Below are 218181 nucleotides of genomic sequence, written 5' to 3' on the forward strand. Positions count from 1 at the left end.
GAGCCGCCCCGGCCCGCCCGCCGGATCCGCCGCCCGCACCGGCCGCCCCGGGGCCGCGCACCGCCCCGCACCGCCCCACGTCACCCGCTCCCGGCGACCGGCCCGACCGGCCCGCCCGGCACCTCGCCCACCCGCCCGCACCCGCACCCCACGACGGACCCGCACCCAACGACGGGCCGGCGCACCCGCGCCCGGCTGTCGGCACCCGCCAAGGCACAGACGCCGCAGACCCGAACACCGGAGGTCAGACGCCCGTGCACGACACCACCGCCATGCTCATAGAACTCGGCGCGATCATCCTCGCGCTGGGCCTGCTGGGACGCCTCGCCGGACGGGTGGGCTTCTCGCCCATACCCCTCTACCTGCTCGCCGGACTCGCCTTCGGCCAGGGCGGCATCCTGCCGCTGCGGGCCAGCGAGGACTTCGTCGCCACCGGCGCCGAGATCGGCGTCATCCTCCTGCTGCTCCTGCTCGGCCTCGAGTACAGCGCCTCCGAACTCGTCACCACCCTCAAGACCCAGTACCCCTCCGGCGCCGTGGACCTCGTCCTCAACGCCCTGCCGGGCGCGGCGATGGCGCTGCTGCTCGGCTGGGGACCGGTGGCCGCCGTCGCCCTGGCCGGCGTCACCTGGATCTCCTCGTCCGGAGTGATCGCCAAGGTGCTGGGCGACCTGCGCCGGCTCGGCAACCGCGAGACACCCGTCGTGCTCGGCGTGCTGGTCCTGGAGGACCTGGCCATGGCGGTCTACCTGCCCATCCTCACCGCCCTGCTCGCCGGGGTGAGCCTCGCGGGCGGCGCGCTCACCCTGCTCATCTCCCTCGGCACCGTCGGCGCGGTCCTCTACGTGGCACTGCGGCACGGCCGTCTGGTCAGCCGCGCGGTCTCCTCGGACAGCGCCGAGATGCTGCTGCTGGCCGTGCTCGGGCTGACCCTCCTGGTGGCCGGCCTCGCCCAGCAGCTGCAGGTCTCCGCCGCCGTCGGCGCCTTCCTGGTCGGCATCGCGCTGTCGGGCGAGGTCGCCGAGGGGGCCAGCAGTCTCCTCACCCCGCTGCGGGACCTGTTCGCCGCCGTGTTCTTCGTCTTCTTCGGCCTGCACACCGATCCGGCCGACATCCCGCCCGTGCTGGTGCCCGCGCTCGCCCTCGCCGCCGTCACCACCCTGACGAAGATCGCCACCGGGTACTGGGCCGCCCGGCGCGCCGGGATCTCGCCCCGGGGCCGCTGGCGCGCGGGCGGCACCCTGGTCGCGCGCGGCGAGTTCTCCATCGTCATCGCCGGGCTCGCCGTCGGCGCCGAGCCGCGGGTCGGTCCGCTGGCCACCGCCTACGTCCTGATCCTGGTCGTCGTCGGCCCGCTCGCCGCCCGCTGGACCGAGCCCCTCGCCCGGCGCCTGGACCGCCGTACCGCCACCGCCCCGGCGGCGGACACCCTCAAGAGCGCGGCCCCGGCCGGTGGTTGAGCGACCGGGAGGCCGCACGCCGGGAACGGCCGGATGACGCCCGGCCGAAGAGGTCATATCCCCCGTCCCCGCCCGGCGGGCCGGAGGCGGGGGCACAATCCCTGTGCAGGAGAGCGGAAGGAACCGCCGGCATGATCGAGTGGATGCCCCTGAGGGCCGGAGTCCGGCCCGTCCCCCAGCCCGTGGCGACGCCCCTGGTCTGGGCCGGGGCCTTCGGCGGCGCGCTGGTGCTCGTGGCGCTCCTCAACGGCGTCGTCGGGCCCGGCCGGCCCGAACTGGTCCTGGCGGCGCTGTCGTTGCTCGCCGCCGTGCTCGGGCTGTGCGCCCGCTTCACGGCGGCCCCCGGCACGGCCGTGCTGTGCTGGCTGTTCCTCAACGCCTTCGGCATCCCGCCCATGGGCACCCTCACCTGGGCCGGCCACCGCGACACCACCTGGCTCGCGTGCCTGCTCGGCGCCGCCCTCGTGGGCACGGCCCTGTCCCGCGTCGCCCACGCCCGCGCCGCCTACCGCCGCCTCGCCCCCGGCGGCACCCGGCCCGACGGCGGAGCCGGCGCCGGGCCGTACGACGGGCGGCCGGCGGGCGGGCGTTAGGATCCGGACCATGCCTCTGACCGCGCACGACGTGGACCGGTTCGAAGCCTTCAGGCCCCGCCTGGAGGCCATGGCCTACCGGCTGCTGGGTTCGGCGAGCGAGGCCGAGGACGTCGTGCAGGAGACGTTCCTGCGGTGGCAGGCCGCCGACGTCGAGCGCGTCGAGGTGCCCGAGGCCTGGCTGACGAAGGTGCTCACCAACCTGTGCCTCAACCAGCTCACCTCGGCCCGGGTCCGCCGCGAGACCTACGTGGGCCAGTGGCTCCCCGAGCCGCTGCTCGACGGCGACCCGATGCTCGGCCCCGCCGACACCGCCGAACAGCGCGATTCGGTCTCCTACGCCGTCCTCACGCTGCTGGAGCGCCTGACCCCCAGCGAGCGGGCGGTGTACGTGCTGCGCGAGGCCTTCGGCTACCCGCACCGCGAGATCGCCGCGATCCTCGACGTCACCGAGGCCGCAAGCCAGCAGATCCTCCACCGTGCCAAGCAGCACGTCGCGGCCGGCAAGGCCCGCGCGGAGGTCGACCGGGCCACCGCGCGGCGGGTCATCGACGAGTTCCTCGCCGCCGCCACCAGCGGCCGGACCGAACCGCTCGTCCGGCTGCTCACCGAGGACGCCGTGGCGATCGGCGACGGCGGCGGCAAGGTCCCGGCGCGTGCCCGGGCGTTCGAGGGCGCCCTCGCGGTCGCGAAGTTCATGCGGGGCATGTTCAAGCCGGGCAAGGCCCAGCGCGCCCTGGCCGGCGGCTCGGTCGCCGTCCACGCGACCACGGCCAACGGCGGCCCCGCGCTCCTGGCGGTCGTCGACGGCCGGGTCTTCGGCGTCATCAGCCTGGAGATCACCGCCGACGGCATCGCCGCCTTCCGCAGCCAGGTCAACCCGGACAAGCTGGAACGCGCGACCCGGCGGTGGGCGGCCACCGACCACGGAGAACCCCTGGTCACCATCTTCTGACCGCCCGCCCGTCGCGATGTGACCTGCTTCACACCGCACTTCTGTCAGGAATCGGCGGACCACCCGGTTCAAGGGGTGAATCCGCAGACGACAGGAGCCAGGAAATGCAGCACCGCATCATCGTCCTCGGCGCCGGATACACCGGCGCCGTCGCCGCCGGCCGCCTCGCCAGGCGACTGCACCGCGACGACGTCGCCATCACCCTCGTCAACCCCGAGCCCGACTTCGTCGAGCGCGTCCGCATGCACCAGCTCGCCGTCGGCCAGGACCTGACGCCCCGGCCCTTCAGCGAGATGTTCCGGGACACCGGCGTCGTCCTGAAGCTCGCGAAGGTCACCGCCGTCGACGTCGACCACAGGACCGTCACCGTCGCGGCCGCGTCCGAGCGGCCGGTGTCCGGGGAGCCGGCGTCCGAGGAGCTGGAGTACGACACCCTCGTGTACGCGCTCGGCAGCGGCTGGAACGACGGAGGCGTGCCCGGTGTCGCCGAGCACGCCCACGAGATCGCCGGCCGTCCCGGAGCGCTCCGGCTGCGCGAGCGCCTGGCCGGCCTCGACGCCGGACAGCCCGTCGTCGTGGTCGGCGGCGGCCTGACCGGCCTGGAGGCCGTGACCGAGATCGCCGAGGCCCGGCCGGACCTCGACGTCGCCCTCGCCGCGGGCGGCGGGCTCGGCGACTGGCTGTCGCCCCGGGGCCGCCGGCACCTGCGGAAGGTGACCGACAGGCTGGGCATCACCGTGCACGAGCACACCGAGGTCACCTCCGTCGCGGCCGACCACGTCACCGTCGCCGACGGCACCTCGATCCCGGCCGCCGTCACCGTGTGGACCACGGGTTTCGCCGTCCACCCCATCGCCCGGGCCAGCGCCCTGGAGGTCACCGACACCGGCCGGATCCTGGTCGACGGAACCATGCGCTCGCTCTCGCACCCGGACGTGTACGCGGTCGGCGACGCGGCCCTCGCGACGGGACCCGGTGGCAAGCCGCTGCGCATGTCGTGCGCCTCGGGCGTGCCGATGGCCTGGCAGGCCGCCGACGCCATCGCGGCCCGGCTGACCGGCGGAAAGCTCCCGAAGGTGTCGATCCGGTACTTCAACCAGTGCGTCTCGCTGGGCCGCGGGGAAGGCCTGATCCAGTACGTCACCGCCGACGACCGGGCCGTCGACGCGGCCCTGACCGGCCGGCTCGCCGCCCGCTACAAGGAACTGGTGTGCAAGGGCGCGGCCTGGGGCGTCGCCCACCCGGTCCTCGGCCCGGCCCGCCGCCGGCGCGTCGTCCAGGCCCCCGCCTCCGCGCACGCCTCGGTCGAGGCGGCGGCCTGACGGGCGCGACGGGGCCGGACCCCGGGTCACCGACCCGGGGTCCGGCCGCCGCACCGCCGGTCAGAGCCGGTCGAGGACGCCCTTCAGCTGCTCGACCTCGGCGGACTGGCCCTTGACGATGGCCTCCGCCAGCTTCTTGGCGTCGGGGTTCTCGCCCTCGCGCCGCTCGTCCCCGGCCATGGCGATGGCGCCGTTGTGGTGGTCGATCATCAGCTGGGCGAAGGCCTTGTCGAACGCCTTGCCCTTCAGGGCCTTGAGCTCGGTCATGTCGGCCGCGCTCATCATGCCGTCACCGCCGTGACCGCCGCCGTGGTCCATGCCGGGCATGGAGGGCGCCGCGGTGGGCTTGCCCCAGGCCGTGAGCCAGCCCTTCATCGTCTTGATCTCGGGGTCCTGGGCCTGCTCGATCTTCCGGGCGAGCTCCTGGATCTCCGGGTCGGAGGCCCGGCCGTCGGCGAGCCGGGACATCTCCAGGGCCTGCTCGTGGTGGGGGATCATCAGCTGAGCGAACAGGACGTCGGCGTCGTTGAACGCACCGGCCGGGGCGCTGGATCCGGCGCCCGGACCGGCGTCGGCCGTGGCCGACGGGCCGGTGCCGCCGTGGTGGGACGCGTTCGTGTCGTCGCCGCTGCCGCAGGCGGACAGCAGCAGGGCTCCCGCCGTGAGGGCGGCCGCCGCGGCGGCACGTCGGACGGGGGTGCGGCGCAGGGCGCGCGTGAAGGCGGTCATGGTGGTCTTTCACCTCGGTGTCGTCTGGTCTTCGGGCTGTTTCGGGTGTGCGAGACGGGCGGGACCGCGCGAGGAGCGCGCCCGCGAAGGTGTCTCGGCCTACAGCCGGAGGACCGACAACCGGGTGAGATCGGGACCGCGGGGCGGAGGGTTGGGACGCGGCACCGCGTCCACCTGGGCGCGCAGCCGCGCCGGCCCGTCGGGATCCCGGGCCAGCGCCGACCGGACGAGGGCGGCCAGCACCCATGCGGCGAGCAGGACCGCCACGCACAGGGAGGCCATGTCCCCGGCGCCGACGGGCCGGTCGGTGGAGACCGCGTGCCCCGCCTGCCCGGCGGGAGCGGCGTGCGGCGGCGGGTCCTCGGAGCCGTGCGCGGCGGGCCGTTCCGCCGCCGGCTGCGTCATGGCGGCCGGCGCGTGCGCGGCCTGCCCCGGACCGGAGCCGTGCGCCTCGGTGGGGTGCCCCAAGGTGTGCATGACGAACACGCCGAGCGCGAGCACGACGACGAGCAGCAGGTGCCCGAGGGCGCCCGCTGCTCGTGCGTACCGGCTCACGGCCACGGTGACTGGACCTCCGTCGTGGACGACAGGGGCAATATACCCCCGGCCCGTATACCGGGGGCGGAGGGCCCGGTCAGTGGTGCGCGTGCACCACGGCGTGTCCCTTGCCCCGCCCGATCATCCACTTGTTGATCGGCGTGGTGACCAGGAAGGCGACGGCGAACCCGCCGAGCAGCGCCGACCAGAACAGCCCGTCGGACAGATGCGCGTCCATCGCGCCCGGCGTCAGGGCGATGATCGCGTTGTCGACGAGCTCCATGACGGCGATCGAGACCGTGTCGGCGGCCAGCGCCACCTTGATCGCGGCCTTGAGGCTCAGCCCGGCGCGCACCACCGCGAACAGGGTGAAGGAGTAGCCGAACAGGAAGGCCAGCGCGATCGCCAGCACCATGGTGGGGACGTTGCCCCAGCGCAGCGCGGTCCCGACGACCATGCCGAGGATCTCGCCGATGGCACAGCCGGTCAGGCAGTGCAGCGTCGCCTTGACCGCCATGCCCCAGGTGGCGCCCGCCCGGGCGTCGTGGGACGCGTGAGGTGAGGAGTCGTGCGCGGTGTGGTCCATGCCGCTCAATGTATACCCCTAGGGGGTATGCTGCCACCCCGGTGCGGCAGAAACGGGGCGATGGAGGAAGTGCGGACAGCACAGCGGGTGGGCACCGGCCCTGACCTGCCGGTGCCCACCCGCTCGCGCTTCTCGCGCCGTCGTCCGCCCGGGCGGACGCTAGCCGCCCACGTACCAGCTGAACCCGCCGTTGCTGGAGGCGACCGCCAGCATCACGAGCCACAGCACCACGGCGACGATGCCCAGGATGATGCCGGCCTTCGCCATCCCGGCACCGTTCCCGGCACCCTGACGGCGTGCGACGACACCGAAGACGATGGCCAGCGGGCCCAGGATGATGTTCAGGATGAACAGCCCGACGATGCCGCAGCACAGGCTCGCGATCGCCATGCCGTTGGTGCGCGATCCGGAGGACGCGGCAGGGGAACTGCCGTAACTCGTCATGGGAGACTCCCAGTTGTCGATGACACGGACCGAACGAGCCGCTCGTGCCTTCACGTTCGGCTCGATTGTCCGAATGCCCCCTTGCCGCGTTCCCATGTCACCCGGTGCGCGAAGCCGCGGTGAAGTCGTCTCTCGGAACAGCCCCTAGAACAGCCCCTTGTAGCCCTGCCACCCGGTCGCGATCCTCGTGCGGCCGCCGAAGGAACCCTTGCCGTCGCCGTTGTTGCGCCAGGCGTTGCCCGAGGTGTCGCGGGAGACCAGGTCGGCCCGGCCGTCGCCGGTGAGGTCGCCGACGCCGACGACGGTGGTGTAGGACGCGCCCCAGTCGTCGAACACCTTCACGCGGGCCTTGAAGCCGCCCGTGCCCGTGCCGTCGTAGCGCCACAGTTCGTTCGACTTGTCCTGCGCGAGCAGGTCGCCGTGGCCGTCGCCGTTGAGGTCGCCGGCGCCCAGCACCTTCTTGTAGCCCGTCCACTTGGACGCGATCTTCACCCGGGTGGCGAGCTTCCCGGTGCTCGTCGCCTTGTAGAGGTAGACGTCCCCGGTCGAGGCCTGGCGGGCGACCAGGTCCGCACGCCCGTCACCGCTGACGTCGCCCGGCGAGGTCAGCACGTCGTACTGGGTCCAGCCGGACGTGCCCAGCGAGGTGTACGCCGTCGACGGGGTCACCGCCTTGCCGCACCCCGGCCGGTAGGCGCGCAGCGCCCCGTTGCCGAACCGCACCAGCACGTCGTTGCACCGGTCCCCGTTCAGGTCGCCGAACGGCACCGCCTTCACGGTCGTCGGCCACCCCGAGCCCGTCGTCTTCCCGGTGAACGTCCCGGTGCCGGTGCCGTACTGGTACGTCAGCCCGCCCGAGCCGTTCAGCGTCAGCAGCTCGCCGAAGCCGTCCGCTCCGACGAAGTCGCGCCACGCCGCCGCGGCGCCGGTGAGCTTCACCGAGCCCGACTTCGTCAGCGCCGCGCCCTGCCCGTCGGCGGGGGTGACGGTCAGCGTCCAGGTGTAGGCGCCGTTGGGCACCAGCCGGCCTGCGCCGTCCTTGCCGTTCCACACCGGGGCCACCACTCCGCGTGCCTGACCGCCGGTGAGGGTGCGCACGGCCGTACCGGCCTTCGTGCCGATCACCAGCTTCCAGGAGGCGGCCGGCTTGTTCAGCCACCACTTCGGACTCCACGCGGCGGCACCGCCCTTGACGTCAGCCGAGGGGGCGACGGTGGCGTCCCGCTGCACCAGGGGCGAGACGGGGACGCCGCTCGGGGTGAGGCGCACGGAGTGGTCGGAGCGGAGCTGCGCGATCACGCCGGTGTACGGGTCGACGTCCCAGGACTGCAGGCCCAGCCCCTCGAAGTTCCCTGCGGTGTGCGCCACGGGCGTCTCGCCGCGCACGTCGATCACCTTGAGCTGCCCGGCCTCGGCCGTCGCGACGAAGCCGTCACCGAGCTGCGCCTGCTCCCAGTCGGGGCCGGAGACGAGCGTCTGGTTCCGCTTGGTGACGGTGTCGTAGACGCCCAGCCCCTCCGAGTCGAGCACGCAGTTCCACAGCAGCCAGCGGCCGACTGCCTGGAAGTCGTTGAGCAGGCAGCCCCGCCCGAACGACACGAACTCGCCCTCGCGCCCGGTCAGCAGGTCGACCGCGACCACGCCGTTCTTGCCGGACGACACCCACGCCGTGGTGCCCCACAGCGCCCGCACCTGCTCCGTCGTCGTGTACACCGTGCGCCCGGAGTCCAGGTCGACGATCCGCGTCTGCACCACCCCGGCGCTGTCCCACGGCCCGCTCAGGGCGGCGAACCGGCCACTGGCCGCGGCCGCGGTCTGGTAGACGCGGGAGCTGTCGATCCGGGTGCCGGGCATCGACTGGGCGGGCCCGAGGACGCGCGGCTGCGCCTCGGCCTCTGTGCCGTAGCCGGAGACGATCGTCCGGCCGTCGCCGGTGTCGAGCAGGCGCGGGCCGCCCTGCCCGTAGTGCAGCAGGTCGAGACGGCCCCGGTTGACGCGCGTGCCCGCCATGGGCGAGCCGGTGGCGCCGGTGTCACGGCTGTGCAGGTAGGTCCACTCCCCGGCGGGGTCCTCCTCCACGGTGGTCAGCCGCCCCTGGGCGAGGGTCAGCCGGGAGACCGTGTGGGCGGCCCGCTTCGGGTCCGCGTCCGCGACCCTGCGCACGGTGACCCCGCCGCCCTGGGCGGGCTCGACGAGCCAGACGCCCCACTGGTCAGGGTCGGCACCGCCGGGTATCAGGAGCCCGCCGTCCGGAGTGGGCATGGCCTGCCGGGAGGTGCGGGCCAGGATCGTCCGGGACGCGGAGCCGTCGAGCGGGACGGCGTCGATCCGGGAGACGGGCAGATGGGTGCTGTTGCGGCCGTAGGAGGCGTCGTACCGGGACACGATCACGGTGTCGCCGACCAGGCCGAGCACCTGCTCCACATTGGTGAGCGGCCTGCTCGTCGGGGTCGCCGTCAGGTCCTGGCGCGAGACGGTGAACAGGGTGCCGTCGTGCCACCACACCAGATGGGTGGAGCTCAGCGCGACGAGGGAGTACCAGGCCTGCACCGCGTACGGCAGCGTCGTCAGCCGCCCCTGCGCGACGTCGAGCCAGCCGGTGAACTCGTCGTCGCCCGTGCGGTACCGCACGATCTGCCCGCGCGCGTCACTCAGCGACGAGTGCCACAGGTAGCTCCCGGCGGGCAGGCCCGTCACCGTGCGGTCGGCGACCGAGCCGTCCCCGCCGAGGTCCAGCAGGTGCAGCACGGTGTCCGTGCCCGGCTTCCCCGTGGTCGTCACGACCGTCGACCCGAGGGTGCTGTAGTACGTGTGCCCCTCGGGGAGCGCGACCTCGCGGACCTCGCCGGAGGTCATGTCGCGCAGCGTCACGGTCCTGGCCGACTGGTCGTACCGGGCGACGACGTCCGAGCCCGCGCCCGAGGCGGTGGTGCCGTACGAGTCCCAGCCCGACGCGTCGACGACCGTGTCGGCGCCGGCGTAACTCGTCCACAGGTGACCGCGCCCCTGCTCGTAGCGGAGGAAGCCCGAGGGCCCCGCGCTCAGCAGGCTCGTCCAGGGGACGGCGGACGTGGTCGCCGGCACGACGGCCTCCCCGGCGACCGGCTCGCCGTGCGCGCTCCCGGCGCTCAGCGAGCCGATGCCGACGGCCAGTGCGAAGGAAACGGCGACGGCGGTGGCGCCTCGAACGAGCGCGCGTCTGCCCATGCAGGACCTCTTCGGGGATGTAGGCATGGCGGGGCAGGCGTGCGCGCGGTCGCGCCGCAGGTCATGCGCCTGCGGCAGCCGGCGTTCCGGACACCCCCCCGGGTGAGTGGCCGGATCGTAGCAGTTGTTCGGTTCATGATCGACAGCTCATGATCGACAGCGGAAGCCGCCGGCCGTCCACCTCGCGTCGAATCGGCCGTTCCCACCGTTCCGGCCACCCGGCGACGGCCCTCCGATAACATGTTCGACCTCATCAAAGGATCAAAAACTGGAGCATCGCGGGTGTCTTCGCGGATGAGCGGCATGACTTCGTTGGTCGCGTGGCGCCACGGGCGCGCGATGCTGTGGACCGCGGCGGGCGTGGTGGTGTGCGCCTTCCTCGTCGCCCTGGAGATCGCCTCCCGCCACTACGGCGAACCCGGCCCGATCACCAACCAGCTGGCGGCCCTCGTCCTCGCCCCCAAGTCGGGCCCGCTCTACGGCGGTCTGGCGCTGATGATGGTCGTGCTGACCTGGCGCCAACGGTTCCTCGCGGCCGGCACGGCCCTCGGCATCGACACCGTCCTGGCCCTCGTCCGCTGGGCGGCCGGCGCCGAGATACCCGAGGGCATCGCCTTCGGCACGGGCGCGCTGTGGGTGATGCTGGGCACGGCGTTCGTCGCCCTCACCCGCCGCACCGGCCCCGAACGCGTCCTGCTCCTCAAGGGCGTGGGCCTCGGCCTGCTGCTGGTGGCCGCCCGCAAGATCGGCGACACCTGGCTGTTCATCACCGCGAAGACCCGCCCCACGGTGCTGGACCAGTACGTGGCCGTCGCCGACCACGCGCTGGGCGACCCGTCCTGGCTGGTGGGCCGGATGCTCCAGGCCACCGCCCCGATCGGCCCCCACGTCACCCAGCTCGTCTACGCCCAGCTGGCGGTGGCCGCGATCGTCGTCGCCTGCTACCAGCTGCGCAACGTCGCCACCGAGGGCCGCTTCCCGCGCCATCACCTGGTCCGCACGTTCCTGCTGATCGGCCTCCTCGGCCCGGGCGTCTACATGCTCTTCCCCGTCGTCGGACCGGTCTTCGCCTACGGCCCGGGCGCCTCCGGCACGGGCGGCGTGGAATGGGCGCTGGCCGACCTCTGGCCCCACACCCCGCCGCCGCTCACCACGCCGGTGCCCATGACCTACGACGGCATCACCCCGCGCAACTGCATGCCCAGCCTGCACACGGCCTGGGCCCTCGCCATCTACATCCACACCCGCCGCGCCCCCCGGCTCCTCCGCTTCGCGGGCACGTTCTGGCTGATCGCCACCCTCACCGCGACCCTGGGCTTCGGCTACCACTACGGGGTGGACCTCGTCGCCGGCGTCGTCTTCGCCCTCACGGTCGAGGCGGCCGTACGCTCCGCCGACCACGGCTGGGACCGCGCGGGCATCCGCCTGGTCGCCCACGGCACGACGGTCTTCCTCGCGCTCCTGCTCTCCTACCGCTACCTGCCGATGGAGATGGCCCGCCACCCGGAGATGTCCGGCCCCCTCCTCGTCCTGGCGATGACGTCGGTGATCTACGGCTACGTCCGCACGACCCGCCGCTGGGACCCGGTCCCCACCGCCGCCCACCGTCCGGAACCCCAACCGGAACCGGTCTGACCGCTGCCGGGGCGCCGCGCGGCGCCCGGACCGGTCACAGGTCCAGCACCGCGCGCACTCTGTTGCCGCCCCCGGCGACGCGAGCGATGTCGAGGCGCTGTGCCAGGGACCGCACCATGGCGAGGCCCCGTCCGCTCTCACTCCACGTCGTCAGCGGCCGTACGTCAGGTCGCCCGGGGCTGCCGTCGTAGACCTCGACGGTCACCTGGGTCTCGGACACGTGCAGGCACAGCCGGCAACCGCCCCCGTGCCGCGTGGCGTTGGTGACCAGCTCCGAGACGATGAGGGCCGCGGCGTCACCGATGTGCCCGGCGTCGAGTCCCCCCGCCCGCAGGGCCGGCCGGGCCAGGAACTGTGCGGTCAGCCTCCTTGCTCTGCGCGCCGATTGGGCCTCGTCCGGCAGGTGGTACTCGACTCGTGCGGAACGCCGATGGGTACGCCGATGCGTACGCATGGCGGATCACTTCCCCTCCTGGGCCACCCGACCACCATGGCCGTGACCGCTCGCCCGGCCGCGGAACGTCCTGTCCGGCCGGGCCTGCCCCCTCGTGATGCCCCGGGCCCGTGATCGCCAACCGGAATGGGACGAGGCGGCGGCCGGCCCGATCCGCCGAAGGGTTCTCACCCGCAGCAAGTGCACCTAGGCTTGCGGCAGTCCGCCGTGCACGGGTTCCGCTCGGAACGCACGCCGTTCGGCAGCCCGAGGGCTGTCTGTGCCCGGCCCGGGCAAGGACCGATCCGCAACCTTCGCGAGCAGCAGGCCTCGCCGCCCGTCGCGGGCGGCTCCCGTGCTCGCCTCGTCCCGCTTCCCCTCGTCGCGAGACCGGCACGGTCACCTCCCGCGTGCCGTCGCACGGTCCGATGCGGGGCACACGGCTCCCGGGCGCGCACCCGAGAAGGGGGAATCGGCCGCGCGGGGAGCCCCGGGCGGCCGCCGTCGTGAAACGTTCGAGCGACGGCGGCCGTCGGAAGGCGCTCGCGCCACGCCGTGGCGCCGCTCAGGCGCGCAGCAGACGCCCGGTGATCTCCCGGTACTCCCGCAGGGCGACCCGGAGTTCGGCGGACCGGTTCTCGGTGTCCTGGTCCTGCCAGGCCGCGTGCAGGAGACGCCGCCGTTCCGCCAGGGCGTCGACCAGTGCCGCGGTCGCTTCGTCGAAAGCGCTCTCGGCCTCCGCCAGGGCCTCGTCGGGGGCGTCCGCGAAGGTGTTGACGGCATGCCCGAGGCGCCGGGCGATCCTGTCCCGTTCGTCGGACGAGAGCAGCGGCTCCGGTCCCTGGGTGCTGCGTCCGGCGAGGCCCGGGGCCCGGCCGGCGGGTTGCTGGGCGCGTGTCTGGTCGTACATCGTCGTGTGCACCGTTCCCGTAGATGTGGGGGTCGCCGCCCGAAGACCCGCGGTCTTCTCGGCGGCCTGCTTCAGGCTGCCGGAACCCGGCCGGCCCTGCCCTTCACGGCCCTGTGCCCTGCCGCCAGTCAACGTCCGGCGATGATCCGTGTCAACGTGGCACCGGCCCCGGGCGGGGGCCACCCGCCGGATTCCGCCGGGCCCCGTCCCACGCGCAGCACGGAGTAGCGTGGTGAGGGCACCTTCCGATCCCACCCACGGCTTCCCGGACACGCCGAAGCTCGAAGACGGGCGGCTCATCATGGTCGACTCCGACACACCCCCTGGGACGCCTGCCGTGCCGAGTGCCGGTCTGCCCGGTGTGCGGCCGGGGAGCGCACTGCTGCGGCTGGAGACGGCCGAGTCGCGTGAGGGCATCCTCGACGGGGCGTGGTGGCCGCGGTCCCGGGACATCGGTGCCGAGCTGCCCGCCCTGGTCGAGGCGCTCACCGCACACCTCGGTCCCGTCTTCCGCGTGGGGCTGGACGCCGAGGCCTGGGAAGGGCTCCCGACGCGGATCGTCGTCGACGACCGGGTGGTGCACATCGACTCGTTCGCGGTCGGTGACGACACCGTCCTCATCACCAGGGCCGAGGGGGACATCCTCTCGTTGCTGGTGGTCCCGCCGGACGCGACACCCGAGGCCGCGCACGCCGCCATGGCCCAGGCGGTGCGTACCGACAACCTCACCGGCGCGGAACAGATCCTCATCGACACCGGATCCGGGAGCACGTCCCCCTGAAGGGGGCCTCACCGCCACCGGGTGGCCCGCCCTCAGGCGCGGGGGCCCAGCGCGGTGGTCATGAGCGGCTCGGCGTCCTCCTCGGTGGTGTCGGGCGGCACGACCATAAGGTCCCAGCGGCCGTGGCCGGGGGTGAGTAGGACCACGGTGTCCGGGGCATGCCGCCCGGCGGCCCGGCGCAGGCGTACGACCCTGTCGCACACGAGCATCCGGCCCGGTGCCGCCGACCAGGCCGCCCCGTTCACCGTGACGCCGGCGATGTGACCCCAGGCGCTCGGCAGCCCGGCGAGCAAGTGCGGCAGTTCCGCCGGCAGGTCGTAGGAGCGCGGCCACCACACACCGTCGAGCCGGCGTGGCAGCGGACTGTCGGGTGCGAGGCGCAGCCGGAGATGAGGGCCGGCGAGCGGTGACGGCGGTGCTGTGGTGGACACGACAATTCCTTCGGGCTGGTGAGGCGTCTGGTTCGGGGCCGGGCGCGCCGGTCAGCCGGCCGGACGCACGGCCTCGCCGCGCCAGGGGGCGACGGCCCCGGTGGTGAAGAACAGCAGAACCGTTCCGCGCGGGTCGGGTTCCGGCCGTGGGCCGGCGGCACGACGGTCCGGCCCGGCGCCGGTCCCCCCGCCCGGGCGCAGGCGGGAATCCCGCGAAGAACGGGCGGGAGAGCAGGACACCGGCGCCGAGGGGTGCGGCGGGGGAAGGGTGACGGGCTCGGGGGCCGAGGGCATCATGCCGACCTGTCTCGGGAGACCGCGCGGTGCGGCGGGCCTTCCGGCGAGTTGTCGCGCCGAGAACGAGACCGGCGCGGAAGCCGGTGTGCGACATGCCCTCAGTACGTCCACCGTACTCCGCTGCCCCGTACGGCCCCGGCCGGCGGCAGCGAAGGCCACACGCCCCGCCGTTCCGGTCCCCTCGGCCCACGCCGTCCACCGCAGGGCCCGCGCGGCCGGGAGTACGGTGGAGACACCGGGAGCTCCGTGCGCACCGGCTCCGACACCGGTGCCGCCCCCGGTGACCGACGACACCGGGATGGGTCCGCCCGTGCCCGGGGCAGGGCTGGTCCCATGACCGTGAACGTCCCGGTTCCGCCGACCACCGCCGAATTCCCCGGGGGCGCCGTCCGACCGCACCGGCCCGGCACACCGAAGCGGCGTCGGCCGGGTCCCGAGCGAGGCTCGTCGCCCCGCGCGGGCGAACGCGTCCGTGAGTTGACCCGAGGTCAGATCGAGGACCGGTCGGGAGAGCTGGGCGACCTGTACGCGCAGACCTCGGGCGGCGGACCCTGGGTGTGGAACCAGGCCCGCGGCGCCTTCCTGCGACGGCTGGCGGCGGACCTGCGGCGCCCGGGGTTCGAACTGGTGATCGCGGAGTCCACGGAGCTGACCGGGTGTGCCTACGGCTTTCCCGTACGCGGCGACGGGCCCTGGTGGGAGGGGTTCGACGGGCACCTTCCCGGGAGCCTGCTGCGCACCGCCGCCTCCGGCCGCCTCTTCGTCATCTCCGTGATTCTCGTCCCGCCCCGGGTGCGCGACGAGAACCAGGGCCGTCCCTGGAACCTCGCCCGGCGCCTGCAGACGCGGTTGCTCACCGACCACGGCGCCGCGCTCGGCGTCATGCTGGTGAAACGCTCCGACAGCAGGACCACCGAGGCGCTGCGGTCCTGGGGGTGGCGGTGCGTCGAAGGCGACGCGCCCCGGCAGTCCGCGCCCCCGCGCAGCCCGTTCCGCGTCCTGCTCCTCGGGAGCTGAGGGCGCACCGCCCGTCGCCGGTCATCGGTGGCCGGCCACCACGTCGCCTGCCGCCCGTCACGGCATCGGCAGGCGCAGGGCGAGCAGAGCCACGTCGTCGGTGCTGCCCGGCGGCATCCGGGCGAGCAGGTGGTCGCACAGCGTGTCCAGCGGAGCGCCGGCGAGGGCCAGGGCGTGGCGGCGCAGGTGGGCGAGGCCGGTGTCCAGGTCGCTGCCGGGCACCTCGATCAGGCCGTCGGTGTAGAGGATCAGGGTGGAACCCGGCGGCAAGGGCAGCGTGGCGTTCGGCCGGCTGCCGCCGCCCGTGCCCGGAGGCGCGCCGAGGAGCAGCCCCTGCCCGGCTTCGAGGTAGCGTCCCTGTCCGTCGCGGGTCAGCAGCAGAGGCGGCGGATGCCCCGCGCTGCTCCACCGCAGCGTCCACGGCCCCGTGTGGGGGCCGCCTTCCAGCAGGGCGAGGACGAGAGTGGCCATGGGGACAGTGGTGATGGCGGACATGGCGTCGTCGAGGCGGTCGATGACGGCGCCGGGCGGGCCGCTGTGGTCCCAGGCCAAGGAGCGCAGGATGCCGTGCAGTTGGGCCATCCCGGCCGCCGCGGTCAGGTCATGGCCCACGACGTCGCCGATGACCAGTGCGAGCGTGCCGTCCTTCCGCTCGAAGGCGTCGTACCAGTCGCCGCCCACCTGGGAACCCGCCGGGGCGGGCTGGTAGCGGGCCGTCAGCCGCAGACGGCCGGGCTGGGGCGGCGGGGCCAGCAGGTTGCGCTGCATGGCCTCCGCGACGGCGCGCTGGCGGCCGAAGCGGCGGGCGTTGTCGATGACCAGCCCGACCCGGCGGCCGATGTCGCTCACCACTTCCAGGTTCTCGGCGTCGAACGGGTGAGCCGGGTCGGTGCGCGCCAGCGTCAGGGCCCCGGTGATCCGCTGCCGGGCACCCAGCGGCACCGTGAGGGCGGACGTCGCGTGCACCGTCCGCAGGAAGTCGCGGTGGAGGGCGGCCAGGGCGGAACCGGGCGGTCCCGCCGGCTCCGCCTCGTCCCGCTCGTTCTGCAGCGCGGGATCACCTCCGTGCAGCACCCGGACGAGAGGTGAGCGGTCGGCCTCCCCCGTCTCGGGAAGGCGCTCGCGGCCGCCCTCCAGCCCGGCGTCCCGGCCCATGGGCCCCGTCACGGCCACCCGGTGGACCTCCCCCGAACCGGTCCGCAGGTCCACCGCCGCCCAGTCGGCGAGGCGGGGCACCAACAGGCGGCCCAGCCGGGCCAGGGCCTCGTCGGTCTCCAGGGTCTGGCCCAGTACGTCGGTGATCTCCGCGACCAGCGTCAGCCGCTCGTTGAGGTCCTCCAGAGCACTCGTGTAGGCCGCCCGCTCCCGGCGTGCGCTGCGGTCACCCGTCACGTCGTGGAACAGCACGGCCATGCCCTGCAAGGAGCCGCCGTCCATCAGGGGGGAAGCGGACCAGGAGATCGTGATCAGACGGCCGTCACCGCGCCGGTACCTGTCACCCTCCCCGCGCGAGACGGTTCCCTCGACCAGTGCCCGCAGCAGCGGGCACTGCTCCCGCAGGAGCGTGCCGCCGTCCGCCTCCCGGTGCAGCAGCTCGTGCGCGTCCTGCCCGCGTACGGTGGCGGAGTCCCGGTCCAGCAGCCGTTCGGCGGCCGGGTTGACGGCGAGGACCCGTCCGGCCGGGTCCACCACCATCAGGGCCGTGCTCAGCTGCTCGACGACATGCCGCCAGAACTCCGGCCCGGCAGCCGGCCGCGACCGCCGCTGCCCCTGCGCACCGGGCACCGCATCCTCCACCACGCCGCCTTTCGTCCTGGCCGCCTCCGCGCGGAGACCGCCGGCGTGCCGGCGTCCGATGAGCCGACCCTTCGACACCCCGATGGTCCCCTGAGAGACACCCGCCCGTACGGCCGACACGACGACCGCCGGCGGGGCGTCGCACTGAGCAGGTCACGAACGCCCGGTCGCCTACGGGCCGGGGTACGCGCCCACGGTGGCCATCAGCCGGGCGGCCGAAGACGCCTGCGTCTCCGGGGGGATCACCAGGAGGTTCCAGCGGCCCGCCGAGTAGGAGAGCAGCGTGATCCCGTGCGAAGCCGGCCCGGAGGCGAACCGACCGACCTGTACCGCATAGCCGTTGACGACGACCCGGTCCGGGATGCCCTGCCAGTGGCGGGGGTCGACCGTGACCCGGACGATCCGCCCCCACAGCGGATCCAGCACGTCCGCCAGGGCGGAGAGCTCGCGGGGCAGGTCACGTGAACGGGGCCACCACACACCGTCCGGGCCGCCACGCCCCGTGGAGGCGTCGTCCGACCGCAGCGCCAGGCGCGCGGTCGGGGCCCGGAAGGGGACGGCCCTGAGCGGGGGAGGTGAGTCGGTCACGGACATGGCGCGAACCCGTCTCCGGGCTCCCGCCGGGGGCAGCAGTCCGGTGTCGTCGCTCACCGGGAGCGACACCGGCATCGGAGCCGACGTGCGAAAGCTCCCGATGCGTTCACGCTACTCCCCGAAGGAGAGGGGCGGACCGTGCCGTGTGCCGCCGGCCGCACAGGCCGGTCGGGCTTGCTCGGTCGGTCCTGTCAGTCCGATCCGTCTGGTCCGTTCGGCCCCTCCGAGGAGTAGGCTCGAATCACCGAGGATATTTCGCGCACCGGCTTCCAGGCTCGTGTCGTTTTCGGCGATCGAATACACCGGGCCGGTTTCGGCCGGTCCGGGGGCAGGGTCCGCGTCATGACTGCGACCATTTCCCTTCCGCCGACAGCCGAAGCCGACGACCGCTCGCTCCCCTCGGCCTCCTCCTCTCTCCGGTTGTCGCTGGCTCCCGCCGGTCCCGCACCGGCTCTGCTGGACGGCGCGTGGTGGCCCCACTCCCGTGACCTCGGGGCCGAACTCCCCGCCCTGGCAGCCGTACTGGACCCGCTGTGGGGCCGGATCACCCGCGTCACGGTGAACCCCACCCACTGGCCGGTGGTGCCGCGCAAGGTGCCCGTCTCCGGACACACGGTGAAGGTGGGCTGGTTCCTCGCCCAACAGGACCCGCACGAACTGCTGTTGCTCTCGTACCGCGCGGGCCGCTGGAACCTCCTGGTGATCCCGCCGCAGACAGCTCCCGCCGAGGCCGCCTGGTTGATGGCCGCCGCGAGCGACCCCCTGGGCACGTCGACCGCGAGCCGGTTGATGGCAGAGGCGGCGTCGACGGCAGAGGCGCCGCGCCCGCCGACGGTGCCCGTGAGCGACCGGCGCGTGGAGCGGGCGGCGTCCGAGTCGGACCGGGCCGTGGAAGCGGTCTGGGACTCCGAAGGCGGCCACGAGGCCCGCGATCCGGCCGTACATCCCGAAACCACGCCCGCCACCGCTACCCCGGCGCATCCCCCGACGGGGAGGTGAGGACCGTGGCGACCTTCGTGACCGTGCTGGCGATCCTGGCGATGATCGCCTTCGGGGCGCTCCTGATCCGCCTGCTCAACGCGCAGCACAGTGACCGCGCCACCGCCTTCCACTACGGCCGCTCCGGGACACCCGTCCCGGGCCCGGCCCCGCCGGCTCCACGGAAGGCCCACGGCCGGGCCGCGGCCATCGCCCCCGCAGGCGACCGTGACCGTCACGACGACGGACCCCGCCGCCCCGGCCGACGGCACAGCCCCCACTGACACCCACTCCGGTTGCCCGACCGGCCGCTCCACCACCACCGCACGACGCGAACCGGCGGCATACGGCGGGCGGACCGGCGGCATGGCCCGAGGGCCGGACGAGGACCGCACCGACTCACCTGGCCCCACCACGCGGCGCTCCACCACGCGGCACGCCCGAGAATCACACGGCGGAGCCTCCTACGAGGCGGCCCGGGCGCCCTCACGGAGCGGTGCTCCCGCCTGGTGAAGACTGATGAGGGCCAGCCGGTAGGAGGTGATCAGGCCGGTCTCCACGTAGTCCACCCCCAGCTCCTCGCAGTAGCGCTGGACGATGGCCCGGGCCTTGCGCAGATTGGGGCTGGGCATGCTGGGGAACAGGTGGTGCTCGATCTGGTGGTTCAGCCCGCCCAGGGCGATGTCGGTGAGCAGCCCGCCGCTGACGTTGCGCGAGGTGAGCACCTGGCGGCGCAGGAAGTCCGGGCGGTCCTCGCCCTTCAGGATCGGCATCCCCTTGTGGTTGGGCGCGAAGAGGGAACCGAGATAGACGCCGAACAGGCACTGGTGGACGGCGAGGAAGGCGAACGCCATCCCGGGCGGCAGCAGCCAGAACAGAAGGCCCAGATAGACGGCGAAGTGCCCGAACAGCAGGGTCCCGTCGAGCCCCCGGTGCTTGAGCGAGCGATTGGCCAGCGCCTTCACGCTCGACACGTGGAGGTTGAAGCCCTCCAGGGTCAGGAGCGGAAAGAACAGGAACGCCTGCCGGCGGCCGATCAGGCGGGGGAGCCCGGTGGCGGCCCGGGCCTGGTCCTGGGACCAGACCAGCAGGTCGGGGTCGAGGTCCGGGTCGAGTTCCTCGTGGTTGGGGTTGGCGTGGTGGCGGGTGTGCTTGTCCTGCCACCAGCCGTAGCCCATTCCGATGCCGGCACCGGCCATCCGTCCGGACACCTCGCTGGCCCGGCGCCGGCGGAACACCTGGCGGTGGGCCGCGTCGTGCGCGAGCAGGGCGACCTGGCCGAACACGACAGCCAGGAAGGCGGCGACCGCCAGGGTCCACCAACTGTCGCCGAGGAGCGCGACGGCCGCCCAGCCGCCGGCGTAGAGCCCGGTCACGATCGTCATCCGCAGCGCGTAGTAGCCGGGACGGCGCCCCATCAGCCCGGCATCGGTGATCCTTCGGGACAGGCGGGCGAAGTCACTGCCGGACGCCTGCGCGGGCGGGGGGCGGACCGTGGTGTTGCTGGTCATGGTGGTGACACTCTCTCCGGGAGGGAAGATGGCGCCGCCCCGGGGCCGCTGATACCGGACCGCAGACGGAGTCGCGCTCACTGCTTCGCCGGCCGACGGCCGCGCAGGCCCTCCTCTCCATGGGGGTTCCCAGCGGGCCGGGTCTCACACCGCAGCGCACCCCCATGCGCCGGCCTGTCATCATCCTCCGATGCTGAAGATCCCCGGATACGAAGACGGACCTCTGGTCCCGGGCACGGCTTACCTCGACGATCCGTTGTTCTGGCCCGTCCACCTCGGCAGCTGCCTGCGCGGTGAGCGAGCGCTGCGAGCCGCGTTCGGTGCGGACTGGGACGCGGCCATGGAGCTGAGCCGCGCCCTGTCCGCCGAGAGCCACTGGCCGGTGTTCAGCGTGCCCCTGTCCTCCGGACACACCATCCATGTCGTGTACCGCAACATCGTGGACGAGCGCGGAGTGGACTACCTGATACACCACCCGGCATGGTCCGCGGCGGAGACGCTCGCGGTGGACGACGGTCACTTCATGGGGCCCGGCGTGGCCTGGCCGGAGCTGCTGTCCGTCGCCCGACAGCCGGCAACGGAGGGAGTCGACGACCCCGACTCCCGTCTCCTGCTGATCTTCCCGGCACTCGGCGACGCACGACTTCCCCACGAAGCCGCAGCTCCCCTCACGACCGCGCTCACCGCGCTCACCTCGATCGAAGATCCCGCCGAAGTGGCGACCCTGCTCCTTGCGAACCAGGGCCAGTGGGCCCCCGCCCACTGGACCACGGCAGACGGCGTCCGCACCAACGACGGCGGCCACTCCTACCGAAACCCCGAAAACGCCTTCGCCCTGCCCGAGGACCGCCTGAGGGAAATCAGTGCCGCACTCGACGGCGTCTCCCACTCGAGGGGCACCGGTCGCAGGAAGTTGGGCTGAGGCGGTCGTGAGGGTGGACGGCCCAGAAGCACCCGGCTCACTGGAAACAAGCCGTCAGTTCGGAAACGATGCACGCCCCCTGCCCTGCATCTACGAGCCAACGGCACCGGCTCCGTCCAGTCCGCGTTCTTCGCTGCCATGGCCGAGGCCGAGGCGAGCGGGAAGGCATCTGCTCAACGGCCGGTGGCGCCAGGCCTGTTGGTCATCGGAGACACTGCCACCCATGGACTGGATCTCTCCCGTTTCCGGACTCGTCGGCGCCCTGGTGGGCGCTGCCGCCACGTACGGCGGCACCCGCCAGGCGCAGAACAAGGCCCTGGCGGACGCCCGCCAGGCACGCCTGGAGGCCAAGCAGGACACCGCCGTTGCGACGCTGGCGGACACCTTCGGCAAGCTCCAGAGGCATGTCCGTGACGTTCCCGGCGCCCGGGCGCGTGGGCTGGACGCCGAGGAGTCCGCCGCGTTCACCGCCGCCCGGCAGACATGGGACCAGAAGCTGGAAGACCTCACCGCCCCGGCGCGTATCGCCGTTGGCGTCATCCGCGACGAGGCCCTACGCGCCCGCCTGCACCAGACCCTGGACCTACTGGATGCCTGGCAGTCCGGCTTGGAGTACGCCTACAGGGGCGGCGCCCGCTCCCGGGCCTGGGTGCTGCGCGGAGTCATCTCCCACGCCGTGGAGTGCGTCGGCGCGTGGCAGCGGGAGGAGCCGATGCCGGAGCCGAACCACGCCTACAGCGACGCCGTGGAGTCCCTGGAGCTGAAGCGGGAGGAGGCGGAGGCCACCGCACAGGCCGAGGCCGAGTACCGCCGGGAGCAGCGCGCCCAGCGCGTCAGCGGGGCCAACGAGCCCCCGTCACCGACTGCGTGAGGAGGGCGCGGAGAAGGCGAGGACTCGGGAAGGGCGGGGCCGGGCAGAGGTGAGCGGCTACGGAGCGGAAGGCCGACTGCTGCCCACAGGAGCCGCCGCTGTTCCCTGCTTCCCTTCCCCTGCGGGAGGTTGGGCCGCTTCGCCGCCCAGGGCGTGGCCACTACCGGTCCCGCTTGGCGAACCACTCGGCCAGAGCGTCGGTGCAGCCGTGATACCACTCCTCGGGAGCCGAGTGGAAACCCGTAGGAGCCTTTCCGCCCGCCATGATCCGGTGAACGATGACCTTGCAGTTCTTCAGCAGTGTGTCTTGCACGGTCCCCTGTCCGGTGCCCGGAATCTCCAGCCAGATCTGATTGCGGGCCGGCACGGTCGTGGTGGTCGAATAGGCCTGGTCGTGGACACTGGGCGAACTCTCCCCGCCTGAGGACCCCGACTGCCCGCTGGTGCCTCCGTTCCACATCGCCCACCTGCCCGTTAAAGCACGACGTTGGGCCATGATCTTCGAGGCTCGACCCATGGTGGCTGCCTAAAGCCGTGGAGCCGACCGCCCCAGCCACAGAGGGTGTCTCCCACTTCATGCCCGCAGCCGCCGGGCGCGGCCAGCCGGGGCGGAGACAGGAGGCCGGCCGCGCCGCAGAGGCGGCGCGCGCCCGCGCCGTGCGCGGGCCTTGAACCCGTGAAGAAGGTTGTTACTCAGTAGTGGCTGTGATGCGCCACAAGGGAGCGTCGTATTGCTTCGGACGGCTGCTGATGAGCAACTGGCGCAGGTCCTCGCGCAAGGAGCCGTTGAGGTTCAAGGCTTCTGTGATGCGTCGGAACGTCGTGTGGGTGACTCCGCGGCTGTGGGCCTCGGCTTCGAACTGGTCGAGCTGGGACAGTACGGCCTCCGGGTCGAGCTGGGCCGGTGGCTGGTCCTTGAGCCATGCAGCCTTGTTGCGCTCGTAGTCGATTTCCGAGTAGCCGCAGATTTCGCGGCTGTGTGCCTCGACCTCGTCCAGGGTGGCGGTGGTCAGGATGGCGCGGGCCAACTGGTTGCGGGTGAGCGTCTCGTCCAGGTCGACTTCATGGACCGTCGGTCCTTCGTCGGTGAGGGGGACCGGGAGGCCGGCGTCTCGCATTTCGCATGTGCCGCGTACGCCTCGGGCTGTCGCCGCGAGCATCCCGGTTGCCTCGGAGGGGTGCCATTCCAGGACGGAGCTGATCGGCTCGACGTCCTTCGCGGTGAGGCTGTGGAGGAGCGGGCCGAGCATGCCGCGCAGTTCGTCGAGAGGTAGTTCGCCATCGAGGCCGGGGCCCGCCACCAGGAGGCGGACGGGGGCATTCACCTGGCAGCACGCGGCGAGGGTGAGGGCGTCGGCAAGCGGGCTTTTCAGCGTTGGCTCGTCGCCGCGGGCGAGGATGTCACCGCCCACGTCCAGCAGGTCGATCGACTCTGGTGAGAAGTGGTCAACCATCTCTTCGAGTTGGCGGGTGACGCCTTCGACCCCGTGGCGTGGATCGATCAACGCGAACCTGTGCCGGAGCTCTGCTGCGAGTCGGGGGAGAGTCGAACCCGCGGGAGCGATCGGGCGGGCCTCGGCCGGCACTGCCCAGACTGCTGGGGTGAGGGGCTGGAGGCCTGTGAAGTTGTCCGGTCCTCGGGGACCGGGTACCGGGTCGATCAGGAGGCGGTCCCAGGCGTACGTGAGGATCACCGCCTGGTCCTCGTCGCCGTAGAGGGCGGCGTGGATCATAGCGGCCGCGACTGCGTCACCCCCGCCTCCTGCTGCGACGATCAACCGCGTCATGCCCCCCAGCCTACGGCGTGGGGGGTGACCCCCTCGCTCTATAGTGGCTGGAGGCCATAGCCACTTTTAACGAGAAGCAGGCCTCAGCTCGGTAGCGGGGTGCCCGACTACTCGCCTGGGGCTCGCCTTGGGTGAGGAGGACTGATGCCGCAGATCGAGGAGGCTCAGCCGAAGTATCTCCAGATCGCGCACTACATCCGTGATCAGATTCTTCGGGGTGACCTGCGACCCGGTGACGAGGTGCCGTCCGAACGGCAGTTGGCGGCCGACTGGAAGGTGTCCCGGCCCACGGCTGCACGGGCGTTGGAGGCGCTGAGCCATCAAGGGCTCGTCGAGAAGCGCCAGGGATCGGGCACGTACGTGCGCAGCCTCGAAGTCAACCGGCGGGCTCGTGAGTTGTACGGGCGCGCTCGGCAGACCGGGAAGATCTACACGCCTGGCGAGTACGCCGTGATCACTTCTGCCGGTTGGCTGGAGGCACCGGATCACGTGGCTGAGGCGCTGGGCCTGGTCAAGGATCGCCGTGCGGTGCACCGCCGGCGGGTGACCAACAACCACGACGGGCCGATCACGCTCTCCACCTCGTGGTTCGCTCCGGAAGTCGGTCAGCGTGCACCGAAGCTCCTGGAGCCTGAGCGGATCCAAGAGGGGACGCTGCTGTACGTCGAGAACATGACCGGGCGGCAGGGGAGTTACGCGGAAGATCGCATCTGCGCGCGTGCGGCGACGGAGAAGGAGGCCGAAGACCTTCAACTTGCCGTCGGCTCCGCCGTACTGGTCGTGCACCACGTCGTCTTCGACCTCCAAGACCAGCCGTTGGAGTTCGCTGAGGCCACCTACCCGCCGCATCGCTGGGCGTTCGAGCAGGGCTACCCCCTCACCTGAAGGGGGACAGTATCGGTGAATGGCTTGCGTCTTCGAAGTGGCTAATGCCACCATCCAGTAAGTGGCTAAGGCCACTTTGGGAGGAGGTGCGGTGTGACGAGTCAGCGGCCGGATCAGGGCACGCACTTACCTTGCCGAGGTTGCCGAGGCGCGGCTGGAAGCGTGCCGGTTCGCGTACGAGCCCGGCGCTTGTCACCGCCGCCGATCGCACCCGCGTCACATCGAAGCGGCGCTGCCTCGACTGCGGTGGTAGCGGCAGGAAGTGAGCACCGGATGGCCTACATGATCGACCGCTACCCGCCTGAGGGGTCACCGCGTCTCGGGTCGATGACCTTGCATCCTGTCGCTGAGTCCGTGCCGCGGGCTCGGCGCTGGTTCCGCAAGTTCATCGCTCCGTACAACCCGGCCTGCTCCGTGGACGACTGTGTGTTGATGATCTCGGAGCTGGTGACCAACGCCATCGCTTACGGTCGGTCGGACGAACCCTGGCTCGTCCGGGTCGAGTGGTTCCGTGAGGGGACCTCGCTCCGGGTCGACGTGCACAACCCCGGCTTGTCGGCGAACGTGCGGCTGCGGCATCCCGACGCTGATGACTCCCACGGGCGTGGGCTGCTGCTGGTCGATGCGCTGGCCGAGTCGTGGCATGCGGCGCCGAGCCGGTTCGGCGGGACCGTCGTCTCCTTCGTGATGGCCGATGCCTGGCCCGAAGGTGGGATCGCTTCGGCGGTGCGGTGAGCGGCGTGGTCCATGTCGCTTCACCTGCTGATCCCGAGGGGCTCCGAGGGGCTCGGTCGCGCGCCGGCTCGGTCGGCAGGAGGGGCCGTGTGCGGGGACCTCAGTCCCGTCGTGGCCTGCTGGCCAGTCGGTAAATGGCGTACGTCAGAGCCAGGATGAAGTCGGCGGCTACCCAGAACGCGACGATCAGGCCGACACCGATGGTGGTCCCGAGGTCGTTCGCGTCCTCGCACAGCTCAAGATTGTCACCCGTCAGGCCGCGGCATTCTTCGGGCGTGCCGCTGGAGGTCGCGGCACCCGTGATCACCCAGATCAGGAACAGGATCTGCACTGCGAGGAAGATCCAGAGGAAGATCCGGCGCCGCCTCCTGGGTGGGGGTGCCGTGCTTGTCTGCTGCGGGTGCTGAAGCGGGGCGGAGCCTTCAGGCCCCGGCCAGGGTCTCGGCGGTGGTAGTGCGCCTCCCGGGTCGCGTGGACCCCATGACTGCGGTTCCGGAGCGCGGTGCTTCCTGCCCATGACGCGCCCTCCCTCTGCTGCTGACTCCATAGTGCGCTCGGGGCGACGGGAGTGCTCGTTCGCCGGCGAGGGGCAAGCCGCCAGGGGATCGAGTGAAAGCAGGCTGTGCCTGAGGCTGGGGTTCATGCGCCGCACAAACAAAAACCCCCAGGTCTCTGACCTAGGGGTTCGCATGGAGCGGGTGACGAGAATCGAACTCGCGCTCTCAGCTTGGGAAGCTTGGGTTCTCGGCAGGCGGTTGCTTGGCTGAACTGCGTTGCAGCGGGCGCGGAGTCCGATTGATCAGCGGCCTGGTCCCCGCTATTCCCCGCACGATCTGGCACGTGTCTGGCACGGGCGCTGCCGTCAGCTCTGCGCCTCTGCCGCGAGCCACGGACTACTCGTGGTGGTTGCAGCCAGCAAGGCTTGTGCGAAGAAGCTCCAGCCGCCGCTGGCGGGCAAAATTGCGGCCAGCGTTGTTGTACCAGCCGTCCGCGTCGTCCATCCAGGCTGCCAGCACCTCACTCGCGAGGTCCGTGTTCTCCCTTGAGTGGCCCTCCTCGGTGTGGCTGCTGTGGAGGGTTCGGACGAAGGCAGCCAGGTTTCTGACAGGCACTGACGGCAAGTGTCTGACTTGCCGGGAACCGATGGAGCACTTGCACGTGTGGCGCCGACTGGAGCTTGTCAGCACAAGTGGCAACTCTGTCACCGTATGTCCCTCAGATAGCCGACGAGATTCGCCCTCTCGAGTGCAAGTCGGCTGCTAGGAGGTAGATTTTCAGCCGTCCGAGGCACCTAGGCTGCTCGATTGCGCCATCCTCTGTTGGTGAGCTGTGCCACATGGGTAGGCTGATCGAGGGGGTGGAGATCTCAATGGCAGAGCAACTGCGATTCGAACGGCCGCCAGTACATGCAGTGTCACTCGCACTGCTGTTTGACACGCTGCCGAAGCTGCAGACCTTGGATCTGGCTCAGTTGCGAGTGGATTGGCGCGAGGACTACCCGATTCTTCGGGAATCTACGCCTATGCCAGCATGGCAAGCCTCGGAGCAAGACGACGTGGAGTTCGTCAGGTCCGGCTTGTCTTGGCCCATGGCTCTCTGTTCGCTCACCACAGAAGCAGGGGACAGGGAAGTTAGGTTCCAGCAAGATCGGTTCGTTCTAAAGTGGAACCTCTCCGACGGAGAGAATTCCTACCCGGGGTATCAGGCGCTTAAAGCCGAACTTCTCGCTAAGTTTGATCAATTCTCGAAACTGTCGCAGTCGGTTTCGGGTGTGCTTCCACGAGTGAAGCGAGCAGACGTAACTTATACGAATAAGATCCCTGGTGTTTCTGCTCACCAAGCAATGGCGGGCGTTCTTACCGGGTGGAAATCTGAATCATCCTTCCCTTTCCGTGTTCCAGATTACTGCGGCTTCAGGGTTCACTACGACGAATCGGAACTGGATCCGCGGGTCGCGGTACTTATTGGTGTTGACTCTGCTGTGACGGAACCCTCGGACGGCGAATTCACTGAGGGTGCGTCTCTAATCATTGACGCGGAATCCCAAGTCGACACAGAAGATGACTTTACGGACCGTATGGATCGTGCCCACGAAGTGGTGGCAGGTGCTTTTCTTGAAGTCACCAGTGACGGGATGAGAAGTCAATGGGGGGAAATCAAGTGATCACGCAACCTGCGCGAGGGGGGAAACCCTTCACTGCTGCCCCCGCTCGGGACGCTGGCGTGTGGATGATTCGCCGTAACGACGCACGGCGTGGAACGTCCCGTGTGTTAGAGAAGCGAACCAAGCTCGAACTGCAGATGTATGTGAGCGGCAAGCTGCACGAACTTAGGACGCTGCCTCTGAACTGGGATGACGCCGGCGGTGAGCCTGCCTCGCAATCCGTCACCCATGTCGCTTACCGGACGCTCGACAGGATCTCGGATCATCGAACAGTTTTCCCCTTCATCACCCCTGGTGAGGACGGCTCCATCGTCTTTGAGTGGCGAGCTGGCCGTGAGAGGCTGGAGATCGAGTTCTTCCCAGGAGAGATGCCCTATATCCGCTACGCGGAGCCCTCTGGTGGCGCCAGGGTGAGCGGGTACTTGGGTGAAGAGGGGGTGGGAGTCGAGGCCGTTAGGAGGCTCCTTTCGTCCCTCTCGCTCCGTGTGTGGGTGGCGAATCCGGCCTGGAGAAGACTTTTTTCCTGAGGGTCGGTAGCTTGCGAGAGGGGGGCTCTTTGGGTTCGAGTGAAAGCGATATTCCGGATGACGAGATCATCTACCGAAGGATTCCTGATAAGCCAGACTTTCTAGCCCCTGATCTGATAACAGGGAAGAAGGCTCCTACTCACACGGCCTTCAAGTGGGATCCGGATGGCATCTCGGTGCATCGGAGCTCAATTCTGTCGGAGCACGACCTCGGCCCGCACTCGATGATCAAAAAAGAGGGTCAAGTTGTATACGGCTTCCCTGTTCAGGTAGTGCGCTCTTGTAAGGCAAAAGTTCTGGATGATCCGGACTTTGATGATCCCCCTATTGGGATCGCGCATGCTTTGATTCAGTGTGAGGTTCCCCGGCCGGATAGGCCGCGGAGGCGGGAGATATCCGAGGCGCTGGCTGAGGCCGCTGAGCGATGCTATCCGCCTGAGTGACAAGGTCGGTGGAGCGGCTTTGGGCTGGAGCTGCTTTGGCGCGAGTGATCATGGCCCCGTAAGCTTCCGGCGCGTCGGGCAGTCTGTGGACCTGCCCGCTAAAGCACGACGTTGGGGCCATGATCTTCGAGGCTCGCGCCAAAGTGGCTGCCTAAAGCCGTGGAGCCGACCGCCCCAGCCACGACGCACCCCTTCTCTGGCATCAAGTGGCTGATCGCTGTGCGCGCGGCGCGGGCGCCGGCCGGGCTGGAGCGGGGCGGAGACAGGAGCGCAGGCCCGGCCGGGGGCCGGGCCGCGCGCGGTGAGCGGAGCGAGCCGCCTTGAACCAGTAGAGAAAGTTGTAACTCAATCGGTCGGCTGGGGTCTGAAGGCATAGGCACAGGCCGGAAGTTCAGCGGCCTGCCGGTGTGCGAGGGGCAGGTAGAGCACTGGCCGGATGGTCCATGTGATGCGGAGTTGGGCGTGCTTAATGGTCACCGTGAACGGCTCGGAGCGTAGGAGAGCCCTTCTCGTCTCGGCACGGTCCTCGCGTAGCCATGCCCACGCTTCATCCGAGGCGTCTGAGTCGAGTGCCGGTGAGATGGTGCGGAGTGCGATGGCCACCCATCGGTCTGCTTGGGAGGCCGAGTACGCGTCGAACGATGCTCGTAGTGCCGGCGGTTCCGGCCTGGTGACGTGCTCGGTCCAGCACTCGCACCAGTAGCCGCGGACTGTCCCGCTCACGAGGCCGCTCCCATCGGGTGGGCGGTGAGGACGTAGTGGACGTTTTCGTCATGCAGGGTGAGTTGGTAGCCCGTTCCTGCGGTCATGTAGGCGAGGGCTCGTTCGTGCTCTGCCTCGTCGATCAGCCAGTGCAGTCCAGGCTGCGCGTACGCGGCGTCGAGCTGGTCGGTGATGTGGCGCGTGCGCTCCAGTAACCAGCGCAGGGCCAGGCGCGAGCTCGTGGTGTCGTGTGTCCCCAGGGGAATGGAGCTAGCCGCGTGCGGGGAGTAGGCGGCAGCCTGGCAACGGTATTGAAGGGGTCGGCTGTCCGCGTCCAGTGCTTCGGGATGCTGGGACGTCAACACTGGTTTCCCCCTGCCGTGCGGGCCTGGGTGAAGAGCTCCGCGGTGACCGTGTAGCCGCCGTGGCTGTCGTAGACGACGACCCGGTGTGCGAGCGCGCTGACCATGCCCAGGCCCCGGCCGTGCTCGGCCTGGTCGTCCTGGCGCTCGACCTTCGGTGCCGTGCCGGTGCCTCCCTCGTCGGTGACCGACAGGGCGACCACCTGCGGGGAGACCGCGAGTGCCAGATGGAAGCTGCCCGATTGCGAACCGCTCGCGGTGTGGAGGATGGCGTTCGCGCTCAGCTCGCTCACGATCAGCTCGGCGTCGTCGGCCAGGGGAGATCCGCGCAGGATGTCGCGGGTCCAGCGGCGGGCCCGGCTGACCTCTTCCGGGAAACCTGGGCAAGACAGTCCCCAGACCCGGGCTGTACTCGTATACTCGTGCATACAAGTTCCTTCATGCTGGTAGGCCGCCATGTGCAGCGGGTTCGGGCTAGACGAGTTTCACGCCGTCGTGGGCGCGGATGGCCGGCGGAGACATCGCGTCGAGTGCGTCAAGGACGCGGATCGCGTAGGCCTCGTCGGCAAGGTCGATGACTTCTTCGCGGGTGGCCCAGCGCAGTGCGCGGGTCTCGTCTCCGGTGGTGGGGGTGCCGTCGACTGCCTGACAGCGGAAGACGAGGGAGACGATCAGGCCCGTCATGTTCTTGTAGACGCCGGTCAGGGTTGCAGAGAGCTCGATCTTGATGCCGGTCTCTTCGAGAACTTCGCGCTGGAGGGCTTCGGGGATGGTTTCCTCACGTTCGAGGATTCCGCCCGGGGGCTCCCAGTGACCGTTGTCGCGGCGCTTGATCAGGAGGGCCCGGCCTTGGTCATCGACGATGACCCCGGCGACGCTCACGGAGTGCGGGCGTTTTGTGCTCACGTTCCTCGGCCCTCTCGGCTGACTAGGCTCTCCACCGTAGCAACAACACTCGCCCACTCGTCTAGATACCTAAAGGAGTACGCGTGACGTCTCTACCGAGCATTCTCGGCGGCATCGATCCGACCAGTGATCGTGCGGTCTTCCGGCAGATCGCCGACCAGCTGCGCGAGGCCATCGACCGTGGGCGATTCAAGGAGGGGGAGAAGCTGCCCTCCGAGGCTGAGCTGGTCGAGCACTACGGCGTTTCCCGGATGACGGTCCGCAACTCCTTCTCGGTCCTCCAGGGCGAGGGCCTGGTGCACGCCGAGCACGGCAAGGGCGTCTTCGTTCGGCCACGGCCCCCGGTGCGGCGGCTCGCCTCGGACCGGTTCGCCCGGCGCCACCGCGAGCAGGGCAAGTCCGCGTTCATCGTGGAGGCCGACGCCGCCGGCAGTCACCCGAAGGTGGACAGTCTGGAGGTCAAGGAGGAGAAGGCCAGTCAGGACATCTCCACCCGCCTCGGCTCCGTGCGGCGCGTGCTCGCCCGGCGTCGTCGGTACCTGCTCGACGGACGGCCGGTCGAGTTCGCCACCTCCTACCTGCCGCTCGACATCGCCCGCGGCACGCAGATCGCCGAGCCGAATCCCGGCCCCGGCGGCATCTACGCCCGACTCGAGGAGCTGGGCCACCAGCTCGACCACTTCGAGGAGGAGATCCGGGCCCGGATGCCCTCGCCGTCCGAGGTCAAGACGCTGCAACTCGCTTCGGGCGTGCCGGTGATCCACCTGATCCGCACCGCCTTCGACGCGGCCGGACGAGCCGTGGAGGTCTGTGACACGGTCATGGCCGCCGACGCTTACGTCCTCTCCTACCAGCTCCCGGCGAACTGATCGGCGGTGCGCGAGGCCACTCCCCCGGACTCGTACACCCCGACACGCATACTCGTATAGACGAGTGGGCAAATGGTGTGGCAGAGCGGTCGACGTTCCCGGCGTCACCGGGTTCGAAGACTGCATCTTGTCTAGACGAGTAGATGGGAAGAAGCCTTGCGCACCATCCGTGTGGAGACCTCGGCCGCGACGATCCTGCTGACCGAGGCGCCCGAACCCAAGGTCCGCGACCGGCAGACGGGCGAGATCGCCAAGGACGCCGTCAGCGGTGAGGCCCTGATGACGATCGGCGTCGTCTACATCGAGGAGGGGGAGTCGTCCCTGATCAGGGTGACCGTCCCGGAGAGCGGGGTGGCGGAAGGGCTCGCCCTCGGCGCCCCGGTCTCTCTGCCGGGCCTGGTCGCCCGGCCGTGGGAGAGCGTCTTCAACGGGCAGCAGCGGCACGGCATCGCCTTCCGGGCCGCCGCCGTCACTCCGGCCGCTTACCCCGCCTCCGTGGGGGCTGCGGCCTGATGACCGATCTGGCAACGCTGCTGGAGGTGGGTGGTCCCGTCGCCGCACTCGGCGGTGGGGCCGCCTACGCCCGGGCCAAGCACCCCGAGGTGTACTGGTCCACCGTCGGCTTACCGATATCCACGGTCCGGCTGCTCAGCTCCTACAGCTCGGTCATGGAGGCGTGCGGTCTGACTGTCGCGCCCTCCCGGCTGCGGGTCTTGGCGGTCAAAGCCACCACCCGCCGTGAAGTCCGGCCCGTACCGCCGCGTCGGGGGATCATCTGGCCGACCACGACGGGGCTGCGGGTCCGCCTGCGGCTCGCCCCAGGCCAGGAATCCGCCGATGTGGCCGCCTCCGCCGAACGGCTTCGGCACGCCTGGGGCGTCCACGCCGTCTACGTGAGCACGATCAAGCCGGGGGTGGTGGAACTGCGGCTCGTCGGCTTCGACGTACTGCGGAAGGTTCGTATGCCCCGAAAGCTCCACCCGGACCTGCTGCGGGTGCCGGTCGCGCTGCGCGAGGACGCCACTCCGTTCATACGTGACTACCGCACCGTGCCGCACCAACTCACCCTCGGCGCCACGCTGTCCGGCAAGTCCATGTATCTGCGTCACCTCGTCGTCGGCCTCGCCCGTCAGTCCGTCGCTCTGGTCGGCATCGACTGCAAGTGGGGTGTCGAACTGGCGCCCTTCGCTCCGCGCCTGTCAGCACTCGCCACCGACCCCGACCAGGCCGCCGAACTACTGCCCGTGCTTATCAAAGAAATGGAGGAACGATACGACCTGATCAAAGCCCGGCAAGGCGTCGCGCCGAGCACCCCGGACGAAGAGATCACCTCCGACATCTGGGGCCTGCCCGACCACGAACGCCCGGTTCCCGTCGTGCTGTTCGTCGACGAGGTGGCTGAACTCTTCCTCGTCGCCACGAAGAAGGACGAGGAACGCCGGGACGAGATGGTCACCCAACTCATCCGGCTCGCCCAGCTCGGCCGGGCCGCCGGCATCTACCTGGAGGTCTGCGGCCAGCGCTTCGGCGCCGAACTCGGCAAGGGCGCGACCATGCTGCGGGCCCAGTTGACCGGCCGCGTCTGCCACCGCGTCAACGACGAAGCCTCCGCGAAGATGGCGCTCGGCGACATCGCCCCCGAAGCGGTTGCCGCCGCCTGCGCCATCGCCCCCGAACGGCCCGGCCTCGCCGTTGCCGGTGACACTTCCGGCGGCTGGTCCCGCATCCGTACCCCGTACCTCTCCCTCGGCGACGCCGCCGAGACCTGCCGCGCGTCGGCCCACCTGGTCCCCGACCTGCCCGCGCTCAAGCCCTTCCGGCCCGACGTGCCCGTACGGCCGACCGTCGAGACTCCGAACCCGGTCGTACGCCCCCGGCCAGTGACCGACTGATTCTCGGCCGCACGTATCCCCGGTCGGCGTGACCGCCTCGCGCCACGTCCCTACCCCTCCCATGCCTGAATCCGGAAGGAGCCGCAGCATGCGCGCCCACCTGGCCCGCGTCGACGCGGTGCTCGTCCAAGCGGTCATCGCCGCCGCGCTGTCCTTCGCCCACCTGCACGACGTCGCCTCCGTGGCCGGACAGGACGGGTGGAAAGCGTGGGCCTACCCGATCAGCGTTGACCTGCTGCTCGTCGCAGCCTGGCGCCGACTGCGCTCCGGGGAGGCGAAAACGGCCGGGTGGTGCTGGTTCCTGATCGCCCTCGCCGCATCCCTCGGCGCGAACATCGCAACCGCCGGACTGCTCGACCTCGACCACGTACCGGCCTGGCTCCGCATCCTCGTCGCGGGCTGGCCCGCGGTCGCCTTCCTCGGCGGAACCCTTCTCGCCCACTCCCCGCCGGCATCGCACCACGAGACCAGTGACGCCCTGGACGGAGAGACGTCCGAGGAGATCGAGGGCCAGGAGGACGCCGTCCTCGACCTCGCACCGGAACTCCCGGCGCCTCCGGCAGTCGATCCGGTACCGATTCCGGCAACGCCCACGCCTCCGGTTGCCGTCCCGACCGCTCTGGTCGAGCACGCCCGCAAGGTCGCCGCCGAGCACCACGCCCGCACCGGGACGGCCATCGACACCCCAACCCTGCGCGCCCGCCTCGGCGTCCCGCCGCCCATGGCCGACGCCATCGCCGCCCAACTCTGAGAGGAAACATCCACGTGAGCGCAAACCGCCGCTTCCGCTCCGTCACCCGCATCGGCCCCGTCCAGGTCGGCACGTCCTACGACGGCCGTGGCCGGGAGAAGCACACCGCCGCCTGTACGGCCCCGCGCTGTGGCTTCTCCGCCGACTACGACAGCCGTGCCGCCGCCGAACTGGCCGCCCGCACCCACCGCTGCCCCGCCCGCTGAAAGGACCCGCACACCGTGACCGTCAGCCTGCCGCTCGTCGCCGTCCTCGGCTTCTTCGCCTGGGGAGCGGTCAAGTTTCTCGGCGTCCGCACGTGGATCGTCGTCCTGATCGCCCTCTTCGGTTTCTGGCTCTCGCACACGTTCATGGCCCCGGCCATCGAGTCCGGTACGCGCTCCGGCGTGGACATCGTCAACGGCTCACATGACTAGACGAGTAGGTAAGGAGAGCTTCGCTGTGTTCCTGCCTAAGTACCCCGACAGCCCGACGCCGCCGCCCGCGTATCCCCACACAGTGGCCGACCAGGCGCCCGCGCGGCGTCCCGCCCCTCACATCTCCGTCAACACGGGAGCGGTTGCGGCCGTCCTCGTCGGCGGCGTCGTGCTGACCGCGCTCCTGGCCGCCGTCGCCGTCACGGCCATCTCCGTGGCCGTCGCCGCCGTGGTCCTGCGCTCGATGCTCCGCGACCAGCACCGCCACTGACACACCAGACCCCCGGGGCGGCCTCGATACCGCCAAGCATCCGCCGCCCCGGGGCCCTCTCCCTCCAGCCGAAACCAGAAGGAGAAGCCATCATTACCCGCGCCACTCCTCCTCCGCTCCACGAACTCGGTGAACTGGCCGCCCTGGGCACCATGCCCGCACTTCTACGCCAGCTCGCCGGCCTCGGCGGCTGCACCCACCCGATCCGCCTCGACGGCCACCGCACCGAATACGACCTGAACACCCGCACCGGCGAGATCGGCAACGTCCTCCACCACCTCGACTCCTCCAGCCTCCCGGCCGGTCACCTCCTGGTCCGCTGCAACAACCGCCGCACCACCCGCTGCGCGGCCTGCGCCGAGGTCTACCGCCGCGACACCTTCCACCTGATCACCAGCGGCCTGCGCGGGGGCAAGGGCGTCCCCGAACGCGTCGCCGCACACCCGCGCGTCTTCGCCACCTTCACCGCACCCAGCTTCGGCCCGGTCCACAACCGCCCCACCGGCCCGGCAGGTTCGGTCCGCCGCTGCCGCTGCGGCACGCTCCACGACCAGGACGACTCCGCACTCGGCGCCGCCCTCGACCCGGACACCTACGACTACGAAGCGGCCGTGCTCTGGAACGCGCATGCCGGTCCGCTGTGGCGGCGCTTCTCGACCTACCTGCGCCGGGAGGTCGCCAAGCGTGCCGGACTGACTCAGCGGGCCTTCCGCGAGTACGCCCGGGTGTCCTTCGCCAAGGTCGCCGAGTACCAGAAGCGCGGAGCCGTCCACTTCCACGCCGTCATCCGCATCGACGGCCCCGAGGGCGGCGACACCCCGCCACCTGCCTGGGCCACCGCCGAGCTGCTGACCGACGCCATCCGGTCGGCCGCTGCCGCCGCTCGCGTGGACGGCCCGGTCATCGACGGACGGGCCCACACCTTCGCCTTCGGCCGTCAGCTCGACGTGCGCACCATCCGCTCGGCCGACTTCGACGGCGGCCAGGAGCTGACCGAACGGGCTGTCGCTGCGTACATCGCGAAGTACGCCACCAAAGGCGCCGAGACCGCCACGGGAGCTCTGGACCGGCCGCTGAAGTTTCTCGCCGAACTCGCCCAGCTCGACATCAGCGACCACGCCCGCCGACTCATCCGCACCGCCTGGACCCTCGGCGCACGCAAAGACCTCGAACACCTCCGCCTGCGCGCCTGGGCCCACATGCTCGGCTTCCGCGGCCACTTCTCCACCAAGTCCCGCCGCTACTCCACCACTCTCGGCACCCTCCGCCACGCCCGCGCCGAATGGCGCCGCGCACAAGCCCTGGAAGCGGCTGAGACCGACCCGGACACGACCCTCGTCCTCGCGCACTGGATCTACGCCGGGACCGGCCTCACCGACGCCGAAGCCTGGCTCGCCGAAACCATCGATCCCGCTCCCGGAACGGAAGGAGAGCCCACACGTGGCTGAGCGCTATCTATCGGTCGGGCAGGTCGCCGAACTGCTCGGCACCACGGTCCGTTTTCCTCGGCGACTCATCGAGGAGCGGCGTATCCGCTACGTCAAGGTCGGTCGGCACGTACGTATCCCAGAGAGCGCCCTTGCCGAGTTCATCTCGTCTCATACGGTCGAGCCGATCCGGCGGCCTCGCGCTCGCTACGGGAGGGCTGCCTGATGGCCAACAACCGAGGCAGACGGCGCCGCTTCGGAGCAATCAGGAAACTGCCGTCAGGCCGCTATCAGGCTCGCTATCCAGGACCTGACGGTGTGATGCGTCCCGCTCCCTGCACCTTCGAGACGACGGCGGACGCAGATGACTGGCTCGCCGAGAAGCAGACCGAGATTCGCCGTGGCGAGTGGCGTGATCCCGACGCAGGCGCGGTGAGCTTCCGGGCCTACGCCGAGAAGTGGGTGGACGAACGGGAGCTCGCACCGCTGACGCAGGACCTGTACCGCTACCTCCTCGACAAGCACCTGTTCGCCTTCACGGACTTGGACCTGGACGAGATCACCGCACCCCGAGTCCGGGAGTGGCGGGCCGAACGGCTCCGGCTCACGGGCAAGACGATCACAGCCAAGGCGTACCGGCTCCTCAAGGCCATCATGGAGACGGCTGTGGACGACGAGCTGATCACGCGCAACCCGTGTCGCATCAAGGGTGCCGGTAAGGAAAAGGCTGCTGAGCGGCGCATTGCCACCGTCGCCCAGGTGGACGCCCTCGCCAATGCGGTCGGCATGCGCTGGCGGCTCATGGTTTACCTCGGCGCCTACGGTCCTCTCCGGCCCGAAGAGCTGGCCGGTCTCCGGCGCCGGGACGTCGACCTTGACCACTTACGGCTCCGAGTCCGCCTCGCCGAACCGGAGCGGATGAACGGGCGCCGCGTCCAGGGCGACACCAAGTCCGAGGCAGGCACCCGGACTGTGATTCTTCCCGCCTTCCTCCGCCGGGAGCTCCGCTGGCATCTGGAGTCGTACGCCGAGCCGGGCCCGGACGGGCTGCTCTTCGTCGGGGAGAAGGGGGCCCCCTTCCGGCGCAGCACCTTCGGGCGGAAGTGGCGGAAGGCCCGGGAGGTCGTCGGTATGCCGGAGGGGTTCCGGTTCTACGACCTGCGGCACACCGGGCACACCCTCTCCACCCGTTCCGGTGCCACCCTGAAGGACACGATGGTGCGCGCCGGGCAGTCGTCCGAGAAGGCCGCGCTGATCTATCAGCACTCCGACGAGGAGCGACAGAAGGAGGTCGCCGCCGGCCTCGACGTCACGGTCCGGAAGGCTCGCGAGGAGGCTGCCCGGAAGGCCGCCGTGAAGCCTTCTGGCACGGATCTGGCACGCGGCCAGTGATCACCCCGGACAGCAAAACGGCCCAGGTCTCTGACCTGGGCCTTCTTCGTGGAGCGGGTGACGAGAATCGAACTCGCGCTCTCAGCTTGGGAAGCTGATGTTCTACCATTAAACTACACCCGCGTAAGACGCCGACCCGAGTCGGTGTCCGAATGCTCGCCCACTCTACCTCATGCCAGGCCCCCGGTGTCCGCACCGCGGGGCCTGATGGTCTTTCAGGGATGAGATGCGGCTGCGGGGGAACGGAGTTGGGGCGTACCGTGTGGGCGTCGAGGAGGGGCCGGGCGGGATCGGAGTGCCGCCTGGAGGGCCGTCCCTTTGATCCCGTACTGTGGCTTTTGTCGTCAGGCGAGCAGCAGCCGGACGCGGCTCTTGGGGAAGGGACTCTTGGACTTGATGGAGCGCACCGTCGTCCGTTGTGCCGAAGGGCACGTGTTCACCACCGCTTCGTTCCCGATGCAGCAGGCCGAGCGGCTCGGCCCCGGGCGCCTGGTTCGGTGCCCGCGATGCGCGCGGCTCCGGAGCGTGGTGCCCGTCAGCTATCAGAAGCAGTAGGAGCACGTAGCAGCAGCAGCGCAGGCGCGCGGTGGTGTCCGGTTGCGGGCGCTCCGCGCGCCTTGCGTATCCTCGGGGCGTGCTTCTCTCAGACAAGGACATCCGGGCCGAGATCGACGCCGGACGGGTACGCATCGATCCGTATGACGACGCGATGGTGCAGCCGTCGAGCATCGACGTGCGTCTCGACCGCTACTTCCGGGTGTTCGAGAATCACCGGTACCCGCACATCGACCCCGCCATCGAGCAGAGCGATCTGACCCGGCTCGTGGAGCCGGAGGGCGACGAGCCGTTCATCCTGCACCCGGGCGAGTTCGTGCTGGCCAGCACGTACGAGGTCATCACGCTGCCCGACGATCTCGCCTCCCGGCTGGAGGGGAAGAGTTCGCTGGGGCGTCTTGGGCTGGTGACGCACTCCACCGCCGGGTTCATCGACCCCGGCTTCAGCGGGCACGTCACGCTGGAGCTGTCCAATCTCGCCACGCTGCCGATCAAGCTGTGGCCGGGGATGAAGATCGGGCAGCTGTGCATGTTCCGGCTGACCTCGCCCGCGGACTTCCCGTACGGGAGTGAGCGGTACGGATCGCGGTACCAGGGACAGCGGGGGCCGACCGCCTCCCGGTCCTTCCTCAACTTCCATCGGACCCAGGTATGAGCGACAGCGGCAAGAGTCCAGTGCGGGAGAACCTTTCCTACGAGAAGTTCGGCGTCGCCGTGCGCGAGCTCGCGCAGACGATCGCCGACGACGGCTACGAGCCCGACATCGTGCTCAGCATCGCCCGCGGCGGTGTCTTCGTCGCCGGCGGTCTGGCCTACGCCCTGGACTGCAAGAACATCCACCTCGTGAACGTGGAGTTCTACACCGGTGTGGGGACCACGCTGGAGATGCCCGTCATGCTCGCCCCCGTGCCGAACGTGATCGACTTCAGCCGCAAGAAGGTGCTGATCACCGACGACGTCGCCGACACCGGCAAGACGCTCAAGCTGGTGCGCGACTTCTGCCTCGACACCGTCGCCGAGGTGCGCAGCGCCGTCGTCTACGAGAAGTCCCACTCGCTCGTGAAGTGCGAGTACGTGTGGAAGCGCACCGACGAGTGGATCAACTTCCCGTGGAGCGTGGAGCCGCCCGTGGTGCGGCGGGCCGGGCAGGTGCTCGACGCCTGACATCCGGCGCCGTCATGATCCGGCGTCGTCATGATCCGGCGCCGTCATGAGAAAAGGGGCTCCCCGCCGGGAGCCCCTTCGTCTTGCGTGCGGTGTCTCAGACCGTGCCCAGCTTCACGATCGACAGCAGCGCGATCAGCTGGATCGCCGACCCGCCCAGGGCCTTCGGCCAGGGCAGGTCGTGGGAGCGGCTCACCATCAGGGTGAGCAGCGCGCCGCCCGCGATCCAGGTCGCCCAGCCCAGCAGCTGGACGAACGTGGCGTCGCCGCCGGCGAACATCGCGACGACCAGGCGGGGCGCGTCCGTGAGGGACATGATCAGCATGGAGAGGCCGACCGTGGGCTGCCAGGCGCCGTCGCCGCCGAGCTGGCGGGCCAGGGTGTGGGTGACCACGCCGAGGACGAACGCGCTCAGCACCATCGCGACGGCCGTCGTCAGGACGATGGGGATGGCGTTCGAGAGTGTGGCGTTTATCGCATCCGCGCGGGCGCCGTCGAAGCCGAAGACGGCGAGCAGGCCGTAGAGGAACGTGACGATCAGGGCCGGGCCCCACATCGTGTAGTCCCGCATCTGGAGGAACGTCTGGTTCGGGGCGAGGACGATCCCCCTCAGCAGGGCCTTCCAGTGCAGGCGCGGGCCGACCGGGCCGGGCGGCGGGGCGGCCGAGCCGGCGAGGTAGGTGTCGCCCTGGGTGTAGGGGTCCTCACCGACCGAGAAGGCCTGGGTGTGGCCCGGGTTGTTCGCCGCGTACGGGTCGTGCGGGCCCTGGGGGCCGGGTGGGTACGCGCCGTCGCCGAAGTACTCCGGCTCGCCCTGGCCGCCGTAGCCGCCGCCGGGGCCGGCGTTCGACTGCGGCCAGCCGGGGCCGCCGCCGTTGCCGTACGGCTGCTGCTGCGGGTACGGCTGCGGCGCCGGCGGGTAGCCGTACGACGGCCCCTGCGGCGTCTGCTGCCCGTACGGGGGGTGTTGCGGTCGCGTCTGAGGAGCGCCGTTGTTCCGGCCGCGTCCGATCCTGAATCCAGCCACGTCTTCGAACGTACCTGGTCCCGGGCAGTGGCGTGCCGGGCCCGGGCATCCGGGCCCGGCTTTGCGGCCGAGCTGTGACATCCCTTAAGGGACAGGGCCCTTGGGCGTCCGTGAGGCCTCGGGGTTCGGCCGTACGGGCCTCGCCGTGACGCGCCGGGCCGCGGCTAGAGCATGTCCTGGCCGAGCCTGAGGTAGCCGGTGGTCGACATGCCGAGCGAGCCCGGGCCGAAGCTGACCGCGTTCTTCGTGGTGACGCCCGAGGCCGAGCCGCGCAGGCTGTAGACCGCACCCGAGGGGTGGTTCTCGCCGTCGGCGCCGACCGACAGGTCCGCCTTGCCGTCGCCGGTGAGGTCGGACAGGCGCACCGAGGCGCCGAAGCGGTCGGCGGTCTCGGCGGTGCCGGGGACGCCGGCCGTGTCCTGGGTGAACGACTGGGCGCCGGTGGTGGTCAGGCCGGCCGCCGAGCCGCGCAGGACCGTGACACCGCCGGCGATGTCCGCGCTGCCGACGTCCTCGTGGATCGTGCCGACGGCCAGGTCGCCGTAGCCGTCACCGTCGACGTCGGCGATCGACAGGTCGTTGCCGAACCAGTCGCCCTCCTCGTCCGCGCCGGGGACGCCGGGGGTGTCCTGGTCGACCGTGATCTGGGGGCTGGTGCGGGCTCCGCCGGGGCCGCCCGGGTACACGCTGACCGAGCCGCCGAGGCTCTTGGCGTCGCCGCCGTAGTCGGCCGTGACGACGTCGTCGTGGCCGTCGCCGTTCAGGTCGCCGACGGTGGCCAGCTCCCAGCCGCCGCTCCTGAGGAAGGTCTGGCGGGTGAGGCCGGAGGCGGCGCCGAGGAAGACCATGGCACCGTCCTCGTAGTCGGACGCCTGGCTGCCGGTGGCGACCAGGTCGTCGGTGCCGTCGCCGTCGATGTCGCCGGCGGCGAGGCTCTGCGCGCCGGCCAGTCCGGCGCCGCCCCGCAGGCCGGTGGCGAGCTCGGAGCGGGACGTCGAGCCGTTGGTCTTGGTGAAGCTCCGGTGGATCCAGACGTCGCTGCCGGTGCTGCCGACGGCGAGGTCGGGGCGGCCGTCCCCGTCGAAGTCGGCGACCGCGAGGGACATGCCGTACTCGTCGTGGGCGGAGACGGCCGGGTCGCTGACGCCCTTGCCGCCGGACAGGCCGTTCTTGCCGCCCCAGACGACGGTGACCGAGCCGCCGTCGGCGTCGGAGCCGACGTCCTCGCCGACGCTGCCGACGACCAGGTCGGCGTACCCGTCGGCGTTCAGGTCGCCGGAGGCGAGGGCCTTGCCGAAGCGGTCGCCCTGCTCGGCGGTGCCGGGGATGCCGGCGGTGTCCTGGGTGAGGACGGTACGGCGGGCCGCGGCGATGCCGTTCGCGGAGCCGTAGGTGACGACGACGGCGCCCGCGTCGGTCTTGCCGGCGACCGGGGCGTAGGGCGCCGCCGTGGCGAGGTCGCGGTAGCCGTCGCCGTTGAAGTCGTCGGCAAACCTGGCCGGGGCCGCCGATGCCGGGGCCGCGAGGGTGAGCGGGGTGAGACCGGCGGTGAGCAGGGCGGCGGCGAGTGCGGCCGCGGTCTGCCTGCGCATGGGTGATCCTCCAGGTGGGGGGTGGTGTGGGACGGGTGCGGGCTCAGCCCGCGAGGACGTCTCCGAAGGCGGCGTCGGCCGCGAGGCCGCCCAGCGTCGCCGCGCCGAAGGACCTGGAGCCGGTCGCCGTGACGCCGGACGCGGTGGACTTCAGCAGCCACACCGCGCCGTCGCCGCTGTTCTCGAAGGCGGCGCTCGTGACCAGCTCGGCGCGGCCGTCGCCGCTCGCGTCGGTCAGGCGCACGGCGTAGCCGAAGGAGTCGTAGGCCTCGACGGCGCCGGGGACGCCGGTGGTGTCCTGGGAGAAGGACTTGGCGCCGCTGCCGGTCAGGCCGGACGCCGAGCCGCGCAGCACGGTGACCGTGCCGGCCTGCTTCGCCGAGCCGATGACCTCGTACGGGGCGCCCACCGCGATGTCGGCGTAGCCGTCGCCGTTGGTGTCGCCGGCCGACAGGCTCCAGCCGAAGCGGTCGTTCTTCTCGGCCGCACCCGGGACGCCGGTGGTGTCCTGGGTGATGCGGACCGGGGTGCGGGTGCTGACGCCGCCGGGGGCGCCGTAGGTGACGGTGACCGCGCCGCCGGGGCCGCCGTTGGGTTCGTCGGCCGTCTTCTCCATGAAGTTGCCGGTGACGATGTCGCCGTGGCCGTCCTTGTCGACGTCCGCGATGACCCCCGCGTAGCCGCCGGCGAGCGTGCTGCCCGGGCGCAGGCCGTCGGCGGAGCCCTTGTACAGCACGCTGCGGGTGCGGAAGCCGCCGTTGCTCTCCTGCTGGCCCATGACCAGCAGCTCGGCCGCGTCGTCGCCGGTGACGTTCCCCGCGACCAGCTGGTCGGTGCTGATGCCGGTCTCGCTGTGGACGTACAGCGGCAGCAGGGCGGAGGCCTTGCCGGTGCGGGAGACGGGTCCCTGGAAGACGCCGACCTCGGGGGAGGCGTTGTTGGCCGCGGCCAGGTCGGTGACGCCGTCACCGTCGAAGTCGCCGGCGGCGACCGACCAGCCCAGTTCGTTGTGGCTGTCCGGCAGCGGGGTGGTCAGGTCGGTGGCGGTGCTCAGGCCGGTCGCGCCGCCCCAGACCACGGTGATCACGCCGGACTCGTCGGTCGAGCCGATCCGTTCCGCGTGCACGCCCACGATCAGGTCGGTGTAGCCGTCGTCGTCCAGGTCGCCGGTGGTCAGGCGGTCACCGAAGTGGTCCCCCGCCTCGGGGACGCCCGGGATGCCGTCGGTGGCCTGGCTGATGATCTGGCGCTTGGCGCTGTCGAGGCCGGCGGCGGTGCCGTAGACGACGGCGACGTAGCCGGCGCCGGTCCTGCCGCCGGCCTTGCCGAGCGGGGCGGCGATCGCCAGGTCGCGGTGGCCGTCGCCGTTGAAGTCGCCGGACAGGCCGGAGGGCGCGGCGGCGGCCGGTGCTGCCGGCAGGGCGGTGAGCAGGCCGGTGGTGAGGGCCGTGGCCAGCAGGAGGGTGCGCTTGCGCATGGTGGAGGTTCCCCGTCGGTGTCAGGAGGTGAGTGCGGTGCCGTAGCCCGGCGTGCCCGCCGTGGAGACGCCCGTGGTGCCCGGGCCGAAGCTCGTCGCGCCGGACGTCGTCAGGCCGGTGGCGGTGGCGCGCAGCGACCAGACGGCGCCGTCGCCGGCGTTCTCGCCCGGCGCGGAGACGGACAGGTCGGCGCGGCGGTCGCCGGTGTGGTCGGTGAGGGTGACGCGCTCACCGAAGCGGTCGCCGCTCTCCGAACCGCCGGGCACGCCCGCCGTGTTCTGGGTGTACGACACCGCGCCCTTGGTGGTCAGGCCCGACGCCGAGCCGTACAGCACGGTGACGGCCCCGGCGGCGGAGTTCTCGCCCGCGGTGCCGATCGCCAGGTCGGCGAACCCGTCGCCGTTGACGTCGCCGAGCGCGACGCCGCTGCCGAAGCGGTCGCCCTTCTCGGCGGCGCCGGGCACCCCGGCGGTGTCCTGGGTGAGGACGAGCGGGGCGCGGTCCGGGTCGAGGCCCGCGGGGCCGCCGTACACGACGGAGACCCTGCCGCCGAGGGCGCCCTCCGGGTCGGCGGCGGGCTCCCGGTCGTTGCCGACGGCGATGTCGTCGTGGCCGTCGCCGTCGATGTCGCCGACGGCGGAGACGAACCCGCCGGGCAGCTTCTGCAGCCAGTCGTTGTAGTTGCCGATCTCCATGTCGGCCAGGGTGGTGGTGGCGGCGCCGTTGTGCGCGGCGCGGCCGTGCAGGACGACGCGGGGGTGGCCGTCGCCGGTGACGTCGCCGGAGGAGAGGTGGGTGACGCCGGTGGCCGTCGACCACCAGTCGTTGCGGGAGCCCGAGGCGCCGTTCGGCGAACCGGTCCTGGTGACGGGCCCGTTGACGAGGGTGAGAGTGACCGGGCCGGTGGAGCCGACCGCCACGTCGGGGTCGCCGTCGTGGTCGAAGTCGCCGGCGGCGAGGCTCTGGCCGTAGCGGTCGTAGTCGGTGTCGAAGGGGCTGTACAGCGAGCGGGCGCCGCTCAGGCCCGACGCCGAGCCCCAGACGAGGGTGACGGTGCCGTTGTTGGTGTCGTGGGAGTCCTCCCCGGGCACGCCGATCAGCAGGTCGGCGTAGCCGTCGCGGTTGAGGTCGGCGGAGGCCAGGGCGGAGCCGAAGGCGTCGTCGGCCTCGGCGGCGCCGGGCACCCCGGCCGTGTCCTGGGTGAGGAGCGTGCGCGTGGAGGTCTTCGGGCCGCCGGTGCTGCCGTGGACGACGGAGACCGCGCCCGCCTTCGCCTTGCCGGAGACCGTGGCGCCGGGCGCGCCGATCGCGAGGTCGGTGCGGCCGTCGCCGTTGAAGTCCCAGGGGGCGGCGGCGGTGGCCGCGTGGGCCGAGACGGTGAGGGTGAGCGGGGTCAGGGCCGCCGCGAGCAGGACGGCGGTGATACGGGTCCGCATGGGGGTGGGTGCCTCGCTGAGGAGTCGTCGGTGGGTCACTGGGCGATGGCCCAGGCGAAGGCGGCGCCGCCCTTGAGGGAGACGTCGCGGGCCGACACGAACAGCGACCCGGAGGTGGTCAGGCCGGAGGCGGAGCCGCGCAGGACGGTGACGGCGCCGTAGCCGTTCTCGTAGCCGGCGCCGGTGACCAGGTCGGCCTTGCCGTTCTTGTCGAGGTCGACCAGGCGCACCGTCATGCCGAAGGCGTCCATGGTCTCGTTGCTGCCGGGGACGCCCGCGGTGTCCTGCGACCAGGACTTGGCACCGGTGCCGGTCAGGCCGCCGGCCGAGCCGAACAGCAGGGTGACCGAGCCGGCGTCCTCCACCGAGCCGATGTCCTCGGCCCAGGCGCCGACCGCGATGTCGGCGTAGCCGTCGCCGTTGACGTCACCGGCGCTGAGCGCCGAGCCGAACAGGTCGCCGGTCTCGCCCGCGCCGGGCACGCCCGCGGTGTCCTGGTGGATCACGGTCGGCTTCTGCGCCGGGTCGGGGCCGGACGGGCCGCCGTACCAGACGGTGATCTGGCCGCCCTTGTGGCCGCCGGGCTTCTCGGCACGGGGGTCCTGGTAGTCGCCGAGGACGAGGTCGCCGTAGCCGTCGCCGTCGACGTCGGCGATGGTGCCGGTCTCGCCGTCGGCCTGGGGCAGGTCGGTGGCGGCGTACTTGGTGCCCGTCCAGCCGTGGTAGCTGATCTCCCCGCCCTCGTCGCCGGTGACGAGGAAGGGGTAGACGCGCTCGGCGTCGCCGTCCCGGTCGAGGTCGCCCGCGAACACCTCGTACGTGGAGCCGAACGTGCCGAGGCTGGTGTGGCCGGCGGGGCCGCTCGTGCGGGTGAAGGGGCCCTTGTAGAGACGGGTGCGGGACTGGCCGGTGATCGTCACGTCCGTCGCGCCGTCCCCGTCGAAGTCGCCGGTGGCGACGCCGGAGGAGAAGCCGCCCCACTCGGTGAGGTCGGACGGCTGGGGCAGGCCCTTGCCGCCGGACAGGCCGGACTTGCCGCCCCAGAGGACGGTGGCCGAGCCGACGCCGTCCCGGTCGCCGATGTCCTCGTACTGGGCGCCCACGACCAGGTCCGAGTAGCCGTCGCGGTCCAGGTCGCCGGCGGCGAGGCTGTAGCCGAAGCGGTCGTCCTCCTCGGCGGCGCCCGGGACACCGGGGGAGTCCTGCGTGATGACGGTCCTGCGGGCCGCCGAGACACCGGACGACGAGCCGTACAGCACGACGACGGCGCCGGCGCCGTGCACCGGGCCGGCGTCGGCGGCGAACGCGCCGATGGCGACGTCGCGGTAGCCGTCGCCGTTGAAGTCGCCGGAGAGGCCGGAGGGTGCGGCCGTGGCGGCGGGGGCGGCGGTGAGCAGGCCGGTGGTGAGGGCGGCGGCCAGGACGAGGGTGCGCTTGCGCAAGGCGGGGCTCCGGGTCGGGGTGGAGGGGCTCAGACGGCGGGGGTGCCGTGGCCGGCCGGGGGCGTGGGTGCGCAGGCCCGGTGGGGGGTGCCGTGCGGCGGGGCGTGCGGGTCCATGCGGGGTCTCCTGCGGCATGCGGGATGCCTGGCGGGCATCCGCGGTCGATGAGATGCCGGAGCCGTCCCCGTTCGCCGGGAGTTGTCCTGGCGTTCATGGGCGGTCGGCGATCAGGAGACCTGTGTGAGGGCGTAAGGGTTGTACGTGAGTTCGGTTGTTCTCGGCGCTGCTGTGGGCTGCTGTGGGCTGGGGGCTGCTGTCGGCTGGGGGAAGCCGCGGAAGCTCGGGGGACCGTCGTCAGAGGCGTGCGGTAGAAAGGCTGTTCGGCCGCGCGCGGGCTGTCCGGTGCGGCGTTCGACGCGTTCCTGTGGGGGGACCTTGTTCAGAACTCGGGCGGCCTGCGCTGCCATCGGTACGGCCGCCGCGCTCCTGCTGACCGGCGGGCCGGCGGCGTACGCGGCGGAGGGGGCGGAGGGTGCCGAGGGGCAGGCGCCGGACGTCCGCTACGCGAACAGCGTCTCGGGCGACCTCGGCACGCTGCAGATCGGCATCCGCTCCGACAGCGCCGTCACGGGCATCCGGGCCCACCTCGTCTCGGCGGCCACGCAGCAGGAGGTCGCCGTCGTCGAGTTCGACGCGTTCACCCTGGCCCACGGCACGGCGGACGACGGCGTGTGGCACACCAGGCAGCCGCTCGACCTGCCCGCCCTCGGCACCTACGACGTCCGTGTCGAGGCCACGGACGCCGACGGCGACCGCACCGTGGACAACTCCGCCGGCACGCTCGCGTACTACGTCGCGGCCGTGTTCGAGGACGTGCGCACCGACCGCACGGAGATCGACACGGACGGCCGCCAGGTGCGGGTCGACGGCACGCTGAAGGGACGCTGGCCCGGGAACCGCGAGGTCAAGCCGCTGGCGGACCACCGGGTGGACCTCGACGTGGACAACTGGACGGAGAACACCGTCCGCACCGACGCGCAGGGCCACTTCTCCGGCACGGTCACCGTGAACGACGCGGTCCCGGTCCAGGCGGTCTACCGGCACGACAACGCCAACCCGTACGTCCTCTACGGCGAGTCCTCACCGATCGGGATCGGCGTCCGGCAGGTCGCCACGCGCTGGACGATCGAGGCCCCGGCGGCGGCCCGGACGATCGACCTCGGCGAGGAGGTCACGATCACGGCGACGCTGGAGCGCGAGACGGCGCAGGGGTGGGTGCCGTTCGAGGGCCAGAGCGGCGGGGTGCTGTTCGAGCCCTCGGCCGGAGGGCAGTTCGCGAGCGTCGGTTACTTCACCACCGGGGCGGACGGCAGGATCAGCTTCACCCACGCCCCCTGGGAGACCGGCACGTTCCGCGTGGCCTCCCACAGCGACGACCCGTTCATCGCGCCGGCCTCCAGGAACAGCGCGGAGATCAAGGTCCTGCGCGCCTCGGTCTTCACGTCCTTCTCGGCCACGCGGGCGCAGGGCGGCGGCGTGCGCGTCGAGGGCGCCATGGACTTCCCCGACGGCTGGACGCCGGGCACCATCCCGGTGCACATCGAGTACTCCCGGGACGGCAGGCGCTGGACGGACCTGCGCACGGTGGAGGCTCAGTGGTCCGGTGAGGGGTACGCGTTCTCGGCGGACCTGCCGGACGCGGGGCGCGGCTCGTACCGGGCGCGCTTCGAGGAGACGGAGTCCTTCCGCGGCGCCACGTCGGCGGTGGTGCGGGTGGGGCGCTGAGCGCGCCCGGCTGAGATCGTCTAGCCGTCCACGAAGCCCAGGGCCGTGTCCGGCCGGCACTGCGGGCAGGCCTTGACGCCCTCGGCGAGGGCCCGCCGGGCGTGATCGCGGTCGACGCCCCTGCTGCGCTGCCCGGCGTTCCAGCAGCCGCCGACGTGCACGTACACGGCCTCCTGACCGGACAGTCCGCGCTCGATCAGCCAGTCGGGTGCGGGCGGCCGGGCCAGGAGGCCGTGCCGCCGCTCCGCCTGGCGGCGCTCCTCGTCCGCGATCCACCGACGGGTGCGTGCCAGGTCGCGCTCCTGCACGCGCTCCAGGAAACGGAGCAGCGCGAGCCGCGACTCTGGATCGTTCATACGTTCGATTCTAGGTTCAGGGCCAGAAGGACGGGAGGGCGAGCCCCTCCCCGCGCGACCCTGCCGCGAACGGCCCGCTGCCCTGCGGTTGTTGACCCGCCCGGGCCTCGGCATGATGGGTGCCGCTGCCCGCGTCGCGGGTCGGCGTTCCCCCTCGATCAGGACGGAAGCAGGACGGAAGCATGCCGGGAGAGATCTCGCCCACCGGGAGGCAGTCCGGCCCCGGCTCCACGCCCGACCTGCGCGCCTCGCACGCCGACCGGGACCGGGTGGTGGACGTGCTGCGCATCGCGGCGGGGGACGGCCTGCTGACCGCGGACGAGCTGGACGAACGCCTGGAGACGGCCCTGTCGGCGCGCACCCTGAAGGAACTGGCGCCCCTGACCGCGGACCTCCCGCCGGCCCTGGCGGGGACCGGTGCGGCGGAGGCCAAGGACGTCGTCCGGATCGAGCAGGTGCACAGCGGCCCGGTCGTGCGCGCGGGGCGCTGGGTGGTGCCGCGGAGGCTGGAGCTCGCGGTGACGTTCTGCAAGGTGACGCTCGACTTCACGGAAGCGGTGATCACGCACGACACGCTGCGGATCGACCTGGCGATGACCGGAAAGACCCTGACCCTGATCACGAGACCGGGCATCGTGATCGACACGGACGCCCTGCAACTGACACACAGCAGAATCAAGCACCGCCGGTCCCCGACGGCCCCCGATACGCCGGTGACCCTACGAGTGGAACTGACCGGCCAGAAAACCCACGGCCGCGTGGTGATCGGCCCCACGGGCGGGACACTCGGCCGGCGGCTGCTGGGGAGGGCGGGGTCTTCCTCCGCGGGGGCTTGACGGCCCCTCTACGTGGCGCTGGGCGACACGACCGTCACTCCGGCCCGAACTCGTACTGCAACTCGTAGAGATGCCCCGCCTTCACCATCGACGTCGCCTCGACCGGGCGTCCGTCCGCCGCGTGGACGACCCGCAAGGTGCACAGGACCGGCAGGCTCCCCGGGAGGCGCAGGGCCTCGAACTGTTCCTGGGTGGGGACTCGGGCCGAGACGCGGTCCACGCAGCGGTGGGGCTCGTGGCCCAGGTGCCTGAGCAGCGTGGCGGTTCCGCCCTTGATGCGGTGGGGTTCCATCAGTGGCGTGCCGTCGGCGATGTCCCGCGGGTAGTAGGACTTCACGAGCTCCGCCGGTTCGTCGTCGATCAGGAGCAGCTGGCTGCGCAGGACGGCCGTCTCGCCGTCCTGAAGCCCCAGAGCCGTGCGGATGTCAGCGGGCGGAACCGTCTCCGTCACACCGAGGAGAGTGATGCGGGCGTCCGTGCCCTGCTCGGCCGCCTCGGCCAGCCAGGGACTGGGCTCGCCCGGCGCTGCCGGAGTGAGGGACCCGGCAGGGCGTATCGTCCGCTGCCTGTGCTCGCGGACCGTGACCGCCGCGCCTGCCCGTCCCACCACCAGGCGCTCCTCCTTGAGGAGTTGCAGTGCCTTCTGAACGGTGGCGTTCGAGGCGTCGAAGCGACTTCTGAGCTGTGCGGTCGAGGGCAGGTTCGCACCCGGCGGCAGTTCGCCGGTCATGATGTCGTCGCGCAGGTCGGCCGCGATCCGTTCGTGCAGTGAGCGGCGGTCGTGGGCTTGCGGTTCTGCCTTGGGCACGGTCATCCGATTCTGATCTCGTAGCGCAGCTGCTGGCGCCGGGCGGGCATCACCATACGGTCGACCTGGATCGGGCGGTCGTCACGGTCCAGGGTGAGCCTGGTGAGGCGTAGGACCGGCTCGGTCGGTGTGAGCCGCAGGGCCTCTCGCTCGGCCTCGTCGGGCAGGTCGGCCGTCACGTCCTCCCTGACCAGCGTGCCGACGTGCCCCAGCTCCGCCAGCAAGGTGACGGCTCCGCCGCGAATCTTCGCCGTTCCGGCCAGCGGCGTCCCACGGGCGATGGCGGTGGGGTAGTAGGTGTCGGTCAGTTCGTTCGGTTCGTCGTCGAGGAGGATCAGGCGGCGCCGTACGACGACCTGGTCTCCGTCCGGCAAGCCGAGTAGTCGCGCGACCTCGGGTGGTGCGGGGACCTCGCCGGCGTGGACGATGCGCTGCGAGCCACGTCGGCCCTGGGCGGCTGCGTCGGCGCTCCACGCGTCGCTCTGTCCGCGTTCGCGCGGCGCCAGATACGGCATCGACGTGCTGACCCACTTGCTCGCATCCACAGTTCCTCCGACCCCGGCGCCCACTCCGACCTTGCCGCTTTACACGGTAAGCCGCTTGGTGGCCATGGGTTCCCGGACGGCCGCTTCGGCCTTCTTGCTGCATTTCGCGAATAGCAGTAAGGTCGAGCTATGGCTGACTTCCTGCGCCGTCGCTTCGCCTGGCCGAGGCTCACGGCTCGTTCCTGGCCGGCGGGCCGAATCCCGTTACGCGGCTCGCCGACTGCGGCCTGCACCCGGGATGTGCCTCTGCCTGCCCACCGCAGCCCGTACCGCTCGGACGACCCCATCGACGGTGCCTCGACCGTCGCCGTACGTCCGTACGTCGGGGCCTGCTGATGGACGCCACTCCGCGCCGTACGCTCCGGCTCCTTCCCTGGACCGGTGAGGGAGCCAAGCCGTGCTTCCTGATCACCGATGACGGTGGAGGGCGTGTCTCCCGGATGGCCGACATCGCCGAGGCCGTTCGGCTCGACATGGCCGCCCGGCTCCTCGCCCACGCCGACGATCTGCTCTCCGACGCCACCGAGGGTCAGCTGCGGTATCTCGCCGAGCGGCTCACCGAGGCCCTGCGGGACGTTCTGCGCGTCGCGGAGAGCCGGGGGCGGAGGAGCGTGGAGGAGGCGTGAGGAGCAATGCCGACGCCCCCCGGCCGATGACTCGGGCAGGGGGCGTCAGGGTCAGTGGAACCAACCGGCCGGGGTGGCTACTTCACCGGCTCCGGTTCCGGGGCGTTCTCCGAGTCCGCCGTGCCCGCCGGCGGTTCGCCGTCGTCGCCGTCGGTGTCGTCGTCGGTCTCCGCCGGGACCGGGGTCTTGACCGAGTCCAGCAGGAGCTGGGCGACGTCCACGACCGTGATGGACTCCTTCGCCTTGCCCTCGTTCTTCTTGCCGTTCACGGAGTCCGTGAGCATGACCAGGCAGAACGGGCAGGCCGTCGAGACGATGTCGGGGTTGACCGACAGGGCCTCGTCCACACGCTCGTTGTTGATGCGCTTGCCGATGCGCTCTTCCATCCACATCCGCGCGCCACCCGCGCCACAGCAGAAGCCCCGCTCCTTGTGGCGGTGCATCTCCTCGTTGCGGACGCCCGGGACGGCCGCGATGATCTCGCGCGGGGGCGTGTAGATCTTGTTGTGGCGGCCCAGGTAGCACGGGTCGTGGTACGTGATGATGCCCTCGACCGGCGTCACCGGGATCAGCTTGCCCTCGTCGACGAGGTGCTGCAGCAGCTGCGTGTGGTGGATGACCTCGTAGTCGCCGCCGAGCTGCGGGTACTCGTTGCCGAGCGTGTTGAGGCAGTGCGGGCAGGTCGCGACGATCTTCTTGGCCGACTTCGGCTTCGCCGACTCCGGCGTCACCTTGCCGTCCTCGTCCATCTCCTCGCCGAACGCCATGTTCAGCGCCATGACGTTCTCCATGCCGAGCTCCTGGAACAGGGGCTCGTTGCCGAGGCGGCGGGCGGAGTCACCGGTGCACTTCTCGTCGCCGCCCATGATCGCGAACTTGACGCCCGCGATGTGCAGCAGCTCCGCGAAGGCCTTGGTGGTCTTCTTCGCGCGGTCCTCCAGGGCGCCGGCGCAGCCGACCCAGTAGAGGTACTCGACCTCGGACAGGTCCTCGATGTCCTTGCCGACGACCGGGACCTCGAAGTCGACCTCCTTGAGCCACTCCAGGCGCTGCTTCTTCGCCAGGCCCCAGGGGTTGCCCTTCTTCTCCAGGTTCTTGAGCATCGTGCCCGCCTCGGACGGGAACGCGGACTCGATCATCACCTGGTAGCGGCGCATGTCGACGATGTGGTCGACGTGCTCGATGTCCACCGGGCACTGCTCGACACAGGCGCCGCACGTGGTGCAGGACCACAGGACGTCCGGGTCGATGACGCCGTTCTCCTCCAGCGTGCCGACCAGGGGGCGCTCGGCCTCCGCCAGGGCGGCGGCGGGCACACCCGCCAGCTGCTCCTCGGACGCCTTCTCCTCGCCCTCCATCGTCTTGCCGCCGCCGGCCAGCAGGTACGGCGCCTTGGCGTGCGCGTGGTCGCGCAGCGACATGATCAGCAGCTTGGGGGAGAGGGGCTTGCCCGTGTTCCAGGCGGGGCACTGCGACTGGCAGCGGCCGCACTCGGTGCAGGTGGAGAAGTCCAGCAGGCCCTTCCAGGAGAACTGCTCGACCTGGGAGACGCCGAAGACGTCGTCGTCGCCCGGGTCGGTGAAGTCGATCGGCTTGCCGCCGGACGTCATCGGCTGCAGGGCGCCCAGCGCCGTGCCGCCGCTCGCCTCGCGCTTGAACCAGATGTTCGGGAACGCCAGGAAGCGGTGCCAGGCCACGCCCATGTTGGTGTTGAGCGACACCACGATCATCCAGATGAACGAGGTGCTGATCTTGATCATGGCGACCAGGTAGACCAGGTTCTGCAGCGCCGTGACCGACAGGCCCTTGAAGGCCAGGACCAGCGGGTACGAGGCGAAGTAGGAGGCCTCGTAGTGGTCGACGTGGTGCAGCGCGCCCTCCAGGCCGCGGAGCACGTAGATCGCCAGGCCGATGGTGAGGATGACGTACTCGACGAAGTAGGCCTGGCCGGCCTTGGAGCCCGCGAAGCGGGACTTGCGGCCGGGCCGGTTCGGCAGGTTCGCCAGGCGGATCGCGATGAGCACCGCGATGCCCAGGACCGTCATCACGCCGATGAACTCGATGTACAGCTCGAACGGCAGGAACGTGCCGATGACCGGCAGCACCCAGTCGGCCTGGAACAGCTGGCCGAAGGCCTGGGCCAGGGTCGGCGGCAGCGTCAGGAAGCCGACCGCGACGAACCAGTGGGCGATGCCGACGATGCCCCACCGGTTCATGCGCGTATGGCCGAGGAACTCCTTCACCAGGGTCACGCTGCGCTGGTAGGGGTTGTCGGTCCGGGTACCGGCGGGCACGGGCTGGCCCAGCTTGAAGTACCGGACGAACTGGCCGATCGCGCGTGCGAGCAGCGCGACGCCGACCACGGTCAGTACCAGCGACACGATGATCGCGGCGAGTTGCATGGGGGCTCCTCGGGCCTGCGAGGGGTTTCGTCGGGGTGACCTGTCGTTTCCGAGGGTTCCCCGAAATTACTAAGCGGTAACTTATGCGGTCCGTCTGAGACTACCCCTATCTTCCGCCGCACTGTAGCCGGGTGGGCAGTGATCTGAATCGCTGAGGGTTGCCTCAGAAGCGCCGCGGAATCCGGCCGCGATCCCGTCGTGTTATTCGTACCGAATTGTCATAGTGACGCCTAACTTATATCCGTGCTCTACGGGATCGCTGCCGCCGCCACCGCCCTCCTCCTCACCGCCCTGCTCGCGGCCGCCCTGCGGACCCCCGCCCTGCGGCTGCGGCTGGTCGAGCGGCGGCGGCAGCGGGAGGTGCCGCTGTCCGGCGGAGTGGCCGTCGTGGTCGTCACCGGGGCGGTGGTCGTCGTCAAGGACTGGGGGACGGCCGGGAGCGGGACCGGCGGGCTGCTCGTCGCCGGCGGTGTCGTGGCCCTGCTCGGGCTGGCCGACGACGTGTGGCGGCTGCGGCGGCGGGTGCTGGCCGCCGGCACGGCCGTGGCCGCCGCGTGCGTCGTGCCGTACGGGGAGACGGGTGTGGTGCCCGGGCTGCTCGCCGTCGCCTGGGCCGTGGGGGTGACCTTCGCCTTCCGAGGGCTGGACCACGCCGACGGGCTCGCCGGGACGGCCGGGGTGGTCGGCGCCTTCGGGGTGGCGGCCTGCGCGGCGGTCGACGTCCTGGACGGGGTCGCCGGGCTGATGAGCGTGCTGGCCGCGGCGCTGACCGGCTTCCTGCTGCACAACTGGCATCCCGCGCGCGTGGGTCTGGGCAGTTGCGGGTCCATGACCGCCGGGTTCGTGATCGCGCTCGGGCTGGTGCACGTCCGGGCCGGGTTCGGGCTCGCGGAGAGCGCGGGGGTGCTCTTCGCGCTGACGGCCCTGGCGGGCGCCGACGCCGTGCTCGTGCTGCTGACGCGGCGGCTGGGCGGGCGGCCCGTCCTGCGCAGCGGCCCCGACCATCTCGCGCACCGGCTGCGCCGGCTCGGTCCGACCGTGCCGGGCGTCACCCTGCTGCTGGGCCTCGCGGCGTTGTCCGGCGCGGTCGTCGGGGTACTCGCGCACGCCGAACGGGTCGGGAGCGACGCCCTGTGGTGGGTGGCGGGCGGGGCGGTGGTGGTGGTGTTGTCCCTCTCCCGTGTCCCTGTGTACACCGCTCGACGCTCAGTATCGCCGCAGGTCAGAGCGCCGTTGCGTGTAAGGAACGGATAAGACTTGAGCCCGGTCGACTCAGCTCTGTTGACCGGTGGGGAGCCGTCGTGCACACTTGAGTCCGTTGCACTCAAGTCAGCTGGAGGAACCAACCATGGCACGTGCGGTCGGCATCGACCTGGGCACGACTAACTCCGTCGTCAGCGTTCTGGAGGGCGGCGAGCCCACCGTCATCACCAACGCCGAGGGCGCCAGGACCACGCCGTCCGTCGTCGCCTTCGCCAAGAACGGTGAGGTGCTCGTCGGCGAGGTCGCCAAGCGCCAGGCGGTCACGAACGTGGACCGGACCATCCGCTCCGTCAAGCGCCACATGGGCACGGACTGGAAGATCGAGCTCGACGGGAAGCCCTTCAACCCGCAGCAGATCAGCGCCTTCGTGCTGCAGAAGCTGAAGCGGGACGCCGAGGCCTACCTGGGCGAGAAGGTGACCGACGCGGTCATCACCGTCCCGGCGTACTTCAACGACTCCGAGCGCCAGGCCACGAAGGAGGCCGGCGAGATCGCCGGTCTGAACGTGCTGCGCATCGTCAACGAGCCGACCGCCGCCGCGCTGGCGTACGGCCTCGACAAGGACGACCAGACCATCCTGGTCTTCGACCTCGGTGGCGGTACGTTCGACGTCTCGCTGCTGGAGATCGGCGACGGCGTCGTCGAGGTGAAGGCCACCAACGGTGACAACCACCTCGGTGGTGACGACTGGGACCAGCGCATCGTCGACTACCTGGTCCAGCAGTTCCAGTCCGGCCACGGCGTGGACCTGGGCAAGGACAAGATGGCCCTGCAGCGTCTGCGCGAGGCCGCCGAGAAGGCGAAGATCGAGCTGTCCTCGTCGACCGAGACCTCGATCAACCTGCCCTACATCACCGCCTCCGCCGAGGGCCCCCTGCACCTCGACGAGAAGCTCACCCGCGCGCAGTTCCAGCAGCTGACCGCGGACCTCCTGGAGCGCTGCAAGACGCCGTTCCACAACGTCATCAAGGACGCCGGCATCTCCATCAGCGAGATCGACCACGTCGTCCTCGTCGGCGGCTCGACCCGTATGCCCGCCGTCGCCGAGCTCGTCAAGGAGCTGACCGGCGGCAAGGACGCCAACAAGGGCGTCAACCCGGACGAGGTCGTCGCCATCGGCGCCGCCCTGCAGGCCGGTGTCCTCAAGGGCGAGGTCAAGGACGTCCTGCTCCTCGACGTCACCCCGCTGTCCCTCGGCATCGAGACCAAGGGCGGCATCATGACCAAGCTCATCGAGCGGAACACGACGATCCCGACCAAGCGGTCCGAGATCTTCACCACCGCCGAGGACAACCAGCCGTCCGTGCAGATCCAGGTCTACCAGGGCGAGCGCGAGATCGCGGCGTACAACAAGAAGCTCGGGATGTTCGAGCTGACCGGTCTGCCCCCGGCGCCCCGCGGCGTCCCGCAGATCGAGGTGTCCTTCGACATCGACGCCAACGGCATCATGCACGTGACCGCGAAGGACCTCGGCACGGGCAAGGAGCAGAAGATGACCGTCACCGGCGGCTCCTCGCTGCCGAAGGACGAGGTCGACCGCATGCGCGAGGAGGCCGAGCGCTACGCGGAGGAGGACCACAAGCGCCGCGAGGCCGCCGAGTCCCGCAACCAGGGCGAGCAGCTCGTCTACCAGACCGAGAAGTTCCTCAAGGACAACGAGGACAAGGTCCCGGGCGAGATCAAGACCGAGGTCGAGGAGGCCGTCGCCGAGCTGAAGGAGAAGCTCAAGGGCGAGGACACCACCGAGATCCGCACGGCCACCGAGAAGGTCGCCGCCGTCTCCCAGAAGCTGGGCCAGGCCATGTACGCCGACGCCCAGGGCGCCCAGGCCGCCGGCGGCGCCTCCGCCGGAGCCGGCGCGGGTGCCGGTGACGCCAAGGCCGACGACGACGTCGTCGACGCCGAGATCGTCGACGAGGACCGGAAGGACGGTGCCGCGTGACGGAGGAGACCCCGGGCTTCGACGAGCAGCAGCCCGACGTCCCTTCCGGCGCCACCTCCGACGACGCCGAGCCGAAGGCCGCCTCCTCCTCCCCGGAGGAGAAGGCGGCCCCGGCCGGGGACACGGGCCAGGACGCCGGTCTGGTGGCCCAGCTGGACCAGGTGCGCACCGCCCTCGGCGAGCGCACCGCGGACCTCCAGCGCCTCCAGGCCGAGTACCAGAACTACCGCCGCCGGGTCGAGCGCGACCGGATCGCGGTCAAGGAGATCGCCATCGCGAACCTCCTGACCGAGCTCCTGCCCGTGCTCGACGACATCGGCCGCGCGCGCGAGCACGGCGAACTGGTGGGCGGCTTCAAGTCCGTCGCCGAGTCGCTGGAGAGCACCGCGGCCAAGATGGGCCTGCAGCAGTTCGGCAAGGAGGGCGAGCCCTTCGACCCGACGATCCACGAGGCCCTGATGCACAGCTACGCGCCGGACGTCACCGAGACGACCTGCGTGGCGATTCTGCAGCCCGGGTACCGGATCGGCGAGCGCACCATCCGCCCCGCGCGGGTGGCGGTGGCCGAGCCCCAGCCGGGGGCACAGACGGTCAAGGCGGACGAGTCCGCCGAAGCCGACGACAAGGAGAGCGGTGGCCCGGACGAGGGCTGACGTGGACGAAGGGAAGGAGGGGCGTCGAGGATGAGCACCAAGGACTTCATCGAGAAGGACTACTACAAGGTCCTCGGCGTCCCCAAGGACGCCACCGAGGCCGAGATCAAGAAGGCGTACCGGAAGCTCGCCCGCGAGTTCCACCCGGACGCCAACAAGGGAAACGTCAGGGCCGAGGAGCGCTTCAAGGAGATCTCCGAGGCCAACGACATCCTCGGTGACCCCAAGAAGCGCAAGGAGTACGACGAGGCGCGCGCCCTCTTCGGCAACGGCGGCTTCCGCCCGGGGCCCGGCGGCGCGGGCGGCTCCTTCAACTTCGACCTGGGCGACCTCTTCGGGGGCGGCCAGGGGGGCCAGGGCGCCGGCGGCTTCGGCGGCGGCCTCGGTGACGTCTTCGGGGGCCTGTTCAACCGCGGCGGCGCCGGCCCGGGCACGCGTACGCAGCCCCGGCGCGGCCAGGACATCGAGTCCGAGGTCACGCTCAGCTTCACGGAGGCCATCGAGGGCGCGACCGTCCCGCTGCGGATGTCCTCCCAGTCGCCCTGCAAGGCCTGTTCGGGCACCGGCGACAAGAACGGCACACCGCGCGTGTGCCCGACCTGCGTCGGCACCGGGCAGGTCGCCCGGGGCAGCGGCGGCGGCTTCTCCCTCACCGACCCCTGCCCGGACTGCAAGGGCCGCGGCCTGATCGCCGAGACCCCCTGCGACGTCTGCAAGGGCAGCGGCCGGGCCAAGTCCTCGCGGACCATGCAGGTGCGCATCCCGGCGGGCGTCAGCGACGGCCAGCGGATCCGGCTGCGCGGCAAGGGCGCGCCGGGCGAGCGCGGCGGTCCGGCGGGCGACCTGTACGTGGTCGTGCACGTCGACTCCCACCCCGTGTTCGGCCGCAAGGACGACAACCTCACCGTCACCGTCCCGGTCACCTTCACCGAGGCGGCCCTCGGCGGCGAGGTGCGGGTGCCCACCCTGGGCGGCCCGCCCGTCACGCTGAAGCTGCCCCCCGGCACGCCGAACGGCCGTACGATGCGCGCCCGGGGCAAGGGCGCGGTCCGCAAGGACGGCACCCGCGGCGACCTCCTGGTCACCGTCGAGGTGAGTGTCCCGAAGGACCTGACGGGGAAGGCTCGTGACGCACTCGAGGCGTATCGCGAGGCGACCGCGGGTGAGGATCCGCGGGCGGAGCTGTTCCAGGCCGCGAAGGGAGCATGAGTCAGATGGACGGTCGTCGACGCAACCCGTATGAACTGACCGAGGAGACCCCGGTCTACGTCATCTCGGTGGCGGCCCAGCTGTCCGGCCTGCACCCGCAGACCCTGCGCCAGTACGACCGTCTGGGCCTGGTGTCCCCGGACCGCACGGCCGGCCGGGGCCGGCGCTACTCGGCCCGTGACATCGAACTGCTCCGCCAGGTGCAGCAGTTGTCGCAGGACGAGGGCATCAACCTGGCCGGAATCAAGCGCATCATCGAACTGGAGAACCAGGTCGCGGCCCTCCAGGCCCGGGTGGCCGAGCTGGAGGACGCGCTCGACGGCGCCGCGGCGGCGATGCGCCAGCGCGAGGCGGCGGTGCACGCGTCGTACCGCCGGGACCTGGTGCCGTACCAGGAGGTGCAGCAGACCAGCGCGCTGGTGGTGTGGCGGCCGAAGCGGCAGCAGCAGTCCGACTGACGCGCCCATCGCGCGGAAAAGGGGCCGGGAGGAGACTCCCGGCCCCTTTCGCGTGCCTTGTGCGCCTTGAGGGCGATTCCGCCCCCCTCCTCGTCGATGACCGGGCCGTGAGCGGGACTTGAAGATGATTCCGCAGAGTCTTCACAACTGCTGCGGAGCGTGGTGTTGCCATCTCGTTAAGTGGTTCCGCTTGACGCTGGGGGGCGCGTCCGCGTTGTCTTTTCAGACACATGGGCCGCAATGCTGTGCCCACGTCCGAATCACACGCGAAGTGAGCTTCCGCATGCGTCGTCGTATCGCCATATCCGTGGCCACCGCCACGATCTCCGTCACGCTCGCCGGCTGCGGCGTGCTCAACGCGACCGGGAGCAGCGACGACGCGAGCCCGACCAAGGGCAACGACATCACGGTGGGCCTGCTGCTGCCGGAGAAGGCGAACACGCGCTACGAGAACTTCGACTACCCGATCATCAAGCGGAAGGTCGAGTCGCTCACCAACGACAAGGGCCGCGTCGAGTACGCCAACGCCGAGGCCGACGCCGGCAAGCAGGCGAGCCAGATGCAGAAGATGATCGACGACCGCGTCGACGTGATCCTGCTGGACGCGGTCGACTCGCACGCCATCGCCGACGGCGTGAAGAAGGCCAAGGAGGCCGGCATCCCGGTCATCGCCTACGACCGGCTGGCCGAGGGCCCGATCGAGGCGTACATCTCCTTCGACAACGAACTGGTCGGCGAGGTCCAGGGCCGCTCGCTGCTGGAGGCCATCGGCGAGAAGGCGAGCCTGTCCGACAAGATCGTCATGATGAACGGCTCGTCGACGGACCCCAACGCCAAGCAGTTCAAGGCCGGGGCGATGTCCGAGCTGAACGGCAAGGTGACGATCGCGCAGTCCTTCGACACCAAGGACTGGAAGCCGGAGAACGCCCAGGCCAACATGGCCGAGGCGATCGCGAGGATCGGCAAGGACAACATCAAGGCCGTCTACTCGGCCAACGACGGCATGGCCGGCGGCATCGTCAAGGCCCTGGAGGCCGCGGGCGTGACCGACCTGCCGCCGATCACCGGCCAGGACGCCGAACTCGCGGCCGTGCAGCGGATCCTCGCGGACGAGCAGTACATGAGCGTCTACAAGTCGTACCCGCAGGAGGCGGAGAACGCCGCGGAGATGGCCGTCGCCAAGGTGCAGGGCCGCGACATCCAGTTCGCCGCGCTCACCCGCGACAAGGTCGACAGCCCCACGCACAAGGGCATTCCGGCCCAGCTCGTGCCGGTGGTCGCGCTGACCAAGGAGAACATCGAGGACACGGTCGTGGCAGACGACATCTACAAGGTGTCGGACATCTGCACCGCCAAGTACAAGGCGGCGTGCCAGGCGGCCGGTCTCAACTAGCCGGTTCCGGCGCCCGCGGGGCCCGGGCCCGTCCCGGGCGTCCGGCCAGGGTGAGCGCCCGGAGCAGCCACTCGGCGGGCCCGTGCCCGAAGCGCCGCAGCCACGCGGTGCTGAGGGCCAGCTGGAGCGCGTACACGGCGAGGGCGAGCAGCAGCACGGCGGCCGCCCCCAGCCGCCCGTACAGGGACAGGCCGTACGCCGTCGCCACGCACATCACGACCAGGGACTGCCCCAGGTAGTTCGTGAGCGCGAGGCGGCCCGCCGGGACGAACAGCCGCCGCACCCGGTCACCCCGCGGGGAGTCCAGCAGGAGCAGCAGCAGGCACGCGTAGGCGGCCGACAGGGCCGGCGCCGTCAGGGTGCCCACGCCGACGCCCAGGAGGTGCCAGCGGTCCTCCAGCGGCCCCTGGGCGGCGCAGGCGAAGAACACCGCCCCCGGGAGCCCGACGGCCAGTCCGGCCGCCGCGGTCCGCCGCAGCCGGGCGCGGCCCACCCCGCCGGGAGCGAGCAGGCGCCGTTTGCCCGCCGCCAGACCCAGCAGGAAGGCCGCGAGCACGCCCGGGGCCATCAGCAGCACGGCGGCGAGGGTGAGCGGCAGCCGGTCCAGGTTCTCCCGTACGACCGTGCCGGCGGTGCCGCGGTAGGCGGCCACGGCCTCGGCGATCGCCCCGTGCGGCACGGGCTCCTCCTCGTCCACCGCCGTGGTGAGCGCCCCCAGGGCGACGAGGACGACGCCGAACACGCCGTAGAGCCAGGCGGCGGCCTTCACCGCCGTGGCCGGTGCGATCCGCCGCGCCCACAGCAGGACCAGGCCCAGCAGGCCGTAGGCCATGAGGATGTCGCCGGTGTACAGCAGCACGGCGTGCGCCAGGCCGAGGAGCACCAGGCCCAGGGACCGGCGCAGGAAGCGCGCGGTGACGGAGCCGCCGTCCCGCTCGGCGGAGACCGTCTGCAGCGTGAAGCTGTAGCCGAACAGGAACGAGAACAGCAGGTAGAACTTGCTCGACGCCAGCGCCGTCACCAGCCAGACGGCGACGTGGTCCGCGGGCGTCGCGCCGGGGTCGCGGAACCCCTCCGCCTCCCAGGGGCTCAGCATCTGCGCGCTGTTGACCACCAGGATGCCCAGCAGGGCGAAACCCCGCAGCGCGTCCACGGCGGGCAGCCGCCGGCGGTCCGCCGGTTCCCCCGGGTCGTCCATCTCTCCCCCTCGCCGGGCAGGCGGGCCCGGCCCGTGATCACAAAGGTCGCACATCGGCCGTACGGACGGCACCCCTTGGCGCGGCAACAGGCCAGGTCGGAGCGAGCGGAGGCACGGGCCCGGCGGCGCGGAAAGGAACTCCGGCGCGGGGGAGCCGTGTTGCGGAGCAGGTCCCGGCCGCGCATAGTTGCGCTGCGGAAGACGGCGTAACCGGGGGTGGAACGGGCGATGGCCGGGCACGGGGCGGAGGAGCATCCTCACGGTGCCGACCGGCTGTGCGAGGCCGGGGATCGCGTGTATTCCCGGGCCGTGCGGCGGGGCCGGGTCGCGCGCCGGGACGCGGAGCCGGTGCCCTGCCTGCTGGAACTCGCCCTGCTGCACCCGGACCCGGACGACATGGACTGGCTGGTGCCGACCTCTCCGCAGGAGGTCATGACCCGGCTGCTGCGCGGGATGTACGACGAGGTCAGCGCGAGCCAGCGGCGGGTGGGTTCGGCCGTGGCCGCGTTCGAGCGGTACGCCGGGCTGGGCCGCCAGGTGCAGCCGGCCGCGGCCGCCACGGAGGGCCCGGCGATCCGGGTCCTGGACGGACTCGCCCGGATCCAGGCGGCGATGGACGAGGCGACCCAGGCGTGCACGACCGAGGTGCTGACCGTGCAGCCGGGCGGCATCCGGCGCGAGGCGGAGCTCTCCGAGGGGCTGCACCGGGCGCTGGCGCTGCGGGGCCGCGGGGTGCGGATGCGGGACCTGTACACCCATGTCGCCCGGCACGGGCAGGGGCTGCTGACGTATCTGGAGCTGATGGGCGACGCGGTCGAGGCGCGCACGCTGGACGAGGTCATCGACCGGCTGATCCTGTTCGACCGGACGGTGGCGTTCATCCCCGCCAACACCGACCGGACGATGGCGCTGGAGCTGCGCCACCCCGCGCTGATCGAGTATCTGGTCACGGTCTTCGAGCGGCTGTGGCGCCTGGCGATCCCGCTGACGGCCCCGCTGCCCGACACGGGCATCGAGGGCATCTCCCACCGGGAGCAGTCCATCGCGGCGCTGCTGGCGGAGGGCCACCAGGACGCGGTGATCGCGGAGCGCCTGGGCATCAGCGTCCGTACCTGCCGGGCGCACATCGCGCGGCTGTCGGAGACGCTGGGGGCGGCGAGCCGTACGCAACTGGGCGTGCGCATCGCCCAGGCGGGCCTGGACGGGCCGCCACGGGGGGCCGCCGCCCGGCAGGTCAGTCTTCCCGGTCGAGAATCCCGGACTGCCCGATGAGGTACCCGAGCTGGGCCCTGCTCTGACTGCCCAGCGTGGCGGCGAGCTTGGCGATGTGGACGCGGGCGGTGCGGATGTTCATCCCGAGCCGGTCGGCGATGACGGCATCGGTGTGCCCTTCGACGAGGAGGGCCGCGATGGCCCGCTGGCGGGGGGTGATGCCGTCGCGGGAGGGCTGGGGGGCGGCTTCGGGGAACACCGGGGTGGCCAGGCGCCAGAGGCGGTCGAACGTGGTGGCCAGGAACCGCACGATGGCCGGGTGACGGATCTCCAGGGCGAGGTCACCGCTGCCGTCGGCGGGCATGAACGCGACCTCCCGGTCCACGACGATGAGCCGGTCGGTGATCTCGTCCAGGGCCCGCGCCTCGACGTCGCCGTCGAGCCGGTCGTGGTAGGCGGCGGTCGTGGGGGAGTGGCGGAGCGTGTGCTGGTAGAGGGTGCGGATGCGGCCGCCCCGGTCCAGCAGCGACTGGTCGCGGCTCAGGGCCAGGGCGTAGGCCGCCTCGACGCGCTGCGGCGGGAGACCGGCGCGCGGCTGGATGGTGAGCAGTTCGCGTGACGCGTCCGTCAGCACCTCGGTGAGCGTCCTGTTGATCGTCTCCTTGCCGCTGAGGAGCCGGAGCGTCGGGGTGGTGTCCGCGGCCGTGCCGTGCCCCTCGGCGGCCCCGAGGGCTCCGAAGGTCTCGGCCAGCCGTTCCTCGCGCCGCCGTTCCCGTGCGATGCGTTCGGCGGTGGTCCGCAGCAGCCGGTGCAGGGCGACGGCCGGGGCGACGGGCTCCAGCCGGTGCGGATCGTCGACGGCGGGCTGCAGCAGGCCGAACTCCGCCAGACAGGGCGCGGCGTGGGCCTCACCGGCGTCCACGCGGCCTTCCCGCAGGGCACGTTCGTACAGGTCCGTGCCGGCCCGGCACAGGTCCTCCGGGGCGTGCGGGGGGTGTGGCGCCGAAGTCACCCGGGGATTCCTCCTGTTCAGTGGTCCTGCTGCAGGATCCCCGACTGGGCGATGAGATAGCCGAGCTGGGCCCGGCTGCCGCTGCCCAGGGCCGACGCCAGCTTGGCTATGTGGGCCCGGCAGGTGCGGACGTTCATGCCGAGGCGGCGGGCGATGGCCTCGTCCACGTGGCCCTCCACCAGGAGCTTGGCGATGGAGTGCTGGATCTCGGTGATGCCGTCGGAGGCCGCCTCGTAGGGCGCGCCGGTGCTCATGGGCACCGCACGGTCCCAGAGGTACTCGAAGACCTTGATGAGGTAGCGCACGAGCCCGGGATGGCGCAGCTCCAGGGCGATCTGCTGGTCGTCCCGCGCCGGGATGAAGGCGACCGTCTCGTCGCAGATGATCAGGCGCTCGACGAGCTCGTCGATGGTGCGGTACTCCACCTTCCCCTCGGACAGCCGCGCCACGTAGGCAAGTTTCTCGGGGTTGTAGCGGGCGGTGTGCTGGTACAGACTCCGGACCTTGACCCCTCGGTCGATCAGGGGCTTGTCGCGTTCGAGACTGCGCAGCAGGCTCCGCTCGGAGACACGGTCGCTGGGCTGTACCGTCAGCAGCTCCGCCTGGCACTGGGCGGTGGCCAGGTTGAGCGCGGCGTTGATGCGTTCACCGCCTTCGAGCACGGTGATGGAGTCGCCGGACGCCGTGTGGGTACCCATGGCCATGAACGGCTGGAAGGTCTCCGCCAGATCGACGGCCAGGCGCCTGCGCTGGGCGATCTCGTTCTCCAGGGGACCGAGCTGCCGGGACAGGGCGATGACCGGGGGCACCGGACGCAGCCAGTCGGGATCGTCCGGATCGGGGTGGAGGAGGTCGAACTCCACCAGGCAAGGCGCCGACTCCACTTCCGCGCGTGCGATGCGTCCGGTACGCAGAGCGGAGGCGTACAGACGGCCTCCCTCCTCGCACCACTCGGTCATCGCATGGGGATGTGTCTCCTTTGTCGGATTCGTTGCCAAATCTCCACCCCCCAGGGTCCTGAACATGCAGGAACATGATGCATCGATTGTGTGGCCATGACGTGCCCGAATGAGCCATCGTCGTACTCGACGGGGGAAAAGGGGACCTTCAAGTGAGGACGAAGCCGACTATGCGTAACAAAATGCTTCGCTCGGTGCTTGTCGCCGCCTTCTCCGCCGTCGTAGCCCTCGGTGCGCTGAGCGGCTTCTCCGATGAGGAGAGCGGAACCCGGGCGAACACGCAGTGGCCGGCGGTGGCTGTGAACGCGGCAGTGGCTGACAACACCCAGTGGCCGAGCCCCGGGGTCGACGGAGCGGGGAGCTGACCGTGACCACTCCACCCGACGACCGCTCCTTCCGCCGTGAAATGGCCACCGCCTACCGCTCCGGCTGGCACTTCATCGACCTGGTCACCGCCATCCCCCACAGCGGTGACTCGCTGATGGTGACCGTGTTCGGTGAGCCGGTCGTCGTCACGCGCGACGAGGACGGAGACGTGCGGGCGTACCGGTGTCTGCGGCGGCCTCGGGGGGCGCCGCAGCCAGTGCGATGTGCCGTGCGGTACGGAATGATCTTTGTGAACCTGGACCAACGGGACCACCAGCAGGTGGAGGCCGACTCCCCTGTCCCGCGGACCATCTCTGCCACCCCCCGCAGTGCCTGACGCGATTCCCCCGTCGTAACAGATCGCTCAGGTGCTTCCCCCCGCAGCGGCGTCACCGTGACCTGAACACGGTGACGCCGCTGCAGTTTGTGGGGACATTTCCGGGTATCGGCCCGCTTCCCTTGTGGCCGGAACCGGTCGATCACCGGTGTGGATGTTCACTTCGCTCAACCGCGCCCCAGCGCGCGGGTCAGCTCTATCTCGATGACCACACGTGACGGGTTCGGCGACGGCGTCCGCCCGTAGCGCTCCGCGTAGCGGCGCTCCGCCTCCGCCACCCGCTCCGGTTCCGTACGGACGAAGGCCCGGCCCTCCAGTGTCGCCCAGCGTCTGCCCTCCAGCTGGCAGACGGCGACCGCCGCCCCCTCGTCCCCGGCGGCCAGCACGTGCCGCACCTTCGCGCTCGTCCTGTTGGTGATGACCCGAGCGAGCCGGGCCGCGGGATCGTATGTCACCCCGGCGGGTACCACGTGCGGAGTGCCGTCCGGGCGGAGCGTCGTCAGGGTGCACAGGTGCCGTTCCCGCCAGAAGCCGAGATACGACGGGTCCGGGGCGCCCGGATCGACGGAGTACTTGGTCGCCATGGCCCGGAACTTAGCTCCTGCGCCTCCCCGGCACCGCCTTGAGTGGAGTAGACTCAACTTTGTGTAAGTCGTTCGGGTCAGTGCAAGGAGGAGAACGCGAACGTGGACGCCGAGCTGACCAACCGGAGCCGGGACGCGATCAACGCTGCCAGCAACCGGGCCGTGACCGAGGGGCACCCCGACCTCACCCCCGCCCACCTGCTCCTCGCACTGCTCCAGGGGCAGGACAACGAGAACATCACCGACCTGCTCGCCGCGGTCGAAGCCGACCAGGCCGCCGTGCGCTCCGGCGCCGAGCGCGTGCTCGCCGGGCTGCCCAGCGTGACCGGGTCGACCGTCGCGCCGCCCCAGCCCAACCGCGAGACGCTCGCCGTCGTCGCCGACGCGCAGGCCCGCGCCAAGGACCTCGGCGACGAGTACCTCTCCACGGAGCATCTGCTCATCGGCATCGCCGCCAAGGGCGGCGCGGCCGGCGAGGTGCTCTCCCGGCAGGGCGCCGACGCCAAGAAGCTTCAGGCCGCCTTCCAGAAGACGCGAGGACAGCGCCGCGTGACCACCGCAGACCCCGAGGGCCAGTACAAGGCCCTGGAGAAGTTCGGGACCGACTTCACCGCCGCCGCCCGCGAGGGCAAGCTCGACCCGGTCATCGGCCGGGACCAGGAGATCCGGCGCGTGGTGCAGGTGCTGTCGCGGCGCACCAAGAACAACCCCGTGCTGATCGGCGAGCCCGGCGTCGGCAAGACCGCCGTCGTCGAGGGGCTCGCCCAGCGGATCGTCAAGGGCGACGTGCCCGAGTCGCTGAAGGACAAGCGGCTCGTCGCGCTCGACCTCGGCGCCATGGTCGCGGGCGCCAAGTACCGGGGCGAGTTCGAGGAGCGCCTGAAGACCGTCCTGGCCGAGATCAAGGACTCCGACGGGCAGATCATCACCTTCATCGACGAGCTGCACACCGTCGTGGGCGCCGGGGCCGGCGGCGACTCCGCCATGGACGCCGGCAACATGCTCAAGCCCATGCTGGCCCGCGGCGAGCTGCGCATGGTCGGCGCGACGACCCTCGACGAGTACCGCGAGCGGATCGAGAAGGACCCCGCCCTGGAGCGGCGCTTCCAGCAGGTGCTGGTCGCCGAGCCGTCCGTCGAGGACTCCATCGCGATCCTGCGCGGACTCAAGGGACGCTACGAGGCCCACCACAAGGTGCAGATCGCCGACAGCGCGCTCGTCGCCGCCGCGTCGCTCTCCGACCGGTACATCACCTCCCGCTTCCTGCCCGACAAGGCCATCGACCTGGTCGACGAGGCCGCCTCGCGGCTGCGCATGGAGATCGACTCCTCGCCCGTCGAGATCGACGAACTCCAGCGCGCCGTCGACCGGCTGAAGATGGAGGAGCTGGCGATCGGCAAGGAGACCGACGCGGCCTCCCGCGAGCGCCTGGAGAAGCTGCGCCGCGACCTCGCCGACAAGGAGGAGGAGCTGCGCGGCCTGACCGCCCGCTGGGAGAAGGAGAAGCAGTCCCTCAACCGCGTCGGCGAGCTGAAGGAACGCCTCGACGAACTGCGTGGCCAGGCCGAACGCGCCCAGCGCGACGGCGACTTCGACACCGCCTCCAAGCTGCTGTACGGCGAGATCCCGGCCCTGGAGCGCGACCTTGAGGCCGCGTCCGAGGCCGAGGAGGAGGTTGCCAAGGACACCATGGTCAAGGAGGAGGTCGGCGCCGACGACATCGCCGACGTCGTCGCCTCCTGGACCGGCATCCCCGCCGGGCGCCTGATGGAGGGCGAGACGCAGAAGCTGCTGCGCATGGAGGACGAGCTGGGCAAGCGGCTCATCGGGCAGAGCGAGGCCGTGCGCGCCGTGTCCGACGCCGTACGCCGCTCACGCGCCGGGATCGCCGACCCCGACCGGCCCACCGGGTCCTTCCTCTTCCTCGGCCCGACCGGCGTCGGCAAGACCGAACTCGCCAAGGCCCTCGCCGACTTCCTCTTCGACGACGAGCGGGCCATGGTCCGCATCGACATGTCGGAGTACAGCGAGAAGCACAGTGTGGCCCGCCTCGTCGGCGCCCCGCCCGGATACGTCGGTTACGAGGAGGGCGGCCAGCTCACCGAGGCCGTGCGCCGGCGGCCGTACTCCGTCGTCCTGCTGGACGAGGTCGAGAAGGCCCACCCCGAGGTCTTCGACATCCTGCTGCAGGTGCTCGACGACGGCCGGCTCACGGACGGACAGGGCCGCACGGTCGACTTCCGCAACACGATCCTGGTGCTCACCTCGAACCTGGGCAGCCAGTTCCTGGTCGACCCGATCACCAGCGAGGCGGAGAAGAAGGAGCAGGTGCTGGAGGTGGTGCGCAGCTCCTTCAAGCCGGAGTTCCTCAACCGCCTGGACGACCTGGTCGTCTTCGCCGCGCTGACCAAGCCGGAGCTGGAGCGCATCGCCAAGCTCCAGATCGACCGCCTGGCCAAGCGCCTGGCCGAGCGGCGCCTGACCCTCGACATCACGCCGGAGGCCCTGGCCTGGCTCGCCGAGGAGGGCCTGGACCCGGCCTACGGGGCCCGGCCGCTGCGGCGGCTCGTCCAGTCGGCCATCGGCGACCGCCTCGCCAAGGAGATCCTCTCCGGGGAGATCAAGGACGGCGACACGGTCCGCGTCGACCGCTTCGAGGACGGGCTCCTGGTGGGCCCGGCCACGGGCAAGACCCTGTAGGCGGCCCGGACCCGGGGGTCACATCGTGAACGCCGAGAAGCGCACCCGCGCCGTCTCGGCGTTCTCGTACTCCACCCGCACCTGCACCACGTGCGCCTGCGGGGTGCCCGGCAGGCCGTCCTCGTGGGTCACGTCGAGGCAGAGCGCCCCGCAGACCCCGCCCCCCGTGCGCGGCTCCGGGGCGTCCGGGTAGGTCGTCCGCAGCCAGCCGCGCACGTCCTCGCGGGGCATCCGCAGCACCGCCGAGTACGCGGTGTCGATGCCCCGCTGCACCGTGCAGTCCCGCACCTCGGCCTCGCCGGGAGGTGCGGCGCCGCCGAAGGCCAGGGCCTCGGCGCAGGGGACACCGGCCGCCGCGCCGGAGCGGTCGTCCCCGTTCTCGTCGGACCAGGCCCACATGAAAAGGCCGAGGACGAGGAACCCGAGAACGAGCACCGGCAGCGCCACGAACGGCAGGACCAGCCCCCACCGGGTACGTCCTCGCTCCGCTTCCACCACGGCCACCGCCCCCTGTCGTCCACCCTTGGGGGAGACGGGCTGCGGCACCCGGAGGTTGCGGTTGACCGGATCGTGTCAGCCGTGGGCTGACAGGGTCTGTCGGGGCTTGCCACCCCCCTCCCCGCATGGGGGAGGATGGCGGAATCCGTACGAAGGGAAATTCACGGTGACCATCGACCCGTCCTCGATTCCGAACTTCGGGGGCCAGCCCGAGCCGCAGCCGCAAGGACCGGCGGGCCCCGTCGTCCCGGATCAGGACCTCGTGAAGCAGCTCCTCGACCAGATGGAGCTCAAGTACGTCGTCGACGACGAGGGAGACCTCGCGGCGCCGTGGGAGCAGTTCCGCACCTACTTCATGTTCCGTGGAGAGGGAGACCAGCAGGTCTTCTCCGTGCGGACGTTCTACGACCGGCCCCACGAGATCGAGGCCAAGCCGCAGATCCTGGAGTCCATCGACGACTGGAACCGCCGCACCCTGTGGCCCAAGGTCTACAGCCACACCCACGACGACGGCACGGTCCGCCTCATCGGCGAGGCCCAGATGCTGATCGGCATGGGCGTGAGCCTGGAGCACTTCGTCTCCTCGACGGTCAGCTGGGTGCGCGCCGCGATCGAGTTCGACAAGTGGCTCGTCGAGCAGCTCGGTCTGGAGCAGGAGATCAACGAGGCGGAGAAGCCCGAGGACGGCGAGTAGGCCCCGAGGGCCTCGCACGGCGCGTCGGCGCGTACGCACACGGTGCGCGCCGCACGCGCCGTCTGTCTTTTCCCGCCGTTCCCGCTGCTCCCGCGGTTCTGCCGCTCCCGCTCCTCTCGGCAGCCCGGCGCCTCAGCCGCCCGCGACGCCCTTGAGCCGCCCCACCGCCTCCTCCAGCACGGCCGTCCGCTTGCAGAAGGCGAAGCGCACGAACGGCGCGCCCTCCGCGCGATGGTCGTAGAAGACCGCGTTGGGGATGGCGACGACGCCCGCGCGTTCCGGCAGGGCGCGGCAGAAGGCGGTGCCGTCGCTCTCGCCGAGGGGGCGGATGTCGGTGGTCACGAAATACGTGCCCGAAGGGCGGAAGACCCGGAACCCGGCTTCCTCCAGACCCGCCGCCAGCAGGTTCCGCTTGGCCAGCATGTCGGCGCGGAAGTCCGTGAAGTACGACTCGGGCAGGGACAGGGCCTCGGCGACCGCGTACTGGAACGGGCCCGCCGAGACGTACGTCAGGTACTGCTTCGCCGAGCGGACCGCCGTGACCAGCCCCGGGGCGGCCGTCACCCACCCCACCTTCCAGCCGGTGAACGAGAACGTCTTGCCGCTGCTGGAGACGGTGACGGTGCGCTCGCGCATCCCCGGGAAGGCCGCCAGCGGCACGTGCTCGGCGTCGTCGAAGACCAGGTGCTCGTACACCTCGTCCGTCACGACCAGCAGGTCACGCTCCACCGCCAGCTCGGCGATGGCGGCCAGCTCCGCACGGGTGAGGACCGTGCCGGTCGGGTTGTGCGGGGTGTTGATCAGCAGCAGGCGGGTGCGGTCGGTGACGGCGCCGCGCAGCTCGTCGAGGTCCAGCCGGAAACGGCCCTCCTCGACGTCCGCGCGCAGCGTCACCGGCACGCGGCGCCCGCCGGCCATCGCGACGCACGCCGCGTACGAGTCGTAGTACGGCTCCAGGGCGACCACCTCGTCACCGGGCTCCACCAGTGCCAGCAGGGCGGCGGCGATGGCCTCGGTGGCACCGGCCGTGACCAGGACCTCCGTGTCGGGGTCCCAGGACAGGCCGTAGCGGCGCTGCTGGTGTGCGGCGATCGCGGTGCGCAGCTCGGGGACGCCCGGGCCCGGCGGGTACTGGTTGCCGCGGCCGTCCCGCAGCGCCCGCACGGCCGCCTCCCTGACCTCCTCGGGTCCGTCGGTGTCGGGGAAGCCCTGCCCGAGGTTGATGGCCCCGGTGCTCAGGGCCAGGGCCGACATCTCGGCGAAGATCGTCGTCCCGAACTCGGCGAGCCGGCGGTTGAGGAGGGGGCGCGCACTGGAGGTCATGCGGGCCATCCTCCGCCGAAGCTCTGGAGTTCCTCAACTCACCTTCGCGGATTAGCACCTGTGCCGGCGCCCGGGGCCCCATCTCTGAGCAGGGGTAGGGCTGTCGTTGACTGTCGTCATCTGTCGTCGTTGGCCGCCCTCGGACGGCCCACAGACGGCCCGGCCCGCGAAGTAGCGGGGCCTGCCAAGTGGTGCATCTGGTCTATGGACGGGTGCAGAGGATGCGACGTTGATTACACGAGTGCAGGTCGGACTGGAGACCTGTTTGTTCCAAAGTAGTTTGGGCCCGTCTTGTGGCCTGATTGGTGTTCTGCTCACAGCAAGCGATAATGTGGGTGATTTTTGGCAGCGGGGTCAGGTTATGACGGTGCGCATGTCGGAGAGGCGCGTGTAGTTACTTATAGCTGGGAGAGGGTGCTTGCCGAGAGCCTGATCACCACTGTTGTCAGTACCTTGCTGTAGGCTAGTTGTCTGAGAAAAATGAACGCTGTCTGTAATCGGGGTGTGGAGTGAACGCAAATATCACTGATACGGCGAAGCCCCGCGCGGGGAAACGATTCCAGCCGACGAAAGAGCTCGCTCTTCATGCCCCAGCCCTAAAAGCATGTGCCGATCTGGCTGCTCCTAGGCGGGATTTGAGTATTGTTCGAGAGATGACAGGTCCGTACGGGATCCCTGATTTTACGGCAATTATTGGTGGGCGGGATGCACTCGATGCACGCCTCGATTGTCCGGTGTCCCCGCTGCTGAATGAAATTGACGCTGCGATTGTAGCGGTAGCTCATGCCAATGCGCCTCGCACAGTAGATTCTCTCGCTCGCGCGATTGGATGGCCAATTTCGACGATCACGCGAAGGGTGCCGCATCTCATCAAGTCGGGTGGCCTAATCGAGGTCAGGGCTAACCTTTATGTAAGACCGGCGACCATCAAGCCACATGGCAGTGTTATCGCTGTCGAGGCCAAAGTAGATGATTGGCGAAAGGCCCTGCGTCAGGTTCGCACTTACGCAGTTTGGGCGGATTCGTACGTTGTTGTGATGGGTGACCTGACAGATAAGGCAACGCGACGAGTGGCGGTTGAGGTCGAACGTGACCAAGGTGGCCTGATGGTCGCCGGAGAATGGGTTATTCGCCCTCGACTTGAGTCGCCTCATAGCCGTGAAAGGCGAGTATGGGCGGCGGAGCATGTGGTCGCGGCCCTCCGTAACTACCAACCTTCACCTTCTCCGTAAAGGCGCAAGCCACGCTGTAGTGGCTCGATCCAGTGAGAGGCGTTCAAGGGTGACCCTGTCGTAGCCGCCACCTGAGGCCAGAGTCGGGCGGCATCACGATACATGTTCAGCAGGGTCGTGTAGCGGGCGTAATAGTTGTCTCCGTTATCCGCAATGGCATTTATGGCGGAGCGCAAGCCAGACACATGGTGGCGGAAAGCCTCCTGCGGGCCAGGTGGCGGGAATTCCCCGAGCGTTTGGTAAAGTGCCGGGTTCTGACTTCGAAGAACGGCCACTTCAGATGGCCGCAGCGAACCCAACAAGCTTCGGATCGTTACCCGCTCATACCAACCGCCACCGCCTCCCTCTCCGTTCTCGCGCTCGGCGTAGCTCGCGTAGGCGCATGCTCGCTGGCGCTGATCCCAGCCAGATCCCACACTTGCGGCCCCGGCGGCAACCCCCGGTAGGCCGGCGAGGTCACCGTGCGAAATGTGCACTGGAGCGTTTTCGCTCAAGGCCCTAATCGTCCGGCAAATTCCATGAGTTTCCTCGACCTCAGCCTCGACCGGCAGCGTCGCGAGTGGCCGCACTGGAACGATAAACCACCCAGCGGGCTCAAGTTGGGCGAGGGCCCCGATATGGGCGTCGAGTGCGAGACCACTTTCCCAGAAGGGAGCAGTGCCAGCGATTGTCATCCAGCAATTTGGCGCTTGGTCGATCGCATCTTTCGCCAATTCTAGTGCCAGCTCGCTACTCTGGGTTTCGGCATGATGGAGCAAAATCGTAGGAGCGAGCCTTGTTGCCTCCAGGTGATCCTGAAATGCAAAGACTCTAGCGAGATGGCCTTCTCTCAAATCCGCGCTAGAGAGATCTCCTCTATTGCCGACCCAAAAGTCATATTCTTGGTAGTAGCGGAAATCGCCAACTCCGGCCATCTGGAGGGCATGAGTCTGAGCATCAAACCAAACTTGAGCACCTTCATTGACAAGTCCGCGAGCCATGACTTCTGCGCTGCGCCTGTGACGCAAAGCGTGAAGCGGCGAAGCGAACGGGGAGATGATGGCGCCATCCGCCTCTCCGGCCTTTACTGCCTGGACTATCCAGGAGAGTAGGTTGCGGGGGCTGTCTTCAATCAAGATACTCACATGAGCTCCTCGACTGCCTGCGCCAGACGATTTCCGTTCAGATAGCGCCGTGCGGGTTGGGGATGCAAGCACTTGCGAATCAAAGAGCTTTGCTGGTCTGTGAGATCTGGCCTATGTTCGGCTATATCTACGGTGCGAGCGTTTATCAGACGGAGGGCGTAGTCTGCGTCATCGCCCGAGTATGGGATCGGGTTCTGGCCACTAAGGGCCGTATACATAAGAATCCCAACGCAGAAAACGTCAGAGGCGGCTGTCGGAGCTCCGGAGAAATTATGGAGATGCTCCGGACTCGCAAAACCAGGAGTTCCCGGTTGCCCTGCAATGGTCAGTCCTGAGCGCAATGTATGGCGAGCGAAACCGAAGTCCATGACCTTGTAGCTGCCGTTCGAGAGCCGACGGATATTGTTTGGGCTCAAGTCGCGGTGAACCACCCGCTTCGCATGAGCTGCCCCCAAACCCTTCGCTACATCCCTTGCCATCCTCGCTGTTTCATTCCAGGTCCACGGCCCGGATTGCAGGCTAGGCGTCAGGTCATCGCCGTCAAGGAACTCCTCGAGCCAGGCAGCACCTGTCGGGGGGGTGCCTAGCTCGATCAGCTCAGATGCAACTGCTACGACGTATGGGCTACTAATGGCGGAAAGGAGCTCCACTTCCCGTTCTGCCCGTTTAATGCTGTCCGGGTTGGAAGCGCCTATTGATATGACCTTGAGTACCAGGCGTTGTCCGTCGCGGTCGACGAGACTTACTGCCTTCTGTGCGCCACCCCGAAGTGGGGCAAGCTCTGTCACGCCAAGGGTAGTTAGAGCCTGTTCGACCAGTACGCGCGGCACGTCGTCCATGGCATGGATGGTAGCTCCAGGTAACGCTTTGTGCAGGGTGAGTGACCAAGTTACTTGATGGTAGTGATCTGCCTCGGCGCGTTGCATGCCCCTATACGGGCACTATCAGGAGATTCGCGATATGGAGTGGGTTGGGGCGGGTGGCTTGCTTGGTCCAGCAGGACCCAGGGCACGTACTGGCAAGGTTGCCAAAGTTGCGGAATCGGCGGCCTCGGGCGCAAAGGGTCCACCCTGCCCACAGCCCGCCACCCCCTGCGGGCCCGCCTGTCTTCTGTTTCATCCGGACTGCGCTGCTCGGCGGCACGTCGTGCTGTGAGCAGGGAGATGTGAATGGAAGCCGAGGGCGGGCTCGCGGCCTACCCGGGCATCATGTGCCGGGGGTTGCAGTCACGTCAGCTGGCATGAGGCGGCTAGTGAAGCCTTCGATGCACAGGCGCTCAAAGGCGGCTATGACGTCGTCGGGTACATGTTGCTCGATGGCCAGACCCAACCTCGGGAAGACGAGCACGCGTTGCAGGGCGCCCACGATCATGTCGATCACCATGCGGGCGTCTCCAATGGAGTCGGCGTACTCCTCCAATCCCATCGGCGTAGATGCGCACACCACTTCGACTCCGGGCCAGAGTTTCCGCATCATGCCGTATGAGCGCCGCTCTTCGTACGGCTTGCTCACCAGCAGAACGGACGAGACCTTGACGCCGGCCTCTGCCAGCACCGCTTTCGAGAACTCGATGTTCTCGCCGGTGTTTGTGGCGCGCGGTTCCAGGAGTACCGCGGACTCGGGCACCCCTAGCTGCAACGCCCGCTCTCGGTAGTGCACAGCTTCACCGCGCGGCATGCGCGCCCGGGTCGTGGGGCTGGTGGCCCCCGTGAAGACGATGACCGGCGCCATGCCCTGGTGGTACAACTCCGCTGTCACGTCAGCCACACCAAGGTCGTGACTGCCCAGCCCCACCGCCGCCGAACACGGCCGTGGGTCATGGTGCATGAAGTGGTAGTCCCACAGGAGTCGAGCATCCGCCCATGCCTGTGCCGAGATCATTCCTGCGCCTTCCTGTCCTGTGCCGAGTCGGGAACCTTGAAGTCGTACTCCCACGCGAAGCGAGAAGCCGCGTGAATGCCCACCGCGAACTCAACCACCGTGCCATCTGCGGTGTACGTGGTCCGGTGCAGCTCGACCACGGGTTCACCGGCGGGGAGCTGTAGGAGCTGCACTTCGTCCGTTGTCGGGACGCGGGCGAACAGGGCCTCCCTCATGTGGTCGATCTCGTATCCGGCGTCGTAGAGGACCCGGTACCCGCCGCCACGGCCGGCAGGCCCCGGGGTGGGGTCGACGATGCGTGTCCCCTCGACGTGCTCAGGCCGGTAGTAGCTGGTCAGAGTGTGAGTCGGCTGCACCCCTTCCTTCACGAGTCGGGCGCGTGCGTATACCTCGGAGCCGACTGGGACTCCCAGCCCCTCCGCAACGAGGTCGTTCGCCTCGACACGGCTCACGGTCTGCGTCTGCTCGTTGCGCTTGTACGTGCGTCCCGACGCGACGCGGTCGGCGATGAACGCGACTTCGTCACCGTCGCGCCACTTCACCTTGTCGTACCGGGCGATTCCCAGGCGCTTGAGCGCGGCGCGCGGACGCACAACGGTGCCATGTCCGCGTGTCGACGTCACAAGGCCTTCAGCCTCCAGGGCCTTGTAGGCCTTGTGGACGGTCTCCTTTGAGCCTTCCCCTGCCTCCACTAGCTCTCTGATCTGGGGCAACTGGGCGCCCGGCGGCAACTGACCGCTCTTGATCTGCTCCGCGAACCTGTTCGCCAGGTCGCGCCACTTCGGTGCCACGCAGAACTCCTCTCGACCAAGCCAGTGAACCACATAGTCCTAGGACTGTTGACAGTCCTAGGACAGCGTGGCACTGTCATCTCAAGCCGCTCGCAGTCCTAGGACAGCGGGTCGGAAGGGTCTTCTTTGGGCTGCTTCCAGGCCGTACCGGTTCGGGATAGCTCGCCTTTCGAGGCGGGCCCCTTGCCGGAAGCTCCTTGACAACTCAATGGGGATTACGCCGCCTCTCCTCGGCCAAGTAGGCGGCCACACGGGTTCCCCGTGTGAGGTACAGCGCAACTCGATCTCCGCAGCCTCGCTGCGGCCGGTTGCCTCCGCTGCTCGTCGCGCACGAGCAGCGCTGAGGGGAGCCGCGTGGGGCTTCACCCGTCATCCATCGAGAGGACTGTTCATGGACCGCCTGAAGGCACAGGCCTCGAAGAACCGTGAGGCAGCGAAGGTGCTGCGCAGCCGGGGCAAGGACACCGCCGCGCAGCAGATGGAGACCCGGGCCGACGAGCTGGAGTCGGGCCGTGTCACCGACGTCACCGACTCGGTCGTCGGCCTGTTCCGCTGGGCGCAGGGCCGCTGACCTAGGACTTGCCCATCCCGTAAACGGCGCGCCCCCGGAGTTGCACCTCCGGGGGCGCTGTCGGGCCGTACCTGTTGAGAGGACACACGACCCAATGAGCCACATCGTTACTGTTCAGGACGCTGTTACCGCGTTCGCCGACTTCATGGAGCCGACGAACGCGGAACTGGACGCCATCGAGCAGGAAATGCCCGTCATCCTGGCGGACGTTGACCTGCTGGACGCGCAGATCGTCACGCTGGACCGCGTCCCGACTGAGCTGGACAACCGGCGTCTCCGTCGGGCCCGCCGCCGGGCGCTGGCCGCGCGTCTCGCCCTGGTCAACCGCACCACGGCCGCGACCATGCCCGGGGGTGCCGCGTGAGCGCCGCCCGGAGTCTGACCGCCGCGCACGCCGAGGTGAAGGCGGAGATCACTCGGACCGACACCAAGACCGGCCTGCTGCTGGCGTTCGTCGGCGCGGTCCTGGCCGGCGCCTGGACGGTCGCCCGCGACCTCCCCCTGACCCTCCCCGCTTACGTGGCGGGCGTGCCCGGGATGGTGCTGCTGGTCGCGGCGGCCGGCATGCTGCTGCGTTCGACCCGGCCGAACCTGCGCGGCCGGCACGGTTTCCCGCTGTGGGCCACGCTCACCGCCGAGGAGATCACCGCCGCCGTGGCCACCGACTTGGCCGCCGACATTGCCGGACTCTCCCGGCTCGCGGTCGCCAAGTTCACCTGCCTGCGTCGCGCGGTCGACCTCACGTTGACCGGAGGGGCGCTGCTCATCCTCGCCGCGCTGATCATGACGGGAGGTGCGCTGTGAGCACGCTGACCGCGCAGATGTCGAGCGACGGCGGGCCGTGGCGCCTGTACGTCGTCCTGTACGGCGAGAGCGAGTGGCCCACCGCCCGGTTCGCGTCCGGCCCGGTGCCCACCGGCGCAGACCGCCGGGAGGCACTGGCCGCCCTCGGTTACGAGGTGGTCCCCGGTGCCGAGTGGGCGTGGATCGAAGACAGCCAGAAGCCCGACGACGACAGCACGCCGGTCGTCCTGATCGCGGCCGTGGACGTGCGGGAGCAGGAAGAGGTCACCGCATGAGCGCCAAGACTGTTCTGCCGGCCGTGGCGATGACGGCCGTGTCCATGGTGCTGACCCTGGCCGTGGTCGTGATGTGGCTGGGCACGGCGGTGCCGTGGCCGGTGGCGGTGGTCGTGGGTCTCGGCATCGATGGCGGTTGGCTGGCCACCCTCGCCTACGAACGCCGCCTTGCCGCGCAAGGCGACCACGACCGCACCGTCACCGCTGTCGGCTGGTCTTTCGGAGCGGTGGCAACCGGCGTCCTGGTCGCCCACGCCCTCACCGCCGAGGACTCCGCCGGTGCGTGGCTGGCCGTGGCCTGGCTCCCGATCGCGGCCAAGGCCCTGTGGCTGATTCACTCGATGTGGGAGCGCACCGCGCTCACCCCGAACGCGCTGGACGCCATCCGCGGCATTCAGCAGGAAGCGCGCGACGAGGCAGCCGTGGCCCGCGCCCGGCTGCGGGCCGAAGCGGCGACAGAGGAGACCCGCCTGACGGCCGTGACGGCTGCCGGTGCCCGCGTCGCACACGTCCAGGCGAAGACCGCACAGACGCTCTCTTCCGCGTGGTCGACGCTGGAGGCGGCCCGGAAGGGCGAGGAGACCGGCAGGGCCCTGACCAGCGTGACGAGCCCCGTCACACCCGGCGTCACGGCCCGCTGGGAACTGCCGGTGTGGGGCCCGAGCGAGCCGACCGGAGCACCCGCCCTGGAAGCCTCACCCGCCCTCACCGACGACGTGCTTGACGTCCTGGTCGACGGGATCCGTCACAGCCAGACGCCACCCCTGTCCTACCGGGAGATGGCGGCCCGTTTCCGCACGGCCGGTCACTCCGCTTCCGAGGTCCGCCTGAGGGCCGCTTGGAAGCGGGTGGTGGCGTGAGCAGCGTCAGCAACATGTCGGTGAAGTCGTTCAGCTTCGGTGGGGGTGTGCAGTCCATGGCGGCCCTGGTCCTTGCGGCCCGGGGCGAGCTGGACTTTCACACGTTCCTGATGGCGAACGTCGGGGACGATTCCGAGCACCCCGGCACTCTGGCCTACCTGCGCCAGTTCGCCATCCCCTACGCCGAAGCGCACGGCCTTGAGCTGGTCGTGCTGGATCGGGTGATGAAGCGCTCGGGTGAGGTCCGCACGCTATATCAGGACCTCACCCGCGAGGGCTCGCGGTCGCTAAAGATCCCGGTGCGGATGTCCAACGGGGCCCCCGGCACCCGCTCGTGCACGGCCCCAGTTCAAAATCAAGGTCGTCGGCGACGAACTCAAACGCCGTGGGGCGACGAAGGACGCGCCCGCCACGGTCGGGATCGGCATCAGCCTGGATGAGATCCACCGGGCGAACAAGCGGCGCTGCGAGCCGCACGAGCGCATCGAATACCCGCTGCTGGAGCGCGGGATCCGGCGTATCGACTGCGCCCGCATCATCCGTGAGGCCGGTCTGCCGGTGCCGCCGAAGTCGTCGTGCTGGTTCTGCCCGTTCCACCGGCCCGAGACCTGGCACGACATGCGCCGCGACGAACCCGAGCTGTTCGAGAAAGCGTGCCAGCTCGAAGAACTCCTCAACCGCCGCCGCGACGAACTCGGCAAAGACCACGTGTGGCTGACCCGCTTCAACCGGCCCCTTCGCAAGGCAATCCCGGACGGTGTCGACACCCTGCCGTTCGACGAGTGGAACTCCGGCTGTGACTCCGGCTGGTGCATGACCTGACCAGGAACTTCCCGCCTCTCACCCACCGAGGAGAAACCTCGTGAGCAAATCCGACATCCGACGCTTGGACCGCGAGATCCAGGCGACCATGAAGAAGCTGGAAGCGGTCCGCCGGGGTGAGTGGTGGCCGCTGAACGGCAGCGAGCGCCGGGCCATGGCCCGGGCCCTGGCCGGTGGCGCCTACAAGGTCGCCCGGGGCCGCAGCGCGAACCGTTCCGAGGAGCGCATGGACGCCACCGGCAACGCGGCCGAGATGCGGCTGATCGCGGAACTGACCGCCCTGCACGGCGAGCGACAGCGGCTCATCATCGAGGCCGCCCGCGCCAAGGCCGCCAAGAAGTCGTCCGGCTGGTTCTGACCAGCCATCACGCCGGGGTGGCCGGGACTTTCCACGGACACGGCCACCCCGGCTCTACATCACTCCCGCCCCCAGCGGGGGCAGTCAGGAGCCCTTCCAGCATGTCTGAGAACGTCGTCCACCTCCACAAGCCCACCGACCCCCCGACCCCCGACACCGCCCCCACCGTGCTCACCGTCGTACCCGACACGCCGCCCGCCAGGCCCGTGCCGCTGTGGGTGCGCTCCGGACGCGCCGTGAAGACCGCCGCCACGCACGAGCGCACGCGGTCGACGGGACGGGCGGTGGCCCGGCACGCGTCCTACACCTTCAATGGCGGGCGGATCGTGGCCCGCCGCACGTGGGACGGCCGTACCGGGTCCCGGTACGAGCGGATGATCCGAGCGGCGGAAGCGGCGGGGAACCTGGAAGCTGCCGAGGAGTGGGAGGAGCGGTTGCAGCGCTTCCGCGCCGCCCGACACCACCGCCGCATGGACCTGCTGCACTCGCCCGTGGAGGCCGCGAAGGGTGTGGCCGTCGGCGCCGGGATGAGCATTGGTGTCCTGGTCGCCCTCGGGGTCGTTATGGCCATCAACACCGGTCACGTCGACGACGTCATCACCCCGCTGTCGGCCACCATCGACTTCATTGCCCTACTGATCCGGATCGTGCAGATCGTGTGGGGTCCGGCACTCACGATCGGCCCGTTCCTGGCCCTGCTCGCCCTGTGGTCGGTCGGCCGCAAGCAGCAGGCCGCACCGAACTGGGCCCTCCCCGCGAACGTCCGCAACGGCGAGGGGGAGCCGATCACGCCGTCCATCGTGGTCAAGGCCCTGCGCGACCTCGGCGTGCCCGCCCTGCGCAACGCCATCAAGGAAATGGGCGATGCCGGCGCCTCCATGCTCGGGCCCATCACCATCGCCGGATGCGGCGTGGAAGTCGACGTGACCCTTCCCTCCGGGGTGTCGACCAACGAGGTGCAGAACAAGCGCCGCAAACTCGCCGAGAACCTCACCCGGCACGAACACGAAGTCTTCATCACCATCCCCCAAGCCGCCCGTACAGTGCGGCTGTGGATCGCCGACAGCGGGGCGCTGGACGAGCCGATCGGCCCGTCCCCGCTGGTCACCGACGAGACGATGACCGCCGACTACATCAAGGGCAAGGCGCCCTGGGGACAGGACCTGCGCGGCGACGCTGCCGCCCTGAGCCTGTATCAGCGCCACCTGCTCATCACGGGCCTGTCGAACCAGGGCAAGACCGTGGCCCTGCGCTCCCTGGCCCTGTGGCTCTCGCTGGACAAGTCGGTGCAGTTCCTCATGGGCGACCTCAAGGGCGTGGGCGACTGGGCCATGTTCGACGGGCTCGCCACGACCCTGATCCAGGGGCCGACGGATGAGCACGTGATCCAGGTGACCGAGATGGTCGAGGGCGCGGTCGACGAGATGAACCGCCGTATCCAGGCTCCGCCCGGCAGCGTGTTCCCGCCGCTGATCGTGCTGGTCGACGAGGCGCAGGTGGCGTTCATGTGCCCGGCCAAGGACGAGGACAAGCGGCCCTATGGCGGGTCGAAAGCCAACTCCCGGTACTTCATGGCCGTACGGAAGATTCACAACCAGGGGCGGGCCGTGAACGTGCTGATGTGGCAGGGCACCCAGGACCCGACCAACGAGAACCTTCCCAAGCTGGTCCGCGAGGGCGCCCACACCCGCGCCTCCCTCGCCCTGGGCACCGAATCACAAGCCCGCATGGCCCTCGGGGACAAGGCCGTCGACGGCGGCGCCGCTCCGAACCTGCTGCGTCCGGGCCTGGACCGGGGAACCCTGGTCGTCGCCTCCGACGGCATCACCATCCCGGCCGGACAGTCGTCCATCACGGTGCGCACGCACTACATCGACGACGACGCAGCCGATGCCATCACCGCCCGGGCCAAGGCCCTGCGCGACGGTGTCACCACCCTGCACGCCATCGAACGCAGCGAGGAACACGACTCCCTCGCCGACATCGCCGCCGTCATCGGCGACGCACCCCGCGTGCGGACCAAGGACGTCCTGGCACGGCTCGCCACCCGGAACACGGACGCCTACGGCGGCTGGTCGTTCATCGACCTCAAGCGCGTCCTGGACGACGCCGGCGCGGAGCCCTACAAGTCCGACGGCGTGATGGTCGTCGCCCGCGACCGCGTCGCCCGCGCCCTCGCCAACCGAGACACCGACGGTTCCGCTTCCGCCGACGGATGACAGGGAGCGCACCGCCGACGGGTCAGGGAGGCAGGGAGAACTCCCTGACCGCCTCCCTGACCCGCCTCCCTCGCCCTGACCTGCACGAATGATCGTTCAGGGAGTCAGGGAGGCACGCAGGTCACACCCCCCCAAACACCCCTCCACAACGCCCCCGGCGGGGGGTGGGTCCGCCTCCCTGACCAACGTTCGGAAGGAATTCCGCATGTACCCCGACAACACCCCGAACGTGCCCGTACAGCGGGCCGTGGAAGTCCACCAGCCGACCCCGCTTCCGCCCGCCGTCACCGTGTCGGCGCCGGTCGTGCCGGTGCAGCCGGACAGCGTCCCGGCGGTGGCGAGCGTGGTCCTGCCCGACGGCCGCGTCGTCACCGGCTACGCCATCAACCCCGCCCAGCCCGAACCGGTCGTCGCCAAGCCGCCCGTCTCCCGCACGGCCGTGAACGTCGCCCTCGGCGGTGTCGGATTCCTCGCCGTCTGCGGCGGCCTGCTGCTGCTCACCACGTTCATCACCGCCCTGACCGCGCTCATCACCCAGCTCATCACCCTCGCCGCCGTCGTCTTCGGCGGATGGATCGCCGTGCAGGTCTTCGGCGCGAGCGGCCACAAGGGCGGCAACACCTTCAACATCCGCAAGGCCGTCTTCAAGCGCAACCACTTCAACGGCTGATCACAATGCGGTGGCAGGGTTAGCATTCCAGTGCTTCACCAACGCCGGGTAAAAGCCGGGGTTTTCCTTGACCGCGTGAACGAGAGCGGGACAGTCCCGGCGCATTACGACAGCGAACTCCCGCCACCCCTCGTACCCAAGGACGGCAGGGGTAACTGCGGTGGTCATCAGCCCGTAGTCGATCGAGTCGGCCAGGATATTGACCAGGGCCATCACACGTGCCCGCTGCTCCGGATCCTGCGGGATGGGCGCTCCACCGTAGAAGTACTCGTACAGCGAAGGGTGCTCTGCAATGAAGCCGTCCACATAATGCAGCCGCTCAAGCCCGTTGTAGGTAGCTGTCGCTCCCGCAAGCCCATTGTTGAGCTTTGTCTGGCGTGTGAGCTCTCGCGTCTGCCAAGCAGCAATGAGTAGTGACGACACCACGCCGACCGCCGCAATCACTTCGAATATGTCGGCCATTCAGTCCCCCAGGTCGGAAGTACCGGGGCACTACCCAGAGCCAGTGATCCAGTAACGAACCACTCATCAACCTCCGGCTACGCCAAGGGCGACCCCCGCACCTCGCCAAAGAACCGGGGCCGCCCTTGCCCACCTGCCTACTACTGACCTGTGGAGGTCCCCCAGCATGACGCAACCGACCCTGATCCGGCGAGGGCACGGCAGCACGAGTGCACTGCCCGAACCCCTGCGGACCGCGCTGACGCTGGCCGCTGCCGGTATGCCGGTGCTGCCCCTGCGCGCGGGCAAGTCACCGTTCGGCAACTGCCGTACCTGCGCGGGCAACGCGTGCGGCGGCCGACCGAACATGAAAAGCGCAGGCCCCTGCCAGTGCCCTGGCGTCTGCCACGCATGGGCCGCCGCCACCACCGACCCGCACGTCCTCACCTCCCCGGCCTGGACGGCCGCGTGGCGACGAGCCGTCACCGTGGCCTACCACCCCGGGGCCGCCGGAGTGACCGTCGTGGACCTCGACGACACGGCGGCCGTCGCATGGGCTCACGAGACCCTGCCCGCCACCCGGACCGTGGAGACGACGCGCGGTGAGCACTGGATCTACCGGGGCGCCATGACGTCACACAACGCAGTGCGTCCCGGTGTCGATATCAAGTCGACCATGTCCTACGCACGGTGGCTCGGGCCCGGCACCGGCACGCTGGCCGCCCTGCCCGATGTCGTCCGCGCGCTGGCCGTGAAGGAACCCGTCCGGCCGGCGCCTCGTTCCGTCTCCCTGCCGGCAGGGTCCGGCGGCGGGCAGTGCCCGCACCGCATGCCCGCCTTCCTGGAACGCGGCATCGCCATGGCGGAGCAGCGCATCACGGAGGCGTCCAGCGCGGTCCACGCAACCGTGTACCGGACGTTCCTAGCCGTGCTGTCGAAGCACGGCCGGTGCGGCTGCCTCACCGACACCCACGTCGCCCGGCTGTTCACCGCCGCGCAGGCCAAGGGCGAGACGGCCCGGCACTGCACGGACGCGTGGACCAACGCCCGCACCACATTGGGACTGTGACCATGTCCGACGACGACAAGAGCCCCGCCCGCGAAGTCATCACCGACTACGCGCAATCCCACTTCCGGTACTTCCGCACCGCTGACGGCACCGTGTACGCGCAGAAGAACGGCCACCCCGTGGCCCGCCCGATCCGCTCGCAGGGCACGACGGGCAGCCACCGGCAGGAACTCATGGTCGGCCTCTTCCGCGACGGACATGGCGTGTTCAACGGAACGGCGCTCAAGGAGGCGTTGGACTTGATCGAAGCGCTCGCGCTGACCGAGGACGTGCAGCCCGTTCACATCCGCGTCGCCCCCGGGTTCGACGGGGCCACGTGGCTGGACCTGGGCCGTAGCGACGGGCAGTCGGTGCGTATCCACCCCACCGGCTGGGACATCGCCATCCCCGACCCGCGCGAAGTGTGCTGGCGGCGCACCCAGCTCACCGGCGAACTGCCCCTGCCCGCCAAGGACACCGACGGCAAGGGCATCGATCTCCTGCTGAGGCTCACCAACTTCGCCAATGCCGAGGCGGAGTGCCTGGCCATCGCCTGGCTCATCGGCAGCCTCGGACCGTCCGTGCCCGTCCCCGCCCCCTTCCTCACCGGCCCCCAGGGCGCCGGCAAGTCCACCGCCGGACGCATGCTCGTGCGGATCATCGAGGGCATGAGCAGCGACCTGCGCCGCGCCCCGAAGGATGAAGAGAACCTGATCGCGGCCGTGGCCGCCGGGTGGGTCACCGCCCTGGACAACCTCTCCCACATGACCCCGGACCTGTCCGACGCGATGTGCTGCATCGTCACCGGCGCCGAGAACGTCAAACGCGCGCTCTTCACCGACGGGGACGTGTTCCGCGCCCGCTACCGCCGACCCCTGCTCCTGACCGGCATCGACGTCGGCGTCATCCGCCCAGACCTTGCCGAACGCCTCCTGCCGCTGCGCCTGGAACGCCCCCGCGTCCGGCGGACCGAGGCGGAACTGTGGGCGGAGTACGCGGAGGTCCTGCCCGTCGTCCTCGGGTCCCTCCTGGACCTCACGGTCAAGGTCCGCGCGGTCGAGGCGGAGACCCCCACCGATCTGCGGATGGCGGACTTCGCGCACCTGTGCGCGCAACTCGACGCGGCGACCGGCTTCGGAGCGCTCACGGCGTACCGCGCCAGCCTGGACGACCTCAACGACGACGTGATCGAGGGCGACTTGCTCGCGCAGACCGTCCTCAGGCACGCCGCCGACATCGAACCCGGCGCAGAGCAGCGGATGACCTCCACGGAGTGGCTGCACTGCCTCACCCGCCTCTACACGGGCGAGGACTTCCGCCCCCTGCCCAAGGGGTGGCCGACCACCGGCAAAGTCCTCTCCGACCGCCTCAAGCGGCTGCAGCCCACCCTGGCCGCCCGGGGCGTCCTCATCGACTCGGGCCGCACCAGGGAGGGCCGCTACATCGAGATGACCCGCTCACCGGCCATGCCCTCGCACGAGCAGCAGACACTCTGACCGGCCCGCCTGGCTGAACAGCAAGAGGAGCACCACCGGCCGGGCGTGCTCCTCTTGCTGTTCGGCGGCGGCGCCGCCCTGCGATGGCGCCGCGCAGCGGCTCCTTCTTCACCACTTAAGCCGCACTGCACCACCACAGACACCCCCTTTTCCTAAGTGGGAGACGCTGCGTCACCCGCGTCACGGGCGCCTCAGAAACGCCGCGTGACCTGCGCAGACGGCCGTGACGCAGACGGCCGCGCTCTGCGTCACGCCGCGTCACCCGCGTCACCGGTGACGGACAGTCTGCGTCACCGGTGACGCACCCCAAGCGTTCTGCGTCACCCAAAACGCGCAGGTCAGACCGTATGGATGACGCACGTGACGCTGTGACGCAGAAATCCGCACCTCGGACAGACGCAGGCTCCGGGCCCCTCCTGCGCCCACACGGCCCAGAACCCACCGCAGGACACCTCACCCCACCTCGCAACGGACATGAGGAGTCACCAGCCATGGTCACCGAAGAGCCGACCGACCCGCGCGCCCTGCTCCGCGGCGGACTCCCGGACCGCTACCTGACCCCCGAAGACCTGGTCACCATGTTCAGCCTCCCCAGCGTCGAGACCGTCTACCAGTGGCGACGCAAGCGCATCGGCCCGGCCGGCTTCCGCGTCGGCCGCTACCTCCGCTTCAACCCCGCCGCCGTACAGGCGTGGGAGGCCGAACGCACCGCCCTCGACGACGCGGCCTGAGCCTGCCGCATCCGCACCACCCAACACCCCGGGGAGGGCCACACGGCGGCCCTCCCCGTCCCATGCCCGGAAGGGATTACGCCCCACATGGCAGGTCACATCCAAGACCGCTGGTTCAAGACCGAGACCAATTCCGCCGGCAAGACCGTCCGCGTCAAGACCGACCGCCACGGCACCGGCCTGCGCTACCGCGCCCGCTACATCGGCCCCGACGGAACCGAGAAGTCCAAGAGCTTCCCCGACGGCAAGAAGCGTCTCGCTGAGAAGTGGCTCAGCGCCGTTGAGACGGACATGACGCGCGGTCAGTACACCGACCCCAAGTCCATGCAGATCACGTTCCGGCAGTACGCCGAGAAGTGGTTGGACAGTAAGACACCCAGCCCGATGACCCGGAAGGAACTCGGCCGGCGCCTGCGGCTGCACGCGTACCCGGTTCTCGGCTCCCGTCCGATCGGGACCTTCCGGCCGGAGCACATCAGGGAGTTCGTGGCCGCACTGGAAGCGAAGCCAGGCATCGGCCCGTCCTACGCCCGGAACATCTTCGCCGACGTTCAGTCGGTCCTGTCTGCCGCTGTCGACGACACGCTTTTGTCGCGCAACCCGTGCGGTGCCCGGACCGTTCGGCGTCCCAAGCCTGACCTGCATCCCGTAGTCCCGTGGGTGCCCGACCAGGTATTCGCCGTTCGTGCGGCTCTTCTGGAGCGGTACCAAGCCATGGTCAACGCCGGGGCCGGATGCGGCCTGCGCCAGGGCGAGGTGTTCGGGCTCGCTGAGGACGCCATCGACACCGACGGGCGCACGCTCCACGTGGTCCGGCAGATCAAGCATGTGGAAGGACACCCGGTGTTCGCACTCCCCAAGGGCGGCAAGAAGCGGGCGGTCCCGCTGCCCGACTCCGTGGCGGAAGCCCTCCGGGCTCATATGGACGCCTACAAGCCCGTGGAGATCACGCTGCCGTGGGATGTGCCGGAGGGGCCGAAGGTGTCTGCCCGGCTGATCTTCACGGCTGAGCAAGGGGGCATGGTGTGGCGCAGCAACTTCAACGGCAAGGAGTGGAAGCCCGCACTGGCGGCCGCCGGCCTCATCCCGGAGGCGGACGACGACGGCAAGTACGTGTCGGCGCGCGAGCACGGCATGCACGCGCTACGGCACTTCTACGCATCCGCGTTGCTGGACGCGGGTGAGAACATCAAGGCCGTCAGCGAGTACATGGGGCATGCTGACCCAGGGCTCACGCTGCGGGTGTACGCCCACCTCATGCCCGACAGCCGCCAGAGGGCACGCCGCGCCATCGACACGGTGTTTCAGCGCGTCTCTCAGGAAGATCACGGCCCACAGGCGGCCCGGTGAACCACGAATGGCCCCTGACCTGCCTTTCTGTGCAGGTCAGGGGCCATCACCCCTACGGAACCCTCTGAAGTTCCTCAACTCTGCTTTGGCTCGGTCGGGGGGTGGGAATCTCCCGGTCACGCTAGAGCGAGGCGCCCACGGGGGGCCGCTTCGGGGGAAACGGAAGGAGGGTGACGCCATGTTCTTCGGCATCATCCTGGCGGTGATCGGGGTCCTGTTCGTGGGGGCGCTGGTGTCGCTCGCCCGCAGGGGCGGTTCCCGCCGTCCCGCGGGAACGACGCGGAACCGGGCGCGGACGTCCAGCAGGTCGTCCAGCGACAGCGGCAGCACGAGCTGGTGGGCGGGCGGGGGCGACTCCGGCTCGTCCGGCGGCGACAGCCACCACGGGGGAAGCTCCTGCGGCGGAGGCTCGTCCTGCGGAGGCGGGTCGTCCTGCGGCGGGGGCGGTGGCTGCGGCGGCGGGGGCAGCTGACCCCGGTCGGCCGCTCACCCGACGGGGAAGCCGCAACCACCGCGCGCGGGGTCCGCACCTGGGGCGGGCCCCGCGCTCCGCTGTCCGGGGTTCCCGTACGGAGGATCCGTCGCACGGCTGTCGGGCGGAATCGCGTGCGCTCGGGCACGTTCGCATGCCTGTAGGACAAGACAGCCCGGGCGGGGCCGGGTTCCGTCGCCCGGCGCGCAACTGGCGCCTTCAACAGGTGACTTCCGCGGCCGGCCGCGTGCTGCCGCGACGGTCCGGGCCGGTGCCGGGCGCGGGGCGGGGCGCACCGGCGCACGCCTCCCCGGCACCGGCGCACGCCGTAGTTGAACAGTTGAGCTGTGGAGCCCTCTGAGGGATGGAAACCCTACGAACTTGGGTAAAAACGCTGTGGCGGCACCACGGTTCATGATTCCCTCTCCCTTACCAACGCAGCCTCTCGGACGTCTGGCGGACACCTCCCCGAAACCGGCCGACCGGGCTGACCCGGGCCGAATCACCCGGTGCGACCGGGGCGCGGCGGACCCACCTCCCTCTCCTTGTGTGCTTGCGGAGCCGATCCATGCTCACGACCCTGAACACCTCCTACACCGATACGCGCGCGGCCGACCTCGCCTGGGCCCTGGGGCGCGAGCCGCTTCCCGCTCTGGCCACCCTCGACCTCGAACTGACGGGCACCCGACTGCAGTTGCGCCTCCTCGGCGCGTCCCACCAGGTGCTGCTGGAGGAGGAGGGAGGCATCCGCTCCGAGACGGTGGCGTGCATCCCGGGCAGCAGCACACCGCTCCCGCTCGGCGTCGCCAAGCGGGTGGACGACTGGGAGTACGAGTTCGCGGCGCGGGTCGAAGTCCTCTCGCCGGGCTCCTTCGCGGGCCGCGCCCAGGAGTTGCTGGCCCTGGTCTCCGACCATCCGCACGGTCTCGCCGGCGTCTTCCCCGGCAGCCCGCACGCCTTCACGGCCCTGCTCGCCCAGCACCACGAGGGACAGGTGCACTGGCGGACCTGGCACGCGTACCCGCAGGACGGGCAGTTGGTGGCGACCCGGACGAGGGTGGGCGTGCGCGTCCCGGCGACGGCCTCCGCCAACTGAACCGCCCTCGAAGTGAGCGGTTCCGGTGCCCGACCCGATCTCGTACCGGCATCGGCCACCCGTAAACCGGCACCACACGTGTGGGTGACGAACCGCGGTCGAGGCGTGACGTAACGTCGCAGCGTGATCGAGCCGCACGCGCCCGCCAAGCCCGGTTCCCCGCCGCACCGGAGCGCCCGGGGCGGCCCCGGTGGCCCGGCGCTCCTGCCCGTCCGGCCCGGCACCGGACGGTTCCTCGTCCTCGCGGGCGTGTTCGTCTGCGCGGCCTGCGGACTCGTGTACGAGCTGGAACTCGTCGCGCTCGCCGCGTACTTGATGGGCGACTCGGTCACCCAGACATCCGTCGTGCTGTCCGTCATGGTCTTCGCGATGGGCCTCGGCTCCCTCGCCGCGAAGCGGCTGCGTCCCCGCGCCGCGGCCGGCTTCGGTGCCGTCGAGGCCGCCCTCGCCCTGGTCGGCGGGTGCAGCGCGATGGCCCTGTACGCCGTCTTCGCCTGGACCGGCGACTGGGGCGGCCTGTGGGCCGACGGACCGCGCTGCGTGCTGGTCGCCTTCTCCCTCGCCACCGGGCTGCTCATCGGGGCCGAGGTCCCGCTGCTGATGGAGCTGATCCAGCGCGTCCGCCGCCAGGACGCCGGCGGCGCGGTGGCCGACCTGTTCGCCGCGGACTACGTGGGCGCGCTGGTCGGCGGACTCGCCTTCCCGTTCCTGCTGCTGCCGTTCTTCGGGCAGTTGACGGGCGCGCTGCTCACCGGCGCGGTCAACGCGGTCGTCGGCGGTGCGCTGGTGCTCGGGCTGTTCCGCCGCGATCTGAGCCGCCGGGCGCGGTGGCTGCTGCTGCTCGGCAACGCGCTCGTGCTGGCGGTCCTCGCCTCGGCCGCCGTCCTCGTCGACGACTTCGAACGGGCCGCGCGGCACGCCGTGTACGGCGGGGATGTCCGCGTGGCGCTGCAGAGCGGGGTGCAGGAGGTCATACTCAAGGGAGGGACGCAGGGCCGGCCCCTGGACCTGTTCCTGGACGGGCGTCTGCGGGTCAGCGGGCGGGACGAACGGCGCTATCACGAAGCCCTGGTCCACCCCGCGATGGCCGGGCCCCACGCGCGCGTGCTGATCCTCGGCGGCGGGGACGGACTGGCGGCCCGCGAGGTGCTGCGCCATCCCGGCGTGGACCGGGTCGACGTCGTCGAGCTCGACGCGGAGGTCGTCCGGCTGGCCCGCACCGACCCGGGCCTGTCCGCGCTGAACCGGCACGCCTTCGGCGACCCGCGCGTGCACGTGACGATCGGCGACGCCTTCGGCCGGATGCGCGGCGCGCCCCCGGCGGCGTACGACGTGGTCGTGTCGGATCTGCCCGACCCGGGCATCACGGCCAGCACGAAGCTGTACTCGCAGGAGTTCTACGGCCTGGCGCGGCGCGTGCTGTCCCCGGGCGGCCGGGTCGTGGTGCACGCCGGGCCGGTGGAGTCCAGCCCGCGCGTGTACTGGACCGTGGAGTCGACCCTGCGCGCGGCCGGCTTCGACACCGCCCCCTACCGGGCCGGCGGGCGGTACGCCGGATTCGCCGTCGGGCCCGACCGTACGCCCGCGGATCGCGCCCGCGCGCCCCGGGACTGGGGTTTCGTCCTGGCCGCCGGCACACGGCCCCGGCCACGACTCGACCCGGACGGGCCACGCCCCCTCGTCCTCACGGACGCGTCCCTCGCGGCGGGCGAACGAGCGGCACGCGAGACGCGGATCGCCGGCCTGCCGGCGTCGACGCTGGTGCATCCCCGGTATTGACCGCCGCGTTCCCGCGGGGCTGACCGCCGCGTTGCCGCGGGGCTGACCGCCGCGTCCTGGGGGACTGGCTGCCGCGTCCCGCGGGCGCGGCGCGTCCGGCAGGTCGGGGTGGGCTTCGGCGGGCACCGGAGCGTACGCCTCGTGGGGATGGATCAGGGGTTAATTCATCAGGCGCGGGTGCGAGGCGGCCGTGGCTGGGTAGAGTCCGTCGACATGGAGCACGAGGTGTTCGTTCCGGTTCCGGCCGAGCGGCTCAGGGAGGTGCTGGACGACCCCGCGCGGGTCGCCCGGGCGGTGCCCGGGCTCCAGCAGGACGCCGGCGCCGAGCCGGTCGCCGGGCGGCTGAAGATCCGGGTCGGCAGCCACTCCGTCACCTACCGGGGAGCCGTACGGGTCTCCCGGCGGGGCACCGACACGTACGGCGTCGAAGGGTCGGCGCAGGAGTCGCGCGGCAGCGGCTCGGTCACGCTCGCGCTGCGGATCGCGCTGCGGGAGGCGGAGGACGGCTGCACCGTGCTGTTCGACGCCACGGCCACGGCCGACGGCCGCATCAGGGACCTGCCGGCGGACGCGGTGGAGGGCGCGGTCACCCGGCTGCTGAACCGTTTCGCGGAGCACCTCGCACAGGCGGCACCGGAGACGGCCACGCCGCCCGCACCGGAGACGGCCACGCCCCCCGGCCCGCAGGATGCCGAGCCCCGGGTCACCACGGACCACGAGACGACACCCGACGCCGACGATCCGCCGCCGCCACCGCCGGCGGACGGCGGGGCGGGCGGCAGCGGTGAGGAGAAGGGCGCCGGCCGGGCACCCCGCCCCGAGCCGGGCCTGACCGAAGGACCCCGCCCCGGCGCCGGGATTCCGCCCTCCCCGCTCGACCCCGGGAACGAGCGCGACGAGGGCCACGGCATCGAGGACGACGAGGACGACGAGGACGTCGCCGAGGCGGCCCACGCGCGACGGACCATGATCGGCCGCAGCGCCGAGGAGGTCGACCACGCCCCGCCCCGCGGCCGCTACGCCCCCGTGCCCGCACCCCAGACCGTCACACCCCCGGCCCCGCTGCGCTGGGCCGCTCCCGCCGCCGCCCTCGCCGTGGCCTCGGCGATCGTCGCGGTCCGGGCCCTGCGCCGGCGCCGCTGAGCCGCCCGGCCGCGGCCCCGGAGGAAGCGAGCCACCGAGGGCCCTCTTGATCACCCCAGTAGGGTCGTCCCGTGAGCGACGAAGACATCACGCTGACCGCGGGTGACGCGGAGGTGACCGTGCAGCCGGGCAACGGCGGCCGGGTCGGAGGGCTGCGGATCGGCGGCGTGGAGCTGCTCCGGCAGGGCGAGCGGTTCGGCTGCTTCCCGATGGTGCCCTGGTGCGGACGGATCCGGGACGGCCGGTTCCTGGACGGCGCCGTCGTGCGGCAGATGCCGCTGAACGCCCCGCCCCACGCCATCCACGGCACCGTACGCGACCACGCCTGGCGCACCGCCCGCACGAGCGCGGACGAGGCCGTGCTCACCTACGAGCTGGTCGAACCCTGGCCCCACCACGGCCGCGTCACCCAGATCGTCGCCCTCACCGAGGACAGCCTGACGCTGACCATGTCCGTGGAGACGTACGAGTCGTCCTTCCCGGCGCAGATCGGCTGGCACCCCTGGTTCAACCGCAACCTCGGCGGCGAGGACGTGACCCTCGCCTTCGACCCCGCCTGGCAGGAGGAGCGCGGCGACGACCACCTGCCCACCGGCAACCGCCTCGACCCCAAGCCCGGCCCCTGGGACGACTGCTTCGGCATGCCCGGCGGCGTCGACGTGACCCTCACCTGGCCGGGGCAGCTGGAGCTGAAGGTGACCAGCCGGGAGGAGTGGGTGGTCGTCTACGACGAGCAGCGCGAGGCCGTGTGCGTGGAGCCGCAGACCGGCCCGCCCAACGGCCTCAACACCCTGCCGCGCCTGGTCACGCCCCTGGAGCCGCTGGAGGCCGCCACCACCTGGAGCTGGCGCCGCCTCTAAGCTGGGCGCCATGACGGACACGCGCGGCGCGCTGCTGCAGCAGATCAAGGACAAGGCCGTGGTGCACGGCAAGGTGACCCTGTCGTCGGGTCTGGAGGCCGACTACTACGTCGACCTCAGGCGCATCACCCTCGACGGGGAGGCCGCCCCGCTGGTCGGGCAGGTGCTGCTGGACCTGACCGCCGACCTGGAGTTCGACGCCGTCGGCGGCCTCACCATGGGCGCCGACCCGGTCGCCGCCGCGATGCTGCACGCGGCCGCCGCGCGCGGCAAGCGCCTGGACGCGTTCGTCGTGCGCAAGGCCGCCAAGGCGCACGGGCTGCAGCGCCGCGTGGAGGGCCCGGACATCGCCGGCCGCCGCGTGCTGGTCGTCGAGGACACCTCCACCACCGGCGGTTCCCCGCTCACCGCCGTCGAGGCCGTGCGCGAGGCCGGGGCCGAGGTCGTCGCCGTCGCGACCATCGTCGACCGGGCGACCGGCGCCGACGAGAAGATCCGGGAGGGCGCCGGGGTGCCGTACCTGTTCGCCTTCTCCAAGGACGAGCTGGGCCTCGACTGACCGCGGAGTGACCAGGGCGTGGACGGTGGCCTGGACCTTCCGGCCAAGTCTGGAAAGATGGGGCCGACGATGACGTCGCACCCCAAGGTCTAGGTCAGGGCCGTTAGACACAGCAGTACGTCAACCCGCAGATACAAGGAGCGGACGCATGCCCATCGCAACTCCCGAGGTCTACAACGAGATGCTGGACCGGGCGAAGGCAGGAAAGTTCGCCTACCCGGCCATCAACGTGACCTCCACCCAGACCCTGCACGCGGCCCTGCGCGGTTTCGCTGAGGCGGAGAGCGACGGCATCGTCCAGATCTCCACGGGTGGCGCCGAGTTCCTGGGCGGTCAGTACAACAAGGACATGGTGACCGGCGCGGTCGCCCTGGCCGAGTTCGCGCACATCGTCGCCGAGAAGTACCCGGTGAACATCGCGCTGCACACGGACCACTGCCCGAAGGACAAGCTCGACGGGTACGTACGCCCGCTGCTGGCCCTGTCCAAGAAGCGCGTCGACGCCGGGCTCTCCCCGCTGTTCCAGTCGCACATGTGGGACGGCTCCGCCGAGACCCTCGCCGACAACCTCTCGATCGCGCAGGAGCTGCTGGAGCAGGCCCGCGCCGCGAAGATCATCCTCGAGGTGGAGATCACCCCGACCGGCGGCGAGGAGGACGGCGTCTCCCACGAGATCAACGACTCCCTGTACACCACGGTCGACGACGCGATCCGCACCGCCGAGGCCCTCGGCCTGGGCGAGAAGGGCCGCTACCTGCTCGCCGCGTCCTTCGGCAACGTGCACGGCGTGTACAAGCCGGGCAACGTCGTGCTCCGCCCCGAGCTGCTGAAGGAGCTGAACGAGGGCGTCGCCGCCAAGTTCGGCAAGGCCTCCCCGTTCGACTTCGTCTTCCACGGCGGCTCCGGCTCCACGGAGGAGGAGATCCGCACCGCGCTGGAGAACGGCGTCGTGAAGATGAACATCGACACGGACACCCAGTACGCGTTCACGCGCCCCGTCGCGGACCACATGTTCCGCAACTACGACGGTGTCCTGAAGGTCGACGGCGAGGTCGGCAACAAGAAGACCTACGACCCGCGCACCTGGGGCAAGCTCGCCGAGGCCTCCATGGCCGCGCGCGTCGTCGAGGCCTGCGGTCACCTGCGCTCGACCGGCACGAAGATCAAGTAAGTCCCGGTCAGCCGGGGGTTCGGTCCGGTCCGGCCCGGGTTCTCCCCGGCTCGCGCCCGGTCCGCGTCGGGTTCGCCCCGGTTCGCTCGTGTGGAGCCCGGCACCTGCTCAGGTGCCGGGCTCTTCCGTATGCTCCCTGCATGCCCGACGTCCGGCTGGCCTCACCGCAGGGCAAGTGGATCCTGCTGACCACCGTCCTCGGCTCCTCCATGGCGCTGCTGGACTCGACCGTCGTCAACGTCGCCCTGCCGCGCATCGGCCGTGACCTCGACGCGGACATGGCCGCCCTGCAGTGGACCGTCAACGCGTACATGGTCACGCTGGCCGGGCTGATCCTGCTGGGCGGTGCGCTCGGGGACCGGTTCGGGCGGCGGAAGGTCTTCGTCGTCGGGGTGGTGTGGTTCGCGGTGGCGTCCCTGCTGTGCGGGGTCGCGCCGAACGCGGAGGTGCTCATCGCCGCGCGCGCCCTGCAAGGGGTGGGCGGTGCGCTGCTCACGCCCGGGTCGCTGGCGCTGATCCAGGCCTCCTTCCATCCCGACGACCGGGGGCGGGCCGTGGGCCTGTGGTCCGGCTTCGGCGGGATCGGGGCGGCGGTCGGGCCGTTCGTCGGGGGCTGGCTGGTGGACGGGCCGGGATGGCGGTGGGTGTTCCTGCTGAACGTGCCGCTCGCGGCGCTGTGCGTGCCGGTCGCGCTGCGGCACGTGCCCGAGTCCGGGGACGGCAGGGCGCACGGGCGGTTCGACGTGCTCGGGGCGGTGCTGGGCGCGGTGGCGCTGGCGCTGGTGACGTACGGGCTGATCGAGGCCGGGCAGGACGGTGCGGTGGCGGCGGTGTCGGCTCTGGCCGGGGTGGCCGCGGCCGTCGCCTTCGTGGCCGTCGAGCGGCGCCGGGCCGAGCCCATGATGCCGCTCGACATCTTCGCGTCCCGGCAGTTCACGGCCGTCAACCTCGTCACGCTGTGCGTGTACGCCGCCCTCGGCGGGTTCTTCTTCCTCGCGGCGCTGCAGTTGCAGGTGGTCGTGGGCTACTCGGCCCTCGCGGCCGGTACGGCGCTGCTGCCCACGACCGTGCTGATGCTGCTGCTGTCCGCGCGCTCCGGGGAACTGGCCGACCGGATCGGGCCGCGGCTGCCGCTGACGGTGGGACCGCTGCTGTGCGCGGCCGGGATGCTGCTGATGCTGCGGGTCGGGCCGGGCGCGTCGTACCCGGGCGACGTGCTGCCGGCGCTGCTGGTGCTCGGGCTGGGCATGGTGACCCTGGTGGCGCCGCTGACCGCGACGGTGCTGGGCTCCGTCGACGTGGCCCGGGCCGGGCTGGCCAGCGGCATCAACAACGCGGCGGCCCGGGCGGCCGGGCTGGTGGCGGTGGCGGCGTTGCCGCTGCTGGCGGGGATGGGCGAGGAGGCGTACCGGGAGCCGGCGGCCTTCGACGCGGCGTTCGGCCGGGCCATGGTGTGGTGCGCGGGGGCACTGGTCGCGGGGGCGCTGGTGGCGGCCGCGGTGGTGCGCAGGCCGCCGCCGGGCTGCAAGCGCCCGGAGTGCCTGCGCCACGCCGGCGTCACGTCCCCACCGCTGGAGGGCGAGCCGGCCCGCAAGCGTCTGGCGTAGCACCGGCTGGCCGGGTCCTGCTGCGGTTCGGTGGCGCGGCTGGGTTCCGCTGCGGTTCGGTGGCGCTGCCGGGTTCCTCCGCGGTTCGGCGGCCCGGCCGGGTTCCACTGCGGAGGCCCGCCCGGATCCCGCGCGGCCCGGCAGCACGGCCGGTTACCCCCGCGGCCCCGGCCACCCGGCGGCGGGTGCCCCCGCGGCCCCGGGGGCGTAGGTACCCGGGGCGGGGCCGCTGTCGTCGGTATGGCGCAGACTTGGGGCATGTCCATTCACGAGAACCTTCTCGGGGGTCCGCCCCCGACTCACCTCCCCGACGACCCCGGCCCCCGGGACATGCTCGCGTCGGGCGCGGCGCCCGTCGACGTCGCCGCCGCGCACCCCACCTCCTCGCTCGCCTGGGCGCAGCTCGCCGACGACGCGTTCGAGCGTGGCGCGGCCGTGGAGTCCTACGCCTACGCCCGTACGGGCTACCACCGCGGCCTGGACGCGCTGCGCCGCAACGGCTGGAAGGGCCACGGCCCGGTGCCGTGGGAGCACGAGCCGAACCGCGGCTTCCTGCGGGCCCTGCACGCCCTCGCCCGCGCCGCGCAGGCGATCGGCGAGCAGGAGGAGTACGAGCGCTGCTCCCAGTTCCTGAAGGACTCCTCGCCGACGGCGGCGCAGGTCCTCGGCTGACGCGTCCGCGCACGTGAGGCCCGTCCCGTCCGGCGGCGGGCCTTGCGGTCGGGGAAGCGAGACCGCAGGATGCGGATGGGGACCGGGGCCCCCGTGCCGGCATCGGCAGGGGCGGACCGCTACCCGGAGTTATCTGCAGGAGACAGCGATGTCCCACGAGGCTCACGAGCCCGAGACCCCGCATCTCGATTTCCACGGCACGACGCCGTACGAGGACTACGTCAAGGCGGACGTGCTCACGCACCTCCAGCACACCCTCTCCGACGACCCCGGAGAGATGGTCTTCCTGGTGACGACCCAGGTGATGGAACTGTGGTTCACCGTCATCGTCCACGAGTGGGAGACGGCGGCACACGCGCTGCGGGGCGACGACGTCCCCACCGCCATCGCCGCGCTGAAGAGGTCCGTACGGGAACTGGAGGCGCTCAACGCCTCCTGGAAGCCGCTCGCCCAGCTCACGCCGGCCCAGTTCAACTCGTACCGCAGCGCCCTCGGCGAGGGCTCCGGCTTCCAGTCGGCGATGTACCGGCGGATGGAGTTCCTGCTCGGCGACAAGTCCGCGTCGATGCTCGTCCCGCACCGGGGCGCCCCGCGCGTGCACGCCGAGCTGGAGAAGGCGCTGCACGAGCCGAGCCTGTACGACGAGGTCGTGCGGCTGCTCGCGCGGCGCGGGTACGACATCCCCGAGTCCGTGCTGCGGCGCGACGTCGCGCAGCGCTACGAGCCCTCGCCGGAGGTGGAGGCGGCCTGGACGGCCGTGTACTCGGGCGACGAGCAGGACGAGGTCGCCCGCCTCGGCGAGGCGCTGAGCGATGTCGCCGAGCTGGTGTGGCGCTGGCGCAACGACCACCTCGTCGCCACCCGCCGCGCGATGGGCGCCAAGACCGGCACGGGCGGCTCCGCCGGGGTGGCCTGGCTGGAGAAGCGCGCGCGGAAGAACGTGTTCCCCGAGCTGTGGACGGCGCGGTCGTATGTCTGAGCTGAGCATGCGCGCGGAGAAGCTGGACTCCGTCGACGAACTGGCCGGAAAGCGGGCGGAGTTCGTCACCGACGACGTCGTCTACCTCGACGGCAACTCCCTCGGCGCGCTCCCGGCCGTCGTCCCCGGGCGGGTGGCGGACGTCGTCCGCCGCCAGTGGGGCGAGCTGCGCATCCGGTCGTGGGAGGAGAGCGGCTGGTGGACGGCGCCCGAGCGGATCGGCGACCGGATCGCCCCGCTGGTCGGGGCCGCGCCCGGGCAGATCGTGGTCGGGGACTCCACGAGCGTCAACGTCTTCAAGGCACTCGTGGGCGCGGTGCGGATGGCCGGTGAGGGGCGGGACGAGATCGTCGTCGACGCCACGACCTTCCCGACCGACGGGTACATCGCCGAGTCCGCCGCCCGGATGACCGGCTGCACGCTGCGGCCCGTGGCCCCGGCCGACGTGCCGGACGCGCTGGGCCGCCGTACCGCCGCCGTGCTGCTCAACCACGTGGACTACCGCACCGGCCGGCTGCACGACCTGCCCGGACTGACGGACGCGGTGCACGCGGCGGGCGCGTACGTCGTCTGGGACCTGTGCCACAGCGCGGGCGCGCTGCCGGTGGGGCTGGACGCGCACGGGGTGGACCTGGCGGTCGGCTGCACGTACAAGTACCTCAACGGCGGCCCCGGTTCGCCGGCGTACCTGTACGTGCGGCGGGAGCTGCAGGACCGCTTCGACTCCCCGCTGCCGGGCTGGAACTCCCACGCCGAGCCCTTCGGTATGCGCACCGGCTACGAACCCGCCGCCGGGGCCGTGCGCGGCCGGGTCGGCACGCCGGACATCCTCTCCATGCTCGCCCTGGAGGCGGCCCTGGAGGTGTGGGACGGGGTGTCGGTGGAGGCCGTGCGGGCCAAGTCCCTCGCCCTGACGGACTTCTTCCTGGAGTGCGTGGCGGCATACGTGCCCGAGGGCCGGGTGGAGTGTCTGACGCCGGTGGCGCACGCGGAGCGGGGCAGCCAGATCGCGCTGCGCTGCGCCGACGCCGGTGACGTGATGAAGCGGCTGATCGAGCAGGGCGTCGTCGGCGACTTCCGGGCACCGGACGTGCTGCGTTTCGGCTTCACGCCGCTGTACGTGGGCTTCGCCGACGTGGAGCGGGCCGCGCGGGTGCTGGCGGGGACGCTGAGCTGAGCGGGGATGTCGGGCGGGGCCGGGACGTTGGGCTGGGCCGGGACGTTGGGCTGGGCCGGGATGTCGGGCTGGGCCGGGACGCTGGGCTGAGCCGGGACGCTGGACTGCCGTGATGTCGGGCTGAGCCGCGGTGGGCCGGGAACGCCCGGGCGCCTCGGGCGTTCCCGGCCCGCCAGCGCCGAGACGGGGGCACCGGCCGGGCCTCACCCAGCGTGACATCCCCGTGTCCCCGCATGTCACGGGCCTGGTACCGTCCCGGCCAACGGCTGAACTCCCCTGGTCCGCCGCGTACGTTACTTCGCTGAGAGGTTGGAGCATGACGGACGACGCCGCAGCAGCACGGGCCGCTGCCGAGGAGAAGTCGGCCCTCTCCCACGCGCCCGTCGAACCCGACGCCACCGCTGCCTACGGCGACCACCCCGACCAGGTGATCGACTTCTACGTGCCCCGCGCGCAGGGCGGCCCGGGCGGGCCCGCCCCGGTGGTGGCCGTGCTGCACGGCGGTGCCTGGCGAGGTCCGTACGACCGGCGCCACATCAGCCCCTTCGCAGCCTTCCTGGCCCGACGCGGGTTCGCCGTGGCCAATGTCGAGTACCGGCGCGGGGGCGACGGCACCTCCGTCGCGGGCCGCTGGCCCGACACGTTCGACGACGTCGCCGCCGCGCTGGACGCCCTCCCGGCGCTCGTGGGTGAGCTCCTGCCGCAGGCCGATCCGCGCCGCACGGTGCTGACCGGTCACTCGGCGGGCGGGCACCTCGCGCTGTGGGGCGCCGCCCGGCACGTCCTGCCGGCCGGCTCGCCCTGGCGCGGCGGTGGCTCGGCGACCCTGCGCGGCGTGGTCGCCCTGGCCCCGATCGCGGACTTCGCGGTCGCCGACAAGCTGGACGTCTGCGACGGTGCGGTACGCCAACTCCTGGGCGGCGACGAGCACTTCGCCGAGCGGCAGGCGCTGACGGACCCGGCGCTGCTGCTGCCGACCGGCATCGCCACCACCCTCGTCCAGGGCCGCGCCGACCTGGACGTGCCGCAGATGGTCGCCGAGTCCTTCGCGGACGCGGCGGCGAAGGCGGGGGAGATGGTGGGTGTGACACTGCTGGAGGACGTGGGGCACTTCCCGCTCATCGACCCGGCGGCGGACGCGTGCGCGGTGGTGGCGGAGGAGATCGCGCAACTGGCCTGGTAGCGGGCCTGTCGTGGCCGTCCCCGGTCATACCCCTAGTACTTGAGAGCTACCCCGCAGGTGAGTCCCCCGGCGGGACGCGGACGACGGCTCGCGCTCCGTAACTTCCCTTCCACGCAGCCCCGATGGCCGGGCGCGCTGGAGGGGGACGACCGTGGGATGCGCAGCGAAGGCCTGCCGTGACGACGCCGTGGGGTGCGCGGCGAAGGCCCGCCGTGCCGATGCCGCGGGCTGCGCCGAGAAGGTCCGCCGCTGTGACGACGCCGTGGGGCGCGCCGCGATGGTCCGCCGTGACGATGTCGTGGGGTGCGCCGCGAAGTCCCGACGTGACGACGCCGTGGGCTGCGCCGAGAAGGTCCGCTGTGACGACGCCGCGGGGCGCGCGAAAGCCTGCCTCGACGATGCCTTGGGGGGCGTCGCGAAAGCCTGCCTCGACGACGCCGTAGGGCGTGCGGCGAAGGTCCGTCGTGACCACAAGGCGCGGCGCTCCCGTGCCGGGCGGTGGTGTCGGGCCGTGCTCGCCGCCCTCGTCACCGCCGCGGTGGTGTTCCCGCTGTCCGCCGCCGCGCGGCCGGAGATACCCGCACCGGCCCCCGCCGTCCTCGCCCCGCTCGACGCCTCGACACTCGACGAGGCCTACGCGGCCAACCGCGCCAACGCCGCCGAGGCGGCCCGCATGGCCGCCGCCCACCACGACCGGGACCGGGCCGCGGCGGACCGCCGACTGGCCTCCCCCGGCCGGCAGTTGCTCGCGTTCGACGGCCGCGGCTCCGGCCGCGTGACGGAGGTGCTGGGCGACCTCGCCCGGGCCGACCGCGTCGCCGTGTTGGTCCCCGGTTCCGACACCGGCATCGACACCTACGGCCGGTTCCACGCGGCGGCCGCCGCCCTGCACGCACGGCTCGTGCGGCAGACCCCGAAGGGCACGCGCACGGCGGTCGTGGCCTGGCTGGGCTACGAGACGCCGGGCACGTTCAGCACGACGGTCACCACGACCGGCCGGGCGGACGAGGCCGCCCCGCACCTGCGGGCGCTCGTGAGGCAGCTGCGGGCCGTCGCCGGCCGCGAGACGCACGTGGCGCTGCTGTGCCACTCCTACGGCTCGGTCGTGTGCGCACGGGCCGCCCCCCATCTCGCCGTCGACGACATCGCGCTCGTCGGCAGCCCCGGCACCGGCGCCGGCTCCGCAGCCTCCCTGCACACCCGGGCCCGCGTCTGGGCGGCGCGCGGCGGCGACGACTGGGTGGAGAACGTCCCGCACCTCAGCGCGGACCTGTTCGGCACCACCGTCGGCTTCGGCACCGACCCCGTCTCCCCGGCCTTCCGCGCCCGCGTCTTCGCGGCCGGCGACGGCGGCCACAGCGACTACTTCCGGCCCGGCTCGACCTCCCTGACCAACCTGGCCCGGATCGTCCTGGGCGAGAGGAAGGCGGTGACCCATGACTGACCTCCGCGTACGAGACGTCCGCGGCCGGCTGCGACGCGGTGCGCGGCGGGTCGGCGCGGCCACCCCGCCCGGCCGCGACCGGGCGGTGGACGCCCTGCGGGCCGCCGCCGTCCTCGGCGTCGTCCTCGGACACTGGCTGGTCACGGCCCTGGTCGCCGACAGCGGCACCCTGCGCACGGCCAGCCCCCTGCAGCACCTGCCCTGGCTCGCGCCCGTCTCCTGGCTGTTCCAGACCCTCGCCGTGTTCTTCCTGGTCGGCGGGCACGTCGCCACCCGGGGACACGCCTCGGCCCGCGCCCGGGGCATCCCGTACCGCAGCTGGCTGGCGGGCCGTCTGGCCCGGCTGGGCAGGCCGGTCCTGGCCGTCCTCGGGCTGTGGACGGTCGCCGCGACGGCACTGCTGCTGTCGGGCGCGGAGTTCGGCACGGTCCGCACGCTGGTGAAACTGGCCCTGTCCCCATTGTGGTTCCTCGTGGTGTTCGCCGTCCTGACGGCGGCGACCCCGCTGCTGGCCCGGCTCAACCCGCTGTGGCCGCTGGCCGTCGTCCTCCACGTGGACCTGCTGCGCTTCGGCCTCGGCGGCCCGGACTGGCTCGGCTGGGTGAACGTGATCGCGGGCTGGCTCGTGCCGTACACCCTGGGCGCGGCCTGGACCCGGGGCGAACTGGAACGCCCGCGCGCGGGCTGGATCCTCTTCGGTGCGGGGGCGGCGGCGACCGCGGCGCTCGTGGCGTGGGCGGGCTACCCCGCGTCGATGGTGGGCGTCCCGGGCGAGGGCGTGTCCAACCTGGACCCGCCGACACTGGCCGTCGTCACCTTCGGTCTGGCCCAGTGCGGGATCGCCCTGCTGCTGCGCGAGCGGCTGCGGCGGGCGATGCGCCGGCCGGTGGCCTGGGCGGCGGTGGCGCTGGTCAACCTCTCGGCGATGACCGTCTTCCTCTGGCACCAGACGGCCCTGATGGCCACGACCGCCACCGGCCTCCTCGCGGGCCGGCTCCCCGGGCTGCACACCCCGCCCGACGGCCTGGGCTGGATCGGGGCCCGGCTGCTGTGGCTGCCCGTGTTCGCCGCGGCCCTGGCCGTCTGCTGGGCCGCCTTCCGTTTCCTGGAGCGGGGCAGGGGCGGGGGCGGGGTCGAGGGCGGGGGCCCGGACCGCCGGTCGCGGGTGGTGCGCGAGCACCGTCCGTCCGACCGGGGGACGACGGCGACGGCGCGCCATGTCTAGGCTGGGCCGGGTGAGGGACACGGGGGTGGGCCGCGCGCTGCGAGCGCGCGTCACGGGGTGGCTGCGCGTGCTGCGCGCGGACCTGTGGACCGTCCGGGTGGATCCGCTGCCGCCCTCCACCTGGCTGCGCTGGCTGCCGCACGGGATCGTGTGCCTGGCGGCGTTCGGGGTGACGGTCGGCGGCGCCGGCGACATGACCGACAACGGCCATCTGGCCGCCGGCTCGGCCCTGTTGATCGCGGGCGCGCAGGGCGGCGCCATGGTCCTGGGCCTGTGGCGGCCGGTGCCGGCGTGGTGGCTGTCCCTGGGCGCGTTCCTGGTGGGCGCCGTGGCGGTGCGCGGCCGGCTCGGCTTCGACCCGGAGACCTACACCTGGCCCTGGACCGCGGCCGGCCTGATCGCCGAGATGTTCGTGCTGCTGCTGCTCGCGCTGCGGGTCCCCACCCGCGCCGCGACGGCGGCCCTGGCCCTGACCGCGCTGCTCACCTACGTGCTGGAGAGCCTGCGGGGCGCCGCGCGGTACGACACCACCGGCGTGCTCGCCCTGTCCCTGTTCACCGTCGTGGTGATAGTCGGCACCGCCCTGCGCGGCCGCCGCGAGGCCCGGGCCCAGCTCGTCGAACAGACCACGCTCACCGCCGAGGAACGCACCCGCCGCACGCTGCTGGAGGAGCGCAGCCGTATCGCCCGGGAGCTGCACGACGTGGTGGCCCACCACATGTCGGTCATCTCCATCCAGGCGCAGGTCGCCCCGCACCTCGTGCAGGACCCGCCCGACGAGCTCAAGGAGAACCTCGCCGGCATCCGGCAGAACGCGCTGGAGGCACTGACGGAACTGCGCCGTGTGCTGGGCGTGCTGCGCGCGGAGCACCCCGGGCCGGGGGAGTCCGCCGCCCCGGGCGACACGACCGGCGCGCACACCCCGCAGCCCACGCTCGACCGGCTCGACACGCTGGTGGAGAACACCCGGGCCGCCGGCCGCGAGGTCCTGACCGAGATCAACGGTGAGCGGCGTCCCCTGCCGCCCGGGGTGGAGCTGTCGGCGTACCGGATCGTGCAGGAGGCGCTCAGCAACGCCCTGCGGCACGCGCCCGGCGCGCGCATCACCGTCCGGCTCACCTACGAGGCGGACGGCCTGGAGGTGGAGGTGGTCAACGGCCGCCCCACCGCGCCTCCGCCGCCGTCGACCGGGGCGGGACACGGGCTGCTCGGCATGCGCGAGCGCGTGGCGATGCTCGGCGGCACCATGACGGCCCACCCGTGGCACTGGGACGGCTTCAAGGTCACCGCCTTCCTCCCGGACACCCCGCCCGCCGACGCCCCGGGCACCGACCGCAGCGCGGACCGCATCACCGGCCGCGTCACCGACCGCGTCACCGACCGCGAGGGAAGGACCCCATGACGAGCGGCACCGGCGACCCCATCCGGGTCCTCATCGTCGACGACCAGGGCATGGTCCGGCAGGGCTTCACCGTGCTGCTCGGCACCCAGCCCGACATAGAGGTCGTCGGCGAGGCCCGGGACGGCGAGGAGGCCGTCGCCAAGGCCGCCGAGACCGCTCCGGACGTCGTCCTCATGGACATCCGCATGCCCGGCGTCGGCGGCATCGAGGCCACCGAGCGCATCACCGCCGCGCACCCGCAGATCCGGGTGCTGGTGCTGACCACCTTCGACCTCGACGAGTACGTGTACGACGCGCTGCGCGCCGGGGCCTCCGGGTTCCTGCTGAAGGACGCCTCGTCGGAGCAGCTCGCCGAGGCGGTCCGGGTGGTGGCGGCCGGGGAGGCGCTGCTCGCCCCGGTGATCACGCGCAAGCTGATCGCCGAGTTCTCCCGGCTGGACGGCAGACCCCGGGCCCCGCTGAAGGAGCGCGTCGGCGACCTCACCGAGCGGGAGACGGAGGTGCTCGCCCTGATCGCGCAGGGCCTGTCCAACGCGGAGATCGCCCGGCACCTGTTCGTGGCGGAGCAGACGGTGAAGACGCACGTGGGCCGGATCCTGGTGAAGCTGGGCCTCAGGGACCGCACGCAGGCGGCGGTGTTCGCGTACGAGTCGGGGCTGGTGCGGCCGTCGGGGTACTGAGGGACGCGGGCTAGTGCTGACGGACGGGCCGGTGTTGACGGACGCGCCGGTGTTGACGGACGGCCGGTGTTGACGGACGGCCGGTGCCGACGGACAGACCGGTGCTGACGGACGGGCCGGTGCCGACCGTGCTGACCGCCGGCCCCCGTAGTACCTGAGAGGGACCCCGCGGAACCCCTCTCACTGGGGACGACCACGACCGGGGCCGACGCCTACCGTTCTGTACGTGACCGAGACGACTCACCTGCAGACCACGCCGCCGGGGAGCGGGGCCAAGCCGCGCAGCCCGGAGTTCCGGCTGGCCGCGAACGCCCTGCGCGGACTGCGGCAGGACCTGATACACGACGCGTTCGCCTACCGCCTGCTGCCACGCATGCGCGTCGACGGCCCCCTGACCAGGCGGCTGCCCGGGCGCCTGCGCGAGTACGCGGCCTGGACACCGCACGCGGTGATCTGCGCGATCGCCCTGCTCACCCTGGCCATCGCCACGGTCGACCAAGGCGTGGCCCTGATGCTCGGGCTGCTCGCCGTGGTCCCGGTGCTGCTGACCATGGTCCGGCCGGTCGGCGCGTTCTGGCTGTCCATGGCGGCCACCCCGCTCGCGATACCGTTCGGCGACACATGGGGCGACTGGCCCTGGCTGCCGGGCAGCTTCGCATGCCACCTGTCGGTGCTGACGATCGTGGCCCTGCGCACCAGGCCGCGCACGGCCGCCTGGATGTGGGCGCTGACCGCGCTCTACGGCACCCTGGTCATGACGCTCATCGGCTCTGCAGGCCGCTTCGGCATCAACCTCGGCCCGATGCTGGTCGTCTCCGCGCTCGTCCTTCTCGCCGTCACCGTCTGGCACGTCCGGCGGGACGCGGAGCAGGAGGTCACCGCCCAGCAGACGGTCACCGCGCACGAGCGGTCCCGGCGCACGCTGCTGGAGGAGCGCACCACCATCGCCCGCGAGCTGCACGACGTGGTGGCGCACCACATGTCGGTCGTCGCCATCCAGGCGGAGGCCGCGCCGTACCGGGTGGAGAACCCGCCGCCGGAGCTGGAGAAGGCGTTCGCCACGATCCGGGAGAACGCGGTCGCGGCACTGACCGAGCTGCGCCGCGTCCTGGGCGTCGTCCGCGCCGAGGACTACGAGGCCCCGGACGCCCCGCAGCCCACCCTCGCCGACCTGGACAGGCTGCTGGCCAATGTGCGGGAGGCAGGGCTCGGCGTGGAGAAGGCCGTGACCGGGGCGGTGCGGGAGCTGCCGCAGGGCGTGGAGCTGTCGGCGTACCGGATCGTCCAGGAAGCGCTGAGCAACAGCCTGCGGCACGCCCCGGGCGCGACGGCCCGGGTGGAGATCGGATACGTCCTTGGCGGCCTGGGCCTGCGCATAGTCAACGGCCCGCCGCCGAACCCGAGCCTGATCAAGCCCTCGCCCGGCGCCGGGCACGGCATCACCGGCATGCGCGAGCGCGTGGCGATGCTGAGCGGCGAGATGACGGCGGGCGGCACGGAGGACGGAGGCTACGAGGTGACGGTGTTCCTGCCGGTCTCCCTGCCGGACGAGGGTGAGGCATGACCATCCGCGTACTGATCGCGGACGACCAGATGATGGTGCGCGAAGGCTTCTCGGTCCTGCTGAACGCGATGCCGGACATCGAGGTCGTCGGCGAGGCGGTGAACGGCCGGGAGGCCGTGGCCAAGGTCCGCGAGCTGGGCCCGGACGTCGTGCTGATGGACATCCGCATGCCCGAGCTGAACGGCATCGAGGCGACCCGCGAGATCGTCGCCGCCGACGGCGCGGCGAAGGTGCTGGTGCTCACGACGTTCGACCTCGACGAGTACGTCTACCAGGCGCTGCGCGCCGGCGCCTCCGGCTTCCTCCTCAAGGACGCCTCGGCCCGGCAGCTCGCGGACGGGGTGCGCGTCGTGGCCTCCGGGGAGGCGCTGCTGGCCCCCTCGGTGACCCGGCGCCTGATCACCGAGTTCTCCAAGCTGTCCGAGAGGCCGCGCCTGCTGCCCTCCGCCCAGGCGGCCTACGGCGATCTCACCGAGCGGGAGACGGAGGTGCTCGTGCTGATCGCACAGGGCCTGTCGAACTCGGAGATCGCCGAGCGGCTGGTGGTGGCCGAGTCGACGATCAAGACGCACGTCAGCCGGATCCTGGTGAAGCTGGGCCTCAGGGACCGCACACAGGCGGCGGTGTTCGCCTACGAGGCACGGCTGGTGACGCCGGGGTGACGCGGGGTGCCGCCCCTGGTCAGAGTGGGGGGAGCCGGGCTAGCGTCCGTTCATGGCAGCTGTTTCCGATCTCGGCTTCGACCCGTGGGACCCGGCCTTCCTCGCCGACCCGTACCCCGCCTACGCCGAGCTGCGTGCCCGGGGCCGCGTGCACTGGTTCGAGCCCACCGGCCAGTGGCTGGTCCCGCACCACGCGGACGTGTCGGCGCTGCTGCGCGACCGGCGCCTCGGCCGGACATACCAGCACCGCTTCAGCCACGAGGAGTTCGGCCGCACCCCGCCCCCGCCGGAGCACGAGCCGTTCCACACGCTCAACGACCACGGCATGCTCGACCTGGAGCCGCCGGACCACACCCGCATCCGCCGCCTGGTGTCGAAGGCGTTCACCCCGCGCACGGTGGAGCGGCTGAAGCCGTACGTGCGGGGCCTGGCCGACGAGCTCGCCGCGGCCCTGGTCGAGCGGGGCGGCGGGGACCTGCTGAAGGACGTCGCCGAGCCGCTCCCGGTGGCGGTGATCGCGGAGATGCTCGGCATCCCCGAGTCCGACCGGGCCCCGCTGCGCCCCTGGTCGGCGGACATCTGCGGGATGTACGAGCTGAATCCGTCGCGGGAGACGGCGGCGCGGGCGGTCCGGGCGTCGGTGGAGTTCTCCGACTACCTGCGCGCACTGATCGCGGCCCGCCGCAAGGAGCCGGGCGAGGACCTCGTCTCGGGCCTGATCGCGGCGCACGACGAGGGCGACCGGCTCACCGAGCAGGAGATGATCTCCACCTGCGTCCTGCTGCTCAACGCGGGCCACGAGGCGACGGTGAACGCCACGGTCAACGGCTGGTACGCCCTCTTCCGCAACCCCGCCCAGCTGGAGCGGCTGCGTGCCGACCACACGCTCGTCCCCTCGGCGGTCGAGGAGCTGATGCGCTACGACACCCCGCTGCAGCTCTTCGAGCGCTGGGTGCTGGAGGACATCGAGATCGGCGGCACGACGATCCCGCGCGGAGCGGAGATCGCCCTGCTCTTCGGCTCGGCCAACCACGACCCGGAGGTCTTCGCCGACCCTGGCCGCCTCGACCTCGCCCGCGCCGACAACCCGCACATCTCCTTCAGCGCCGGCATCCACTACTGCATCGGCGCGCCCCTGGCCCGTATCGAGCTGGCGGCGTCGATGGGGGCGCTGCTGGAGAAGGCGCCGGCACTCCGGCTCGCCGCCGAGCCGCAGCGGAAACCGAACTTCGTGATCAGAGGCCTGGAGGGCCTGAACGTCGAGGTGGACTGACCTCGACAGGTTGATCACGGGGGCGTGCTGAGCGGGCCGCGTGGGCCCAGTGTCCTGAGCGGACCCGGCGGACCCGCGGGACCTGGCGGACCCCTGGGACCCGGCCCGCCGGACCTGCGAGACCTGGCCCGTGGGACCCGGCGGACCCGGCAGGCGCTGAGCGGCGAACCGAGTGAGCTGGGCGGGCCGGCTCAGCCCGGCCCGGCCGGCTTGGTGAGCCAAGCGGGCCGAGTGACCGGCCTGCCCGTCACGTCGACAGGTCCCTCCTGCGCAGCCCGGTCAGTCCCGCGGCCACCAGGGCCGCCGCCAGTGCCGTCAGCGTGCCCACCGGCCCCCAGGCCATCGTCCCGCCCGGCAGCTTCGGCAGGTGACCGAACGGCGAGAGGTCCAGCACCGCCTGCGGCACGTCCAGAGCGGGGCCGACCCAGCCGAGCAGCAGTACCGCCCCGGCGACGCCCCAGGCCGCCGTCGCCGCCCGGGGCAGCATGCCGTGCAGCAAGACCGTCACCCCGCCGATCACCCACACCGCCGGGAGCTGCACCAGGCAGGCGGCCAGGACCGGCCCGGTCTGCCTGCCGTGGCCGACGGCGAGGCCGAGGCCGGCCAGGAGCATGATCAGCGCGGCTCCGCCGAAGGCGATGACCAGGTGGCCGGCGGCCCAGCGCAGGCGGCCCACCGCGTTCGCCAGGACCGGTTCCGCCCGGCCCGAGGTCTCCTCGCCGTGCAGGCGGAGCACCGAGGCGACGATGTACAGGGCCGCGACCAGCCCGAGCATGCCGGCCATCGACGCCAGGAACGCGTCGGTCAGGCCGGACCGGCCGCCCATCCGCTCGATGACGCGCCGGGCGTTGTCGTTGTCGCCGACCAGGTCCGCCACGCTCTCGGTCATGCCGCCGTAGACCACACCGGCGAGGAAGAAGCCGATGCCCCAGCCGAGCACGCCGCCCCGCTGCAGCCGCCAGGCCAGTGCGCCCGCGCTGCCCAGGCGGCCGGTCGCCGGACCGGGCCGGGTCGGCAGGAAGCTCATGCCGATGTCGCGGCGGCCGGCCAGGACGTAGGCCGCCGTCCCCTGGAGCAGCACGGACGCGGCCGGCAGCGCCAGCACCCACCAGCGTTCGCCCGCGTAGGGGCGCAGGTTCTCCAGCCAGCCCAGCGGTGACAGCCAGGTGAGCACCGAGGAACCGTCGTCGGTCGCCGAGTCGCCCGCCGCGCGCAACACGAACGCGGCGCCCAGCACCGCCGCCGTCAGCCCACGGGCCAGCCGCGCGCTCTCGGTCAGCTGCGCCACGATCGCCGCCGTCGTGGCGAAGACCATCCCGACGCCCGCGATGCCGGCGCCGAGAGCGAACGCCCCGGTCACTCCCTGACCGGCCAGACCGGCCGTCAGCAGCAGGGCCAGGGCCCCGTTGGCGACCGCCGCCGTCAGCAGCGCGGCCGTCAGGGAGGCCCGGCGGCCCACCATCCCGGACGCGATCAGCTCCTGACGGCCGCTCTCCTCCTCGTCCCGGGTGTGCCGCACGACGACCAGCAAGCCCAGGACGGCGGCGAGGACACCGGCGTAGACGCCGACCCGCCAGGCCGTCAGGGCGCCCAGGGAGTCGCCGAAGACCGGGCCGACCATGGCGCGCAGCGAGGAGTTGGTCTCCATCTGGCGGATCAGTCCGGCCCGCTCGGCAGGGGTGCCGTACAGGCCCTCCAGGGTGCCCGGCATGGACAGGACCATGAGCGCGTTCACCCCGGTCCACACGGGGATCATCAGCCGGTCGCGGCGCAGCGCGAACCGCAGCAGTGTGGTGGTCCCGGTCAGCTGCCGGGTGCCGCCGGAGCGGACCGCGAGGGTCGTCATCGGACGGCCGCCTCGTCCTGGTAGTGGCGCAGGAACAGTTCTTCCAGCGTGGGCGGCGTCGAGGTCAGCGACCGCACGCCCGACGCGGTCAGCGAGCGCAGGACGCCGTCCAGCCGGTCGGTGTCGACCTGGAGCCGGACGCGGCGCCCCCGCACGTCGAGGTCGTGCACGCCGGGCAGGCCCGCCAGCCCGTTCGGCGGGCCCGCGAGTTCGGCGACGACGCTGGTGCGGGTCAGATGGCGCAGATCGGCGAGGGACCCGCTCTCGACGGTGCGGCCCTTGCGGATGATGCTCACCCGGTCGCACAGCTCCTCCACCTCGCTGAGGATGTGGGAGGAGAGCAGGACGGTACGGCCCCGGTCGCGCTCCTCGGCGACGCACCGCTGGAAGACCTCCTCCATCAGCGGGTCCAGGCCCGAGGTCGGCTCGTCCAGGATCAGCAGGTCGACGTCCGAGGCGAACGCGGCGACCAGGGCGACCTTCTGGCGGTTGCCCTTGGAGTAGGTGCGGCCCTTCTTGGTGGGGTCGAGCTCGAACCGCTCGACCAGCTCCGCCCGGCGCCGGGGATCGAGGCCCCCGCGCAGGCGGCCGTAGAGGTCGATGACCTCGCCGCCGGAGAGGTTGCGCCACAGTGTCACGTCGCCGGGGACGTAGGCGATGCGGCGGTGCACCTCCACCGCGTCCGACCACGGGTCGCGGCCCAGTACCCGCGCGGCACCGGAGTCGGCGCGCAGCAGGCCGAGCAGGACGCGGATGGCGGTGGACTTGCCGGCGCCGTTGGGGCCGAGGAAGCCGTGGACCTCGCCGGAGGCAACCTCCAGGTCCAGTCCGTCGAGCGCGTGCGTCCGTCCGAAGGACTTGTGCAGTCCGGAGACGGTGATGGCCTTCGTCATGCCGGCGAAGTTACGCTTACTTCAGAAATTTGTGAAGTTAAGAAAGCGTATGAATCGCGGATAGGGTGAGCCGCATGACGGAATCAGCCGGTGGCGGCCGGGACGTGGAGGCGGTGTCGAGGTTCGTCGAGTCCTTCGCGGCGCAGCTCGTCGAGGCCGGGATGGCGCGGATGCCCGCCCGGGTCTTCGCCGCGCTGCTCTCCTCCGACAAAGGCGTGCTGACCTCCGCCGAGCTGAGCGAACAGCTCCGGATCAGCCCCGCGGCGGTGTCCGGGGCGGTGCGCTACCTGGCCCAGACGCACATGGTGTCGCGCGAGCGGGAGCCTGGCTCGCGACGGGAGCGCTACCGGGTGCACGGCGACCAGTGGTACGAGGCCCTGACCAACCGGGAAGCCGTCATCAAGCGCTGGGAGAGCGCCCTGCGTGAGGGCGTCGCCAGCCTCGGCCCCGACACGCCCGCCGGCCGTCGGATGGCCGAGACGCTGGCGTTCTTCGAGTTCGTCGAGGTCGAGGTCGTGGCGATGATGGAACGCTGGCGCGCCCACCGGGAGAAGACGTTCGGCCCGGACCGGGGCTGAGACCGGGTCCGAGACCTGGGCCGAGTCCGAGCCCGCGCCCCGCGAGTCACGCCCCCGGTGGCAAGGTCAGCCCCCACGCCCCTTCCCTCACCACCCACGTGCGGGTCCGCACCGGGCCCGACACCACCGCGTCCGCGCGGTAGCGGAAGTGCGCGCCCGAGACGGTCACCGTCCGGCCCTCCGCGAGCAGGGGCGAGGCCTCCGCCCCCACCGACACCGGCCTGACCTCCACCGACGCGGTCCCGTCGGCGCCCGGTGCCACCGACACCGCCTCCACCGGCTGGTCGAGGTCGACGAGGGTCTCCCCGTCCACCTCGACCCGCAGCCGGGACGGCCCGGGCCCGGGCTCGGCGGCGAGCCGGGACGGGCGGGCGGCCGGCACCAGCGTGCGGACCAGGGACTGGCAGGTGCGCAGCCAGGGGCGGCCCGGATCGGCGGCCTCGGGCTCCGCCTCCTGCGGCGCGGCCGTCACCGGCGGTATGCGCAACGCGCCGAGCACCACCCCGTCGCTGTCGTCGACCAGCAGGTCCATCCGCCGCTCCGCACCGTCCAGCACGGCCCGGGCCGCCGCCACCGTCCCCGTCGGCACCCCGAGCGACCTCGCCAGGGAGAGCGCGCCGCCGACGGGCACCACCGACAGTGCACATCCGGCCAGCTCCCGGTGCCGGTGCAGCAGCGCCACCGCGCGGATCAGGGCCCGGTCGTCGCCCACCACCACCGGGCGCCGCGAGCCCCGGCGGCGCAGTGCCCGCGCGAACTCCTCCGGGTCGTCCGGCAGGCACACCTTCATCGACGCACCCGCTCCGAGCACGTCTTTCGCGATCCGTACGGACTCGCCGTCCGACCGACGGGCGACCGGGTCGACCACCACCAGCAGCTGCTCGGACGTCGCGGAAGTCGCCACCTCGGCCATGCCTCGCTTCCTCGGGTAGCATCTTTGTGCAAGAGCCCCTTGCGCTATTGCGCCAGGGGCTTCGTCTATTCCGGGGCATCCGGTCCGACGGTTGGCGGCCAACGGCGGTCGCGGTGCACGCGGCTGCTCAAGCTCCGCGTTCGCCCTCGACCATGGACATGCCCCGCCCGGAAGGGGTGTACGCGCGTGCCCGCACTTGTGCTGCTCGGTGCTCAGTGGGGTGACGAAGGCAAGGGAAAGGCGACGGACCTGCTAGGCGGATCCGTCGACTACGTGGTGCGTTACCAGGGCGGTAACAACGCAGGCCACACGGTGGTCGTGGGCGACCAGAAGTACGCCCTCCACCTCCTCCCTTCCGGAATCCTGTCCCCCGGCTGCACGCCGGTCATCGGCAACGGCGTCGTCGTCGACCCGTCGGTCCTGTTCTCCGAGCTGAACGGGCTGAACGAGCGAGGCGTCGACACGTCCAAGCTCCTGATCAGCGGTAACGCGCACATCATCACGCCGTACAACGTGACGGTGGACAAGGTGACCGAGCGCTTCCTCGGCAAGCGGAAGATCGGCACCACCGGACGCGGTATCGGCCCGACCTACGCCGACAAGATCAACCGTGTCGGCATCCGGGTCCAGGACCTGTACGACGAGTCGATCCTGACGCAGAAGGTCGAGGCGGCCCTCGACGTCAAGAACCAGATGCTCACCAAGCTCTACAACCGGCGGGCCATCGCCGTGGAGCAGGTGGTCGAGGAGCTGCTGGGCTACGCCGACAAGCTCGCGCCCTACGTCGCCGACACCGTGCTGGTCCTCAACCAGGCGCTGGACGAGGACAAGGTCGTGCTGTTCGAGGGCGGGCAGGGCACCCTGCTCGACATCGACCACGGCACGTACCCCTTCGTCACCTCGTCGAACCCGACCGCGGGCGGCGCCTGCACGGGCGCGGGCGTGGGCCCGACGAAGATCAGCCGCGTGATCGGCATCCTCAAGGCGTACACGACCCGGGTCGGGGCCGGTCCCTTCCCGACCGAGCTGTTCGACGAGGACGGCGAGGCGCTGCGGCGCATCGGCGGCGAGCGCGGTGTCACCACCGGCCGTGACCGCCGCTGCGGCTGGTTCGACGCGGTCATCGCCCGCTACGCGACCCGCGTGAACGGCCTGACCGACTTCTTCCTCACCAAGCTCGACGTCCTCACCGGCTGGGAGCAGATCCCGGTCTGCGTCGCGTACGAGATCGACGGCAGGCGCGTGGAGGAACTGCCCTACTCGCAGACCGACTTCCACCACGCCAAGCCGGTCTACGAGATGCTCCCGGGCTGGAACGAGGACATCTCCAGGGCGAAGACCTTCGCCGACCTGCCGAAGAACGCCCAGGCGTACGTCAAGGCGCTGGAGGAGATGTCCGGCGCCCCGATCTCCGCGATCGGCGTGGGCCCGGGCCGGGACGAGACGATCGAGATCAACTCCTTCATCTAGCCCACGCTCCACCCTGATGTGCGCGCGTCCGCCGGCCGCCCCCGAGCTCACGGGGGCGGCCGGCGCCGTCCGTGAGGAGAGTCGCCGGGAACGGGCATAGGCTGAAATCCACACCCCTCACGTGCGTCGACGAGAAGAAGGTGAGTGCGATGCGCGTACTGCTCAAGGCCCGCATGGACACGGAGAAGGCCAACGAGGCCATCCGCAACGGCACCATGGGCAAGCTGCTCCAGGAGTCGCTGGAGCAGATCAAGCCGGAAGCGGCCTACTTCACCTCCGACCAGGGCAAGCGCACCGCCTACCTGGTCTTCGACATGCAGGACAGCTCGCAGATGCCGGTGCTCAGCGAGCCGTTCTTCCTCCACCTGGGCGCGGAGATCACCTACACGCCGGTGATGAACGTCGACGACGTGCAGAAGGGCCTGGCCCAGCTGGGCCGCTGACACGCCGGCTCAGCTGAAGACGATCATCGACCCCTGGGCCAGACTCCGGGTCACGGCCGCGTGCAGGCCGAGCCAGACATGCCGTTCGCGGGCGAAGGGGCTGGGGTCGTGCGGGGCCGGAACGGCGGGCTCCTCCAGCTCCGTCGGGGCGAGCGGCGGCTGCGGGGCCGCCGGCGGATTGGCCGGGTCGATGCCGATCGCGGGCGCGACCACCTCCAGCTCCCGCAGCAGCGCGTGCGAGGAGCCCAGCGGGCCGCCGCCCGCGAGGAGCTCGTCGTCGGCGAGCGGGCTGGGGAAGTCGACGGGGACGTACGCGCCCGCGTGGTCGTAGTGCCAGACCAGGTGGGACTGCTGGGCCGTCGACTCGAACATCTCCAGCAACTGCTCGTAGTCGCCGCCCAGTTCGTCCACCGGCGTCACCGGCAGGCCGCACACCTGGAGCAGATAGGCGCGGCGCAGGAAGTGCAGCGCGTCGTAGTCGAAGCCCGCGACCGGGGCGACGTCGCCCGACAGCCCCGGCATGTACTGGTACACCGGCACCGGCGGCAGCCCGGCCTCGGCGAGCACCTTGTTGTATTGCGCGAGTTCCTCGGCGAAGGGGTTGTCGGGCGTGTGGCACAACACGTCGACGAGCGGTACCAGCCACAGATCACAGGCCAAAGAAGGCTCCTCGCTCAGCGCGGTGGTCGGGTAGCACGGTGGTCGGGTAGCACGTGGTCAGGGAAGAGTAGCGGTGCGGCACGGTCACGGCGCCTGCCGTGCATGTCCCATACCCATACGAACAGCTGCGACGCGGGTCATCCGGAGGCAAGACGCTCGATCAGGGCGAGCGAGTGGGTGTTGTAGCCGGCGATGATCGCCCGGGCGGTGTCGGTGTCGCGGGCACTCAGGGCGTCGACCAGTTCGGTGTGGCCCGCCCACAGCTCGCCGCGCAGGTCGCTGAGCCGGCGCAGGTACTGCACCGCGCACACCCAGGTCCGCACGCGCAGCCGGTGCAGGAAGTCGCCCAGGTAGGGGTTGCCGAAGACCGCGGCGAGCTCGCGCCAGAAGCGCAGGTCGTAGCCGATGAGCACGGTCAGGTCACCGGCCGCGGCGGCCCGCTGGGCCTCCTCGCCGCGCCGCCGGACCCCGGTGAGGGTCGCCGCCACGCGGGGGTCGTCGGTCCGTATGGAGGCGCGCTGCCCGGTGAGCAGGGCGTGGAACATCCCCTCGATGACCAGGTCGCGGGCCTCGATCATGCCGCGGAAGTCCTCGACCGAGTACTCGTGGACCCGGAAGCCGCGGTGCTGGTCCGCCTCCAGCAGCCCTTGGGCGGAGAGGTCGACCAGCGCCTCCCGGACCGGTGTCGCGGAGACGCCGTACTGCTCGGCGATCTCCTTGACCGTGAACTCCTGGCCCGGCTGGAGCCGTCCGGCGAGCACCTCGTCACGAAGGGCGTCGGCGATCTGCTGGCGCAGGGTGCTGCGCATCACGGCGCCGGTGCCGGTGCTGCCGGGCATGGTCAGGGCGTCTCCTCGTCGCGTTCGGGTGGCGTGCGCGTATATGTCTACGAGCACGCCACCTTACGCGTTCGAATGGGACGCGAGTATGTCGGTTACTGACGGGTTTACAGCTGCTTACGCGGTGTACTCGTCGGCGACGGAGAGTGCCGCGTCCAGGACCGCCAGGCCCTCCTTCAGCTCCGCCTCGCTGACCGTCAGGGGCGGCACCACATGCGTCCGGTTCATGTTCACGAACGGCCAGATGCCGCCCGCCTTCGCGGCGGCGGCGAAGGCGGCCATCGGCGCGTTCGCCTCCCCGGCCGCGTTGTACGGCACCAGCGGCTCGCGCGTCTCGCGGTCGCGCACCAGCTCCAGCGCCCAGAACATGCCCACGCCGCGCACCTCGCCGACGCTCGGGTGCCGCTCGGCGAGCGCCCGCAGCTCCGGTTCGACGACGGACGCGCCCAGCCGGGCCGCGTTCTCGACCACGCCCTCCTCCGCCATGACGCCGATCGTCGCCACGGCGGCGGCGCAGGCCAGCGGGTGACCCGAGTAGGTCAGACCGCCGGGGTAGGGCCGCTTCCCGAAGGTGTCCGCGATCGCGCCGGAGATCGCCACGCCGCCCAGCGGCACATAGCCGCTGTTCACGCCCTTGGCGAAGGTCAGCAGGTCGGGCGTGACGCCGAACAGGTCGGCGGCGAACCACTCGCCCGTCCGCCCGAACCCGGCCATGACCTCGTCCAGGACGAAGACGATCCCGTGCTGGTCGCAGAGCTCGCGCACCCCGGCCAGGTAGCCGGGCGGCGGGACCATGATCCCGGCGGTGCCCGGGACGGTCTCCAGGATGATCGCCGCGATGGTCGACGGGCCCTCGAAGGCGATCGTCGTCTCCAGGTGCTCCAGCGCCCGGGCGCACTCCTGCTCCTCGGTCTGCGCGTAGAAGCGCGAGCGGTAGAGGTAGGGCGCCCAGAAGCGCACCACCCCGGCCGTGCCGCTGTCGGAGGCCCAGCGGCGCGGGTCGCCGGTGACGTTCACGGCCTGCTGGGTGCCGCCGTGGTATGAGCGGTAGGCCGAGAGCACCTTCGGGCGGCCCGTGTGCAGCCGGGCCATCCGGATCGCGTGCTCGACGGCGTCGGCGCCGCCGTTGGTGAAGAAGATCTTGTCCAGGTCGCCCGGGGTCCGCTCGGCGATCAGCCGGGCCGCCTCCGACCGCGCCTCGACGGCGAACGCCGGCGCGAAGGTGGCCAGCCGGCCCGCCTGCTCCTGGATCGCGGCGACGACCTTGGGGTGCTGGTAGCCGACGTTGGTGTAGACGAGCCCGCTGGAGAAGTCGAGGTAGCGCCGGCCCTCGTAGTCCCAGAAGTACGACCCCTCGGCACCGGCGACGGCGAGCGGGTCGATGAGCTCCTGGGCGGACCAGGAGTGGAACACGTGGGCGCGGTCGGCGGCCTTCACGGCGGCGCCGGCTTCGGGGTTCGGCTGAGGGGTCATGCGGGCGAGCGTAGGCGGGCGGGGGCGGGCGGTGGTATCGGCGGCCTGTCTGGCGTCGGACGCAATCCGCGACAGGTTGTCCATGCGGGGAGCGATGCGCGGGGCGATTGATTGACAGCCTGCTGTCGAGATGTCAGGATGCTGTCATAAGGCACAGGGTCCGAGGAGGAACCATGAACGCCACCGCAGGCCGCAAGCCCGTCCATCTCGCCGTCTACGACACCCTCGCCGACTGGGAGACCGGCCACGCCACGGCCCACCTTGCCCGCTCCGGCCACGAGATCCGCACGGTCGGCCCGTCCACTGCCCCCGTCACCAGCATCGGCGGCCTGCGCATCCGGCCCGACCTGGCCCTGGACGACGTGCGGCCCGAGGACAGCTCCCTGCTGATCCTCTCGGGCGCCGACCTCTGGGACACCTCCGACGACCTCGCGCCCTTCGCCCGCACGGCCCGGGCCTTCCTGGCGGCGGGCGTCCCGGTCGCGGCGATCTGCGGCGCCACCGCCGGACTGGCCCGGGAAGGCCTGCTCGACGACCGGGCGCACACCAGCGCGGTCTCCTTCTACCTCGCCGCGACCGGCTACGCGGGCGGCGCGCGCTACGTCGAGACCGACGCCGTCACCGACGCGGGCCTGGTCACCGCCGGCCCGACCGAGCCCGTCGCCTTCGCCCGGGAGATCCTGCGGCTGCTCGGGGTCTACGAGGGCGAGGTGCTGGACGCCTGGTACCGGCTCTTCCACGACTCCGACGCGTCGGCGTACGCCGTGCTGGAGAAGGCCGGGGCGCTGTGAGCCGGGAGCGTCAGGAACTGCTCAGCCGCAGCGCCCTCGGGGCGTTCCGGCTGAACGGCCAGTTCCTCGCCGTCGCGGAGGAACTGGCCCGGCCGGCCGGGCTCACCGCCGCCTGGTGGCAGGTGCTCGGCGCGGTCCTCGGCGAGCCGCTGCCCGTCTCGGGCATCGCCCGCGCCATGGGGATCACGCGCCAGAGCGTGCAGCGCATCGCCGATCTGCTGGTGGAGCGCGGTCTCGCGGAGTACCGGCCCAATCCGGCGCACCGCCGGGCCAAGCTGCTCGCCCCGACCGGGGAGGGCCGGGCGGCGATCGCCCGGATCGACCCGGGGCACGCGGCCTTCGCCGACCGGCTCGCGGAGGAGTTCGGGGAGGCGGAACTGGCGGAGGCGGTGCGGGTGCTGGAACGCCTGTCGAAGGTGCTCGACGGGACCGGTCCGCCTGTTACGGAACCGTAGACGTCTCCCAGGTCGTCCGGCCCGGGCCCCGCACCGGCCGAGGTGTGCCCCGCCCGGCGAACGAAGGCGCCGGAAGCGACCAGCAAGCCCGGACGGCTCGGTCGTGATCGTGCTCGAACTCGGGTCGGTGCGTGCGTCTTCCGGCCGGCCGCGATCATCACCTGCGTGATCTCTCGCATGTGGGCGGGATCGGCTCGCGCGGGTTGGTTCGCTACGCCGGTCGCCGACGCGACCGCCCTGGTGCTCGGCCCAGGCTCACGGAGCGGGAAACGCCTTCTCGCCGTTCCTCGCCCGCGAGGGGTGGGCGTACCGTGACGACGTGGCAAATGACGACCTGGGGCGCACGCTGCGCCGTCTGCGCCGGCTGGCCTCCCTGACCCAAGAGGAACTGGCCGACCGTTCCGGCGTATCCGTCGATGTGATCCGTCAGCTCGAACAACGCCGGAAGCACTCGGCACGGCTGCCTACGCTGCACGCCTTGGCCAACGGGCTGGGGGTGGAGCTGACCACGCTCCTGGGCGATCCGCCGGCAGTCTCCTCAAGCGGTGAGAACGACGGACCACGCTTCGTGGCCGTGCGGCGGGCCCTCATGCCTGTGCTCTGGGGCCCGGAACCACAGGCGCCGGGGCCCGAGTTCACCCTGGACGAGTTGCGCGGGCGCATCGCAGACGGCTGGACGCAGTACCACGCCGCCGAGTTCGACGCCGTGATGAAGGCACTCCCGGATTTGATCGCTGACGCGCGTTCTGCCACAGCGTGGGGCGAAGAGCACGACCGCCGCGCGGGTTTCGCGGCCCTGGGCAAGGCCCTCCAGCTCGCCGGGCACGTTGCGGTACGGATGGGCAAGACGGACCTCGCGCTGACGAGTCTGGAGCGGGCGACAGATGCGGCGAGGCAATCGTCTGACCCTCTGCTGCTACCGATGGTCGTCAACTCCATCGCATGGACGTACCAGAGGCAGGGACGTCTGGAGGACGCGTTGCACATCGCCCTCCGTGCCGCCGCCGACATGGCGGCAGCGGGCCACGGCGGAACAGCCGACGGCCTGAAGGTCTGGGGGGCTCTCACCATGAGCGCCGCCACCTCGGCCGCACGGAGCGGCGACTACGAGCGGGCAGCGGCGATGATGGAGACAGCGGAGAAGGAGGCCGCGCGTGTCTCTCAGCTCCCCGAAAGCGGCGACAACCGCATGGTGAGCGTGTTCAGCCCTTCATCGGTCCGCATCGAACGCGTCCGGCTTGCCGTCCAGTACGGCCACCCGCATGACGCGTTGGCGATCGCCAAAGGCATGCGACTCAGCAAGGACACGCCTCCGTCATGGCGAACGTGGTTGCTGCTCGACGTCGCCCGCGCTCACACGGACATCGGTGACGCCGCCGGCGCAGTGAAGACCCTGGAATCCCTGCGCCGTGTGGCCCCGACCTGGATGCAGCACCACACGTTGGCCGTGGCGATCGTTCGAGATCTGTGGGCGCTGCCCAACCACCCCACAGGACTTGCAGCATTGGCGCAGTTCCTGGGCGTCGACGAATAGCATCGCGAAACTGGGACGTCACATCCCTGTCACTCTGTGTAGCTCGGCGATTCCATAGCCGGACAGCGCCCCGGCGACCGCTGACACGGCCCCGGGGGATGGCCGACTGCAAGGAGTCGACGCGATGCACCGTACCGCCGCAGCAACCCAGCCGTCAGGATCGCCCAGAGCTTCCCTCGAAGTACCCGCCGGCGTGGTAGCCGCCCTGCTGCCCGCCGCCGCGGACGCGACCGAGGACCAGCTACGCGGCGCCTGCTGCGTCTGGTGCGAGGACGGGCCGCTGAACGCCGAGACGGCCGTCGACCTCGGCGGGCAGAAGTCACCGGCAGGCAGCTGGTTCCCTCGCGCCTGCCAGTCCTGCGCATCCGCATGGGCGCACCGCGGCCTGTTCGAGCACGCCCCGATGTGCGAGCAGTGCACGGACGACGCGAGCCGCTGCGAGGTCGGGCTGATCCTGTACCGGCTGGTCCGCCAGGGGCGCTGGCCGTAAATCTCAAGCTCCCCGCCCGGCCGGTGAGTCCCGCGAAGAACCCCGGCCGGGCGGGGCCGTCCCCATCCGCTACCAGCGAAGGAGATCACCGTGAGCGTACCTTTCCCCGAGCCCGGCCCGACGCCTCCCGACGCGTTACCGGAACTCGCCCGCATGCTCATCACCGACGAGCGGTTCGCCGGCGTCCGCGGCACGGTCATGGACGCCAACCCGGACATGTCCGAGGAGATGGCCGGCCGGATCGTCGACGAGGCGCTGAAGTTCGTCGCGGCCTGCGCGAAGAACCCCGGCGTGGGCCTGGCCCCGTCGCGCATCGTGGACGAGGGCTGGCACGCCCTCATCCTGCACACCGCGACGTACGCCGAGCTGTGCGAGGCCCTCGGCGGCTTCGTGCACCACTTCCCGGGCTACGACCCCACGAACTACGATCCACCGATCCTGGACCGGACCCGCGAGAAGATCGCCGCGCTGGGGTGGGAGGCGGACGCGGAACTGTGGGGGCCGCCGTCCGACGAGACCCTGACGTCGGTCGCGGCCAAGTGCCAGCACGCCCCCGAGTGCACCATCGTCGTCACGCCGAAGCCGAAGCCCGGCGTGGCATAGCCTGCCCGTGAAGGGAGGCACCGTGTCCGAATGGATCGACGCGCGGTACGCGGAGATGGTCGCAGCGTGGAAGCGTGCGCAGCAGCCGGAATCCCGTGACCCGCAGCCCAGGCCCGTGCGGGGGTTCGTCATCCCGCCGAAGTCTGACCGGCAGTAGCCCTCGCGAGACGGGACAGCACAGGGAACGGCCCCCGGAACTCCCGGGGGCCGTTGCCGTGGGTGACTGAGGTGGGCAGTTCCTCACGCACCAGCCGCAGTGCTCGCGGTAGGTACGCGGCGGCGAGAAGTTGACGGCGGACCACCGGTCGGCACACGCGTCTCGCGGATGACGCGCCACGGGGTGGACCTGAAGTCTCCGGCCTGGACTGGATGGACGGTGAGAACTGCTGCTTCTCGCCTCTGGACGGCCGGTAGAGTCCTCGGTCAGTTGCTCGCGTTTTGGGGGGAAGGCGGCTGCGCGATGGAGACGTTGGGGCCGGGGGATCCGCAGGGCATCGGCGCCTATCGGCTGCTGGCGCGGCTCGGGGCGGGCGGCATGGGACACGTGTACCTGGCCCGCTCGGAGCGGGGCCGTACCGTCGCCGTGAAGCTGGTCCGCGAGGAACTGGCGGCGCAGGAGGAGTTCCGGGAGCGGTTCCGGCAGGAGGTGCGGGCCGCGCGCCGGGTCGGCGGGTACTGGACCGCGCCGGTGCTGGACGCGGACACCGAGGCCCCCGTGCCCTGGGTCGCCACCGGGTACGTCGCCGGGCCGAGCCTGCAGCAGGTCGTCGGGCACGACCACGGGGCGCTGCCGGAGCGGACGGTCCGCATCCTCGCGGCCGGGCTCGCGCACGCGCTCAAGGACATCCACGCGGCCGGCATCGTCCACCGCGACCTCAAGCCGTCCAACGTGCTCGTCACCATCGACGGGCCGCGCGTCATCGACTTCGGTATCGCACGCGCCCTGGAGACGGTGACCGACGGTGGGCTCACGCGCACCGGTGCGCTCGTCGGATCGCCCGGGTTCATGGCGCCCGAGCAGGTGCGGGGCGACCGCATCACCCCGGCGTGCGACGTCTTCTGCCTCGGCTCGGTCCTCGCCTACGCCGCCACCGGCAAACTGCCGTTCGGCACCGCCAACAGCGGTGTGCACGCCCTGATGTTCCGCATCGCCCAGGAGGAACCGGATCTGGAGGGCGTGCCGGAGGGCATCGCCGACCTGGTCCGCGACTGCCTGCGCAAGGACCCCGCCGCCCGGCCGACCCTCGACCACGTCCTGCGGCGCACGGGCGCGGACGACACCGTCTCCGACGGCCGCGCCCTCGACCCGTGGCTCCCGAGCGCCCTGGTGGCCCAACTGGGCCGACACGCGGTCCGCCTGCTCGACGCGGAAAACCCGGAGGGCGCCCCGGATCTGGCCGGGGCGGGCCCGGGGGACGGGGTGTGGTCCGGGCGTGACGGTGAGGGGTCCGCGGACCCGGGCCGCCGTGGCCCGGGCGGGGGCCCCGGCCCCCATGGCGCGAGCCACCGGGACCCCGGCCTCGGCAGCGGCGCCGACGCGGCCGGCCGGCCACGCTCCGGTGCAGCCGCTCAGCCGGGCCCCGTTTCCGCCCCCGCCGGCTCTCCTCGCCCCGCCGCCCCGCCCGCCGCCGGGCCAGTCCCCCCGCCGATCCCCGCCCAGGGCCCCGCACCCGACCAGACGACAGCCCCGACCCCGAGCCCACCGAACCGCCCCGCCCCCAACGCCGCGACCCCCTCGACTCCCGCCGGCGTCGGGGGGCCTGGAGGTCCTGCGGGCCACGGCGGTCCTGGCGGTCCCGGGGGACCTGCGGGTCCTGCCGGTCCTGCGGGTCCTGCGGGTCCTGCGGGTCCTGCGGGCCACGGTGGTCCCGGCGGACTTGTCGGTCCGGCCGGCCACGGCGCTCCCGCTGGCCATGGCGCTCCGGGCGAACCTAGCGGTCCTGCCGCCCACGGCGGCCCCGGCGGACCTGCCGGTCCTGCGGGTCCTGCGGGCCACGGTGGTCCCGGCGGACCTGCCGGTCCTGCGGGTCCTGCGGGCCACGGTGGTCCCGGCGGACTTGTCGGTCCGGCCGGCCACGGCGCTCCCGCTGGCCATGGCGCTCCGGGCGAACCTAGCGGTCCTGCCGCCCACGGCGGTCCCGGCGGACCTACCGGTCCTGCCGCCCACGGCGCTCCCGGCGGTCCTGTTGGCCACGGTGGTCCTGGTGGTCCTGGCGGTCCTGGCGGTCCTGCGGGTCACGGCGGTCCCGGGGGACCTGGCGGTCCCGGCGGAGCTGTCGGTCCCGGCGGCCACGGCGGTTCCGGGCCCGGCCCCGTTTCCGGTGGAGGCTTCGGGGCTGTTGCCGGCGGAGGCAGTGGGCCCGGTGCCACGCCTGAGCATGCGCCCGTCGCCGACGCGTCGGGGCCTGGTGCTGTCCCCGGGCCGCCTCCGCCCGCTCCGCCGGGGGCCGGGACGCCTCTCAGTCATCTGCCCACCCTGGTCGCGGGCCAGGGCCGGGCCGCCCCCGTGCCGCCGCCGGCCGCGTCCCCCGGCCCGGGCGTCCCGCCGCAGGCCCAGACGCCCCCGCCGCCGTATCCGGCCTACGGCTACCCGCAGCAGCACCCCCAGCCCGGCCCTCCGGGCGGTGCGCCGTACCCCGGCTACGGCGGCCTCGGCCCGACCCCGCCGTACGGCCCCGGGCAGGAGCCGCACCGGCGTGACGGCCGGTCCACCGCGCTGCTCGTCGTGATCGCCCTGGTCGTCGCGCTGGCGGCGGGCGGGACCGTGTACGCGCTGATGCAGGGCGGCGCCGACCGGGGCGACGGGGACGCCACGCCCACCCCGACGCCGACCGTGAGCACCGACGTCTCCCCGACGACCTCCCAGGACCCTTCGCCCCCACCGTCCCCTTCCCCCTCGGACGGGGCCGTCCCGGCGGCGTACCTCGGCACCTGGAGCACGACCATCGACAACGCCGACGGACAGCACAGCCGCCGGCTCACCCTCCAGCAGGGCGAGCCGGGCGACACGGTCCTGTCCCTCGTGGCGGACGGCCCGACCAAGGACGGCGGCACCTACCACTGCGTCTTCGAGGGCGAACTGACCACCGCCCCCGGCGCCGACGGCCCGCTGAAGATCGGCCCGTCCACCGTGACCGTCGGGCAGCCGCGCACCGCCTGCACCCCGGGCGCGGCCACCGAGATCACCGTCCTCCCGGACGGCACGCTCCAGCGCACCAACACCAGCACCGGGGAACGGCTGACGTACACGAGGCAGTGACGAACTCCCGCACCGCGGCGCATCCTTGACGGGCCGGCACCCCCAGCCCCGGGAGGACACATGCGCCCCAGCAGGAGAACGGTCCTGACCGCGACGGCGGCGACCGCGACGGCGGGAGCGGCGGTGACCGGCCCGGCCGAGGCCGCACCCCGCCCCGGCACCGGCCGCCCTCCCGCGACCGCCCAGCGCCCCGGCCGCGAACTGCGCGCCCTGTTACGGGAGATCGACCCGCGCCGCATCGAGGCGACCATCCACAAGCTGGTCTCCTTCGGCACCCGCCACACCCTCTCCTCGCAGGACGACCCGGTGCGCGGCATCGGCGCGGCCCGCGACTGGCTGCTGTCCGAACTCCGCTCGTACGCCGCCGCGTCCGGCGGCCGGATGACCGCCGAACCGCAGTCGTACGTCCAGGAACCGGCCCCGCGCATCCCCACCGCCACCCGCATCACCAACGTCGTCGCCACCCTGCGCGGCTCGGTCACGCCCGACCGGGTCTACGTCGTCGCCGGGCACTACGACTCCCGCGTCACCGACGTCATGGACGCCACGTCCGACGCGCCCGGCGCGGACGACGACGCCTCGGGCGTGGCCGTCGTCCTGGAACTGGCCCGGGTGCTGGCCCGCCGCCGCCCGGCCTCGACGATCGTGTTCGCGGCGGTGGCGGGGGAGGAGCAGGGCCTGTACGGCTCGGCCCACCTGGCGCAGCGGCTGAAGGCGGCAGGGGCGGACGTCCAGGGCATGTTCACCAACGACATCGTCGGCAGCTCCACGGCGGACGACGGCACACGGGACCCGTACACGATCCGGCTGTTCGCCGAGGGCGTGCCGTCCTCGGAGACCCCCGAGCAGGCCGCGGTGCGCCGCTCGGTCGGCGGCGAGAACGACTCCGCGACGCGCCAACTGGCCCGGTTCGTCCGTGACGTGGCCGACAACGACGCGACCGGCATGCGCGTCCGCGTGATCCACCGCCGCGACCGCTACCGCAGGGGCGGCGACCACATCCCGTTCCTCGAACGCGGCTACCCGGCGGCCCGCTTCACCGAACCGGCCGAGGACTTCGCCCACCAGCACCAGGACGTGCGCGTGGACGAGACGGGCAAGCAGTACGGCGATCTGCCCCAGTTCTGCGACCCGGACTTCACGGCACGCGTGGCCCGGGTCAACGCGGCGACGCTGTGGACCCTCGCCCAGGCCCCGGGCACCCCGCGCGGCGCGAGGATCCTCACCTCCACCCTCACGAACGCGACGGAACTGGTGTGGACCCGGGGACCCGAACCCGGTCTCGCGGGTTACGAGGTGGTCTGGCGGGAGACCACGTCGCCGGAGTGGACCCATGTCGTCCCGGTGGGCGACGTGACGAGCCACGAGATGGACCTGTCCAAGGACAACGTGTTCTTCGGGGTGCGTGCGGTCGGCACCTCGGGCCTGCGCAGCCCGGTCGCCTTCCCCGACCCGGCGTGACGCAACCACGTCCCGGCCGCCCGGGCCCTCACCGGGGCTCCGGCGGCCGTTGCCGGGGCATGTTCGGCCGGGCCCCGCCGTGCGGCGGCACGGCGAACCTGCCGTTCACGCCGCCCGCGTCCGCCGGCCGGCCCCCGCCCGGGAACACCACCGCCTGCACCCCCACCGGCGCGCACCCGCCGCGGAACTCCCCCATCCAGTCGGCCGTCTCCACGCGCACCAGCTCGGTGACGTCCTCGGAGAACCTCCGCAGCACCCCCAGGCACCGCTCGGCCGCCTCCCCGGCCGTGCCCTCCGTCGGACCCAGCACCTCCCGCACGCTCTCGGCCGCCCAGTCGAACTGCAGGGCCTGCAACCGCCGCTGCACGGCCTGCGCGGTCGCCACGTCCCGCATCCACCCGGACGTCAGCCCGAAGCACCGGTCGACCGCCACGCACGCCACCGCCAGCAGCAGCGCCAGACACCCCCAGGGCGCGATCCCGCCCGCCACCCCGGTCAGGTCCAGCAGGGGCAGCGCCACCCCGGTCACCGCCCCCGCCGCGGCCCCGCAGCGCAGCCCCCGCGCGCACCGCCGCTTCCACACCCGGTCCGCCAGGTACCAGGCCGCCGTGTGCAGCGCCCCGCGCTCCACCCACCGGTACAGCTCGTCCAGCCGGGCCGCCGGCTCGCCCCAGTCACCGAGCGGAAGGGGCCGCCCGGTCAGATCGCCCGGCCGCGGCCGGGCCGCCTGCTCGCCCCGCCCGTCCTGAGGCGGCCCCTCGGGCTGCATCTCCGGCTGACCCACCCGGCACTCCCTACTGACCACGAACGACCACGCACCGTGCGCTCATCGATCACGCTGCGCGACCCACCGACCCGACGACCGACCCACGTGACACACCTGACACGCACGACACGTGAGGTCCGCGTCCGGAACGCGCCGGACCCTTCCTACCCCCCTATGGGTGGCGAAGGCGTGGCTTTCGCCGCTTTTCCGCCCGGAAGTATTCCTTGATCGGTTATGGGGCGCGAGGGGGAGTCACTCGAAAGAGTGCTGGGGCGACGGCAGGCCCGACCACGTAGGCTCGTGCCGAACGGGAAAACCCGTACCGAGCAAGGAGCTGATCGTGATCCCCGGTGGTGGCCAGCCCAACATGCAGCAGTTGCTTCAGCAGGCCCAGAAGATGCAACAGGACCTGGCGCGGGCGCAGGAGGAACTGGCGCAGACGGAGGTCGACGGGCAGGCGGGCGGCGGTCTGGTGAAGGCCACCGTCACCGGCTCCGGCGAGCTGCGCGCCCTGAAGATCGACCCGAAGGCGGTGGACCCGGAGGACACCGAGACCCTCGCCGACCTGGTCGTGGCGGCCGTGCAGGCGGCCAACGAGAACGCCCAGGCGCTCCAGCAGCAGAAGCTGGGCCCGCTCGCGCAGGGCCTGGGCGGCGGCATCCCCGGCCTGCCGTTCTGACCCCGCGTACCGCCTTCCTCGGACAGGCGGCTGACAACTACGGTACGTACGGGAGGTCGCGTACCGGCCTCGAAGACCCAGAAAGGGCAGTCCGTTGTACGAAGGCGTGGTCCAGGACCTGATCGACGAGCTGGGGCGGCTGCCCGGCGTCGGTCCCAAGAGCGCCCAGCGGATCGCCTTCCACATCCTCCAGGCCGAGCCGACGGACGTACGGCGTCTCGCGCAGGCCCTGATGGAGGTCAAGGCGAAGGTCCGCTTCTGCGCGACCTGCGGCAACGTCGCGCAGGAGGAGCTGTGCAACATCTGCCGCGACACCCGCCGCGACCCGGCCGTCATCTGCGTGGTCGAGGAGCCCAAGGACGTCGTGGCGATCGAGCGCACGCGTGAGTTCCGGGGGCGGTACCACGTCCTGGGCGGCGCGATCAGCCCCATCGACGGGGTGGGCCCGGACGACCTGCGCATCAGGGAGCTGCTGGCCCGGCTCGCCGACGGCACCGTCACGGAGCTCATCCTCGCCACGGACCCGAATCTGGAGGGCGAGGCGACGGCGACGTACCTCGCCCGCATGATCAAACCCATGGGCCTGAAGGTCACCCGCCTGGCCAGCGGCCTCCCGGTGGGCGGCGACCTGGAATACGCGGACGAGGTCACGCTCGGCCGCGCCTTCGAGGGGAGACGACTCCTAGATGTCTGACGCCACGCTGCACGCGACCGACCAGAACCCGGACGACTTCGCGGTCCAGATCGCGGACCAGGTCGAGAGCTTCCTGGTCGCCGTCACGGAGGTCGCCAAGGGCGACGAACCGGAATCCGCCGTGCCGTTCCTCCTGCTGGAGGTCTCCCAGCTGCTGCTGGCCGGCGGCCGGCTCGGCGCGCACGAGGACATCGTCCCCGACGAGCGCTACGAGCCGGACACGGGCCCGGACGCGGACGTCGACGAACTCCGCGAGAACCTGGCCCGGCTGCTGGACCCGATCGACGTCTACTCCGAGGTGTTCGACCCCTACGAGCCCCGCAAGGCCCCCGTGCCGGCCCGGATCTCCGACGACCTCACGGACGTCATCACGGACCTGCGCCACGGCATGGCCCACTACCGCGCGGGCCGCACCACCGAGGCCCTGTGGTGGTGGCAGTTCTCGTACTTCTCCAACTGGGGCTCCACCGCGTCGGCCACCCTCCGGGCCCTGCAGTCGGTCCTCGCCCACGTCCGTCTCAACCAGCCCCTCGCCGAGCTCGACGGGCTGGACACGGACCAGGGCATGGGCGACGACACGCTGGAGTTCGAGGCGGGCCGGGTCATGGCGGAGGAGATCGCGGGCCCGCTGGGACTGGACCCGGCCAAGTAGCCGGTCAGATCCGAACGGCCGTACCCGTGACGGCGATTCCGGTGTCCGCGCCCTCCGGCACGGACACCGTGATCACGCTCGGCCGTCCCATGGCGACGCCCTGATGGATCGTCAGGGTCGCTGGCGGCGTGACGAGTCCGAGCTCCCTGAGGTAGCCGCCGAGCGCGGCGGCCGCCGCCCCCGTCGCCGGGTCCTCGACCACACCGCCGGGCGGGAACGGGTTGCGGGCGTGGAAGACGGTGGGGGACTCCCGCCGGATCAGATCGATCGTGGTCCAGCCTTCGCGGGCCATGAGGGCGGCCAGCGCGGGCATGTCGTAGTCCAGGTCGGCCAGCCGGTCGCGGCTCGTGGTGGCGAGGACCGGGTGCCAGGCCCCGCCGAAGGCCGCGCGCGGCGGCAGGTCCGGGTCGAGGTCGGCCGTGGACCAGCCCAGGATCGCCAGGAGTTCGGCCAGTTCCGCCTCGCCGATCGGCGCGGTGCGCGGCGCCACGCTCACCAGGGTCGCCACGAGCGTGCCGTCGGCCGCCCGCTCGGTCGTGACGGGGACCGGGCCCGCCGCCGTGCGCAGCAGCAGGCGTCCGGTGCCGTGCCGCTCGGCGTGGGCCACGGCCGTCGCGACCGTCGCGTGGCCGCAGAACGGCACCTCGGCGAGGGGGCTGAAGTACCGGACGGCCAGGGAGCCGTCGCGGGCCTGCGTGACGAACGCCGTCTCCGAGTAGCCCACTTCGGCCGCCGCCGCCAGCATCGCCGCGTCGTCGGCACCGTCCGCGTCGAGCACCACCCCCGCGGGATTGCCGCCCTCGGGATCCGTGCTGAACGCCACGTAGCGCAGTATCTCCATGGCGCCGAAGGTAACGGGCGTCCACCGAGTCCGCGCCCGGTTTTCCCGCGCCGCGGCCGCCGGGGCGCGATGATGGCCGTATGACGACGGGGCGGGCGAAGGCGTTGACGTGGACGGGGATCGGGCTGTGTGTGGCCGGGGCCCTGGGGCTGCTCGTGGGGGCGGTGCTGGACGTCGAGGCGGCCGACCCCTGGGCCAGTGTGGCCGGCGGTGCCGCCGCGCTGATCGGACTGGCGCTGGTGCTGTACGGGGGGACGAAGGGCGCGCCCGGCGGGACGTCGGTCAGCGCGGGCGGCGCCCGGTCGGTCGCCGCCGGCGGGAACATCGGCACGGCCTCGACGGGCGACGGCCCGCGCACCCCGCCTCCCGCGACCCCGCCTCCCGCGACCCCGCCTTCCGCAACCCCGCCGTCCCCGCCTTCGTCCGGCCCGGCGGTCCCGCCCTCGTCCGGCCCGCCGGCCCCGCGGACCGTGACCGCCTCCGGTGAGCGTGCGATCGCCGCGGGCGGTGACATCGGCTCCGCCTCCACCGGCGACGATCCCGGCACCGGCGGCGACGGGACCTCACCCTGAGTGAGCCGGCGCCACGCGCCGCGGGGTGCTTGTGACGCCGGGCACTTTCTCGCGTGGCCCGTGCCCAGATGGGCATGAGCCCCTCTGGACGGGCGCCGGATCTCACGATGCGATATCGCGGAGGGGTTTTTCGGACGCTCGTTAGACTGAGCCGACCGCGGTACGAATGCGTATGAGCGGATAGAGACGGATTGAGCGAGGAGCGCACGTGGGCCTTGTCGTGCAGAAGTACGGAGGCTCCTCCGTAGCCGATGCCGAGGGCATCAAGCGCGTCGCCAAGCGGATCGTGGAAGCGAAGCAGAGCGGCAACCAGGTGGTTGCCGTCGTTTCCGCGATGGGCGACACGACGGACGAGCTGATCGATCTCGCCGAGCAGGTTTCCCCGATGCCTGCCGGGCGCGAGCTCGACATGCTGCTGACCGCCGGAGAGCGGATCTCCATGGCCCTGCTGGCCATGGCGATCAAAAAGCTGGGCCACGAGGCCCAGTCGTTCACCGGCAGCCAGGCAGGTGTCATCACCGACTCGGTCCACAACAAAGCCCGGATCATCGACGTCACGCCGGGTCGCATCAAGACCTCGGTGGACGAGGGCAACATCGCGATCGTCGCCGGTTTCCAGGGCGTCAGCCAGGACACCAAGGACATCACCACCCTCGGCCGCGGCGGCTCGGACACCACCGCGGTGGCCCTCGCCGCCGCCCTCGACGCCGACGTGTGCGAGATCTACACCGACGTCGACGGCGTGTTCACCGCCGACCCGCGTGTGGTGAAGAAGGCCCGGAAGATCGACTGGATCTCCTTCGAGGACATGCTCGAACTGGCGGCGTCCGGGTCCAAGGTGCTGCTCCACCGCTGCGTGGAGTACGCCCGCCGGTACAACATCCCGATCCACGTCCGGTCCAGCTTCAGCGGACTGCAGGGCACGTGGGTCAGCAGCGAGCCGATCAATCAAGGGGACAAGCAGGTGGAGCAGGCTCTCATCTCCGGTGTCGCGCACGACACCTCCGAGGCCAAGGTCACGGTCGTCGGCGTGCCGGACAAGCCGGGCGAGGCGGCCTCGATCTTCCGCACGATCGCCGACGCCGAGATCAACATCGACATGGTCGTGCAGAACGTGTCCGCCGCCTCCACGGGCCTGACGGACATCTCCTTCACGCTGCCGAAGACCGAGGGCCGCAAGGCCATCGACGCGCTGGAGAAGAACAAGGCCGGCATCGGCTTCGACTCCCTGCGCTACGACGACCAGATCGGCAAGATCTCCCTCGTCGGCGCCGGTATGAAGACCAACCCGGGCGTCACGGCCGACTTCTTCACGGCCCTGTCCGACGCGGGCGTGAACATCGAGCTGATCTCGACTTCCGAGATCCGCATCTCGGTCGTCACGCGCGCCGACGACGTGCCCGAGGCCGTCCGTGCCGTGCACTCCGCGTTCGGGCTGGACTCCGACAGCGACGAGGCCGTCGTCTACGGAGGCACCGGCCGCTGATGGCCGGATCCGGGCAGACCGGCCGATCGGGCCGGCCCACGCTCGCCGTGGTGGGAGCGACCGGAGCCGTCGGCACGGTCCTCCTCCAGATCCTCTCCCAGCGGGCGGACATCTGGGGCGAGATCCGACTCGTCGCCTCCCCGCGCTCGGCCGGCCGCAAGCTGGCCGTGCGCGGTGAGGAGACCGAGGTCGTCGCGCTCACCGAGGAGGTCTTCGACGGGGCCGACGTCGCCCTGTTCGACGTCCCCGACGAGATCGCCGGGCGGTGGGCGCCGCTGGCCGCCGCCAAGGGCGCGGTGGTGGTCGACAACTCGGGCACGTTCCGGATGGACCCGGACGTGCCCCTCGTCGTGCCCGAGGTCAATCCGCACGCGGTGCGGATGCGCCCGCGCGGCATCATCGCCAACCCCAGCTGCACGACCCTCTCCATGATCGTGGCGCTGGGCGCGCTGCACGCCGAGTTCGGGCTGCGCGAGCTGGTCGCCTCCTCGTACCAGGCCGTCAGCGGCGCGGGGCGCGAGGGCGTGGCGACCCTGCGCCGGCAGCTGTCCCTGGTCGCCGGGACCGAGCTGGGCACCAGCCCCGGTGACGTACGGCGGGCCGTGGGCGACCGCACCGGGCCGTTCCCGGAGCCGGTCGCGCTGAACGTCGTGCCGTGGGCCGGTGAGCCCCGGGACGACGGCTGGTCCTCGGAGGAGCTGAAGGTGCGGGACGAGTCCCGCAAGATCCTCGGACTGCCTGAGCTGCCCGTCGCCGTCACGTGCGTGCGCGTCCCGGTGATCACCACGCACTCCCTGACCGTGCACGCCCGCTTCGAGGGCGAGGTCACCGTCGACAAGGCCCGCGAGATCCTCGCCACGGCGCCCGGTGTCGTGCTGTTCGACAACCCGGCCGCCGGGGAGTTCCCGACCCCCGCCGACGTCGTCGGCACCGACCCGACCTGGGTCGGGCGGGTGCGGCGGGCCCTGGACGATCCGACCGCGCTGGAACTCTTCGTGTGCGGGGACAACCTGCGCAAGGGCTCCGCGCTCAACACCGCCCAGATCGCCGAGCTGGTGGCGGCCGAACTTCCCTGACCGGACGCGCCCGGGCCGCGGGGATCCACCCCGCGGCAAAAGCCCGGGCCGATGTCAGAGGCGGTTTGTAGGATCTGTGGACGACATGTGAGCTGGTCGATGATCCAGACCACTTGTCCCGAGCCCGTCGGCAGCAGAGGATTTATCTCCCCGCTCTCCGCAACCGCGCGGAGGGCGGGGAGCGTCTTTGCGGTCGCCTCTTCGGCCGTGGGAGCGCTTCATCGGGCGTGGGGACGCCTGGAACCGGACGTGGGGACGTCCGTTCACATCTGGACATAGGGGAAGAGCGGGACGCATGAGGGCATGGAATGCACCATCGGTTGTGCTGCCTGACGCGGGTAGACCGCCGACGGCGACGGTCGGCGCGAAAGTGATGCCCGGCACGTACAACCCTCACCGGGGTCAGCGTGTCCAACAGGCGTGGCAGAGGTACTCGACTTCAGCGCGGCACGCGGCACGGTCCTTCGACCGCCCCGTCCGGCGGCTCTCCGACCCCGCATGCCCGGTACGCCCGGTGGCATGCCGGTGATCGCGCCCGTGCCCGCAGCGCGGCCGGCCCGCATCCCGAACCAGCGTGACGGCGCCGAGGACGGTGTCGCGGCCGGTACGACCGTCGACCACCTCACCGAGACCTACCGGGCGCACTACCGCTCGCTGCTGGGTCTCGCCGCCCTCCTCCTCGACGACACGGCCTCCTGCGAGGACGTCGTCCAGGAGGCCTTCATCCGTGTCCACTCCGCGCGCAAGCGGGTCCGCGACCCCGAGAAGACCCTGGCGTACCTGCGCCAGACGGTCGTCAACCTCTCGCGCTCGGCGCTGCGCCGCCGCATCCTCGGCCTGAAGCTGCTGTCGAAGCCCATGCCCGACATGGCCAGCGCCGAGGAAGGCGCCTACGACCAGCTGGAGCGCGACTCCCTCATCAAGGCGATGAAGGGCCTGCAGCGCCGCCAGCGCGAGGTGCTGGTGCTGCGCTACTTCGCGGACATGACCGAGGCGCAGGTCGCCGAGACCCTCGGCATATCGCTGGGCTCGGTCAAGGCGTACGGCTCGCGCGGGATCGCGGCGCTCAGGGTGGCCATGGAGGCCCCGGTATGAGCGCATCGGACGGCGCGCGCCGTGACGGGCGCGACCGGCACGAGCCCTTCGAGTGGCACGAGCCGACCAGGCTGCACGGGCAAGATCCGAAGCAATCGCACGCTGGGAACGGAACTGTGAACCACGGCCCCGACGACCAGGGCCCCCTGGGGCTCGACTCGGACGAGCTGGACCTGCGCACGATGCTGCACCAGGCGGTGCAGGAGGTGGAGCCGCGCGACGGCACGCTGGAGTACCTGCGCAAGGCGGTGCCCCAGCGGCGCACCCGCAAGCGGCAGGCCGTCGTGGGCATGGCCGCCGCCGCGCTCTTCATCGGCACCGCCATTCCCGCCCTCGTCCACGTCTCCAACGTCACCGGCTCCGACGCCAACCCGTCGGTCGCCGGGCACGCCTCGCAGACCCAGGGCGGCGCGAGCGAGGGCAAGGGCCCGGACGGCGGCGAGAGCACCGCGGGCGGCTCCTCGGGCAAGTCCGAGGGCAAGGAGAAGGACGACAAGAAGGAGAAGGAGAAGGGCCAGGGCGGCTCCGGCTCCGGCACCGGCGCGTCCCAGGGCACCGGCCCCTCCTCCACCACCACCGCCGGCATCCCCGCCTGCACCGCGGCCCAGCTCGGCCCGGCGTCCGGGAGCAGCAACGCCCCCGACTCCACCGGCGCCGTCTCCGGCTCCTTCCGCGTCACGAACGTCTCGGGCGCCGCCTGCACGGTCACCGCCCCGGGCTCCGTGAGCGCGCTGGCGCAGGGCGCGGCCGACATCAGCAAGGTCGGCTCGGCCCGGCACACGGCCGGGGACGCGGCGGCGGGCCTGCTGCCCGACCCGTCCCTGGAGGCCGCCGAGCTGGTGCTCCAGCCGGGCCTCGGCTACGACGTCAGGTTCGCCTGGGTGCCCTCGGAGACCTGCCAGCCGGCCGGCGGCAGCGTCGGCGGCCCCGACCCCACCCCCGACCCGACGCCCTCGGAGGACCCGTCGACTACGGCCGGCACCTCCACCGGCGGCGACACGGGCACGGCCCCGCAACTGGCCCGGGAGGACGGCACGGTCGACGGCAGCGTCGCCGTGACCTACACCCCCGGCACGGGCTCGGGCGCGTCCTCGGTCGTCGTCTCCAACGCCTGCGCGGGGACGGTGTACTGGACGGGGATGCTGACGGGGGCGTAGCCGCTCCCGCGCCGGTTCGGTTCGCCCCGGGCCCGGTGCGGGCGGCCGCTACTTCGCGGAGGCCTCCACGGCGACCGGTTCCTCGTCCGGGACCAGGCCCAGGGCCGCGTCCCGGGCGAATTCCACCTCGCGGCGCAGCAACCGGAACCACATGAAGATCACGAAGCCCACGAAGGCGAACCACTCGGCGGTGTAACCGAGGTTCTGGAACGCCTTCAGGTCCAGCCCCGTGTCCGGCGGCGCCGCCGCCGGCACGGCCTTCATCCCCGCGTCGCCCCGCGCCAGCGTGACCCACGCGTCGTACACGTCGTACGGCACCAGGTTCACCAGCGACGCCGCGCTGATCGCCCCGGTCTGCCCGGCCGGCAACCCGCCCTGCGCGCTGACCCCGTTGTCGCCCGGCGTCTCCGACGCCTGCAGCGCCCCGGTCACCGTGACCTCGCCCCGCGGAGCGGCCGGCGCCTTGGCCGGGTCGGCGGTCCCGGGCAGCCATCCGCGCACCACCGGCAGCGCCTCGCCCGAGTCGGTGCGCAGCAGCGTGAGCACGTAGAAGCCCTCGCTGCCGTCGAGCTCCCGGCCCGGCACCAGCAACTGCTTTCCGTAGCGCCCGGTCGCGGTGACCTGCTTGCCGGAGGTCGCCTTGGTCACCGGCAGCATCTCCGCCAGCGGCCGCGGCGCCTCGCGCGCGGCGTCGGAGACCTGCTCGGTCGCCGTGCGATGGTCCTGCACGCGGTCCTCGAACCGGCCCAGCTGCCAGGACCCCATGAAGACGCAGAAAGGGATCGACAGCAGTACGAAGATGTTGATCCCCCACCAGCGGGGCGTCAGCAGAAACCGGTACACACCCCCACGGTACGGGGCTGTCGGCCCGGTCCGGCCCGCGGGGTGGGCGACGACCGGCGGGGGACCGGTGGAGGTTGTCCACAGGCTGGGGACCTGGCCAGCGAAAAGGCCCCGAAGGCGGGCAGTATGGGGCCATGACTGAGAGCAACGGGCCCGGCGCACGGGATGAGCGGGACCAGCAGGAGCATGTGGCACGGGCGGGACAGCAGGAGCGGATGCCCGACTGGGAAAAGCGCTTTCGGGCGCCCCGGGTGTCCCTGCCCGACTGGGCGGAGGACGCGCCGGACCGCTCCCTGTTCGTGTCGAACGCGACGGGGACGTACGAGCTGTACGCCTGGGACCGGTCCACGGGCGAGCAGCGCCAGGTGACGGACCGGCCCAACGGCACGACGGACGGTGTGCTGTCACCGGACGGCGCGTGGATCTGGTGGTTCGACGACAAGGACGGCGACGAGTTCGGCGTGTGGCGCCGCCAGCCCTTCGAGGGCGGCGCGGACGAGCCGGCCGCCGAAGGGCTTGCGGCCTCCTACCCGGCGGGCCTGGCCCTCGGCCGCGACGGCCGCACGGCGGTGGTGGGCCGCTCCACGGACGAGGACGGCACGACGATCCACCTCGTCCGCACCGGCGAGGCCCCGGTGGAGATCTACCGGCACCGTGAGTCGGCCGGCGTCGGCGACCTCTCCCACGACGGTTCGCTCATCGCCATCGAGCACACCGAGCACGGCGACGCGATGCACTCGGCGCTGCGCGTCCTGCGCCCGGACGGCACGGCGGTGGCCGATCTGGACGACACCGAGGGCGGCACCCGCGAGCTGGGCCTGGAGGTCCTCGGCTTCGCTCCCGTCGACGGCGACACGCGCCTGCTCATCGGCCACCAGCGCCGCGGCCGCTGGGAGCCCCTGGTGTGGGACGTGGCCACCGGCGAGCAGACGGACCTGGCGCTGGAGCTGCCCGGCGACGTCAGTGCCGAGTGGTACCCGGACGGCACGGGCCTGCTCATCGCGCACAGCTTCGAGGCCCGCAGCGAGCTGTTCCGCTACGACCTGGCGAGCCGCGCCCTGGCCGAGATCCCGACCCCGCCCGGCACGGTCTCCGGCGCCACGGCCCGGCCCGACGGCAGCGTGGAGTACCTGTGGTCCTCGGCGGCCGAGCCGTCGGCGGTGCGCTCCACGGCGGGCGGTGTCGTCCTCGACCCGCCCGGCCTGAAGTCGCCCGGCTCGGTGCCGGTGGAGGACGTGTGGGTGGAGGGGCCGGGCGGCCGCATCCACGCCCTCGTGCAGAAGCCGCGGGGCGCCACCGGTCCGCTCCCCACGGTCTTCGACATCCACGGCGGCCCGACCTGGCACGACAGCGACTCCTTCGCGGCCGGCCCGGCGGCCTGGGTCGATCACGGCTATGCGGTGATCCGTGTCAACTACCGCGGCTCCACGGGGTACGGCCGTGCCTGGACGGACGCCCTGAAGCACCGCGTGGGCCTCATCGAGCTGGAGGACATCGCCGCGGTCCGTGAGTGGGCCGTCGCCTCGGGCCTCGCCGACCCCGAGCGGCTCGTCCTGACCGGCGGGTCCTGGGGCGGCTACCTCACCCTCCTCGGCCTCGGCGTCCAGCCCGACGCGTGGGCCGTGGGCATCGCGGCGGTGCCGGTCGCGGACTACGTCACGGCGTACCACGACGAGATGGAGGCGCTGAAGGCGATGGACCGCACGCTGCTCGGCGGCACGCCGGAGGAGGTGCCCGAGCGCTTCGAGGCCTCGTCCCCGCTGACGTATGTCGACCAGGTCAAGGCGCCGGTGTACATCTCGGCCGGGGTCAACGACCCGCGCTGCCCGATCCGCCAGATCGAGAACTACGTCAAGCGGCTGGAGGCGCGGGGTGCGGTCCATGAGGTGTACCGGTACGACGCGGGGCACGGGTCGCTGGTGGTGGACGAACGCATCAAGCAGGTACGTCTGGAACTGGAGTTCGCGGAGCGGCACCTGAAGGGTGTTTCGGGCGCCGAGTAGTTCGGAGGGGTTTCGGGCGCGGAGTAGCTCGGGGGCCGCTTGGGCTCGGGCGCCCAGGAGCTCTGGGGGGCTCGGGCTCGGGCGCCCAGGAGCTCGGGGGGCCGGGGGGTGTGGCGGCTGCGGGTGTTGTGTGGCTGGTCGCGCAGTTCCCCGCGCCCCTGGGGGCGCTTCACCACCCGTGTTACCCGCGGGCAGTCGTGCCGCTGGGGCGGCACGGGTGGGCGCGGGCGGTGCCCCGCTGCGCCGGGTTGCGCGACGCCCCGGCCCGGGCACCGACCCCGCGCGCCCTGTCACGCCGAGCCGTGAGAGACACCGCCCGGCGTCACACCCCCCGGCGTCACGCCCCGGTCCGTTCCCGCCGCCTGCGGCCCAGCAGCTCCGCCAACCCCCGCCGCGTCGCCGCCAGCACCACCCGGTCCCCGGCCCCCAGCACGTACGTAGGAGGCAGATCCCACACCAGCCCCGACGCCCCCACCCGCTCCTCACCCGCGGTATCCCCGTCCCGCCGCCCCCCGGACGGCGCCGTGTTGAGCGCCAGCACCCGCCACGCCCCGGCCCGGAACGCCTCCCCGACCGTGCGCCCCTCCAGCTGCGGATGCCCGCCCACCTCCAGCTCCGCGAACAGCAACACCCGCCGCTCCACCGGAATCGCCCCGAGGATCTGCCGCCCCATCATCGCCCCGGCGAACGCGGGCGCGGCCAGATGCGACACACTCCGGCTCCGGGTCAGGGCCGACGGATGCGCGGCCCGCAGCGTGCGGTACACGGCGGTCGCGAAGTCGTCGTCGTACAGCCGCAGCACCACCCGCAGATCGGGCCGCACGGACCGGGCGTACAGCGACGCCTCCAGGTTCGTCGTGTCCGCGCTGGTGAGCGCCAGCAGCGCGGACGCCCGGTGGATCTTCGCCGCCTCCAGCACACCCTCCTGCGTGACGTCCCCGAGCACCACCGGCACCCGCAGCCGCCGTGCCGTGGCGAGCCCCCGCGCCTCCGGGTCGGCCTCCACGCACACCACCGGAATGTGCAGCTCCCGCAGCCGCGCCAGCACCCGCGTCCCGATCTTCCCGAGCCCGAGCAGCACCACGTGCCCACCGAGCCCCCGCGGCGGCTTCCGCAGCGCCGACGCACTGCGGAACGTCCCCAGCGCCTCCAGCACCGCGGCCAGCAGCACCGGCAGCAGCAGCAACCCGACCAGCCCGGACAGCAGTTGGAGAACCTGCCGCCCGGTCGAGGCGTGGTACGCGGGATCGTTGATGCCGAACAGATCGAGCAGCGTCACGTACGTCGCGTACAGCGGATGTTCCCCGGTCACGACCATCAGCGCGACGGCGAGTGCGAGCACACACCCCACCAGCCCGGCCAGCGACCACCGCAGCCGGCGCGAGAACAGCGAGGCGAACGGCGGCACACCACCGCGCCCCGAGGGCAGGGACGGCCCGGAGTACGAGACCTGCTCCAGGACCACGGTCCCGCGCCCGGTCGCCGACGCCACCGCCGCCTCGTCCGGCAGCAGCCGCGGCCCGTGCTCCCCGCTGCCCTCGGAACCGTCCGCCCCGGCCGGGTCGCTGCTCGTCGCGGACAGCAACGCCAGCGTGCACAGCCCCGGGTCGGCCACCTCGCCCGGCCGCGGTGGCTGCCGCTCCACGGCCCGCAATACCAGGCCCTCCGTCTGGACGACCTTGCTGGTGCCGACGAGGGCGGTGGCCGCCAGGGCGGGCGCGGCCGTGTCCGCGTCGGACAGCACGGTCGTCGACGCGTCGAGTCCCGCGGACCCCGGCCCGGATCCGGAGGCCACGGCGGCCGTCTGGTCCAGCAGTTCCTCGATGTGCTGGCCCAGCCGGCGGTTGTACAGGCGCAGGACGAGCCGCAGGCGGGGGTTGAGCCGGCGGGCGGTGAGCGCGGCGCGGATGTTGGTCTCGTCGTCGTCGTACACCAGCGCCAGTGCGGCCGCCCGGTCGGCGCCCGCCTCGCCGAGCACGGCCTCGGTGATCTCGGCGGCCTCCACGACCTGTTCGGCGGGGGCGGGTTCGGGGCCGGCCGTGCCGGTGCGGCCGGCGGTCGCGCTCACGAACCGGTCGAGCAGCGCGGCGGACGCGGCCCGGGCCCGTCCGACCACCGGCTGCCGCACCCGGCGCCCCGAGGGCGGTACGACGAGCGTGACCTGTTCGCCGTAGACACCGCGCAGTTCGGCGGCCAGTCGGTGCGCGAGTCCGTCGTCGCCGCACACGATCATGTGCGTGGCCGGATGACCTGGCTGCCCTTGGTTCGGAACGCTCCCCACGGGGAGAAGACTGCCCCACCGGGACCCCTGGTTCCAGAAGGGGCCGGTGCCGTGTGAACGGCGGGGCCGCCCCGGCCGTAAGCAAGGGGAGGGGAGGGACATGCCCTCGCGCACCACCGGAGGTACCGGGCCCGTGGCCACCACGAAGACCGCCCCCACCGACCCCGACAGCACGGCCACGGCCGGGGACGAGAAGGAGGCCGGCCACCTCAACTCCCCGCTCGTGCTGACCCTCCTGCTGCTCACGGCGGTGATGTTCCAGGACCCGATCCGCGGCGCCCTGTCCGCACCGGTGATGCAGAGCTGGATGACCGTGTTCGTCGCGGTGCTGGTCCAGGCGCTGCCCTTCCTGGTGCTGGGCGTCCTGCTCTCGGCGGCGATCGCGGTGTTCGTGCCGCCGTCGTTCTTCGCCCGGGCCCTGCCGCGGCGCCCGGCCCTGGCGGTGCCGGTCGCGGGCGCGGCGGGCGCGGTGCTGCCCGGCTGCGAGTGCGCGTCGGTGCCGGTGGCCGGGGCGCTGGTGCGCCGGGGCGTCACCCCGGCGGCGGCCCTGGCGTTCCTCCTGTCGGCACCGGCCATCAACCCGATCGTGCTGACGGCGACGGCCGTGGCGTTCCCGGGCGACCCCGAGATGGTGCTGGCCCGTTTCGTCGCGAGCCTGCTGGTGGCCTGCGCCATGGGCTGGCTCTGGCACCGTCTCGGCCGCACCGACTGGCTGCGCACCCCGGCCCGGACCCCCTACGACGGCCAGGGGAAAGGCGCGGCCTTCTGGGGCTCGGTCCGCCACGACGTGACGCACGCGGGCGGCTTCCTCGTCATCGGCGCGATGGCGGCGGCGACCCTCAAGGCGGTCGTGCCGGCCCAGTGGCTGGTCCTCGCCGCGGGCCATCCCGTCCTGTCGGTGCTGGCCCTCGCCGTCCTGGCCGTGCTGCTGTCGATCTGCTCGGAGGCGGACGCGTTCGTGGCGGCCTCCCTCACCCAGTTCTCCCTGACGGCCCGTCTGACGTTCCTGGTCGTCGGCCCGATGGTCGACCTCAAGCTCTTCGCGATGCAGGCGGGCACCTTCGGCCGCGCCTTCGCCCTGCGCTTCGCCCCCGCCACCCTCGCCCTGGCCGTGGTCGTCTCGGCCCTCACCGGAACGGTCCTGCTGTGAACCGCCTCGCCCAGTCGGCCCTGCTGTTCCTGCTCGGCGCCACCCTGCTGCACGCCGGCACCACCGATCTGTACCTGCGCTACGTCAAGGAGGGCCTGCGCCCCCTGGTCCTCCTGGCGGGCGCGGTCCTGATCGCGACGGCGGCGGCGACCCTGTACTACGACCGCCGTGCCCCGGCCGGCGGCCACCACCACGAGCCGCGCGTGTCCTGGCTGCTCACCCTCCCGGTCCTCGCCCTGATCCTGGTCGCCCCGCCGGCCCTCGGCTCCTACAGCGCGTCCCACACGGGCACGGCCCTGACGAAACCGTTCGGCTTCCCGGCCCTCCCGGCCGGCGACGGCCCCCTCCGTCTGGCCGTCGCCGACTACGCGGGCCGCGCGATCTACGACAAGGGCCGCTCCCTGCGCGACCGCGACCTGAGGATCACGGGCTTCGTCACCCTGGACCGCGACGGCACCCCCTACCTGGTCCGCATGGGCCTCAACTGCTGCGCCGCGGACGCCCAGCCGGTCAAGATCGCCCTCACCGGTGACGTCCCGCCGGTCCTGCGCCCCGACACCTGGCTGGAGATCACCGGCCGCTACACCCCGCGCCGCACCCGGGACCCGGTCAACAACGGCCCCGTCCCGTACCTCGAGGTCACCGCCTCCCGCCCGGTCCCGCCGCCCCACGACCCCTACGACGAGACGTGGAACACCTGAACCGCCGCGTGACGCCGCCGATTCGGGGTACCCGAAGGACACCGCTGATCAGCGAGGGGTACGCATGACCACACTCCACGGCGAGCGCACGGCGGAACTCGACCGGCCGTTCCCGCCCGAGGCGGTCCGCGAGGAACTGGCGCGGGCCGACCGCCGGGCCGGCCTGACCCTGGCCACCCTGGGCGCGGCCCTGACCGCCCTCCTCACCGCGATCACCGCGGGCGTCCTCACCCCCGGCCAGTACGCCGCGATCCCCCAACTCCTGCTGTGGACGGGCTGCGCGGCCTGCGCCCCCGCGCTGTTCCTGCTCAGCCTGGCCACCCGCCTCCAGCCGACTTCACGCCCCGGCACACCCCGCCCGCTCCTGGCCCGTACGACCACGGTCAAACACCGCCGCATCCGCCACGCCATGGCCTGGGGCACGCTGTTCCTGCTCCTGACCCTGGCGGGAACGCTGACGGGCTCGCTGACTTAGGTCCGTACCGGCGGTCCGTACCGGACGTTCGTACCTGCGGTCCGTACCGGCCGGTCCGTAGCGGCCTGGAAAAGGCGCGCCATCCGTTTCCTGAATTACTCGCCGGTATTCCGAATCCCGGCGCTCCTGGGAACGTCCGTTCGGTCAATTCCGGCTCGCAGGCGAGAAATCAGGACACATCTCTTCCGGTCCGTTTGCCGAGGCACGGCTCGACGGCAGCATGGTCAGGCTTGAACGGCGCGATGCGCCGCGCACGTGCGACCGTCGGAGGTGCTGGTGAATCACGCGTGGCCGCCGTCCACCTTTCTCGGCCGGTTGCGGAACGCCACACGCCAGGAACTCCTGAGCCAGGGCACCCCGATCGCCTACCCACCCCATCGGGCGCTGCTCCAGCAGGGCGACGACAGCCGCCACATCCTGCTGATCACGAGCGGCGTCGTGAAGGTCGTCGCCAGCGCGGAGAGCGGCTACGACATGCTGCTCGCCGTCCGCATAGCGGGCGATCTGGTCGGGGAGATGGCCGCGTTCGAGGAACGGCCCAGGTCCGGCACGGTCATCGCGTGCAGCGACGTCACCGCCCGCATCATCCAGATGCGCGCGCTGGAGTCCTTCCTCACGCGCCACCCGGACGCCATGCGGGCCATCCTCCACATGCTCTGCGCCCGCCTGCGATGGGCGAACCGCCGCCGCGTCGACTTCCAGGCCTACGACTCGATGACCCGGCTGGCCCGGGTCCTCGCCGAGCTCTGCCAGGCCTACGCCCAGCCGGCGCCCGACGGCGACGGCAAGCGGTGCGACCTCGGGGTGACGCTCACCCAGAAGGAACTGGCCTCGCTGGCCGGACTCGCCCTCAACACGGCCGAAAAGAGCCTGCGCGCACTGGCATCCAGGGGACTGGTGGAACGCAGTTACAGAAGCATAACCATCTGTGACGTTCCGAAACTGCTGGAATTCGCCAAAGTAGTGGCCGACAACCCGTATTAGTACGGGGTCGCTTATCGCCCCCTCTCCTAGCCTCTCGGGCAGCACTTCGTGAGCGGTGTCCGCTCACGGCACGTCCAGAGAGGAATGATCGGGTGGTTGAGTGGTCCGGTTTCCGTCCGTGCGCTTGCATAGCCGTGGACGCGGAGGCCTACGGGGGAAAGAACGACCGCAGACAGTCCCAGACGCAGCATGATCTGCCGCGGATTCTCGACGCCGCCGCCAGGGGCGCCGGCCTGGACCGCGCGCAGTGGCAGATCCAGCGCAAGGGCGACGAACAGCTCGCGGTGCGACCGCTGGACGGCACCGAGCCGCGACTGGTCGACGACTACATCCGCCATCTCGTCGCCGAGTTGCGCGCGTACAACGCGCAGCGCGTGCCGGAGGCGCGGATGCGGCTCAGGGCGGTCGTCCACCAGGGCCTGGTCGAACTGGCCGACAACGGCTTCGCCGGCACGGCCGTCGTGGCCACCGCACGGCTGCTGAGCGCACAGCCGCTCTACGACGCCCTGGCCGGGCACCCCGGCGCCGACCTGGCGCTGCTCGTGTCCGACGACGTCTTCCGCTCCACGGTCGAGGGCGGACACACGACCCTGTCCACCGAGGACTTCACCCGCGTGACCGTGCGGGTGAAGGAGTACGAGGCCACGGCCTGGCTGTGGGTGCCCGCGCCGGCCACGGCCTCACGAGAGCCCGGGACCGCGCAGCGGGGGAAGCACGCGGTCCCGGCGCCGGGGGAGCCCGCGGCGGACCGGCCCGAGCCGGCCGCCGCGGGTGCGGCGGGAATCAGCAACGAGTACCGCGGCGACTCCATCAGCGTCACCAACATCACCGGCGCGGTGGACGCCCGGGGCGCCGTCTTCGGCTTCGGGAGCAGCGGTGGCTGACCCCACGGACGCGGGCGACGGGTCCGGCGTCCCGCCGGTCCCCGCTCCCGAGGCGGACGCCGAGCCGCTCGCACCGGACGACCTGCTCGGCGCACCGCTCGCCGAAGACGAAGACGAAGACCAAGGCGAAGAAGAAGACGGGGACAGAGACAGAGACAGAGACAGAGACAGAGACGGAGACGGGGGCGCGGGCCCGCACCCGGCCCCCGAGCAGCGCCGGGAGAAGGACGAACGCGAGGAGGACGACCGCGGATACGACGATCTGCGCCGCGTCCACCAGCTCGTCAGCAACAACTTCTACGGCACCGTCGACGCCACGGGAGCGGCGTTCGGCTTCGGCACCGCCTCCTCCCCGGGGCTCAGCCCGGGCACCATCGAGCCCCGGGAAGCGGACCGGGCCCTGCGGTTCTTCCTGCCGACGCAGCCCTGCTTCGACGAGGCGCTGGCCAGGCTGCGGGCGGACGGACTCGTCGTGCTCACCGGCCGCGACGGCTGCGGCCGCCGCGCCGCATCGCTCGCCCTGCTCAGGACCGTCCTCGGCCGGGCGGCACGGCTGCGCAGCATGTCACCGGCCAACGCCCTGGCACAGCTGGCCGCGTCACAGGACCTCAAGCCCGGGCAGGGCTACGTCATCCTCGACTACGCCGGTGAACTGCCCGACCAGGCGGTGCAGACGTACGAGGTGGGCCGGCTCGGCGAGGAACTGCGCCGCAAGGGCTCGTACTTGGTGATCACCGCCGGCGACACCACCCGAAGGCGGCTGGCCCTGCGGGACCACTGCGTTCCATGGCAGGCTCCCGACCCGGTGGCGCTGTTCGCCCACTGCCGCGCGGAACTGCCCGCCGCCCGCCTCGACCCCGGCACCGAACAGGAACTGCTGGCACGCATCGGCGAGCAGCCGAGACCGGCGGACGTCGTCGCGGCGGCGGAGGCGCTGGCCCGGGACGGTGCCGAGAAGGCCCTGGAGACCCTGCGCGACCGGCACCGCGAGCTGGTGCAGGAGCACTTCCGCAAGCAGCCGTCGGCGGACGACCTGCTCCCGCTCGCCGCGCTGGCGTTCCTGGAGGGCATCCCGGAGCGGACGTTCGAGAAGGAGTGCGCGGCGCTCGCCGCCCATGTGCGCAACTGGGAGCAGAGCGGCGAGACGCCCGTCGGCGAACCGGACGGCACGGGCCGGACGCCGTTGCGCCCGACGGTCGCCGAGCAGTCCCGGGCCCGCTGGAAGCAGCGGGCGGCCGGCCTCGTGACCACGGAGCACCGGCCCGGACCCGGCCGCGACGCGGGGCGCAGCGAGCGGCGCCTGGTCTTCGTCTCCCCGCGCGTGCGCGAACTCGTCATCGCCGAGCTGCACGACCTGTACGGCTACGAACTCTGGTACCCGCTGCGCCAGTGGCTGGGCGAGCTGGCCCTGCGCGGCGACCTCGACACCCGTACGGAAGTGGCCCGGGGCGTCGCGCTGCTCGCGCGGTACGCGCTCGTCGAGGTCGACGAGAACCTGCTGAAGGTGTGGTCCGACGGCATCACCAGCCAGCGGGTGACCGCCGCGCTCACCCTGCAGTTCATGTGCGAGGTCGAGCACCTCGCCCCGCAGGCCCTCACCATCGTCCTGGGCTGGACGGCCAACAGCGGCCCCGGACGGGCCGTGACGGCGGCCATGGCACTGACGGGCCGTCTCGGCTCGCTGTACCGCCTGGAGGCGCTCAACCAGCTGTGGTTCCTGACGCTGCGCGGCGAGCGGATCGCGTTCTCGGCCCGTCGCTCCCTGGCGTTGCTGCTGCAGACGGCCGAGCAGGACCCCGAACGCGTCCGGTTCCTGCTGCGCTGGGTCCGGACGGTCGTCAAGAACACGGCGCCGGCATCGCGGGAGCGGTCGATCGCGCTGCGCACCGCCGTCCAGCTCCTGGAGGCGGTCCGGCTGGAGGCTCCCGAGCCGGTCACCGCCGCTGTGCTGCGTACCGTCCCGGACAGCGCCCGTCATCTCGGCTCGCTCTGGGCGGACGTCCTGCACAGCACCAACCGGAGCCGGGCGGTCGGCGCCCTGTGCCGCACGCTGGTGCAGCTGCGGGACGACCCGTCCGTCACCGGAGCCGTCCGCGAACTCGGCGAGGCCATGCGGAACGCCATGACCGAACGCCAGTGGGCCGCCCTGTGCCACCACCTGTCCATCGCCCTGAGGCACCCCGACTACGCGATCCCCGGCGCCCGCCGGCTCGCCCAGGTGCTTCTCGGCTCACTGCGCGGGCGGGCGCCGGCGGACCCCCGGCGGGCCACCGCGCCCCTCCTGCCCACCACACCCTTTCCTTCCGCTCAAGGAGGCCGAAGCAAGTGAACTACCCGGTCATCGCCGAGCACATCCTGCCCACGGTGCAGGGGACCTGGTGGTCTCGGCGCCGCCGCCGCGAGGACGTGCCCCCGCTGCCGCCGGGCGCGGCCTATGTCTTCAGGGTCGGCGGGAACTACCGCACCTTCCCCGAGGGCATGGTGTTCGACCCGTCCCACCCGGACGTGCTGGACGCGTCCTCGCTGAGCCTGGTCGACACCCGGGCGCGCCTCGTCGACGTGGAGCGGCCGCTGCCCTCCATGAGCGAAGCGGACAACTTCACCCTGCGGGCGTCCTTCACCTGCCAGGTGACCGACCCCGTGGTCATAGCCCGGCAGGGCATCATCGACGTCACCGTTCCGCTGCGCGCCTATCTGATGGGCGACAGCGACCTGCCCAGGGTGAGCGCGGGACACCGGGTCGAGGAGATCAACGCGGTGCGCACCGAGGCCGGTCACCGCATGACGGCCTACAGCGCGATCGTGCCGCCCCGCGTCGCGGGCATGAGCGTCGAGTTCGTCAGCGCCGAGGTGCACGCCTCGGACGACCTGCGCACCTGGGAGCAGAAGCTGCGCGACGAGCGGCGCTCCTGGGAACTGCAGCAGGGACAGCGCGCCTTCGAGACCCAGGACGCGATGCGCATCGCCGAACTGCTGTCGCAGGGGTCCGACCACGTGGACGCCTTCGGCATCGCCCGCAAGGAGATCGACGTCACCGACGTGGCGGCTCGCATCCACCGGATCACCGACGAGGAGTCGGCCCGCCGCGACAGGGCGGAGACGACGGAGCGCGCCCACGCCCAGGCGCGGGAGACGGCGGAGGCGCAGATGCGCCGGGACATGCTCCTGACGCTGCTGCGGCAGATGGGCGGCAGCGAGTACGTCGACTACCACCAGGTGCTGGAACAGGTCCTGCGCGAGACCGGAGGCCAGGCCGCGCCCGGCATCCAGGCCGCCGCCGACCCCGCCCGCATGGTGGAACCGGGACCGGCCCGCCCCGGCCGCACGGCGGCGGGCCGGGACGGATCGCGCGACGCGGCGGGCGGCTTCGTCACGGACGAGGACGACCTCGTTGACTGACACGCCGACCGACCCCGCGAACACCTCCGCCACCGCGGAGGACGACAAGGCCCCCGGCGGCACGCCCCGGGCCGGAAGAGGCCGGGCCCCTGCCCGCCCCACGGTCCGCTCGTTCGACACCGCGCGCCGGCTGCGCGCCCTGACCGGCGTCGACGAGCAACTCCTGGCCCGGGTCAGGTACGAGCGCAGCAAGTACACGGCGCTCGGCGGCGTGGTGCTCGGCACCTCCGTGATCGCGGCGTTCTCCATGTGGAACTTCGCGACCGAGGCGCTCGGCAGGGTCTCCCTGCTGGCCCTGATACCGACGGTCATCTGGATGCTGTTCGTCCTCAACCTCGACCGCTGGCTGGTCACTCCCCAGCCCAACGCCAGGCGCCGGACCGGCCCTTTGGTGATGCGCCTGCTGATCGCGCTGCTGCTGGGCGTGGTGATCGCCGAGCCGCTGGTCCTGCGCATCTTCCAGACGGCGATCGAGGAACGCGTCGCGGACCAGCGCACCGACGCCGTCGACCGGCTGCGCGCCGACCTGGTCCGCTGCAATCCCGTCCCCGCCACGACCCAGCCGGTCACACCCGAAGGATGCGCCCGGACGTACGTCCTCTCCTTCGGGGCGACGCCCGGTGAACGGGGCGAGGAACTGGACGCCCTGCGCTCGGACGCCGCCGCCCTGCAGAAGCGGGTGGACCGCGACACCGGCAGGCTGGAGGCCATCGACGCCGAGGTGCGGGACGAGTGCCGCCGGCTGATCCGCATCGCGGCGACCGGCCTGTACCAGCGGACCTCCGAGTGCGGGCGCCTGCGCGACAAGGCCCGGGACTACCGCACCACGCACCGTACGAGCGAGAACGAGAAGCGGCTCGCCGGCATGCACGACCGCATCGCGACGATCGAGGCCGAACTGACGTCGTCGCGCGGCGCGTTCCTCAAGGACCGCGCCGAGGCCATCGAGCGGCGCCTGGACGACGAACGCGCCCAGCAGAAGGAGATCGGAGTCCTGGAACGGATCCGGGCCCTCGACGAACTCGCCGGCGGCAACGCGGTGCTGTTCGCGGGCGTCTGGCTGGTCCGTCTGCTGTTCGTGCTCCTCGACATGCTGCCCGTGCTGGTGAAGTACCTCGGCGGAGAGACCACCTACGAGCGGATGCTCAGCACCGAGAGCAACAGCGCGGTCAAGATCCACGGCGAGCAGGTCCGGCTCGCCGAGCGCCGGGCCATGGCGGACCTGGAGATCGCGCAGGACGCCATCGAACAGGACATCCGACGCCATCGCGCCGAGTCGGAAGCGGCCTCCAGGGAGCACACGGCGGCCATGAACATCCGGGTCCGGCAGGCGGTGAACGCGCTGGAGGACGAGATCCGCCGGTCGTCGGCGGTCTGAGGAGGGAGACATGACCACACGAGGAGACGGTGCGGGCCAGGGCCCGGACCACACCGGAGCCGACCGCGGCGCGGAGCTCGCCAGGATCCTGCTGACCGAGGCCCGTGAGGAACTGGTGCGGGCCGACAACAAGGCCGGCCTCATGCTGGCGTCCCTGGGCGCGGCCCTGACGGCCCTGCTCGGCGCGATCGGCAGCGGGGTGATCACCCCACGCCAGTACCCGGCGGTCCCGCAGCTTCTCCTCTGGGCCGGCTGCGCCGCGTGCGTGCCGGCCCTGGTCCTCCTGGGCCTGGCCGTGACCCCACGGCTGGGTCACCCCGACCACTACAGGACGCACTACTTCGGAGACATACGGCTGGCGACATCCCTGGCCCACCTGGAACGCACACTCCGCCACACCGACCCACTCGCCCGCGACCTGAGCCAGCTGGCGATCCTCTCCCAAACCGCCTGGACCAAATACCGCTGCATCCGCCACGCCCTGGCCTGGGCCACAACGTTCGCCACACTCACCCTCCTGGGCATAGCGACGGGCACGTCGACGTAGTCCCTCAACCTGCCCCACACATAGGGCAGTTAGGCACTCACCCCGGGGAGGTTGCGGGATGACGACGAAGAAAGCGCCGGGGTCGCCCTATAGCCCGTCGACCTTGTGCTGGGGTCAGTGCGGCCTTCGGCCCGTACGGATTTCAGAAGTCGTCTTCGTCGACGGGTTCGGGCTCGCGGGTGTAGGCGAGGTCGAGGACATAACGTTCGGTGACGGGGCAGTTGTTCCAGGCTTCGGTGAGCTGGTCTTCGGGGGATTCGTCCGTGAGTTGGTCGAGGCTGGTGTTGTAGTAGTCGGCTGCTGCTTGACGGTTCTGCCACCAGGCGTGGCCTTCATAGACGCCGGGGCGGGGCAGGGTGATCTCGTCGGCGGGTCCGCGGTCGAGTTGGCCGACGACCAGGACGCCTGTCTCGGATTCGAGGCTGACGTCGGTGTGGCCTTCGGCCTCTGCGGGCGGGGTGGGTGGAGTGTCCCAGATGCGGATCGTCATCTGGACTTTCATGTCCGGTTGCAGGCTGAGGAGGTACAGGTGGTAGCCGTTGCCGGCCACCACCTGAGTCTCCGCGGCATCCATGGCTGCTTCGTCGCCGGGGTAGGCGTCCGCGTCGTAGACCTCCAGCACACGGCGGCCGGGTGTGGCGGTGACGTTGTGTTCGGCGAGAAGCGCCATGGTCAGTGGTGTCTTCCTGCTAGTTGGTGATCTTCACGTAGAACGGATCCCCGTCCAGGACGCGGTTGAGGGTGTACATCTCGTTGAGGCGCTCTCCGCCCTTGCGGTTGTCCTTACCGTCGATCAGCCGGACGGAGAAGCGGTTGTCACCCTTGGTGGACCCTTCCTTGGTCGAGGCGAAGGGGTACTCGTCGCACTCCAGGCCGCTGCCGGCGTAGTCGCCCCAGACCTTCTTGCATTCCTTGATGGACTTCTTGCGATTGTCCTCGATCTTCTTCGTAGCGACGACTCGGCGCAGGGGTTCCTTCGATCCCGGAACGCTCTTGCCGGGCCAGGAGGGGAAGGTGCGCTCGGGGCGGTTCAAAGCGTCGTAGACGTGCACGGCGCTTTCGTTGACCGCCGGGTCTTTCTGGCTCATCACGAGTTCCACACGGGCCTTGCTGAAGACGGTGCCCTTGTGCTTGCCCGCGACCGGTCCGGCGTAGTCGTAGCGGACGCTCGAGTGGTAGAGGTTGCTTCCCCCCGTGAAGGGAGCGGAGTTGGGGGAACTGGCGCTGACGTCCATCGCGACGGTCAGGAGGACGCGCTGCTGGTTGCCCTGGTCGAACAGGGCGCCCTTGTCCGGGGATGTGTAGGTGAGGTTCCAGTGGGGCTGGGTGTCCCACACGCCGAGCAGTTCGTCACGGTTCACCGTCTGCGGTGCGGTCACCAGAGGGTCCGCATCGCTGCTGGAGGCGTTGACGCTGTGGTGGAAGTGCTGGCCGATTCTCCACTTCTTGGCGTCCTCGGTGGGTATCGGCTGGACGCGTATGTTCTCGATGCTGGAGACATAGTCGACGCGCCGGCTGCCGTCGTAGGCGAAGCCGAGGACCCATTGGTCGAACCAGAGGCGACCGAGTGTGGTGGTGCCCCTGATGTCCCGCAGGACCAGGTCGAATGGACGTTTCTGGCAGCTCTCGAAGCGGGACTTGAGCCAGCCGGTGGCGGTTTTTGCCTGCGCCGCGTGGTTGGTGCACTCCTGGCGTAGGTCCTGTTGGTCTCCGGGAGCCGGGTCGGCCGCCGCCCGCGGCGCCGCGGACTTCGAGCCGTGGAATCGGGCGTACTCGGCATACGGGATGGGCTGGTCGAGGCCGCGCAACTCGTCGGCGGGAAGCGAGGCGGCATCGACGAACACCGTGTCCTCGGGGGCCGGGTCGTTCGTGGTCGCCGCGGCGGGGGTGGCTGTGCTGGTGGCCGCGGTGAGCAGTGTCAGCGCCATGGTGGTGGCGGTGGCGCGGGCGAGACGTATGAGTGCGGTGCGTATGTTCACCAGTGGACTCCTTGCTGGCGTGCGGAAGCGGCCGGGTATCTGCGGCGTGTGGGGATCACGAGGCATCGCAGAGGTCGCCCCAGCACGCCTCCAGCAGTGCGCCGGAGGGTGCGGAGTAGCGGGCGGTGAAGCCGTCGAAGCGGCGGTCGGTGCGCTGCAGTCCGGGGGTGGAGCTGGTCGAGGTCACCGTCCAGGCTGCGTCGCCGTTGCTGCTGTCGGCCACGTTCGAGTGAGCCTTCAGCGCGGAGGGTGAGGTGGGCGGCTCGACGGCGAGGGCGTCAGCGGGGACATCGAAGGCGGCTGCGGCCCGGGCCCGGATGTCGGCGGCTGATACGTCCGCGCCAGTTAGGGCGTCCTCCGATGTTCCGCCCGACGGCAGGGCGGCGGCGTTGCAGACCCGTACGGTGACCACGCACTCGGATAGGCCAGGCACCCTGGCCAGGCAGCTGTCGGGGTCGTTCTCCAGGCAGGCTTGCAGAGCCTGCTGGTCCACGCCGTTGAACGTGGCGGGCAGGCCGGCCGCAGCAGCGTCCCGGCTGTGCGTCGGGGCAGCGGTGGCGGCGAGCGGGGAGGCAGTGGCGGCGGCCTGCCGGCGCGGCTTGCTCACGGTCCACTGGGTGAACGTGTTGTTGTCGGTCAGCTTGGTGGTGAAGCAGTTCGGCGGCTTGTGGGTCGTGCTGCACACGGGGAGCGTGACGGACTTGGCCACGTTGGGCGTCGCAACCTGCTGCCACACCTTGTTCCCGGTCATGAACTGCATGCGGTTCGCGATCGAGGGGATGTTGATGTACTTCGGTCCCATCACCTCGAGACCGACGTCGATGCGGTTGGTGTTGCCGCCCAGCACCTTGAGCTGTTTGGTGGTGGAGCCGACCTTGTTGAAGTCGTAGAGCACGTCCCACTGGTTGCCGCTGTCCTGGCGGATTGTCATGTAGGTGTGGTTGCGCTTGTCGGACTTGGCCGGGTTGACCCCGGCCTTGATGGCTGTCGTGCGACCACCGCTGGTGGTCAGCTCCGACCAACGCGGCCCGTAGGTGTGGGTAGTCTTCCCCGTCTTCTCCGCGTACAGGCCGATCTCGATGTTGGGAGCGAGCGGACCGCTCGACGTGTTCGGGCTGACCCGCAGGTAGTTGGCCACCTGCACGGTCGTAGACCCGGTTTCGACCTGATCGAAGGTGATCGGTATGTTGCGCCAGGTGGCGAAGCCGCCGATCATCGGCTCGCCCGGCTGGCTGCACGTCATCGCCCAGAAGGTGATCCGGGCGTTGTAGAGGCCGGTGCAGGCTTCCTTGGGCGCGGCGGCACTCGCGGACGGGGCGGTGCCGAGGATGGTGAGTGCAGTGACCCCGGCGCATGCCGAGGCCAAGTGTCTCGCGCGCGAACGCGACAAGGTTCCCCCTAGGAACGATCAAGAGTGGTCACAGGGGAACCTACAGGGCTCTTTCTCTGACAAATCTACTTATAAGGCAAGTTGGCTGAGTTGCTACACGTGATCACGGCCACGTCTGTCGTCGGCTCACCGGTACCTACACCGGGGTGAGGGACGTTGCCTTGGAGCGAACCCACACGGTCCGCAGCCAGCGGCCGAGGATTGTCTCGCTTACGGCGCGGCCCACGCGGTTCCAGCGAGGAAGTGGCGTCGCTGTCGTCTCCCGTCTCATGGTGTCCTTGCTCGAAACGCTCCGGTAGCGGGACGCCATCTGCGTCGCTTCAGCAGTTGCCGACGCAGCTTCTGAAGTCCCCCTGAAACTCCGGCAGGCGTTCGTCACTCACCGAACAGACTGTCCTGTACGTACTCGACGACCTCCCGCTCCGGGTAGAAGAGGGCCAGCAGCATGAACGTCTTGGGATGGGCCGCGATGTTGCCTACAAAGAAGTGAACGGCTCGGTTCGAGGCACAGATCCGGTTGTACCAGCGCTCGCGGAGCGCATCACGGACCCCTCGCCCGCCGTACTTGCGCAGGAACTTGCGGTACGACTGGCCGGCCTCCCAATCCTTCAGTCCCATGTCGTGGGTCGGGCAGTCGTCGTCGGCACAGCGAAAGCTGTAGCGGAAGTCGAGGGGCACCCACTCCAGTGGGTCCAATTCCTGTTCGAAAAGGTCGAGTTGGTCGGCAAGCGCGGCTTTGGAGACTGACCAGGGCTCGGCGGGCTCCAGTCGGAAACGGGCGATCTCGGCAGGCCGGAAGACGCCGAGGGAGGTCCCCCGCTGCTCCTGATCCCGCTTGATGGCGCAGAGCGACGGTGCGACCAGCGGCTCGACATACCGGTACCGCTTCTTCCAACCGCCGTCGGACGGCACCTCACCCACGATCTCCAAGGTTTCGAGGTCGGGCCGGAGACTCTCCGGGCGGGAGTCTCGCTCCGGACGGTGCGGCTCGACGTCGACCTCGATGATCGAGTATTTGGAGAACTGGGCTTCCTCGCTCAGAAGCCGGAAGGGCACCGGGAAGAGCCGTACGTGCTGTGGCTCGCCCTGGTCCAGGCGTATGCCGGCCACACAGCTGGTCTCGCGGTACTTGTTGGACAGCTCGGGATACGTCTTGACCGTGATCATGATCGTTGCGCGCTGCCGATTCCGCGTTCCCATGGTTGCCCCCTCCACGGATCTCCCGGATCCGATTGGAGGAGAGGCATGCGCCACCGGCAAGAGCGCATGCGGCGGCGAGGGGTGAAGTCAGGCCAGCGGAATCACGGGCACGGCGGCCCGCTTGCGGACCGTCTCCAGGACGACCTGCCGGTGGCAGCGGCTCTCGTCCTTCTCGAAACACAGCACGGCGACACGCGACTGCCGAGCTTGCTCGGCAAGGCGATCGAGATCGGACTGTGCCTCATCGGACCGCAGCAGACCGCGGAAGCGAGCTCGGCCCACGTCGAGTCGGCCGTCCCAGAACGGCGCCCGGTTGTCCTTGGGATTTCCCAGGCCCCGCAGGTGGGTGTACACGATGCCGGCCTCAGCGAGCGCCTGCCCGAGCCGAGTCTTGCTGAAGCCCTTCTTGCGGCTGATGGGCGTGAGTCGTACGTCTGCCACGACGTCGATACGGCTGTCGAGGAGAGAGGCGACGAAAGAGTCGATGTCCCGGCCTTCGTATCCAGCGGACCATAGACCCGGGGTGACCTTGGCCTCCCGGAAGAGCTCATCGAGGGAGACCTCGAGTGCCTCGGCGACCGCTCCGACAGTGAAGAAACCTGGCTGGATCGCTCCCTCGCTCTCCAGGCGGGCCAGCGTTCCCGCGGCGATGCCGGCTTCTTTCGCGAGCCGCTCCCGTGACCACCCACGGGCCTCCCGCAGCGCACGGACCCGCTGGGCGAGTGCTCGGGCGCGGTCGTGGGGACGCGCTGAGTGATGGCTTGCCATGGGCCGTGATCCTAATGGCGGTTGAGGCGGGCGGGCATGGTGTTCCCAGCCCGACTAGAGGCCTGATACGCGAACGCGCAGGTCCGAGTGCCCGCAGCCGCTGCACTTGCAGACAGCCTTACCAGTAACCCTCTGGGAGAACCCGACCAAGATCTTCTTCCGATTTCTCCCAAACGATCTCCGGAAACCCGTCAGGGGCCTGATCCATTGACTGGATCAGGCCCCTGGCCTGGTACTTCACTGTCGGGGTGGCGGGATTTGAACCCACGACCTCTTCGTCCCGAACGAAGCGCGCTGCCAAGCTGCGCTACACCCCGATGTCGCTGCTGTCGCGGCGACGACGTTTACTTTAGCCCACCGGTGGCTAGAGACGAAATCCGGTTTTGCCGCGGTGGCGCATCAGGGCCGGGCGGGCGTGGTCCAGGGCCACCAGGAGCAGGGCCAGGGCGTACATGGACAGGCCCAGGAGCAGCGCGTTGCCGAGGACGCGCTTGTAGCCGTCCTGGCCGACGTCCAGGAACGGGTAGAGGTAGCGGTCGGTCGTGCCCGGCAGGAGCAGCTCTCCCCGGGTGAGGGAGAAGGCCAGGTAGGCCAGGGGATAGAGCAGCCAGGCCGGGGCGTGGCGCAGGTGCAGACGGCCCGGGGTCGTGAGCAGGAGCCAGTCCAGTACGGCCGCGATCGGCGTCACCGTGTGGAGCGTGTGGTGGGCCAGGGCCTGCCAGCCGGTCGGGGCGGCGGCCTCACCCGTGAGGGAGAAGGGGCTGGCCTCGTTCGCGAGGAGCAGGTGGTGCACCAGGGCCGCGACGACGACGTAGAGCAGGGTCGCGCCCAGGAGGGAGCCGGGCAAGGGGCGGGCTGCCGTCCATGCCCGGCGGGCCGAGAAGAGCATGACCACGGCCAGGAGCGCGTTCGCCTGGACCGCGAAGTAGCCCGCGACCCGGGACGGGTCGCCGAGGAGCAGTTCGAGGGTGACGCCGGCGGCCGCCGCGAGGGCGATCAGCAGGCGGTAGGCCGCCGCCGCGGGGCGGCGGACCGGCGTGACGACGGCCGTGGCCGGGACGGGGGAGGGCAGGAGCGCCGGCTTGCGCGGGATCGCGGGGAGGTCCGGGATGTCCCTGGGTATCGGGGCTGTCATGCTCTCAAGCTGACAGAACCGGATAAAGGGGGCTATTCGGGCGCCGCTGTGTGGGTTATCGCCATCACTTCACGTGCTTCATGCCCCCGGTGTTCCGGTCGGCGGCCCTCCTCTTGGCCGCCCCTGTTACTCCCGCCCCACCAGCGTCAGCAGCGTCGCCTCCGGCGGGCAGGCGAACCGTACCGGCGTGTAGCGGTTCGTGCCGCAGCCCGCCGAGACGTGGAGGTAGGACGTACGGCCCTGCGAGGAGTGAGTGGACAGGCCCTTCACGCGGTCCGTGTCCAGGTCGCAGTTGGTGACGAGGGCGCCGTAGAAGGGGACGCAGAGCTGGCCGCCGTGGGTGTGGCCGGCCAGGATCAGGGGGTAGCCGTCGGCCGTGAAGGCGTCCAGCGTGCGCAGGTACGGGGCGTGGACCACCCCCATCGAGAAGTCGGCGGACTCCGACGGGCCGCCGGCGACCCGCTCGTAGCGGTCCTTCTTGATGTGCGGGTCGTCCAGGCCGGTCAGCTCCAGCGACAGGCCGTCGATCTTGAGCGTGCCGCGCGTGTTCGTGAGGTTGAGCCAGCCCGCCGCGTCGAAACCGTCCCGCAGGTCCTCCCACGGGTTGTGCACCGCGCCGACCGCCGGCGGGTTGCCGTTCAGGCCATGCCGGCCCTGGGCCTTCTCCAGCAGGTAGCGGGCGGGGTTGCGCAGCTTGGGGCCGTAGTAGTCGTTGGAGCCGAAGACGTACGCGCCCGGGAACTCCATCAGCGGGCCGAGCGCGTCCAGGACCTCCGGGACGCCCTCCGGGTCGGAGAGGTTGTCGCCGGTGTTGATCACGAAGTCGGGGCGCAGGCCGGCCAGGGACCGCAGCCAGCGCTGCTTCTTGCGCTGGCCGCCGACCATGTGGATGTCGGAGACCTGCAGCACACGCAGGGGGCGCGTTCCCGGGGGCAGGACCGGGACGGTGACCCGGCGGAGGCGGAAGGAGCGGGCCTCGAAGCCCGCCGCGTACAACAGACCGGCGGCACCAGCCGCCGCGATTCCCAGGGGGACTCCGTATCGCGCGCGCATACGACCATCGTGTCAGACCGCGCGGGATGCCCGTGTCCGGCGGTGCGTGAAATGGCCCGTCGCAACGGGTCCTTGCGCTGCCGCCCCGTAAATGGAGGGGCACCTTTCCCGTCGCACCTGCGACAATCGACCCCATGACCACGCTCAAGTCGAAGCTGCAGGATGACCTCAACGCCGCGATCAAGGAGCGCGACGAGCTGCGCTCCTCGACGCTCCGGCTGACGCTCGCCGCGATCACCAAGGAGGAGGTCGCGGGCAAGGAGAAGCGCGAGCTCTCCGACGACGAGGTGCAGAAGGTGATCACCCGGGAGGCCAAGAAGCGGCGCGAGGCGGCCGAGGCCTTCGCACAGGGTGGTCGGCCCGAGCAGGCCGAGCGGGAGAAGGCGGAGGGCGAGGTGCTTGCCGGCTACCTGCCCAAGCAGCTGTCCGACGACGAGCTCCAGCAGATCGTGGCCCAGGCCGTCGAGGAGGCGAAGGCGGCCGGTGCGGAGGGGCCGCGGGCCATGGGCGCTGTCATGAAGATCGTGAACCCGAAGGTGGCGGGGCAGGCCGAGGGCGGCCGCGTCGCCGCCGCGGTGAAGAAGCTGCTCGCGGGCTGACCGCCCGGGCCCCGACACGCCGGTCCAACGGGAGCGGCCTCCTCCGACCATACGGTCGGAGGAGGCCGCTCCCGTTTCGTCATCCGGCCAGGTCAGCCGAAGCGGCCTCCGTTGCCGTTCCCGTTGCCGCCGCCGTTGTCCTGCCCGCGGAAGAAGCCCTCCGGGATGGAGAACGACGGAGTCGGGAAGGGCTCGCCGCCGCCTCCGCCGCCGTTGTTGTTGCCGCCCACCAGGCCGCCGATGAAGCCGTCGTTGCCGCCGTTGTCACCGTTGTTCCCGTCGTCACGGCCGCCGTCGCCACCGTCGTCCCCGTCGCCGCGGTCGCGGTCGATGCCGTCGGGGATGTGGACGTCGTTGAACCGCTCGACGGGCTTGCCCTCCAGCGCGCCGGACATCATGTCGCGCCAGATCGGGCCCGGGACCTCACCACCGAAGACCTTGCTGTGCGAGCGGCCGCCGATGGTGATGTTGACCATCTTCCGCTTGTGCGCGGGGTCGCCGACCCACACCGCGCCGGCCATGTTCGGCGTGTAGCCCACGAACCAGGCCGCGTAGCGCTCGTCCGTCGTACCCGTCTTGCCCGCGCTGGGCCGGCCGTCCAGGCCCGCCTTCGAACCCGTGCCGTCCTCGACGACGCCCTTCAGCAGCCCGTTGATCGTGTCGGCGGTCTCCTCCGACATGGCGCGCGAGCACGTCGACTTCGGGACCTCGAGCTTCTTGGACGCGTCGCCGACCCGCTGGCTGACCGACTCGATGGCCACCGGCGTGCAGTACATGCCCCGCGAGGCGAAGGTGGCGTACGCGTTCGCCATGGTCAGCGGGGACATCTCCTGCGTGCCGAGGGCGATGGAGGGGACCTGCGGCATCTTGTCGCCGTCGGCCCGCACGACGCCCATCTTCTTCGCCATGGTCGTCACCGGGCAGATGCCGATGTCGCTGATCATCTGCACGTAGTAGGTGTTGACCGACTTGGCGGTCGCCTCCTTCATGTCGTACGGGCCGACCTCGGACTCGTTCTCGTTCTCCAGCCGGGCCGGGTTGCTCCGGTCGTTCTGCCAGGTCTTGCCGTCACAGGCGGAGACCGGCGAGGGGTAGGCCATCCGGTACGGCGACGAGTACACCTTGTTCGACGGCATGCCGTCCTCGAGGGCGGCCGCGGCCACAATCGGCTTGAACGTCGAACCGGGCTGGTAGCCCATGCCGCCGCCCATGGACTGGTCGACGGAGAGGTTGATCTGCGTCTCGTTCTTCTTGAAGCCGTACGGACGCGACTGGCCCATGGCGAGGATCTTGCCGGTGCCGGGCTGGACGACGGTGGCGGCGGTGGCCACGTCGTCGCTCTTGTAGACGTGGTCCTTGATGGACCGCTGGGCCGCGTCCTGGGCCTGCGGGTCCATCGTCGTGCGGATGGTGAGGCCGCCCTGGTTCCAGATCTTCGCCCGGGCCTTGCGGGACTTGCCGAAGACCGGGTCCGTCAGGAAGACCTCGCGCACGTAGTCACAGAAGAAGCCCGCGCCCTTGACCGCCGTGATGCAGCCGTTGCGGGGCTTGCTGACCTTCAGGCCCAGCGGGGCCTTCATCGCCTCGGCGGCCTGCGCCCGGGAGATGTCGCCGACCTCGGCCATGCGGCGCAGCACGATGTTGCGGCGCTTGGTGGCCTCCGCCTCGTCGTTGACCGGGTCGTAGCGGCTGGGCGACTGGACGATGCCGGCGAGGAGGGCCGCCTCCTGGACGTTGAGGTCCTTGGCCGACTTGGAGAAGTAGCGCCGGGCCGCGGCCTCGACGCCGTAGGCCTGCTGGCCGAAGAACGTGATGTTCAGGTAGTTCTCGAGGATCTTCTTCTTGCCCAGCTCCTCCTCGACCTGGATCGCGTACTTGAGCTCGCGGATCTTGCGGCCGATGGTCTGCTGGGTGGCCTGCGCGACCTTCGTCGGGTCGTCGCCGGCCTCCTCGACGAAGACGTTCTTCACGTACTGCTGGGTGAGCGTCGAGGCGCCCTGGGCGACCTCGCCGCTGCGCGCGTTCTTGTTGAGGGCGCGCAGCACGCCCTTGAGGTCGACCGCTCCGTGCTCGTAGAAGCGCGAGTCCTCGATCGCGACGATCGCCTTCTGCACGTACGGCGACATGTCCTTGAGGGGGACCACCGTGCGGTCGCGCGAGTAGACGGTGGCGATCTGGCCGCCGTCCGCGTCGAGGATGCTGGTGCGCTGACTCAGCGGCGGGGTCTTGAGGTTGGCCGGGAGCTCGTCGAAGCTCTCGACGGATCCCTTCGCCGCCAGCCCCAGCGCGCCCACCGCGGGCAGCGCGATGCCGGCCAGCACGGCCCCCGCGAGGACACTGACACCGAGGAACTTGGCGGCCTGCTGCGTGGGAGACAGACCACCGCCCGAGCGCTTCTTTGGCATGAGGGCAGCCTACGTTCTCATTCGCCGGACAGGCGTATATGCCTTGGCCTAAGCTGCTCCCAACTGTCACAACAGTGAGGCCACGTATCAATACGTCCGGCGACCCCGAATCGTTCCGGATGTTCCCCGACTTTTTTGGTGGGGTCGTGTCCGAATCCGCCTTGTGTGTCATGCGGCGTCCGGTGTGACGCAACTGAACTGTCCCGTTTTGACGGGAAAGTCACGTATGTCACCAGCTCACTCCCCCGGGTGATCTGCCGCTTACCCATAGTCCGTTCGGGCCATTCAAGATTGGGCCCGCTGGGGGTGTTGCGCTGTGCCCACCTTCCGTAACGTCCTCAACTGGCGGCGGTGAATATGCCGCTGCCGCCGTGGGGGAGCCTCGATTCGGGAGAGGACGGCGCCGGTATGGGCTGGGTAACCGACTGGAGTGCGCAGGCGGCCTGCCGCACTACCGATCCGGATGAACTGTTCGTTCAAGGAGCAGCGCAGAACAGGGCCAAGGCGGTGTGCACCGGATGCCCGGTGCGCACGGAGTGCCTGGCCGACGCGCTGGACAACCGCGTCGAGTTCGGCGTGTGGGGAGGCATGACGGAGCGGGAGCGCCGCGCACTGCTGCGCAGGCGGCCGACGGTGACCTCCTGGCGCCGGCTGCTGGAGACGGCGCGTACGGAGTACGAGCGCGGCACGGGTGTCGTGCCCCTCGACGACGACGAGATCTACGAGAACTACGCGGCGGTGAGCTGAGCGCCTCCGGGAGCTCCGCAGGTCCGAGGGCCCTTCGGCGGGCCCTTCGCCATCACCGGGCCCTTCGCCATCACCGGGTCCTTCGCCGTCACGGGCTTCGCCTGGGCGTGCTCAGGCCGGCCGGCAGTGCTCAGGCCACCGGACCGTGCTCGGGTCACCTGGCCGTGCTCAGGCCACCTGACCTGCTCAGGCACTTGCCCCGGGCATCGCGGACGGGTCGGGCAGCTCGCGTTCGTCGGCGGCGAGGCGGTCGCCGATGGCGCGCAGGCCCGCGAGGTCGTGCACATCGCCGGCCAGCGCGGCCACTTCCGTCACGGCCACCTCGGGGTGGAGCGCGGTGAAGCGGTCACGCGTGCGCTGCTCGCGGGAGAGCAACTGCATCCGGTCGGCGTGCAGCCGCAGCAGGCCGGCCGTGAGCTGGTCGACGGACCGCTCGGCCGAGCCGGGTGCCTGGGCGTCCTCGATGCCTTCGGTGTCCTCTGCGTCCTCGGCGTCCTCGGCGGGGGAGCCACCGTCGGATGCCGGACCAGCGGCACGAGCTGGTGTTTCGGGCGTGGGAGAGGTTGAACTGTCCTGTGTGTCGGGGGAGTTACGAAGTACTGCTTTCCCGCCCTCCTGATCCACAATGCGGGGCTCTTCAAGATTTTCCGCGGCGGCGAGCGCCCGCTCGGCCGACAGCCGGTCGGCGCCGCTGCCGTGGACCCGGTTGAGCACCAGACCCGCCAGCGGCATGTCCTCCGCGGCCAGGCGCTCCACGAAGTAGGCGGCCTCGCGCAGCGCGTCCCGCTCCGGGGCCGCGACCACGAGGAACGCCGTGCCGGGGGCCTGGAGGAGCTTGTACGTGGCGTCCGCGCGCGTGCGGAAGCCGCCGAACGTCGTGTCCATCGCGGAGACGAACGTCTGGACGTCCTTCAGGAGCTGACCGCCCAGCAGCTTGCCGAGGGTGCCGGTCATCATCGACATGCCGACGTTCAGGAACTTCATCCCGGCGCGGCCGCCCAGCTTCGCCGGGGCCGTCAGCAGCCGGATCAGCCGCCCGTCCAGGAACGACCCGAGCCGCTTGGGCGCGTCCAGGAAGTCCAGCGCCGAGCGGGACGGCGGGGTGTCGACGACGATCAGGTCCCACTCGTCCCGGGCGCGCAGTTGCCCGAGCTTCTCCATCGCCATGTACTCCTGCGTGCCCGCGAAGCCCGCCGAGAGCGACTGGTAGAAGGGGTTGCCCAGGATCGCGGCCGCCCGCTCGGGGTCCGCGTGCGCCTCGACGATCTCGTCGAAGGTGCGCTTCATGTCGAGCATCATCGCGTGCAGCTCGCCGCCCGCGGAGTCGTCGATGCCCTTCACCCGGCGCGGGGTGTTGTCCAGGGAGTCGATGCCCATGGACTGGGCGAGCCGGCGGGCCGGGTCGATGGTCAGCACGACGACCTTACGGCCCCGCTCGGCCGCGCGCAGGCCCAGCGCGGCGGCCGTCGTGGTCTTGCCGACCCCGCCCGAGCCGCAGCACACCACGATCCGGGTCTTCGGGTCCTGCAGCAGCGGGTCGATGTCGAGCAGGCGCGCGGGGGCGAGGTGGGGGCGGGCCGCGTCGTGCGTGTGGGCCGGGTCCGGACGGCTCATGACATCCCCTGCTTCCGACTCGTGACGGGCCATGCGTGTCGCGACTCCCTGACGGGCCTTGCCGACCCCACCGGGCTCGTGCTCGTGGCGGGCTTGGCCTGCCCCACCGCGCTCGTGCCACTGGCGGGCCTTGCTCGTCCCTGGCTCATGAGACGCCCTGTTCGCGCAGCTCGCGGGCCAGTGCGTACAGCCCCGCCAGGTCCATGCCCTCGGCGAACAGCGGCAGTTCGTGCAGCGGCAGGCCCAGCTCGGCGAGGACCGCGCGCTGCTCGTGCTCCAGCGCGTACCGCTCGGCGTACTCCTCGGCCTGGGTGAGCAGCGGGTCCACCAGCCGCTCCGCGTGCCCGCCGCGCCGCGCCCCGCCGAGCCCGGCGGACGACAGCGACCGCGCGACCGAAGAACGCGGGACCGTCCGTACGAGTTCCAGGTCGGCCGCGTCCAACACCTCCGGGCGCACCATGTTCACGATGATCCGCCCCACCGGCAGCCGCGCCGACCGCAGCTCGGCGATGCCGTCCGCGGTCTCCTGGACGGGCATCTCCTCCAGCAGCGTGACCAGGTGCACGGCCGTCTCGGGCGACTTCAGCACCCGCATCACGGCCTGCGCCTGATTGTGTATCGGGCCGATCTTCGCCAGCCCCGCCACCTCGTCGTTGACGTTCAGGAAACGGGTGATGCGCCCGGTGGGCGGGGCGTCCATGACGACGTAGTCGTACACGAACCGGCCGCTGCGCTCCTTGCGCCGCACCGCCTCGCAGGCCTTGCCGGTGAGGAGGACGTCCCTCAGGCCGGGCGCGATGGTGGTGGCGAAGTCGATCGCGCCGAGCTTCTTCAGGGCCCGGCCGGCGCTGCCCAGCTTGTAGAACATCTGGAGGTAGTCCAGAAGGGCCAGTTCGGGGTCGATGGCGAGTGCGTACACCTCCCCGCCCCCGGGAGCGACGGCGATCTTCCGCTCCTCATAAGGCAGCGCTTCGGTCTCGAAGAGCTGCGCGATGCCCTGACGGCCCTCGACCTCGACGAGAAGCGTCCGCTTCCCCTCCGTGGCCAGGGCCAGCGCTAGGGCCGCGGCCACCGTGGTCTTGCCGGTACCGCCCTTGCCGCTGACGACCTGGAGCCTGCTCACGTATTCGAGCCTAACCAGTCCGTGCCCGGGCTACGCGGGAGGCTGTGGACAACCCGTGCCGGGGCCGGCCCCGGACCGCGGCCGTGACCCCGTACGGACAGGGGCTAAAGTCGGCCGCATGACCAAGTGGGAATACGCAACCGTGCCGCTGCTCGTCCACGCCACGAAGCAGATTCTGGACACCTGGGGCGAGGACGGCTGGGAGCTCGTCCAGGTCGTGCCCGGGCCGAACAACCCCGAGCAGCTCGTCGCCTACCTGAAGCGGGAGAAGCAGTAATGGGCGCCGTCGAGGCGAAGCTGGCCGAGCTCGGCCTGGCCCTGCCCGACGTCGTACCGCCGCTCGCCGCGTACCAGCCGGCCGTGCAGTCCGGCCCGTACGTCTACACCGCCGGGCAGCTCCCGATGGTGGACGGCAAGCTTCCGGTCACCGGCAAGGTCGGCGCGGAGGTCACCCCGGAGGAGGCCAAGGAGCTGGCACGCACGTGCGCGCTGAACGCCCTGGCCGCCGTGAAGTCCGTCGCCGGTGACCTGGACCGCATCGCGCGCGTGGTGAAGGTCGTCGGCTTCGTCGCCTCGGCCTCGGACTTCACCGGCCAGCCCGCCGTGCTGAACGGCGCGAGCGAGCTGCTCGGCGAGGTCCTCGGCGACAAGGGCGTACACGCGCGCAGCGCCGTGGGCGTGGCCGTGCTGCCCCTGGACGCCCCGGTCGAGGTCGAGATCCAGGTGGAGCTCGCGTAGCACCCCGCACCCGTCCGAGCTGCGCGATCCGTACCCGGGGGCCACTCGAACATCCGCCCGTCACGGGATAGCCTCGCGCCCATGGCGAACGGTCAGTGGTACCCCCCGGAGTGGCCGGACCGCATCCGCGCACTCGCGGCCGGCACCCTCACCCCGGTGACCCCCAGGCGCGCGGCCACCGTCATGCTCCTGAAGGACACGGGCAGCGGCCCGGCCGTCCACATGCTGCGCCGACGCGCCTCCATGGCCTTCGCCGGAGGCGCGTACGCGTATCCGGGCGGCGGTGTCGACCCGCGCGACGACGACCACCACGTCCGCTGGGCGGGCCCCACGCGCGCGTGGTGGGCGGACCGGCTCGGCGTCGACGAGACGGCCGCCCAGGCGATCGTCTGCGCGGCCGTGCGGGAGACGTACGAGGAGGCGGGCGTGCTGCTCGCCGGCCCGGCGCCCGACGCGGTCGTCGGGGACACCACCGGCGCCGACTGGGAGACCGACCGCGCCGCCCTGGTCGCGCGGGACCTGTCCTTCGCCGAGTTCCTGGACCGCCGCGGGCTGGTGCTGCGCTCGGACCTGCTCGGCGCCTGGACCCGCTGGATCACCCCCGAGTTCGAGGCCCGCCGCTACGACACCTTCTTCTTCGTGGCCGCCCTCCCCGAGGGGCAGCGCACCCGCAACGCCTCCACGGAGGCCGACCGCACGGTGTGGATCGCCCCGCGTGAGGCGGCCGCCGGGTACGACCGGGGCGAGCTGCTGATGATGCCGCCGACCATCTCGACACTGCGCCAGCTGACGGCGTACGGGACGGCCGCCGACGCCCTCGCCGCGGCCCCGGGCCGTGACCTCACGCCCGTGCTGGCCACCGCCCGGCTGGTGGACGGCGAGATCGTGCTCGCCTGGCCCGGCCACGACGAGTTCACCAAACACATCCCGACCGCCCCGACCGGTGGAGCCCCCGCATGACGGACGCAGCAGCCCTTCCCGGCCGCCCCCGGGGCGGGGTCCTCTCGGGGCCCGCCACCGCGCGGGCCGTCAACGTCCTGGCCCCCAACCCGTCGGCGATGACCCTCGACGGCACGAACACCTGGATCCTGTCCGAGCCGGACTCGGACCTCGCCGTCGTGGTCGACCCGGGCCCGCTCGACGAAGGACACCTGCGCCAGGTCGTCGCCACCGCCGAGCAGGCCGGCCGGCGCGTCGCCCTGACCCTGCTGACCCACGGCCATCCCGACCACGCGGCGGGCGCGGCCCGGTTCGCCGAGCTGACCGGCACGCGCGTGCGTGCGCTGGATCCGGCGCTGCGCCTCGGCGACGAGGGGCTGGCCGCCGGGGACGTCGTCACCACCGGCGGGCTGGAACTGCGCGTCGTCCCCACGCCCGGCCACACCTCGGACTCCCTCTGCTTCCACATCCCGGCCGACGGGGCGGTGCTGACCGGCGACACGGTCCTGGGCCGTGGCACCACGGTCGTGGCCCACCCGGACGGCCGTCTCGGCGACTATCTGGACTCCCTGCGCCGTCTGAGGTCCCTCACGGTCGACGACGGCGTCCACACGGTCCTGCCGGGCCACGGGCCGGTCCTGGAGGACGCCCAGGGCGCCGTCGAGTACTACCTCGCCCACCGTGCCACCCGCCTCGCCCAGGTCGAGACCGCCGTCGAGGACGGCCACCGCAGCCCGGCCGAGGTCGTCGCCCACGTCTACGCCGACGTCGACCGCTCCCTGTGGCCGGCGGCGGAACTGTCCGTACGCGCGCAGCTGGACTACCTGGAGGAGCACGGGCTCATCTAGGAGCTCCCCGGCCGGGCCCGCAGGCGCCGGCTAGGACCAGCCGGGAGGGCGGGGAGCTTTGACGCCGTGCACGCGCGCGTACTCCCCGGCGAGCCAGGGCCCGAGATCGTCCACGTACGACCTGAGGACTACTGCGTCACCCGTCGGCTCCAAGCCCAGAACGGCCGCGTCCCGCATCTGACCGGCACGCTCCGGGTAGAACCCGGCGAACGCCTCGGCCATCTCCCGCAGATCGCTCGTCCAGCCGTTCCAGCGGGGCATGACCAGGGTGAAGCCGGTGCGGACGAGGTGCCGGGACAGGGCACGCACCAGCGTGCGGCGGGCCCCGGCCGTGTCCTCCGCATGGTTCGCGTCGTCGATCCGCCGGCGCCAGCGGGGCAGGAGCAGGTGCAGATCGCCGTTGGTCTCGCGGGCCAGCAGGGTGTGGGGGCGGTAGCGGGGCAGCCGCGCGGCCAGGTCCTCGCCCAGCAGCGGTGTGCACAGACAGGCGACGAACCAGCCCAGGTCGTACCGCTCCAGGTCGCTCAGCAGCCGCGCCCGGCTGAACAGCAGGGTGCCGCACCCGTCGATCTGCCCGAACTCGCCGTCCAGCGCCGCGCCGAGCGCCAGGGCGTCGGCGCGGTCCGTCCCGGTCGGTTCCTCGTGCAGGGCGAGCAGCAGGTCGAGATCGCTGCGGCCCACGCGCGCGGTGCCGCGCGGAACGGACCCGTAGAGGTACGCGCTGTGCAGCCGGGGCCCGAACACGTCCGTCAGGCGCTTCCCGGCCGCGTCGACGACCGGGCGGAAGGAGCGGGGCACGCACGCGAGGGAGCCCTCCCGCATGAGGCGGCCCTGCGCATCGACCCCGGGTCGGCCCGCCGCGCTGCCGGTCGTACGGTCACTCGTGTCGCCGGCCATGCGGTGACTCGTGCCGCCGCTCACGTGGTCATTGGTGCCGCCGGTCATGGGCTCGTTCGTACCGCCGCTCGCGCGATGACTCGTGCTGCCGGTCATGCGTTCGCTCGTGCTGCCGTTCGCGCGGTCACTCGTGCTGCCGGTCATACGGTCACTGTGGCGTGGGCGGGATTGCGGCGCCGCCGGTTTTTTCGAGGCGCCAGGGACCGGTGGGCCGGGGCGTGCACGACGTCGGGCCCCGTCTCCCGGGGAGACAGGGCCCGATGACGTACGGCGGGCTCGCGTCAGCGCGAACGCTTGGCGAGGCGCTCCACGTCCAGGAGGATCACCGCACGGGCCTCCAGGCGGAGCCAGCCGCGCTGGGCGAAGTCCGCCAGGGCCTTGTTGACCGTCTCGCGGGACGCGCCGACCAGCTGGGCGAGCTCCTCCTGCGTGAGGTCGTGCACCACGTGGATGCCCTCCTCCGACTGCACGCCGAACCGGCGCGACAGGTCGAGCAGGGCGCGGGCGACCCGGCCCGGCACGTCCGAGAAGACGAGGTCGGACATCGCGTCGTTGGTCTTGCGCAGCCGGCGGGCGACGGCGCGCAGGAGCGCCGAGGCCACCTCGGGCCGGGCGTTCAGCCAGGGCTGGAGGTCGCCGTGGCCGAGGCCGAGCAGCTTCACCTCGGTCAGCGCGGTGGCCGTCGCCGTGCGCGGACCCGGGTCGAACAGCGACAGCTCGCCGATGAGCTCGCCGGGGCCGACCACGGCCAGCATGTTCTCCCGGCCGTCGGGGGACGTGCGGTGCAGCTTGACCTTGCCCTCGGTGACCACATAGAGGCGGTCACCGGGGTCGCCCTCATGGAACAGCGAGTCACCGCGGGCGAGGGTCACCTCACTCATGGAGGCGCGGAGCTCCGCGGCCTGCTCGTCATCGAGCGCCGCGAAGAGCGGATTGCGCCGCAGAACGTCGTCCACGAGTTCTCTCCCTTTCGACCTGCTCAGGGGATCTTGCTCCCCCGCGTACCAGGGGACCGTGGTGCCCATTTTGCCGGACGGTCCAAACAGTGTGATCTGTCACAAGGATGCCGCACAGGTGTCCCGGGGTACGCGGCAGGGGTCCAATTGGGCGCCGATCTTCGAGGGCCGGGGCGGATGTCAGTCGCTGGCCTTAGGCTGGCCGGGTGTCCAAATCGCCGGTGAGAGCACAGGCCGAGGGGGCTGCGCGGGTGGTTGTACGTCGCGATTCCGCTGTGGGCGAACAGAGCCCCGATGGCGGTAGGAAAACGGCGAAAGCGACAGGGGCGGCTGCGAAGAAGGCCGCTCCTGCGAAGAGGCCCGCGCCTGCGAGGAAAGCGGCTTCTGCGAGTGGCGCCGCGCCTGCGAAGAAAGCGACTTCCGCCAAGAAGGCGGCCTCAGTGAAGAAGGCTGCCTCTGTAAAGAAGGCGGCCTCCGCCAAGAAGGCCGCACCCGCCAAGAAAGCCGCCCCCGCCAGGAAGGCGCCCGCCGCCAAGAAGGTCACCGTCGCGCCCCAGAAGGCCACCGCCCGGGTCAAGGGCGCGGCCCCCGCGAAGGCTGTCGTCCACCCGCCGGGCGACGAGTCGCGCACGGCGCTGGTGCGCCGGGCTCGCCGGATCAACCGCGAGCTCGCCGAGGTCTATCCGTACGCCCACCCCGAGCTGGACTTCGACAACCCCTTCCAGCTCGTCGTCGCCACGGTCCTCTCCGCGCAGACCACCGACCTGCGCGTCAACCAGACGACACCCGCCCTCTTCGCCAAGTACCCCACCCCCGAGGACCTCGCCGCCGCCAACCCGGAGGAGGTCGAGGAGATCCTCCGCCCGACCGGCTTCTTCCGGGCCAAGACCAAGTCGGTCATAGGGCTGTCGAAGGCCCTGGTGGAGGAGTTCGGCGGGGAGGTGCCCGGCCGGCTGGAGGACCTGGTCAAACTGCCCGGTGTCGGCCGCAAGACCGCGTTCGTCGTGCTCGGCAACGCCTTCGGGCGCCCCGGCATCACCGTGGACACGCACTTCCAGCGCCTGGTGCGCCGCTGGCAGTGGACCGCCGAGACCGACCCGGACAAGATCGAGGCCGCGGTCGGCGCGCTCTTCCCGAAGAGCGACTGGACGGACCTCTCGCACCACGTCATCTGGCACGGCCGCCGCATCTGCCACGCCCGCAAGCCCGCCTGCGGCGCCTGCCCGATCGCCCCGCTCTGCCCCGCGTACGGGGAGGGGGAGACGGACCCGGAGAAGGCGAAGAAGCTCCTCAAGTACGAGAAGGGCGGCTTCCCCGGGCAGCGTCTGCGGCCCCCGCAGGCCTATCTGGACGCGGGCGGCAAACCGGCCCCGCCACTGGGGGCCGGATGAGGCGCCCCACCGGCGGTACGGTCCGGGCGGGCCGTACGGGGCCCCGCAGCGGAGGGCTGACGGGGCGTGCTGCCGATCGCGCGAGCCGCCGCGTGCGTCCCGCGCGCTCTCCCGTTCACCCCGCAAGCCCCCCGCATCACCCCACGAGCCCCCCGCAGGGTGGATCGTGTGCCGTTCCGGAACGATCCCGTGGGTGCAGGGCGTTGGAAGCGGCAGGACGACGGGGGTGGCGATGACGCGGGCGAGCGGCACACAGGGCGGGCCGGTGACGGTGACCAAGGAGGGCATGCCCGCCTGGCTGGACCCGGTGGTGCACGCGGTGGAGACGGTCCGGCCGACGCAACTCAGCCGCTTCCTGCCGCCGAAGGACGGCGCCGGGCGGCAGTCCGCCGTGCTGGTCCTCTTCGGGCAGGGCGAGCGCGGGCCCGAGCTGCTGCTGATGGAGCGCGCGAGCTCCCTGCGGACGCACGCCGGCCAGCCCTCGTTCCCGGGCGGCGCCCTCGACCCGGAGGACGGCGACCCGCACGGTGACGGCCCGCTGCGCGCCGCCCTGCGCGAGGCGGAGGAGGAGACGGGCCTCGACCCGGCCGGCGTGCAGCTGTTCGGCGTCCTGCCCCGCCTCTACATCCCGGTCAGCGGTTTCGTCGTGACGCCGGTGCTGGGCTGGTGGCGCGAGCCGAGCCCGGTCGGCGTCGTCGATCCGAACGAGACCGCCCGGGTCTTCACCGTCCCCGTGGTGGATCTCACGGACCCGGCGAACAGGGCGACCACGGTCCACCCCAGCGGCCACCGAGGTCCGGCATTTCTCGTCGAATCGGCCCTTGTCTGGGGTTTCACGGCCGGAATCATCGACCGGCTGCTGCACTACGCGGGCTGGGAGCGGCCCTGGGACCGGGAGAAGCAGGTCCCGCTCGACTGGCGCGCATGACAGGGTGGCCTTCGTGAACGTGCTGGACATCTTGTTGCTGGTCGCCGCCGTGTGGTTCGCGGTCGTCGGGTACCGCCAGGGGTTCGTCGTCGGCATCCTGTCGGTGATCGGCTTCCTGGGCGGTGGCCTCGTCGCGGTCTACGTGCTGCCCGTCATCTGGGACGCGCTCACGGACAACGCGGAGGTGAGCACGACCGCCGCTGTCGTGGCGGTCGTCGTCGTCATCGTCTGCGCGTCCGTAGGCCAGGCCCTCACCACCCACCTCGGCAACAAGCTGCGCCGGCACATCACCTGGTCCCCGGCCCGGGCGCTGGACGCCACCGGCGGCGCCCTGGTCAACGTCGTGGCCATGCTCCTGGTCGCCTGGCTGATCGGCTCGGCCCTCGCGGGCACGACCCTGCCGACGCTCGGCAAGGAGGTCCGCAACTCCAAGGTGCTGCTCGGTGTCTCCCAGGCGCTGCCGGACCAGGCCGCCACCTGGTTCGCGGACTTCTCCTCCGTCCTCGCGCAGAACGGCTTCCCACAGGTCTTCAGCCCGTTCGCGAACGAGCCGATCACCGACGTCCAGCCGCCCGACCCGGCCCTGGCGAACAGCCCGGTCGCGACCCGCGCCCAGCGCTCCATCGTCAAGGTCATGGGCACGGCCCCGAGCTGCGGCAAGGTCCTGGAGGGCACCGGATTCGTCTTCTCCGACCGCCGCGTCATGACCAACGCGCACGTGGTGGGCGGCGTCGACGAGCCCACCGTGCAGATAGGCGGCGAGGGCAAGAAGTACGACGCCAAGGTCGTGCTCTACGACTGGCGGCGCGACATCGCCGTGCTGGACGTGCCGGACCTCAAGGCGCCCGCGCTGCGGTTCACCTCCGAAGACGCGACCAGCGGCGACAGCGCGATCGTCGCGGGCTTCCCGGAGAACGGGGCGTACGACGTGCGGGCCGCGCGCGTGCGGGGCCGCATCACGGCCAACGGCCCGGACATCTACCACCGCGGCACGGTCCGCCGCGACGTCTACTCCCTCTACGCGACCGTCCGCCAGGGCAACTCCGGCGGCCCGCTCCTCACGCCCGACGGCAAGGTCTACGGCGTGGTGTTCGCCAAGTCCCTCGACGACGCCGAGACGGGATACGCGCTCACCGTGGACGAGATCCAGGACGACATCACCAAGGGCCGCACCGCCAACCGGCAGGTGGGCAGCGACAGCTGCGCCCTGTAGGGACGGTCCTGGAGCCGGGTGCGCCGGCGCGTCCCGCGCAGGTCACTCGCGGGGGTGACGCGTCAGTCGCGTGTGTGGCGCAGCCGTACGGAGACCCAGCGGGCCCGGCGGCGGAGGATGCGCGGGATCCCGACCCGGGGGTCGGCGGTCGCCATCTGCGGTGCACCGCTGCGTTGGTGGGGGTTCGCTCCGCCCGCCGAGCGGCGATTGCGGCTTGCGTCACTGTAATCGTGCGTCCAGCCCATACCCCGACGTGTGCCCCCGCCGCATGGTCGATAACCGCCTCCGGCGGGTCCAATTGGCCTATGCGCCGGGCAAGTGGCCGTTCGTAGGACAAGCGTTCAGGCGGGGCGTACTGGACGGGGTCGCGCGGTCACTGATTGGGGTTCAGCCGGTCACCGGCCGGGGGTCGCGCGGTCACCGGTCGGGTTCGGGATCCCGCAGCCAGTTGATGAGTTCCGCGGAGAAGGCGACCGGGTCCTCCTCGTGCGGGAAGTGGCCGAGACCGTCGAACAGCCGCCAGCGGTAGGGGGCTTCGACGTACTCGCCGGAGCCGGCCGCGCTGCGCGTGCGCATCACCGGGTCGAGCGAGCCGTGCAGATGGAGCGTCGGCACGCGCACCGGCCGCTTCATCCGCCGGTTGAACTGGATACCGTCCGGGCGGGCCAGGGAGCGCACCATCCAGCGGTACGGCTCGACCGCGCAGTGCGCCGCCGAGGGGATGCACATGGCGCGGCGGTAGTTCTCCAGCGCCTCCTCCTCGGGCGGGCGCGGCCCGGACCACTCCTGGATCAGCTCGGCCACCAGCGCCCCGTCGTCGGCGGTGAGCTGCCGTTCCGGGATCCAGGGCCGCTGGAACCCCCAGATGTGTGAACCGGCGCGGGTCTGCTTGACGTCCCGCAGCATGGCCGAGCGCCAGCGCCGCGGGTGCGGCATGGAGGAGACCGCCAGCCGCCGCACCAGCTTGGGGCGCATCGCGGCGGCCGTCCACGCCAGGTATCCGCCCAGGTCGTGACCGACGAGCGCGGCGTCCGGCTCGCCCAGCGAGCGGATGACCCCGGTGACGTCGAGCGCGAGGTTGGCGGGGTCGTAGCCGCGCGGTGTGCGGTCGCTGCCCCCGACACCGCGCAGGTCCATCGCGACGGCCCGGAAGCCGGCGTCGGCGAGCGCCACCAGCTGGTGCCGCCAGGTCCACCAGAACTGCGGGAAACCGTGCAGCAGCAGCACCAGCGGCCCGTCGCCCAGCTCGGCGATGTGGAAGCGGGCGCCGTTGGCGGCGACGTCGCGGTGGCTCCAGGGGCCGTCCAGGAGGACGGCCGAGGCCGGTTGTGCCGGGGCAGGGGCGGGGTCCGTCATGACGACGAGCGTGCCACAGCCTCGATGGCCTCGGGGACCCGGTCCTGCGTGAGCTCCGGACGCGGGTGCGGCTTGGCGTTCTGCAGGACGACCGCGCTCTCCTTCATCGAGGCGGCGACCTTCTGCGGGCCCTTGCTCTTCTTGGCCTTCTTCGCGAAGACCACGCCGATCAGCGCGAGGACGAGCGCGACCAGCACGTTCGCCGCGAAGGACAGCAGGAAGCAGACGGCGAGGTTCCACTCGCTCCAGGTGCGGATGCCGTACGCCAGCGCGAAGTTCAGCATCGGCAGGGAGAAGATCAGCACCGCGCCGGCCAGCGAGAACGCGCCGCCGCTGGTCGCGCCGCGCTTGACGTCCTGCTTGAGCTGGGCCTTGGCCAGCGCGATCTCGTCGTGCACCAGCGCCGACATGTCCGCCGTCGCCGAGGCGAACAGCTGGCCGATGCTGCGTTCGGCGCCGACCGGGCTGCCGTCGGGTGCGCTCATCGCGGTCTCCCTCTTCTGCGTACGGTCCGATTTCCGCGTCCTGTGCCTGACTCGCCACAGTCGTCCGACTGCGTACGGCCTGACTGCGTACGGTCCCGTCTTTTGTACCGTCTCGTCAGATCATGCCGGACCGTCGCGGTCATCGCCTGCCCCGCCCGGCACTTCGGCAAGCCCGTGGCGCGCGTCTGCCTTCTCCTGGGCGATCCGGCGGTGCTCGGCGGCCTTGCGTTCGTAGCGCTCGGCCAGGCGCAAGTGGTAGGCCGGGTCGTCCTCCTCGTAGATGTCCGGGATGCCGTCGGCGTCCTCGTCGCGCTCCTCTTCCTCCCACAGACGGCGGTACTTGGCGTTCCGGATCTTCAGCAGGACGGTCGCGAGGACCGCGGCGACGAGCGAGCCCGTCAGCACCGCGGCCTTGACCGCGCCGGTCATGGCCTGGTCGCCCTCGAAGGCGAGTTCGCCGATGAGCAGCGAGACCGTGAAGCCGATGCCGGCCAGGCTCGCCACGGCGAACACGTCCGCCCATTCCAGGTCCTCGCTGAGCGAGGCCCGGGTGAAACGGGCCGTCAGCCACGTCCCGCCGAAGATGCCGAGCGCCTTGCCGACGACCAGCCCGAGCACGACCCCGAGGGTCTCGGGGGTGGTGAACACCTCGGCGAGCGCCCCGCCGGACACGGCGACACCCGCGCTGAACAGCGCGAACAGCGGTACGGCCAGTCCGGCCGACAGCGGCCGCACGAGGTGCTCGATGTGCTCGCCGGGGGAGTGGGCCTCGCCCTCCTTGCGGTGGCAGCGCAGCATCAGGCCCATGGCGACACCGGCGATGGTGGCGTGGACGCCGCTGTTGTACATCAGCGCCCAGATCACCAGCGCGAGCGGCACGTACACGTACCAGCCGCGTACGCCGGCCCGCAGCAGCAGCCAGAAGACGACCAGGCCCGCCACGGCACCGCCGAGCGCGGCGAAGTTCAGCCCGTCCGTGAAGAACACGGCGATGATCAGGATCGCGAAGAGGTCGTCGACGACGGCGAGCGTGAGCAGGAACGCCCGCAGCGCGCTCGGCAGGGACGTGCCGATGACGGCGAGCACGGCGAGCGCGAAGGCGATGTCGGTGGCGGTCGGCACGGCCCAGCCGGCCAGGGAACCGCCGCCGGTGACGTTGGTGAGGGTGTAGACGAGCGCCGGTACGGCCATGCCGCACAGGGCGGCCACGACCGGGAGCGCGGCGGCCTTGGGGTCGCGCAGATCACCGGCGACGAGTTCGCGTTTGAGTTCGATACCGGCGACGAAGAAGAAGATCGCGAGCAGTCCGTCGGCGGCCCAGTGCGCGACCGACAGGTCGAGGCCGAGGGCGGCGGGGCCGAAGTGGAAGTCGGCGACGCTCTCGTAGCTGTCGTGCAGCCCGGGGATGTTCGCCCACAGCAGCGCGGCGACCGCGGCGACGAGCAGCAGCACCCCGCCGACCGTCTCGGTGCGCAGCGCGTCCGCCACGTAGGTCCGCTCGGGGAGCGAGAGCCGTCCGAGGACCTTGCGGGGGGTGCTGGAGCGGGGCGCGGTCACGGGGAGGACCTCCGGTCGGTGGGCAGGGCTGAGCGCTTGCCGACCAGACTTCCCGGCGCACCATGGAGCACTTGTTTTTCTTAGTTTAGCTAAGGGTGTGGTCGCCCGCACCCCCTGATCTGCGCCGGGGGTGTGCGGCGGAGTGTGCGAAGGGCACCCGGCGGACCGACCGCCGGGTGCCCTTGCTGGCCTGCGCCATGCGCGTGGGTGATCAGTCCTCGCTGGGCGCGGCCGGCAGCTTGGCCTGGATGAGGTCCATGACCGTGGAGTCCGTCAGCGTGGTGACGTCACCGAGCTGGCGGTTCTCGGCGACGTCCCGGAGCAGCCGGCGCATGATCTTGCCGGAGCGGGTCTTGGGCAGCTCGGCCACCGGCAGGATCCGCTTCGGCTTGGCGATCGGGCCCAGGGTGTTGCCCACGTGCGTGCGCAGCTCGGCGACCAGGGTCTCGGTCTCGGCGGCCGTCCCGCGCAGGATCACGAACGCGACGATCGCCTGCCCGGTCGTCTCGTCCGCCGCGCCGACCACGGCCGCCTCGGCGACCGACGGGTGCGAGACGAGGGCCGACTCGACCTCGGTGGTGGAGATGTTGTGCCCGGAGACGAGCATGACGTCGTCGACCCGGCCGAGCAGCCAGATGTCGCCGTCGTCGTCCTTCTTGGCGCCGTCACCGGCGAAGTACCTGCCCTCGAAGCGCGACCAGTACGTGTCGATGAACCGCTGGTCGTCGCCCCAGATGGTGCGCAGCATCGACGGCCACGGCTCGGTCAGCACCAGGTAGCCACCGCCGCCGTTCGGCACCTCGTTCGCCTCGTCGTCCACGACGGTCGCGGAGATGCCGGGCAGCGGCGTCTGCGCCGAGCCGGGCTTGGTGGCGGTCACGCCCGGCAGCGGGGTGATCATCATGGCGCCGGTCTCGGTCTGCCACCAGGTGTCGACGATCGGGGTGCGGTCGCCGCCGATGTTCTTGCGGTACCAGATCCAGGCCTCGGGGTTGATCGGCTCGCCCACCGAGCCCAGCACGCGCAGGCTGGACAGGTCGAACTTGGCGGGGATGTCGTCGCCCCACTTCATGAACGTGCGGATCGCGGTCGGCGCCGTGTAGAGGATCGTGACGCCGTACTTCTGGACGATCTCCCAGAAGCGGCCCTGGTGCGGGGTGTCGGGCGTGCCCTCGTACATGACCTGGGTCGCGCCGTTGGCCAGCGGGCCGTAGACGATGTACGAGTGGCCGGTGACCCAGCCGACGTCGGCGGTGCACCAGTAGACGTCGGTCTCCGGCTTGAGGTCGAAGACGGCGTGGTGGGTGTAGGCGGTCTGGGTGAGGTAGCCGCCGGAGGTGTGCAGGATGCCCTTCGGCTTACCCGTGGTGCCCGAGGTGTACAGGATGAACAGCGGGTGCTCGGCGTCGAAGGCCTGCGGGGTGTGCTCCGCGCTCTGGCGGCCCACCAGGTCGTCCCACCACACGTCGCGGCCCTCGGTGAAGGCGACCTCCTGGCCCGTGCGGCGCACGACCAGGACGTGGTCGACGTTGCCCGCCTTCGTCACGGCCTCGTCCACGGCCGGCTTGAGCGCGGACGGCTTGCCGCGCCGGTAGCCGCCGTCGGCGGTGATGACCACGCGCGCGTCGGCGTCCTGGATGCGGGTGGCGAGGGCGTCCGAGGAGAAACCGCCGAAGACGACCGAGTGGGCGGCGCCGATCCGGGCGCAGGCCAGCATCGCGATCGCCGTCTCGGGGATCATCGGCATGTAGACGGCGACCCGGTCCCCGGCCTGAACTCCCAGCTCCAGCAGCGCGTTGGCCGCCCTGGAGACCTCGTCCTTGAGCTCGGCGTAGGTGAGGGCGCGGCTGTCGCCCGGCTCGCCCTCGAAGTGGATGGCGACCCGGTCGCCGTGGCCGGCCTCGACGTGCCGGTCGACGCAGTTGTAGGCGACGTTGAGCTCGCCGTCCTTGAACCACTTGGCGAACGGCGGGTTCGACCAGTCGAGCGTCTCGGTGGGCTCCTTGGCCCAGGTCAGCCGGCGGGCCTGCTCGGCCCAGAAGCCGAGCCTGTCAGCCTTGGCCTGTTCATACGCCTCCGCGGTGACGTTGGCGTTCGCGGCCAGGTCGGCGGGGGGTGCGAACCTGCGCTCTTCCTTGAGCAGGTTGGCCAGGCTTTCGTTGCTCACGGCATCTGCCTTTCCCAGGGTGTCCGTTGTGTCCCAGGCCACAGCTCATCAGACCCGGGGGTGCGATGACAAGGGCCGACCGCCGATTGGTTTAGACCTGTCCGGCGGTGCTGTCGGCGGCCGGGGTCATCCGTACCCACGGACGCCGACCAGGGAAAGTTCAGCAAATGTAACGACGGTCACGCGGGAGCGGCCGGGGGCTGGGAGGTGGTGGGAGTGGCTTGGGGGCGGGGGGCCGGGCCGGCGCCCGACCCTGGGGCGGGCGTCGGTGGGCAGGGGCTCGGGCGGGAGGCTCCGGTGTGAGGGCGTCGGTGGGCGGGGCCCGACTAGAGGACTCCGGTGGGTGGCAGGGTGCGCGTGCCCCAGGCGCGGGGGCCCGCGCACCCGGCCCGGCGGCCCGCTGGCCGAGTGCCGGACTGTTGGGTCGACCGGCTCACGTCGGTGCGCCGCTGCCGGTCGACCCGGCTCATGCCGTCAGGTCCGTCATGCCGTCAGGTCCGTCTCCCGGACCCGGTCGAAGGCGCCGCCGCCCTCCGCGTCGGTGAGCAGGTACGACTCGGCCTCACCCACGTGGAAGTACATCCCGTGCAGCTCCAGCGTGCCCTCCTCGATGGCCCGGGCCACCGAGTCGTGGGCGCGCAGGTGTTCCAGCTGCTGGACGACGTTGATCAGGCAGAGCTGCTCGACCGGGTCCTCGGGCGCCCGTCCGGCCAGGCTGCCCCAGGGCCGGCTGCCGTCGGCCATGCGCTCCACGCTCGGCCGTCCGTGCCGCAGCCACCGCTCCAGTGGGGTACGGGTGCCTCCCGGCTCGGAGTTGAGCAGGGCCTGCATGGCACCGCAACCCGAGTGCCCGCACACCGTGATGGACCGGACGCGCAGGACGTCCACGGCGTACTCGATCGCTGCTGCCACCGAGTCGTCGCCGCTCTCCTCGCCCGGACGCGGCACGAGGTTGCCCACGTTGCGCACGACGAAGAGGTCGCCCGGACCACTGGAGGTGATCATCGACGTGACCAGTCGTGAGTCGGCGCAGGTCAAAAAGAGCTGCGACGGCCGTTGTCCCTCGCGCGCCAGCCGGGCCAGCTCGCTGCGCACCAGGGGCGCGGTGTTGCGCTGGAAGGCGCTGATGCCACGCGCCAGTTCGTGCCCGCGGCCGGCGCCGGTGGGGTCCGGCTCGGGCCCGTCCGATCCGTCCTCGTTCTTCTCGGGCGGGGGCGTGGACTGCGGGCCTTCGCACTGGTGGTTGCGCCAGGCCGTCCAGGGCCGGCAGCGGCAGTCGGAGACGGTGGAGGGCTCGGAGATGCGCGTGCCGGGGTGCCGGCCGGTGATCTCGACCGTGCCGCCCTGGGCGGTGTGCGTCTTCTGCCAGTCCTGCAGCGTCTCGTACGCCGCGTGGTCCATGAACGACCCGTCCAGCTCGACGACGGTGTCCGCGCCGTGCGGGACGAGATGCAGGGCACGGCTGAGCCGCGGCACCGCGAGGAACGTCAACTGCCCTCTGACGTGTACGTGATGGACTCCTTCCCTCTCCTCGTGCGTGATGCGGGTGCGGGTGAGGCGGTGCAGGGCGACCGCCACGGCCATGGCGATGCCCAGGGCGACGCCCTGGAGGACGCCGAGCGAGACCACGCCCAGGGTGGTGACGGCGTAGACCCACACCTCTCGGTGGCGCGTGACCGTGCGGATGTGGTTCAGCGACACCATCTGGATGCCGACGGACATCACCAGGGCGGCGAGCGAGGCGAGCGGGATGAGCTCCAGGAGCGGGACCATCAGCAGCGTGGCGATCACTACGAGAACGCCGTGCAGCATCGTGGAGTTCCGGCTCACCGCTCCCGCGTTCACATTCGCCGTCGTCCGCACGGCCACGCCGGCGATGGGCAGGCCGCCGAGCGAGCCGGAGACGATGTTGGCGGCGCCCTGCCCGAGCAGTTCCCGGTCGAGGTCGGAGCGGCCGACCCCGGCGGGCAGGCCCGGGCGGCCCGCCACCAGCTTGTCCACGGCCACCGCTCCGAGCAGCGACTGCACGCTGCACACCAGCGTGGTGGTCAACACGGCGGCGACCAGGCCCAGTACGGGGCCCTCGGGCAGGCCCGCCAGGGCGTGGTTGCTCCAGGACGGCAGATCGACCTTGGGCAGGCGCAGACCGGCCAGGGCGGCGGCCGCGGTGGCTCCGGCGACGGCGATGAGCGCGGCCGGGATCTTCCGCAGCAGGCGTCCGGCCCGCCCGGGCAGTCTCGGCCAGAGCAGCAGCAGCGCCAGCGTGAGCGCGCTGACCGATACCGACGCCGGGCGCATCTGCGCCAACTGGGCGGGCAGTGCGCGCAGGTTGTCCGGGACGGAGCTCTGCGGCGTGCCGCCGAGCACGATGTGCAGCTGGGCGACGGCGATGGTGACACCGATGCCGGCGAGCATGCCGTGCACGATGGCGGGGCTGACGGCGAGGGCGCCGCGGGCCACGCGCAGGCAGCCGAGCCCGAGTTGGGCGAGTCCGGCGAGGACGGTGATGGCGCAGGTCGTCCGCCAGCCGTAGCGCTGGATGAGGTCGGCGGTGACGACCGTGAGTCCGGCGGCGGGGCCGCTCACCTGGAGCGGGGAGCCGCCGAGCCATCCGGCGACGAGTCCGCCCACGGCGGCGGCGACGAGGCCGGCCTGGAGCGGGGCGCCGGTGGCGAGGGCGATGCCCAGGGACAGGGGCAGGGCGATCAGGAAGACCGCGATCGAGGCCGACACGTCGGCACCCGCGATGCGGAAGCGGCGGGGGCCGGACGGCGGCGGACTGTGGGGTGGATGAGTGCGTTCGGTGCGGTTCGGGTCGGTGGTACGCGTGGGGACGCAGGCTGACATCGTTTCCCGTCTCCTCCGGGGCTGCGCGGTCGCGTGACTGGGGTCCCGCACGGGGCGGGGCGGTCGCGGCCGTGGGTCACGGCGTATTTCGGCGGGATAAATCAACGCTCGGTAAACGGATCGTAATGCAGAGTAAAGGGTGAGCATAGACATTACGGGCAAATGGGCGAATAGATCACCCCGAAGAGTGAAGTGGCTATCTGATCGGCTTGTCGTACTAATTCCTTCTTCGTCCCGTGCGACTTTGGCGGCGCTGTCGGCACCCGAGAGAAGGAAGAAGGTGGACGGAACATGGCCGCCACCCCCAGGATCGCCGCGTGCTCCGTGATCGCCGCGGTCTGCGCCGCATCGCTCGCCGGTTGCGCGGCCGGCACCCCCCGCCAAGCCGCCCCCGAGCCCTCCAAGGCGAAGCCCGCCCAGGCTCCCAAGAGCATGGTCCGGCTCATCGGAGACGGCTCCACCGCCTACACCGGCGCCCAGCCCCACCTGCCCAGAGCGGAGCGGCTGCGCCCCGGCCAGAAGCCCCCGCAGTTCGTCGTCTTCTCCTGGGACGGCGCCGGCGAGGACAGCCAGAAGCTGTTCTCCCACTTCCGCAAGGTCGCCCGGAAGAACAACGCGACCATGACGTACTTCCTGAGCGGCGTGTACCTGCTGCCGGAGGAGAAGAGGGACCTGTACCGGCCGCCCCAGCACTCCCCGGGCCGCTCCGACATCGGGTTCAACGACCGCCGCGGCATCGCCGCCACCGTGAAGCAGCTGCGCCTGGCGTGGCTGGAGGGCAACGAGATCGGTACCCACTTCAACGGCCACTTCTGCGGCAGCGGCGGCGGGGTCGGCGAGTGGTCGGTGAAGGACTGGAAGGACGAGATCGCCCAGGCCAAGCAGTTCGTGAAGACCTGGAAGAGCAACACCGGCCTGAAGAACGCCCCGCCGCTGCCCTTCGACTACGACAAGGAGCTCATCGGCGCCCGCACCCCCTGCCTCGAAGGCCAGCGGAACTTCATGAAGGCGGCCCGCGACCTGGGCTTCCGCTACGACACCAGCGGCGTCACCGACCAGGTCTGGCCCCAGCGCAAGCAGGGCCTGTGGGACCTGTCCATGCAGCTCGTGCCGTTCCCCGGCCACTCCTTCGAGCAGCTCACCATGGACTACAACTTCATGGTCAACCAGTCGGGCACCAGCACCCAGGGCAACCCCGCGATGCACGACTTCTGGGGCGACCAGATGCGCGACGGCCTGCTGAAGGGCTTCCAGCGCGCCTACGACGGCAACCGAGCGCCCCTGATCATCGGGAACCACTTCGAGTCCTGGAACGGCGGCACCTACATGCGGGCCGTCGAGGAGGTCATCGAGACGGTGTGCACCAAGGAGGAGGTGCGCTGCGTCTCGTTCCGGCAGCTCGTGGACTGGCTCGACGCCCAGGACCCGGCCACGCTGGAGAAGCTGCGCACCCTGAAGGTCGGCGAGGCGCCCAAGCAGGGCTGGGCGCCCTTCCTGGCGGCGCGCCCGGCCCCGGCCCCGAAGGGCGTGCCCGGCGCTCCCGCGGCGAAGGGGTGACACCGAGGAAGGACAGCCGTGCCCGGCACGCGCGCGTGGTCGTGCCGGGCATGCGCCCGCAGTCGTACGGGGTCCGCGTATGCAGCCGTACCGGGCATGAGCGCGCAATGGTGCGGGGCACGCGTGTGCAGCAGTACCGGGCTTGGGCGCGCAATGGTGCGGGGCGGCGCGCGTGAAGAAGGCCACTCCGCCGTGGGGCGGGGCCCTCGGGTGCGTAGGGTCGTACTCATGAGTACAGCAGGCGCGACCGCCGATCCCCTCGCGGCCCTGGGGGCGCTGCCCGGAGTGGCCGATTCCGTGGAATCCGTGCGCAAGGCCGTCGACCGGGTCTACGGGCACCGGATCATGCGGCGGCGCAGCAACGCGATCACCTCCGAGGCCGCCCTGCGCGGCGCCCGCGGCTCGGCCGCCCTGTCGGGCGCGGACTGGGCCCTGGAGGAGGTGCGGCGGCGCACGGACTTCAGCGGCGACGACGAGGCGCGCACCGTCGGCGCCGCGCTGCGGCTCACCGCGGAAGCGGGCCAGCTGCTGTCGATCTGGCGGCAGTCGCCCCTGCGGGTGCTGGCCCGGCTGCACCTGGTGGCGGCCGCCGACCAGGCCGACCAGGTGGGACGGCCCCGCCAGGAGGGCGAGCCGGTCGACGAACCGCTGGTGTCCCTGCCACTGCCGAGCGCGGCCGAGGCACACGGCAGGCTGGACGGGCTGGCGGAGCTGATCATCGCGGGCGGCTCCGCGCCGGCGCTGGTCACGGCCGCCGTCGTGCACGGCGAACTCCTCGCCCTGCGCCCCTTCACGTCCCACAACGGCCTGATCGCGCGCACGGCCGAGCGCATCGTGCTGGTCGGCAGCGGCCTGGACCCGAAGTCCGTCTGCCCGGCCGAGGTCGGCTACGCCGAGCTGGGCCGCGAGGCCTACCTCCAGGCCCTCGACGGGTACGTCTCCGGCACCCCGGAGGGCATGGCCGCCTGGATCGCCCACTGCGGCAGGGCGGTCGAACTGGGGGCGCGCGAGTCGACGGCCGTGTGCGAGGCGCTCCAGCGCGGAGCCGCCTGAACCTCCCCCGGCACAGAGATGCGGCGGTACGAGAACTCGTACCGCCGCTGGCATGAGCACCGGGTTACCAAGCGTCCTCGAAATATGCCCATCAGGTCGGGAACTTCGCCCGTCACCTGGTGCGGCTGGCCCGTAATCGACGGGTCGACGTCGCGTGGGTGCCCGGTGTTCATGCTCGGTCCGTGGGGCCAAATGCGTTGTAAAAGGTGATCCTCGCGGATGTCCTTGGTCTCGCGGGCCGTTGACTCCTTTGTACTCCTGCCCCCGGACAAGCGGAAGTCCGGACTGCACTTCTTTACTTTTACCCTCAAACAGGACACGGCCCAGTCGCCGGGCGCAGCGCTGGTCAGGCGACCGTTGGGCGGCGCCGGCTGGCGTACCAGACCAGTCCCGCGGTGGCCGCGGCGGCGCCTATCGCGGCGACCGCGACGAGGGCCGGGCGGGGCGGCACCGAGAACGCGGGAAGGCGCTGCTTGAGCCGGACCGGACGGTGGAAGTCCAGGATCGGCCAGCCCCGCGCGAGTGCCTCGCGGCGCAGCGCGCGGTCCGGGTTCACGGCGTGCGGGTGGCCGACGGACTCCAGCATGGGCACGTCGGTCGCCGAGTCGCTGTAGGCGTAGCAGCGGCTGAGGTCGTAGCCCTCGGACTCCGCCAGCTCCCGGATGGCCTCGGCCTTCGTGGGGCCGTACGCGTAGTACTCCACCTCGCCGGTGAAGCAGCCGTCGTCGCCCACGACCATGCGGGTCGCCACCACCCGGTCCGCGCCGAGCAGTTCACCGATCGGCTCGACGACCTCCGCACCGGACGTGGACACGATCACGACGTCGCGGCCCGCGGTATGGTGCTCCTCGATGAGGGAGGCGGCCTCGTCGTAGATGATCGGGTCGATCAGATCGTGCAGCGTCTCGGCCACGATCTCCTTGACCTGCTGCACGTTCCAGCCGCGGCACAGCGCGGACAGGTAGGCGCGCATCCGCTCCATCTGGTCGTGGTCGGCGCCCCCGGCCAGGAAGACGAACTGGGCATATGCGGTACGCAAGACGGCCCTGCGGTTGATCAGACCGCCTTGGTAGAACGACTTGCTGAAGGTGAGCGTGCTCGACTTCGCAATGACCGTCTTGTCCAGGTCAAAGAAGGCCGCTGTGCGGGGCAAGGAGTGGTTTTCCACGCCCTTGAGCATAGGGGCAGCCCATTCGGCGTAAGGTGGGGCGCGTGGGTTTGCCTGAGAAGGCTCTCGGGTACACCATGGAAGTCACGGATCGTTCGCGACCGTGCTAACCCGGCCCGACTCCTCCCCCCCCGAGTCGGCCGTGGGGACGACCCCCGCTCTCCCCCCCGGCGGGGGTCGTCGCATGTCCGGATGGGTTTTCCCCTTCTTCTCGCGGCCTGAGCGCCGCGCTCGGGGCGGCTGCGGCCGCCCCTTTCTCATGCCCACGATCCGTCACTCTGCGTAGCGGTCGGGCTGCTCTGTGGACGTCGCGCAGGGGGTCCGAGGGCGTCACCGGTATGGGTGACGGCGATATTCACAACCCCCGGGGCGTCCACAGTTTTCCACCAAGATCCACACGATTTCCGGGATCGCTGCACCGTGATTCCAGCGCATCCCGCTCGCGGTCCGATCAGGGCTGGTTCCGATTGCCGGGGGGCGTTTGGCCGGTTTCTGCCGGCCGGTCAAAGGGAGGCCGCCTTGCCGGTTCTTCCCACGTTTGGGAATCGCGGGACCGCAGGGGTCACGCGAGTCGAGCAGCGAAGGGGGATGGACACCGTGACCGGAGCCGTCACACACGATCCGCCGCCGCCCGCCGGAGGGCGGCAGGGCGGACCGCTCATCGTCACCGAGGACACCGAACTCCTCGACGACCTGCTGCGCCTGTGCGCGGCGGCGGGGGCGACACCGGAGGTGCACCACGGGGTGCCCGAGCGCAGAGGCAGCTGGGAGGCCGCGCCGCTGGTCCTCGTGGGCGACGACGCCGCGCGCCGGGTCCGCGGGGCGGCGCGCCGCAGGGGCGTCGTCCTGATCGGGCGGGACCAGGACGACTCGGGGGTGTGGCGGCGGGCCGTCGAGATCGGCGCCGAGCACGTCCTGATGCTGCCCGACGGCGAGCAGTGGCTGGTCGACCGGATCGCCGACGTGGCGGAGGGCGTCGGCAGACCCGCCCTCACCGTGGGGGTGATCGGCGGCCGGGGCGGCGCCGGAGCGTCCACGCTCGCGTGCGCCCTCGCCGTCACCTCCGCGCGGGAGGGACTGCGCACCCTTCTCGTGGACGCCGATCCGCTGGGTGGCGGACTCGACGTACTCCTCGGCGGGGAGACGGCCGAGGGGCTGCGCTGGCCCGCCTTCGCCTCCTCACGAGGCCGGGTCGGCGGAGGCGCCCTGGAGGAGTCGCTGCCCGAGCTGCACTCCTTGCGGGTGCTCAGCTGGGACCGCGGTGACCGGATCGCCGTGCCGCCGCAGGCGGTGCGCGCGGTGCTGGCGGCGGCCCGGCGCCGGGGCGGCACCGTCGTGGTCGACCTGCCGCGCCGCATCGACGACGGGGTCGCCGAGGTGCTCGGCCAGCTCGACGTCGGGGTGCTGGTGGTGCCCGCCGAGCTGCGGGCCGTCGCGGCTGCCGGGCGGGTCGCGTCCGCGGTGGGCATGGTCCTGCGCGATCTGCGGGTGGCGGTGCGCGGGCCGTATCCGCCGGGGCTCGACGACCGGGAGGTGGCCCGGCTGCTCGGACTGCCCCTGGTCGGCGAGGTGCCGGTGGAACCGGGGCTGCTGCGCCCGGACGGGGGCACGGCACCGCCGGGTGCCCGACCGCGCGGAGCGCTCGCCCGGTTCTGCAAGGACTTCTGGGAGCGGGCGCTGGTCGAGGCGGGTGCGGCATGAGCACCCCGGCCGGGCCGCAGGGCGTGGAGCTGCTCGACGGGGTGCGGCGGTGGCTGGCCGAGAGCGGCGCCGAGCCGACCCCCGCGCGCGTGGCGCAGGCCCTGCGGGAACAGGGGCGGGTGCTCGGGGACGCCGAGGTCCTGGGAGCGGCCGCGCGGCTGCGCTCCGAGCTGGTGGGCAGCGGGCCGCTGGAGCCGCTGCTGGCCGATCCGTCGGTGACCGACGTGCTGGTGTCGGGCCCGGACCGGGTCTGGGTCGACCGCGGCGGCGGCCTGGAGCTGACCTCGGTGCGGTTCGCCGACGCGGCGGCCGTACGGCGGCTCGCCCAGCGTCTGGCCGCCGTGGCCGGCCGCCGTCTGGACGACGCCCGCCCATGGGTCGACGCCCGGCTGCCCGACGGGACCCGGCTGCACGCGGTGCTGCCGCCGGTGGCGGTGGACTGCGCCTGTCTGGCGCTGCGGGTCGTACGGCCGCGTGCCTTCACCCTGGGCGAGCTGGTCGCGGCGGGCACGGTACCGCCGGGCGGCGACCGCGTGCTGCGCGCCCTGCTCGACGCACGGCTGTCCTTCCTGGTCAGCGGTGGCACGGGGACCGGCAAGACGACACTCCTCAGCGCCTTGCTCGGGCTCGCCGGGCCGGAGGAGCGGATCGTCCTCGCCGAGGACTCGGCGGAGCTGCGGCCGGATCATCCCCACGTCGTGCGGCTGGAGACCAGACCCGCCAACCAGGAGGGCGCGGGCCTGGTGACCCTGGAGGACCTGGTGCGGCAGGCGCTGCGGATGCGGCCCGACCGGCTGGTCGTGGGTGAGGTGCGCGGACCCGAAGTGGTGCATCTGCTGGCCGCGTTGAACACCGGCCACGAGGGCGGCTGCGGGACGGTGCACGCCAACGCCGCCGCCCAGGTGCCGGCCCGCCTGGAGGCGCTCGGCACGGCCGCCGGGCTCGACCGGGCCGCGCTGCACAGCCAGGTGGCGGCCGCCCTCTCCGTGGTGCTGCACCTGGTGCGCGACCGGGCCGGGCGGCGGCGGATCGCCGAGGTGCATGTGCTGGAGCGGGACCCCTCGGGCCTGGTGCGGACGGTGCCGGCGCTGCGGTGGGGAGAGGCGGCCTTCGTGCGGGAGCGGGGCTGGGAGCGGCTGCGGGGGCTGCTCCGAGGCGAGGGGGACGGGCTGTGCGAGGACGGGACGAAGGGGGTGGGTCATGACGGGCGCGGCTGAGATGTCCCTGGGCGCGGCCGTGGCGTGCGCGGGAGCCGCGGTGTGGCTGCTGCACGAGCGGGACTCGGCGGCGCGCCGGGCACGACTGCTGCTCGCGGCCGGCGGCACGGTCGGTGGCGATCCACAGGCCGGACGCCGGTGGACGGCCGAGGCGCTGCGGCAGGTTCCCGGGCGTCTGCCGGCCGAATGGTGGTCACCGGTGGCCGGGCTGGTCCTGGCGGTCCTGGGGGCGTCGGTGCTGCCGATCCTGCTGGGAGCGGCCGGGGTGCCGCTGCTGCGCAGGGCCCGGGTGGCCGGCCGGGCGCGGCGGGACCGCGAGTCGCGGGCCGACGCGGTGATCGCGCTGTGCGGGGCGCTGGCCGGTGAGGTGCGGGCCGGACGCCAGCCGGGTGAGGCGCTGCTGCGGGCCGCGCGGGAGTGCGGTGGCCTCGCGGACGCGCAGGCGACGGTCCTGGCGGCGGCGCGCTTCGGCGGTGACGTGCCCGAGGCGCTCGCGACGGCGGCACGGCAACCGGGCGCCGAAGGGCTGCGAGGGCTCGCGGCGTGCTGGCGGGTGGCCGTGGACCAGGGCGCCGGGCTCGCGGCCGGACTCGACCGGCTGGCCACCGCGCTGCGCGCCGAACGGGACCAGCGCGCCGACCTGAGGGCCCAGTTGTCCGGTGCCCGGGCCACGGCGGTGATGCTCGCCGGCCTGCCGGTCCTGGGCCTCTTCATCGGCACCACCCTCGGCGCCGACCCCCTGCACGTCCTGCTGCACACCCCGGCGGGACTGGCCTGCCTGCTCGCCGGAGGTGCGCTGGAGGGCCTGGGGGTGTGGTGGGTGCTGCGGATCGTGCGCGGGGCGGAGGGCGCCGTATGAGCGGGGGAGTTGTCCACAGCCTGGGGGTGGCGGCGGGGATCGCGCTCGGCGTCGGGTGCTGGGTGCGGTGGGCGGTGGAGGCCCGGCGCCGGCGGAGGATGCGGCGGCGGCTGGCGGAGCTGTCCGCCCGCGAAGCGGCTGCTCCGGTCCGGCGTCCGGCCTTCCGCCGGGCAGCACGCACATGGCTGGCTCCCGTGGGCGTGGGGTGCGCCGGGTGGGCGCTGGTCGGTGGGCTCGCCGGGGTCGCCGTGGGCGTGGCCGGTGCGGTGGGGACATGGCGTTGGCGGCTGCGGCAGGAGACGGCGGCCCGGGCGGACGCGGGCGGGCCCGACCTCGCCGAGGCCGCACGGCAACTGCCCCTCGCCGCCGACCTGCTGGCCGCCTGCATCGCGGCGGGCGCCGGCCCGGTGGTCGCGGCACAGGCCGTCGGTGAGGCCCTGGGCGGGCCGGTGGGTGACGCCCTGGCCCGGGGCGCGGCGGAGGTGCGGCTGGGCGGTGAACCAGGGGCGGCCTGGCGGAGGCTGGCCGGCCTGCCGGGGGCCGGAGGGCTGGCGCGGCTGCTCGAACGGGCCGATGTGTCCGGGCTGCCCGCTGCCGTACCGGTCGCGCGGCTCGCCGCCGAGGCCCGTGCCGACTGGGGCCGGGCCGCGACGGCCAGGGCCCGCCGGGCGGGCGTCACGGTCAGCGCACCGGTCGGGCTGTGCTTCCTGCCCGCGTTCATCGCGGTCGGGGTGCTGCCCGTGGTGATCGGGCTCGCGGGCGGGGTGCTGGGAGGAGGTGGTGGCTAGAGGCGGGGGAGCGGGAGGCAGGGACGGAAGCGGGTCGCGGTGACGCGCGAGCGGCGCGACAGGCGAGCGACGAAACAAGCAAGTGACGCAGCAAGCAGCAACGAAACAAGTAAGCGACCGAAGCAAGTAAGCGGCGTCCGACAGAGGTTCGGGCTCTTTCCCACGGGGGTTGAGATGGTTCAGATGGTGCGGGCACGGCTGCGGGTCCTGGTGCGCGGGATGCGTGCGGCGCGGCGGGACGCGGGGATGGTCACCTCGGAGTATGCGACGGGGATCGTGGCGGCCGTGGCGTTCGCGGTGGTGCTCTACAAGGTCGTCACGAGCGGGGCGGTCAGTTCGGAGCTGCAGAGCATCGTGAAGGAAGCCCTCAATGCGCGGATGTGATCGGCGCGGGGACCGGGGGTTCGTGACGGCGGAGTCGGCCGTGGTGCTGCCCGTGCTGGTGATGTTCGCGATGGCACTGGTGTGGGGTCTGCTGGTCGTGGCCGCGCAGATCCAGTGCGTCGACGCGGCGCGGACGGGTGCGCGTGCGGCGGCCCGGCAGGACCCGCCCGGCGCGGTGGTGCGGCTGGCCCGGGAGGCGGCGCCGCCGGGCGCGAAGGTGACGGTGAGCCGGGACGCGGAGCACGTGCGGGTGGTGGTCGTGGCCGAGCCGCCGGTGCTGCGCGGGCTGTCGTTCGCGGTGCGCGAGGAGGCCGTGGCGGCTGTGGAGGAGGCGGTGGGCACATGAAACGTCCGTCGCGCGCCGCCCCCGACCAGGGGTCAGCCACGGTCTGGAGCGTGGGAGCGATCGCGGTCCTGTGTGTGGTGTTCGGTGTCGTCCTCGCGCTGGGACAGGCCGTCGTGGTCCGGCACCGGGCGGCGGGCGGAGCGGACCTCGCGGCGCTGGCGGCGGCGGACCACTGGGCCGAGGGCGGTCCGGCGGCCTGCGCCCGCGCCGGCCGGGTGGCCCGGGCCCAGGGTGTGCGACTGGTGCGGTGCGAGGTCGCCGGGGAGATCTCGGATGTGACGGCGGCTTCCGGACGGGGGCCGTTCACGGCGCAGGTCAGGGCGAGGGCCGGTCCTCCGACAGCACCTCTGGATCTCCCGGCCGTGAGCCCTGGCCACCGGGCGGATGCCCCACCCGGACCTCCGGCGGCCGCTCTGCCTCTGCCGTGACCCGCGGTGGACGCTCTGCCGTCACCTCCGGCGGTGCTCCATCCACCTCCGGCGGTTCCTCCGCCGCCACTCTTCACTCTCCCGTCGGCTGCCCCGCCCCCTCCTCCGTCGGCTGCTTCTCCTCCGGTGCCCCCTCCAGCAGCACCGTGAGGAGGCGTACCGCCCCCCTCTTGTGCAGTGGGTCGTTGCCGTTGCCGCACTTGGGGGACTGGATGCAGGACGGGCAGCCGGCGTCGCACTCGCAGGAGGCGATGGCCTGGCGGGTGGCGGTCAGCCAGCTGCGGGCGGTGTGGAAGGCGCGCTCCGCGAAGCCCGCGCCGCCGGGATGGCCGTCGTAGACGAAGACCGTGGGCAGGAGCGTGTCGGGGTGGAGGGGGATCGACACGCCGCCGATGTCCCAGCGGTCGCAGGTCGCGAAGAGGGGCAGCAGGCCGATGGAGGCGTGCTCGGCGGCGTGCAGGGAGCCGCCGAGGATCTCCGGGCCGATCCGGGCCCGGTCCAGCTGGTCCTCGGTGACGGTCCACCACACGGCCCGGGTGCGCAGTGTGCGGGGCGGGAGGTCGAGCTTGGTCTCGCCCAGGACCTCACCGGTCATGAGCCGGCGGCGCAGGAAGGAGACGACCTGGTTGGTGACCTCGACGGATCCGTAGCACAGGCGGCCGTCGCCCCAGGGGATCTCGACGTCGGTCTCCAGGACGGAGATGGCCGTCGTGTCGCGGGCGACGGTGGAGTAGGGCGGGGATGCCTCTTCGACGAGGGCGACGGAGTCGTCGAGGTCCAGGGACCGCACGAGGTAGGTGCGGCCCTGGTGGAGGTGGACCGCTCCCTCGTGCACCGTCGAGTGCGCGGCGCCGGCGTCGACCGTGCCGAGCAGCCGGCCCGTGCCGGACTCGACGACCTGGACCGGGCGCCCGCCCTCACCGCGGATGTCGGTCAGGTCGGCGGCGCGCTCGCGGCGGGTCCAGTGCCAGGCCTTGGTGCGGCGGCGCAGCAGCTTCGCCGCCTCCAGCTGGGGCAGCAGGCCCTCGCTGGCCGGGCCGAACAGGTCGAGGTCCTCGTCCGTCAGGGGCAGCTCGGCGGCTGCGGCACACAGGTGCGGGGCGAGCACGTAGGGGTTGTCCGGGTCGAGGACCGTGGACTCGACGGGCTGGTCGAAGAGGGCCTCGGGGTGGTGGACGAGGAAGGTGTCCAGGGGGTCGTCGCGGGCGACCAGGACGGCCAGGGCGCCCTGCCCGGCCCGCCCGGCCCGGCCGGCCTGCTGCCACAGGGAGGCGCGTGTGCCCGGGTAGCCGGCGATGACGACGGCGTCGAGGCCGGAGATGTCGATGCCGAGTTCGAGGGCGTTCGTCGCGGCGAGGCCCAGCAGTTCACCCGAATGGAGGGCGCGTTCGAGTGCGCGGCGTTCTTCCGGGAGATAGCCGCCCCGGTACGCCGCGACACGCCGGGCCAGCGACCGGTCGACCTCGGCCAGCCGCTCCTGGGAGATGACGGCGATCAGCTCGGCGCCGCGCCGGGACCGGACGAAGGCGACCGAGCGCACGCCCTGCACGGCGAGGTCGGTCAGCAGGTCGGCGGCCTCGGCGGTGGCCGTGCGGCGGACGGGGGCGCCCTTCTCGCCGTGCAGCTCGGTCAGCGGCGGCTCCCAGAGGGCGAACACCAGTTCACCGCGTGGGGAGGCGTCGTCGGCGACCTCGACGACCGGCAGGCCGGTGAGGCGGCGGGCGGCCACCGCGGGCTCGGCGGCGGTGGCGGAGGCCAGCAGGAACACGGGCGAGGCGCCGTAGCGGGCGCACAGGCGGCGCAGGCGGCGCAGCACCTGCGCGACGTGCGAGCCGAAGACGCCGCGGTAGGTGTGGCACTCGTCGATGACGACGTACCTCAGCGACTTCAGGAAGGAGGACCAGCGGGGGTGGGACGGCAGGATGCCGCGGTGCAGCATGTCCGGGTTGGTCAGCACGTAGTTGGCGTACTGGCGGATCCATTCGCGTTCCTCGAACGGAGTGTCGCCGTCGTACACGGCGGCGCGCACCGAATGGCCCAAAGGATGTGAAAGTTCCTTCACTGAGCGGCACTGATCCGCCGCGAGGGCCTTGGTGGGGGCCAGGTAGAGGGTGGTCGCGCCGCGGCCGTTCGGGGCCTCGGCGCCGTCCAGGAGGGCGGACAGGACGGGCACGAGATACGCCAGGGACTTGCCGGAGGCCGTGCCGGTGGCGACGACGACCGAGTCGCCGTCCAGGGCGTGCTCCGCCGCGCGGGCCTGGTGGGCCCAGGGATGTTCGATTCCGGCGGCCTGCACGGCCGAGACGACCTCGGCCCGGATCCGGTCCGGCCAGACGGCATGCCGACCCGTCCGCGGGGGCAAGTGCTCCGTATGAGTAATGCGCGAAGCCCTGCTCGGACCGGACGCGAGCCGGTCCAGGACCGCGCCCGGCGCGGGCCGGGAGGCGGGGTCCGTCGGGGTTCGATCGGATCGGTGATTCTTGGCCATCGGCACCGAGTGTGTCACTGGCGTGACGGACAATGGAGCCAAGGCGTCGTGCACGCCTGCCGGTAAGTGATTGAATGCCATCGCGGCTGGCGAAGCGTCCAAGGGCTGAAGCCGAGATGCCCCAAGGGCGACCGCTCGATAGCAAGGTGCTGGAGGATCCGTGGACCTGTCCCTGTCGACCGAGACCATGGGCGATCGCACGATCGTCAGGGTCGGTGGCGAAATCGACGTATATACCGCGCCCAAGCTGCGCGAGCAGTTGGTCGAGCTGGTGAACGACGGCAGTTTCCACCTTGTCGTCGACATGGAGGGCGTGGACTTCCTCGACTCCACCGGGCTCGGCGTGCTGGTCGGCGGCCTGAAGCGTGTGCGAGCCCATGAGGGCTCCCTGCGCCTGGTCTGCAACCAGGAGCGCATTCTGAAGATCTTCCGCATCACCGGCCTCACCAAGGTGTTCCCGATTCACACCTCGGTCGAGGAAGCGGTTGCGGCCACCGACTGAGACCGGTCCCGGGCCCCGTGCCCGGGCCCGGCCGCGGTGCGGCACGAGTTCGACAGTAGTGAAGACCGAGGGGGCCCGGGCTTTCGGCGGCCCGGAGCCCCTCGACAGCACGCCCGTAGTTGCGAGGGGGATGCATGGCCACCGTTGAGCTCCGCTTCAGCGCGCTGCCCGAGCATGTCAGGACCGCCCGGCTGGTGGCGGCGGCGGTGGCGCGCAGGGCCGGAGTGGACGAGGCCGTCCTCGACGAGGTCAGGCTCGCTGTCGGCGAGGCCTGCACACGGGCCGTCGGACTGCACCAGCTGGGCGGCATCTCCGCACCGGTGAAGGTGCTGCTGATCGAGGAGGAGAAGCAGTTCTCCATCGAGGTCGGCGACGAAGCCCCGCACGCGGTGCCCGGTGACCGTGCCGGCGCGGGCGATCCCGACACGGAGGCCGAGGAGGACGAGATGGGCCTCGCGGTCATCAGCGGCCTCGTCGACGACGTGGAGGTCAGCGCGGGGGAGCACGGCGGATCGATCAAGATGACGTGGCCGACCACGCCTCCGCCGACGATCCTGGTCTGAACCGGCCACCGCGCACACCGTTCCACCCGAAGGGCCCCACCCGTGGGGCCCTTCGTCATGTGCGGGTGTCAGTGCTCGCCTTTACAGTAGTTCCTGTGCCGTTCATCGCGTGAATTCGTTCACGATCATTCGCGTGCTCCACGGTCGCGTCAGAATGCTTTCAGGGCATTACTTCAGCAGGCCAATTCCGTTTATCGCGCTCTGTTTTGATCAGGTTCCGGTACCTAGAATCCCGTCCACATCTTGAGCTCAGCCCAAGCGTCAAGGAGGACGAATGGCGGGGCTTTCTCTCTCACAACAGTCGGGCCAACCCACAGATCTCGCAGCCGCCGTACTGACCGATGGCAACCGCGTCCTCGTCGTGGTCATCGCGGTCGTGGCACTGGCGGCACTAGCGGTCGCGGGCGTCCTGGTGCGCCAGGTCCTCGCGGCCGGTGAGGGCACCGACAGCATGAAGAAGATCGCGGCCGCGGTCCAGGAAGGCGCCAACGCCTATCTGGCACGCCAGCTGCGCACGCTCGGCGTATTCGCCGTGGTCGTGTTCTTCCTGCTCATGCTGCTGCCTGCGGACGACTGGAATCAGCGGGCCGGACGGTCGGTGTTCTTCCTGATCGGAGCGGCGTTCTCGGCGGCCACCGGCTATATCGGCATGTGGCTCGCCGTGCGCAGCAATGTGCGGGTCGCCGCGGCGGCCCGCGAGGCCACTCCGGCGGCGGGCGAGCCGGAAAAGGATCTGACCGCCGTCTCGCACAAAGCGATGAAGATCGCATTTCGCACCGGCGGCGTGGTCGGCATGTTCACGGTGGGTCTCGGCCTGCTGGGCGCGGCCTGCGTGGTGCTGGTGTACGCGGCCGACGCGCCGAAGGTGCTGGAGGGCTTCGGTCTCGGTGCCGCGCTGATCGCGATGTTCATGAGGGTCGGCGGCGGCATCTTCACCAAGGCCGCCGACGTCGGCGCCGACCTGGTCGGCAAGGTCGAGCAGGGCATTCCGGAGGACGATCCGCGCAATGCCGCGACCATCGCCGACAACGTGGGCGACAACGTCGGCGACTGCGCGGGCATGGCGGCCGACCTCTTCGAGTCGTACGCCGTGACGCTGGTGGCCGCGCTGATCCTGGGCTCGGCGGCCTTCGGCGACGCGGGGCTCGGCTTCCCGCTGCTGGTGCCGGCCATCGGTGTGGTCACGGCGATGATCGGCATCTTCGCGGTGGCGCCGAGGCGTTCCGACCGCAGCGGCATGAGCGCGATCAACCGCGGGTTCTTCATCTCCGCGGTGATCTCGCTGGTGCTGGTGGCGGTGGCCGTGTTCGTCTATCTGCCGGGGAAGTACTCGGAGCTGGACGGCGTCACCGACGCGGCGATCCAGGGCAAGGACGGCGACCCGCGGATCCTGGCGCTCGTCGCGGTGGCGATCGGCATCGTGCTGGCCGCCCTGATCCAGCAACTGACCGGCTATTTCACGGAGACCTCCCGCCGGCCCGTGCGGGACATCGGCAAGACCTCGCTCACCGGCCCGGCCACCGTCGTCCTCGCCGGTATCTCCGTCGGTCTCGAATCGGCCGTCTACACCGCCCTGTTGATCGGTCTGGGCGTGTACGGAGCGTTCCTGCTCGGCGGTACGTCGATCATGCTGGCGCTGTTCGCGGTGGCGCTGGCCGGCACCGGCCTGCTCACCACGGTCGGTGTGATCGTCGCGATGGACACCTTCGGGCCGGTTTCCGACAACGCGCAGGGCATCGCGGAGATGTCCGGTGACGTCGAGGGCGCGGGCGCGCAGGTGCTCACCAACCTGGACGCGGTCGGCAACACCACCAAGGCGATCACCAAGGGCATCGCGATCGCCACGGCCGTGCTCGCGGCGGCGGCGCTGTTCGGGTCGTACCGCGACGCGATCTTCACGGGCGCGCGGGACGTGGGCGAGAAGCTCAGCGGCGAGGGCGCGCCCATGAGCCTGATGATGGACATCTCGCAGCCCAACAACCTCGTGGGTCTCATCGCGGGCGCCGCGGTCGTCTTCCTCTTCTCGGGGCTGGCGATCAACGCCGTGTCGCGGTCGGCGGGTTCCGTGGTCTTCGAGGTGCGGCGGCAGTTCCGCGAGAAGCCCGGGATCATGGACTACAGCGAGAAACCGGAGTACGGCAAGGTCGTCGACATCTGTACGAAGGACGCGCTGCGGGAGCTCGCCACCCCGGGTCTGCTGGCCGTGATGGCGCCCATCTTCATCGGGTTCACGCTCGGCGTGGGCGCGCTCGGCGCGTTCCTGGCGGGCGCGATCGGCACGGGCACGCTCATGGCGGTGTTCCTCGCCAACTCCGGTGGCGCCTGGGACAACGCCAAGAAGCTCGTCGAGGACGGCCATCACGGCGGCAAGGGCAGCGAGGCGCACGCGGCGACCGTGATCGGCGACACCGTCGGCGACCCCTTCAAGGACACCGCCGGCCCCGCGATCAACCCGCTGCTGAAGGTCATGAACCTGGTCGCGCTGCTCATCGCGCCCGCGGTGATCAAGTTCTCCTACGGCCCGGACAAGAGCGTGGGGGTGCGGATCCTGGTCGCGGTCCTCTCGTTCCTGGTGATCGCCGGGGCGGTGTACGTGTCAAAGCGGCGCGGAATCGCCATGGGTGACGAAGGCAACGCCGAGCCGAAGCCCAAGTCGGCCGATCCGGCGGTGGTTTCGTAGGGAGGTTCGAGGAGCCCCAGCTCAAGGTGCGGGCGGGCGGTGCGCGTTGGCGCGTCGCCCGCCCGCTCTGTCTGGGTGGACGATCACGCGTGAGCCTTCTCTCTCTTGGTGCAAAAGGTTACAAAAAGGTCTTAATAGGCGTTCGACGTGCGGTTGCCGTGCATCCGGCGTGTAAGTTCCGGGGCCGAGAGCCATGGAAGGGACCAAACCGGTGAACAAGAAGCTCGCGGCCGCACTGTCCGGCGGTGCGGTACTGGTACTGGCGCTGTCGGGCTGCGGCGGCGACGACGGCAACGAGAAGCTGGACTCCTGGGCCAAGCAGGTCTGCGACGCCGTGCAGCCGCAGGCGAAGAAGATCGAGTCGGCCAATGCCGCGATCCAGAAGGAGACCTCCGACAACAGCACGCCGGAGGACGTCCAGAAGACCGACGCCCAGGCCTTCCAGGACATGTCCGACGCCTACAAGGCGATCGGGAGCGCGGTGGACAAGGCCGGGGCGCCGGACGTCGAGAACGGTGAGAAGAAGCAGCAGGACGCGGTCAAGGAGCTCAACTCGATCTCCGCGTCCTACGCCTCCCTGAAGAAGCAGGTCGACGGGCTCGACACGAAGGACCAGGGCAAGTTCGCCGACGGCCTCAAGGACATCGCCACCGAGCTCGACAAGCTGAGCAAGAGCGGCAACGACGCCCTGCGGAACCTGGAGGAGGGCGAGGTCGGCCAGGCGATGGCCCGGCAGCCGAGCTGCAAGGCGGCCACGGCGTCGGCGGGCGCGACGCAGAGCTGAGCGGCCGAGCGGCCGAACGAGGTCCCGCCTCACGCCGTGAGGGGGGCCTCGGCCGTATCCGCGCCCCGGCGCGGGCGGGGGCACGGGCACGTGCGGCGGCGTCCCCGGCCGCCACGACACGGGCACGTGCGAGGGCGCCCCCGGCCGCCACAATGGGGGCGTGAGTAACGCCAGCCAGTCACCCCTGCCCCCGCTGCCCGCCTCCGACCGCCCCGAGGTCGCCGCCCGGCTCCGGGACGCCCTGCTCGAGGCCTCCTTCACCGCCGACGGACTGCTCGAACTGCTCGGCGCCCCCGCGTACGCGGCGCTCGCCCGGAGTGAGACCGTGCCCGCGCTCCGGGCCACCCGCGGTGACACGCCCCTGGAGGTGCTCGTCCGGCTGTTCCTGCTGCAGCAGCCCGTGCCGCACACGCGCGTGGCGGACGTCCTGCCCGTCGAGGCATGCCTGGAGAGCGGCTGGCTCGCCCGCTCCGGCGCCGACGCACTCTCCGCCACGGTGGACGTCCGGCCCTACGGCGGGCCCGGCGGCGAGGACTGGTTCATCGTGTCGGACCTGGGCTGCGCGGTCGGCGGGGCCGGCGGGATCGGCCGTCGTGACGAGGGCGTCGTCCTGGGAGTCGGCGGCGCCTCCACGACCCTCGCCGGCATCACCGTCCGCACGCCCGTCGCCTCCGCGCTCGACCTCGGCACCGGCTCCGGCGTCCAGGCCCTGCACGCCGTCCGGCACGCCACGCGCGTGACCGCGACCGACCTCAACCCGCGCGCGCTGCACATCACCGCCCTGACGCTGGCGCTGTCCGGCGCCCCGGCCGCCGATCTGCGCGAGGGCTCCCTCTTCGAGCCGGTCCGCGCCGACGAGACGTACGACCTGATCGTCTCCAACCCGCCGTTCGTGATCTCGCCCGGCGCCCGGCTCACCTACCGCGACGGCGGGATGGGCGGGGACGATCTGTGCCGCACGCTCGTTCAGGAGGCAGGGGAGCGGCTGAACGAGGGCGGGTTCGCGCAGTTCCTCGCCAACTGGCAGCACGTGGAAGGGGAGGACTGGCAGGACAGGCTCAGGTCATGGGTGCCCCGGGGCTGCGACGCGTGGATCGTCCAGCGCGAGGTGCAGGACGTCAATCAGTACGCCGAGCTGTGGCTGCGGGACGCGGGCGATCACCGCGAGGACGTGGCGGAGTACCAGGCGCGGTACGACGCATGGCTCGACGAGTTCGAGGCGCGCAAGGTGAAGGCCGTCGGCTTCGGCTGGATCACCCTGCGCAGGACGGACGCCGCCGTGCCGTCCCTCACGGTGGAGGAGTGGCCGCACCCGGTCGAGCAGCCGCTCGGCGACACCATCCGCGACCACTTCGACCGGCTCGACCACCTGCGCGAGCACGACGACGCCGCCCTGCTGGAGGGGTACTTCCGGCTGGCCGACGAGGTCGTGCAGGAGCAGGTCGGGATGCCCGGCGCGGAGGACCCCGAGCACGTCGTGCTGCGCCAGAACCGCGGCATGCGCCGGGCCACACGGGTCGACACGGTCGGCGCGGGCTTCGCCGGGGTGTGCGACGGCACGATGAGCGCGGGCCGCATCCTCGACGCCATCGCCCAGCTGCTCGGCGAGGACCCGGTCCTGCTGCGCGACCGCACGCCGGCGCAGATCCGGCTGCTGGTGGAGCAGGGGTTCCTGGTGCCGGTGCGCTGAGAAGAGTCCGGAGGGCCAGAAGGGGCCGGAGGGCCGGGAAGAGTTCGAGGGCCGGGAAGAGTCCGAGGGCCGAGAGGAGTCCGGAGGGCCGAGAGGAGTGTGGTGGGGCGTAAGAGATGTGGAGGGGAGCCGTCCGTCCCGGGAACCGGTTCCCCTGGCGCCCCGTCGCGGAGGCCCGCCAATAATTTCGAGTCGATTTGGACACCTCGCCCGGAACAGGTGGTGAAGGGCCGGACGCCCGCAACCGGCGGCCGTGTCGTCCTGGCGTTCACCTCGGGTTCGCCTCCCCGAAGCCCGCGCGTGTCAGCCTCCCGTGGCTGGGACCGTTCGGACAGGGGAAAAGGGGCGCGGCGAGCCATGGAGAGCGAACCGGCGATCTTCGCGGGAACGGTGTTCTCCCTGTTCGGAGGGGGGCTGCTGGCGTGGACCGTGACGCGCGTGCGCCGGCAGCTGCCGGTCGCCCAGGGTGTGCGGCCGGTGGCGTCGGCGACCGTCGCGAGCGTCGTCGCGGTGCTCGCCCTGGCCGTCGGAACGTGGTGCTTCACCCGGCTGTGAGACCCGCTCCGGCGAGGGCGCCGGCAGGTGACCGGGAGGTCGCGCTCCGCATCGGGCCGGGCCGGGTCCGGGCACTCCGGGCGGCAGGAATGGTGGTAGTCGGGTTACCGTTCGAGTGGCCGTTGCGGGCTTTTCCCGTTTGACACGGGGGCGGGATGTACCGTCACACTCCGCAGCGTCAGCACGTACCCCAGCCCCGGTGAGCGACTCCGGGGAGGCCCCAGCGTCGACCGGAGAGAAGAGCGAAGTTGTCCCCGACCAGCGAGACCGCGAAGGGCGGCCGCCGACTCGTCATCGTCGAGTCGCCTGCCAAGGCGAAGACGATCAAGGGCTATCTCGGCCCCGGCTACATCGTCGAGGCGAGCGTCGGGCACATCCGCGACCTTCCCAACGGCGCCGCCGAGGTGCCCGAGAAGTACACCGGCGAGGTCCGCCGCCTCGGTGTGGACGTCGAACACGACTTCCAGCCGATCTATGTGGTCAACGCCGACAAGAAGGCCCAGGTCAAGAAGCTCAAGGACCTGCTGAAGGAGTCGGACGAGCTCTTCCTCGCCACCGATGAGGACCGCGAGGGCGAGGCCATCGCCTGGCACCTCCAGGAGGTGCTCAAGCCCAAGGTCCCGGTCAAGCGGATGGTCTTCCACGAGATCACCAAGGCCGCGATCCAGGCCGCCGTCGCCAACCCCCGCCAGCTCAACCAGAAGCTCGTCGACGCCCAGGAGACCCGCCGCATCCTCGACCGCCTCTACGGCTACGAGGTCTCGCCGGTCCTGTGGAAGAAGGTCATGCCGCGGCTGTCCGCCGGGCGTGTCCAGTCGGTCGCCACCCGGCTCGTCGTGGAGCGGGAACGCGAGCGCATCGCCTTTCGTTCCGCTGAGTACTGGGACCTGACGGGCACCTTCGCGACCGGCCGCGCCGGAGACTCGTCGGACCCGTCGTCGCTGGTCGCGCGCCTGCAGACCGTCGACGGCAGGCGGGTCGCGCAGGGCCGCGACTTCGACTCCCTGGGACAACTGAAGAGCGCGAACACCCTCCACCTCGACGAGGCGAACGCCCGCGCCCTGGCCGCCGCCCTGGAGCAGACGCGGTTCGCCGTGCGCTCGGTCGAGTCCAAGCCCTACCGCCGCTCGCCGTACGCCCCGTTCCGTACGACGACGCTGCAGCAGGAGGCCAGCCGCAAGCTCGGCTTCGGCGCGAAGGCCACGATGCAGATCGCGCAGAAGCTGTACGAGAACGGCTACATCACGTACATGCGTACGGACTCCACGACGCTGAGCGACACGGCGGTCGCCGCCGCCCGCGCCCAGGTCACGCAGCTGTACGGCGCCGACTACCTGCCGCCGCAGCCGAGGACGTACGCCGGGAAGGTCAAGAACGCGCAGGAGGCCCACGAGGCGATCCGCCCCTCGGGTGATCGTTTCCGCACTCCCGCCGAGACCGGACTGACCGGCGACCAGTTCAAGCTCTACGAGCTGATCTGGAAGCGGACCGTCGCCTCCCAGATGAAGGACGCCACCGGCAACAGCGTTACGGTGAAGATCGGCGGCACCGCCTCCGACGGCCGGGACGTCGAGTTCAGCGCGTCCGGCAAGACGATCACCTTCCACGGCTTCCTCAAGGCCTACGTGGAGGGCGCCGACGACCCGAACGCCGAGCTGGACGACCGCGAGCGCCGCCTGCCCCAGGTCTCCGAGGGCGACCCCCTGAGCGCCGAGGAGATCACGGTCGACGGGCACGCCACCAAGCCCCCGGCCCGCTACACCGAGGCCTCCCTGGTCAAGGAGCTCGAAGAGCGCGAGATCGGCCGCCCGTCGACGTACGCGTCGATCATCGGCACGATCCTGGACCGCGGCTACGTGTTCAAGAAGGGCACGGCCCTGGTGCCGTCCTTCCTGTCCTTCGCCGTGGTCAACCTCCTGGAGAAGCACTTCGGGCGGCTCGTCGACTACGACTTCACCGCCAAGATGGAGGACGACCTCGACCGCATCGCCCGCGGCGAGGCGCAGGCCGTGCCGTGGCTCAAGCGGTTCTACTTCGGCGAGGCCAACGGCATCGGCGGCGCGGCGGAAGCCGGCAACGGCGACGGGGACCACCTCGGCGGCCTCAAGGAACTGGTCACCGACCTGGGCGCGATCGACGCCCGCGAGGTGTCGTCGTTCCCCGTGGGCAACGACATCGTGCTGCGCGTCGGGCGCTACGGCCCCTACATCGAGCGCGGCGAGAAGGACACCGAGCAGCACCAGCGCGCCGACATCCCCGACGACCTCGCCCCGGACGAACTGTCCGTGGAGCTGGCCGAGGAGCTGCTGGCCAAGCCCAGCGGCGACTTCGAGCTGGGCACCGACCCGGCCACCGGCCACACGATCGTCGCCAAGGACGGCCGCTACGGCCCGTACGTGACGGAGATCCTCCCCGAGGGCACCCCGAAGACGGGCAAGAACGCGGTCAAGCCGCGCACGGCGTCCCTGTTCAAGACGATGTCCCTGGACACGGTCACCCTCGACGACGCCCTGAAGCTGATGTCGCTGCCGCGGGTCGTCGGCACGGACGCCGAGGGCCAGGAGATCACCGCGCAGAACGGCCGCTACGGCCCGTACCTGAAGAAGGGGACGGACTCGCGCTCGCTGCAGTCCGAGGACCAGCTCTTCACGATCACGCTGGAGGAGGCGCTGGCGATCTACGCCCAGCCCAAGCAGCGTGGCCGGGCCGCGGCCAAGCCGCCGCTGAAGGAGCTCGGCACCGACCCCGTCAGCGAGAAGCCGGTCGTGGTCAAGGACGGCCGCTTCGGCCCGTACGTCACCGACGGGGAGACCAACGCGACCCTGCGCTCCGGCGACAGCGTCGAGACGATCACCCCGGAGCGCGGCTTCGAGCTGCTCGCCGAGAAGCGCGCCAAGGGCCCCGCGAAGAAGACCGCCAAGAAGGCGGCCAAGAAGGCCCCGGCGAAGAAGACCACGACGGCGAAGAAGACGACGACGGCCAAGAAGACCGCGGCGAAGAAGACCACGACCGCGAAGAAGGCCACGACGGCGAAGAAGACGGCCGCCAAGACGGCGACCGCCGCGAAGCCGACGGAGGACTGAGTCCGCCTGCCTCCCGGACCGGCCCCTGAGGCGCGGTCCGGATCTTCGCCCAGGGTTCGGAACGCGAACGCCCCGGCAACACTTCGGTGTCGGGGCGTGCGCATGCCAGACCGGGCCCTCCAGGGTGTCGGCGCCTGCCGATAGGCTGAACGCATGACGCGAGCCGAGCATCCAACGGCCCCTCAGCCGGCCCCCGACGACGCCCTGGTCGCGGACTCCCGCGAGCGTGCCGTCCGCGCCCTGCTGCGCCGCCCGCAGCTGAAGCGGTTGTGGAGCGCCCAGCTCGTGGGTGGTGTGGGGGACACCCTCGCCCTCCTCGTGCTGGTCCTCCTCGCCCTCCAGGCGGCTGTCGCCGAGGGCTCCTTCGGGGGCGGTTACCGCGGCGTGGCGTTCGCAGTGGCGACCGTTTTCGGGGTGCGCGTCCTCGCGACGCTGCTGTTCGGCGCCGTGCTCCTCGGCCCGCTCACCGCCCTCACCTCCCAGGACGGCCCGCTCGACCGCCGCTGGACCATGGTCGGCGCGGACGGGCTGCGCGCCGCGCTGCTCATCGTCGCGCCGCTGTGGATCGACTGGACGCCCGAGGACGCGCTGGCCGTGCTCCTCGTCACGGCCTTCGTGACGGGGGTCGCCGAGCGGTTCTGGACGGTGTGCCGGGAGAGCGCGGCCCCCGCCCTGCTGCCCGCCCCGCCCCCCGAGGGCGCGACGGTCCGGCCGCTGCCCGACCACATGGACGCCCTGCGCCGGCTCTCGCTGCGCACCGGCTTCGTCGCCATCCCGCTCGCCGCCGTCGTGCTCGTCGTCGCGGCCCTGTTCAACAACCTGCTGGGCGCCGGCATCGAGTGGTTCGCCCAGCACCAGGCGGCCCTCGCCTCCTATGTGGCGGCCGGCCTGTTCGCCGCGTCCCTGTCCGTGCTGACCTTCCTGGAACTGCCCGGCACGCGCACCCCGCGCGCCCGGTCGCCGCTCGAAGGCCTGCGCCGCCCCAAGACCGGCACCGGCACCGACAAGGGCCGCACCGGCGCGACGCCGCTGCTGGTGCCGGCCTGCGCGGCCGTCGCCGCCGCGGTGTCCGCCGCCGTCGCCGTGGCCGTGCTGCATGCGAAGGACCTCGGCGGCGGCCCGGTACTGTACGGGCTGTTCGTGGGCGCGCTGACCGGCGGTGTGGTGATCGGCATCCGCACGGCGCCCGCTCTGCTGCCCGCACTGTCGCGCCGCCGGATGCTCGCCCTGGCGATCGCCTTCACCGGTGTCGCGCTGCTGGCCGCCGGCCTGGTCCCGGACGTCACCTCGGTGCTGCTGATCCTCGCCCTGTCCGGCGCCGGCGCGGGCATCTCCGCCAACATCGGGCACACCCTGCTCGACCAGGAGACCGAGGAGTACCGGCGCCCCCGCACGACGGAGCACCTGCACGCGGTGGTCCGGGTCTGCGTGGCGCTCGCCGCGGTGATCGCCCCGCTGGTGGCGGCGGGCATCGGGCCGCACCGGCTGGAGAGCGGCAAGTTCGTCTTCGCGCACGGCGGCGCGGCCTTCACGCTGATGCTGGCCGGCGCGCTGCTGCTGCCGGTCGCCGTGCTGGTGCTGGCCAAGGTCGACGACCGTTCCGGCGTGCCGCTGCGGCAGGACCTGAAGGACGCGCTGCTCGGCGGCGACGACCCCGACCCGGCGCTCGCCACGTCCGGTTTCTTCATCGCCCTGGAGGGCGGCGACGGCGCCGGCAAGTCCACGCAGGCCGAGGCGCTGGCCGAGTGGATCCGCGCCAAGGGCCACGAGGTCGTGCTGACCCGCGAGCCGGGGGCGACGCCGGTGGGCAAGCGGCTGCGGTCGATCCTGCTCGACGTCTCCAGCGCGGGTCTGTCGCACCGCGCGGAGGCGCTGCTGTACGCGGCCGACCGGGCCGAGCACATCGACACCGTCGTACGGCCCGCCCTGGAGCGCGGCGCGGTCGTCATCTCCGACCGGTACATCGACTCCTCCGTGGCCTACCAGGGAGCGGGCCGCGATCTGTCGCCGACCGAGATCGCCCGGATCAACCGCTGGGCGACGAACGGACTCGTGCCGCATCTGACCGTGCTGCTGGACGTCGCGCCGGAGACCGCGCGGGAGCGGTTCACCGAGGCGCCCGACCGGCTGGAGTCGGAGCCGGCCGAGTTCCACGCGCGCGTGCGGGCCGGTTTCCTCACCCTGGCCGCGGCCGACGCCGGGCGGTACCTGGTGGTGGACGCCGGGCAGGAGCCCGAGGCCGTCACGACCGTCATCCGGCACCGGCTCGACCAGGTGCTGCCGCTGTCCGAGGCCGAGATCAAGGCGCGCGAGGAGGCCCGCAGGAAGGCCGAGGAGGAAGCCCGCCGCAAGGCCGAGGAAGAGGCCGCCCGCAAGGCCGAGGAGGAGCGCCTGGAGCGCGAGCGCCAGGAGCAGCTGGCCAAGCTGCGCGCCGAGGAGGAGGAGCGCAAGCGCCGCGAGCTGGAGGAGGCACAGCGGCGCGAGGCCGAACGGCAGGCGGAGGAGGCCCGGCGCCGGGCCGAGGAAGCGCGCCGGAAGGCCGAGGAGGAGCGGGCACGGCTCCTCGCGGAGGAGAAGGCCCGCGCCGAGGAGGAGGCCCGCCGCAAGGCGGAGGAGGAGCGGCGCCGGAAGCAGGCCGAGGAGGAGGCGCGGCTGCGCGCCGAGGCCGAGGCGCTCCGTCTGGAGAAGCAGCGCAAGGCCGAGGAGGCCCTGCTGCGGGCCGAGGAGGCGCGCCGGCTCGCGGAGGCGGCGGCCGCCGCGGCCGAGGCCGGGCCGAAGATCTCCATGTCCAAGAGCCCCGCGCCGGAGCGCCCCTCCGGCCCGGTGGCGGGACAGGACGCGGCGACCGTGCCGACGCCCGTGGTGACGCCGGGCCGTTCGGCGGACGACACGACCGTGCTGCGCCCGGTGCGCGACGAGGAGCGTGGCCCGGGCCGTGCCTCCGGTGACTCCGAGGCCGAGGTGACCGCCGAGCTGCCCCTGCCGCCGGCCCCGCCGGCGGCCGGTGAGCAGACGGAGGTACTGCCGCCGGTTTCCTCGCGGACCGAGGACGAGCCCTCGGTGGCGTCCGACGCGGCGGACGAGACGGCCGTGCTGCCGCCGGTCCGGCCGGCGGACGCGGAGGAGACGGCCGTGCTGCCCCCGGTCCGGCCCGGTGACGCCGAGGAGACGGCGGTCCTGCCGCCCGTCCGGCCGGGTGACGCCGAGGAGACGGCCGTACTGCCCCCCGTGCGCGGGGGCGGATCGGCGGACCGTGTGCCGCCCGGCTACTTCCGGGACGACGCCCCGTCCGCCCGCCCCGACGGGAGGGAGGACCGGACGCGGGAGCTGCCCCAGGTCGACGCCGAGGGCACGCCGCGCCGCCGGTCCGACTGGGCCGAGGAGACGCCGCTGGACGACCTGCCGTCGCTGGCGGACGAACTCCTCGGACCGCACGACGACGAGCCGGGCGAGGGCCGCGGACGCCGGGGGAGGGGCGGCCGGGGCCGCTGAGGCCTCCGGCGTGAGCCGAAGGAGGGCGGAAAGGGGCTCTGGGCCGGGTCGGTCCGGGCCCCTTTCCGCCTTTCGCGCGCATCTCGTGCGGAGCAGGGACGGGATCGGCTGTCTCTGGGGACCCCACCCGGTTGCCCCTCGGAAGCCCACCCCGTCGGGCGCTGTCAGTGCTCACCCCCACAATGGATCCCGCACCGCAGAACGTATGGAAGGGCGGCGTGACCCATGACCGTGTGGGACGACCTCGTCGGGCAGGAGAGGGTGACCGAGCAGCTGGCCGCAGCCGCGCGGGACGCCGACGCCCTGGTCACCGCTGCCGCCTCCGACGCCCCGCCGCCGGAGGCGTCGAAGATGACGCACGCGTGGCTGTTCACGGGCCCGCCCGGAGCCGGGCGCAACCAGGCGGCGCGGGCGTTCGCCGCGGCCCTCCAGTGCGTCAGCCCCGACCGCGCCCTCGGCGGAGCCCCGGGCTGCGGTTTCTGCGACGGCTGCCACACGGCCCTCGTGGGCACGCACGCCGACGTCACGACCGTCGCCGCGGTCGGCACGCAGATCCTCGCCGACGACATGCGGGACACGGTCCGCAAGTCGTTCACCAGCCCGGCCAACGGCCGCTGGCAGATCATCCTCGTCGAGGACGCCGAGCGGCTGAACGAGAAGTCGGCCAACGCCGTCCTCAAGGCCGTGGAGGAGCCCGCCCCGCGCACGGTCTGGCTGCTGTGCGCGCCCTCCATCGAGGACGTTCTGCCGACCATCCGCTCCCGCTGCCGCCACCTGAACCTGAGCACGCCGTCGGTCGATGCCGTCGCCGACATGCTGGTGCGCCGCGAGGGCATCGAGCCGGCCGTCGCCGCCGCGGCGGCCCGCGCGACGCAGGGTCACGTCGACCGGGCGCGCCGGCTGGCCACCGACCCGGCCGCGCGGGAGCGCCGGGCCGCCGTGCTGCGCCTGCCGCTGCGCGTCGAGGAGATCGGCGGCGCGCTCCGGGCCGCGCAGGAGCTCGTGGACGCGGCCGCCGAGGACGCCAAGCAGCTGGCCGAGGAGGTCGACGCCAAGGAGACCGAGGAGCTCAAGGCCGCCCTCGGCGCGGCCCAGGGCGGCCGGATGCCGCGCGGCACGGCAGGCGTGATGAAGGACCTGGAGGACAAGCAGAAGCGCCGCAGGACACGCACGCAGCGCGACAGCCTCGATCTCGCCCTGACCGACCTGACCGCCTTCTACCGCGACGTCCTCGCCCTCCAGCTCGGCTCCCGCGTGGCCATCGCCAACGCGGACGCGGAGGAGGCCCTGGAACGGCTCGCGCGCGGCAGCTCCCCGGAGGCCACGCTGCGCCGCATCGAGGCGATCGCCGCCTGCCGCGACGCCCTCGACCGCAACGTGGCGCCACTGCTGGCGGTGGAGGCGATGACGATGGCGCTCAGAGCGGGCTGAGAGCGCGGACGTACGGGTCGGGCTGAGAGCGCGGGTGCCCGTGCCGGGCCAAGAGCACGTGCGCACATGCTGGGCTGAGAGCGCGGGTCCACGTGCCGGGCCAAGAGCGCGGGTGCACCTGCCGGGCTGGGAGCGCGGGCGGCCGTGCCGGGTTGACGCGGTAACTCGTACGGGGCACGCCCCGCACGCACGGCACTCATTCCGTCGCGCAGAGTTACGCTCGCTGGATGGACACCAGGCGCACTCCACGCACCGTCTCGTCGCCCGGCCCCGCCGCGTCCCGCTCCCGCGGCGCCCACCGCAGGGCCCGCAGCGGAGCCAGGACGGCGGCCGGCCTGCTCGCCACGGCCGCACTGCTCGTCTCCGCCTGCTCCTCCGGGAGCTCGACGACGTCCACCGCCTCGGCGGCCCAGGAGGCGGCCCTGGTGGCGCTGCCGCGGTCCACGCCCGCGGCGCTCTCGCCGTACTACGCGCAGAAGCCGGCCTGGCGCGGCTGCGGCGTACCCGGCTTCCAGTGCGCCACGATCAAGGCGCCGCTGGACTACGCGAAACCCTCCGCCGGTGACGTCCGGCTCGCCGTCACCCGCAAGAAGGCCACGGGGCCCGGCGAGCGCCTGGGCTCGCTCCTGGTGAACCCCGGCGGGCCGGGCGGCTCGGCGATCGGCTACGTGCAGGCGTACGCCGGCATCGGCTACCCGGCCGAGGTCCGCGCCCGCTACGACATCGTGGCGGTCGACCCGCGGGGCGTGGCCCGCAGCGAGCCCGTCGAGTGCCTGGACGGGCCGGCCATGGACACGTACACGCGGACGGACACCACGCCCGACGACACGAAGGAGACGGACGGGCTGGTCGAGGCGTACCGGACGTTCGCGGAGGGCTGCGGCGCGGACGCGCCCCGGCTGCTGCGGCACGTGTCCACGGCGGAGACGGCCCGCGACATGGACATCGTGCGGGCGGCGCTCGGCGACGAGAAACTGAACTTCGTCGGAGCCTCCTACGGCACGTTCCTCGGCGCGACGTACGCCGGGCTGTTCCCGGACCGGACGGGCCGGCTGGTGCTGGACGGCGCCATGGACCCGTCGCTGCCCGCGCGGCGGCTGAACCTGGAACAGACGGCGGGCTTCGATACGGCGTTCCGGTCGTTCGCGCGGGACTGCGTCCGGCAGGCCGACTGCCCGCTGGGCGGCAAGGGCACCTCGCCCGAGCAGGTCGGCGAGAACCTCAAGGCGTTCTTCGAGAAGCTGGACGCGCGGCCGGTCTCCACCGGCGACGCCGACGGCCGCAGCCTCACCGAGTCGCTCGCCACGACCGGCGTGATCGCGGCCATGTACGACGAGGGCTCCTGGGAGCAACTGCGCGAGGCGCTGACCTCCGCGATGAAGGAGAACGACGGCTCCGGGCTCCTGCTCCTGTCCGACGGCTACTACGAGCGGGACGCCGACGGCCGCTACAGCAACCTGATGTTCGCCAACGCGGCCGTGAACTGCCTGGACCTGCCGCCCTCCTTCGACACCCCCGAGCAGGTGCGCGGGGCGCTGCCCGAGTTCGAGAAGGCCTCCCCGGTGTTCGGCGAGGGCCTGGCGTGGGCGGCGCTGAACTGCGCGTACTGGCCCGTCGGCGCGACGGGCGAGCCGCACCGCATCGAGGCGAAGGGGGCGGCGCCGATCGTCGTGGTCGGCACCACCCGCGACCCGGCGACCCCGTACCGCTGGGCCCAGGCCCTGGCCGGGCAGCTCTCCTCGGGCCGCCTGCTCACCTACGACGGCGACGGTCACACGGCGTACGGCCGTGGCAGCGCCTGCATCGACCGGACGATCAACGCGTACCTGCTGCGCGGCACCCCGCCGAAGGACGGAAAGCGCTGCTCGTAGTGGGTGCGCCCGGCCCCGGAGGGACCGCCTCCGGGGCTGGTACGGAGCACCCCCGGAAACTGTGTAGACTTACCGTCGTTGCTGATCGCACCATAGTGCGGACAGCGCGCCGCCTTAGCTCAGATGGCCAGAGCAACGCACTCGTAATGCGTAGGTCTCGGGTTCGAATCCCGAAGGCGGCTCCACTGAAACCCCAGGTCGGATGGAATCCGACCTGGGGTTTTGTCGTGCATGCGGGGATGGGCGGCCGGGGTGCGGCTAGTCGTCGCCGCTGCCGTTGCGGCGGGAGTGTGAGCTGGGGCTTGCGGCGTCGGCCAGTTCGCCGGCGAGCAGGGTTGCCCTCGATACCCCGCGGGCCCAGCGGGGGGCGTCGCCTCGGGCTGTCCAGAAGCCGCAGGCGCAGCCGCCGATGACGAGTAGGACGACGGCCGACAGTATGAGCACGAGCATGCTCGATCCCCCGTTTCTCGCTGTGCTGGTCCGCGTCATCCTCTCAGGCGCGGGCCGTCCTACTGCCAGGTCGCGCTGTCCGGGTCGATGCCGTGGGCGCGGGCGCTCGCGTCGATGATCTGGCGGAAGTACGAGGCGAGGCCGGTGCGCACGTCGTCGTAGTGGGCGGCGAAGCCGGGGTCGGACTCGAACATGCGGCCGAGGCAGACCTGCATCTGCCGGGTGAGGGGGAAGTACGCGGCGAAGACCTCCCGGTGCCGGTCGACGAGCGCGTTCGCCTCCGGGTCGCCCGGTGCGACGCCGGCGTCCATCGCCTGGGCGAGGGCGCGTTCGAAGCCGGCGACCGTGTCGGCGACGGTCTGCCATTCCTCCGGCGTGCGGGAGGCGGAGCGTTCGGCGTACTGCTGCCACTGGGGTGTGCCGCCATAGCGCTCGCGGGCCCTGGCGGGCCAGTCCGGGTTCCACTCCGGGCCGAAGATCGCGGACTGGTCCTCGGCGGTGAGCAGCAGGCCGCGCTCGTGCGCGTCGATCATCCGGTCCAGGCCGGCGCCCAGTTGCCGGAGGCGGTCGATCCGTGCGCCGACCTGGGCGCGCTGTGCGCGCAGTGCGCCGGTGACGTCCGCGGCCGGGTCGTCCAGGACGGCCCGGATCCCGTCCAGGCCCAGGCCGAGTTCGCGGTAGACGACGATGCGGTGCAGGCGTTCCAGGTCGGCGGCGGTGTAGAGCCGGTATCCGGCGGCCGTGCGCAGGGACGGGCGGGCCAGGCCGATCTCGTCCCAGTGGTGCAGCGCGCGGACGGTCACGGCCAGGCGCGACGAGACCTGGCCGACGGTCAGGCCGTCGGCGTCGGTGGTGTCAGGCATGCTTCCCATGGTCGGTGCCGTCGGTGCCGTGTCCGGGGGCGGGTGGGGTGATGCCGACGGCCGCGAGGTTGCGTGCCTCCGCACTGGCCGGGTCGAAGGGCTTCGCCGCGGTGACGACGATCCGGGCGTTCTCAGGGGTGATCACCTCCAGGTCGCGGGTGTTCCAGGGCGTGTCCCGCGGGCCGTCGACCGAGTCCGGGCGCAGCGCGCGGCACGCCTCGGCGACGGAGTCGACTTCGGTGAGCACGCACGCGAAGCTGAAGCTCATGGCCGGCGCCTGCTCGGGCACGTCCGCCGCGGGGACGAGCAGGACGTCCTGGAAGGCCCAGCGGCGCAGATGCACCAGTCGGCCGGGGATCGTGAACAGTTCGAAGAAGCCGAGGCCGCGGGTCCAGAAGTCCACCGACGCGGGCAGGTCGGTCGTCGGGATCGTCACGAAGGCGGGCATCCCGTAGATGCCGCGGAACGGCTCCGGCGGCACCGCGTCCGGGCCGGGAGGGGGGACGGGGCTCATCTCGAACGCGTCGTAGTGGTCGCTCATGCGGTCCACCGTCCGGCCTCACGCCGCGTGAGGGTCAAGTCCGTTCGTGCGGCGGGCCGGTGCGGTGTCCGGATCTTTGTGGGTTCCGCCAGTGCGCGGGTTCGTCGGGGCGCGGGGAGACTGCCGCCGGGGTGCGACGCGACCGAGTACCGGGAGGCGGCACGATGAGCGTGCAGCAGCACGACGAGATCGGTGAGGCGTTCGAGGGGTTCAAGGACCTGCCGCTGGCGCGCTACGCCGAGGTGCCCGGCTTTCTGGCCCTGGTCGGGGACGTGCGTTCGTGGCCCCGCGCCGGCGGAACTCCCGGCTGTAGAAGCCGGTGCCGGAGGCCAGGTCGAGCACCGACCTGCCGCGGACGTGTCCGCCCTGCGGCCCCTCGGCCGGCGCTTCGACATCGCCACGGCGGTCCAACTCCTCGACTACGCGCACGGCATCGCCGCCATGGAACGGATGTGCCGCACCGCGCACCGGCATCTGAAGCCCGGCGGCACGTTCTGCGTACTCGCGCAGACGCCGGGATTCCGCTTCGACGGACCGTCCCCGGAGAAGTACGGCTTCCGCTGCGAGCCGACCGGTGAGGAGGCCGAGACCGGACCGCGCGTCCGGGTCACCGCGCTGCTCGACCCGCCCATCGAGTTCGTCACGGCCTGCCCGCGCCGCGAGGTCTACGAACAGTGCCTGCGGGCAGCCGGGTTCGAGGAGCTTCAGTGGGTTCCGCTGACGGTGTCCGAGGCGGGCGTGCGCGCGTTCGGTGCGGACTTCTGGGCGGATTTCCACGCCAACCCGCCACTGGTGATGCTGCGCTGCCGGGCCTGATCGCCGCGCGGGAGGCGGCGGGGCGCCCGCACCGAAACGGCGCGGGCGAATCGCCGTCCGGCAGGCGTACGGCGAGGGTCCTCGCCGTGAACGGCTAGCATCGCCCGTCAACCGTCAGTTGCCGACCGGGACGAGGTGAGGACATGGGGGCACCCAGGATCGCCGTCGCCGTGGTGACCATGGGCAACCGGCCCGCCGAGGTCGACGCCCTGCTGGAATCCGTCGCCAAGCAGGACGTGCCGCCCGAGCGGATCGTCGTCGTGGGCAACGGCTGCCCGCTGCCGGAGTTCGCCCGGCGGCTGTCGCTGCCCGGCGAGGTCACCACCGTCGAACTCGACGAGAACCTGGGCTGCCCCGGCGGGCGCAACGCCGCGCTCGACCGGCTGCGGGAGTTCGGCGACGTCGACGTCGTGGTCGACCTGGACGACGACGGTCTGCTCGTCGACGCCGATGTGCTGCGCCGGGTGCGGGACCTGTACGCCGCCGACGAACGGCTCGGCATCGTCGGCTTCCGCATCGCCGACGAGGAGGGCGTCACGCAGCAGCGGCACGTGCCCCGCATCGGCAACGCGGACCCGCTGCGCGGCGGCTACGTCACCGGGTTCCTCGGCGGCGGGCACGCGCTGCGGATGGCGATGCTCGACGAGGTCGGCGACTGGCCCGCCGAGTTCTTCTTCGCGCACGAGGAGACCGACCTCGCCTGGCGTGCGGCCGACGCGGGCTGGCGGATCCTCTACGCGCCGGAACTGGTGCTCCGGCACCCGCGGACCTCGCCCGCCCGGCACGCCATCTACTACCGCGTCAACGCCCGCAACCGGGTCTGGCTGGTCCGCCGCCGGCTGCCGCTGCCGCTCGTCCCGGTGCATCTGGGTGTCTGGGTGCTGCTCACACTCGCCCGGATCCGGTCCCGTGCGGGGCTGCGGGCGTGGTGCGGCGGATTCGTGGAAGGCGTACGGGAGCCGGCGGGGGAGCGACGGCCGATGCGCTGGCGCACGGTGTGGCGGCTGACGCGGCTGGGACGGCCGCCGGTCATCTGAGCGTCAGCTGAGCCGGGCTTCGAGGAAGTTGGCCCCGGGAGCCGGGCTCTGGAGGAGTCGGGCTCCGGGGAAGTCGGCTCCGGAAGCCGGGCTTCAGGGAAGTCGGCTCCGCAAGCCGGGCTTCGGGGAAGTTGAGGGGCCCCGGCCGTTCACCTCCGCCGGCCGGGACCCGGATCCGGCCGCGGCGGCGACACTCCCCCGAGTTGCGCGTCCATACGCGCGCGCCGCCGGGCCAGATCCGATGTAGTGATCACATCAGGCTTTGCCAACGGATCGCTAACATATGGCCAACGGTTCGCCGTTGCGTCGTTCGTCGATTGGCGAGAAGTCGCCGAACCAGGATCGAGGGCGGCCGGAACAGCGGTGGATTCCGGTGGAGGCGTACGGGCCAAGGTGACGGAAAACCACTGCCCAGGGAGCGGAAACTCGTCAAGGGGGCGGTCCCGCCGGGGCGGTTGCGACAACACGGGGGCGTGGCGGGATGGGGGCATCTGCATCTTCCGGTGCGGGCGGCGGGGACGCCGGCGCGGCGGGCGAGGGTGTGGGTACGGGAGGCGAGGGCGTCGGCACGGGCGGCCAGGGCGTCGGTACGGGCGGCGGGGTCCGGGCAGGACTCGCGTTAAGGTTCGGGCTGCTGGGACCGACCGTGCTCTACCACGACGCCCCCGACGGCACCGGAAACGGCGTCACGCCCGGTACGGCCCGGGCCGTCGGGATCAGGAGCCCCAAGTCCCGTGCCTTGCTGACCGCGTTGCTGCTGGACGCGGGGCGGGTCGTCTCCGTCGAGTCGCTCAAGGACGCGCTGTGGGGAGAGGCACCGCCCGTCTCCGCCCAGGCCTCACTGCACAACCACGTCGCCCGGGTGCGGCGGCTGCTCGACGACCCCGAACGGTTGCGCACCACACCCTCCGGTTATCTGCTGCGGGTCGACGACGGCGAACTGGACGTCCACGTGTTCGACGCCCAGGTCGCCGCGGCCCGGACTGCGCACACCGGCCGGGACTGGGAGGGCGTTCTCCGCGCGTGTGCCGACGCGTTCGCGCTCTGGCGGGGCGCGCCGCTCGCCGGGCTCCCGCCCGAGGTGGGCGGCTACGCCTTCGCCCAGCGGCTGCGCGAGGCCCGGCTGCTGCTCCTGGAGTGGCGCCACGACGCCGAGCTGGCGCTGGGCGGGCCGCGCCTGCACGCGCTGGTGCCGGAGCTGGTGGCGCTGACCGGGGAGCATCCGCTGCGCGAGGCGTACCACCGCCAGCTGATGCTCGCGCTGCACCGCACCGGCCGCCAGGCGGAGGCCCTGGCCGTCCACCGCGATCTGCGCACCCGCCTCGTCGGCCAACTCGGCATCGAGCCGGGACCGGGGATGCGTGCGGCACACGTGGAGGTGCTCCGGGAGGCCGGGGGGAGCGGGTATGGCTCGAATGCGCCGGGGGTGAGGGCACGGGGTTTGGGCTTGGGCGCGCCCAGGGCTAGGGAGCAGGGCTCGCATACGCCGGGGCCGAGGGCACAGTGTTCGGATGCGCCGGGGGTGAGGGAGCAGGCGGCGAATGAGCCGGGAGTGAGGGCACAGGGCTTGGATGTCCCGGGAGCGAGGGAGCGCGGCTCCGGTGCGCCGGGGGCCAAGGAGTACGGCACGGGTGAGTACGGGTCGACGGGATACGGCGCCCAACTACCGCCTCCTCCCTCAGCCCAAGTACCGCCGCCCCCCGTCCAAGTCCCACCCCCTGCTCAACTGCCACCATCCCCCGCACAACTACCACCACCCCCCGCCCACTTCACCGGTCGCGCTGCCGAGCGCCAAGCCCTGCACCGCGTGCTCACGGCCACCGGCCCCCGCCCCACCGCGGTGATCAGCGGCATGCCCGGCGCCGGCAAGAGCGCCCTCGCCCTGCGGGTCGCACACGATCTGGCGGAACGTTTCCCCCAGGGGCAGCTCCACCTCGACCTGCGCGGTGCCACCCCCGGTACGACCCCCCTCACCCCGGGTCAGGCGCTCACCGCCCTGCTGCGTGACCTCGGCGTCGAACCCTGCCGCATCCCGGAGTCGCCGGACGCGGCATCGGCGCTGCTGCGGTCCCTGCTCGCCCGGACCCGCACGCTGCTCGTCCTGGACGGCGCCGTCAGCGCCGCGCAGTTGCGGCCGCTCCTGCCGGGCGGTGCCGGCTGCGCGGTGATCGTCACCAGCCGTTCCCCGCTCACCGCCCTCGACGGTGCGGCGCGGTTCCCGCTCAGCCCGCTGTCGGACGATGAGAGCACCGGGCTCCTGCGCGTCGCCTCCGGTCGCGACGACCTGGACGGTTCGCAGGCCGCCCGTCTCCTCGTCGAACGCACCGGCCGGCTCCCCCTGGCCCTACGGGCCGCAGCCGCGCGGCTCGCCGCCCGGCCGGCCCTCACCCCGGACGCCCTCGCCGCTCAACTGGTATTCGGCGAGGGCAGGTTGCGGCACCTGGACTACGACGACCTGAGCGTCCGCCGCACCCTGGCCGGCGCACACGACTCCCTGGCCGCTTCCCCGCACGAGACCGACCGGGACGCGGCCCTGACGCTCCGCCGCATCGGCGCGCTCGACCTCCCGGCGTACGGCGCCCCGCTGCTGGCCCGTCTCACCGGCACCGGCGTGCCCCGTACGGAGGCCGCGCTGGACCGGCTCGTCGACGTGGCCCTGCTGGAGGAGCCCGCGTACGGCCGCTACACACCCCACGTACTCGTCCGCGACCTCGCCCGGGAACTGGCCGCGGGAGAGCTCGAGGGGGAGACAACGGGAGAGACCGAGGGGGAGACAACGCGAGAGACAACGGGGGAGACCGGGGGACAGGCTGCGGGGCAGGCCGAGGGGCACGCCGGCGCCGGCCGGACCACTGCCCCCGGCCCCGCCGACATCGCCCTGCGCTGGTACGCCGCCGAGGCCGAGCGCGCTGCCGCCGCCGTTCACGACCCGGTCACCGGCCGGGGGCTCGGTCACCTCGCCCCGCCCGCCCCCGAGTCCGCCCCCGGCCGGACCCACCGCTGCCGTCCCGCCGCGCGTCAGCCGGAACGGCACCCGGCACGCACCGGTCCCACCGCCCCCTTCGCGAGCCCCGAGGAGGCGTTCGCCTGGGCCGATCTGGAGCTGGCGAACATCGTCGTGCTGGTGCAGCGGCACGTGGGTGACCCGCGCGGCGACCGTGCGGCCCTCGTCTCCACGCTCGTCCGGCTGTTGCTCCCCTACGCGCGTAGCCGCGGCCGGACCACCGAGGCGGAGGTGCTCGAACGGGCCGGGAACAGCGGTCGTCCCGACGGTGACGCCGACCCGCCGGTCACTTGGCGTCGGCGTAGCACCGCACCACCGCCGTCGTGAACGGGAACCGCACCGGCGTCGGTCCGAAGGTGAGCCGTCCGGCCAGGTCCGCCGCCTCGCGGATCGCCGCGACGACCGTCTCCGTCTCCTCCTCCGGGCAGTGCACGATCACCTCGTCGTGCTGGAAGAAGACCAGCTCGGCGGCGAGGTCCGCGCACGTTCTGCGCAACGCGGCGAGCATCAGCAGGGCCCAGTCGGCCGCGCTGCCCTGGACGACGAAGTTGCGGGCGAAACGGCCGCGGGCCCGGGTGTTGGTGGAGGCGTAGCCCGGCACCCACTGCTGCGCTTCGTCCTCGGAGAGGGGGATGCCCGCCTCCTCCGCGCCCTCGTCGGCCGCCCGGGCCGCCGGGGGACAGGTGCGGCCCAGCCAGGTCCGCACCAGCCGGCCCTCCTCACCGGCCTGCGCCGCCTCGTCGACGTACGCGACCGCCTTGGGGAAGCGGCGGCGCAGCGCGGCGAGGTTCTTCAGGCCGTCGCCGGAGGTCTGCCCGTAGACCGCGCCGAGCACGGCGAGCTTGGCCTGGGCGCGGTCGCCGGAGAAGGCGCGGTCGGAGACGGACTGGTAGAGGTCGGTCTCCCGGCCGGCCACCTCCATCAGCCCGGGGTCGCGGGAGATCGCGGCGAGGACGCGCGGTTCCATCTGGTCGGCGTCGGCGACGACGAGCCGCCAGCCGGGGTCGGCGACCACGGCCCGCCGGATCACCTTGGGGATCTGCAGCCCGCCCCCGCCGTTGGTCACCCAGCGCCCGGTCACAGTCCCGCCCGCGAGGAACTCGGGTCTGAACCGGCCCTCGCGCACCCAGTCCTGGAGCCAGGACCAGCCGTGGGCGACCCAGATGCGGTACAGCTTCTTGTACTCGACCAGCGGCTTCACGGCCGGGTGGTCGACGGACTCGATCTCCCAGCGGCGGGTCGAGGAGATCTTGATGCCGGCCTGCGCGAAGGCCTTGATCACGTCGGCCGGCAGATCGGGGCGGACCCGGCGGCCGAACGCGGCGGACACCTCGTCGGCCAGCTCGGCGAGGCGGCGGGGCTCGCCACCGCCCGCGTACCGCTCGCCGAGCAGGTCGTGCAGCACCGCGCGGTGCACCTCGGCGCTCCAGGGCAGCCCGGCCCGGTTCATCTCCGCGGCCACCAGCGTGCCCGCCGACTCGGCGGCGGTCAGCAGCCGCATGCGGTCGGGGTGCTCGGCCCGCTCGTGCCGCCGCTGCTGCTCGGCGTAGACGGCCAGGAGGTCCGGCAGGGGCAGCCGGACGCCCTGGGGTTCGAACAGGGAGGACTGGGAGCCCGGTTCGGCGGAGCGCAGCGGCGGATCGGGCGGTACGGGGCCGCCGCGCAGCCGGGCCAGGGCGGCCGCCGCCGAGCGTGGTTCCCCGTACCGCCCCTCGTGGCCGAGGAGGAGCGTCTCGGCGGCCTCGATGTCGTAGCACCGCTCGACTCGCACCCCCGTGGCGAGCAGGCGCGGGTAGACCTCGGCGGTGGAACGCCACACCCACCGCGTGACGCCGGGACGGCTCCGGACGGCCTCGGCGGGGTCCGCCTCGCGCCGCACGGGTCCGGCGGGCAGCCCGTCCGGACCGAGGGGGGCGACGTCCACGCCACCGTCCTCGGCCGGAGCGAGCGCCCACCGGTCGGCCATGCCGCGAGTGTGGCACCAGGGTCTGACATCGCCCCCTTCGGCGACACCCCCGCGCCCGCCCTCGCGCGGCTCCCGCCCTCGCGCCCGCCCTCGCGCGGCTCCCGCCCTCGCGCCCGCCCTCGCGCGGCTCCCGCCCTCGCGCCCG

205 protein-coding genes, 3 tRNA genes and 1 pseudogene are annotated in these 218181 nt (G+C 71.7%); 134 read left to right on the forward strand and 75 right to left on the reverse strand.

Annotation, left to right across the window (positions count from 1 at the left end; genetic code table 11):
- The first annotated feature begins 254 nt into the window (after positions 1 to 254).
- The 4 genes from CHR28_RS17490 (at position 255) to CHR28_RS17505 (ending at position 4330) form a co-directional block, all read left to right on the forward strand.
- The gene (locus tag CHR28_RS17490) at positions 255 to 1460 is read left to right on the forward strand and encodes a cation:proton antiporter (protein ID WP_094054570.1); all 1206 of its coding nucleotides are present in this window, start codon (positions 255 to 257) and stop codon (positions 1458 to 1460) included.
- Between the two features lie 131 nt (positions 1461 to 1591).
- Positions 1592 to 2053 carry a hypothetical protein gene (locus CHR28_RS17495; RefSeq protein ID WP_094054571.1) on the forward strand — a complete coding sequence of 154 codons (462 nt, stop codon included), beginning with the start codon at positions 1592 to 1594 and terminating at the stop codon, positions 2051 to 2053.
- 10 nt (positions 2054 to 2063) lie between these two features.
- On the forward strand, positions 2064 to 3008 hold the full coding sequence (locus tag CHR28_RS17500; RefSeq protein ID WP_094054572.1) for an RNA polymerase sigma-70 factor: 945 nt from the start codon (positions 2064 to 2066) through the stop codon (positions 3006 to 3008).
- A 104-nt stretch (positions 3009 to 3112) separates the two neighbouring features.
- Positions 3113 to 4330 (forward strand): NAD(P)/FAD-dependent oxidoreductase, encoded by a 1218-nt coding sequence (locus CHR28_RS17505; protein WP_094054573.1) that lies wholly within the window; start codon positions 3113 to 3115, stop codon positions 4328 to 4330.
- A 60-nt stretch (positions 4331 to 4390) separates the two neighbouring features.
- Here the strand turns inward: CHR28_RS17505 and CHR28_RS17510 are convergent, their stop codons facing one another.
- From CHR28_RS17510 to CHR28_RS17530, 5 genes are all read right to left on the reverse strand, one after another.
- A complete protein-coding gene (locus CHR28_RS17510; protein ID WP_094054574.1) occupies positions 4391 to 5059 on the reverse strand; it encodes a DUF305 domain-containing protein in 669 nt (222 codons plus the stop codon).
- 99 nt (positions 5060 to 5158) lie between these two features.
- Positions 5159 to 5620, reverse strand: a complete 462-nt coding sequence (locus tag CHR28_RS17515) for a DUF6153 family protein (RefSeq protein ID WP_094054575.1) — start codon at positions 5618 to 5620, stop codon at positions 5159 to 5161.
- Between the two features lie 73 nt (positions 5621 to 5693).
- Positions 5694 to 6182 carry a DUF4396 domain-containing protein gene (locus CHR28_RS17520; RefSeq protein ID WP_094054576.1) on the reverse strand — a complete coding sequence of 163 codons (489 nt, stop codon included), beginning with the start codon at positions 6180 to 6182 and terminating at the stop codon, positions 5694 to 5696.
- A gap of 159 nt (positions 6183 to 6341) precedes the next feature.
- Positions 6342 to 6626 (reverse strand): DUF4190 domain-containing protein, encoded by a 285-nt coding sequence (locus CHR28_RS17525; RefSeq protein ID WP_094054577.1) that lies wholly within the window; start codon positions 6624 to 6626, stop codon positions 6342 to 6344.
- A gap of 144 nt (positions 6627 to 6770) precedes the next feature.
- Positions 6771 to 9833, reverse strand: a complete 3063-nt coding sequence (locus tag CHR28_RS17530) for an FG-GAP-like repeat-containing protein (RefSeq protein ID WP_094054578.1) — start codon at positions 9831 to 9833, stop codon at positions 6771 to 6773.
- 303 nt (positions 9834 to 10136) lie between these two features.
- On the opposite strand from CHR28_RS17530, the gene CHR28_RS17535 reads away from it, so the two are divergent.
- Positions 10137 to 11468 (forward strand): phosphatase PAP2 family protein, encoded by a 1332-nt coding sequence (locus CHR28_RS17535; protein WP_256984284.1) that lies wholly within the window; start codon positions 10137 to 10139, stop codon positions 11466 to 11468.
- A gap of 34 nt (positions 11469 to 11502) precedes the next feature.
- Here CHR28_RS17535 and CHR28_RS17540 read toward each other — a convergent pair whose 3' ends face one another.
- Both CHR28_RS17540 and CHR28_RS17545 read right to left on the reverse strand, forming a co-directional pair.
- A complete protein-coding gene (locus CHR28_RS17540; protein WP_094054580.1) occupies positions 11503 to 11922 on the reverse strand; it encodes an ATP-binding protein in 420 nt (139 codons plus the stop codon).
- A gap of 544 nt (positions 11923 to 12466) precedes the next feature.
- Positions 12467 to 12811, reverse strand: coding sequence for a hypothetical protein (locus CHR28_RS17545; protein WP_094054581.1), 345 nt, complete (start codon positions 12809 to 12811; stop codon positions 12467 to 12469).
- 301 nt (positions 12812 to 13112) lie between these two features.
- Here CHR28_RS17545 and CHR28_RS17550 point away from each other — a divergent pair, with 301 nt between their 5' ends.
- Positions 13113 to 13592: a DUF5994 family protein gene (locus CHR28_RS17550; RefSeq protein WP_094054753.1), complete on the forward strand. Its 480-nt coding sequence runs from the start codon at positions 13113 to 13115 to the stop codon at positions 13590 to 13592.
- 32 nt (positions 13593 to 13624) lie between these two features.
- Here the strand turns inward: CHR28_RS17550 and CHR28_RS17555 are convergent, their stop codons facing one another.
- Positions 13625 to 14023: a DUF5994 family protein gene (locus tag CHR28_RS17555; protein ID WP_094054582.1), complete on the reverse strand. Its 399-nt coding sequence runs from the start codon at positions 14021 to 14023 to the stop codon at positions 13625 to 13627.
- Positions 14024 to 14797: 774 nt separating this feature from the next.
- Between CHR28_RS17555 and CHR28_RS17560 the strand changes: the two genes are divergently transcribed.
- On the forward strand, positions 14798 to 15337 hold the full coding sequence (locus tag CHR28_RS17560) for a hypothetical protein (protein WP_256984285.1): 540 nt from the start codon (positions 14798 to 14800) through the stop codon (positions 15335 to 15337).
- Between the two features lie 57 nt (positions 15338 to 15394).
- On the opposite strand, the gene CHR28_RS17565 is transcribed toward CHR28_RS17560, so the two are convergent.
- The gene (locus CHR28_RS17565; protein ID WP_256984286.1) at positions 15395 to 17122 is read right to left on the reverse strand and encodes a SpoIIE family protein phosphatase; all 1728 of its coding nucleotides are present in this window, start codon (positions 17120 to 17122) and stop codon (positions 15395 to 15397) included.
- A 183-nt stretch (positions 17123 to 17305) separates the two neighbouring features.
- Complete coding sequence (locus tag CHR28_RS17570; protein WP_094054755.1) at positions 17306 to 17728, reverse strand: DUF5994 family protein; 423 nt, start codon at positions 17726 to 17728, stop codon at positions 17306 to 17308.
- A gap of 342 nt (positions 17729 to 18070) precedes the next feature.
- On the opposite strand from CHR28_RS17570, the gene CHR28_RS17575 reads away from it, so the two are divergent.
- Positions 18071 to 18727, forward strand: coding sequence for a DUF5994 family protein (locus CHR28_RS17575; RefSeq protein ID WP_094054584.1), 657 nt, complete (start codon positions 18071 to 18073; stop codon positions 18725 to 18727).
- A gap of 5 nt (positions 18728 to 18732) precedes the next feature.
- Complete coding sequence (locus CHR28_RS17580) at positions 18733 to 18990, forward strand: hypothetical protein (protein WP_094054585.1); 258 nt, start codon at positions 18733 to 18735, stop codon at positions 18988 to 18990.
- A 180-nt stretch (positions 18991 to 19170) separates the two neighbouring features.
- Here CHR28_RS17580 and CHR28_RS17585 read toward each other — a convergent pair whose 3' ends face one another.
- Positions 19171 to 20217 carry a fatty acid desaturase family protein gene (locus CHR28_RS17585; protein ID WP_094054586.1) on the reverse strand — a complete coding sequence of 349 codons (1047 nt, stop codon included), beginning with the start codon at positions 20215 to 20217 and terminating at the stop codon, positions 19171 to 19173.
- Positions 20218 to 20407: 190 nt separating this feature from the next.
- On the opposite strand from CHR28_RS17585, the gene CHR28_RS17590 reads away from it, so the two are divergent.
- Both CHR28_RS17590 and CHR28_RS17595 read left to right on the forward strand, forming a co-directional pair.
- A complete protein-coding gene (locus CHR28_RS17590; RefSeq protein WP_094054587.1) occupies positions 20408 to 21139 on the forward strand; it encodes a hypothetical protein in 732 nt (243 codons plus the stop codon).
- Between the two features lie 223 nt (positions 21140 to 21362).
- A complete protein-coding gene (locus CHR28_RS17595; protein ID WP_094054588.1) occupies positions 21363 to 22010 on the forward strand; it encodes a hypothetical protein in 648 nt (215 codons plus the stop codon).
- 160 nt (positions 22011 to 22170) lie between these two features.
- Here CHR28_RS17595 and CHR28_RS37810 read toward each other — a convergent pair whose 3' ends face one another.
- Together CHR28_RS37810 and CHR28_RS17605 are read right to left on the reverse strand one after the other, a co-directional pair.
- Positions 22171 to 22323: a hypothetical protein gene (locus tag CHR28_RS37810; protein WP_179272474.1), complete on the reverse strand. Its 153-nt coding sequence runs from the start codon at positions 22321 to 22323 to the stop codon at positions 22171 to 22173.
- Positions 22324 to 22699: 376 nt separating this feature from the next.
- On the reverse strand, positions 22700 to 23797 hold the full coding sequence (locus tag CHR28_RS17605) for a DUF1152 domain-containing protein (protein ID WP_094054590.1): 1098 nt from the start codon (positions 23795 to 23797) through the stop codon (positions 22700 to 22702).
- A 144-nt stretch (positions 23798 to 23941) separates the two neighbouring features.
- On the opposite strand from CHR28_RS17605, the gene CHR28_RS17610 reads away from it, so the two are divergent.
- Both CHR28_RS17610 and CHR28_RS17615 read left to right on the forward strand, forming a co-directional pair.
- Positions 23942 to 24682 carry a GntR family transcriptional regulator gene (locus tag CHR28_RS17610; RefSeq protein ID WP_094054591.1) on the forward strand — a complete coding sequence of 247 codons (741 nt, stop codon included), beginning with the start codon at positions 23942 to 23944 and terminating at the stop codon, positions 24680 to 24682.
- A gap of 273 nt (positions 24683 to 24955) precedes the next feature.
- Positions 24956 to 25417 carry an ATP-binding protein gene (locus CHR28_RS17615; RefSeq protein WP_094054592.1) on the forward strand — a complete coding sequence of 154 codons (462 nt, stop codon included), beginning with the start codon at positions 24956 to 24958 and terminating at the stop codon, positions 25415 to 25417.
- 100 nt (positions 25418 to 25517) lie between these two features.
- Here the strand turns inward: CHR28_RS17615 and CHR28_RS17620 are convergent, their stop codons facing one another.
- Both CHR28_RS17620 and CHR28_RS39085 read right to left on the reverse strand, forming a co-directional pair.
- Positions 25518 to 25748: a hypothetical protein gene (locus tag CHR28_RS17620; protein ID WP_179272475.1), complete on the reverse strand. Its 231-nt coding sequence runs from the start codon at positions 25746 to 25748 to the stop codon at positions 25518 to 25520.
- A 562-nt stretch (positions 25749 to 26310) separates the two neighbouring features.
- Positions 26311 to 26622: a DUF7660 family protein gene (locus tag CHR28_RS39085; protein WP_441351036.1), complete on the reverse strand. Its 312-nt coding sequence runs from the start codon at positions 26620 to 26622 to the stop codon at positions 26311 to 26313.
- 164 nt (positions 26623 to 26786) lie between these two features.
- Here CHR28_RS39085 and CHR28_RS17625 point away from each other — a divergent pair, with 164 nt between their 5' ends.
- Both CHR28_RS17625 and CHR28_RS17630 read left to right on the forward strand, forming a co-directional pair.
- Positions 26787 to 27581 carry a TIGR04255 family protein gene (locus tag CHR28_RS17625; protein ID WP_179272476.1) on the forward strand — a complete coding sequence of 265 codons (795 nt, stop codon included), beginning with the start codon at positions 26787 to 26789 and terminating at the stop codon, positions 27579 to 27581.
- A gap of 104 nt (positions 27582 to 27685) precedes the next feature.
- Positions 27686 to 28108 carry a hypothetical protein gene (locus CHR28_RS17630; protein WP_094054594.1) on the forward strand — a complete coding sequence of 141 codons (423 nt, stop codon included), beginning with the start codon at positions 27686 to 27688 and terminating at the stop codon, positions 28106 to 28108.
- A gap of 788 nt (positions 28109 to 28896) precedes the next feature.
- Here the strand turns inward: CHR28_RS17630 and CHR28_RS38385 are convergent.
- The 4 genes from CHR28_RS38385 to CHR28_RS17650 are packed head-to-tail and all read right to left on the reverse strand — an operon-like array spanning position 28897 to position 30497.
- Positions 28897 to 29274, reverse strand: a complete 378-nt coding sequence (locus CHR28_RS38385; RefSeq protein WP_094054595.1) for a hypothetical protein — start codon at positions 29272 to 29274, stop codon at positions 28897 to 28899.
- Positions 29271 to 29618: a hypothetical protein gene (locus CHR28_RS17640; protein WP_094054596.1), complete on the reverse strand. Its 348-nt coding sequence runs from the start codon at positions 29616 to 29618 to the stop codon at positions 29271 to 29273. The genes CHR28_RS38385 and CHR28_RS17640 overlap by 4 nt, the downstream gene beginning before the upstream one ends.
- Positions 29612 to 30043 carry an ATP-binding protein gene (locus CHR28_RS17645; RefSeq protein ID WP_094054597.1) on the reverse strand — a complete coding sequence of 144 codons (432 nt, stop codon included), beginning with the start codon at positions 30041 to 30043 and terminating at the stop codon, positions 29612 to 29614. The genes CHR28_RS17640 and CHR28_RS17645 overlap by 7 nt, the downstream gene beginning before the upstream one ends.
- A gap of 46 nt (positions 30044 to 30089) precedes the next feature.
- On the reverse strand, positions 30090 to 30497 hold the full coding sequence (locus CHR28_RS17650; RefSeq protein WP_094054598.1) for an NUDIX hydrolase: 408 nt from the start codon (positions 30495 to 30497) through the stop codon (positions 30090 to 30092).
- Between the two features lie 107 nt (positions 30498 to 30604).
- Here CHR28_RS17650 and CHR28_RS17655 point away from each other — a divergent pair, with 107 nt between their 5' ends.
- The 10 genes from CHR28_RS17655 (at position 30605) to CHR28_RS17700 (ending at position 37539) form a co-directional block, all read left to right on the forward strand.
- Positions 30605 to 31390 carry a GntR family transcriptional regulator gene (locus CHR28_RS17655; RefSeq protein ID WP_094054599.1) on the forward strand — a complete coding sequence of 262 codons (786 nt, stop codon included), beginning with the start codon at positions 30605 to 30607 and terminating at the stop codon, positions 31388 to 31390.
- Positions 31391 to 31546: 156 nt separating this feature from the next.
- Entirely contained in the window at positions 31547 to 31903 is a 357-nt protein-coding gene (locus CHR28_RS17660) for an SCO3933 family regulatory protein (protein ID WP_094054600.1), read from the forward strand.
- The gene (locus CHR28_RS17665) at positions 31903 to 33282 is read left to right on the forward strand and encodes an FtsK/SpoIIIE domain-containing protein (protein ID WP_094054601.1); all 1380 of its coding nucleotides are present in this window, start codon (positions 31903 to 31905) and stop codon (positions 33280 to 33282) included. Before CHR28_RS17660 ends, CHR28_RS17665 begins: the two co-directional genes overlap by 1 nt.
- An 88-nt stretch (positions 33283 to 33370) precedes the next feature.
- Positions 33371 to 34033: a DUF2637 domain-containing protein gene (locus tag CHR28_RS17670; RefSeq protein WP_094054602.1), complete on the forward strand. Its 663-nt coding sequence runs from the start codon at positions 33371 to 33373 to the stop codon at positions 34031 to 34033.
- A 14-nt stretch (positions 34034 to 34047) separates the two neighbouring features.
- Complete coding sequence (locus tag CHR28_RS17675) at positions 34048 to 34239, forward strand: mobile element transfer protein (RefSeq protein WP_094054603.1); 192 nt, start codon at positions 34048 to 34050, stop codon at positions 34237 to 34239.
- 15 nt (positions 34240 to 34254) lie between these two features.
- The gene (locus CHR28_RS17680; RefSeq protein WP_094054604.1) at positions 34255 to 34449 is read left to right on the forward strand and encodes a hypothetical protein; all 195 of its coding nucleotides are present in this window, start codon (positions 34255 to 34257) and stop codon (positions 34447 to 34449) included.
- A gap of 25 nt (positions 34450 to 34474) precedes the next feature.
- Complete coding sequence (locus CHR28_RS17685; RefSeq protein ID WP_094054605.1) at positions 34475 to 34720, forward strand: SpdD protein; 246 nt, start codon at positions 34475 to 34477, stop codon at positions 34718 to 34720.
- Between the two features lie 152 nt (positions 34721 to 34872).
- The gene (locus CHR28_RS17690) at positions 34873 to 36168 is read left to right on the forward strand and encodes a replication initiator (RefSeq protein WP_094054606.1); all 1296 of its coding nucleotides are present in this window, start codon (positions 34873 to 34875) and stop codon (positions 36166 to 36168) included.
- On the forward strand, positions 36161 to 36373 hold the full coding sequence (locus tag CHR28_RS17695) for an excisionase family DNA-binding protein (RefSeq protein WP_094054607.1): 213 nt from the start codon (positions 36161 to 36163) through the stop codon (positions 36371 to 36373). The genes CHR28_RS17690 and CHR28_RS17695 overlap by 8 nt, the downstream gene beginning before the upstream one ends.
- Positions 36373 to 37539 (forward strand): tyrosine-type recombinase/integrase, encoded by a 1167-nt coding sequence (locus CHR28_RS17700; protein ID WP_094054608.1) that lies wholly within the window; start codon positions 36373 to 36375, stop codon positions 37537 to 37539. The genes CHR28_RS17695 and CHR28_RS17700 overlap by 1 nt, the downstream gene beginning before the upstream one ends.
- A gap of 49 nt (positions 37540 to 37588) precedes the next feature.
- Here CHR28_RS17700 and CHR28_RS17705 read toward each other — a convergent pair.
- Positions 37589 to 37662, reverse strand: a tRNA-Gly gene (locus CHR28_RS17705).
- 511 nt (positions 37663 to 38173) lie between these two features.
- Between CHR28_RS17705 and dcd the strand changes: the two genes are divergently transcribed.
- Positions 38174 to 38749, forward strand: a complete 576-nt coding sequence (gene dcd, locus CHR28_RS17715; protein WP_094054610.1) for a dCTP deaminase — start codon at positions 38174 to 38176, stop codon at positions 38747 to 38749.
- On the forward strand, positions 38746 to 39258 hold the full coding sequence (locus CHR28_RS17720) for a phosphoribosyltransferase (protein WP_094054611.1): 513 nt from the start codon (positions 38746 to 38748) through the stop codon (positions 39256 to 39258). Before dcd ends, CHR28_RS17720 begins: the two co-directional genes overlap by 4 nt.
- 97 nt (positions 39259 to 39355) lie before the next feature.
- On the opposite strand, the gene CHR28_RS17725 is transcribed toward CHR28_RS17720, so the two are convergent.
- The 5 genes from CHR28_RS17725 to CHR28_RS17745 all read right to left on the reverse strand — a co-directional run bounded on the left by CHR28_RS17725 (position 39356) and on the right by CHR28_RS17745 (position 46233).
- A complete protein-coding gene (locus CHR28_RS17725) occupies positions 39356 to 40366 on the reverse strand; it encodes a Yip1 family protein (protein ID WP_094054612.1) in 1011 nt (336 codons plus the stop codon).
- Between the two features lie 83 nt (positions 40367 to 40449).
- Entirely contained in the window at positions 40450 to 41877 is a 1428-nt protein-coding gene (locus CHR28_RS17730) for a VCBS repeat-containing protein (RefSeq protein ID WP_094054613.1), read from the reverse strand.
- Between the two features lie 43 nt (positions 41878 to 41920).
- Positions 41921 to 43354: an FG-GAP-like repeat-containing protein gene (locus CHR28_RS17735; RefSeq protein ID WP_094054614.1), complete on the reverse strand. Its 1434-nt coding sequence runs from the start codon at positions 43352 to 43354 to the stop codon at positions 41921 to 41923.
- Between the two features lie 21 nt (positions 43355 to 43375).
- A complete protein-coding gene (locus CHR28_RS17740) occupies positions 43376 to 44791 on the reverse strand; it encodes an FG-GAP-like repeat-containing protein (RefSeq protein WP_094054615.1) in 1416 nt (471 codons plus the stop codon).
- A 35-nt stretch (positions 44792 to 44826) separates the two neighbouring features.
- Entirely contained in the window at positions 44827 to 46233 is a 1407-nt protein-coding gene (locus CHR28_RS17745) for an FG-GAP-like repeat-containing protein (RefSeq protein ID WP_094054616.1), read from the reverse strand.
- Between the two features lie 435 nt (positions 46234 to 46668).
- Here CHR28_RS17745 and CHR28_RS17750 point away from each other — a divergent pair, with 435 nt between their 5' ends.
- Positions 46669 to 48018, forward strand: a complete 1350-nt coding sequence (locus tag CHR28_RS17750) for a hypothetical protein (protein ID WP_256984287.1) — start codon at positions 46669 to 46671, stop codon at positions 48016 to 48018.
- Between the two features lie 20 nt (positions 48019 to 48038).
- On the opposite strand, the gene CHR28_RS17755 is transcribed toward CHR28_RS17750, so the two are convergent.
- Complete coding sequence (locus CHR28_RS17755; RefSeq protein WP_094054617.1) at positions 48039 to 48374, reverse strand: DUF6233 domain-containing protein; 336 nt, start codon at positions 48372 to 48374, stop codon at positions 48039 to 48041.
- 182 nt (positions 48375 to 48556) lie between these two features.
- On the opposite strand from CHR28_RS17755, the gene CHR28_RS17760 reads away from it, so the two are divergent.
- Positions 48557 to 49210, forward strand: a complete 654-nt coding sequence (locus CHR28_RS17760) for a DUF1707 SHOCT-like domain-containing protein (protein ID WP_094054618.1) — start codon at positions 48557 to 48559, stop codon at positions 49208 to 49210.
- Between the two features lie 34 nt (positions 49211 to 49244).
- Here CHR28_RS17760 and CHR28_RS17765 read toward each other — a convergent pair whose 3' ends face one another.
- Positions 49245 to 50024, reverse strand: a complete 780-nt coding sequence (locus CHR28_RS17765) for a GntR family transcriptional regulator (RefSeq protein ID WP_094054619.1) — start codon at positions 50022 to 50024, stop codon at positions 49245 to 49247.
- Complete coding sequence (locus CHR28_RS17770) at positions 50021 to 50563, reverse strand: GntR family transcriptional regulator (protein WP_094054620.1); 543 nt, start codon at positions 50561 to 50563, stop codon at positions 50021 to 50023. Before CHR28_RS17770 ends, CHR28_RS17765 begins: the two co-directional genes overlap by 4 nt.
- 440 nt (positions 50564 to 51003) lie before the next feature.
- On the opposite strand from CHR28_RS17770, the gene CHR28_RS38790 reads away from it, so the two are divergent.
- On the forward strand, positions 51004 to 51189 hold the full coding sequence (locus CHR28_RS38790) for a hypothetical protein (protein ID WP_306437569.1): 186 nt from the start codon (positions 51004 to 51006) through the stop codon (positions 51187 to 51189).
- Positions 51190 to 51266: 77 nt separating this feature from the next.
- Here CHR28_RS38790 and CHR28_RS17780 read toward each other — a convergent pair whose 3' ends face one another.
- Positions 51267 to 53591, reverse strand: coding sequence for a 4Fe-4S dicluster domain-containing protein (locus CHR28_RS17780; protein WP_094054622.1), 2325 nt, complete (start codon positions 53589 to 53591; stop codon positions 51267 to 51269).
- A gap of 243 nt (positions 53592 to 53834) precedes the next feature.
- Between CHR28_RS17780 and CHR28_RS17785 the strand changes: the two genes are divergently transcribed.
- The 6 genes from CHR28_RS17785 to CHR28_RS17810 all read left to right on the forward strand — a co-directional run bounded on the left by CHR28_RS17785 (position 53835) and on the right by CHR28_RS17810 (position 60509).
- On the forward strand, positions 53835 to 54845 hold the full coding sequence (locus CHR28_RS17785; protein WP_094054623.1) for an MraY family glycosyltransferase: 1011 nt from the start codon (positions 53835 to 53837) through the stop codon (positions 54843 to 54845).
- 94 nt (positions 54846 to 54939) lie between these two features.
- Positions 54940 to 56796 (forward strand): molecular chaperone DnaK, encoded by a 1857-nt coding sequence (gene dnaK / locus CHR28_RS17790; protein WP_094054624.1) that lies wholly within the window; start codon positions 54940 to 54942, stop codon positions 56794 to 56796.
- Positions 56793 to 57449, forward strand: coding sequence for a nucleotide exchange factor GrpE (gene grpE / locus CHR28_RS17795; RefSeq protein ID WP_094054625.1), 657 nt, complete (start codon positions 56793 to 56795; stop codon positions 57447 to 57449). Before dnaK ends, grpE begins: the two co-directional genes overlap by 4 nt.
- Before the next feature lie 30 nt (positions 57450 to 57479).
- Entirely contained in the window at positions 57480 to 58658 is a 1179-nt protein-coding gene (dnaJ, locus tag CHR28_RS17800; RefSeq protein ID WP_094054626.1) for a molecular chaperone DnaJ, read from the forward strand.
- Between the two features lie 5 nt (positions 58659 to 58663).
- Positions 58664 to 59116 (forward strand): heat shock protein transcriptional repressor HspR, encoded by a 453-nt coding sequence (locus tag CHR28_RS17805; protein WP_010032111.1) that lies wholly within the window; start codon positions 58664 to 58666, stop codon positions 59114 to 59116.
- A gap of 283 nt (positions 59117 to 59399) precedes the next feature.
- On the forward strand, positions 59400 to 60509 hold the full coding sequence (locus CHR28_RS17810) for a sugar ABC transporter substrate-binding protein (RefSeq protein WP_373453362.1): 1110 nt from the start codon (positions 59400 to 59402) through the stop codon (positions 60507 to 60509).
- On the opposite strand, the gene CHR28_RS17815 is transcribed toward CHR28_RS17810, so the two are convergent.
- Positions 60502 to 61707 carry a DUF418 domain-containing protein gene (locus CHR28_RS17815; RefSeq protein ID WP_094054628.1) on the reverse strand — a complete coding sequence of 402 codons (1206 nt, stop codon included), beginning with the start codon at positions 61705 to 61707 and terminating at the stop codon, positions 60502 to 60504. The two genes, CHR28_RS17810 and CHR28_RS17815, sit on opposite strands and share 8 nt — an antisense overlap.
- Positions 61708 to 61935: 228 nt before the next feature.
- On the opposite strand from CHR28_RS17815, the gene CHR28_RS17820 reads away from it, so the two are divergent.
- Positions 61936 to 62979, forward strand: coding sequence for a helix-turn-helix transcriptional regulator (locus CHR28_RS17820; RefSeq protein WP_094054629.1), 1044 nt, complete (start codon positions 61936 to 61938; stop codon positions 62977 to 62979).
- On the opposite strand, the gene CHR28_RS17825 is transcribed toward CHR28_RS17820, so the two are convergent.
- The gene (locus CHR28_RS17825) at positions 62942 to 63931 is read right to left on the reverse strand and encodes a helix-turn-helix transcriptional regulator (RefSeq protein WP_094054630.1); all 990 of its coding nucleotides are present in this window, start codon (positions 63929 to 63931) and stop codon (positions 62942 to 62944) included. The genes CHR28_RS17820 and CHR28_RS17825 overlap by 38 nt on opposite strands.
- Positions 63932 to 63948: 17 nt before the next feature.
- The gene (locus CHR28_RS17830; protein WP_256984288.1) at positions 63949 to 64890 is read right to left on the reverse strand and encodes a helix-turn-helix transcriptional regulator; all 942 of its coding nucleotides are present in this window, start codon (positions 64888 to 64890) and stop codon (positions 63949 to 63951) included.
- A gap of 367 nt (positions 64891 to 65257) precedes the next feature.
- Between CHR28_RS17830 and CHR28_RS17840 the strand changes: the two genes are divergently transcribed.
- Positions 65258 to 65593 (forward strand): hypothetical protein, encoded by a 336-nt coding sequence (locus CHR28_RS17840; RefSeq protein WP_094054633.1) that lies wholly within the window; start codon positions 65258 to 65260, stop codon positions 65591 to 65593.
- A gap of 167 nt (positions 65594 to 65760) precedes the next feature.
- On the opposite strand, the gene CHR28_RS17845 is transcribed toward CHR28_RS17840, so the two are convergent.
- On the reverse strand, positions 65761 to 66177 hold the full coding sequence (locus CHR28_RS17845) for a pyridoxamine 5'-phosphate oxidase family protein (RefSeq protein ID WP_094054634.1): 417 nt from the start codon (positions 66175 to 66177) through the stop codon (positions 65761 to 65763).
- A gap of 102 nt (positions 66178 to 66279) precedes the next feature.
- On the opposite strand from CHR28_RS17845, the gene clpB reads away from it, so the two are divergent.
- Positions 66280 to 68877: an ATP-dependent chaperone ClpB gene (clpB, locus tag CHR28_RS17850; RefSeq protein WP_094054635.1), complete on the forward strand. Its 2598-nt coding sequence runs from the start codon at positions 66280 to 66282 to the stop codon at positions 68875 to 68877.
- Between the two features lie 18 nt (positions 68878 to 68895).
- Here the strand turns inward: clpB and CHR28_RS17855 are convergent, their stop codons facing one another.
- Entirely contained in the window at positions 68896 to 69372 is a 477-nt protein-coding gene (locus tag CHR28_RS17855) for a hypothetical protein (RefSeq protein ID WP_256984289.1), read from the reverse strand.
- Positions 69373 to 69541: 169 nt separating this feature from the next.
- Between CHR28_RS17855 and CHR28_RS17860 the strand changes: the two genes are divergently transcribed.
- Positions 69542 to 70069 (forward strand): YbjN domain-containing protein, encoded by a 528-nt coding sequence (locus CHR28_RS17860; protein WP_094054636.1) that lies wholly within the window; start codon positions 69542 to 69544, stop codon positions 70067 to 70069.
- 132 nt (positions 70070 to 70201) lie between these two features.
- Here CHR28_RS17860 and CHR28_RS17865 read toward each other — a convergent pair whose 3' ends face one another.
- The 5 genes from CHR28_RS17865 to CHR28_RS17880 all read right to left on the reverse strand — a co-directional run bounded on the left by CHR28_RS17865 (position 70202) and on the right by CHR28_RS17880 (position 76420).
- Positions 70202 to 71401, reverse strand: coding sequence for a pyridoxal phosphate-dependent aminotransferase (locus CHR28_RS17865; RefSeq protein WP_094054637.1), 1200 nt, complete (start codon positions 71399 to 71401; stop codon positions 70202 to 70204).
- A gap of 1198 nt (positions 71402 to 72599) precedes the next feature.
- Complete coding sequence (locus CHR28_RS37495) at positions 72600 to 73748, reverse strand: hypothetical protein (RefSeq protein WP_143655850.1); 1149 nt, start codon at positions 73746 to 73748, stop codon at positions 72600 to 72602.
- On the reverse strand, positions 73745 to 74587 hold the full coding sequence (locus CHR28_RS17870) for a serine/threonine-protein kinase (RefSeq protein WP_179272477.1): 843 nt from the start codon (positions 74585 to 74587) through the stop codon (positions 73745 to 73747). The genes CHR28_RS37495 and CHR28_RS17870 overlap by 4 nt, the downstream gene beginning before the upstream one ends.
- 367 nt (positions 74588 to 74954) lie before the next feature.
- Positions 74955 to 75629 (reverse strand): YdcF family protein, encoded by a 675-nt coding sequence (locus CHR28_RS17875; RefSeq protein ID WP_094054639.1) that lies wholly within the window; start codon positions 75627 to 75629, stop codon positions 74955 to 74957.
- On the reverse strand, positions 75626 to 76420 hold the full coding sequence (locus CHR28_RS17880) for a GntR family transcriptional regulator (protein ID WP_094054640.1): 795 nt from the start codon (positions 76418 to 76420) through the stop codon (positions 75626 to 75628). The genes CHR28_RS17875 and CHR28_RS17880 overlap by 4 nt, the downstream gene beginning before the upstream one ends.
- A gap of 391 nt (positions 76421 to 76811) precedes the next feature.
- Between CHR28_RS17880 and CHR28_RS17885 the strand changes: the two genes are divergently transcribed.
- The 10 genes from CHR28_RS17885 to CHR28_RS17925 all read left to right on the forward strand — a co-directional run bounded on the left by CHR28_RS17885 (position 76812) and on the right by CHR28_RS17925 (position 82999).
- Positions 76812 to 76991: a hypothetical protein gene (locus CHR28_RS17885; protein WP_094054641.1), complete on the forward strand. Its 180-nt coding sequence runs from the start codon at positions 76812 to 76814 to the stop codon at positions 76989 to 76991.
- A gap of 94 nt (positions 76992 to 77085) precedes the next feature.
- On the forward strand, positions 77086 to 77355 hold the full coding sequence (locus CHR28_RS17890; protein WP_094054642.1) for a DUF6284 family protein: 270 nt from the start codon (positions 77086 to 77088) through the stop codon (positions 77353 to 77355).
- The gene (locus tag CHR28_RS17895) at positions 77352 to 77795 is read left to right on the forward strand and encodes a Pycsar system effector family protein (protein WP_094054643.1); all 444 of its coding nucleotides are present in this window, start codon (positions 77352 to 77354) and stop codon (positions 77793 to 77795) included. The genes CHR28_RS17890 and CHR28_RS17895 overlap by 4 nt, the downstream gene beginning before the upstream one ends.
- Positions 77792 to 78070 carry a DUF6303 family protein gene (locus tag CHR28_RS17900; protein WP_094054644.1) on the forward strand — a complete coding sequence of 93 codons (279 nt, stop codon included), beginning with the start codon at positions 77792 to 77794 and terminating at the stop codon, positions 78068 to 78070. Before CHR28_RS17895 ends, CHR28_RS17900 begins: the two co-directional genes overlap by 4 nt.
- Positions 78067 to 78930, forward strand: coding sequence for a protein spdB (locus CHR28_RS17905; RefSeq protein WP_094054645.1), 864 nt, complete (start codon positions 78067 to 78069; stop codon positions 78928 to 78930). The genes CHR28_RS17900 and CHR28_RS17905 overlap by 4 nt, the downstream gene beginning before the upstream one ends.
- Complete coding sequence (locus CHR28_RS38390) at positions 78927 to 79370, forward strand: hypothetical protein (protein WP_256984290.1); 444 nt, start codon at positions 78927 to 78929, stop codon at positions 79368 to 79370. Before CHR28_RS17905 ends, CHR28_RS38390 begins: the two co-directional genes overlap by 4 nt.
- 118 nt (positions 79371 to 79488) lie before the next feature.
- The gene (locus CHR28_RS38395) at positions 79489 to 79752 is read left to right on the forward strand and encodes a hypothetical protein (protein ID WP_256984291.1); all 264 of its coding nucleotides are present in this window, start codon (positions 79489 to 79491) and stop codon (positions 79750 to 79752) included.
- A 40-nt stretch (positions 79753 to 79792) separates the two neighbouring features.
- The gene (locus CHR28_RS17915) at positions 79793 to 80110 is read left to right on the forward strand and encodes a hypothetical protein (protein WP_094054646.1); all 318 of its coding nucleotides are present in this window, start codon (positions 79793 to 79795) and stop codon (positions 80108 to 80110) included.
- Between the two features lie 101 nt (positions 80111 to 80211).
- Positions 80212 to 82329, forward strand: coding sequence for an FtsK/SpoIIIE domain-containing protein (locus tag CHR28_RS17920; protein WP_094054647.1), 2118 nt, complete (start codon positions 80212 to 80214; stop codon positions 82327 to 82329).
- A 205-nt stretch (positions 82330 to 82534) separates the two neighbouring features.
- Positions 82535 to 82999 (forward strand): hypothetical protein, encoded by a 465-nt coding sequence (locus CHR28_RS17925; RefSeq protein ID WP_094054648.1) that lies wholly within the window; start codon positions 82535 to 82537, stop codon positions 82997 to 82999.
- On the opposite strand, the gene CHR28_RS17930 is transcribed toward CHR28_RS17925, so the two are convergent.
- Complete coding sequence (locus CHR28_RS17930; RefSeq protein ID WP_094054649.1) at positions 83000 to 83461, reverse strand: hypothetical protein; 462 nt, start codon at positions 83459 to 83461, stop codon at positions 83000 to 83002. It abuts the gene before it with no gap.
- A gap of 166 nt (positions 83462 to 83627) precedes the next feature.
- Here CHR28_RS17930 and CHR28_RS17935 point away from each other — a divergent pair, with 166 nt between their 5' ends.
- The 23 genes from CHR28_RS17935 to CHR28_RS18045 all read left to right on the forward strand — a co-directional run bounded on the left by CHR28_RS17935 (position 83628) and on the right by CHR28_RS18045 (position 109013).
- Complete coding sequence (locus CHR28_RS17935; RefSeq protein ID WP_094054650.1) at positions 83628 to 84509, forward strand: bifunctional DNA primase/polymerase; 882 nt, start codon at positions 83628 to 83630, stop codon at positions 84507 to 84509.
- 2 nt (positions 84510 to 84511) lie between these two features.
- Positions 84512 to 85984: an ATP-binding protein gene (locus CHR28_RS17940; RefSeq protein ID WP_094054651.1), complete on the forward strand. Its 1473-nt coding sequence runs from the start codon at positions 84512 to 84514 to the stop codon at positions 85982 to 85984.
- A gap of 491 nt (positions 85985 to 86475) precedes the next feature.
- Entirely contained in the window at positions 86476 to 86715 is a 240-nt protein-coding gene (locus CHR28_RS17945) for a helix-turn-helix transcriptional regulator (protein WP_094054652.1), read from the forward strand.
- A gap of 87 nt (positions 86716 to 86802) precedes the next feature.
- The gene (locus CHR28_RS17950; RefSeq protein ID WP_094054653.1) at positions 86803 to 88065 is read left to right on the forward strand and encodes a tyrosine-type recombinase/integrase; all 1263 of its coding nucleotides are present in this window, start codon (positions 86803 to 86805) and stop codon (positions 88063 to 88065) included.
- A 178-nt stretch (positions 88066 to 88243) separates the two neighbouring features.
- Complete coding sequence (locus CHR28_RS17955) at positions 88244 to 88537, forward strand: hypothetical protein (RefSeq protein WP_094054654.1); 294 nt, start codon at positions 88244 to 88246, stop codon at positions 88535 to 88537.
- Between the two features lie 568 nt (positions 88538 to 89105).
- Positions 89106 to 89633 (forward strand): DUF2617 family protein, encoded by a 528-nt coding sequence (locus CHR28_RS17960; RefSeq protein ID WP_179272478.1) that lies wholly within the window; start codon positions 89106 to 89108, stop codon positions 89631 to 89633.
- 123 nt (positions 89634 to 89756) lie between these two features.
- Positions 89757 to 91412, forward strand: coding sequence for a polyamine aminopropyltransferase (locus tag CHR28_RS17965; RefSeq protein WP_094054656.1), 1656 nt, complete (start codon positions 89757 to 89759; stop codon positions 91410 to 91412).
- Positions 91413 to 91625: 213 nt separating this feature from the next.
- Complete coding sequence (locus CHR28_RS17970; RefSeq protein ID WP_094054657.1) at positions 91626 to 92555, forward strand: SRPBCC domain-containing protein; 930 nt, start codon at positions 91626 to 91628, stop codon at positions 92553 to 92555.
- A 71-nt stretch (positions 92556 to 92626) separates the two neighbouring features.
- Positions 92627 to 93415, forward strand: a complete 789-nt coding sequence (locus CHR28_RS17975) for an aldose epimerase family protein (RefSeq protein ID WP_094054658.1) — start codon at positions 92627 to 92629, stop codon at positions 93413 to 93415.
- A 10-nt stretch (positions 93416 to 93425) separates the two neighbouring features.
- A complete protein-coding gene (gene pyrE / locus CHR28_RS17980) occupies positions 93426 to 93974 on the forward strand; it encodes an orotate phosphoribosyltransferase (RefSeq protein WP_094054659.1) in 549 nt (182 codons plus the stop codon).
- 148 nt (positions 93975 to 94122) lie between these two features.
- Positions 94123 to 95145 (forward strand): class II fructose-bisphosphate aldolase, encoded by a 1023-nt coding sequence (fbaA, locus tag CHR28_RS17985; RefSeq protein WP_094054660.1) that lies wholly within the window; start codon positions 94123 to 94125, stop codon positions 95143 to 95145.
- Between the two features lie 140 nt (positions 95146 to 95285).
- The gene (locus tag CHR28_RS17990) at positions 95286 to 96752 is read left to right on the forward strand and encodes an MFS transporter (RefSeq protein WP_094054661.1); all 1467 of its coding nucleotides are present in this window, start codon (positions 95286 to 95288) and stop codon (positions 96750 to 96752) included.
- Between the two features lie 258 nt (positions 96753 to 97010).
- On the forward strand, positions 97011 to 97424 hold the full coding sequence (locus CHR28_RS17995) for a DUF3151 domain-containing protein (RefSeq protein WP_094054662.1): 414 nt from the start codon (positions 97011 to 97013) through the stop codon (positions 97422 to 97424).
- A gap of 148 nt (positions 97425 to 97572) precedes the next feature.
- Positions 97573 to 98403, forward strand: a complete 831-nt coding sequence (locus CHR28_RS18000; RefSeq protein WP_094054663.1) for a tryptophan 2,3-dioxygenase family protein — start codon at positions 97573 to 97575, stop codon at positions 98401 to 98403.
- A complete protein-coding gene (gene kynU, locus CHR28_RS18005; protein ID WP_094054664.1) occupies positions 98396 to 99580 on the forward strand; it encodes a kynureninase in 1185 nt (394 codons plus the stop codon). Before CHR28_RS18000 ends, kynU begins: the two co-directional genes overlap by 8 nt.
- A gap of 316 nt (positions 99581 to 99896) precedes the next feature.
- On the forward strand, positions 99897 to 100763 hold the full coding sequence (locus CHR28_RS18010) for an alpha/beta hydrolase (protein WP_094054665.1): 867 nt from the start codon (positions 99897 to 99899) through the stop codon (positions 100761 to 100763).
- A gap of 511 nt (positions 100764 to 101274) precedes the next feature.
- Positions 101275 to 102207, forward strand: a complete 933-nt coding sequence (locus CHR28_RS18015; RefSeq protein WP_256984298.1) for an alpha/beta hydrolase family protein — start codon at positions 101275 to 101277, stop codon at positions 102205 to 102207.
- A complete protein-coding gene (locus CHR28_RS18020; RefSeq protein ID WP_094054666.1) occupies positions 102200 to 103432 on the forward strand; it encodes an acyltransferase family protein in 1233 nt (410 codons plus the stop codon). Before CHR28_RS18015 ends, CHR28_RS18020 begins: the two co-directional genes overlap by 8 nt.
- Entirely contained in the window at positions 103425 to 104834 is a 1410-nt protein-coding gene (locus CHR28_RS18025) for a sensor histidine kinase (RefSeq protein ID WP_094054667.1), read from the forward strand. Before CHR28_RS18020 ends, CHR28_RS18025 begins: the two co-directional genes overlap by 8 nt.
- A complete protein-coding gene (locus tag CHR28_RS18030; protein WP_094054668.1) occupies positions 104831 to 105514 on the forward strand; it encodes a response regulator in 684 nt (227 codons plus the stop codon). Before CHR28_RS18025 ends, CHR28_RS18030 begins: the two co-directional genes overlap by 4 nt.
- 226 nt (positions 105515 to 105740) lie before the next feature.
- Positions 105741 to 107078, forward strand: coding sequence for a sensor histidine kinase (locus CHR28_RS18035; protein WP_094054669.1), 1338 nt, complete (start codon positions 105741 to 105743; stop codon positions 107076 to 107078).
- Positions 107075 to 107740: a response regulator gene (locus tag CHR28_RS18040; protein ID WP_094054670.1), complete on the forward strand. Its 666-nt coding sequence runs from the start codon at positions 107075 to 107077 to the stop codon at positions 107738 to 107740. The genes CHR28_RS18035 and CHR28_RS18040 overlap by 4 nt, the downstream gene beginning before the upstream one ends.
- A 52-nt stretch (positions 107741 to 107792) precedes the next feature.
- The gene (locus tag CHR28_RS18045) at positions 107793 to 109013 is read left to right on the forward strand and encodes a cytochrome P450 (RefSeq protein ID WP_094054671.1); all 1221 of its coding nucleotides are present in this window, start codon (positions 107793 to 107795) and stop codon (positions 109011 to 109013) included.
- 247 nt (positions 109014 to 109260) lie between these two features.
- On the opposite strand, the gene CHR28_RS18050 is transcribed toward CHR28_RS18045, so the two are convergent.
- Positions 109261 to 110859, reverse strand: a complete 1599-nt coding sequence (locus tag CHR28_RS18050) for an ABC transporter permease (protein WP_094054672.1) — start codon at positions 110857 to 110859, stop codon at positions 109261 to 109263.
- Positions 110856 to 111752 (reverse strand): ABC transporter ATP-binding protein, encoded by an 897-nt coding sequence (locus CHR28_RS18055; protein ID WP_094054673.1) that lies wholly within the window; start codon positions 111750 to 111752, stop codon positions 110856 to 110858. The genes CHR28_RS18050 and CHR28_RS18055 overlap by 4 nt, the downstream gene beginning before the upstream one ends.
- Before the next feature lie 74 nt (positions 111753 to 111826).
- Here CHR28_RS18055 and CHR28_RS18060 point away from each other — a divergent pair, with 74 nt between their 5' ends.
- The gene (locus CHR28_RS18060; protein WP_094054674.1) at positions 111827 to 112330 is read left to right on the forward strand and encodes a GbsR/MarR family transcriptional regulator; all 504 of its coding nucleotides are present in this window, start codon (positions 111827 to 111829) and stop codon (positions 112328 to 112330) included.
- A gap of 46 nt (positions 112331 to 112376) precedes the next feature.
- Here the strand turns inward: CHR28_RS18060 and CHR28_RS18065 are convergent, their stop codons facing one another.
- Positions 112377 to 113243, reverse strand: a complete 867-nt coding sequence (locus CHR28_RS18065; RefSeq protein ID WP_094054675.1) for a diacylglycerol kinase family protein — start codon at positions 113241 to 113243, stop codon at positions 112377 to 112379.
- A 186-nt stretch (positions 113244 to 113429) separates the two neighbouring features.
- Here CHR28_RS18065 and CHR28_RS18070 point away from each other — a divergent pair, with 186 nt between their 5' ends.
- Together CHR28_RS18070 and CHR28_RS18075 are read left to right on the forward strand one after the other, a co-directional pair.
- Positions 113430 to 114713 (forward strand): adenylosuccinate synthase, encoded by a 1284-nt coding sequence (locus CHR28_RS18070; RefSeq protein WP_094054676.1) that lies wholly within the window; start codon positions 113430 to 113432, stop codon positions 114711 to 114713.
- Between the two features lie 149 nt (positions 114714 to 114862).
- Complete coding sequence (locus CHR28_RS18075; RefSeq protein ID WP_094054677.1) at positions 114863 to 115156, forward strand: hypothetical protein; 294 nt, start codon at positions 114863 to 114865, stop codon at positions 115154 to 115156.
- 9 nt (positions 115157 to 115165) lie between these two features.
- Here CHR28_RS18075 and CHR28_RS18080 read toward each other — a convergent pair whose 3' ends face one another.
- The 3 genes from CHR28_RS18080 to CHR28_RS18090 form a co-directional block, all read right to left on the reverse strand.
- On the reverse strand, positions 115166 to 115816 hold the full coding sequence (locus CHR28_RS18080; RefSeq protein ID WP_094054678.1) for a hypothetical protein: 651 nt from the start codon (positions 115814 to 115816) through the stop codon (positions 115166 to 115168).
- Between the two features lie 137 nt (positions 115817 to 115953).
- Positions 115954 to 116655 carry a GntR family transcriptional regulator gene (locus CHR28_RS18085; protein ID WP_094054679.1) on the reverse strand — a complete coding sequence of 234 codons (702 nt, stop codon included), beginning with the start codon at positions 116653 to 116655 and terminating at the stop codon, positions 115954 to 115956.
- Positions 116656 to 116772: 117 nt separating this feature from the next.
- The gene (locus CHR28_RS18090; RefSeq protein WP_094054680.1) at positions 116773 to 118128 is read right to left on the reverse strand and encodes an aspartate aminotransferase family protein; all 1356 of its coding nucleotides are present in this window, start codon (positions 118126 to 118128) and stop codon (positions 116773 to 116775) included.
- A 173-nt stretch (positions 118129 to 118301) separates the two neighbouring features.
- On the opposite strand from CHR28_RS18090, the gene CHR28_RS18095 reads away from it, so the two are divergent.
- From CHR28_RS18095 to CHR28_RS18125, 8 genes and pseudogenes are all read left to right on the forward strand, one after another.
- The gene (locus tag CHR28_RS18095; protein WP_094054682.1) at positions 118302 to 118919 is read left to right on the forward strand and encodes a DJ-1/PfpI family protein; all 618 of its coding nucleotides are present in this window, start codon (positions 118302 to 118304) and stop codon (positions 118917 to 118919) included.
- Positions 118916 to 119374: a MarR family winged helix-turn-helix transcriptional regulator gene (locus tag CHR28_RS18100; RefSeq protein ID WP_094054683.1), complete on the forward strand. Its 459-nt coding sequence runs from the start codon at positions 118916 to 118918 to the stop codon at positions 119372 to 119374. Before CHR28_RS18095 ends, CHR28_RS18100 begins: the two co-directional genes overlap by 4 nt.
- A gap of 319 nt (positions 119375 to 119693) precedes the next feature.
- Positions 119694 to 120908 (forward strand): helix-turn-helix domain-containing protein, encoded by a 1215-nt coding sequence (locus CHR28_RS18105; RefSeq protein ID WP_094054684.1) that lies wholly within the window; start codon positions 119694 to 119696, stop codon positions 120906 to 120908.
- 124 nt (positions 120909 to 121032) lie between these two features.
- Positions 121033 to 121398: a hypothetical protein gene (locus tag CHR28_RS18110; protein WP_094054685.1), complete on the forward strand. Its 366-nt coding sequence runs from the start codon at positions 121033 to 121035 to the stop codon at positions 121396 to 121398.
- Between the two features lie 153 nt (positions 121399 to 121551).
- Entirely contained in the window at positions 121552 to 122001 is a 450-nt protein-coding gene (locus tag CHR28_RS18115) for a glycine-rich domain-containing protein (RefSeq protein ID WP_094054686.1), read from the forward strand.
- Positions 122002 to 122461: 460 nt separating this feature from the next.
- Positions 122462 to 123865: pseudogene (locus tag CHR28_RS38795) on the forward strand (serine/threonine-protein kinase); the annotation flags it as partial.
- A 642-nt stretch (positions 123866 to 124507) separates the two neighbouring features.
- Positions 124508 to 125260 carry a hypothetical protein gene (locus tag CHR28_RS38800; protein WP_306437570.1) on the forward strand — a complete coding sequence of 251 codons (753 nt, stop codon included), beginning with the start codon at positions 124508 to 124510 and terminating at the stop codon, positions 125258 to 125260.
- Between the two features lie 60 nt (positions 125261 to 125320).
- A complete protein-coding gene (locus CHR28_RS18125; protein WP_094054688.1) occupies positions 125321 to 126721 on the forward strand; it encodes a M28 family metallopeptidase in 1401 nt (466 codons plus the stop codon).
- A 28-nt stretch (positions 126722 to 126749) separates the two neighbouring features.
- Here CHR28_RS18125 and CHR28_RS18130 read toward each other — a convergent pair whose 3' ends face one another.
- The gene (locus CHR28_RS18130; RefSeq protein WP_094054689.1) at positions 126750 to 127505 is read right to left on the reverse strand and encodes an SLATT domain-containing protein; all 756 of its coding nucleotides are present in this window, start codon (positions 127503 to 127505) and stop codon (positions 126750 to 126752) included.
- Positions 127506 to 127827: 322 nt separating this feature from the next.
- On the opposite strand from CHR28_RS18130, the gene CHR28_RS18135 reads away from it, so the two are divergent.
- From CHR28_RS18135 to CHR28_RS18145, 3 genes are all read left to right on the forward strand, one after another.
- Positions 127828 to 128166 carry a YbaB/EbfC family nucleoid-associated protein gene (locus tag CHR28_RS18135; protein ID WP_094054690.1) on the forward strand — a complete coding sequence of 113 codons (339 nt, stop codon included), beginning with the start codon at positions 127828 to 127830 and terminating at the stop codon, positions 128164 to 128166.
- A 94-nt stretch (positions 128167 to 128260) separates the two neighbouring features.
- Positions 128261 to 128860, forward strand: a complete 600-nt coding sequence (gene recR / locus CHR28_RS18140) for a recombination mediator RecR (protein WP_003991835.1) — start codon at positions 128261 to 128263, stop codon at positions 128858 to 128860.
- Positions 128853 to 129512 (forward strand): DUF5063 domain-containing protein, encoded by a 660-nt coding sequence (locus tag CHR28_RS18145; RefSeq protein ID WP_094054691.1) that lies wholly within the window; start codon positions 128853 to 128855, stop codon positions 129510 to 129512. The genes recR and CHR28_RS18145 overlap by 8 nt, the downstream gene beginning before the upstream one ends.
- Positions 129513 to 129516: 4 nt before the next feature.
- On the opposite strand, the gene CHR28_RS18150 is transcribed toward CHR28_RS18145, so the two are convergent.
- The gene (locus CHR28_RS18150; protein ID WP_094054692.1) at positions 129517 to 130353 is read right to left on the reverse strand and encodes a PhzF family phenazine biosynthesis protein; all 837 of its coding nucleotides are present in this window, start codon (positions 130351 to 130353) and stop codon (positions 129517 to 129519) included.
- A gap of 80 nt (positions 130354 to 130433) precedes the next feature.
- On the opposite strand from CHR28_RS18150, the gene CHR28_RS18155 reads away from it, so the two are divergent.
- From CHR28_RS18155 to CHR28_RS18175, 5 genes are all read left to right on the forward strand, one after another.
- Positions 130434 to 130925, forward strand: a complete 492-nt coding sequence (locus CHR28_RS18155) for a hypothetical protein (RefSeq protein WP_094054693.1) — start codon at positions 130434 to 130436, stop codon at positions 130923 to 130925.
- Positions 130926 to 131133: 208 nt separating this feature from the next.
- Positions 131134 to 132411 carry an aspartate kinase gene (locus CHR28_RS18160; RefSeq protein ID WP_094054694.1) on the forward strand — a complete coding sequence of 426 codons (1278 nt, stop codon included), beginning with the start codon at positions 131134 to 131136 and terminating at the stop codon, positions 132409 to 132411.
- A complete protein-coding gene (locus CHR28_RS18165) occupies positions 132411 to 133487 on the forward strand; it encodes an aspartate-semialdehyde dehydrogenase (protein ID WP_094054695.1) in 1077 nt (358 codons plus the stop codon). Before CHR28_RS18160 ends, CHR28_RS18165 begins: the two co-directional genes overlap by 1 nt.
- A gap of 519 nt (positions 133488 to 134006) precedes the next feature.
- Positions 134007 to 134582 carry a SigE family RNA polymerase sigma factor gene (locus CHR28_RS18170; RefSeq protein ID WP_094054696.1) on the forward strand — a complete coding sequence of 192 codons (576 nt, stop codon included), beginning with the start codon at positions 134007 to 134009 and terminating at the stop codon, positions 134580 to 134582.
- Between the two features lie 116 nt (positions 134583 to 134698).
- Complete coding sequence (locus CHR28_RS18175; RefSeq protein ID WP_094054697.1) at positions 134699 to 135739, forward strand: hypothetical protein; 1041 nt, start codon at positions 134699 to 134701, stop codon at positions 135737 to 135739.
- 48 nt (positions 135740 to 135787) lie between these two features.
- Here the strand turns inward: CHR28_RS18175 and CHR28_RS18180 are convergent, their stop codons facing one another.
- Positions 135788 to 136582, reverse strand: coding sequence for an SURF1 family protein (locus CHR28_RS18180; protein ID WP_094054698.1), 795 nt, complete (start codon positions 136580 to 136582; stop codon positions 135788 to 135790).
- A gap of 134 nt (positions 136583 to 136716) precedes the next feature.
- Here CHR28_RS18180 and CHR28_RS18185 point away from each other — a divergent pair, with 134 nt between their 5' ends.
- Complete coding sequence (locus CHR28_RS18185) at positions 136717 to 138585, forward strand: S9 family peptidase (protein ID WP_094054699.1); 1869 nt, start codon at positions 136717 to 136719, stop codon at positions 138583 to 138585.
- Positions 138586 to 138922: 337 nt separating this feature from the next.
- Here the strand turns inward: CHR28_RS18185 and CHR28_RS18190 are convergent, their stop codons facing one another.
- On the reverse strand, positions 138923 to 140818 hold the full coding sequence (locus tag CHR28_RS18190; RefSeq protein WP_094054700.1) for a potassium channel family protein: 1896 nt from the start codon (positions 140816 to 140818) through the stop codon (positions 138923 to 138925).
- 181 nt (positions 140819 to 140999) lie between these two features.
- Between CHR28_RS18190 and CHR28_RS18195 the strand changes: the two genes are divergently transcribed.
- The 9 genes from CHR28_RS18195 (at position 141000) to CHR28_RS18235 (ending at position 150384) form a co-directional block, all read left to right on the forward strand.
- On the forward strand, positions 141000 to 142016 hold the full coding sequence (locus tag CHR28_RS18195; protein WP_094054759.1) for a permease: 1017 nt from the start codon (positions 141000 to 141002) through the stop codon (positions 142014 to 142016).
- Positions 142013 to 142717 (forward strand): TIGR03943 family putative permease subunit, encoded by a 705-nt coding sequence (locus CHR28_RS18200; RefSeq protein WP_094054701.1) that lies wholly within the window; start codon positions 142013 to 142015, stop codon positions 142715 to 142717. The genes CHR28_RS18195 and CHR28_RS18200 overlap by 4 nt, the downstream gene beginning before the upstream one ends.
- 64 nt (positions 142718 to 142781) lie before the next feature.
- The gene (locus tag CHR28_RS18205; RefSeq protein WP_094054702.1) at positions 142782 to 143192 is read left to right on the forward strand and encodes a hypothetical protein; all 411 of its coding nucleotides are present in this window, start codon (positions 142782 to 142784) and stop codon (positions 143190 to 143192) included.
- A 276-nt stretch (positions 143193 to 143468) separates the two neighbouring features.
- Positions 143469 to 144176: a Crp/Fnr family transcriptional regulator gene (locus CHR28_RS18210; protein ID WP_256984293.1), complete on the forward strand. Its 708-nt coding sequence runs from the start codon at positions 143469 to 143471 to the stop codon at positions 144174 to 144176.
- A 134-nt stretch (positions 144177 to 144310) separates the two neighbouring features.
- Positions 144311 to 145060, forward strand: a complete 750-nt coding sequence (locus tag CHR28_RS18215) for a hypothetical protein (protein ID WP_094054704.1) — start codon at positions 144311 to 144313, stop codon at positions 145058 to 145060.
- Positions 145053 to 147389 (forward strand): hypothetical protein, encoded by a 2337-nt coding sequence (locus tag CHR28_RS18220; RefSeq protein ID WP_094054705.1) that lies wholly within the window; start codon positions 145053 to 145055, stop codon positions 147387 to 147389. Before CHR28_RS18215 ends, CHR28_RS18220 begins: the two co-directional genes overlap by 8 nt.
- Positions 147386 to 148459 (forward strand): hypothetical protein, encoded by a 1074-nt coding sequence (locus CHR28_RS18225; RefSeq protein WP_094054706.1) that lies wholly within the window; start codon positions 147386 to 147388, stop codon positions 148457 to 148459. Before CHR28_RS18220 ends, CHR28_RS18225 begins: the two co-directional genes overlap by 4 nt.
- Positions 148452 to 149837, forward strand: coding sequence for a DUF4407 domain-containing protein (locus CHR28_RS18230; protein ID WP_094054707.1), 1386 nt, complete (start codon positions 148452 to 148454; stop codon positions 149835 to 149837). Before CHR28_RS18225 ends, CHR28_RS18230 begins: the two co-directional genes overlap by 8 nt.
- A 10-nt stretch (positions 149838 to 149847) precedes the next feature.
- A complete protein-coding gene (locus tag CHR28_RS18235) occupies positions 149848 to 150384 on the forward strand; it encodes a Pycsar system effector family protein (protein ID WP_094054708.1) in 537 nt (178 codons plus the stop codon).
- Positions 150385 to 150526: 142 nt separating this feature from the next.
- Here the strand turns inward: CHR28_RS18235 and CHR28_RS18240 are convergent, their stop codons facing one another.
- The 8 genes from CHR28_RS18240 to CHR28_RS18275 form a co-directional block, all read right to left on the reverse strand.
- Positions 150527 to 151054 (reverse strand): hypothetical protein, encoded by a 528-nt coding sequence (locus CHR28_RS18240; RefSeq protein WP_094054709.1) that lies wholly within the window; start codon positions 151052 to 151054, stop codon positions 150527 to 150529.
- 19 nt (positions 151055 to 151073) lie between these two features.
- Positions 151074 to 152363: a NucA/NucB deoxyribonuclease domain-containing protein gene (locus CHR28_RS18245; RefSeq protein ID WP_094054710.1), complete on the reverse strand. Its 1290-nt coding sequence runs from the start codon at positions 152361 to 152363 to the stop codon at positions 151074 to 151076.
- A 55-nt stretch (positions 152364 to 152418) separates the two neighbouring features.
- A complete protein-coding gene (locus CHR28_RS18250; protein ID WP_256984294.1) occupies positions 152419 to 153729 on the reverse strand; it encodes a hypothetical protein in 1311 nt (436 codons plus the stop codon).
- A 399-nt stretch (positions 153730 to 154128) separates the two neighbouring features.
- Positions 154129 to 154920: a hypothetical protein gene (locus CHR28_RS18255; RefSeq protein ID WP_094054711.1), complete on the reverse strand. Its 792-nt coding sequence runs from the start codon at positions 154918 to 154920 to the stop codon at positions 154129 to 154131.
- Positions 154921 to 155040: 120 nt separating this feature from the next.
- A complete protein-coding gene (locus tag CHR28_RS18260) occupies positions 155041 to 155721 on the reverse strand; it encodes a DUF488 family protein, N3 subclade (protein WP_094054712.1) in 681 nt (226 codons plus the stop codon).
- Positions 155722 to 155964: 243 nt separating this feature from the next.
- Positions 155965 to 156038, reverse strand: a tRNA-Pro gene (locus tag CHR28_RS18265).
- Between the two features lie 47 nt (positions 156039 to 156085).
- Entirely contained in the window at positions 156086 to 156856 is a 771-nt protein-coding gene (locus tag CHR28_RS18270; protein ID WP_094054713.1) for a Pr6Pr family membrane protein, read from the reverse strand.
- A 126-nt stretch (positions 156857 to 156982) separates the two neighbouring features.
- Positions 156983 to 157909: a metallophosphoesterase gene (locus tag CHR28_RS18275; RefSeq protein ID WP_094054714.1), complete on the reverse strand. Its 927-nt coding sequence runs from the start codon at positions 157907 to 157909 to the stop codon at positions 156983 to 156985.
- A 134-nt stretch (positions 157910 to 158043) separates the two neighbouring features.
- On the opposite strand from CHR28_RS18275, the gene CHR28_RS18280 reads away from it, so the two are divergent.
- Positions 158044 to 158508, forward strand: coding sequence for a GatB/YqeY domain-containing protein (locus CHR28_RS18280; RefSeq protein ID WP_094054715.1), 465 nt, complete (start codon positions 158044 to 158046; stop codon positions 158506 to 158508).
- 92 nt (positions 158509 to 158600) lie between these two features.
- On the opposite strand, the gene CHR28_RS18285 is transcribed toward CHR28_RS18280, so the two are convergent.
- Positions 158601 to 160913 (reverse strand): transglycosylase domain-containing protein, encoded by a 2313-nt coding sequence (locus CHR28_RS18285; RefSeq protein ID WP_094054716.1) that lies wholly within the window; start codon positions 160911 to 160913, stop codon positions 158601 to 158603.
- Positions 160914 to 161321: 408 nt separating this feature from the next.
- Between CHR28_RS18285 and wblA the strand changes: the two genes are divergently transcribed.
- Positions 161322 to 161660, forward strand: a complete 339-nt coding sequence (wblA, locus tag CHR28_RS18295) for a transcriptional regulator WblA (protein ID WP_179272479.1) — start codon at positions 161322 to 161324, stop codon at positions 161658 to 161660.
- A gap of 186 nt (positions 161661 to 161846) precedes the next feature.
- On the opposite strand, the gene CHR28_RS18300 is transcribed toward wblA, so the two are convergent.
- Positions 161847 to 163274: an ArsA family ATPase gene (locus tag CHR28_RS18300; RefSeq protein ID WP_094054718.1), complete on the reverse strand. Its 1428-nt coding sequence runs from the start codon at positions 163272 to 163274 to the stop codon at positions 161847 to 161849.
- Positions 163275 to 163419: 145 nt separating this feature from the next.
- The gene (locus tag CHR28_RS18305) at positions 163420 to 164397 is read right to left on the reverse strand and encodes an ArsA family ATPase (protein ID WP_094054719.1); all 978 of its coding nucleotides are present in this window, start codon (positions 164395 to 164397) and stop codon (positions 163420 to 163422) included.
- A gap of 118 nt (positions 164398 to 164515) precedes the next feature.
- On the opposite strand from CHR28_RS18305, the gene CHR28_RS18310 reads away from it, so the two are divergent.
- The 4 genes from CHR28_RS18310 (at position 164516) to CHR28_RS18325 (ending at position 166922) form a co-directional block, all read left to right on the forward strand.
- Positions 164516 to 164674, forward strand: coding sequence for a DUF4177 domain-containing protein (locus CHR28_RS18310; protein WP_003991873.1), 159 nt, complete (start codon positions 164516 to 164518; stop codon positions 164672 to 164674).
- Positions 164674 to 165135, forward strand: coding sequence for a RidA family protein (locus CHR28_RS18315; protein WP_094054720.1), 462 nt, complete (start codon positions 164674 to 164676; stop codon positions 165133 to 165135). The genes CHR28_RS18310 and CHR28_RS18315 overlap by 1 nt, the downstream gene beginning before the upstream one ends.
- An 81-nt stretch (positions 165136 to 165216) precedes the next feature.
- Positions 165217 to 166095, forward strand: coding sequence for an NUDIX hydrolase (locus CHR28_RS18320; protein WP_094054721.1), 879 nt, complete (start codon positions 165217 to 165219; stop codon positions 166093 to 166095).
- On the forward strand, positions 166092 to 166922 hold the full coding sequence (locus CHR28_RS18325) for an MBL fold metallo-hydrolase (RefSeq protein ID WP_094054722.1): 831 nt from the start codon (positions 166092 to 166094) through the stop codon (positions 166920 to 166922). The genes CHR28_RS18320 and CHR28_RS18325 overlap by 4 nt, the downstream gene beginning before the upstream one ends.
- A 30-nt stretch (positions 166923 to 166952) precedes the next feature.
- On the opposite strand, the gene CHR28_RS18330 is transcribed toward CHR28_RS18325, so the two are convergent.
- Both CHR28_RS18330 and CHR28_RS18335 read right to left on the reverse strand, forming a co-directional pair.
- Positions 166953 to 167819, reverse strand: a complete 867-nt coding sequence (locus tag CHR28_RS18330; RefSeq protein WP_094054761.1) for a nucleotidyltransferase domain-containing protein — start codon at positions 167817 to 167819, stop codon at positions 166953 to 166955.
- Between the two features lie 281 nt (positions 167820 to 168100).
- Entirely contained in the window at positions 168101 to 168775 is a 675-nt protein-coding gene (locus tag CHR28_RS18335) for a Crp/Fnr family transcriptional regulator (RefSeq protein ID WP_031115987.1), read from the reverse strand.
- Between the two features lie 440 nt (positions 168776 to 169215).
- Here CHR28_RS18335 and nth point away from each other — a divergent pair, with 440 nt between their 5' ends.
- From nth to CHR28_RS18350, 3 genes are all read left to right on the forward strand, one after another.
- On the forward strand, positions 169216 to 170166 hold the full coding sequence (nth, locus tag CHR28_RS18340) for an endonuclease III (protein ID WP_256984295.1): 951 nt from the start codon (positions 169216 to 169218) through the stop codon (positions 170164 to 170166).
- A gap of 232 nt (positions 170167 to 170398) precedes the next feature.
- Positions 170399 to 171094 (forward strand): NUDIX hydrolase, encoded by a 696-nt coding sequence (locus tag CHR28_RS18345; protein ID WP_094054762.1) that lies wholly within the window; start codon positions 170399 to 170401, stop codon positions 171092 to 171094.
- A gap of 13 nt (positions 171095 to 171107) precedes the next feature.
- Positions 171108 to 172307 (forward strand): MarP family serine protease, encoded by a 1200-nt coding sequence (locus CHR28_RS18350; RefSeq protein WP_094054763.1) that lies wholly within the window; start codon positions 171108 to 171110, stop codon positions 172305 to 172307.
- A gap of 62 nt (positions 172308 to 172369) precedes the next feature.
- Here the strand turns inward: CHR28_RS18350 and CHR28_RS18355 are convergent, their stop codons facing one another.
- The 6 genes from CHR28_RS18355 to CHR28_RS18380 all read right to left on the reverse strand — a co-directional run bounded on the left by CHR28_RS18355 (position 172370) and on the right by CHR28_RS18380 (position 180719).
- On the reverse strand, positions 172370 to 172552 hold the full coding sequence (locus CHR28_RS18355; RefSeq protein ID WP_078602692.1) for a hypothetical protein: 183 nt from the start codon (positions 172550 to 172552) through the stop codon (positions 172370 to 172372).
- Between the two features lie 172 nt (positions 172553 to 172724).
- Positions 172725 to 173663, reverse strand: coding sequence for an alpha/beta fold hydrolase (locus CHR28_RS18360; RefSeq protein ID WP_094054724.1), 939 nt, complete (start codon positions 173661 to 173663; stop codon positions 172725 to 172727).
- Entirely contained in the window at positions 173660 to 174148 is a 489-nt protein-coding gene (locus tag CHR28_RS18365; protein ID WP_094054725.1) for a phage holin family protein, read from the reverse strand. The genes CHR28_RS18360 and CHR28_RS18365 overlap by 4 nt, the downstream gene beginning before the upstream one ends.
- Before the next feature lie 120 nt (positions 174149 to 174268).
- Positions 174269 to 175705, reverse strand: a complete 1437-nt coding sequence (gene nhaA / locus CHR28_RS18370) for a Na+/H+ antiporter NhaA (RefSeq protein ID WP_094054726.1) — start codon at positions 175703 to 175705, stop codon at positions 174269 to 174271.
- Positions 175706 to 175916: 211 nt separating this feature from the next.
- Positions 175917 to 177872, reverse strand: coding sequence for an acetate--CoA ligase (gene acs / locus CHR28_RS18375; protein ID WP_094054727.1), 1956 nt, complete (start codon positions 177870 to 177872; stop codon positions 175917 to 175919).
- Between the two features lie 483 nt (positions 177873 to 178355).
- Complete coding sequence (locus tag CHR28_RS18380; protein ID WP_094054728.1) at positions 178356 to 180719, reverse strand: SulP family inorganic anion transporter; 2364 nt, start codon at positions 180717 to 180719, stop codon at positions 178356 to 178358.
- 291 nt (positions 180720 to 181010) lie between these two features.
- Between CHR28_RS18380 and CHR28_RS18385 the strand changes: the two genes are divergently transcribed.
- Together CHR28_RS18385 and CHR28_RS18390 are read left to right on the forward strand one after the other, a co-directional pair.
- Complete coding sequence (locus CHR28_RS18385; RefSeq protein ID WP_094054729.1) at positions 181011 to 182276, forward strand: polysaccharide deacetylase family protein; 1266 nt, start codon at positions 181011 to 181013, stop codon at positions 182274 to 182276.
- Between the two features lie 228 nt (positions 182277 to 182504).
- On the forward strand, positions 182505 to 183329 hold the full coding sequence (locus CHR28_RS18390; RefSeq protein ID WP_094054730.1) for an oxidoreductase: 825 nt from the start codon (positions 182505 to 182507) through the stop codon (positions 183327 to 183329).
- Positions 183330 to 183675: 346 nt separating this feature from the next.
- On the opposite strand, the gene CHR28_RS18395 is transcribed toward CHR28_RS18390, so the two are convergent.
- A complete protein-coding gene (locus CHR28_RS18395; protein WP_094054731.1) occupies positions 183676 to 184509 on the reverse strand; it encodes an HAD family hydrolase in 834 nt (277 codons plus the stop codon).
- Between the two features lie 576 nt (positions 184510 to 185085).
- Here CHR28_RS18395 and ssd point away from each other — a divergent pair.
- The 7 genes from ssd to CHR28_RS37815 all read left to right on the forward strand — a co-directional run bounded on the left by ssd (position 185086) and on the right by CHR28_RS37815 (position 190220).
- On the forward strand, positions 185086 to 186198 hold the full coding sequence (ssd, locus tag CHR28_RS18400) for a septum site-determining protein Ssd (protein WP_094054732.1): 1113 nt from the start codon (positions 185086 to 185088) through the stop codon (positions 186196 to 186198).
- The gene (locus CHR28_RS18405; RefSeq protein WP_094054733.1) at positions 186195 to 187415 is read left to right on the forward strand and encodes a TadA family conjugal transfer-associated ATPase; all 1221 of its coding nucleotides are present in this window, start codon (positions 186195 to 186197) and stop codon (positions 187413 to 187415) included. The genes ssd and CHR28_RS18405 overlap by 4 nt, the downstream gene beginning before the upstream one ends.
- Positions 187399 to 188274: a type II secretion system F family protein gene (locus tag CHR28_RS18410; protein ID WP_094054734.1), complete on the forward strand. Its 876-nt coding sequence runs from the start codon at positions 187399 to 187401 to the stop codon at positions 188272 to 188274. The genes CHR28_RS18405 and CHR28_RS18410 overlap by 17 nt, the downstream gene beginning before the upstream one ends.
- A complete protein-coding gene (locus CHR28_RS18415; RefSeq protein ID WP_094054735.1) occupies positions 188271 to 189062 on the forward strand; it encodes a type II secretion system F family protein in 792 nt (263 codons plus the stop codon). Before CHR28_RS18410 ends, CHR28_RS18415 begins: the two co-directional genes overlap by 4 nt.
- 174 nt (positions 189063 to 189236) lie before the next feature.
- The gene (locus CHR28_RS18420) at positions 189237 to 189446 is read left to right on the forward strand and encodes a DUF4244 domain-containing protein (RefSeq protein ID WP_094054736.1); all 210 of its coding nucleotides are present in this window, start codon (positions 189237 to 189239) and stop codon (positions 189444 to 189446) included.
- Entirely contained in the window at positions 189433 to 189792 is a 360-nt protein-coding gene (locus tag CHR28_RS18425; RefSeq protein WP_094054737.1) for a TadE family type IV pilus minor pilin, read from the forward strand. Before CHR28_RS18420 ends, CHR28_RS18425 begins: the two co-directional genes overlap by 14 nt.
- On the forward strand, positions 189789 to 190220 hold the full coding sequence (locus tag CHR28_RS37815; RefSeq protein ID WP_256984296.1) for an Rv3654c family TadE-like protein: 432 nt from the start codon (positions 189789 to 189791) through the stop codon (positions 190218 to 190220). Before CHR28_RS18425 ends, CHR28_RS37815 begins: the two co-directional genes overlap by 4 nt.
- 73 nt (positions 190221 to 190293) lie before the next feature.
- Here the strand turns inward: CHR28_RS37815 and CHR28_RS18435 are convergent, their stop codons facing one another.
- Positions 190294 to 192789 carry a DEAD/DEAH box helicase gene (locus CHR28_RS18435; protein WP_179272480.1) on the reverse strand — a complete coding sequence of 832 codons (2496 nt, stop codon included), beginning with the start codon at positions 192787 to 192789 and terminating at the stop codon, positions 190294 to 190296.
- Between the two features lie 79 nt (positions 192790 to 192868).
- Here CHR28_RS18435 and bldG point away from each other — a divergent pair, with 79 nt between their 5' ends.
- The 11 genes from bldG (at position 192869) to CHR28_RS18490 (ending at position 209544) form a co-directional block, all read left to right on the forward strand.
- The gene (bldG, locus tag CHR28_RS18440; RefSeq protein WP_003991900.1) at positions 192869 to 193210 is read left to right on the forward strand and encodes an anti-sigma factor antagonist BldG; all 342 of its coding nucleotides are present in this window, start codon (positions 192869 to 192871) and stop codon (positions 193208 to 193210) included.
- A gap of 134 nt (positions 193211 to 193344) precedes the next feature.
- Positions 193345 to 193773 carry an ATP-binding protein gene (locus tag CHR28_RS18445; RefSeq protein WP_094054739.1) on the forward strand — a complete coding sequence of 143 codons (429 nt, stop codon included), beginning with the start codon at positions 193345 to 193347 and terminating at the stop codon, positions 193771 to 193773.
- Between the two features lie 274 nt (positions 193774 to 194047).
- A complete protein-coding gene (locus tag CHR28_RS18450) occupies positions 194048 to 196453 on the forward strand; it encodes a sodium-translocating pyrophosphatase (protein WP_094054740.1) in 2406 nt (801 codons plus the stop codon).
- A gap of 193 nt (positions 196454 to 196646) precedes the next feature.
- On the forward strand, positions 196647 to 197237 hold the full coding sequence (locus CHR28_RS18455) for a small secreted protein (protein ID WP_094054741.1): 591 nt from the start codon (positions 196647 to 196649) through the stop codon (positions 197235 to 197237).
- Positions 197238 to 197397: 160 nt separating this feature from the next.
- Positions 197398 to 198927 (forward strand): DUF7059 domain-containing protein, encoded by a 1530-nt coding sequence (locus CHR28_RS18460; protein ID WP_094054742.1) that lies wholly within the window; start codon positions 197398 to 197400, stop codon positions 198925 to 198927.
- 357 nt (positions 198928 to 199284) lie between these two features.
- Positions 199285 to 199482, forward strand: coding sequence for a hypothetical protein (locus CHR28_RS18465; protein ID WP_094054743.1), 198 nt, complete (start codon positions 199285 to 199287; stop codon positions 199480 to 199482).
- Positions 199483 to 199730: 248 nt separating this feature from the next.
- A complete protein-coding gene (gene topA, locus CHR28_RS18470; protein WP_094054744.1) occupies positions 199731 to 202565 on the forward strand; it encodes a type I DNA topoisomerase in 2835 nt (944 codons plus the stop codon).
- Positions 202566 to 202718: 153 nt separating this feature from the next.
- Complete coding sequence (tmk, locus tag CHR28_RS18475) at positions 202719 to 206057, forward strand: dTMP kinase (protein WP_094054745.1); 3339 nt, start codon at positions 202719 to 202721, stop codon at positions 206055 to 206057.
- Between the two features lie 225 nt (positions 206058 to 206282).
- Positions 206283 to 207488 carry a DNA polymerase III subunit delta' gene (locus CHR28_RS18480; RefSeq protein ID WP_094054746.1) on the forward strand — a complete coding sequence of 402 codons (1206 nt, stop codon included), beginning with the start codon at positions 206283 to 206285 and terminating at the stop codon, positions 207486 to 207488.
- Positions 207489 to 207715: 227 nt separating this feature from the next.
- The gene (locus CHR28_RS18485; protein WP_094054747.1) at positions 207716 to 209359 is read left to right on the forward strand and encodes an alpha/beta hydrolase; all 1644 of its coding nucleotides are present in this window, start codon (positions 207716 to 207718) and stop codon (positions 209357 to 209359) included.
- Positions 209360 to 209467: 108 nt separating this feature from the next.
- Positions 209468 to 209544 (forward strand) — tRNA-Thr (locus CHR28_RS18490).
- 73 nt (positions 209545 to 209617) lie between these two features.
- Here CHR28_RS18490 and CHR28_RS18495 read toward each other — a convergent pair.
- The 3 genes from CHR28_RS18495 to CHR28_RS18505 are packed head-to-tail and all read right to left on the reverse strand — an operon-like array spanning position 209618 to position 211213.
- A complete protein-coding gene (locus CHR28_RS18495) occupies positions 209618 to 209809 on the reverse strand; it encodes a hypothetical protein (RefSeq protein ID WP_094054748.1) in 192 nt (63 codons plus the stop codon).
- A 59-nt stretch (positions 209810 to 209868) separates the two neighbouring features.
- Positions 209869 to 210672, reverse strand: a complete 804-nt coding sequence (locus CHR28_RS18500) for a MerR family transcriptional regulator (RefSeq protein WP_094054749.1) — start codon at positions 210670 to 210672, stop codon at positions 209869 to 209871.
- Complete coding sequence (locus CHR28_RS18505) at positions 210665 to 211213, reverse strand: VOC family protein (protein WP_094054764.1); 549 nt, start codon at positions 211211 to 211213, stop codon at positions 210665 to 210667. The genes CHR28_RS18500 and CHR28_RS18505 overlap by 8 nt, the downstream gene beginning before the upstream one ends.
- Before the next feature lie 357 nt (positions 211214 to 211570).
- On the opposite strand from CHR28_RS18505, the gene CHR28_RS37220 reads away from it, so the two are divergent.
- The 3 genes from CHR28_RS37220 to CHR28_RS18520 all read left to right on the forward strand — a co-directional run bounded on the left by CHR28_RS37220 (position 211571) and on the right by CHR28_RS18520 (position 216397).
- Entirely contained in the window at positions 211571 to 212029 is a 459-nt protein-coding gene (locus CHR28_RS37220; RefSeq protein ID WP_179272481.1) for a class I SAM-dependent methyltransferase, read from the forward strand.
- A 143-nt stretch (positions 212030 to 212172) separates the two neighbouring features.
- Positions 212173 to 213066 (forward strand): glycosyltransferase family 2 protein, encoded by an 894-nt coding sequence (locus tag CHR28_RS18515; protein WP_094054750.1) that lies wholly within the window; start codon positions 212173 to 212175, stop codon positions 213064 to 213066.
- Between the two features lie 541 nt (positions 213067 to 213607).
- The gene (locus tag CHR28_RS18520; protein ID WP_256984297.1) at positions 213608 to 216397 is read left to right on the forward strand and encodes an AfsR/SARP family transcriptional regulator; all 2790 of its coding nucleotides are present in this window, start codon (positions 213608 to 213610) and stop codon (positions 216395 to 216397) included.
- On the opposite strand, the gene CHR28_RS18525 is transcribed toward CHR28_RS18520, so the two are convergent.
- Positions 216357 to 218036 (reverse strand): bifunctional 3'-5' exonuclease/DNA polymerase, encoded by a 1680-nt coding sequence (locus CHR28_RS18525; RefSeq protein ID WP_094054752.1) that lies wholly within the window; start codon positions 218034 to 218036, stop codon positions 216357 to 216359. The two genes, CHR28_RS18520 and CHR28_RS18525, sit on opposite strands and share 41 nt — an antisense overlap.
- Positions 218037 to 218181: the final 145 nt, after the last annotated feature.

Origin of the sequence: Streptomyces sp. XY006, from assembly GCF_002237655.1 — a bacterium.
Lineage (GTDB): Bacteria > Actinomycetota > Actinomycetes > Streptomycetales > Streptomycetaceae > Streptomyces > Streptomyces levis.

Coding starts and splice junctions, on each gene's coding strand:
- CHR28_RS17940 (WP_094054651.1), top strand. CDS start 84,512: ATGTCCGACGACGACAAGAGCCCCGCCCGCGAAGTCATCACCGACTAC.
- CHR28_RS18205 (WP_094054702.1), top strand. CDS start 142,782: ATGACCACACTCCACGGCGAGCGCACGGCGGAACTCGACCGGCCGTTC.
- CHR28_RS18355 (WP_078602692.1), bottom strand. CDS start 172,552: ATGGGCTGGACGCACGATTACAGTGACGCAAGCCGCAATCGCCGCTCG.
- CHR28_RS17670 (WP_094054602.1), top strand. CDS start 33,371: ATGCGCGCCCACCTGGCCCGCGTCGACGCGGTGCTCGTCCAAGCGGTC.
- CHR28_RS18115 (WP_094054686.1), top strand. CDS start 121,552: ATGCTCATCACCGACGAGCGGTTCGCCGGCGTCCGCGGCACGGTCATG.
- CHR28_RS17820 (WP_094054629.1), top strand. CDS start 61,936: ATGGCCGGGCACGGGGCGGAGGAGCATCCTCACGGTGCCGACCGGCTG.
- CHR28_RS17525 (WP_094054577.1), bottom strand. CDS start 6,626: ATGACGAGTTACGGCAGTTCCCCTGCCGCGTCCTCCGGATCGCGCACC.
- CHR28_RS18185 (WP_094054699.1), top strand. CDS start 136,717: ATGACTGAGAGCAACGGGCCCGGCGCACGGGATGAGCGGGACCAGCAG.
- dnaK (WP_094054624.1), top strand. CDS start 54,940: ATGGCACGTGCGGTCGGCATCGACCTGGGCACGACTAACTCCGTCGTC.
- CHR28_RS18165 (WP_094054695.1), top strand. CDS start 132,411: ATGGCCGGATCCGGGCAGACCGGCCGATCGGGCCGGCCCACGCTCGCC.
- CHR28_RS17845 (WP_094054634.1), bottom strand. CDS start 66,177: ATGGCGACCAAGTACTCCGTCGATCCGGGCGCCCCGGACCCGTCGTAT.
- CHR28_RS18435 (WP_179272480.1), bottom strand. CDS start 192,789: ATGGCATTCAATCACTTACCGGCAGGCGTGCACGACGCCTTGGCTCCA.
- CHR28_RS18330 (WP_094054761.1), bottom strand. CDS start 167,819: ATGGCCGGCGACACGAGTGACCGTACGACCGGCAGCGCGGCGGGCCGA.
- CHR28_RS18260 (WP_094054712.1), bottom strand. CDS start 155,721: ATGGCAAGCCATCACTCAGCGCGTCCCCACGACCGCGCCCGAGCACTC.
- CHR28_RS18045 (WP_094054671.1), top strand. CDS start 107,793: ATGGCAGCTGTTTCCGATCTCGGCTTCGACCCGTGGGACCCGGCCTTC.
- CHR28_RS17605 (WP_094054590.1), bottom strand. CDS start 23,797: ATGACGCGGTTGATCGTCGCAGCAGGAGGCGGGGGTGACGCAGTCGCG.
- CHR28_RS17780 (WP_094054622.1), bottom strand. CDS start 53,591: ATGCAACTCGCCGCGATCATCGTGTCGCTGGTACTGACCGTGGTCGGC.
- CHR28_RS17890 (WP_094054642.1), top strand. CDS start 77,086: ATGAGCCACATCGTTACTGTTCAGGACGCTGTTACCGCGTTCGCCGAC.
- CHR28_RS17875 (WP_094054639.1), bottom strand. CDS start 75,629: ATGATCTCGGCACAGGCATGGGCGGATGCTCGACTCCTGTGGGACTAC.
- CHR28_RS18275 (WP_094054714.1), bottom strand. CDS start 157,909: ATGCGCGCGCGATACGGAGTCCCCCTGGGAATCGCGGCGGCTGGTGCC.
- fbaA (WP_094054660.1), top strand. CDS start 94,123: ATGCCCATCGCAACTCCCGAGGTCTACAACGAGATGCTGGACCGGGCG.
- CHR28_RS18240 (WP_094054709.1), bottom strand. CDS start 151,054: ATGGCGCTTCTCGCCGAACACAACGTCACCGCCACACCCGGCCGCCGT.
- CHR28_RS18150 (WP_094054692.1), bottom strand. CDS start 130,353: ATGGAGATACTGCGCTACGTGGCGTTCAGCACGGATCCCGAGGGCGGC.
- dnaJ (WP_094054626.1), top strand. CDS start 57,480: ATGAGCACCAAGGACTTCATCGAGAAGGACTACTACAAGGTCCTCGGC.
- CHR28_RS17520 (WP_094054576.1), bottom strand. CDS start 6,182: ATGGACCACACCGCGCACGACTCCTCACCTCACGCGTCCCACGACGCC.
- kynU (WP_094054664.1), top strand. CDS start 98,396: ATGTCTGAGCTGAGCATGCGCGCGGAGAAGCTGGACTCCGTCGACGAA.
- CHR28_RS18420 (WP_094054736.1), top strand. CDS start 189,237: ATGGTTCAGATGGTGCGGGCACGGCTGCGGGTCCTGGTGCGCGGGATG.
- CHR28_RS17665 (WP_094054601.1), top strand. CDS start 31,903: ATGACCGATCTGGCAACGCTGCTGGAGGTGGGTGGTCCCGTCGCCGCA.
- CHR28_RS18325 (WP_094054722.1), top strand. CDS start 166,092: ATGACGGACGCAGCAGCCCTTCCCGGCCGCCCCCGGGGCGGGGTCCTC.
- CHR28_RS17575 (WP_094054584.1), top strand. CDS start 18,071: ATGACTGCGACCATTTCCCTTCCGCCGACAGCCGAAGCCGACGACCGC.
- CHR28_RS18055 (WP_094054673.1), bottom strand. CDS start 111,752: ATGACGAAGGCCATCACCGTCTCCGGACTGCACAAGTCCTTCGGACGG.
- CHR28_RS17535 (WP_256984284.1), top strand. CDS start 10,137: ATGACTTCGTTGGTCGCGTGGCGCCACGGGCGCGCGATGCTGTGGACC.
- CHR28_RS18060 (WP_094054674.1), top strand. CDS start 111,827: ATGACGGAATCAGCCGGTGGCGGCCGGGACGTGGAGGCGGTGTCGAGG.
- CHR28_RS18315 (WP_094054720.1), top strand. CDS start 164,674: ATGGGCGCCGTCGAGGCGAAGCTGGCCGAGCTCGGCCTGGCCCTGCCC.
- CHR28_RS17950 (WP_094054653.1), top strand. CDS start 86,803: ATGGCAGGTCACATCCAAGACCGCTGGTTCAAGACCGAGACCAATTCC.
- CHR28_RS18500 (WP_094054749.1), bottom strand. CDS start 210,672: ATGCCTGACACCACCGACGCCGACGGCCTGACCGTCGGCCAGGTCTCG.
- CHR28_RS18450 (WP_094054740.1), top strand. CDS start 194,048: ATGGCGGGGCTTTCTCTCTCACAACAGTCGGGCCAACCCACAGATCTC.
- CHR28_RS17585 (WP_094054586.1), bottom strand. CDS start 20,217: ATGACCAGCAACACCACGGTCCGCCCCCCGCCCGCGCAGGCGTCCGGC.
- CHR28_RS17540 (WP_094054580.1), bottom strand. CDS start 11,922: ATGCGTACGCATCGGCGTACCCATCGGCGTTCCGCACGAGTCGAGTAC.
- CHR28_RS18385 (WP_094054729.1), top strand. CDS start 181,011: ATGGCCGCCACCCCCAGGATCGCCGCGTGCTCCGTGATCGCCGCGGTC.
- CHR28_RS17920 (WP_094054647.1), top strand. CDS start 80,212: ATGTCTGAGAACGTCGTCCACCTCCACAAGCCCACCGACCCCCCGACC.
- CHR28_RS18190 (WP_094054700.1), bottom strand. CDS start 140,818: ATGATCGTGTGCGGCGACGACGGACTCGCGCACCGACTGGCCGCCGAA.
- CHR28_RS18515 (WP_094054750.1), top strand. CDS start 212,173: ATGGGGGCACCCAGGATCGCCGTCGCCGTGGTGACCATGGGCAACCGG.
- CHR28_RS17870 (WP_179272477.1), bottom strand. CDS start 74,587: ATGGACGACGTGCCGCGCGTACTGGTCGAACAGGCTCTAACTACCCTT.
- CHR28_RS17925 (WP_094054648.1), top strand. CDS start 82,535: ATGTACCCCGACAACACCCCGAACGTGCCCGTACAGCGGGCCGTGGAA.
- CHR28_RS17945 (WP_094054652.1), top strand. CDS start 86,476: ATGGTCACCGAAGAGCCGACCGACCCGCGCGCCCTGCTCCGCGGCGGA.
- CHR28_RS17760 (WP_094054618.1), top strand. CDS start 48,557: ATGCCGGGAGAGATCTCGCCCACCGGGAGGCAGTCCGGCCCCGGCTCC.
- CHR28_RS18300 (WP_094054718.1), bottom strand. CDS start 163,274: ATGAGCCGTCCGGACCCGGCCCACACGCACGACGCGGCCCGCCCCCAC.
- CHR28_RS17960 (WP_179272478.1), top strand. CDS start 89,106: ATGCTCACGACCCTGAACACCTCCTACACCGATACGCGCGCGGCCGAC.
- CHR28_RS18125 (WP_094054688.1), top strand. CDS start 125,321: ATGCGCCCCAGCAGGAGAACGGTCCTGACCGCGACGGCGGCGACCGCG.
- CHR28_RS17970 (WP_094054657.1), top strand. CDS start 91,626: ATGGAGCACGAGGTGTTCGTTCCGGTTCCGGCCGAGCGGCTCAGGGAG.
- CHR28_RS17495 (WP_094054571.1), top strand. CDS start 1,592: ATGATCGAGTGGATGCCCCTGAGGGCCGGAGTCCGGCCCGTCCCCCAG.
- CHR28_RS18505 (WP_094054764.1), bottom strand. CDS start 211,213: ATGAGCGACCACTACGACGCGTTCGAGATGAGCCCCGTCCCCCCTCCC.
- CHR28_RS17700 (WP_094054608.1), top strand. CDS start 36,373: ATGGCCAACAACCGAGGCAGACGGCGCCGCTTCGGAGCAATCAGGAAA.
- CHR28_RS17935 (WP_094054650.1), top strand. CDS start 83,628: ATGACGCAACCGACCCTGATCCGGCGAGGGCACGGCAGCACGAGTGCA.
- CHR28_RS17810 (WP_373453362.1), top strand. CDS start 59,400: ATGCGTCGTCGTATCGCCATATCCGTGGCCACCGCCACGATCTCCGTC.
- CHR28_RS17995 (WP_094054662.1), top strand. CDS start 97,011: ATGTCCATTCACGAGAACCTTCTCGGGGGTCCGCCCCCGACTCACCTC.
- CHR28_RS38790 (WP_306437569.1), top strand. CDS start 51,004: ATGGCCGACATCGCCGAGGCCGTTCGGCTCGACATGGCCGCCCGGCTC.
- CHR28_RS18525 (WP_094054752.1), bottom strand. CDS start 218,036: ATGGCCGACCGGTGGGCGCTCGCTCCGGCCGAGGACGGTGGCGTGGAC.
- CHR28_RS18065 (WP_094054675.1), bottom strand. CDS start 113,243: ATGGCCGAGGTGGCGACTTCCGCGACGTCCGAGCAGCTGCTGGTGGTG.
- CHR28_RS18415 (WP_094054735.1), top strand. CDS start 188,271: ATGAGCGGGGGAGTTGTCCACAGCCTGGGGGTGGCGGCGGGGATCGCG.
- CHR28_RS17805 (WP_010032111.1), top strand. CDS start 58,664: ATGGACGGTCGTCGACGCAACCCGTATGAACTGACCGAGGAGACCCCG.
- CHR28_RS18395 (WP_094054731.1), bottom strand. CDS start 184,509: ATGCTCAAGGGCGTGGAAAACCACTCCTTGCCCCGCACAGCGGCCTTC.
- CHR28_RS18480 (WP_094054746.1), top strand. CDS start 206,283: ATGACCGTGTGGGACGACCTCGTCGGGCAGGAGAGGGTGACCGAGCAG.
- CHR28_RS18025 (WP_094054667.1), top strand. CDS start 103,425: ATGTCTAGGCTGGGCCGGGTGAGGGACACGGGGGTGGGCCGCGCGCTG.
- CHR28_RS17510 (WP_094054574.1), bottom strand. CDS start 5,059: ATGACCGCCTTCACGCGCGCCCTGCGCCGCACCCCCGTCCGACGTGCC.
- CHR28_RS17615 (WP_094054592.1), top strand. CDS start 24,956: ATGGCCTACATGATCGACCGCTACCCGCCTGAGGGGTCACCGCGTCTC.
- CHR28_RS18455 (WP_094054741.1), top strand. CDS start 196,647: ATGGAAGGGACCAAACCGGTGAACAAGAAGCTCGCGGCCGCACTGTCC.
- CHR28_RS17500 (WP_094054572.1), top strand. CDS start 2,064: ATGCCTCTGACCGCGCACGACGTGGACCGGTTCGAAGCCTTCAGGCCC.
- CHR28_RS18110 (WP_094054685.1), top strand. CDS start 121,033: ATGCACCGTACCGCCGCAGCAACCCAGCCGTCAGGATCGCCCAGAGCT.
- pyrE (WP_094054659.1), top strand. CDS start 93,426: ATGACGGACACGCGCGGCGCGCTGCTGCAGCAGATCAAGGACAAGGCC.
- CHR28_RS17505 (WP_094054573.1), top strand. CDS start 3,113: ATGCAGCACCGCATCATCGTCCTCGGCGCCGGATACACCGGCGCCGTC.
- CHR28_RS18425 (WP_094054737.1), top strand. CDS start 189,433: ATGCGCGGATGTGATCGGCGCGGGGACCGGGGGTTCGTGACGGCGGAG.
- CHR28_RS18075 (WP_094054677.1), top strand. CDS start 114,863: ATGCGCGTACTGCTCAAGGCCCGCATGGACACGGAGAAGGCCAACGAG.
- tmk (WP_094054745.1), top strand. CDS start 202,719: ATGACGCGAGCCGAGCATCCAACGGCCCCTCAGCCGGCCCCCGACGAC.
- CHR28_RS18345 (WP_094054762.1), top strand. CDS start 170,399: ATGACGCGGGCGAGCGGCACACAGGGCGGGCCGGTGACGGTGACCAAG.
- CHR28_RS18405 (WP_094054733.1), top strand. CDS start 186,195: ATGAGCACCCCGGCCGGGCCGCAGGGCGTGGAGCTGCTCGACGGGGTG.
- CHR28_RS17755 (WP_094054617.1), bottom strand. CDS start 48,374: ATGAACGATCCAGAGTCGCGGCTCGCGCTGCTCCGTTTCCTGGAGCGC.
- CHR28_RS17990 (WP_094054661.1), top strand. CDS start 95,286: ATGCCCGACGTCCGGCTGGCCTCACCGCAGGGCAAGTGGATCCTGCTG.
- CHR28_RS17690 (WP_094054606.1), top strand. CDS start 34,873: ATGCCCGCACTTCTACGCCAGCTCGCCGGCCTCGGCGGCTGCACCCAC.
- CHR28_RS18310 (WP_003991873.1), top strand. CDS start 164,516: ATGACCAAGTGGGAATACGCAACCGTGCCGCTGCTCGTCCACGCCACG.
- CHR28_RS18380 (WP_094054728.1), bottom strand. CDS start 180,719: ATGTCAGCCTGCGTCCCCACGCGTACCACCGACCCGAACCGCACCGAA.
- CHR28_RS18235 (WP_094054708.1), top strand. CDS start 149,848: ATGACCACACGAGGAGACGGTGCGGGCCAGGGCCCGGACCACACCGGA.
- CHR28_RS17610 (WP_094054591.1), top strand. CDS start 23,942: ATGCCGCAGATCGAGGAGGCTCAGCCGAAGTATCTCCAGATCGCGCAC.
- CHR28_RS17930 (WP_094054649.1), bottom strand. CDS start 83,461: ATGGCCGACATATTCGAAGTGATTGCGGCGGTCGGCGTGGTGTCGTCA.
- CHR28_RS17735 (WP_094054614.1), bottom strand. CDS start 43,354: ATGCGCAAGCGCACCCTCCTGCTGGCCACGGCCCTCACCACCGGCCTG.
- CHR28_RS18155 (WP_094054693.1), top strand. CDS start 130,434: ATGACGACGGGGCGGGCGAAGGCGTTGACGTGGACGGGGATCGGGCTG.
- CHR28_RS17830 (WP_256984288.1), bottom strand. CDS start 64,890: ATGACCGAGTGGTGCGAGGAGGGAGGCCGTCTGTACGCCTCCGCTCTG.
- CHR28_RS17865 (WP_094054637.1), bottom strand. CDS start 71,401: ATGGCCCGCATGACCTCCAGTGCGCGCCCCCTCCTCAACCGCCGGCTC.
- CHR28_RS37815 (WP_256984296.1), top strand. CDS start 189,789: ATGAAACGTCCGTCGCGCGCCGCCCCCGACCAGGGGTCAGCCACGGTC.
- CHR28_RS17765 (WP_094054619.1), bottom strand. CDS start 50,024: ATGACCGTGCCCAAGGCAGAACCGCAAGCCCACGACCGCCGCTCACTG.
- CHR28_RS18050 (WP_094054672.1), bottom strand. CDS start 110,859: ATGACGACCCTCGCGGTCCGCTCCGGCGGCACCCGGCAGCTGACCGGG.
- CHR28_RS17595 (WP_094054588.1), top strand. CDS start 21,363: ATGGACTGGATCTCTCCCGTTTCCGGACTCGTCGGCGCCCTGGTGGGC.
- CHR28_RS18410 (WP_094054734.1), top strand. CDS start 187,399: ATGACGGGCGCGGCTGAGATGTCCCTGGGCGCGGCCGTGGCGTGCGCG.
- CHR28_RS18170 (WP_094054696.1), top strand. CDS start 134,007: ATGCCGGTGATCGCGCCCGTGCCCGCAGCGCGGCCGGCCCGCATCCCG.
- CHR28_RS18465 (WP_094054743.1), top strand. CDS start 199,285: ATGGAGAGCGAACCGGCGATCTTCGCGGGAACGGTGTTCTCCCTGTTC.
- CHR28_RS18445 (WP_094054739.1), top strand. CDS start 193,345: ATGGCCACCGTTGAGCTCCGCTTCAGCGCGCTGCCCGAGCATGTCAGG.
- CHR28_RS17730 (WP_094054613.1), bottom strand. CDS start 41,877: ATGCGCAGGCAGACCGCGGCCGCACTCGCCGCCGCCCTGCTCACCGCC.
- CHR28_RS18020 (WP_094054666.1), top strand. CDS start 102,200: ATGACTGACCTCCGCGTACGAGACGTCCGCGGCCGGCTGCGACGCGGT.
- CHR28_RS17905 (WP_094054645.1), top strand. CDS start 78,067: ATGAGCGCCAAGACTGTTCTGCCGGCCGTGGCGATGACGGCCGTGTCC.
- CHR28_RS18000 (WP_094054663.1), top strand. CDS start 97,573: ATGTCCCACGAGGCTCACGAGCCCGAGACCCCGCATCTCGATTTCCAC.
- CHR28_RS18280 (WP_094054715.1), top strand. CDS start 158,044: ATGACCACGCTCAAGTCGAAGCTGCAGGATGACCTCAACGCCGCGATC.
- CHR28_RS18285 (WP_094054716.1), bottom strand. CDS start 160,913: ATGCCAAAGAAGCGCTCGGGCGGTGGTCTGTCTCCCACGCAGCAGGCC.
- CHR28_RS18390 (WP_094054730.1), top strand. CDS start 182,505: ATGAGTACAGCAGGCGCGACCGCCGATCCCCTCGCGGCCCTGGGGGCG.
- CHR28_RS17955 (WP_094054654.1), top strand. CDS start 88,244: ATGTTCTTCGGCATCATCCTGGCGGTGATCGGGGTCCTGTTCGTGGGG.
- CHR28_RS18090 (WP_094054680.1), bottom strand. CDS start 118,128: ATGACCCCTCAGCCGAACCCCGAAGCCGGCGCCGCCGTGAAGGCCGCC.
- CHR28_RS17740 (WP_094054615.1), bottom strand. CDS start 44,791: ATGCGGACCCGTATCACCGCCGTCCTGCTCGCGGCGGCCCTGACCCCG.
- CHR28_RS17815 (WP_094054628.1), bottom strand. CDS start 61,707: ATGGACGACCCGGGGGAACCGGCGGACCGCCGGCGGCTGCCCGCCGTG.
- CHR28_RS17645 (WP_094054597.1), bottom strand. CDS start 30,043: ATGCACGAGTATACGAGTACAGCCCGGGTCTGGGGACTGTCTTGCCCA.
- CHR28_RS17570 (WP_094054755.1), bottom strand. CDS start 17,728: ATGTCCGTGACCGACTCACCTCCCCCGCTCAGGGCCGTCCCCTTCCGG.
- CHR28_RS18360 (WP_094054724.1), bottom strand. CDS start 173,663: ATGACGGACCCCGCCCCTGCCCCGGCACAACCGGCCTCGGCCGTCCTC.
- wblA (WP_179272479.1), top strand. CDS start 161,322: ATGGGCTGGGTAACCGACTGGAGTGCGCAGGCGGCCTGCCGCACTACC.
- CHR28_RS17725 (WP_094054612.1), bottom strand. CDS start 40,366: ATGTCACAGCTCGGCCGCAAAGCCGGGCCCGGATGCCCGGGCCCGGCA.
- CHR28_RS18085 (WP_094054679.1), bottom strand. CDS start 116,655: ATGCCCGGCAGCACCGGCACCGGCGCCGTGATGCGCAGCACCCTGCGC.
- CHR28_RS18010 (WP_094054665.1), top strand. CDS start 99,897: ATGACGGACGACGCCGCAGCAGCACGGGCCGCTGCCGAGGAGAAGTCG.
- CHR28_RS17530 (WP_094054578.1), bottom strand. CDS start 9,833: ATGGGCAGACGCGCGCTCGTTCGAGGCGCCACCGCCGTCGCCGTTTCC.
- CHR28_RS17625 (WP_179272476.1), top strand. CDS start 26,787: ATGGCAGAGCAACTGCGATTCGAACGGCCGCCAGTACATGCAGTGTCA.
- CHR28_RS18040 (WP_094054670.1), top strand. CDS start 107,075: ATGACCATCCGCGTACTGATCGCGGACGACCAGATGATGGTGCGCGAA.
- CHR28_RS18495 (WP_094054748.1), bottom strand. CDS start 209,809: ATGCTCGTGCTCATACTGTCGGCCGTCGTCCTACTCGTCATCGGCGGC.
- CHR28_RS18270 (WP_094054713.1), bottom strand. CDS start 156,856: ATGACAGCCCCGATACCCAGGGACATCCCGGACCTCCCCGCGATCCCG.
- CHR28_RS18095 (WP_094054682.1), top strand. CDS start 118,302: ATGAACGCCACCGCAGGCCGCAAGCCCGTCCATCTCGCCGTCTACGAC.
- CHR28_RS18255 (WP_094054711.1), bottom strand. CDS start 154,920: ATGATCACGGTCAAGACGTATCCCGAGCTGTCCAACAAGTACCGCGAG.
- CHR28_RS17550 (WP_094054753.1), top strand. CDS start 13,113: ATGGTCGACTCCGACACACCCCCTGGGACGCCTGCCGTGCCGAGTGCC.
- CHR28_RS17720 (WP_094054611.1), top strand. CDS start 38,746: ATGAGCGACAGCGGCAAGAGTCCAGTGCGGGAGAACCTTTCCTACGAG.
- CHR28_RS18365 (WP_094054725.1), bottom strand. CDS start 174,148: ATGAGCGCACCCGACGGCAGCCCGGTCGGCGCCGAACGCAGCATCGGC.
- CHR28_RS17590 (WP_094054587.1), top strand. CDS start 20,408: ATGCTGAAGATCCCCGGATACGAAGACGGACCTCTGGTCCCGGGCACG.
- CHR28_RS18030 (WP_094054668.1), top strand. CDS start 104,831: ATGACGAGCGGCACCGGCGACCCCATCCGGGTCCTCATCGTCGACGAC.
- CHR28_RS18320 (WP_094054721.1), top strand. CDS start 165,217: ATGGCGAACGGTCAGTGGTACCCCCCGGAGTGGCCGGACCGCATCCGC.
- CHR28_RS17545 (WP_094054581.1), bottom strand. CDS start 12,811: ATGTACGACCAGACACGCGCCCAGCAACCCGCCGGCCGGGCCCCGGGC.
- ssd (WP_094054732.1), top strand. CDS start 185,086: ATGGACACCGTGACCGGAGCCGTCACACACGATCCGCCGCCGCCCGCC.
- CHR28_RS17885 (WP_094054641.1), top strand. CDS start 76,812: ATGGACCGCCTGAAGGCACAGGCCTCGAAGAACCGTGAGGCAGCGAAG.
- CHR28_RS18485 (WP_094054747.1), top strand. CDS start 207,716: ATGGACACCAGGCGCACTCCACGCACCGTCTCGTCGCCCGGCCCCGCC.
- CHR28_RS18145 (WP_094054691.1), top strand. CDS start 128,853: ATGTCTGACGCCACGCTGCACGCGACCGACCAGAACCCGGACGACTTC.